The 230,686-nt window shown below is 62.2% G+C and carries 199 protein-coding genes, 4 tRNA genes, 6 rRNA genes, 1 other RNA gene, 1 pseudogene and 1 riboswitch (2 of these 212 running past the window's edge); of the genes and pseudogenes, 77 read left to right on the top strand and 134 right to left on the bottom strand.

Annotation, left to right across the window (positions count from 1 at the left end; all coding sequences use genetic code 11):
* The 4 genes from OX462_RS23135 to OX462_RS23150 all read right to left on the bottom strand — a co-directional run.
* Positions 1–278 carry the 5' portion of a sodium:solute symporter family protein gene (locus OX462_RS23135; RefSeq protein WP_409027155.1) on the bottom strand. 1,126 nt of this gene lie to the left of the window's left edge, so only the first 278 of its 1,404 coding nucleotides appear in the window; the start codon lies at positions 276–278; its stop codon lies beyond the left edge, outside the window.
* Positions 279–409: 131 nt separating this feature from the next.
* On the bottom strand, positions 410–1,213 hold the full coding sequence (pcaD, locus tag OX462_RS23140; RefSeq protein ID WP_409027156.1) for a 3-oxoadipate enol-lactonase: 804 nt from the start codon (positions 1,211–1,213) through the stop codon (positions 410–412).
* Between the two features lie 11 nt (positions 1,214–1,224).
* Positions 1,225–1,515, bottom strand: a complete 291-nt coding sequence (gene catC, locus OX462_RS23145) for a muconolactone Delta-isomerase (protein WP_128140472.1) — start codon at positions 1,513–1,515, stop codon at positions 1,225–1,227.
* A gap of 9 nt (positions 1,516–1,524) precedes the next feature.
* The gene (locus tag OX462_RS23150) at positions 1,525–2,634 is read right to left on the bottom strand and encodes a muconate/chloromuconate family cycloisomerase (protein ID WP_409027157.1); all 1,110 of its coding nucleotides are present in this window, start codon (positions 2,632–2,634) and stop codon (positions 1,525–1,527) included.
* 102 nt (positions 2,635–2,736) lie between these two features.
* Here OX462_RS23150 and OX462_RS23155 point away from each other — a divergent pair, with 102 nt between their 5' ends.
* Positions 2,737–3,651 (top strand): LysR family transcriptional regulator, encoded by a 915-nt coding sequence (locus OX462_RS23155; protein WP_409027158.1) that lies wholly within the window; start codon positions 2,737–2,739, stop codon positions 3,649–3,651.
* Positions 3,652–3,654: 3 nt separating this feature from the next.
* Here the strand turns inward: OX462_RS23155 and OX462_RS23160 are convergent, their stop codons facing one another.
* From OX462_RS23160 to OX462_RS23225, 14 genes are all read right to left on the bottom strand, one after another.
* On the bottom strand, positions 3,655–4,047 hold the full coding sequence (locus OX462_RS23160) for a hypothetical protein (protein ID WP_409027159.1): 393 nt from the start codon (positions 4,045–4,047) through the stop codon (positions 3,655–3,657).
* 57 nt (positions 4,048–4,104) lie between these two features.
* Entirely contained in the window at positions 4,105–5,445 is a 1,341-nt protein-coding gene (locus OX462_RS23165; RefSeq protein ID WP_409027160.1) for a PepSY-associated TM helix domain-containing protein, read from the bottom strand.
* Between the two features lie 8 nt (positions 5,446–5,453).
* On the bottom strand, positions 5,454–7,568 hold the full coding sequence (locus OX462_RS23170) for a TonB-dependent receptor family protein (RefSeq protein WP_409027161.1): 2,115 nt from the start codon (positions 7,566–7,568) through the stop codon (positions 5,454–5,456).
* Positions 7,569–7,645: 77 nt separating this feature from the next.
* The gene (locus tag OX462_RS23175) at positions 7,646–8,053 is read right to left on the bottom strand and encodes a DUF2946 domain-containing protein (protein WP_409027162.1); all 408 of its coding nucleotides are present in this window, start codon (positions 8,051–8,053) and stop codon (positions 7,646–7,648) included.
* A 47-nt stretch (positions 8,054–8,100) separates the two neighbouring features.
* Positions 8,101–8,697, bottom strand: coding sequence for a PqiC family protein (locus OX462_RS23180; RefSeq protein ID WP_070219292.1), 597 nt, complete (start codon positions 8,695–8,697; stop codon positions 8,101–8,103).
* The gene (locus tag OX462_RS23185) at positions 8,694–10,334 is read right to left on the bottom strand and encodes a PqiB family protein (protein WP_070219293.1); all 1,641 of its coding nucleotides are present in this window, start codon (positions 10,332–10,334) and stop codon (positions 8,694–8,696) included. Before OX462_RS23185 ends, OX462_RS23180 begins: the two co-directional genes overlap by 4 nt.
* The gene (locus tag OX462_RS23190) at positions 10,327–11,619 is read right to left on the bottom strand and encodes a paraquat-inducible protein A (RefSeq protein ID WP_409027163.1); all 1,293 of its coding nucleotides are present in this window, start codon (positions 11,617–11,619) and stop codon (positions 10,327–10,329) included. The genes OX462_RS23185 and OX462_RS23190 overlap by 8 nt, the downstream gene beginning before the upstream one ends.
* Before the next feature lie 128 nt (positions 11,620–11,747).
* Positions 11,748–13,106: an amidase gene (locus OX462_RS23195; protein ID WP_409027164.1), complete on the bottom strand. Its 1,359-nt coding sequence runs from the start codon at positions 13,104–13,106 to the stop codon at positions 11,748–11,750.
* A gap of 4 nt (positions 13,107–13,110) precedes the next feature.
* The gene (locus tag OX462_RS23200; RefSeq protein WP_099410314.1) at positions 13,111–13,788 is read right to left on the bottom strand and encodes a DUF2848 domain-containing protein; all 678 of its coding nucleotides are present in this window, start codon (positions 13,786–13,788) and stop codon (positions 13,111–13,113) included.
* A gap of 9 nt (positions 13,789–13,797) precedes the next feature.
* Positions 13,798–15,126: an MFS transporter gene (locus tag OX462_RS23205; protein WP_409027165.1), complete on the bottom strand. Its 1,329-nt coding sequence runs from the start codon at positions 15,124–15,126 to the stop codon at positions 13,798–13,800.
* A 108-nt stretch (positions 15,127–15,234) separates the two neighbouring features.
* Entirely contained in the window at positions 15,235–15,909 is a 675-nt protein-coding gene (locus OX462_RS23210; RefSeq protein WP_409027166.1) for a hypothetical protein, read from the bottom strand.
* A gap of 178 nt (positions 15,910–16,087) precedes the next feature.
* Entirely contained in the window at positions 16,088–17,005 is a 918-nt protein-coding gene (locus OX462_RS23215; protein WP_121668553.1) for a LysR family transcriptional regulator, read from the bottom strand.
* Between the two features lie 56 nt (positions 17,006–17,061).
* A complete protein-coding gene (locus tag OX462_RS23220) occupies positions 17,062–18,297 on the bottom strand; it encodes a M20/M25/M40 family metallo-hydrolase (RefSeq protein ID WP_409027167.1) in 1,236 nt (411 codons plus the stop codon).
* On the bottom strand, positions 18,294–19,526 hold the full coding sequence (locus OX462_RS23225; protein WP_409027168.1) for a urate hydroxylase PuuD: 1,233 nt from the start codon (positions 19,524–19,526) through the stop codon (positions 18,294–18,296). Before OX462_RS23225 ends, OX462_RS23220 begins: the two co-directional genes overlap by 4 nt.
* 131 nt (positions 19,527–19,657) lie before the next feature.
* On the opposite strand from OX462_RS23225, the gene OX462_RS23230 reads away from it, so the two are divergent.
* A complete protein-coding gene (locus OX462_RS23230) occupies positions 19,658–20,596 on the top strand; it encodes a LysR family transcriptional regulator (protein WP_034754583.1) in 939 nt (312 codons plus the stop codon).
* Positions 20,597–20,669: 73 nt separating this feature from the next.
* Positions 20,670–22,430, top strand: coding sequence for an allantoate amidohydrolase (locus OX462_RS23235; protein ID WP_409027169.1), 1,761 nt, complete (start codon positions 20,670–20,672; stop codon positions 22,428–22,430).
* Positions 22,431–22,439: 9 nt separating this feature from the next.
* Here OX462_RS23235 and OX462_RS23240 read toward each other — a convergent pair whose 3' ends face one another.
* The 7 genes from OX462_RS23240 to OX462_RS23270 form a co-directional block, all read right to left on the bottom strand.
* Entirely contained in the window at positions 22,440–23,675 is a 1,236-nt protein-coding gene (locus tag OX462_RS23240) for a Zn-dependent hydrolase (RefSeq protein WP_409027170.1), read from the bottom strand.
* Positions 23,676–23,685: 10 nt separating this feature from the next.
* Entirely contained in the window at positions 23,686–25,077 is a 1,392-nt protein-coding gene (hydA, locus tag OX462_RS23245) for a dihydropyrimidinase (protein ID WP_409027171.1), read from the bottom strand.
* A gap of 21 nt (positions 25,078–25,098) precedes the next feature.
* Positions 25,099–26,583 carry an NCS1 family nucleobase:cation symporter-1 gene (locus tag OX462_RS23250; RefSeq protein WP_409027172.1) on the bottom strand — a complete coding sequence of 495 codons (1,485 nt, stop codon included), beginning with the start codon at positions 26,581–26,583 and terminating at the stop codon, positions 25,099–25,101.
* 109 nt (positions 26,584–26,692) lie between these two features.
* Entirely contained in the window at positions 26,693–27,973 is a 1,281-nt protein-coding gene (preA, locus tag OX462_RS23255) for an NAD-dependent dihydropyrimidine dehydrogenase subunit PreA (protein WP_409027173.1), read from the bottom strand.
* The gene (locus OX462_RS23260; RefSeq protein WP_409027174.1) at positions 27,973–29,340 is read right to left on the bottom strand and encodes an NAD(P)-dependent oxidoreductase; all 1,368 of its coding nucleotides are present in this window, start codon (positions 29,338–29,340) and stop codon (positions 27,973–27,975) included. The genes preA and OX462_RS23260 overlap by 1 nt, the downstream gene beginning before the upstream one ends.
* Positions 29,341–29,386: 46 nt before the next feature.
* Complete coding sequence (locus OX462_RS23265) at positions 29,387–30,892, bottom strand: CoA-acylating methylmalonate-semialdehyde dehydrogenase (protein WP_409028776.1); 1,506 nt, start codon at positions 30,890–30,892, stop codon at positions 29,387–29,389.
* A 75-nt stretch (positions 30,893–30,967) separates the two neighbouring features.
* Positions 30,968–32,284 (bottom strand): omega-aminotransferase AptA, encoded by a 1,317-nt coding sequence (locus tag OX462_RS23270; protein WP_409027175.1) that lies wholly within the window; start codon positions 32,282–32,284, stop codon positions 30,968–30,970.
* Between the two features lie 204 nt (positions 32,285–32,488).
* Here OX462_RS23270 and OX462_RS23275 point away from each other — a divergent pair, with 204 nt between their 5' ends.
* Positions 32,489–33,946 carry an aminotransferase-like domain-containing protein gene (locus OX462_RS23275; RefSeq protein ID WP_409027176.1) on the top strand — a complete coding sequence of 486 codons (1,458 nt, stop codon included), beginning with the start codon at positions 32,489–32,491 and terminating at the stop codon, positions 33,944–33,946.
* A 10-nt stretch (positions 33,947–33,956) separates the two neighbouring features.
* Positions 33,957–34,655 carry a TetR/AcrR family transcriptional regulator gene (locus OX462_RS23280; RefSeq protein ID WP_409027177.1) on the top strand — a complete coding sequence of 233 codons (699 nt, stop codon included), beginning with the start codon at positions 33,957–33,959 and terminating at the stop codon, positions 34,653–34,655.
* Positions 34,656–34,668: 13 nt separating this feature from the next.
* On the opposite strand, the gene OX462_RS23285 is transcribed toward OX462_RS23280, so the two are convergent.
* Positions 34,669–35,604 carry a choice-of-anchor A family protein gene (locus OX462_RS23285; RefSeq protein ID WP_409027178.1) on the bottom strand — a complete coding sequence of 312 codons (936 nt, stop codon included), beginning with the start codon at positions 35,602–35,604 and terminating at the stop codon, positions 34,669–34,671.
* Between the two features lie 310 nt (positions 35,605–35,914).
* Here OX462_RS23285 and OX462_RS23290 point away from each other — a divergent pair, with 310 nt between their 5' ends.
* The 4 genes from OX462_RS23290 to OX462_RS23305 all read left to right on the top strand — a co-directional run bounded on the left by OX462_RS23290 (position 35,915) and on the right by OX462_RS23305 (position 38,567).
* Positions 35,915–36,397 (top strand): hypothetical protein, encoded by a 483-nt coding sequence (locus OX462_RS23290; RefSeq protein WP_070219311.1) that lies wholly within the window; start codon positions 35,915–35,917, stop codon positions 36,395–36,397.
* A gap of 142 nt (positions 36,398–36,539) precedes the next feature.
* Complete coding sequence (locus tag OX462_RS23295; protein ID WP_409027179.1) at positions 36,540–36,809, top strand: hypothetical protein; 270 nt, start codon at positions 36,540–36,542, stop codon at positions 36,807–36,809.
* Positions 36,810–36,969: 160 nt separating this feature from the next.
* Positions 36,970–37,392 (top strand): VOC family protein, encoded by a 423-nt coding sequence (locus OX462_RS23300; protein WP_099410329.1) that lies wholly within the window; start codon positions 36,970–36,972, stop codon positions 37,390–37,392.
* Between the two features lie 11 nt (positions 37,393–37,403).
* Entirely contained in the window at positions 37,404–38,567 is a 1,164-nt protein-coding gene (locus tag OX462_RS23305; protein ID WP_099410330.1) for a dipeptidase, read from the top strand.
* A 1-nt stretch (position 38,568) separates the two neighbouring features.
* On the opposite strand, the gene OX462_RS23310 is transcribed toward OX462_RS23305, so the two are convergent.
* The 7 genes from OX462_RS23310 to xapA all read right to left on the bottom strand — a co-directional run bounded on the left by OX462_RS23310 (position 38,569) and on the right by xapA (position 47,244).
* Positions 38,569–39,786, bottom strand: coding sequence for a nucleoside deaminase (locus OX462_RS23310; RefSeq protein ID WP_162995812.1), 1,218 nt, complete (start codon positions 39,784–39,786; stop codon positions 38,569–38,571).
* Between the two features lie 4 nt (positions 39,787–39,790).
* Positions 39,791–40,198 carry a cytidine deaminase gene (locus tag OX462_RS23315; RefSeq protein ID WP_035824999.1) on the bottom strand — a complete coding sequence of 136 codons (408 nt, stop codon included), beginning with the start codon at positions 40,196–40,198 and terminating at the stop codon, positions 39,791–39,793.
* Between the two features lie 106 nt (positions 40,199–40,304).
* Complete coding sequence (deoA, locus tag OX462_RS23320; RefSeq protein WP_409027180.1) at positions 40,305–41,627, bottom strand: thymidine phosphorylase; 1,323 nt, start codon at positions 41,625–41,627, stop codon at positions 40,305–40,307.
* Positions 41,628–41,743: 116 nt separating this feature from the next.
* Positions 41,744–44,125 carry an aldehyde dehydrogenase family protein gene (locus OX462_RS23325; protein ID WP_409027181.1) on the bottom strand — a complete coding sequence of 794 codons (2,382 nt, stop codon included), beginning with the start codon at positions 44,123–44,125 and terminating at the stop codon, positions 41,744–41,746.
* A 12-nt stretch (positions 44,126–44,137) separates the two neighbouring features.
* Positions 44,138–45,097 (bottom strand): deoxyribose-phosphate aldolase, encoded by a 960-nt coding sequence (gene deoC / locus OX462_RS23330; RefSeq protein ID WP_070219318.1) that lies wholly within the window; start codon positions 45,095–45,097, stop codon positions 44,138–44,140.
* Entirely contained in the window at positions 45,094–46,287 is a 1,194-nt protein-coding gene (locus OX462_RS23335; RefSeq protein WP_409027182.1) for a phosphopentomutase, read from the bottom strand. Before OX462_RS23335 ends, deoC begins: the two co-directional genes overlap by 4 nt.
* Positions 46,288–46,404: 117 nt before the next feature.
* Complete coding sequence (gene xapA, locus OX462_RS23340; protein WP_070312734.1) at positions 46,405–47,244, bottom strand: xanthosine phosphorylase; 840 nt, start codon at positions 47,242–47,244, stop codon at positions 46,405–46,407.
* A gap of 356 nt (positions 47,245–47,600) precedes the next feature.
* On the opposite strand from xapA, the gene OX462_RS23345 reads away from it, so the two are divergent.
* From OX462_RS23345 to OX462_RS23375, 7 genes are all read left to right on the top strand, one after another.
* Positions 47,601–48,758 (top strand): carbohydrate kinase, encoded by a 1,158-nt coding sequence (locus tag OX462_RS23345; RefSeq protein ID WP_409027183.1) that lies wholly within the window; start codon positions 47,601–47,603, stop codon positions 48,756–48,758.
* A 3-nt stretch (positions 48,759–48,761) separates the two neighbouring features.
* Entirely contained in the window at positions 48,762–49,691 is a 930-nt protein-coding gene (locus tag OX462_RS23350; protein ID WP_409027184.1) for a pseudouridine-5'-phosphate glycosidase, read from the top strand.
* 85 nt (positions 49,692–49,776) lie between these two features.
* Positions 49,777–50,679 carry a LysR family transcriptional regulator gene (locus OX462_RS23355; protein WP_070219321.1) on the top strand — a complete coding sequence of 301 codons (903 nt, stop codon included), beginning with the start codon at positions 49,777–49,779 and terminating at the stop codon, positions 50,677–50,679.
* A gap of 493 nt (positions 50,680–51,172) precedes the next feature.
* Entirely contained in the window at positions 51,173–52,168 is a 996-nt protein-coding gene (locus OX462_RS23360) for a BMP family lipoprotein (RefSeq protein ID WP_070219322.1), read from the top strand.
* Between the two features lie 81 nt (positions 52,169–52,249).
* Positions 52,250–53,779, top strand: a complete 1,530-nt coding sequence (locus OX462_RS23365; RefSeq protein ID WP_409027185.1) for an ABC transporter ATP-binding protein — start codon at positions 52,250–52,252, stop codon at positions 53,777–53,779.
* Positions 53,776–54,855 (top strand): ABC transporter permease, encoded by a 1,080-nt coding sequence (locus OX462_RS23370; protein ID WP_409027186.1) that lies wholly within the window; start codon positions 53,776–53,778, stop codon positions 54,853–54,855. The genes OX462_RS23365 and OX462_RS23370 overlap by 4 nt, the downstream gene beginning before the upstream one ends.
* A gap of 4 nt (positions 54,856–54,859) precedes the next feature.
* Positions 54,860–55,831, top strand: a complete 972-nt coding sequence (locus tag OX462_RS23375) for an ABC transporter permease (RefSeq protein WP_034754516.1) — start codon at positions 54,860–54,862, stop codon at positions 55,829–55,831.
* 513 nt (positions 55,832–56,344) lie between these two features.
* Here the strand turns inward: OX462_RS23375 and OX462_RS23380 are convergent.
* A pseudogene (locus OX462_RS23380) lies at positions 56,345–56,929 on the bottom strand (NUDIX domain-containing protein); the annotation flags it as partial.
* A 95-nt stretch (positions 56,930–57,024) separates the two neighbouring features.
* On the opposite strand from OX462_RS23380, the gene OX462_RS23385 reads away from it, so the two are divergent.
* The gene (locus OX462_RS23385; RefSeq protein WP_070291089.1) at positions 57,025–57,789 is read left to right on the top strand and encodes a DeoR/GlpR family DNA-binding transcription regulator; all 765 of its coding nucleotides are present in this window, start codon (positions 57,025–57,027) and stop codon (positions 57,787–57,789) included.
* 35 nt (positions 57,790–57,824) lie between these two features.
* On the opposite strand, the gene OX462_RS23390 is transcribed toward OX462_RS23385, so the two are convergent.
* The 10 genes from OX462_RS23390 to puuE all read right to left on the bottom strand — a co-directional run bounded on the left by OX462_RS23390 (position 57,825) and on the right by puuE (position 75,071).
* A complete protein-coding gene (locus tag OX462_RS23390; protein WP_409027187.1) occupies positions 57,825–58,895 on the bottom strand; it encodes a S1/P1 nuclease in 1,071 nt (356 codons plus the stop codon).
* A gap of 2 nt (positions 58,896–58,897) precedes the next feature.
* Complete coding sequence (locus tag OX462_RS23395; RefSeq protein ID WP_409027188.1) at positions 58,898–60,127, bottom strand: phospholipase D-like domain-containing protein; 1,230 nt, start codon at positions 60,125–60,127, stop codon at positions 58,898–58,900.
* Between the two features lie 16 nt (positions 60,128–60,143).
* Entirely contained in the window at positions 60,144–61,841 is a 1,698-nt protein-coding gene (locus OX462_RS23400; RefSeq protein ID WP_409027189.1) for a bifunctional metallophosphatase/5'-nucleotidase, read from the bottom strand.
* Positions 61,842–61,997: 156 nt separating this feature from the next.
* Positions 61,998–65,432 (bottom strand): TonB-dependent receptor, encoded by a 3,435-nt coding sequence (locus OX462_RS23405; protein WP_409027190.1) that lies wholly within the window; start codon positions 65,430–65,432, stop codon positions 61,998–62,000.
* A 792-nt stretch (positions 65,433–66,224) separates the two neighbouring features.
* A complete protein-coding gene (locus OX462_RS23410; protein WP_409027191.1) occupies positions 66,225–67,727 on the bottom strand; it encodes an adenosine deaminase family protein in 1,503 nt (500 codons plus the stop codon).
* Between the two features lie 43 nt (positions 67,728–67,770).
* Entirely contained in the window at positions 67,771–69,087 is a 1,317-nt protein-coding gene (gene guaD, locus OX462_RS23415; protein ID WP_070219331.1) for a guanine deaminase, read from the bottom strand.
* A gap of 9 nt (positions 69,088–69,096) precedes the next feature.
* Complete coding sequence (gene xdhC, locus OX462_RS23420; RefSeq protein ID WP_070219332.1) at positions 69,097–70,176, bottom strand: xanthine dehydrogenase accessory protein XdhC; 1,080 nt, start codon at positions 70,174–70,176, stop codon at positions 69,097–69,099.
* Positions 70,177–70,185: 9 nt separating this feature from the next.
* A complete protein-coding gene (gene xdhB / locus OX462_RS23425) occupies positions 70,186–72,531 on the bottom strand; it encodes a xanthine dehydrogenase molybdopterin binding subunit (RefSeq protein ID WP_409027192.1) in 2,346 nt (781 codons plus the stop codon).
* Between the two features lie 10 nt (positions 72,532–72,541).
* The gene (gene xdhA, locus OX462_RS23430) at positions 72,542–74,008 is read right to left on the bottom strand and encodes a xanthine dehydrogenase small subunit (RefSeq protein ID WP_409027193.1); all 1,467 of its coding nucleotides are present in this window, start codon (positions 74,006–74,008) and stop codon (positions 72,542–72,544) included.
* A 109-nt stretch (positions 74,009–74,117) separates the two neighbouring features.
* Complete coding sequence (gene puuE, locus OX462_RS23435; protein ID WP_409027194.1) at positions 74,118–75,071, bottom strand: allantoinase PuuE; 954 nt, start codon at positions 75,069–75,071, stop codon at positions 74,118–74,120.
* Between the two features lie 120 nt (positions 75,072–75,191).
* On the opposite strand from puuE, the gene uraH reads away from it, so the two are divergent.
* Complete coding sequence (gene uraH, locus OX462_RS23440) at positions 75,192–75,545, top strand: hydroxyisourate hydrolase (RefSeq protein ID WP_034785620.1); 354 nt, start codon at positions 75,192–75,194, stop codon at positions 75,543–75,545.
* Positions 75,546–75,777: 232 nt separating this feature from the next.
* On the opposite strand, the gene rrf (OX462_RS23445) is transcribed toward uraH, so the two are convergent.
* From rrf (OX462_RS23445) to OX462_RS23465, 5 genes are all read right to left on the bottom strand, one after another.
* Positions 75,778–75,890: ribosomal RNA gene (rrf, locus tag OX462_RS23445) — 5S ribosomal RNA — on the bottom strand.
* Between the two features lie 136 nt (positions 75,891–76,026).
* Positions 76,027–78,900 (bottom strand): 23S ribosomal RNA (locus OX462_RS23450).
* Between the two features lie 260 nt (positions 78,901–79,160).
* Positions 79,161–79,236 (bottom strand) — tRNA-Ala (locus OX462_RS23455).
* Between the two features lie 27 nt (positions 79,237–79,263).
* Positions 79,264–79,340: transfer RNA gene (locus OX462_RS23460), tRNA-Ile, on the bottom strand.
* Positions 79,341–79,440: 100 nt separating this feature from the next.
* Positions 79,441–80,971 (bottom strand): 16S ribosomal RNA (locus OX462_RS23465).
* The 16S, 23S and 5S rRNA genes sit together here with 2 tRNA genes alongside, the layout of an rRNA operon.
* Positions 80,972–81,574: 603 nt before the next feature.
* Here OX462_RS23465 and OX462_RS23470 point away from each other — a divergent pair.
* Positions 81,575–83,563, top strand: a complete 1,989-nt coding sequence (locus OX462_RS23470) for a sigma-54-dependent Fis family transcriptional regulator (RefSeq protein ID WP_409027195.1) — start codon at positions 81,575–81,577, stop codon at positions 83,561–83,563.
* A 1-nt stretch (position 83,564) separates the two neighbouring features.
* Here OX462_RS23470 and OX462_RS23475 read toward each other — a convergent pair whose 3' ends face one another.
* The 7 genes from OX462_RS23475 to OX462_RS23505 form a co-directional block, all read right to left on the bottom strand.
* Entirely contained in the window at positions 83,565–84,575 is a 1,011-nt protein-coding gene (locus tag OX462_RS23475; RefSeq protein ID WP_409027196.1) for an FAD:protein FMN transferase, read from the bottom strand.
* The gene (locus OX462_RS23480) at positions 84,565–86,667 is read right to left on the bottom strand and encodes a 4Fe-4S binding protein (protein WP_409027197.1); all 2,103 of its coding nucleotides are present in this window, start codon (positions 86,665–86,667) and stop codon (positions 84,565–84,567) included. The genes OX462_RS23475 and OX462_RS23480 overlap by 11 nt, the downstream gene beginning before the upstream one ends.
* A gap of 57 nt (positions 86,668–86,724) precedes the next feature.
* A complete protein-coding gene (locus tag OX462_RS23485; RefSeq protein WP_409027198.1) occupies positions 86,725–87,885 on the bottom strand; it encodes a porin in 1,161 nt (386 codons plus the stop codon).
* A 287-nt stretch (positions 87,886–88,172) separates the two neighbouring features.
* The gene (locus OX462_RS23490; protein WP_240453534.1) at positions 88,173–89,909 is read right to left on the bottom strand and encodes a PQQ-dependent methanol/ethanol family dehydrogenase; all 1,737 of its coding nucleotides are present in this window, start codon (positions 89,907–89,909) and stop codon (positions 88,173–88,175) included.
* Positions 89,910–89,960: 51 nt separating this feature from the next.
* Complete coding sequence (locus OX462_RS23495) at positions 89,961–90,350, bottom strand: DUF779 domain-containing protein (RefSeq protein ID WP_034756816.1); 390 nt, start codon at positions 90,348–90,350, stop codon at positions 89,961–89,963.
* A 55-nt stretch (positions 90,351–90,405) separates the two neighbouring features.
* Positions 90,406–91,926, bottom strand: a complete 1,521-nt coding sequence (gene adh, locus OX462_RS23500) for an aldehyde dehydrogenase (protein WP_070221751.1) — start codon at positions 91,924–91,926, stop codon at positions 90,406–90,408.
* Between the two features lie 336 nt (positions 91,927–92,262).
* A complete protein-coding gene (locus tag OX462_RS23505; protein WP_409027199.1) occupies positions 92,263–93,219 on the bottom strand; it encodes a beta-propeller fold lactonase family protein in 957 nt (318 codons plus the stop codon).
* A 204-nt stretch (positions 93,220–93,423) separates the two neighbouring features.
* Here OX462_RS23505 and OX462_RS23510 point away from each other — a divergent pair, with 204 nt between their 5' ends.
* The gene (locus tag OX462_RS23510) at positions 93,424–95,562 is read left to right on the top strand and encodes a TonB-dependent receptor family protein (RefSeq protein ID WP_409027200.1); all 2,139 of its coding nucleotides are present in this window, start codon (positions 93,424–93,426) and stop codon (positions 95,560–95,562) included.
* Positions 95,563–95,618: 56 nt separating this feature from the next.
* On the opposite strand, the gene OX462_RS23515 is transcribed toward OX462_RS23510, so the two are convergent.
* The 5 genes from OX462_RS23515 to OX462_RS23535 form a co-directional block, all read right to left on the bottom strand.
* Positions 95,619–96,452, bottom strand: a complete 834-nt coding sequence (locus tag OX462_RS23515; protein WP_409027201.1) for a substrate-binding periplasmic protein — start codon at positions 96,450–96,452, stop codon at positions 95,619–95,621.
* 25 nt (positions 96,453–96,477) lie between these two features.
* On the bottom strand, positions 96,478–96,963 hold the full coding sequence (gene pedF, locus OX462_RS23520) for a cytochrome c-550 PedF (protein ID WP_070221748.1): 486 nt from the start codon (positions 96,961–96,963) through the stop codon (positions 96,478–96,480).
* A gap of 131 nt (positions 96,964–97,094) precedes the next feature.
* Positions 97,095–98,114 carry an RNA 3'-terminal phosphate cyclase gene (rtcA, locus tag OX462_RS23525; RefSeq protein WP_409027202.1) on the bottom strand — a complete coding sequence of 340 codons (1,020 nt, stop codon included), beginning with the start codon at positions 98,112–98,114 and terminating at the stop codon, positions 97,095–97,097.
* A 16-nt stretch (positions 98,115–98,130) separates the two neighbouring features.
* Positions 98,131–99,366 carry an RtcB family protein gene (locus OX462_RS23530; RefSeq protein ID WP_409027203.1) on the bottom strand — a complete coding sequence of 412 codons (1,236 nt, stop codon included), beginning with the start codon at positions 99,364–99,366 and terminating at the stop codon, positions 98,131–98,133.
* A gap of 272 nt (positions 99,367–99,638) precedes the next feature.
* Entirely contained in the window at positions 99,639–101,210 is a 1,572-nt protein-coding gene (locus OX462_RS23535; RefSeq protein WP_070310871.1) for a TROVE domain-containing protein, read from the bottom strand.
* A 206-nt stretch (positions 101,211–101,416) separates the two neighbouring features.
* On the opposite strand from OX462_RS23535, the gene rtcR reads away from it, so the two are divergent.
* Complete coding sequence (gene rtcR / locus OX462_RS23540; RefSeq protein ID WP_121668522.1) at positions 101,417–103,021, top strand: RNA repair transcriptional activator RtcR; 1,605 nt, start codon at positions 101,417–101,419, stop codon at positions 103,019–103,021.
* Positions 103,022–103,257: 236 nt separating this feature from the next.
* Here the strand turns inward: rtcR and rrf (OX462_RS23545) are convergent.
* The 5 genes from rrf (OX462_RS23545) to OX462_RS23565 all read right to left on the bottom strand — a co-directional run bounded on the left by rrf (OX462_RS23545) (position 103,258) and on the right by OX462_RS23565 (position 108,415).
* Positions 103,258–103,370, bottom strand: a 5S ribosomal RNA gene (gene rrf / locus OX462_RS23545).
* 136 nt (positions 103,371–103,506) lie between these two features.
* Positions 103,507–106,382, bottom strand: a 23S ribosomal RNA gene (locus OX462_RS23550).
* 243 nt (positions 106,383–106,625) lie between these two features.
* Positions 106,626–106,701, bottom strand: a tRNA-Ala gene (locus OX462_RS23555).
* 25 nt (positions 106,702–106,726) lie between these two features.
* A tRNA-Ile gene (locus OX462_RS23560) sits at positions 106,727–106,803 on the bottom strand.
* Positions 106,804–106,884: 81 nt separating this feature from the next.
* Positions 106,885–108,415, bottom strand: a 16S ribosomal RNA gene (locus tag OX462_RS23565).
* 458 nt (positions 108,416–108,873) lie between these two features.
* Between OX462_RS23565 and cobT the strand changes: the two genes are divergently transcribed.
* The 13 genes from cobT to OX462_RS23630 all read left to right on the top strand — a co-directional run bounded on the left by cobT (position 108,874) and on the right by OX462_RS23630 (position 121,721).
* Complete coding sequence (cobT, locus tag OX462_RS23570; RefSeq protein WP_409027204.1) at positions 108,874–109,914, top strand: nicotinate-nucleotide--dimethylbenzimidazole phosphoribosyltransferase; 1,041 nt, start codon at positions 108,874–108,876, stop codon at positions 109,912–109,914.
* Positions 109,915–109,918: 4 nt separating this feature from the next.
* Complete coding sequence (locus OX462_RS23575) at positions 109,919–110,725, top strand: adenosylcobinamide-GDP ribazoletransferase (RefSeq protein WP_230506283.1); 807 nt, start codon at positions 109,919–109,921, stop codon at positions 110,723–110,725.
* Positions 110,726–110,729: 4 nt separating this feature from the next.
* On the top strand, positions 110,730–111,284 hold the full coding sequence (locus OX462_RS23580; protein ID WP_409027205.1) for a histidine phosphatase family protein: 555 nt from the start codon (positions 110,730–110,732) through the stop codon (positions 111,282–111,284).
* A 44-nt stretch (positions 111,285–111,328) separates the two neighbouring features.
* Positions 111,329–111,571: riboswitch (cobalamin riboswitch) on the top strand.
* 126 nt (positions 111,572–111,697) lie between these two features.
* Positions 111,698–113,566 carry a TonB-dependent receptor domain-containing protein gene (locus OX462_RS23585; RefSeq protein WP_409027206.1) on the top strand — a complete coding sequence of 623 codons (1,869 nt, stop codon included), beginning with the start codon at positions 111,698–111,700 and terminating at the stop codon, positions 113,564–113,566.
* Between the two features lie 80 nt (positions 113,567–113,646).
* The gene (locus OX462_RS23590; RefSeq protein WP_070290224.1) at positions 113,647–114,672 is read left to right on the top strand and encodes a FecCD family ABC transporter permease; all 1,026 of its coding nucleotides are present in this window, start codon (positions 113,647–113,649) and stop codon (positions 114,670–114,672) included.
* Positions 114,669–115,442 carry an ABC transporter ATP-binding protein gene (locus tag OX462_RS23595; protein ID WP_070312895.1) on the top strand — a complete coding sequence of 258 codons (774 nt, stop codon included), beginning with the start codon at positions 114,669–114,671 and terminating at the stop codon, positions 115,440–115,442. The genes OX462_RS23590 and OX462_RS23595 overlap by 4 nt, the downstream gene beginning before the upstream one ends.
* Positions 115,439–116,071 carry a cob(I)yrinic acid a,c-diamide adenosyltransferase gene (gene cobO, locus OX462_RS23600; protein ID WP_070219379.1) on the top strand — a complete coding sequence of 211 codons (633 nt, stop codon included), beginning with the start codon at positions 115,439–115,441 and terminating at the stop codon, positions 116,069–116,071. Before OX462_RS23595 ends, cobO begins: the two co-directional genes overlap by 4 nt.
* 7 nt (positions 116,072–116,078) lie before the next feature.
* Complete coding sequence (gene cobU, locus OX462_RS23605) at positions 116,079–116,645, top strand: bifunctional adenosylcobinamide kinase/adenosylcobinamide-phosphate guanylyltransferase (RefSeq protein ID WP_409027207.1); 567 nt, start codon at positions 116,079–116,081, stop codon at positions 116,643–116,645.
* Positions 116,639–117,592, top strand: coding sequence for an adenosylcobinamide-phosphate synthase CbiB (gene cbiB, locus OX462_RS23610; protein ID WP_409027208.1), 954 nt, complete (start codon positions 116,639–116,641; stop codon positions 117,590–117,592). The genes cobU and cbiB overlap by 7 nt, the downstream gene beginning before the upstream one ends.
* On the top strand, positions 117,585–118,571 hold the full coding sequence (cobD, locus tag OX462_RS23615; RefSeq protein WP_409027209.1) for a threonine-phosphate decarboxylase CobD: 987 nt from the start codon (positions 117,585–117,587) through the stop codon (positions 118,569–118,571). The genes cbiB and cobD overlap by 8 nt, the downstream gene beginning before the upstream one ends.
* Positions 118,568–119,467, top strand: coding sequence for a cobalamin-binding protein (locus OX462_RS23620; protein WP_409027210.1), 900 nt, complete (start codon positions 118,568–118,570; stop codon positions 119,465–119,467). Before cobD ends, OX462_RS23620 begins: the two co-directional genes overlap by 4 nt.
* Positions 119,464–120,270, top strand: a complete 807-nt coding sequence (locus OX462_RS23625; RefSeq protein ID WP_409027211.1) for an ABC transporter substrate-binding protein — start codon at positions 119,464–119,466, stop codon at positions 120,268–120,270. Before OX462_RS23620 ends, OX462_RS23625 begins: the two co-directional genes overlap by 4 nt.
* Complete coding sequence (locus OX462_RS23630; RefSeq protein ID WP_409027212.1) at positions 120,267–121,721, top strand: cobyric acid synthase; 1,455 nt, start codon at positions 120,267–120,269, stop codon at positions 121,719–121,721. The genes OX462_RS23625 and OX462_RS23630 overlap by 4 nt, the downstream gene beginning before the upstream one ends.
* Before the next feature lie 66 nt (positions 121,722–121,787).
* Here the strand turns inward: OX462_RS23630 and OX462_RS23635 are convergent, their stop codons facing one another.
* Positions 121,788–122,933 (bottom strand): hypothetical protein, encoded by a 1,146-nt coding sequence (locus tag OX462_RS23635; protein ID WP_409027213.1) that lies wholly within the window; start codon positions 122,931–122,933, stop codon positions 121,788–121,790.
* Positions 122,934–123,139: 206 nt separating this feature from the next.
* Here OX462_RS23635 and OX462_RS23640 point away from each other — a divergent pair, with 206 nt between their 5' ends.
* The 11 genes from OX462_RS23640 to yacG all read left to right on the top strand — a co-directional run bounded on the left by OX462_RS23640 (position 123,140) and on the right by yacG (position 133,554).
* Positions 123,140–124,612: a DHA2 family efflux MFS transporter permease subunit gene (locus tag OX462_RS23640; protein WP_230506293.1), complete on the top strand. Its 1,473-nt coding sequence runs from the start codon at positions 123,140–123,142 to the stop codon at positions 124,610–124,612.
* A gap of 73 nt (positions 124,613–124,685) precedes the next feature.
* Positions 124,686–125,882: a type II secretion system F family protein gene (locus tag OX462_RS23645; protein WP_070312904.1), complete on the top strand. Its 1,197-nt coding sequence runs from the start codon at positions 124,686–124,688 to the stop codon at positions 125,880–125,882.
* Between the two features lie 784 nt (positions 125,883–126,666).
* Positions 126,667–127,401: a TetR/AcrR family transcriptional regulator gene (locus OX462_RS23650; protein ID WP_268994178.1), complete on the top strand. Its 735-nt coding sequence runs from the start codon at positions 126,667–126,669 to the stop codon at positions 127,399–127,401.
* Positions 127,398–128,741: an ABC1 kinase family protein gene (locus OX462_RS23655; RefSeq protein ID WP_409027214.1), complete on the top strand. Its 1,344-nt coding sequence runs from the start codon at positions 127,398–127,400 to the stop codon at positions 128,739–128,741. The genes OX462_RS23650 and OX462_RS23655 overlap by 4 nt, the downstream gene beginning before the upstream one ends.
* Positions 128,742–128,889: 148 nt before the next feature.
* Positions 128,890–129,279, top strand: coding sequence for a hypothetical protein (locus OX462_RS23660; protein ID WP_070219367.1), 390 nt, complete (start codon positions 128,890–128,892; stop codon positions 129,277–129,279).
* Positions 129,280–129,412: 133 nt separating this feature from the next.
* The gene (locus OX462_RS23665) at positions 129,413–130,063 is read left to right on the top strand and encodes a DJ-1/PfpI family protein (protein WP_409027215.1); all 651 of its coding nucleotides are present in this window, start codon (positions 129,413–129,415) and stop codon (positions 130,061–130,063) included.
* Positions 130,064–130,110: 47 nt separating this feature from the next.
* On the top strand, positions 130,111–130,701 hold the full coding sequence (locus tag OX462_RS23670) for a DUF2867 domain-containing protein (RefSeq protein ID WP_070219365.1): 591 nt from the start codon (positions 130,111–130,113) through the stop codon (positions 130,699–130,701).
* Positions 130,702–130,986: 285 nt separating this feature from the next.
* Entirely contained in the window at positions 130,987–131,856 is an 870-nt protein-coding gene (locus OX462_RS23675) for a prepilin peptidase (protein ID WP_070219386.1), read from the top strand.
* 22 nt (positions 131,857–131,878) lie between these two features.
* Complete coding sequence (gene coaE / locus OX462_RS23680; protein WP_409027216.1) at positions 131,879–132,526, top strand: dephospho-CoA kinase; 648 nt, start codon at positions 131,879–131,881, stop codon at positions 132,524–132,526.
* A gap of 62 nt (positions 132,527–132,588) precedes the next feature.
* The gene (gene zapD / locus OX462_RS23685; protein ID WP_070219363.1) at positions 132,589–133,344 is read left to right on the top strand and encodes a cell division protein ZapD; all 756 of its coding nucleotides are present in this window, start codon (positions 132,589–132,591) and stop codon (positions 133,342–133,344) included.
* A gap of 18 nt (positions 133,345–133,362) precedes the next feature.
* Positions 133,363–133,554, top strand: a complete 192-nt coding sequence (gene yacG / locus OX462_RS23690; protein ID WP_034785391.1) for a DNA gyrase inhibitor YacG — start codon at positions 133,363–133,365, stop codon at positions 133,552–133,554.
* A gap of 3 nt (positions 133,555–133,557) precedes the next feature.
* On the opposite strand, the gene OX462_RS23695 is transcribed toward yacG, so the two are convergent.
* The 5 genes from OX462_RS23695 to argJ all read right to left on the bottom strand — a co-directional run bounded on the left by OX462_RS23695 (position 133,558) and on the right by argJ (position 136,853).
* Positions 133,558–133,980, bottom strand: coding sequence for a PIN domain-containing protein (locus OX462_RS23695; RefSeq protein WP_139143048.1), 423 nt, complete (start codon positions 133,978–133,980; stop codon positions 133,558–133,560).
* A 6-nt stretch (positions 133,981–133,986) separates the two neighbouring features.
* On the bottom strand, positions 133,987–134,196 hold the full coding sequence (locus tag OX462_RS23700; RefSeq protein ID WP_070219361.1) for a FitA-like ribbon-helix-helix domain-containing protein: 210 nt from the start codon (positions 134,194–134,196) through the stop codon (positions 133,987–133,989).
* 121 nt (positions 134,197–134,317) lie between these two features.
* Entirely contained in the window at positions 134,318–134,740 is a 423-nt protein-coding gene (locus OX462_RS23705; RefSeq protein WP_070312907.1) for an NUDIX domain-containing protein, read from the bottom strand.
* Positions 134,737–135,618: an ATP-binding protein gene (locus OX462_RS23710; RefSeq protein ID WP_409027217.1), complete on the bottom strand. Its 882-nt coding sequence runs from the start codon at positions 135,616–135,618 to the stop codon at positions 134,737–134,739. The genes OX462_RS23705 and OX462_RS23710 overlap by 4 nt, the downstream gene beginning before the upstream one ends.
* A complete protein-coding gene (gene argJ, locus OX462_RS23715) occupies positions 135,615–136,853 on the bottom strand; it encodes a bifunctional glutamate N-acetyltransferase/amino-acid acetyltransferase ArgJ (protein WP_070290173.1) in 1,239 nt (412 codons plus the stop codon). The genes OX462_RS23710 and argJ overlap by 4 nt, the downstream gene beginning before the upstream one ends.
* A 329-nt stretch (positions 136,854–137,182) precedes the next feature.
* Here argJ and OX462_RS23720 point away from each other — a divergent pair, with 329 nt between their 5' ends.
* Positions 137,183–138,448: an alpha/beta hydrolase gene (locus tag OX462_RS23720; protein WP_409027218.1), complete on the top strand. Its 1,266-nt coding sequence runs from the start codon at positions 137,183–137,185 to the stop codon at positions 138,446–138,448.
* Between the two features lie 74 nt (positions 138,449–138,522).
* Here the strand turns inward: OX462_RS23720 and secA are convergent, their stop codons facing one another.
* Positions 138,523–141,294, bottom strand: coding sequence for a preprotein translocase subunit SecA (secA, locus tag OX462_RS23725; RefSeq protein ID WP_121668506.1), 2,772 nt, complete (start codon positions 141,292–141,294; stop codon positions 138,523–138,525).
* Between the two features lie 279 nt (positions 141,295–141,573).
* On the opposite strand from secA, the gene OX462_RS23730 reads away from it, so the two are divergent.
* On the top strand, positions 141,574–142,083 hold the full coding sequence (locus OX462_RS23730) for a DciA family protein (RefSeq protein WP_070222473.1): 510 nt from the start codon (positions 141,574–141,576) through the stop codon (positions 142,081–142,083).
* A gap of 109 nt (positions 142,084–142,192) precedes the next feature.
* Here the strand turns inward: OX462_RS23730 and lpxC are convergent, their stop codons facing one another.
* The 3 genes from lpxC to OX462_RS23745 all read right to left on the bottom strand — a co-directional run bounded on the left by lpxC (position 142,193) and on the right by OX462_RS23745 (position 144,970).
* Entirely contained in the window at positions 142,193–143,128 is a 936-nt protein-coding gene (lpxC, locus tag OX462_RS23735; RefSeq protein ID WP_070222474.1) for a UDP-3-O-acyl-N-acetylglucosamine deacetylase, read from the bottom strand.
* Positions 143,129–143,203: 75 nt separating this feature from the next.
* Positions 143,204–144,046: a DMT family transporter gene (locus tag OX462_RS23740; RefSeq protein WP_409028777.1), complete on the bottom strand. Its 843-nt coding sequence runs from the start codon at positions 144,044–144,046 to the stop codon at positions 143,204–143,206.
* Between the two features lie 150 nt (positions 144,047–144,196).
* Entirely contained in the window at positions 144,197–144,970 is a 774-nt protein-coding gene (locus OX462_RS23745) for a helix-turn-helix transcriptional regulator (RefSeq protein ID WP_099411866.1), read from the bottom strand.
* A 104-nt stretch (positions 144,971–145,074) separates the two neighbouring features.
* Here OX462_RS23745 and OX462_RS23750 point away from each other — a divergent pair, with 104 nt between their 5' ends.
* Both OX462_RS23750 and OX462_RS23755 read left to right on the top strand, forming a co-directional pair.
* Entirely contained in the window at positions 145,075–145,842 is a 768-nt protein-coding gene (locus tag OX462_RS23750; RefSeq protein ID WP_099411886.1) for a class I SAM-dependent methyltransferase, read from the top strand.
* An 89-nt stretch (positions 145,843–145,931) separates the two neighbouring features.
* Positions 145,932–146,123, top strand: coding sequence for a hypothetical protein (locus OX462_RS23755; RefSeq protein WP_409027219.1), 192 nt, complete (start codon positions 145,932–145,934; stop codon positions 146,121–146,123).
* Between the two features lie 172 nt (positions 146,124–146,295).
* Here OX462_RS23755 and OX462_RS23760 read toward each other — a convergent pair whose 3' ends face one another.
* The 17 genes from OX462_RS23760 to rnpB form a co-directional block, all read right to left on the bottom strand.
* Positions 146,296–146,802, bottom strand: a complete 507-nt coding sequence (locus tag OX462_RS23760) for a peroxiredoxin (RefSeq protein WP_070222479.1) — start codon at positions 146,800–146,802, stop codon at positions 146,296–146,298.
* Between the two features lie 223 nt (positions 146,803–147,025).
* On the bottom strand, positions 147,026–148,234 hold the full coding sequence (ftsZ, locus tag OX462_RS23765) for a cell division protein FtsZ (protein ID WP_034784974.1): 1,209 nt from the start codon (positions 148,232–148,234) through the stop codon (positions 147,026–147,028).
* A 154-nt stretch (positions 148,235–148,388) separates the two neighbouring features.
* The gene (ftsA, locus tag OX462_RS23770; RefSeq protein ID WP_010394955.1) at positions 148,389–149,621 is read right to left on the bottom strand and encodes a cell division protein FtsA; all 1,233 of its coding nucleotides are present in this window, start codon (positions 149,619–149,621) and stop codon (positions 148,389–148,391) included.
* A 49-nt stretch (positions 149,622–149,670) separates the two neighbouring features.
* On the bottom strand, positions 149,671–150,489 hold the full coding sequence (locus OX462_RS23775; protein WP_070312913.1) for a cell division protein FtsQ/DivIB: 819 nt from the start codon (positions 150,487–150,489) through the stop codon (positions 149,671–149,673).
* A gap of 1 nt (position 150,490) precedes the next feature.
* Entirely contained in the window at positions 150,491–151,459 is a 969-nt protein-coding gene (locus OX462_RS23780) for a D-alanine--D-alanine ligase (protein ID WP_070222483.1), read from the bottom strand.
* A 1-nt stretch (position 151,460) separates the two neighbouring features.
* Positions 151,461–152,864 carry a UDP-N-acetylmuramate--L-alanine ligase gene (murC, locus tag OX462_RS23785; protein ID WP_070222485.1) on the bottom strand — a complete coding sequence of 468 codons (1,404 nt, stop codon included), beginning with the start codon at positions 152,862–152,864 and terminating at the stop codon, positions 151,461–151,463.
* 10 nt (positions 152,865–152,874) lie between these two features.
* Positions 152,875–153,969, bottom strand: coding sequence for an undecaprenyldiphospho-muramoylpentapeptide beta-N-acetylglucosaminyltransferase (gene murG, locus OX462_RS23790; protein WP_409027220.1), 1,095 nt, complete (start codon positions 153,967–153,969; stop codon positions 152,875–152,877).
* On the bottom strand, positions 153,966–155,177 hold the full coding sequence (ftsW, locus tag OX462_RS23795; RefSeq protein ID WP_070290157.1) for a putative lipid II flippase FtsW: 1,212 nt from the start codon (positions 155,175–155,177) through the stop codon (positions 153,966–153,968). Before ftsW ends, murG begins: the two co-directional genes overlap by 4 nt.
* Positions 155,177–156,733, bottom strand: coding sequence for a UDP-N-acetylmuramoyl-L-alanine--D-glutamate ligase (gene murD, locus OX462_RS23800; protein WP_409027221.1), 1,557 nt, complete (start codon positions 156,731–156,733; stop codon positions 155,177–155,179). The genes ftsW and murD overlap by 1 nt, the downstream gene beginning before the upstream one ends.
* Complete coding sequence (gene mraY / locus OX462_RS23805) at positions 156,733–157,908, bottom strand: phospho-N-acetylmuramoyl-pentapeptide-transferase (protein WP_070222491.1); 1,176 nt, start codon at positions 157,906–157,908, stop codon at positions 156,733–156,735. Before mraY ends, murD begins: the two co-directional genes overlap by 1 nt.
* 2 nt (positions 157,909–157,910) lie before the next feature.
* The gene (gene murF / locus OX462_RS23810) at positions 157,911–159,341 is read right to left on the bottom strand and encodes a UDP-N-acetylmuramoyl-tripeptide--D-alanyl-D-alanine ligase (protein ID WP_409027222.1); all 1,431 of its coding nucleotides are present in this window, start codon (positions 159,339–159,341) and stop codon (positions 157,911–157,913) included.
* Entirely contained in the window at positions 159,341–160,849 is a 1,509-nt protein-coding gene (locus tag OX462_RS23815; RefSeq protein ID WP_070222495.1) for a UDP-N-acetylmuramoyl-L-alanyl-D-glutamate--2,6-diaminopimelate ligase, read from the bottom strand. Before OX462_RS23815 ends, murF begins: the two co-directional genes overlap by 1 nt.
* An 8-nt stretch (positions 160,850–160,857) precedes the next feature.
* The gene (locus OX462_RS23820) at positions 160,858–162,636 is read right to left on the bottom strand and encodes a peptidoglycan D,D-transpeptidase FtsI family protein (RefSeq protein WP_070222497.1); all 1,779 of its coding nucleotides are present in this window, start codon (positions 162,634–162,636) and stop codon (positions 160,858–160,860) included.
* Positions 162,636–162,905, bottom strand: a complete 270-nt coding sequence (gene ftsL, locus OX462_RS23825; RefSeq protein ID WP_034748894.1) for a cell division protein FtsL — start codon at positions 162,903–162,905, stop codon at positions 162,636–162,638. The genes OX462_RS23820 and ftsL overlap by 1 nt, the downstream gene beginning before the upstream one ends.
* Positions 162,902–163,873 carry a 16S rRNA (cytosine(1402)-N(4))-methyltransferase RsmH gene (gene rsmH, locus OX462_RS23830; RefSeq protein ID WP_070222499.1) on the bottom strand — a complete coding sequence of 324 codons (972 nt, stop codon included), beginning with the start codon at positions 163,871–163,873 and terminating at the stop codon, positions 162,902–162,904. The genes ftsL and rsmH overlap by 4 nt, the downstream gene beginning before the upstream one ends.
* 9 nt (positions 163,874–163,882) lie before the next feature.
* The gene (mraZ, locus tag OX462_RS23835; RefSeq protein ID WP_034748899.1) at positions 163,883–164,311 is read right to left on the bottom strand and encodes a division/cell wall cluster transcriptional repressor MraZ; all 429 of its coding nucleotides are present in this window, start codon (positions 164,309–164,311) and stop codon (positions 163,883–163,885) included.
* A gap of 662 nt (positions 164,312–164,973) precedes the next feature.
* An RNA gene (gene rnpB, locus OX462_RS23840) (RNase P RNA component class A) lies at positions 164,974–165,313 on the bottom strand.
* A 240-nt stretch (positions 165,314–165,553) separates the two neighbouring features.
* Here rnpB and OX462_RS23845 point away from each other — a divergent pair.
* Positions 165,554–167,257: a thiamine pyrophosphate-binding protein gene (locus OX462_RS23845; RefSeq protein WP_070222836.1), complete on the top strand. Its 1,704-nt coding sequence runs from the start codon at positions 165,554–165,556 to the stop codon at positions 167,255–167,257.
* A 72-nt stretch (positions 167,258–167,329) separates the two neighbouring features.
* On the opposite strand, the gene OX462_RS23850 is transcribed toward OX462_RS23845, so the two are convergent.
* From OX462_RS23850 to OX462_RS23895, 10 genes are all read right to left on the bottom strand, one after another.
* Positions 167,330–167,872, bottom strand: coding sequence for a hypothetical protein (locus OX462_RS23850; RefSeq protein WP_121668500.1), 543 nt, complete (start codon positions 167,870–167,872; stop codon positions 167,330–167,332).
* A 152-nt stretch (positions 167,873–168,024) separates the two neighbouring features.
* On the bottom strand, positions 168,025–169,089 hold the full coding sequence (locus OX462_RS23855) for a porin (RefSeq protein WP_070222502.1): 1,065 nt from the start codon (positions 169,087–169,089) through the stop codon (positions 168,025–168,027).
* A 974-nt stretch (positions 169,090–170,063) separates the two neighbouring features.
* Positions 170,064–170,519: a nuclear transport factor 2 family protein gene (locus OX462_RS23860; protein WP_070222503.1), complete on the bottom strand. Its 456-nt coding sequence runs from the start codon at positions 170,517–170,519 to the stop codon at positions 170,064–170,066.
* Positions 170,516–171,283 carry an SDR family NAD(P)-dependent oxidoreductase gene (locus tag OX462_RS23865; protein ID WP_070312916.1) on the bottom strand — a complete coding sequence of 256 codons (768 nt, stop codon included), beginning with the start codon at positions 171,281–171,283 and terminating at the stop codon, positions 170,516–170,518. The genes OX462_RS23860 and OX462_RS23865 overlap by 4 nt, the downstream gene beginning before the upstream one ends.
* Positions 171,280–171,840: a DUF3833 domain-containing protein gene (locus OX462_RS23870; RefSeq protein WP_121668497.1), complete on the bottom strand. Its 561-nt coding sequence runs from the start codon at positions 171,838–171,840 to the stop codon at positions 171,280–171,282. The genes OX462_RS23865 and OX462_RS23870 overlap by 4 nt, the downstream gene beginning before the upstream one ends.
* A complete protein-coding gene (locus OX462_RS23875; protein ID WP_409027223.1) occupies positions 171,831–173,111 on the bottom strand; it encodes an MFS transporter in 1,281 nt (426 codons plus the stop codon). Before OX462_RS23875 ends, OX462_RS23870 begins: the two co-directional genes overlap by 10 nt.
* Positions 173,108–173,656, bottom strand: coding sequence for a chalcone isomerase family protein (locus OX462_RS23880; protein WP_409027224.1), 549 nt, complete (start codon positions 173,654–173,656; stop codon positions 173,108–173,110). The genes OX462_RS23875 and OX462_RS23880 overlap by 4 nt, the downstream gene beginning before the upstream one ends.
* A gap of 2 nt (positions 173,657–173,658) precedes the next feature.
* A complete protein-coding gene (locus OX462_RS23885) occupies positions 173,659–174,906 on the bottom strand; it encodes a class I SAM-dependent methyltransferase (protein WP_409027225.1) in 1,248 nt (415 codons plus the stop codon).
* A complete protein-coding gene (locus OX462_RS23890; RefSeq protein ID WP_409027226.1) occupies positions 174,903–175,700 on the bottom strand; it encodes a DUF1365 domain-containing protein in 798 nt (265 codons plus the stop codon). Before OX462_RS23890 ends, OX462_RS23885 begins: the two co-directional genes overlap by 4 nt.
* Complete coding sequence (locus OX462_RS23895) at positions 175,690–177,003, bottom strand: NAD(P)/FAD-dependent oxidoreductase (RefSeq protein WP_409027227.1); 1,314 nt, start codon at positions 177,001–177,003, stop codon at positions 175,690–175,692. Before OX462_RS23895 ends, OX462_RS23890 begins: the two co-directional genes overlap by 11 nt.
* Before the next feature lie 204 nt (positions 177,004–177,207).
* Between OX462_RS23895 and OX462_RS23900 the strand changes: the two genes are divergently transcribed.
* The 5 genes from OX462_RS23900 (at position 177,208) to rpoH (ending at position 182,342) form a co-directional block, all read left to right on the top strand.
* Positions 177,208–178,149: a MerR family transcriptional regulator gene (locus tag OX462_RS23900; RefSeq protein WP_070222512.1), complete on the top strand. Its 942-nt coding sequence runs from the start codon at positions 177,208–177,210 to the stop codon at positions 178,147–178,149.
* A gap of 164 nt (positions 178,150–178,313) precedes the next feature.
* Positions 178,314–179,369 carry a signal recognition particle-docking protein FtsY gene (gene ftsY, locus OX462_RS23905; RefSeq protein WP_099409837.1) on the top strand — a complete coding sequence of 352 codons (1,056 nt, stop codon included), beginning with the start codon at positions 178,314–178,316 and terminating at the stop codon, positions 179,367–179,369.
* An 8-nt stretch (positions 179,370–179,377) separates the two neighbouring features.
* Positions 179,378–180,121 carry a cell division ATP-binding protein FtsE gene (locus OX462_RS23910; protein WP_070222516.1) on the top strand — a complete coding sequence of 248 codons (744 nt, stop codon included), beginning with the start codon at positions 179,378–179,380 and terminating at the stop codon, positions 180,119–180,121.
* On the top strand, positions 180,118–181,038 hold the full coding sequence (gene ftsX / locus OX462_RS23915) for a permease-like cell division protein FtsX (protein ID WP_070222518.1): 921 nt from the start codon (positions 180,118–180,120) through the stop codon (positions 181,036–181,038). The genes OX462_RS23910 and ftsX overlap by 4 nt, the downstream gene beginning before the upstream one ends.
* Before the next feature lie 410 nt (positions 181,039–181,448).
* The gene (rpoH, locus tag OX462_RS23920; RefSeq protein WP_070222520.1) at positions 181,449–182,342 is read left to right on the top strand and encodes an RNA polymerase sigma factor RpoH; all 894 of its coding nucleotides are present in this window, start codon (positions 181,449–181,451) and stop codon (positions 182,340–182,342) included.
* An 89-nt stretch (positions 182,343–182,431) separates the two neighbouring features.
* On the opposite strand, the gene OX462_RS23925 is transcribed toward rpoH, so the two are convergent.
* Entirely contained in the window at positions 182,432–182,698 is a 267-nt protein-coding gene (locus OX462_RS23925) for a hypothetical protein (RefSeq protein ID WP_070290134.1), read from the bottom strand.
* A gap of 177 nt (positions 182,699–182,875) precedes the next feature.
* Between OX462_RS23925 and OX462_RS23930 the strand changes: the two genes are divergently transcribed.
* A complete protein-coding gene (locus OX462_RS23930) occupies positions 182,876–183,328 on the top strand; it encodes a hypothetical protein (protein WP_070290132.1) in 453 nt (150 codons plus the stop codon).
* Here OX462_RS23930 and OX462_RS23935 read toward each other — a convergent pair.
* Together OX462_RS23935 and OX462_RS23940 are read right to left on the bottom strand one after the other, a co-directional pair.
* A complete protein-coding gene (locus OX462_RS23935; RefSeq protein ID WP_070290131.1) occupies positions 183,325–183,672 on the bottom strand; it encodes an antibiotic biosynthesis monooxygenase family protein in 348 nt (115 codons plus the stop codon). The genes OX462_RS23930 and OX462_RS23935 overlap by 4 nt on opposite strands.
* Positions 183,669–184,796 (bottom strand): cytochrome P450 family protein, encoded by a 1,128-nt coding sequence (locus OX462_RS23940; protein WP_409027228.1) that lies wholly within the window; start codon positions 184,794–184,796, stop codon positions 183,669–183,671. The genes OX462_RS23935 and OX462_RS23940 overlap by 4 nt, the downstream gene beginning before the upstream one ends.
* 76 nt (positions 184,797–184,872) lie before the next feature.
* On the opposite strand from OX462_RS23940, the gene OX462_RS23945 reads away from it, so the two are divergent.
* The 5 genes from OX462_RS23945 to OX462_RS23965 all read left to right on the top strand — a co-directional run bounded on the left by OX462_RS23945 (position 184,873) and on the right by OX462_RS23965 (position 190,939).
* Positions 184,873–185,571, top strand: a complete 699-nt coding sequence (locus OX462_RS23945) for an ArsR/SmtB family transcription factor (RefSeq protein WP_070312922.1) — start codon at positions 184,873–184,875, stop codon at positions 185,569–185,571.
* The gene (locus OX462_RS23950; protein WP_070312923.1) at positions 185,568–186,293 is read left to right on the top strand and encodes an ABC transporter ATP-binding protein; all 726 of its coding nucleotides are present in this window, start codon (positions 185,568–185,570) and stop codon (positions 186,291–186,293) included. Before OX462_RS23945 ends, OX462_RS23950 begins: the two co-directional genes overlap by 4 nt.
* Positions 186,290–188,572 (top strand): CPBP family intramembrane glutamic endopeptidase, encoded by a 2,283-nt coding sequence (locus OX462_RS23955; protein ID WP_409027229.1) that lies wholly within the window; start codon positions 186,290–186,292, stop codon positions 188,570–188,572. The genes OX462_RS23950 and OX462_RS23955 overlap by 4 nt, the downstream gene beginning before the upstream one ends.
* Positions 188,573–188,656: 84 nt before the next feature.
* Positions 188,657–190,297 (top strand): patatin-like phospholipase family protein, encoded by a 1,641-nt coding sequence (locus OX462_RS23960; RefSeq protein WP_409027230.1) that lies wholly within the window; start codon positions 188,657–188,659, stop codon positions 190,295–190,297.
* Between the two features lie 144 nt (positions 190,298–190,441).
* Positions 190,442–190,939, top strand: a complete 498-nt coding sequence (locus OX462_RS23965) for a zinc ribbon domain-containing protein (RefSeq protein ID WP_070290123.1) — start codon at positions 190,442–190,444, stop codon at positions 190,937–190,939.
* Between the two features lie 93 nt (positions 190,940–191,032).
* On the opposite strand, the gene OX462_RS23970 is transcribed toward OX462_RS23965, so the two are convergent.
* From OX462_RS23970 to OX462_RS23990, 5 genes are all read right to left on the bottom strand, one after another.
* Complete coding sequence (locus OX462_RS23970) at positions 191,033–191,251, bottom strand: hypothetical protein (protein WP_034784905.1); 219 nt, start codon at positions 191,249–191,251, stop codon at positions 191,033–191,035.
* 80 nt (positions 191,252–191,331) lie between these two features.
* A complete protein-coding gene (locus OX462_RS23975) occupies positions 191,332–191,913 on the bottom strand; it encodes a TerD family protein (protein ID WP_070290121.1) in 582 nt (193 codons plus the stop codon).
* 39 nt (positions 191,914–191,952) lie between these two features.
* The gene (locus OX462_RS23980) at positions 191,953–192,648 is read right to left on the bottom strand and encodes a TIGR00266 family protein (RefSeq protein ID WP_070290113.1); all 696 of its coding nucleotides are present in this window, start codon (positions 192,646–192,648) and stop codon (positions 191,953–191,955) included.
* 73 nt (positions 192,649–192,721) lie between these two features.
* On the bottom strand, positions 192,722–193,297 hold the full coding sequence (locus OX462_RS23985) for a TerD family protein (RefSeq protein ID WP_070222543.1): 576 nt from the start codon (positions 193,295–193,297) through the stop codon (positions 192,722–192,724).
* A gap of 131 nt (positions 193,298–193,428) precedes the next feature.
* A complete protein-coding gene (locus OX462_RS23990; RefSeq protein WP_070290111.1) occupies positions 193,429–194,502 on the bottom strand; it encodes a DUF475 domain-containing protein in 1,074 nt (357 codons plus the stop codon).
* Between the two features lie 115 nt (positions 194,503–194,617).
* On the opposite strand from OX462_RS23990, the gene nhaR reads away from it, so the two are divergent.
* The 3 genes from nhaR (at position 194,618) to OX462_RS24005 (ending at position 198,451) form a co-directional block, all read left to right on the top strand.
* Entirely contained in the window at positions 194,618–195,532 is a 915-nt protein-coding gene (gene nhaR, locus OX462_RS23995) for a transcriptional activator NhaR (protein WP_070222547.1), read from the top strand.
* A gap of 124 nt (positions 195,533–195,656) precedes the next feature.
* Positions 195,657–196,991, top strand: coding sequence for an MFS transporter (locus OX462_RS24000; RefSeq protein WP_121668490.1), 1,335 nt, complete (start codon positions 195,657–195,659; stop codon positions 196,989–196,991).
* Positions 196,992–197,110: 119 nt separating this feature from the next.
* Positions 197,111–198,451: a hemolysin family protein gene (locus OX462_RS24005; protein WP_070222551.1), complete on the top strand. Its 1,341-nt coding sequence runs from the start codon at positions 197,111–197,113 to the stop codon at positions 198,449–198,451.
* Here OX462_RS24005 and OX462_RS24010 read toward each other — a convergent pair whose 3' ends face one another.
* Genes OX462_RS24010 through OX462_RS24035 form a run of 6 tightly spaced genes read right to left on the bottom strand, consistent with a single transcriptional unit; the run spans position 198,452 to position 203,612 of the window.
* Entirely contained in the window at positions 198,452–199,528 is a 1,077-nt protein-coding gene (locus OX462_RS24010) for an AI-2E family transporter (protein WP_409027231.1), read from the bottom strand.
* 43 nt (positions 199,529–199,571) lie between these two features.
* Positions 199,572–200,165: an SCO family protein gene (locus tag OX462_RS24015; RefSeq protein ID WP_409027232.1), complete on the bottom strand. Its 594-nt coding sequence runs from the start codon at positions 200,163–200,165 to the stop codon at positions 199,572–199,574.
* Entirely contained in the window at positions 200,162–201,061 is a 900-nt protein-coding gene (cyoE, locus tag OX462_RS24020) for a heme o synthase (RefSeq protein ID WP_070222556.1), read from the bottom strand. Before cyoE ends, OX462_RS24015 begins: the two co-directional genes overlap by 4 nt.
* The gene (locus tag OX462_RS24025) at positions 201,062–202,237 is read right to left on the bottom strand and encodes a COX15/CtaA family protein (protein ID WP_409028778.1); all 1,176 of its coding nucleotides are present in this window, start codon (positions 202,235–202,237) and stop codon (positions 201,062–201,064) included.
* 18 nt (positions 202,238–202,255) lie between these two features.
* On the bottom strand, positions 202,256–202,885 hold the full coding sequence (locus OX462_RS24030; protein ID WP_070290105.1) for an SCO family protein: 630 nt from the start codon (positions 202,883–202,885) through the stop codon (positions 202,256–202,258).
* Positions 202,866–203,612, bottom strand: coding sequence for an SURF1 family protein (locus tag OX462_RS24035; RefSeq protein ID WP_070290104.1), 747 nt, complete (start codon positions 203,610–203,612; stop codon positions 202,866–202,868). Before OX462_RS24035 ends, OX462_RS24030 begins: the two co-directional genes overlap by 20 nt.
* A 36-nt stretch (positions 203,613–203,648) precedes the next feature.
* On the opposite strand from OX462_RS24035, the gene OX462_RS24040 reads away from it, so the two are divergent.
* Positions 203,649–203,849 (top strand): twin transmembrane helix small protein, encoded by a 201-nt coding sequence (locus tag OX462_RS24040; protein WP_046683386.1) that lies wholly within the window; start codon positions 203,649–203,651, stop codon positions 203,847–203,849.
* Between the two features lie 160 nt (positions 203,850–204,009).
* Here the strand turns inward: OX462_RS24040 and OX462_RS24045 are convergent, their stop codons facing one another.
* The 7 genes from OX462_RS24045 to OX462_RS24075 form a co-directional block, all read right to left on the bottom strand.
* On the bottom strand, positions 204,010–204,870 hold the full coding sequence (locus OX462_RS24045) for a cytochrome c oxidase subunit 3 (RefSeq protein WP_070222559.1): 861 nt from the start codon (positions 204,868–204,870) through the stop codon (positions 204,010–204,012).
* Between the two features lie 40 nt (positions 204,871–204,910).
* Positions 204,911–205,117: a DUF2970 domain-containing protein gene (locus OX462_RS24050; RefSeq protein ID WP_101483887.1), complete on the bottom strand. Its 207-nt coding sequence runs from the start codon at positions 205,115–205,117 to the stop codon at positions 204,911–204,913.
* 9 nt (positions 205,118–205,126) lie between these two features.
* Positions 205,127–205,699, bottom strand: a complete 573-nt coding sequence (locus OX462_RS24055; protein WP_071650232.1) for a cytochrome c oxidase assembly protein — start codon at positions 205,697–205,699, stop codon at positions 205,127–205,129.
* Position 205,700: 1 nt separating this feature from the next.
* Positions 205,701–205,817 (bottom strand): cytochrome oxidase small assembly protein, encoded by a 117-nt coding sequence (locus OX462_RS24060; RefSeq protein WP_216350353.1) that lies wholly within the window; start codon positions 205,815–205,817, stop codon positions 205,701–205,703.
* Between the two features lie 51 nt (positions 205,818–205,868).
* Positions 205,869–207,467, bottom strand: a complete 1,599-nt coding sequence (gene ctaD / locus OX462_RS24065; protein ID WP_034749009.1) for a cytochrome c oxidase subunit I — start codon at positions 207,465–207,467, stop codon at positions 205,869–205,871.
* 13 nt (positions 207,468–207,480) lie between these two features.
* Entirely contained in the window at positions 207,481–208,689 is a 1,209-nt protein-coding gene (coxB, locus tag OX462_RS24070) for a cytochrome c oxidase subunit II (protein ID WP_070222560.1), read from the bottom strand.
* A 465-nt stretch (positions 208,690–209,154) separates the two neighbouring features.
* Complete coding sequence (locus OX462_RS24075) at positions 209,155–210,078, bottom strand: methyltransferase domain-containing protein (protein WP_227742101.1); 924 nt, start codon at positions 210,076–210,078, stop codon at positions 209,155–209,157.
* Between the two features lie 57 nt (positions 210,079–210,135).
* Here OX462_RS24075 and OX462_RS24080 point away from each other — a divergent pair, with 57 nt between their 5' ends.
* Positions 210,136–210,903, top strand: a complete 768-nt coding sequence (locus OX462_RS24080; RefSeq protein ID WP_409027233.1) for a phosphoribosyltransferase family protein — start codon at positions 210,136–210,138, stop codon at positions 210,901–210,903.
* A gap of 53 nt (positions 210,904–210,956) precedes the next feature.
* Positions 210,957–211,427 carry a tRNA (uridine(34)/cytosine(34)/5-carboxymethylaminomethyluridine(34)-2'-O)-methyltransferase TrmL gene (trmL, locus tag OX462_RS24085; RefSeq protein WP_070222564.1) on the top strand — a complete coding sequence of 157 codons (471 nt, stop codon included), beginning with the start codon at positions 210,957–210,959 and terminating at the stop codon, positions 211,425–211,427.
* 113 nt (positions 211,428–211,540) lie between these two features.
* On the opposite strand, the gene OX462_RS24090 is transcribed toward trmL, so the two are convergent.
* The 8 genes from OX462_RS24090 to OX462_RS24125 form a co-directional block, all read right to left on the bottom strand.
* Positions 211,541–212,287, bottom strand: a complete 747-nt coding sequence (locus OX462_RS24090; protein ID WP_070290099.1) for a hypothetical protein — start codon at positions 212,285–212,287, stop codon at positions 211,541–211,543.
* Positions 212,288–212,303: 16 nt separating this feature from the next.
* On the bottom strand, positions 212,304–213,242 hold the full coding sequence (locus tag OX462_RS24095) for a hypothetical protein (protein WP_409027234.1): 939 nt from the start codon (positions 213,240–213,242) through the stop codon (positions 212,304–212,306).
* A 321-nt stretch (positions 213,243–213,563) separates the two neighbouring features.
* Positions 213,564–217,262 carry a tubulin-like doman-containing protein gene (locus OX462_RS24100; RefSeq protein ID WP_409027235.1) on the bottom strand — a complete coding sequence of 1,233 codons (3,699 nt, stop codon included), beginning with the start codon at positions 217,260–217,262 and terminating at the stop codon, positions 213,564–213,566.
* 36 nt (positions 217,263–217,298) lie between these two features.
* The gene (locus OX462_RS24105) at positions 217,299–217,736 is read right to left on the bottom strand and encodes a hypothetical protein (protein ID WP_409027236.1); all 438 of its coding nucleotides are present in this window, start codon (positions 217,734–217,736) and stop codon (positions 217,299–217,301) included.
* Between the two features lie 44 nt (positions 217,737–217,780).
* The gene (locus tag OX462_RS24110) at positions 217,781–219,250 is read right to left on the bottom strand and encodes a hypothetical protein (protein WP_083287236.1); all 1,470 of its coding nucleotides are present in this window, start codon (positions 219,248–219,250) and stop codon (positions 217,781–217,783) included.
* Positions 219,247–220,743 carry a hypothetical protein gene (locus OX462_RS24115; protein WP_409027237.1) on the bottom strand — a complete coding sequence of 499 codons (1,497 nt, stop codon included), beginning with the start codon at positions 220,741–220,743 and terminating at the stop codon, positions 219,247–219,249. Before OX462_RS24115 ends, OX462_RS24110 begins: the two co-directional genes overlap by 4 nt.
* 127 nt (positions 220,744–220,870) lie before the next feature.
* Complete coding sequence (gene rfaE2, locus OX462_RS24120; protein ID WP_070222576.1) at positions 220,871–221,353, bottom strand: D-glycero-beta-D-manno-heptose 1-phosphate adenylyltransferase; 483 nt, start codon at positions 221,351–221,353, stop codon at positions 220,871–220,873.
* A 33-nt stretch (positions 221,354–221,386) separates the two neighbouring features.
* The gene (locus tag OX462_RS24125; RefSeq protein WP_409027238.1) at positions 221,387–221,626 is read right to left on the bottom strand and encodes a DUF3717 domain-containing protein; all 240 of its coding nucleotides are present in this window, start codon (positions 221,624–221,626) and stop codon (positions 221,387–221,389) included.
* A 134-nt stretch (positions 221,627–221,760) separates the two neighbouring features.
* On the opposite strand from OX462_RS24125, the gene OX462_RS24130 reads away from it, so the two are divergent.
* From OX462_RS24130 to OX462_RS24165, 8 genes are all read left to right on the top strand, one after another.
* Complete coding sequence (locus tag OX462_RS24130; RefSeq protein ID WP_070290088.1) at positions 221,761–222,699, top strand: hydrogen peroxide-inducible genes activator; 939 nt, start codon at positions 221,761–221,763, stop codon at positions 222,697–222,699.
* A 58-nt stretch (positions 222,700–222,757) separates the two neighbouring features.
* Entirely contained in the window at positions 222,758–223,612 is an 855-nt protein-coding gene (gene ubiA, locus OX462_RS24135) for a 4-hydroxybenzoate octaprenyltransferase (protein ID WP_070290086.1), read from the top strand.
* A gap of 108 nt (positions 223,613–223,720) precedes the next feature.
* Complete coding sequence (locus OX462_RS24140) at positions 223,721–224,077, top strand: ElaB/YgaM/YqjD family protein (protein ID WP_070290084.1); 357 nt, start codon at positions 223,721–223,723, stop codon at positions 224,075–224,077.
* 219 nt (positions 224,078–224,296) lie between these two features.
* Entirely contained in the window at positions 224,297–224,674 is a 378-nt protein-coding gene (locus OX462_RS24145; RefSeq protein WP_083293621.1) for a phage holin family protein, read from the top strand.
* Entirely contained in the window at positions 224,671–225,018 is a 348-nt protein-coding gene (locus OX462_RS24150; protein WP_409027239.1) for a hypothetical protein, read from the top strand. Before OX462_RS24145 ends, OX462_RS24150 begins: the two co-directional genes overlap by 4 nt.
* 89 nt (positions 225,019–225,107) lie before the next feature.
* On the top strand, positions 225,108–225,665 hold the full coding sequence (locus OX462_RS24155; RefSeq protein WP_070312386.1) for a DUF3455 domain-containing protein: 558 nt from the start codon (positions 225,108–225,110) through the stop codon (positions 225,663–225,665).
* Between the two features lie 57 nt (positions 225,666–225,722).
* Positions 225,723–226,322: a sigma-70 family RNA polymerase sigma factor gene (locus OX462_RS24160; protein ID WP_254679516.1), complete on the top strand. Its 600-nt coding sequence runs from the start codon at positions 225,723–225,725 to the stop codon at positions 226,320–226,322.
* Positions 226,319–227,035 carry an anti-sigma factor gene (locus OX462_RS24165; protein WP_121668474.1) on the top strand — a complete coding sequence of 239 codons (717 nt, stop codon included), beginning with the start codon at positions 226,319–226,321 and terminating at the stop codon, positions 227,033–227,035. Before OX462_RS24160 ends, OX462_RS24165 begins: the two co-directional genes overlap by 4 nt.
* 12 nt (positions 227,036–227,047) lie before the next feature.
* Here OX462_RS24165 and proC read toward each other — a convergent pair whose 3' ends face one another.
* Positions 227,048–227,878 carry a pyrroline-5-carboxylate reductase gene (gene proC, locus OX462_RS24170; RefSeq protein WP_121668473.1) on the bottom strand — a complete coding sequence of 277 codons (831 nt, stop codon included), beginning with the start codon at positions 227,876–227,878 and terminating at the stop codon, positions 227,048–227,050.
* 16 nt (positions 227,879–227,894) lie between these two features.
* Positions 227,895–228,596, bottom strand: coding sequence for a YggS family pyridoxal phosphate-dependent enzyme (locus OX462_RS24175; protein ID WP_409027240.1), 702 nt, complete (start codon positions 228,594–228,596; stop codon positions 227,895–227,897).
* 70 nt (positions 228,597–228,666) lie between these two features.
* Between OX462_RS24175 and OX462_RS24180 the strand changes: the two genes are divergently transcribed.
* Both OX462_RS24180 and OX462_RS24185 read left to right on the top strand, forming a co-directional pair.
* Positions 228,667–229,710, top strand: coding sequence for a type IV pilus twitching motility protein PilT (locus OX462_RS24180; protein WP_070312390.1), 1,044 nt, complete (start codon positions 228,667–228,669; stop codon positions 229,708–229,710).
* A 3-nt stretch (positions 229,711–229,713) separates the two neighbouring features.
* On the top strand, positions 229,714–230,686 hold the 5' portion of the coding sequence (locus tag OX462_RS24185) for a PilT/PilU family type 4a pilus ATPase (protein ID WP_409027241.1). It continues 167 nt past the right edge of the window; the window shows 973 of its 1,140 coding nt (coding positions 1–973); it begins with the start codon at positions 229,714–229,716; its stop codon lies off the right edge, out of view.

Genomic DNA, 230,686 nt, shown 5'->3' on the forward strand with positions numbered 1-230,686 from the left:
ACGATGGCCAGCAGCAAGAAGCCCAGCGACAGCGCCACCAGATTCCAGGCGGCGGAAATGCCCAGTTCATAGCCCTTCTGGGCCGTGCCGATGCTGACGGAACTGCCGATGAATTCCGACAATAACAGCGCGCCGATCAGATAAGCGGGATAGTTGCGCCCGCCCGCCGTCATGCCCTCGGCGCTGTTGGCATGCTTGCGCACGCTGTAGGTAATGTACGACATGAGGGCGAAATAGCCCACCGTGATCGCAGCGATGATGATCAATCTGTTTTCCATCCGTCTACTCCAAGTCTGCTTTTCTTATTATTATTTTTCAAGAAAGCTTCCCCTGCCCCATGCCGGACGAGCCGGTGGCGGTGCTCAGGGGAAAGTCAAATTCCTGCCATACCTATACGGTACAGCAAGCCTCACAACAAAAAGGTCCGCAACTGCGCCGTGAACAAGTCCGCCGCTTCGACGTTCGAGATATGCGAGGCGGGCACGCTTGCCAGGCGGGCGCCCGCGATCTGCCGCTGCAGCCAGCGCCCGTCGTCGACGGTGGTCACGGGATCGTGCTCGCCCGCGATGATCAGGGTGGGCACGCTGATCGTGCCGACGCCGGCGTGCAAGTCCGTCTGGGCCAGCACGTCGCAGCAGGCCGCGTAGCCACCGGCATCCTGGCTGCGCAAGGTGGCCACCATGCGCGCCACCGTGTCCGCTTCGCGCGCGATAAACTGGGGCGTGAACCAGCGCGCGGCGGCGCCATCGGCCACCGCGGCCATGCCGTCGCGGCGCACCTGTTCCGCCCGCAGCTGCCACGGCGCGGCGCCGCCGATGCGCGCCGCCGTATTTGCCAGCACGAGCTGCGTCAAGCGCCGCGGCTCGTGTATGCCCAGCCACTGGCCAATCAAGCCGCCCATGGAAATGCCGCAGAAGGCGGCACGCGCGATATCGAGGTGGTCGAGCAGCGCCACCACGTCCAGGCCCAGGCGCCCGATGTCGAACGGCGCGCCGGCGCTGGCGGACTGGCCATGGCCGCGCGTATCGTAACGCACGACAAAAAAGTCGCCGGCCAGCGCGGCCGCCTGCGCATCCCACATGGACAGATCCGTGCCGAGGGAATTCGACAGGACGAGGCAGGGCTTGCCGCGCTCGCCATCCGTGCGGTAGTGCAGGCCGATACCGTCGACCTCGCACGTTTTCCCGGCAGTGTCGTTGCCTATCTGCGTCATTGCATGTCTCCTCAGGAATCGTCGCCGCGCACCGACGAAGGATGGCGGCACAGCGGCATCACGTCGATCTGCATGTAGGGGAACAGCGGCAGCGAGGTGAGCAAATTATGCAGCTCGTCCACGCTGTCCACGTCGAAGACGCTGACGTTGGCGTACTGGCCGGCGATGCGCCACAGGTGGCGCCATTTGCCCTCGTGCTGCAGGCGCTGCGCCAGTTCCTTTTCCGTTTGCTTGAGCTGCGCCGCCTGCTCGGCGGGCATGCTCAACGGCAGGTTCACGTTCATGCGTACATGGAATAACATGGTTTCTCCTTATTGGCGTTGCATGGAACGCAGCTTGTCCATATCGATCTCGACGCCCAAACCCGGGCCCGTCGGCACCTGCAGCATGAAGTCGCGGTACACGAGCGGTTCGCGCAAAACTTCCTGCGTCAGCAGCAAAGGCCCGAACAATTCCGTGCCCCAGGCCAGTTCAGCAAACGTGGAGCACACGTGGGCCGTGGCGGCCGTGCCGACGCCGCCTTCGAGCATGGTGCCGCCGTACAGGCCCACGCCGGCCAGGCGCGCCACGGTGGCCACTTCCAGCGCGGGCAGCAAGCCGCCCGACTGGGTGATTTTGACGGCAAACACGTCGGCCGCATCGGCCTGCGCCAGCGCCAGCGCATCGGCGGGGCCGTGCAAGGCTTCATCGGCCATGATGGCCACGTCGAAGCGCTGCTTCAGGCGCGCCAGCGCGGCGCGGTTGCCCGCCTTCACCGGTTGTTCGATCAGGTCGATGCCGCCCGCTTCCAGCGCGGCGATGCCGCGCACGGCGTCCGTCTCGCTCCAGGCCTGGTTGACGTCGACCCGCACGCTGGCCCGTTCGCCCAGCGCCCGCTTGATCTCCAGCACGTGGGCCACGTCGTCCATCACGTCGCGCAGGCCGATCTTCAGCTTGAAGATGCGGTGGCGGCGCAGGTCCAGCATTTTTTCCCCTTCGGCGATATCGCGCGCCGTGTCGCCACTGGCCAGCACCCAGGCCACGGGCAGCGCATCGCGCACGCGGCCGCCCAGCAATTCCGACAGCGGTACGTTCAGGCGGCGCGCCTGCGCATCGAGCAGCGCCGTCTCGATCGCGCACTTGGCGAAGCGGTTGCCCTGGATGACCTTGCGCACACGGGCCATGGCCTTGGCCACTTCGCTCGCTTCCATGCCGACCAGCAGCGGTGCGATATAGGTATCGATATTCGTCTTGATGCTTTCCGGGCTTTCGCCGCCGTAGCTCAAGCCGCCGATGGTGGTGGCCTCGCCCCAGCCCGTGATGCCGTCGGCGCAGCGCAGCCGCACCAGCACCAGGGTCTGTGTATTCATGGTGGCGACGGACATCCGGTGCGGACGAATGGTTGGCACATCGACCAGGTAGGTCTCGATATTTTGAATCATATTTATTCCGTATAATTCTGTGGAGTGGTGACACGATATTCCCCGAATGCCCCCACGTCCAACACCGAGTTGGTATCAAACCTATACCTGAAAGGTATGAAGATGGAATTACGGCACTTGCGCTACTTCGTTGCGGTCGCAGAGGAAAGGAACTTCACGCGGGCCGCCGCGCGCCTGCATATCGCGCAGCCGCCGCTGAGCCGACAGATGCAGCAGCTGGAAGAAACGCTGGGCGTGGCGCTGATCGAAAAAGGTTCGCGGCCCTTGCGGCTGACGGAAGCGGGCGAGTTTTTCCTCGCCCATGCACGGCCCCTGCTCGACCAGGTGCGCGACCTGCAGGCGATGACGCAGCGCGTGGGCAAGCTGGAACGCACCCTGTCGATCGGCTTCGTCGCCTCGACGCTGTATGGGGAATTGCCCGACATCGTGCACCGCTTTTGCGAATGCCATCCCGAGGTCGACGTGACCCTGCATGAAATGACGACGGTGCAGCAGTTGAAGGCCCTGAAGGAAGGCCGCATCGACGTGGGTTTCGGACGCTTGAAAAGCGAGGACCCCAGCATCCGCCGCATCCTGCTGCGCGAAGAGCGGCTGGTGGTGGCCCTGCCGCCCGGCCACCGGCTGGCCAAGGGTGAAGGCGGCTTGCGCCTGACAGACCTGATCCACGAGACCCTGCTCGTGTATCCGAAAGCGCCGCGCCCCAGCTTTGCCGACCAGGTGCTAGCCATGTTCAGCGAAGGCAATGTCACACCCGGTCCCGTCACGGAAGTGCGCGAGCTGCAGATTTCCATGGGACTGGTGGCGGCCGGCCAGGGCATTTCCATCGTGCCGGAAAGCGTGCAGGCCATGCATCACCGGAACGTCGTGTACCGCAAGCTGGACGACAAGCATGCGTTCTCGCCCATTTTATTCAGCATGCGGCATATGGACCGCTCGCCGGAACTGGAAAACCTTCTCGCTGCCGTGTACTCGATCTACGATGAACACGGCATCGCGCACGTCAAGGAAAGCCTGTAGCGCTCAATTTGACAGCGGTGCATCGGCCAGCAATGCCGGGCGCAGCGCGCGGATGCGCAGCTCCGTGAAATAGCCGCCCGCCTCGTTGTAGCGCAGGTAGTGGCGGCCGCAGTCCAGGCAGCGGGCCACCTGGCTCAGGTTCGCGGGATAAAAGCGCGGCGCGATGGGCGCATCGGCACTGTCGTAGCGCGTGCCGTGCGGGTGGTACTCGTCAAACGTCGGTTCCTCGTACGGATCTGCGCGCAGGGTGCCGACCTCCTCGAAACGGTCAAGTTCCAGCGACGTGGGCAGCCGCTGCCAGGCATCGAGCGGAACGGTGCAGCAGCTGCATTTTTGCGTGACACCGGCCGACGCGGCGGCCAGTGCGGACAAGGCGGGAAAATCGATGAATACCATGGTTCAGCCATTACAAAGGCGCGGCCCTTGGCAACGAGCCTGGCCGCATCCCTTATTCTAGCGCAGCCACATGCGGCCGACACGCGGCCCACATTTTGCCAGCCCCAATTCCAGCAGCACCAGCATGCCGCCCGACACGAGCAGCAGCGGCATCAGCGCGCACATGCCGGCCGCCACCAGCCAGGCCAGCGCGGACGGCGAGGTCCAGGCGCCCGGCAGCAGCTTGGGCAAGCCCAGCGAGCCTGGCAGGCGCCGCTTGAAGAACATCACCCAGCCCGACACCAGCGAAAACAGCACGCTGGCGCCGAACAGCAGCAGCAAGGCCTGGTTCCACCAGCCGAATTCACCGCGGTGGAACGGGATGCCGATGGCGGTGGCCTTGCCGAACGCCGTCTGCGCGTCCCAGCCCGCGTAATACAGGGGCTTGCCGCTGTAGGCGTCGAACTGCAGGTCGAAGCGCAAGGTGGGCTGGCTGCGGTCGGCCATGGTGGCGCGCCACACATCGTCCTGACTGGCCGGCGCCGTCAGTTGCACGGCGATGGCGGGCGCGTGACTGCGCGCCACTTGCCACGCATCCTGCCAGTCGAGCGGAGCGCCCTCTTCGCTTGAGTGCAGGCCGCGCGGCACGGGCGGCGGCGCCTGGCCGCTGACGTCGCGCAGCGTGCGGATGCGCCCGCCCGCCTGCTGGCTCCACGTCAATCCTGTCGTCAGGATCACGACACTGACGATGCCGAGCGCCACGCCGAGAAAAGCATGCCACTGGCGCCAGCCGTTGCGGCCCTGCGCGCCCCGCTTCGGCAAGCCCGATTGCGCGCCGCGCGGCCACCACAGCACCACGCCCGTCACCAGCATCACCATCAGCCAGCTGGCGGCCAGCTCGATCATCCAGCGCCAGCCATCGTTTTGCAGCAAGCGCGAATGCAGCTTTTTCGCCCAGTGGCCGAAACGTTCGCTGCTGGCCAGGCTGCCCAGCACGCGCGCGTCATACGGATTCACGTAGACGATCACGGCTTGCGCGGGCAGGCCGAACTTCGGCTTGACCGGTGCGGCATGTCCGCCATGGCCCGCATGTTCATCGGGCGCGCCGCCGGGCGGCGCGAACGCCACCTGCACCGCGTCGTCCTGCTGAAACGGCGGCACCACGTGCTGCACCGTCCAGCCATGCGGGGCCACCCGCTCCGCTGCCGCCACGGCGGCGTCCAGCGGCAGCATGGACGCTTGCGGCGCCACATGGTCGAGGTGCTGGTACAGCCTTGCCTCGATCTGTGGCGTGAATACATACAAAATGCCCGTCAGGGTAGCCACCAGCGCGAATGGCGAGGCGATCAGCGCGGCCCAGAAGTGGATGCGCCAGTACAGGCTTTTGCGTCGTGCGACAAGAAAAGTTGCGTCGTCCATGGCCATCCTCACAGTCCGCCATAGGTATAGGCCAGGCCCAGCATCACGCTGCGCGGCGCACCGGGCGTGTACTGGTTCTGGCTGTTCGGCGCATAGCTGCCCGTGCCCGCATAGCTGCTGCTGGCCGAATCGGCATAGCGTTTATCGGCCACATTGCGCACCTGTGCCCACGCTTCCAGGCCCCGCGCGAGCTGGTAGCTGGCACGCAGGTTCAGCAAGGCGTGGCCGCCATACTCCACCGTGTTGGCGTTGTTCATCCAGTAGCGGCCCTGATGCACGGCTTCGAGGGCGATACGCGCGCCGGTCACGGGCTTGTAGCCGATCTCGAACGAGGTGATGTCGCGCGGCGCCTGCGGCATGATGCGGCCGCTGTAATCGAGGGTACTGGAGACCTGGTAGCGCAGGTAGCGGTGGCGCGCGATGGCCGTGGCGAAGCGCGCGTCGAACGGCCCGCTGTCGTAGTTCAAACCCAGCTCCAGGCCTTCGCTGCGCGTGCGTCCCGCATTGCGGTTTTCGCTGTTGCCCGGCGAAAGCGTGTAGCTGACGATGGTGTCGCGCCCGTCGAGCCGGTACAGTGCCGTGTCGAGTTTCAAGCGGCCTTGCAAAAAGGCCCAGCGCAAGCCCAGTTCATAGTTGTTGTAGACGGACGGCTGCAAGTCGGCGATGCCCGTCTTGCCATACAGCTGGCTGACCTCGGGCGGGGTAAAGCCCTGGCTGACGTTCGCATATGCGCTGCCCGCATGGCCGATGGCGTAGGTGGCGCCCAGCTTCGGGCTCATGTGCGAAAAGCTGCGCGACTCGTCGGGCGCGCCGTAGTTGACGCTGCCGCCGGGCGCCAGATTGTTATGATAGTCGTAGCGGATGGCGTCCGAGCGTCCGCCCAGCACCACGCGCGTGCCCGCCAGCGGAGAAAATTCCCACTGCGCGAAGACGGCCGTGTTCAAGATGTCCGTCTGGTAGTCGCGCACGCCCTGCGGGTTGCTGGCATTGGCCAGGGAGTAGCGCAGATAGCGGCCCGTGGCCGCATCGCGCACGATGGAGAGATTGTCGCTGACAAAGGGATTGTCGCTCTTGTCCACGTACACGCCGGCGACCAGGCGCGAACGCAGCCACGCGAATTCCTGCTGGTGTTTCACATCCAGCCCCAGCGAATCGACATGGTTGTTGTTGATGACGCCCTTGCACAGCATGCCCGCGCAGCTGCCGATGGAATACGCGGGAAGCTGCCCGTGGTCGTTCTTGCGTGTAAACACGGTGACGGTGCTCGTGCCATTGGCTGTCGTCGCGCCCTCCCACGCCAGGTTCATGCGCGTGGTCTTGTCCTTGCGGTAGGTAAACGTATTCAGGCTCTTGCCGGGATTGCTGCGGTAATCGTTCTCGAACAGGCTGCCCGTCATGGCGGCATCGAGATCCGTGTGCACGAGGGTGGCGCGCAGCTGCGACGCGGGGCCGAGCGCATAGTCGGCGCGCAGTGAGAACGAATCCTTGTCGCCATAGCTGTACTCTTGCCAGTTGTCGCGCGAACGGCGCGAACTGTAATGGGAAAAGCGCAGTCCCAGCGGCCCCCAGGTATCGCTGGCGGCCGTGTCGTAGCGGGTGAAACCGCCCACGTTGTCGCGCCGCACGCCCGCGCTTGCCGTCGGCGTGGCGCTGGCGCCGGCCGTGAGGAAATTGACGGCGCCGCCGACGGCATTGCTGCCGTACAGCGACGAGGCGGCGCCCTTCACCACTTCCACGCCGCTGGCGCCCGCCATGTTCATCTCGTTGAGCGAGTTGTGGTTGAAGACGCCCAGCGGGCGGATGGGTATGCCGTCTTCCAGGTACTGGTAGACGGCATTCGTGCCGATGGGCTGGCGGATGCTCATGCTGTGCTGCTCGTTGCCCAGGTCATTCCAGTACACGCCGGCGATGCGGTTGAGGATATCGCCCATGGTCCTGGGCTTGTCGCGCTCCAGCGTTTTGGCATTGACGACGCCGATCGCCTGCGGCGTCTCGGACAGCCACGATTGCGCGCGCGAGCCGGAAACGACGACCGTGTCGATGGCGTGGTCAAGTTGCTGCGCCTGCGCGCAGGGATAGGCCAGGGCGATGGCTGCCGCCAGCATCAATAATTTCTTGTTCATGTGATTCTCGTTTAAGTGTGCGGATGCGGGGCGTCACACCGCAAGGTGGACAGCGCCAGCATTGAAAATGCAAAAACTTAAATGAGACCGGGCGGCGCGCGCGACTGCGCGGTGGACCAGATGAACAGCGGGGATGGGGACTGGTAGTACAGGGCCGGGAAGATGGCCGTGCCGCTGGCCACAAGCAGCGGCAGCACTGGACTGGCCGGCGGCAGGCCGACGGAACCCGCATGCGTGGAACAGAAGGCGCAATGCTCCATCTGCATGGCCTTGCCGCCGGACTTGCCATCGGCGGCGCCGTAATCGGCCTGATCAAGCTGCACAAAACGGATGCCGGCCACCGAGCAGATTTCCGCCCAGCCGGAGCCGGATTCCTGTTTGGCGTTGGCGACGGCCCGGGAAATCGATGGCGCGAGCGCCGCCAGCAGGATCGCGAAACAGGCGATCCAGGCGGCAAAGCGGCGCGTGAAAAAGGTCATTCCCATGGCCGCATTTTACCAGCGGCCGCCGGGACTGGGTAGCGGAAAGCGGCTCAGGCGGCCGGACAGGCGGCGTTGCCGTTGTCAAAAGCACGCACGACGCTGGCCGCATCGGCGGCGATGCGATTCACGGCGCGGCGGTGACCGAGCACCAGTTCATCATAGCCGGCGCCCACCTTTTCATTGGCGATCGTGCGGCAAGTGACCACCTTGCCGCTGGCCAGCTGGCGCACGCTCCACACGGCATCGATCAGCGCATACTGGCCCATCACGGACTCGAAACGCTGCACGTTGGTGCTGATGCGGTACACGGGCAGATTGTCCGGATGCGGCGTGCGGAACACGTCGATGGCGCCCAGGTCGTTCGTCACGGCCGTCGACAAGGCCTGGCCGATCTCGCCGGCCAGCGGCCCCGCCCAGCGCTGCTGCTCCAGCAATTCGATGCGCCCCGACGGCGCCGTCACGACAAACTGGTTGCGGCTCACCTGCTGCGGCACGCTGACGGCCAGCACCTCGACATAGTATTTGACGGGCTTGGCCGGCTGCGCGTCGGCGCCGCCGCTGAGCGTATAGAAATGCTCGGGCTGGGGCGTGGAGCAGGCACCCAGCAGGCTGGCCGCCAGCAGCGCGGAAAACATCGGCTTCATCATTTTTTTTCATCTCCTTTTTTACCGCGGATCAGGGATTCGGGGTGGCGTTCCAGGTAATCGGACAGCGCGTTCAGCGATTGCAGGGTTTGCGTCAGCTGCTGCAAGGCCTGGCGCACGTCCGACTGCAGCGGCGAATCCTTTTGCAGCACCTGTTCGGCCGTGCCGAACGTCTGTTTCGCCGCCGTCAGGGTATCGCGCATTTCCGGCACCACCTGGCCATCGAGCTGCTTGAACAGGGTATTGGCCTGCCTGATCGTGGCGTTCAGGTTGTTACCGATCTCCGCATACGGTACCTGGTCGAGCTTGCGGGCGATGCTGGCGATCTGCGTCTGCAATTCATCGAGGGTATTCGGTACGGTCGGCACTTCCAGCGGATACCTGTTCGGATCGAGCGCCACCTTCGGCGCTTTCGGGAAGAAGTCCAGCGCGATATACAACTGGCTGGTCAGCAGGTTGCCCGTGCGTAGCTGCGCGCGCAAGCCGCGGCTGACCATGCGTTCGAGCAGCTGGTGGCCGGCCGAGCCTTCCTCATCGTCGACGGCGGCCTTGAAGCGCATGCCCAGGCGGGCCGGGTACAGGTTGACGGTGACGGGCATGCGGAAGTTCTTCTTCACGGGGTCGAACTCGATGCCGACCGAACGCACCTCGCCCAGCACGATGCCGCGGAAATCGACCGTGGCGCCGGGCTGCAAGCCGCGCAGCGATTGGTCGAAATAGAACACGGTGGTGATCGCCTCGCCATCGGGCTCGCGCATGGCGCTCGCCTCGTCGGCCGCCAGGCGGTAATTGGTGCCGGCCGGCGCCGGTTCGACGGGCTTGCGGCCGTTTTCCGCCTCGAAGGCGATGCCGCCCACCAGCATGGCCGCCAGCGACTGCGTATTCAATTTGAAGCCGTTGGAATCGAGGCGCACGTCAACGCCGCTGGCATGCCACCAGCGCGCATCCTTGCCGACGAACTGGTCGTACGGCGCATTCACGAAGACCGACATGGTGATGCCGTTGCCATCCTTGTCCAGCGCGAAGCTGACCACCTTGCCCACCCTCAGGCGGTGGAAGAACAGGGGCGAGCCCACGTCGACGGAGCCGAGGCTGTCCGCATGCAGGGTGTACAGCTTGCCCTTCTGGTCTCCCGCCACGGCGGGCGGACTCTCCATGCCGATAAAGCTCTCCTTCTTCTGCTCCGACTTGCCCGTGTCGACGCCGATGTAGGCGCCCGACAGCAAGGTGCCCAGGCCCGTCACGCCGCTGGCGCCGATCTGCGGGCGCACCACCCAGAAGCGCGAATCGGCGGTGGCGAAGCGGCGCGCCTCCTTGCTCATGTCGATCGTCACGAGGACCTTGCTCAAGTCGTCGCCCAGGGTGATGGCGCGCACCTGGCCGATGTCGACGTCCTTGTATTTGACCTTGGTCTTGCCCGGCTCCAGGCCTTCGGCGCTCTTGAAGCTGACCGTCACCGTGGGTCCCTGGTCGAGGATGGACTTGGCGGCCAGGCCGGCGCCGATCAGCGCGGCCAGCAGCGGAATGAGCCATACCAGCGACGGCAGCCAGCGGCTGCCCTGTTCCACATCGGGTTCCGGCAACGGGGGGACGCCCTGGCCACCCGTTTCGGCAAGGCCGCCCGCTTCTTTGTCAGACATGCTGTTCTCCAATCACTGTATTGTTTCCGGTATTTGCCACCACCACGGGTTCTTCCTCGCCAGGCACCTGCCCGTCGACGGGGTCCCAGATCAGGCGCGGGTCGAACTGCATCGCCGCCAGCATGGTCAGCACCACCACGGCGCCAAAGGCCAGCGCGCCCGGTCCCGCGGTGATCACGGCCAGCGACTTGAAGCGCACCAGCGCCACCGTCAGGGTGACGACAAAGATGTCGAGCATGGACCAGCGGCCGATGAATTCGACCATGCGGTACAAGATGGTGCGCTGGCGCGGCCGCCAGCGCGAACGCCGCTGCGCCGTGAACGCCAGCAGCGCCAGCACGCCCAGCTTGAGCATGGGCACGACCACGCTGGCGATGAAAATGATGATGGCCAGGCCCTTCGAGCCGCTGGTCCAGAACAGCACCACGCCGCTCATGATGGTGTCGTCCTGCGTGCCGAACAGCGATTGCGTGACCATCACGGGCAGCAGGTTGGCGGGAATGTAGAGGATCATGGCGGCGATCAGCAAGGCCCAGGTGCGGTTGATGCTGTCCGGTTTGCGCACGTGCAGGGCCGTGCCGCAGCGCACGCACGCCAGGTGCCTGCCCGTGCCCACGGGCGGCGCCACCAGGCCGCAGGCATGGCAGGGCACCACCTTCTCTCCGGGCGCGAAAGCCTTGTAGCGGATGCCGGGCAGCGCTTGCCGGGTCAGGTCGTCGCCCAGGTTCCACAGGGCCTTGGGGTCGAACGAGACGACGATGGCCAGCAGCACGGTGAGCGCGCCAAACGCGAACAAGCCCGGTTGCGGCAGCACCGTGGCCAGGCTGGTCATCTTGACAACGGTGATCAGGATGCCGATCATCAGCACCTCCGTCATGCCCCATTCGCGCGCCGTCTGCACGGCGCGCAGCACGCGGTTAAAGCCCGGCACCTTGACGCCGCCGCGCAGGCCCAGCGCCACATACAGCAGCGAACCGAGCTCGATGGCGGGAAAGAGGATGGTAAACAGGAAGACCATCGTCGCCACGATGTGCATCTGCTCGTACCACAGCACGCGGATGGAGCCGAGCAAGGTGGCGCTCGAAGTGAGGCCATTGACGTCGAGTTCGACGATGGGGAAAAACTGGGCGATCAGGAAGACAAAGGCGGCGCCCAGGGTGAGCGCCACCACCTTGCTCAATTCGGCCGATGCGCCCCGCGCGTGAGCGCCGCGGTACAGCACCGAGCGGCAACGGATGCAGCGCGCCTTTTCGCGGGGGCGCAGCGGACGTTTGCGGTACAGCACGCCGCAGTCATGACAGCTAATCAGGTCGTATCGGTGCACAGTGTGAAGTTTGCCGGCGCCCGCAGCGCGACTATCCCATGTCAATGCCAGCCATCATGACAGAATTGGCATTTTCCTGCACTACGGCACTATTCTTTTCCACTCCCCCGCAACAACGCCTCCACGGCGCGGCCGATTTGCAGCACCGTATCGTCGGCGCCGGCCAGGCCGCAAATGCCCAGCCCCACGGGCAGCTCGCCTTCCGCATGGCACGGCAAGGACAGCGCGCAGCCGTCGAGGAAGTTGATGACGCTGGCGTTGCGAAGCACCAGGCCGTTCGTGGCAAAGAAGGTGGCGTCATCCGATTCCAATGGCGCGACCTGCGGCGCGACGATGGCTACGCTGGGCATCAGCCAGGCGTCGTATGGCGCCAGGCGCTGCTGCGCGATGGCGATCAGGCACGCACGCGCATCGAGCAAATCGATGTAGTCCGCTGCACCCTGCTGCTGGCCGCGGCGGATGCGCGCCGCCACGCGCTGGTCGTACTGCGCGCCCTTCTCTTCCAGCAGCTCCCTGTGCCAGTGCCAGGCTTCCGCCGCCACCAGGCCGCCGCCGCCATTGATGCCCGGCAGCGCCAGCAATTCGGGGAAGTCGAACTGTTCCACTAAGGCACCGGCTTGCCGCAGCTTGTCCAGCGCCGCATCGAAAGCCTGCTGCACCTGCGGCGCCACGTGCGTACCGACGTAGTCCAGGGTAAAGCCGAAGCGCAAGCCTTTCAGTGTCGGCGCCTGCGCGCCGATATCATGGCCCGACAGCGCTGCATACAAAATGGCGCAGCAATCGACGCTGCGGGCGATCGGGCCGGCCGAGTCGAGAGAGCGCGACAAGGGCACCGTGCCGGCCAGCGACACGGAAGCGGCCGTCGGCTTGAAGCCCGTCAGGCCGCAAAAGGCAGAGGGAATGCGGATCGAGCCGCCTGTATCCGTGCCCAGCGCGCCGGCCGCCATGTCCAACGCCACGGTGACGGCGCCGCCCGAAGTGGAGCCGCCGGCCACGCGCGCGCCGTCGTGCGGATTGCGCGGCGTGCCGTAATGGGGATTCAAGCCCAGGCCGGAAAACGCGAATTCGCTCATATTGGTGCGCCCAAGCAGAACGGCGCCGGCCGCGCGCAGGCGCGCCACGGCGCCCGCATCGGCCACGGCGGGCGGCGCGTCGGCCAGCGCCAGCGAGGCGGCGCTGCTGACCTGCCCCCTGACGTCGAACAGGTCCTTGATCGAAATGGGGATACCGGCCAGCGGCGAGGCAATGATGCCGGCGGCGCGCGCCACATCGCTGGCACGGGCCTCGGCCAGGGCCTGTTCGCCATCAAGGCTGACATAGGCATGGCCGCCCTGCGCCCGGTGCGCCTCGGCGCGCGCCAGCATCCGCTCGGTCAGTGCCACGCTGGTGAAGCGGCCGGCGGCCAGGTCGGCCGCCAGTTCGCGGATGGTCTTGGTCAGTTCGGTCATTCTCTTATCCTTCCACGGGCAGGGTTTGCACGGCATAGCGGTGCTGCAGGCGGCGCTGCAAGGCTGGATCATACAGCTCCAGCTCAAACGCGTCGCCATGGCCCATCTCGCCGATGATCGGTTGCGTGCCGCAGAACATGGCGCTGCCCACGGGCAGGCTGGCCTGCCCCGTGTAGCGCTGAATCAGGTCTTCCGGCGACAGCATGCGCGTCACGGGGCCATCCTGGTACAGGGCCGGCACGCCGGCACGCTCGCGCCAGGAGCGCATCTGCAGCTGGTCCCAGTGGCCGGCTACGTCGGCATAGCGCCACAGAGTGTCGCCCACGGGCTTGCCGCACATCTGCTTCGATACCGTCACGCCATAGCTTTCCACCTTGCGGTCCGTATGATCGGAGCCGATGCCCACCAGCAGGCCGTATTCCGTGGAAAACAGCACGAATTCCGCTTCGCCGGACGAATCGCCGCCCGGCACTTCGATGGCGGCGTCGCTCGATAGCAATGCCGCCGAGACCCTGTAAAACGTGGGCACGCTTTTCGGGCGCGCCACGCCGATGGCTTCCAGTTCGGCGATATGGTGTTCCACCATCGCCATGTCGCGGCCCGTCCAGCCGGCGATGATCAAGTGATCGATGTCGAAGGTGACGGGGCCGTGGCCGGCCAGTTGAAAATGCAATGTCGTCATGATTTTCCCTTATTCTTCCAATGGGCCGCGGCCCGTTTCGCGCGCCGCAAAAACGGCGGCGCCGGTGATCAGCAAGGCCGCCGCCACGTACAGCGAGACGGCCACGGTGCTGTTGTACGAACGGTACAGGCTGGCGATGACGAGCGGTGCGAAGCCGCCGCCGATGACGCCGGCCAGGGTATAGGCCAGCGAGGAACCCGCATAGCGCACCTTGGTGGGGAACTGCTCGATGACGAAGGCCGCTTGCGGGCCGTACATGATGGCGTGGATGACCAGACCCACGACGACGGCCGTGACGATGGCGGCCGGGCTGGCCGTGTCTAACAAGGTGAAGAAGGCAAACGCCCACACGAGGCCCAGCGCTGCGCCCAGCGCATACACGGGGCGGCGGCCGATCTTGTCCGACAGCGCGCCAAACAGCGGCACCGACAGCGCATTGCAGGCCGTACCGATCATGATGGCGGTGAGCGCCAGGGTCGACGACAGATGCAGCACCGTCGTCACATACGTCAAGGTGAACACCACCACGAGCGCATACAGCACGTCCGAGCCGATGCGCACGCCGCCGGCGATCAGCAGACGGCGCCAGTACACGCGCAGCACGTCGCCGACCGGCGCTTCCGCCTTGGCATCCTGCTGGTCGAGTTCCTTGAACAGCGGGGTTTCCTCGATGCCGCTGCGTATCCACATGCCGAAGGCCACCAGCAGCAGGCTGGCGATGAACGGCATGCGCCAGCCCCAGTCCATGAACGCTTCATGCGGCAGCAGATAGGTGATCAGGCCGATGCAGCCCGTCGCCAGCAAGGTGCCGAACGATGGTCCCACCTGCGTCCATGAAGCGTTGCGGCCCCGCTTGTCCGGCGCCCCGTGTTCGACGGAGATCAGCACGGCGCCTGCCCATTCGCCGCCCAAAGCGATGCCCTGCACGAAGCGCAGCGCCACCAGCAGGACGGGACTCCAGATGCCGGCCGTCGCGTACGTGGGCAAGAGGCCCATCAGGCCCGTCGTCACGCCCATCAGCATCAGGGTTACCACGAGCACCCAGCGCCGTCCCAGCTTGTCGCCCAGATGGCCGAAGATCACGCCGCCGATGGGGCGCGAAATATAGCCGACCGCATATGTGGAAAAGGCCAGGATGGTGCCCGTCAGCGGATCGAAGGAAGGGAAGAACAGGTGGTTGAAAATCAGCGCGGCCATGGTGTTGTAGACGGTGAAGTCATACCATTCCAGGGTCGTGCCGACCATGCTGGCCGTGGCCAGGCGGCCCGTCTTGGCCGTCGTGGCCTTCTCGCCCGGTGCCTGGGCTGCCGGATGCGCGGCGTTCGTATATGTGGTCATAGCCTACCTCTCTCGTCAGTTTTATTGCAGGCCCGGCGCAGGATGCTTTGCCCTGCGCCGTGGCCCGTGTCTCGTGTTATCGGTGCCGGCAAGATGCGCGCGGCCGTGTCAGACAGCGCGCAGGTCCACCTCGCGCAATTGCCAGGACAGTTGCAGGATGGCAGCCTGTTCCGCATCGAGTCCCAGCGCCGCGCTGGCGGCATCGGCGGCCGCCACGGCGGCACTTTCGGACGATGCGTCGATCAGGAAGATCGGATCGAGCACGCGGCCCTCCGTCCGTTCCTCCGGCAGGGGGCCGGACAGATTGGCGTCGGGCGTGAGCAAGCGCGTGGAAATGACGCCGTCGATCTGCAGCAGCGTCGTTCCCAGCGTGGCCAAGCCGGCCACCGCTTGCGCGTCCTGGCCGATGGCTGGCGCGCCCAGACGCAGCACGGCCAGCCAGGCGCCCGTGCCCATGCCCGTTTCCGCCTCGATGGCACAGACACGGCGCATCGGGTCGACCATGCGCTGCAAGTTCGTCAGCGACCATGGCGTCTGCTGGCCGAAGGCCTTGAAGTAGTCGGGCGTCTGGAAGGCGCCCAGCGACACGGTGCGGTACAGGCCCAGGTATTTGCGCGGACCGCGCACGCTCTGGTAGCGCGTGCCGCTGACGAAGCCGGGAATGCGCACGCGCTCTTCCACGTGTTCGCGGTCATACCAGCGGTTGAAATCAAGCTCGTGTTCCGGGTCGGCGCTGGTCCAGACGAACAGGATGCCGGGCAAGGTGGTGGTGGACGTCGTCATGAGGGTTCCGTTTGCGTTGTAAGTGGAGTGCCAACCCAGAATAGGTGGCACGCCATCACTTGGCAAACGGGTTATTCTGAACGCGACTGATAAGTTTTTCTTGTGGGTCGCGTTGGGGACGGGCCAACAATGTTGTCGGATTACGCGCCGGGGCGCTAATCCGACCTACGCCGTGATATCACCCGGCACCATATTCCTCGCCCAGCGCCAGCGTGAACCTGGCCGCCTCCTCGCATGCCAGCATGGCGACCAATTGAATCGCTTCCGTCGTGATGTCTTCGCTGTAGCTGATGACGATGCGCTGCGGCGCCAGGCTGCTGGCGCAGGGAATCAGCGCGATATTGCCTTGCTCGATTTCCTCGCGCAGGGGCGCCAGCGGCAGCACGGCGATGCCGAAGCCCGCTTTGACCAGGCGCACGATGGCGGAGATCGAGCTGACGCAATGGACACGGCCCAGCTGCACGCCCTCGTCCTGGCACAGCGCTTTCAATGCTGAATGCGGCTGCGAGCCGCGGTTCATGGTGATGATCGGATGCTGCGCCAGTTGCGCCACCGTGAACGGCACGCCCGTATCGGGCCAGTCGGCGGCCCTGCCGGCCCAGCCCATGGCGATGGCGCCGCTGCCCGTGCTGCGGATATGGTCGCCCGTCAGCATGTCCGTCTGTAGCGCGATATCGAGCTCGCCCTGCTGCAGCTGTTCGTGCAGGCGGCGCGTCGATTCCGACGTCAGCTGAATCTCGATACCCGGATAGCGCTCCTGCACGCGCTGCAGGAACGGGATCAACCAGGTATGCACAATGGTTTCGATGACGCCGATGCGCACTTCACCCGTGATCTGCGCAGGCGAGGAATTGGCCGCATACATGTCGCGGCACAGTTCCAGCATGCGCTCGGCGTACACGAGCAGATTGCGCCCGGCAAAAGTCAGGCGGATGTCACGCGCGTCGCGGTCGAACAGACGCGTGCCGAAGTCCTGCTCCAGCGAGGCGATGCGGTTCGAGATGGCCGCCTGCGTGATGTGCAGCTTGTCGGCCGCCGTGCGAAAGCTGCCCAGCCGCGCAGCCCAGACAAACGCTTCGAGAAAACGGGTATTCAATGGGGCTCTTCTTCACAGGTTGAGTGTCCGCCCCATTGTAAGCCAAAGCGCCCGGTCTATTTCTCGCCCAGGAAGTCGAGCAAGGTCAGGGCGACGATCTTGCTGGCCTTGCGCAAATCGTCGAGCGCCAGACGCTCGTCGGCCTTCTTCGCGTTCGACTCGGGCACCGTGCGCGGGCCGGCGCCATACAGCACGGCAGGAATGCCCCGCTCGCCATACAGGCGCGCATCCGCATACAGCGGCGTGCCGACGGCGGGAATGGTCTCGCCCAGAATCGCTTGCGCGTTTTTCTGCAGGCTGCCGACCAGCTGTTCGGAACCGGGCAAGGGCCGCAGCGCGTGCGACAGCAGCAGGCGGCGGATCTCGATACGGATGCCCGGCTCGTCGCGCACGGCGTCCTCGATCAGCGCGCGCACCTGCGCCTCCACCGCCACCGGGTCTTCTTCGGGAATCATGCGGCGGTCCATCTTCATGACGACCTTGCCCGGCACCACATTGGTATTCGTGCCGCCGTCAATGCGGCCCACCAGCATGGTGGGCGAGTCGATGCCGGCCACTTTCGATTTGATCTTTTTCAGTTCCGGCAGCTGGCCGTAAATGGCGTTGAGGATCTTGTTGGCCGCCTGCAGCGCATCGTGGCCCGTTTCCGGCATGGAGCCGTGGCCCGACTTGCCGTGCACGGTGATTTCCAACTGCAGGCAGGCGTTGTGCGCCGTGACGATGCCGTAGCTGAAACCGGCGGCGATGACGAAATCGGGCTTCGTCAGCTGCTGTTCCAGCAGCCAGCCCGGCCCCAGCAAGCCGCCGAATTCCTCGTCATACGTGAAATGCAGTTCCAGCTGGCCTTTGAGCGGAATGCCCAGCGCTTCGAGCGCGCGCGCGGCAAACACATAGGTGGCGAAATCGCCTTTCGACACGGTCGTCGCGCGGCCGTAGATATAGCCGCCGTCGATCTGCCCGCCGTACGGCGGATACGTCCAGTTGTCGCCGGGCGGCACCACGTCGCCATGCGCATTCAGGGCCACCGTCGGCCCGCCTGCCGCATATGGCCGGCGCACGATCAGGTTGGTGATGCTCTGCATGCCGTACGCCTCGACCTGGGCCGCAGGCACGGCGTGCTTTTCCGCGTTCCAGCCATACGCCTGCAGCAGCTGCGCCACCAGATCCGCATGGGGCGCGTTATTGCCGGGCGGCGTATCCGTCGGCTGCTGCACCACCTTCTGTAAAAAGGCGATCTCCTCGTCGAAGTGCTCGTCGATCCAGGCCGTGATTTTTTCTGCGTGCGTCGTCATTTTGCTCCTTGCATGGTCTGTTGCAGCCAGGCGCCAAGCTCGCTGCGCTCGGCCTCCGTCATATTGGTCAGGTTCCCGATCGGCATGGCCTTCAGCTCGATGGCCTGCTTGTAGATTTGCGCCGCGTGCTGGCGGATTTGCGTCTCATTATCCAGCATCATGCCGGCCGGCGCCGTGGCGAAGCCCGGCTGCGTCGGGTGCGCCGAATGGCAGGTGGCGCAGCGCTGGGCGATGATGGCGTGCACGCTCTTGAACTGCGCCGCCGGGTCCACCGCCGGCGCGGCCGCCAGGGCCACGGGCGCTTTCGGCGCGATGGCCACGGCCACGGCCACCAGCAGGGCCATGCCGAGGGCAGGATAACGCCACTCGACGCGGCCCTTGTGGCGCAGGTTGAAGAAGTGGCGGATGAAGACGCCGGCCGCCATGATCAGTGCCAGCACCAGCCACGCGTGGTCGTTACGGTAAGTCATCGCGTAGTGGTTGCTGATCATGATGAACAGCACGGGTAACGTAAAATAATTGTTATGCACGCTGCGCTGCTTGGCTTTCAGGCCATGTTTGGGATCGGGCAGCTTGCCGGCGGCCATGGCCTCGACCATCTTGCGCTGGCCGGGAATGATCAGCATCAGCACATTGGCCACCATGATGGTGCCGATCATGGCGCCCACGTGGATGTAGGCGGCGCGCCCGCTGAGCAAATGCGTGAGCACGTGCGCGGCGCCGACGATCAGCGCGAACACCGTCACGCCGAACCACAGTTCATATTGCGCCAGCTTCGAGCGGCACAGCAGGTCGTACACGGTCCAGCCGATGGCGAGGGTGGCGATACCGATGCCGACGGCCTGGCCGCTGGAGATATCGGCCACGGCCTTGTCGATCATCATGGCCTGGGCATTGAAGTAATACGCGATGGTGAGCAGTGCAAAGCCGGACAGCCAGGTGGAATACGCTTCCCACTTGAACCAGTGCAGCTCCTTCGGCAGTTCCGCGGGCGCCACCAGGTATTTTTGCGGGTTATAGAAGCCGCCGCCATGCACGGCCCACAATTCTCCCGACACGCCCTTCTTCGCCAGCTCGGAGCCGGGCGCGGGCGGACGTATTGAATTGTCGAGCCAGACGAAATAAAAGGAAGCACCGATCCAGGCGATGCCCGTGATGACGTGCAGCCAGCGGACGATCAGGTTCAGCCACTCAAGGCCGTACGGGATCAGGTAGGCAAATACTTCCATAAATTTCCTCTAGTCAGACTGAACCAATATTCGTGCCAATCTACACAAGATAAACGGATTTACCGCCCATCACATGAAAAATATCGTATATTTGACATATTCAAATCGATATACAACAGAGCCGCCGCCACATGTCCAGCCTGCCGCAACACCTCGACCTGCACCTGATCCGCATCCTCTACCTGCTGCTGGTGGAAAAGAATGTCTCGCGCGTGGCGCTCAAGCTCAATCAGCCGCAGCCTTCGATTTCCGCCTCCCTGCGCAAGCTGCGCGAACTCACGGGCGACCCGCTGCTGGTGCGCGGCGCGCGCGGCATGGTGCCGACCCAGCATGGCGAAAGCCTGCTCAATCCGGCCAAGCGCATCCTCGACCAGACGGAAAGCCTGTTCGTCAAGAAGACGCCGTTCGTGGCGCAGGAAGAGGCGCGCACCTTCCATATCGCCGCGCCCGACTACCTGGACAGCCAGTTCCTGCCCAACGTGGTGGCCCTGCTGCGCCGCGGCTCGCCGAAAAGCCGCGTCGTGCTGCACAGCCTGGGGCCGGGCATCGACCATATCCGCCAGCTGTCCGATGGTGGCCTGGACCTGGTCATCGCCAACTGGGACGAACCACCCGCCCACCTGCACATCTCGAAGCTGTTCGAAGACCCCATCATCTGCGCCATGCATGCGGAAAACGCCTATGCGCGCCGCACCGCCAGCGACGCCATGACGCTCGACGACTACCTGAGCCTGCCCCACGTGGCGCCGTCGCAGATGATGCCCGGCTACCACGGCGTGATCGATTCCTTCCTCGAACGGCAAAACCTGCAGCGCAACGTGGTGGTGGAGTCGGCGTATTTCGGCCTGATCCCCTACATGCTGACGCAGACGGATCTGGTGCTCACCACGGGCCGGCAATTCATGCGCTTCTATGAAAAGACCCTGCCGCTGAAAACGTACACCGTGCCCTTGAAATTCCCGCCGATGCGCTTTTACCAGCTGTGGCACCAGCGCGTGCACCAGGCGCCCGAACACAAATGGCTGCGCGACCAGGTCAGCGCAGCGGCCAAGGCGCTGGTGCAGCGATAGCCGCTATCAACGCGCGCATATAATGGAGGCAGGAACGGGGCGCTATCATCACCGCTTGCATGATCGGAAAACCATGACCACCCTTTCAGACCTGAACGCCGGCAGCCAGGCCGATTTTATCGCGCACCTGCATGGCATCTACGAACACTCGCCCTGGATCGCCCAGCGCGCGGCCGCCGCCCGGCCGTTTGCCAGCCTGACGGCCCTCAAGACGGAGCTGCAGCGCGTGCTGGCGCAAGCCTCGCCCGAAGAGCAGCTGGGACTGATACGCGCCCACCCGGAACTGGCCGGCAAGGCCGCCATCGCCGGGCAGCTGACGGCGGAATCGACGCGCGAACAGGCCAAGTCGGGCCTGAACCTGTGCAGCCCTGATGAATTCGCCACCCTGCAGCGCCTCAACAGCGAATACAACGCCAAGTTTGGCTTTCCCTTCATCCTCGCCGTCAAGGGTCCGACGGGCGAGGGCCTGACGCGCCAGGACATCATCGCCACGTTTGCGCGGCGCCTGAAAAACCGGCGCGCCGATGAACTGGCCGAATCGCTGCGGCAGATCAAGCGCATCGCCGAACTGCGCCTGAACGACCTGTTCGACGTGCGCCTGGACTTCGGCCCCGCCATCATGCAGCAGGCGGAAACGCTGGCCGGCTGGAGCGACAGCGATTACAACCTGACCTGCGCTTACCTGACGCCGGCGCACCGCAAAACGGCCGCGCAGCTGGCCGACTGGATGCGGGACGCGGGCATGCAGGTGCACATCGACGCCGTCGGCAATGTCGTCGGCCGCTATCTGTCCGACGCACCGGGCGCGAAGACCCTGATGACGGGATCGCACTACGACACCGTGCGCAACGGCGGCAAGTACGATGGCCGCCTGGGTATCGTGCTGCCGATCGCCGTCGTGCGCCACCTGCATGAGCGGGGCGAAAAGCTGCCGTTTCATTTCGAGGTTGTCGGCTTCGCGGAAGAGGAAGGCGTGCGCTTCAAGAGCACATTTTTGGGCAGCACGGCCGTGACGGGCAAGTTCGACGTGTCGCTGCTGGAGCAGCTGGATGCGGATGGCGTGAGCATGCGCGACGCGCTGGCCGCCGCCGGCCACGAGGCGAGCGCCATCGGCGCCATCGCGCGCGCTCCCGAAGACTTGCTCGGCTATGTGGAAGTGCACATCGAACAGGGCCCCGTGCTGCTCGAACGCGACCTGCCGCTGGGGATCGTCACGGCGATCGCCGGCAGTTCGCGCTACCTGGTCAATCTTGGCGGCGTGGCCAGCCATGCGGGCACCACGCCCATGTCCATGCGCAAGGATGCGGCCAGCGCGGCCGCGGAAATCATCCTGCTGGTGGAACGGCGCTGCAGCCAGGGCGAAGCGCTGGTGGGCACCGTGGGCCAGCTGCAGGTGCCCAACGGCTCCGTCAACGTGATCGCCGGCGCCTGCATCCTGTCGCTCGATATCCGCGCGGCCGTTGATGCCGTGCGCCAGGCAGCCGTCGACGATATTCTGGATGGCATCGCCGCCATCTGCGCGCGGCGCCAGATCGACTACCAGCTGGAACTGCTGCTGTCGGCGCGGGCGGCGCCGTGCGCGCCATGGCTGATGGCACAGCTGGCGCAGGCCGTGGAATCCGTCGGCATCGAACCGTATGCGCTGCTGTCGGGCGCCGGCCACGACGCCATGGCCATGGCCGCGATCACCGACGTGGCCATGCTGTTTACCCGCTGCGGCAATGGCGGCATCAGCCACAACCCGCTGGAAACCATGACGGCCGACGACGCCGACATCGCGGCGCGCGCGCTGCTGGCGTTTTTGCGCAACTTCCAGCCCAAGCCGCAGGGATAGCGGTCGTGGCTACACGGCCACGGCCCGCTCCAGCATCGCGTGCAGCAGCACGTTGCAGCCCGCTTCCAGGTGCTCGGGCCTGGCGTCCTCGATTTCATTGTGGCTGATGCCGTCCTTGCACGGCACGAAGATCATGCCGGCCGGGGCCAGCCGGGCTGCGTAGATGGCGTCGTGGCCGGCACCGGACACCACATCCATCACGGAGTAGCCGAGTTTGGCCGTGGCGTTGCGCACGGCGCCCACGCAGTCGGGGTGGAACGGACATGGCGGGTAGTAGGAGACTCTTTCCAGTGAAATGCCCAAGCCTGTTTTTTCGCGCGTGGCATCGATGAAAGCCGTGATCTCGCCGTGCATGGTGTTGAGCAGCTCGTCGTTCACGTTGCGCAGGTCGATGCTGAATTTGACCTCGCCGGGGATCACGTTGCGGCTGTTCGGGAATACCTGCACCATGCCCACCGTACCGCGCCCGTACGGCGGGTAGCGGTTGGCAATCGCCACCACTTCCTGCATGATGGTGGTGGCTACCTGCAGCGCATCCTTGCGCAAACCCATGGGCGTGGGACCCGCATGCGCTTCCATGCCCGTCACCACGCAGTCGTACCAGGACAGCCCCATCACGGCCGGCACCACGCCGATAACCTTGTCCGCGTCTTCCAGCACGGGGCCCTGTTCGATATGCGTCTCAAAATAGGCGCCGATCGGATGGTCGCCCGGCACCTGCTCGCCCTTGTATCCGATGCGCGCCAGCTCCTCGCCCACGGTCTTGCCTTCCGTGTCCTTGGCCGCATACGCGGTTTCGAGCGAGAAGGCGCCGCAAAACACGCCCGAGCCCATCATCACGGGCACGAAGCGCGAGCCTTCCTCGTTGGTCCAGAAGGCCACTTCGATCGGTGCCTGCGTCTTGATCTTCAGATCGTTCAGGGTACGCACCACTTCCAGGCCCGCCAGCACGCCGTAATTGCCATCGAACTTGCCGCCCGTGGGCTGCGTGTCGATGTGGCTGCCCGTCATCACGGGCGGCAAGGTATTGTCCATGCCGTCGCGGCGCATGAACACATTGCCGATCTGGTCGATCGTGATGCTCATGCCCGCCTCCCTGCCCCAGCGCACCACCAGGTCGCGGCCTTCCTTGTCGAGGTCCGTCAGGGCCAGGCGCTTGACGCCGCCCTTCGCTGTGGCGCCGATACGCGCCAGTTCCATCAGGGCCGCCCACAGGCGCTCGCCATTGATACGCAATGCATCCATCGTCAACTCCTTATGCGGTGGTGGCGGCAAACGCGGGACGCTCGATATAGCGCCCCGCCCCTTCGACGGCCGTCAGTTCGCCCTGGTGGAACACCACCTTGCCGGCGGCAATCGTGGTGCTGGGGATGCCGCGCACGGTACGACCTTCGAAGACATTGAAGCCTCCCTTGGCGAACTGGGTGGCGGCGGAAATGGTGCGCGTGCCTTGCGGGTCCCACAGCACGATATCTGCATCGCTGCCTGCGGCGATGACGCCCTTGCGCGGATACATATTGAAGATCTGCGCCGCATTGGTGGACGACACCTTGACGAATTCTGAGGGGGTGAGCATGCCCGAATTGACGCCAGCATCCCACACCACGGCCATGCGTTCCTCGACGCCGCCGCAGCCGTTCGGGATGCGCGTAAAGTCATTCTTGCCAGCCGCCTTCTGCTCGGCGCAGAAGGTGCAGTGGTCGGTGGCCGTCGTGTGCAGGTTGCCGCTTTGCAGGCCGTGCCACAGTGCCGATTGATGGTGCTTGCCGCGGAACGGCGGGCTCATGACGTGGCCTGCCACGTAGTCGAAATCATCGCCCTGGTAGACGCTGTCGTCGATCACCAGGTGGCCCGCCAGTGCCTCGCCATACACGCGCTGGCCATTGGCGCGCGCCCGCGTGATGGCGTCGAGCGACTCCGCGCACGAGACGTGCACGATGTACACGGGGGTATTCAAAACGTTGGCGATCGCGATGGCGCGGTTGGCCGCCTCCGCTTCCACGGCGGGAGGGCGCGACAGCGGGTGCGCCTGCGGACCGGTGATGCCTTTTTTGAGCAGGGCTTGCTGCAACTGGAAAACCAGTTCGCCGTTTTCCGCATGGACGGTGGGCAGCGCCCCCAGTTCCAGCGAGCGGGTAAAGCTTTTCACCAGGGTTTCATCGTCGGCCATGATGGCATTTTTATAGGCCATGAAGTGCTTGAAGCTGTTCACGCCATGCTCGCGCACCAGCACTCCCATCTCTTCATGTACCTGTTCGCTCCACCAGGTGATCGCCACGTGGAAGGTGTAGTCGCCAGCCGCCTTGGCCGACCACTCGCGCCACTGGTGATAGGCCTCGATCAGCGACTGCTTCGGCGCGGGGATGACGAAGTCCATGATGGTGGTGGTGCCGCCCGCCAGTCCCGCCGCCGTGCCCGTGAAAAAATCGTCGGCCGTCACGGTGCCCATGAAAGGGAGGTTCATGTGCGTGTGTGTGTCTATCCCGCCCGGCATCACGTACAGGCCGCCCGCGTCGATCACGGTGGTGCCGGCCGGCGGCGCCAGGTTCTCGCCGACGGCGGCGATCGTGTCGCCCTCGATCAGCACATCGGCGCGAAACGCGCGGTCGGCGTTGACGACGGTACCGCCACGTATCAGTGTAGTCATCTTGTCTCCTTCTCGAAAAGATCAGGACTGGGGCGCCTGCTGTACGAGCGCAGCTACCTTGCCCTTCATCATGACGCCGTAGACGACTGCGGCGATGGCCACGCCCACGAACCAGGCGTAGGTGTAGATGGTTTTAAAGCCTTCGCCCACGCCGGGAAACGCCGTGGGAAAGGCCGCGTTCAAAAAGCCCGGGATATTCGGCAGCACGGCGATGACAAAGGCGATTAGCGCCGCGATGTTCCAGCCATTTCCATACGAGTAGACGCCGTCGTCGCGGTACAACTGCCTGACGTCGAGCTGCGTCTTGCGCACAAAGTAATAGTCGACGATGAGGATGCCGGCGATGGGGCCCAGCAAGGCCGAGTAGCCGATCAGCCAAGTGAAGATATAGCCCTGTGTCGACTCAAGCACCTTCCACGGCATCATGACGATGGCGATGAAGGCCGTGATGTAGCCGCCCATCTTGTATGAAATCTGCTTCGGCGCCAGCGAGGAAAAGTCGTAGGCCGGCCCCACCAGGTTGGCCGCCAGGTTGACGCTGACCGTGTCGATCAGGAGGATGATCAGGGCGATCAGCACGGCGGCGCCCGTCATGCGGCTGGCCAGGTCGACTGGGTCCCAGATGGCCTTGCCGTACATGACGACCGAACCGGCAGTGACGATCACGGCCAGCATGGCCAGCAAACCCATCGGCACGGGCAAGCCGACCGACTGGCCCACGATCTGGTCGCGCTGCGTCTTGGCAAAGCGCGTGAAGTCGGGAATGTTCAATGCCAAGGTGGCCCAGAAGCCCACCATGGCGGTGAGCGACGGCCAGAAGACGCTCCAGAACTGGCCCGCCTTTTTGCCGCCGGGGATGAATTGCGATGGCTGGTCCAGCAGGCTGGCCACGCCGCCGGCCTTGCTGTGCACCCAGTACAGCAGCACGAAGCAGATCAGGATTTTCAGGGGTGCCGTATAGGTTTCCAGCTTGCGGATCGATTCCATGCCATGCAGGATGTAATAGAACTGGATGGCCCAGAAGGCCAGGAAGCACAGCAACTGGCTACCGTTGATGCCCAGGCCAGCGATCTTCTCGCCGCCCAGCTCATGCCCCATCAGCACGCCCATCAAGGTGTAAATCATCTGCCCGCCGAACCAGGTCTGGATGCCGTACCAGCCGCAGGCGACGATGGCGCGCATCAGGGCCGGCAGGCGCGCGCCCATGGTGCCGAACGAGGCGCGCGCCAGCACGGCATACGGGATGCCGTACTTGGTGCCCGCATGGCCGATCAGCAGCATGGGCAAGAGCACGATGGCGTTGGCGAGAAAGACCGTGAGCACCGCCTGGTAACCGGACATGCCGCTGTCGATCAGGCTGGCCGACAGGGTGTAGGCGGGAATGCACATCACCATGCCCACCCACAGCGCGGCAAAGTGATACCAGCGCCAGGTGCGCTGCGCCGCCGTGGTGGGCGCCAGGTCTTCATTCCAGAGTTGCGTGTTGCCTGAATAGTCGTGGTTCACAGGGTTGCTCCATCGGTTGGGAGGTTGGGCGTTTTAAAAACGGCTGCGGCCTAGCTTACTGCAAAGTTGGGCAACTGTTTATAAAATATGCGTACGCAAAAAACGTGCCCTATACCGACTCCGCCAATGCCCGAGGGTTGCGCGGATCCTGCGTCCAGTTCATGTACGGCTTGCCCGTGGCTTGCGGCACCATCGTGATGCAGCCCTGCACCGGACAGGTGATTTCGCACAGGTTGCAGCCCACGCATTCCTCCTTGATCACCTCATACGTGCGCGTGCCGGCGGCGTCGATCAACTGCGCAATCGACTGGTGCGAGGTGTCTTCGCAAGCCACGTAGCACTTGCCGCATTTGATGCAGTCGTCCTGGTTGATCTGCGCGATCACCTGGTAATTCATGTCCAGGTATTTCCAGTCCGTCGTGTTGGCCACGGCCTTGCCGGAAAAATCGCTGATGCGTGCATAGCCCTTCTCGTCCATCCAGCGCGACAGGCCATCCTTCATCTCTTCGACGATGCGGAAGCCATGCAGCATGGCCGCCGTGCACACCTGCACGCAGCCGGCGCCCAGGGCGAGGAATTCGGCCGCGTCGCGCCAGTTGCCGATGCCGCCGATGCCGGAAATGGGCAAGCCGCGCGTCTGCGGATCGCGGGCGATTTCCGCCACCATGTTCAGCGCGATCGGTTTGACGGCAGACCCGCAATAGCCGCCGTGCGTGCTGGCGCCGCCCACGATGGGCAAGGCCACCATGCGGTCCAGGTCCAGCGAGGTGATGGAATTGATGGTGTTGATCAGCGAGACGGCGTCCGCGCCGCCCGCCTTGGCCGCGCGCGCCGGCATGCGCACGTCCGTGATGTTGGGCGTGAGCTTGACGATGACGGGCAGTCGGCTATGTTTCTTGCACCAGGCGGTCACCATCTGCACGTACTCGGGCACCTGGCCCACGGCCGCGCCCATGCCGCGCTCCGGCATGCCGTGCGGGCAGCCGAAATTGAGCTCGATGCCGTCCGCCCCCGTCGCCTCGACCTTGGGCAGGATGTCGACCCAGTAGTGCTCTTCGCAAGGCAGCATCAGGGAGACGATCATGGCGCGGTCGGGCCAGTCTTTTTTTACCTGCGTGATTTCGCGCAGGTTGATCTCCAGAGAGCGGTCGGTAATCAGCTCGATATTATTGAAACCGACCACTTCGCGGTTCTTGCCGTACAGGGCGGAATAGCGCGACGAGACGTTGACGGCGGCAGGGTCTTCACCGAGCGTTTTCCACACGACGCCACCCCACCCCGCCTCGAAGGCGCGCACCACGTTATACGCCTTATCGGTCGGCGGTGCGGACGCCAGCCAGAAGGGATTCGGCGCCTTGATGCCGCAAAATTCGATGCTGAGATCAGCCATTATGCAGCCTCCACTTTATTGAACAGATCGGAATGGATGGCCAGTGCGGCCAGCTTGCCATGCTGGACGGCCTGCACCGTCAAGTCCTGCCCCGGCGCCACGCAGTCGCCGCCCGCGTAGATCCCCGGCAGCACCGTGCGGAAACCCGCGTCGACGGCGATCTTGTCGCCTTCACGCTGCAGCAACGACGCCATCGGGTCATGCAGCAGCTGCGTATCGAGGCTCTGGCCGATGGCCTTGAAGATGGCGTCGGCCGCCACGTCGAACGTTTCGCCCGTGCCCGCCAGGCGCGTGCCCTGCATGCGGGTTTTCTCGAAACGCATGCCGGCCACCTTGCCGGCAGCGTCAAGCAGCACCTGCTGCGGCTGGGCCCACGTCAGCATGCGCACCTGGTTCGCCTTGGCGATCTCCTGTTCATGATGGGTGGCCGTCATGGCGTCGAAACCGCGCCGGTAGACCAGGGTGACTTCCTCGGCGCCCAGCCTTTGAATCTGCACGGCCATGTCGATGGCCGTATTGCCGGCGCCAATCACAATCGCCCGTTTCGGCACGGGCAGCGCGGCCAGGTCGTCCGCCTGGCGCAGCGCGGCGATGTAATCGACGGCGGCCAGCAAGCCCGGCGCGTCCTCGCCCGTCAAGCCCAGTTTGCGGCTGGCGCCCAGGCCCAGGCCCAGGAAGACGGCGTCGTACTGCGCATGCAAGTCGCGCAGCTGCACGTTTTCACCCAGCGCCTGGCGACATCGGATGGTGATGCCGCCGATATCGAGCAGGAAGTCGATTTCCTTTTGCGCGAAATCGTCCGTCAGCTTGTACTTGGCGATGCCGTATTCATTCAGGCCACCGGCCTTGTCTCCCTTCTCAAAGATCACCACGTCGTGGCCCAGCATGGCCAGGCGGTGCGCGCACGACAGGCCGGCCGGACCCGCGCCGACGATGGCGATGGTCTTGCCCGTGGCGGCCGCCCGTTTGAACGGGTGACTCGCAAAGTGCATATGGTCGACGGCATAGCGCTGCAAGAGACCGATCCTGACGGGCTGGCCTTCGGCGTCGTGGTTGCGCACGCAGACGTCTTCGCACAGGATTTCCGTCGGGCAGACGCGCGCGCAGCTGCCGCCCAGGATGTTCTGTTTCAGGATGCCGGCGGCGGCGCCGTTGATGTTCTTGTCGTGGATATTGCGGATGAAGCTGGCCACGTCGATTTCCGACGGACAGATGCGGCTGCACGGCGCGTCGTAGCAGTACAGGCAGCGGGCGCTTTCGATGGCGGCCTGGCGCGCCGTCAGGGGCGGCGCCAGGTCCGTGAAATGGCCAGCCAATTCCTCGTTGGGCAGGGCGGGATGCGGTAAATAACTCAAGGACTCGATCATCGCGTATTCCTCTTTTTATGTGCGGCCAATTTGTCGTCTGAAACCCTTACTTCATCTGGGGAAAAGCAAATTCCACACCAGCGCTTGCCGTGTTCGGCCAGCGCTGCATCACGGCCTTGTGGCGCGTGTAGAAACGCACGCCTTCGGGGCCATACGCGTGGTGGTCGCCGAACATGCTGCGCTTCCAGCCACCGAAACTGTTGAAGGCCATCGGCACGGGCAAGGGGATGTTGACGCCCACCATGCCGACCTGGATCTGGCGCACGAATTCGCGCGCCACGCCGCCGTCGCGCGTGTAGATGGCCACGCCGTTGCCATACTCGTTGGCGTTGATCAGCTCCACCGCCTGCACCACGTCAGGACACCGCAGCACGCATAGCACGGGGCCGAAAATCTCTTCCTTGTAGATATTCATGTCACGCGTGACGTGATCGAACAAGGTGCCGCCGACAAAGAAACCGTTCTCGCGGCCAGGCACCACATGGTTGCGTCCATCGACCACCAAAGTCGCGCCCTGCTCCACGCCCGAGGCGATCAGTTTTTCGATACGCTGCTTGGCCGCCAGCGACACGACCGGGCCCATTTCCGCACCATCTTCCATACCGTCGCGCACTTTCAGTGCGGCCGTGCGCGTTGCCAGTGCATCGATCAACTTGTCGCCCGCGTCGCCCACGGCCACGACGACGGAGATGGCCATGCAGCGCTCGCCCGCAGATCCGTAAGCCGCGCCGATCAGCGCGTCGACCGTCATCTCCATGTCCGCGTCGGGCATCACCACCATGTGGTTCTTCGCGCCGCCCAGGGCTTGCACACGCTTGCCGCTGGCGCTGCCGCGCGCATAGATATACTCCGCGATCGGCGTCGAGCCGACAAAGCTGATCGCCTGCACCACGGGGTGGTCGAGCAAGGCGTCGACCGTCACCTTGTCGCCCTGTACCACGTTGAAGACGCCGTCGGGCAAGCCCGCTTCTTTCAGCAGTTTCGCGTGCAGCAGGGACGCGGACGGATCGCGCTCGGACGGTTTCAAGACAAAGGTATTGCCACAGGCAATCGCCACCGGGAACATCCACATCGGCACCATCACGGGAAAATTGAATGGCGTGATGCCGGCCACCACGCCGAGTGCCTGGCGCATGGACCAGGCGTCGATGCCGCGCGAAATCTGGTCCGTGAATTCGCCCTTCAGCAGTTGCGGTATGCCGACGGCAAATTCCACCATCTCGATGCCGCGCGCCACTTCGCCCTGCGCATCGGCAAAGGTCTTGCCATGCTCGCGCGTGAGCATGGCGGCAAATTCATCCGTGTGCTGCTGGCACAGCTGCAGGTAGCGGAACAGGACCCTGGCGCGCGTCAGCGGCGGCGTGGCCGACCACGAGGGAAAGGCGGCCGCCGCCGCCTGCACGGCCGCGTCCACGTCTTCCACGGTGCCCAGCGCCACGCGCGCCACAGGCTCGCCCAGGGCCGGGTTGTAGACGTCGCCGTAGCGGCCGCTTTGGGTGTCGACTTTGGCGCCGTTGATGTAGTGGGTGATGGTGTCGAGCTGTGTGTTAATTTGGTTCACGTTATTTCCTCTCTTTACCCCAAGGGCAAATTCTGGGGTCAGACCCGGCGGGTCTGACCCCGGGGCTTAATCAAGGTTTTTCAGCACCGTGGCCAGCTTGCCGAACAGCTCGTCGACATGCTGCTTCTCCAGCACCAGCGGCGGCGACAGCGCGATGATGTCGCCCGTCGTGCGTATCAGCACGCCGTCGGCGAAGGCTTGCTTGAAGGCGCTGAAGGCGCGCGTGCCCGGCTTGCCGGCGATGGGATCGAGTTCGATGCCGGCGATCAGGCCGATGCTGCGCAGGTCGATCACGTGCGGCAAACCTTTCAAGGAATGCACGGCGTCGCTCCAGTACGCCTGCATCGCTTTCGCGTGGCCCAGGATGTCCTGCTCCTCGAACACCTGCAAGGTGGCCAGCGAGGCGGCGCAGGCCAGCGGGTGGCCGGAATACGTATAACCGTGGAACAGTTCGATACCGGGTGGCGCATCCATGAAGGCGTCGTGGATGTATTTTTTGCTGAACACGGCCCCCATCGGCACCATGCCGTTGGTCAGGCCCTTCGCCGTCGTCATCAGGTCCGGCTCGACGTCGAAATAATCGGCGGCGAACGGCGTCGTCATGCGGCCGAAACCCGTGATCACTTCATCGAAAATCAACAGGATGCCGTGCTTGGTGCACAGCTCGCGCAAGCGTTTCAGATAGCCTTTCGGCGGGATCAGCACGCCCGTGGAACCGGCCACCGGTTCGACGATGACGGCGGCAATCGTCGAGGCGTCGTGCAGGGCGACGATGCGCTCGAGCTCGTCGGCCAGGTGGGTGCCATATTCGGGCTCGCCCACCGTGTAGGCGTTCTGGTCCAGGTTGTGCGTGTGCGGCAGGTGGTCCACGCCCGGCAGCAGGGGGCCGAAGGTCTTGCGGTTGCCGCCGATGCCGCCCACGGAAATGCCGCCGAAACCGACGCCGTGGTAACCGCGTTCGCGGCCGATCAGGCGCGTGCGTGCACCTTCACCGCGCGCCCGGTGATAGGCCAGCGCGATCTTCAACGCCGTGTCGACGGCTTCGGAGCCGGAGTTCGTATAAAACACGTGGCCGAACTTGTGGCCTGTGTAGTCCATCAGTTTTTCTGCCAGCTCGAAGGCGGCCGGATGGCCCATCTGGAAGGTGGGGGCGAAGTCGAGCTGGCCCACCATCTCGCGGATGGCGCCGACGATTTTCGGCTGCGCATGGCCGCACGGCACGCACCACAGGCCCGCCGTGCCATCGAGGATGGCGTTGCCATCGACGTCCTTGTAGTACATGCCTTCGGCCGACACCAGCAGGCGCGGGTTGGCCTTGAAATCACGGTTATTCGTAAACGGCATCCAGAATGCCGACATCGATTCCGGCCTTGTTTCGTTCATGACCTTCTCCTTGGGATGGGCTGGCGCGGGGGCCAGGATCGTTTTTGACGAAGCGTAAAATAATTTACCAGTTGGCAAAAAGCTGATGTAATAATAGACAGGCCATCCCCAATGGCACAGATACACAAACGGCAAAGTATCCCAACCGTACAGGTCGAAAAACCACTACAGTTTTTTTTGTGCAAGGCAGCATAAGGAGCCACCGTGAAGCACAGCGACAGCACAGACGATGCTCCCGAGCAAGCCAGCGGCTGGCCCGTGCTCGACATCGACCGCCAGAAGAAGGGCGGCCTGGTCGAGCAGATCGTCATCGCCATCAGCGTCATGGTGGGCAGCCGCGCCCTGCGCATCGGCACGCGCATGCCGTCCGTGCGCCAGTTCGCCCGCTGCAATGGCGTGTCGACGTTTACCGTCGTCGAATCGTATGACCGCCTGGTCAACCTCGGTTTGCTGTCGTCGCGGCGCGGTTCCGGCTATTTCGTCGCGCGCCACGACATCGCCGCCTCGCCGCAATTGGCTGTGCACGCCAGCCCCACGGCCATCGACGCCCTCACGCCGGACCTGTATTCGGGCGTGTCCGACGCCCTGCCCGTGGGGGCGGGCTGGCTGCCGCCCGAGATGTATGGCGAAGCGACCGTGCTCGACGCCGTGCGCCAGGCCATGCGCATTCCCGCCAGCCGCCTGCGCGGCTATGGCCACCCTCTCGGCTTTCCCTCGCTGCGCCAGCACCTGGCAAGCAGCCTGTCGGAAGAGCTGTTCCAGGTGGAGCCGGACCAGGTCCTGCTGACGCACGGCGCCACGCATGCTTTTGACTTGATCCTGCGCAGCCTGACCAAGCCGGGCGACACGGTGCTGGTGGAAGACCCCGGCTACAGCAACCTGCAGTCGCTGATACGCCACCACGGCTGCATCCCCGTGGGCGTCCACCGCGGCGAAGCGGGCCTCGATCTCGATGCGCTGGCCGTTGAAGCCGCGCGTACTCAACCGAAACTGATGTTCGTCAACACGGTGCTGCAAAATCCGCTCGGTACATCGCTCACCCAGGCGCAGGCGCACCGCCTGCTGGCACTGGCCGAGCAATTCGATTTCTGGCTGGTGGAAGACGATATCTACCGCGAACTGGCGGCGCGCGGCGAAGCGTCGCTGGCGGCGATGGACGGCTTGCGCCGCGTGATCCGCGTGGGCAGTTTTTCCAAGACTCTGTCGCCCGTGCTGCGCGTGGGGTCGATTTGCGCCTCGCCGCCGCTGGTGGCCGAACTGGTGCGCGTCAAAATGCTGGCAGGGTTGACGACGTCGGAAATCAACGAGCGCGCCGTCTACCACGCCATCTGCGCGCGGCCCTACAAGCGCATGGTCGAACGGCTCGTGGCGCAGCTCGATGCGGCCCGCGAGCGCAGCATCGACTGCCTGGCGCAGGCGGGCATGGCGCCCGTGGCGCGGCCCCGCGGCGGCATGTTCGTCAGCGCCGGCTGGCCCGACGTACAAACGCCGGAATGGAATGGCAAGGTCATCGCCGACATGGCCTTGAAGGCGGGCATCCTGCTGTCGCCGAACGAATTTTTCATGCTGCGCGCGCCCGAGACGGTGTGGTTCCGCTTCAACGTGGCCTACACCGATACCCCCGTGCTGCAGGCATTCCTGCAATCGATCCGCCCACGCTAAAGAACCCGCCATGGCCAGCGACAAATCCCCTGCCCTTCCCGTGAAAAATGCCGGCGGCCGGCGTTTGCAAAACCGCGACCGCCTGGAAGCGGACATCCTGGAGCAAGCCGTGCGCGCGTTCGCCGAATGCGGCTATGAGGGCGCGTCGATCGCCACCATCGCCGAGCGGGCCGGCCTGTCGAAGCAAAACCTGATGTATTACTTCCCGTCCAAGCAGCTGCTGTACCAGCGCGTGCTCGACGACGTGCTCGACGACTGGCTGGCGCGCATGGATATGCTGGCCAATGAAGACGACGAGCCGCGCGACGTGCTGCGCGCGTATATCGGCGCCAAGCTGCGTTTTTCGCGCGAACAGCCGTGGGCCTCGCGCGTGTATGCGCTGGAAGTGATCAATGGCGCGCCCCTGTACGGCACGCAGATACGCGACCGGGTCGTGCCCCTGCTGCGCAAGGATATCGCGGTCTTCGAAGCGTGGATCGCCGCAGGCCGGATCGCGCCCGTCAACGCCACGCACCTGATGTTCGCCATCTGGGCCATGACCCAATCGTATGCGGATTTTTCGGCGCAGATGGCCCTGGTGCTGGAACGCAAGCAGCTCACGCGCAAGGACTATGAGGACGCCGAAATCCTGATCGCGCACATGGTGCTGGCGGCGGTGGCCATGCCGCCAGCGGACGAAAAAAAACCGCCTCGACAGGCGGTTTTCTGAACAGCGCGAACGCTTACGCAGCCGTCTTGTTCTTGCGGCGGCGCGCCATGAAGCTGATCATGCCCAGGCCTGCCAGCAGCATCGCATAGGTTTCCGGTTCCGGCACGGCCGACACATAACCGGACACGTTGGTAGCGTTGAAATAATGGTTCGCATTGACCTGGATGTTCGAGGCCCAGTTCCCCACCACGACGCTGCCGTTGATCTGGCCATTGCCACCGGCCAGGGTCGCCAGCGGCGCCAGGACGCTGCCGTACAGGCCCACGCCGTTCAAGGTGATGGTTTGCGCTTCATAGAAGTTGTACAGCACATTGTATTTGCTGAAATCGCCGTAGCCGCCGGACAGGTTCACGTTCGTGCCGCTGATATTGAGGATCAGGGTGTCGTTCGTGTGCAGATTGCTGAACTTGAAGTTGTTCACCGAGCCCAGCGCCGCGGAAGTCAGGTCGAACACTTGCACATTGCCCGTGCCGCCCTTCAGGGTCATGCCGCCATAGGCCACCGAGCTGCTGCCCGTCGCTGCCACGTTGGCCAGCGAGGTCGAGGTGTTTTTCAGCTGCGCCGACGTCGTGGCGAACGACACGGGCGACACCGTGGTCTTGCTAGCCGTGTTCAGGCCCACGCTGCTCGTCGTCGTGCTGCCGCCCACATAGTAATTGCCGTTCTTGATCGAGCCGGAGCTGTAGTTCAGGTTGCCGCCAACGACCAGCGCATAGCCGGTGTTGCCATGCGTGACGTAGGCATCCTTGTTCTTGTCATTGACCGAATAGTTCGATGCCGTCAGATTGCCGGCCACCAGCACGCCGCCTTCGACATCGCTGCCGGACGCGCTGAAGTTACTGAGGGAATACAAATTGGCGCCACCGATGCCCAAATCGACAACACCGGCTTGCGCGGCGCCGGCGGCAAACACGGTCGACAAAACGAGAACGAATGATGATTTAGGCATGATTGACATTTTATTTCCAAAAAGAAAATTAACTTGACGCCAGAATATCATATCCATTCGCTTTGATATGTCGCAAACCAACAACTTTTGTAACAATAATGAAAACATAGTTGCTCGGCGGGAATCATTCTCCTGGCGCTGCCCGGAGAACGCCGCAGCCATCCGGCTGACGCTGAAAACAGACGGGCAAACAGCCGTCTGTTCTGCACTTTCAATATTGCTTAGAAGCGCAGCCAACTTGGTGATACGATCGCGGCAGCGCCAGACCAGGCCAGCCCACAAAGTATGAAATCATAAGGATGAAGCACGCATGAAACGATTGTCCCTAGGCGCACTGATGCTGGCATATGCCTGCGGCGCGCAAGCCGATGTGTTTAACATGATCGACAACCAGCCGCTCAGCGAAACCTGGCTCAACGCGGGCTTTTATTCGTATCACTTTCAGCGCGACAAGAACCTGAACGACAGCAATCCGGGCCTGGGCGCCGAATACCGCTTCTCCACGGTCGCGTCGGTCACGGCCGGCCGCTTCTACAATAGCGATCGCGCCTACTCGAATTACCTGGGCGTGTACTACCAGCCGATCAAGGTGGGCCCGCTGCGCATCGGCGCCGTCGTTGGCGGCTTCAGCGGCTATCCGAAGATGCGCGATGGCGGCTGGTTCCCGGCCCTGGTCCCCACCATCAGCTATGAATACCAGCGCGTGGGCGTGAATATCGCCATCGTGCCGTCTTACAAGGACCGCCTGTATGGCGCGCTCAGTTTCCAGCTGAAACTGAAGGTCTTCGAGTAACCGTTTGTCGTTGCCTGTCGCCGTTCGGTCCGCCATTCCTGCCATTCGTCGCATACGCCATACCCGGCAGCAAGGATTTGCCTATAGTGGTTTCATTGCCAGCATGCATACGGCAGCGGCACACACACGACAGGAGAACGGCATGAAAGACATCAATTCGGCACCGGGCAGCACTTCCTTCAGCGCTTTCTGGAACGAGCTGTGCGCTTACGCGCGCCAGGGGATGGCTGCCTTGCGTGCCATGTCCTGGCCCATGCTGCTGGTCTGCTGCCTGGGCATGGCGTTCCTGATCACCATCTTGCCGCTGGCCATCATGCTGTTTGCCCTCGTCATGCTGCTGAGATGGGCAAGCAACAACGACGATGCCGGCGCAGATCAGAAAGCGTCGGGCTCGCAGCATTCGCCGCAATAAAAATTTGCGGCGTGGCAAGAGTGCAATGATGGTTCTATGGCACTATGGATGGGCGCGGCACTGACGGGCATCAAAACCATCCAAATGGAGGGATTTGATACGGAACGCTACGCAGTATCCATGATCGAAGCTACTCCCCCTCAGCCATAGGAGTTTTCTGATGACCACGACAGCAAAAGCTACAGCAGCTACGACTATTCCCTGCCTGCGCTACCGCGACGCGCCCGCCGCCATCGAATGGCTGTGCAAGGCGCTCGGTTTTGAAAAGCAATTGATCGTGCCCGATGGCGAAGGCGGTGTCGCCCATGCGCAACTGAGCTTTGGCAACGGCATGGTCATGGTGGCACCCGCCCTCGACAGCGACTACGGCCGCCTGATGAAACTGCCAAGCGACGTCGGCGGCGCCAACACGCAAAACTGCTACCTGGTCGTCAGCGACGCCGATGCCGTCTACCGCAGCGCGCGCGAAGCCGGCGCCGAGATCGTGCTCGACATCAAGGATGAAGATTACGGCGGACGGGGCTTTACCTGCCGCGACCCGGAAGGCCACATCTGGAGCCTGGGCACCTACGATCCATGGTAAAACGGAGAACAATGATTGTCGCTACCCTCACCGCCGCCAGCCTTGCGCTGATCGGCGGTTTCCTGTCCGCTCCCGTCCTCGTCGACGAACATCTCAACCGCATTCATCCCCCGTCCGGCAAGGCGCCGTCGGCAGCCACTGTGGCCCTGCATCAGAGCCTGTGGATCGCCGACCTGCACGCCGACAGCCTGCTGTGGCAACGCGACCTGAACCGCGACAGCCAGCGCGGTCACGTCGACTTTCCCCGCCTGCAGAGGGCCAACGTGGCGCTGCAAGCCTTTTCCGTCGTCACCAAGACGCCGCGCAAGATGAATATCGAGCGCAATGGCAGCGACACGGACAACATCACGGCCCTGGTGGTGGCGCAAGGCCTGCCGCCCGCCACGTGGAACAGCCTGCTGGCGCGCGCCACCTGGCAGGCCGACGAGCTGCGCCAGCAAGCGGCAAAAAGCCATGGCAAGGTGCGCGTCATCGGCAGCCGCGCCCAGTTGCGCAGCTTCATCGCCGCGCGCGAAAAAGACCCCGCCCTGCTGGCCGGCTGGCTGACACTGGAAGGCGCGCATGCGCTCGAAGGCAAGCTGGACAATCTCGACACCCTGTACCGGTCCGGCTACCGCATGGCCGCGCCCACGCATTTCTTCGACACGGAACTGTCCGGCTCCCAGCACGGCCTGAAAAAAGGCGGCCTGACGCCGCTGGGCCGGCAATGGCTGCGCGCCATGGAGCAGCGCAAGATGATCGTCGACCTGGCGCACGCCTCGCCGGCCACCATCGACGACGTACTGACGTTGGCGAAACGCCCCGTGATGGTATCGCACACGGGCGTGCGCGGCACCTGCGCCAACGGGCGCAACCTGAGCGACGCCCAGCTGAAACGCATCGCCGCCCAGGGCGGCCTGGTGGGTATCGGCTTCTGGAATACGGCCGTCTGCGGCAAGGACGTGGCTTCGATCGCGCGCGCCATCAAGTACACGGTCAAGCTGATCGGCGCCGAACACGTGGCCTATGGTTCGGACTTCGACGGCGCCGTCACCACGGCCATCGACGCGGCCGGCTTGCCGCGCTTGACGCAGGCGCTGCTGGATGCTGGCCTGTCGGAAGCGCAGATCCGCCGCGTGGCAGGCGAAAACGTGCGCGACTTCCTGCTGAAGAACCTGCCGGACGATGACGCCTAGACTAGCCTAGCGCCTGGACCAGGGCCTGGTCCGCCACCTGGCGCGGCCGGATGCGTATCAACTTGCGGTACAGCGGCGGCATCGACTCGCACAGCGCCAGCAGCGCGTCTTGCGCCATGGCCGGGCGCACGTACTGGAATTGCGCGGGATTATTCTCCGGCAGCGCCCCTTCCATGGTGGAGCCGTAGGCACCCAGGGTCATGAAACTGGCGGCGCTGTCGTCCGGGCCGATGGCCAGCACGAAGGTGCCGTGCTTGGGGTGGCCCAGGTAGCTTTTGATTTCCTCCTGCAGCGCCGGCACCGCATTCGCCATCAATTCAAAACGCAGCTGCGCGTACTGGCGCGTGCATTCCATGAACGGCGTGCGTATGGCCGACTGGCTCAACTTACCCGGCATGCATAGCAGCAGGTTGCCGAAGGAATCGAGCAAGGCGGCCGCATCGCCCTGGCCGCCATCACGCGCGTCCTGCTCCATGGCCGCCTGCAGGAATGGCGCCAGCCCAGCATCGGGCGCGTGCGGGTCGCAGCGGTAAGTCAGGGCGTCGGGATAGCGGCGGCGCAAGGCGCGCACCACGACATGCTCGGGCGGCAAGGCGGCGGGATCGCGCAGGGGCACGTCGTCGCCGGCGTTCAGCAGCTGCATCACCTGCGCCGATGTCGCTTCGAACACGAGCGAGCACAGTGCCTGCGTCGCCTCATGGATGCTCTTGCCGATGAAAAAAGATTTGGGCGCGGCGCCGGACGGGGCGCGCGCATACTCGGTGGCGCCGCGCACGGCCGGATAGCAAAAACTGCGGCCGGCCTGCGCCTGCAGCGGCGCCGGCAAGGCCGTAAACGTGGCGCTGCCATCGTAATTGATGCCCGCCTTGACGTCGGGCGCGGCCACCACCACGTTGAAGCCTGCCGCCAGGATCGCCCCCGTGCACATGCAGCAGGGGTCGAGCGAAGTGACGATGGTCAGTTCGCCCGGCGGCGGCAAGAGCGCGCCCTTGGCCCGCTCGGCGAAATACCAGTCCACCAGCTGGCGCTCGCCATGCGCCGTGGGGTCGAACACCAGCCCCTGGCGCACGACGTTGTTATGCATCGATTGCAGCACGTTGCCGGCGCCGTCGAGCAGCACGCCGCCCACGCCAAAAGTACCCTGCGTCTTCGCCGCCATGGCTTCGGCCGCAGCTATCGCCACGGCGGCCTGGATGTCGATCGTCTTGTTCAAGCGGATCCTGTTACTTCATGTCCAGGTCGGAATTGCCGAAGCCGTGCGGCAGCAGCCACCCGGCCGTCACTTCCATGACATCGTTTTTCAGGTTCGTCAGGATCACGGGCAGGTCGGCGCCGCCCATCTCGAAGATCACCTGGCGGCAGGCGCCGCATGGCGAAATCGGCTCGACCGTGTCGCCCGTGACGGCCAGTTTGGCGAAGTCGCCCGGTTTGCAGCCATGCGCGATGGCGCTGAAGAATGCCGTGCGCTCGGCGCAGTTGCACAGGCCATACGCGGCGTTTTCCACGTTACAACCGCGGAAGACGCGGCCATCCTTGCACAGCAATGCCGCGCCCACCTTGAAACGCGAATATGGCGCGTAGGCCAGTTCACGGCCGGCGTTGGCTTCGGCGATCAGTTCTTGGTTGTTCATTTTTTCTGTTATACCTTTGAAATCATTAAGGCCGGGGTCAGACCCTCAACACCGCTGACACATAGCTCAGCGCCATCACAAACGGGGGTCTGACCCCAGTTTTCAACTACGGTCGAATGGTACGATAAATCACCGGATTGCCCGCCAGCGCCACGGCGCTGATTGCATACGCGTCCTGGATTTCCCTGACGGCTTGCTGCGCCGCCGCTTCCGTGCGCGCGTGCACCATGGCCAGCGGCTGGCCAACGGCCACTTGCTCGCCCAGGCCCACGAGGTCCGTCAGGCCGACGGCGAAATCGATGCTGTCGCTCGGACGGCGGCGGCCACCGCCCAATGCCACGACTGCCAAGCCGATGGCGCGGCAATCGCGCACGTTGGCAAAGCCGGCCGACGGCGCTGGCGCCGGCACGACGAACGGCGCCTGCTCCAGGTGTTTATCAGGATGCTCGACCAGATCGGCCGGGCCGCCCAGGGCCGACACCATGCGCGCAAAGCGCTCTGCCGCTTCGCCCGAATCGAGGGCCGCGATCAATTTCACGCGCGCTTCCTCTTCGGTGGCGGCCAGGCCGCCCAGCACCAGCATCTCGGCGCACAGCGCCAGGGTGACTTCGTGCAGGCGAGCGGGACGCGAACGGCCCGTCAGGTAATCCATGGCGCCGCGCACTTCCAGCACATTGCCGGCGTACGGCGCCAGCGACTCGTTCATGTCCGTCAGGATCGCCGACGTCTGCATGCCCGCGCCATTGCCCACAGCGACGATGCTCTCGGCCAGTTCCACCGACTTGTCGTAGGTGGGCATGAAGGCGCCCGTGCCCACTTTCACGTCCATCACCAGCGCGTCCAGCCCGGCCGACAGTTTCTTCGACAGGATGGAGCCGGTGATCATCGCCACCGATTCCACCGTGGCGGTGACGTCGCGGATGCTGTAGAAGCGCTTGTCGGCCGGCGCCAGCTGCGCCGTCTGGCCGATGATGGCCACGCCGATCTCCTGCACTACCTTGCGGAACAGTGCATTGTCCGGCACCGTGCAATAGCCTGGAATGGCGTCGAACTTGTCGAGGGTGCCGCCCGTGTGGCCCAGGCCGCGGCCCGAGATCATCGGCACGTAACCGCCGCACGCAGCGACCATGGGGCCCAGCAGCAGGGACACGACGTCGCCCACGCCGCCCGTCGAATGCTTGTCGACGATGGGGCCCGGCAGGTTCAGCGAGCGCCAGTCCAGCACCTGGCCGGAATCGCGCATGGCCAGGGTGAACGCCACGCGCTCGTCCATGTTCATGTCGTTGAAATAGACGGCCATGCCGAGCGCCGCGATCTGCCCTTCGCTGACGCTGCCGTCAGTGATGCCGCGTACGAAAAACTGGATTTCCTCGGCGCTCAGGACGCCCTTGTCGCGCTTCTTGCGGATGATTTCCTGGGTCAAAAACATGGAATAACTCCAATAAAAATAGGTTTGGGGTCAGTCCCTGCGGGATCGGGATACGCCCAATGGCGTATCCCCCCGACGGGTCTGACCCCAGCTTTGCAATTCCAACGATCAGTCAGTTAAACGCCGTAAGGTATCCACACGTTTTTCACTTGCGACGCATGCGCCAGCACGGCACGGCCGCCGCTTTGGGCGGCACTGAACCAGTCGCGGCCCTTCGCGCCGCCGACCCAGGTACGCTTCAGCGTGCCGGCCGACAGGCGCTCGACTTCCGCGCAACCGTCGGCGGAGCCGTCATGGCGCCAGACGGCGTCGATGTCGGCGTGCGTGGCCAGGGTGCGCGCCAGTTCATCGGCGTTGCCGCTGATGATGTTGACGACGCCGCCCGGCAGGTCGGACGTGTCGAACACCTGGTACAGGTCCAGCGCGGACAGCGGATGCGCTTCCGACGGCACCACTACCACGCGGTTGCCCAGCGCGATGGCCGGCGCCACCAGCGAGATGAAGCCGAGCAAAGGCGCTTCATTCGGGCAGACGATGCCGATCACGCCGACCGCTTCATTGAGCGCCACGGTGATGCCCTTGGTGGGCGGCTGGTGCGCCAGGCCGTCGTACTTGTCGGCCCAGGCGGCGTAGTAGAACAGGCGTTCGATCGATGCCTGCACTTCCTTCTCCGGGTTTTTACTGCCCGTCATGGCTGCGATGCGGGCGGCGAATTCGTCGGCGCGCGCTGCCAGATTTTCGGCGATGTAGTACAGCACTTGCGCGCGGTTGTGCGCCGTGGCGCTGGTCCAGCCGGACGCTTTATGGGCCGCTTCGACAGCGTTGCGGATGTCCTTGCGGCTGCCCACGCCCACTTCGGCCAGCAAGGCGCCATTCGCGCCGAACACGGGCGCGCTGTAGGCGCTGTCAGGGCGCGCCTGCTTGCCGCCGATGTACATCTTGGCCGTGCGGTCGATGGCGAAGGGGTCCGCTGCCGCCGGCTTCACGTTGGCCTTGGCTTTCGCTTCCACCACCGGCAAGGCCGGACGTGCATCTTCGGCCAGGGCCGTCATGTATTCCAGCATGCCTTCGCGGCCGCCTTCACGGCCGAAGCCCGATTCGCGGTAGCCGCCGAAGCCGCAGGCCGCGTCGAACTGGTTGGCGCTGTTGATCCATACCACGCCAGCCTTGATGGCGGGCGCGATATCGAGGGCCAGGCTGATCGACTCGGTCCACACGCTGGCGGCCAGGCCGTACACCGTGTTGTTCGCCAGCTGCACCGCTTCAGGCGGCGTGCGGAAGCTCATGGCCACCAGCACGGGGCCGAAGATTTCAGCCTGTGCCACGGCGGCCGAGGTCGACGCGCCCGTGATCAGGGTAGGCGGGAACCACGAACCGTCAGCCGGCAATTCGCATGCCGGTTGCCACACGTCGCAGCCTTCGGCACGGGCGGTATCGACCAGCGCGGCGATGCGCTGGCGCTGCACGGGGTCGACCAGCGCGCCCACATCCATCGATTTGTCCAGGGGCGAGCCGAGGCGCAGGTTTTCCATGCGGGCGCGTACCTTGTTCAGGAAGCGCTCCTGGACCGATTCCTGCACCAGCAGGCGCGAGCCGGCGCAGCACACTTGTCCCTGGTTGAACCAGATCGAATCGACCAGGCCTTCCACGGCGCCGTCCAGGTCCGCGTCTTCGAAGACGATGAACGGCGACTTGCCGCCCAATTCGAGGGACAGCTTCTTGCCGCTGCCGGCCGTCGCTTCACGAATGAGGCGGCCCACTTCGGTGGAACCCGTAAACGCGATCTTGTCGACGCCGGGGTGGTTGACGATGGCCGAGCCCACTCTGCCGTCGCCCGTGACGATGTTGACCACGCCGGCCGGCACGCCCGCCTGCACGCACAATTCGGCGAACAGCATGGCGGTCAGCGACGTGAATTCGGCCGGCTTGAAGACGACCGTGTTACCGGCCGCCAGGGCCGGGGCGATTTTCCACGACAGCATCAGCAGGGGGAAATTCCACGGCACGATCTGGCCCACCACGCCCACGGCGCGGTAGTCAGCGAATTCTTCCGACTGCAGCTGCGCCCAGCCGGCGTGATGGTAGAAATGGCGCGCGGCCAGCGGCAGGTCGATATCGCGCGTTTCACGGATGGTCTTGCCGTTGTCCAGGGTTTCCAGCACGGCGAACAGGCGCGAATGCCTTTGCAGCAGACGGGCCAGCGCGTACATGACCTTGGCGCGGCCATGGCCTCCCATGCCTTGCCATACGGGCAGCGCGCGGCGCGCCGCTTCCACGGCGCGTTCCACGTCGGCGTCGGTGGCTTGCGTCAGCTCGGCCAGCTGCGTGCCGTCGGCAGGATTGGTCGAGGCGAACAGTTCGGCCGGCTCGCTCCAGGCGTTGTCGATGAACAGGCCGAATGTGCGCTGATGGCCGTCGAGCCACGCTTGCGCTTCTTTTTGACTTTCGGGAGCAGGGCCGTAGTCCATAGTAGTGAGAATCTCGTTAATTGTAGGCATGACGATTGTTCTTTAAGGTTGTGCGTGACGATGATTGGCCGAGTAGCTGCCGGTGACGTAGTGCTCGAGCTGGCGCTCGATGTCGGTCAGCAGGCTGGAAGCGCCGATGCGGAACAGGTGCGGCTGCAGCCATTCGTTGCCCAGCTCTTCCTTCATCAGGGTCAGGTATTGCAGCGCGCTCTTGGCCGAGCTGACGCCGCCGGCCGGCTTGAAGCCCACCTTGAAACCCGTCTGTTCATAGTATTCGCGCACCGTGCGCACCATCGTCAGGGCCACGGGAATGGTGGCGTTGACGCTTTCCTTGCCGGTGGAGGTCTTGATGAAATCGGCGCCCGCCATCATGCACACCCACGACGCCTTGGCCACGTTTTCCATGGTCAGCAAGTCGCCCGTGGCGAGAATCGCCTTCACGTGCGCTTCGCCGCACGCCTTGCGGTAAGCCAGCATTTCGTCATACAGCACTTGCCAGTTGCCGTTCAGGACATGCTGGCGCGTGATGACGATATCGATTTCCGAAGCGCCCGCGGCGACCGACAGTTCGATCTCGCGCAGCTTCGTTTCCATGTTCGTCAGGCCGGCCGGAAAGGCGGTCGACACGGCGGCGATGGGCAAGCGGCCCTGGATGACTTTCACGGCCGGTTGAATCATCTCGTGGTACACGCACACGGCGCCGGTGCTCAGCTGCGTCAGGCCCAGCGCGTCCATCAGGTCGGCGCGCAACGGGCGCATGGCCTTCATGCACAGGCGCTCCACGCGGCCCGGCGTATCGTCGCCGCCCAGGGTGGTCAGGTCGATCATCTGGATGGCTTTCACCAGCCAGGCGGCCTGGTATTCCTTTTTCACCGTACGGCGGTTCGCCAGGCTGGCCGCGCGGCGGTCCGTCGCGGCGCGGTTGACGCGGATCTGGTTGATCCAGCCCAGGTCGAGGCCGACGGCCTCGTTACGCTTGAATTCGGGGTGCATGAGTGTCATAACAAGCTGGTTCCATTAGCAAGTGGTGGTACGCCAAGGTGCTTGGCGAGGGTTTGGCCAATATCGGAGAAGGTCTCGGAAATACCCAGCGCGCGCGGGGCGACGCCGGGGCCGAAGAAGATCATCGGAATGTGTTCGCGGGTGTGGTCGGAGCCGTGCCAGGTGGGGTCGCAGCCATGGTCGGCGGTGATCACGACCAGGTCGCCTTCCCTGAGCTTGGCCATGAATTCCGGCAGGCGCGCATCCATTTCGCGCAGCGCGTCGGCATAGCCTTCGACGTTGCGGCGGTGGCCGAATGCCTGGTCGAAATCGACGAAGTTCACGAAAGTGAGCGACTTGTCCTGCACTTCATCGGCCGTCTTCAACAGCGCTTCAAACAGCGCCATGTTGTCGACACCCTTCACGACTCTGGAAATACCCTGGGTGGCGAAAATGTCGCTGATCTTGCCCAGGCCGACGACTTCGCCGCCCGCATCCTTGACGTGGTCGAGCAGGGTCTTGCTTGGCGGCGCCACCGCATAGTCGTGGCGGTTGGACGTGCGCGTGTAGTTGCCGTTGCTGCCCGTGAACGGACGGGCGATGACGCGGCCGATGTTGTACGGCTCGACCAGCTTGAAGGCCATTTCGCACACTTCGTACAGGCGCTCGAGGCCGAACGATTCTTCGTGCGCGGCGATCTGCATCACCGAGTCGCCCGAGGTGTAGATAATCAGCTTGCCGGTGGCGACGTGCTCGTCGCCATGCTTGTTGATGATGTCCGTGCCCGAGGCATGGCAGTCGCCGAGGAAGCCCGGCACGCCGGACAGGGCTTTCAGTTTGTCGGTCAGGTCGGCCGGAAACGACGGCGTGGTGCGGGGAAAATATCCCCAGTCGAATTCGACGGGCACGCCGGCGATTTCCCAGTGGCCGCTCTGCGTGTCCTTGCCGGTGGAGCGCTCGCGCGCCGCGCCGTAGGCGCCGGTGAAACCGTCGCGCTGGTCGAAGCCCGTGGCCCATTCGCCGCTGGCCAGGTGCGCCGCGGCGCCCAGTCCCAGGCGTTCCATGTTCGGGAGTTTCAAGGTCTTGCCGCTTTTGGCGACAGTGCTGGCAATGTGGCCAAAGGTATTGGCACCTGCGTCGCCATACTTGGCGGCGTCTGGCGTCGCGCCAAGGCCGAAGGAATCAAGCAGGAGGATAAATGCGCGTGACATGATAAGGCTCGCTTTATGGAGTGATGCAAAGATGATGCGGTCAGTGTAGGCCGGATTTTCCCGGCCTGCCGCGCGGCAGCGCCGGTGGCCGGCGCGCCGCTGCTGCGTAAAAAGTGCTTAGGCTTGCGGCGTAGCCGATACGGTCGCCAGGAAGGCCAGAATCAGCTTGACCAGGTCTTTCGCGCCGATGGCCGCGTATTTCAGGGTTTGTTCGTGCGACAGGGCGAATGGCGACATGCCTTCGGCCAGGTTGGTGATGACGGACACGCCCACCACTTTCAGATCGCAATGGCGGGCCGAGACCACTTCCGGCACCACGGACATGCCGACCGTGTCGGCGCCCAGGCGCGCCATCATGCGGATTTCGGCGGCCGTCTCGAAGTTCGGGCCAGGGTAGGCAACGAACACGCCTTCGTGCAGGGTGATGCCATTCGAGGCTGCCGTGTCCTTGACCAGCTTGCGCAGATCCGCATCGTAGGCGTTGGCCATGCTGAAGAAGCGCGGGCCGAAGCGGTCGTCGTTCGGGCCGACCATCGGCGTGCCTGGCAACAGGTTGATATGGTCGCTGATGGCCACCAGACTGCCGGCGTCCACTTCAGGGCGCAGGGAACCGGCGGCGTTGGTAACGAACAGCATTTCGCAGCCCAGCAGTTTCAGGGTGCGGATGGCGCTCGTCATCACGCCCATGCCATAGCCTTCATAGAAATGGCCACGGCCCTTCATGCAGACGACGGCGACGCCCGACAAGGTGCCGACCACCAGTTCGCCGGCATGGCCGTGCACGGTGCTGATCGGGAAACCCGGCAATTCGTCAAAGCTGATGCTGACGGCGTCCGTCATTTGCTCGGCCAACACGCCCAGGCCGGAGCCGAGGATCATCGCCACGCGCGGCTTGAAATTTTCAGGGGCGCGGGCACGGATGATTTCGGCGGCGTGGAAAGGGGTGTTGTTCGACATGGTTATCCTCTGATTGACTAATGATGATGGGTTGCTGCCTGCGCGGCCGTGCCCGGTGAAGAACTTCCGCCCAGGTATCGGTTATGTAGGTGTTACTGGTATATCGAAATGCGTATTGCCACTATTTGCCGCCACTATGCATCAAACGGAATATGTATGGCAAATACCATTTTTCTTGCCCATTTATACAATTCAAATATAAATGGCCGATATTATAGTCGAGGCTAGCCCAGGCCCGCCATGCCCGGGAAATGCATGCATACAAGCTCCATACGAAGGTTTTTTATGCGAGCTTGACACCAATCAGACAAATGTTTAAAGTTTCGGACAAATGTTTATCCTTTCAGTGAAACCTTGTGACCGATACCAATAAAAAAGACCAGCTATATGCGCTGATCCGCAACAACCCCTTCATCTCGCAGCAAGACCTGGCGAGCGAGCTGGGCTTGTCGCGCTCGGCCGTCGCCGGCCACATCGCCGGACTCATCCGCGAGCGGCGCCTGCTGGGACGCGCCTACGTGCTGCCCGACAGCCGTCCCGTGCTGTGCATAGGCGCCGCCAACCTCGACCGCAAGATGCGCACGCTGGCAACCTTGCAGATGGGCACCTCGAACCCCGTGCGTTCGGAAGAAGTGTTTGGCGGCGTGGGCCGCAACATCGCGGAAAACCTGGCCCGGCTGTCGATTCCTGTGGCCCTGCTGACGGCCCTGGGCGACGACGCGGCCGGCCACGCCCTGCAGACACACGCGGAAGACGCGGGCATCGACATGCGCGGCAGCCTGCATTTAAGCAACACCAGCAGCGGCACCTATACCGCCGTGCTCGACGAACATGGCGAAATGCTGCTGGCGATGGCCAACATGCAGCTGTACGAACAACTGACACCGGCCTTTTTGCACAGCCGCCAGCCGCAGCGCGCCGCCGCCGCCCTCACCGTCTGCGACCTGAACCTGGGCCACGACAGCGTGCAGGCACTGCTGGCTGATGCGCGCCAGGACGCGGCCCGCGCGACGCCGCTCGTCATCGTCGCCGTTTCGCAGCCGAAGATGGCGCACCTGCCGCTAGACCTGACGGGCTTGCACCTGCTGATCCTGAACCGGGGCGAGCTGGAAACGCGCGTGGCGCGCGCCTTGCCGACGGCGTTCGAGGTGCGCGCCGCCTGCCGCGAAGTACAGCGCCAGGGGGCGCGCCAGGTGATCGTCACCTGCGGCGGCGAAGGCGTGTATTTCACGGACGGCGACAGCCTGGACGCGCCCATCGTGCACCTGGCCGCGCGCGAAGTGGACGCCGTCGACGTGACGGGCGCAGGCGACGCGTTTTCCGCCGCCGTCTGCTGGTCGCTGTACCACGACATCAGCGACTTGAAACTGGCTTGCCGGCGCGGCCTGAAGCTGGCGGCCATGACCCTGGAATCGGCTGCCACCGTCTCGCCCCGGATTTCGGCCGGCGCCCTCGACGACATCGACGACGCCGACCTGACGCCGCCTCCCCCTACCCTCTTTCAACAGGATTGACATATGACGCAACTGAATAATTTCCTCTCGTTCTCGCAAGAAGTGCTCGATGCGCGCGCCGCCGGCAAGGCCATCGTGGCGCTGGAATCGACCATCATTTCGCACGGCATGCCGTATCCGCAAAACGTGGAAATGGCGCGCGAAGTGGAGCAGATCATCCGTGACGGCGGCGCCGTGCCGGCCACCATCGCCATCATCGGCGGCAAGATCTGCGTGGGCCTGTCGCCGGAGCAGCTGGAATTGCTGGGCACCTCGCCCGACGCCATGAAGGTCAGCCGCCGCGACCTGCCGTTCGTCCTGTCGCAGGGCAAACTGGGCGCCACCACCGTGGCCGCCACCATGATCTGCGCGGAACTGGCCGGTATTGCCGTGTTCGTCACGGGCGGCATCGGCGGCGTGCACCGCGGCGCGGAAACGAGCTTCGACATTTCGGCCGACTTGCAAGAATTGGCGCACACGTCCGTGGCCGTCGTCTGCGCGGGCGTCAAATCCATCCTCGACATCGGCCTGACCCTGGAATACCTGGAAACCCACGGCGTGCCCGTCATCAGCGTGGGCCAGGAAGGTTTTCCCGCCTTCTTCACGCGCGAAAGCGGCTTCAAGGCCGATTTCCGCCTCGACACGGCCGCCGAGCAGGCCGCCTTCATCGGCACCAAGTGGCAGCTGGGCTTGAAAGGCGGCGTGATCGTCAGCAACCCCGTGCCCGCCGCGCAAGCGATGCCCAAGGAAGAAATCGATGCGATCACCACGCAAGCCTTGCAGGAAGCGGACGCGGGCGGCGTGAAGGGCAAGCAAGTCACGCCATTCCTGCTGTCGCGCATCAAACAGCTGACGGATGGCCGCAGCCTGGCGACGAATATCGCCCTGGTCAAGCACAATGCGCAAGTCGGCACCGCGCTGGCCATTGCCATGCAGGCGGTCGTGGCACGATAATAGGACTGCTGTAAAGAAAGCGCGCGCGCCGTTACCGGTCCGCGCGCCGTTCCATCGCCAGGCACCACGCAACGCCAAGGAAAGCATGTCCATCGATCTGAAACAGTTAAAGTATTTTCTTGCCGTTGCCGAGGAGAAAAGCTTCAGCCGCGCCGCCGAGCGCCTGCATATCTCGCAGCCGCCCCTGAGCCAGCAGATCATGAAACTGGAAAGCGAACTGGGCGTGCGCCTGTTTGCGCGCACCACGCGCACGTTCGAGCTGACCGTGGCGGGCAAGGCGTTGATGAACGAGGCGGCCGAGCTGCTGGCCAAGATGCGCATGACCATCGATACCATCCGCCAGATCGACCGCGGCGAAGTAGGCCGCTTGCGCGTGGGCATCGTCGGCTCGGCCATGTGGGGCCCCATCCCCAGCCTGCTGGAAGAATTCCAGACCAAATTTCCGCGCGTCACCTGGACCATCCATGAATTCGGTCCCACGGTGCAATACGAAGCCTTGCGCGCCAAGCAGATCGACGTGGGTTTCTGGCGCGAACCCAAACTCAACGACGACGACTTGCGCCACGATAATCTGCGCCAGGAACTGTGCTTCCGCGAAAACGTCTGCGTGGCCGTCAATGAACACCATCCGCTGGCAAAAAACACGGCCATCGAGCTGATCGACATCGCCCACGAGCCGATGCTGACCCTCAACCTGGACAAGTCCGCGTTCCCCCGCTACCTGGTGCAATGCTGCATCAACGCCGGTTTCGAACCCGTGATTTTCCAGGAAGCAAGCGAACCGCAAACCCTGCTGGCCATGGTGGGCGCGGGCCTGGGCGTGACCCTGGTGCCGGAAACGACGAGCCGCATCGGCTGGCCCGGCGTGGTATTTCTGCCGATCAAGACCAATCCGCCGTCGGCCAACCTGTACATCAGCTACACGACGCTCGACGACGCTCCCGTCGTGCGGGCTTTCCTGAATATCATCAATCCCCCAGCTAATTGAGGCAAAGCCTCAAGCGTCAGCAAGCAACGGCAACCCGAAAAGCAGCAAGACCGGGGTCGGACCCTCAGGGACTCGGCGTCCCCGTCCGACCCCAGCCCTTCGTTTTGGATTTGCATTCCAATTTATATGGCAATCATATAAATAGCTAAACAAAAACGTATTTGTCATACATATCTGGCATGATGCATAGTGATTCGGACGCCCATCGCGGCGCCGGTTCAGTGCCTGCCCTGCCCGTCCACTGACGGCGCATCCCAGCCCGCTCCGGCAGCCCCATTCGATGTTGTACTTATAAAAGAGACGGGGCGCGACTGTTGCATGAGCATCACACTGTCGACATGAAAGCACGCGAGGTCAGCAATGATCTTGTGCGATACAGTGCAATGTTGATAAGGAATTATCACCTCGTGCATCAAAAACAGGCTAAATCGGCCCCAAATTATATGTTTCACCTATAAAAAATATACAATATCGATCTTCCAGGAGCCAATTCATGAAACTTACACAATTTAGTTTGACGATCGCAGCCGTATTTCTGACTGCTCAAGCGTCCGCGGCTACCCCAAAACTGGGTGTCGTGTATGACGCGGGCGGCAAGTTCGACAAGTCGTTCAACCAATCCGCTTTCGAAGGCGCATCGCGCTTCAAAAAAGACACGGGCATTTCCTTCATCGAAGTGCAGGCATCGAGCGATACGCAGGCTGAACAAGTCATGCGTGGCTTGGCCCGCAAGAAACTCGACATGATCGCCGCCATCGGCTTTGCGCAAACGCAAGCCGTGCAAAAGGTCGCCAAGGAATTTCCGAACGTAAAATTCGTGCTGATCGACGGCCAGGCCGCCGGCAGCAACGTCAACTCCGTCGTCTTCAAGGAAGAAGAAGGCTCCTACCTGGTCGGTGTGGCTGCAGCCATGGCCAGCAAAAGCAAGAAAGTAGGCTTCATCGGCGGCATCGATATTCCCCTGATCCGCAACTTCGCCTGCGGCTACGCGCAAGGCGTCAAGGCAGTCAATCCGAAGACGGAAATCACGCAAAACATGGTCGGCACCACGTCCGGCGCCTGGAATGACCCGGCCAAGGGCGGCGAACTGGCCCGCTCGCAATTCGAGCGCGGCGTCGATGTCGTCTTCGCCGTCGCCGGCGGCAGCGGCATGGGCACCCTGCAAATGGCCAAGGAAAAAGGCAAGCTGGCGATCGGCGTCGATTCGAACCAGAACCATTTGTATCCAGGCAGCATCCTGACCTCGATGGTCAAGCGCGTCGACAACACGGTCTACGACAGCTTCATGCAAGTCAAGAACGGCACCTGGAAGGGCGGCGTCAGCTATAAAGGCTTGAAAGAGGGCGGCGTGGATTGGGCCCTCGATGAGAACAACCGCAAGCTGATTACGCCGGAAATCGAAAAACGCGTGTTGGGTGCGCGTAAGGACATTATCGATGGCAAGATCAAAGTGATCGATTACCGCGTCGGCAGCAGCTGCCCGGTTTAATTTTTCTCCGTATCTTTTAGCGCGCCGCCGGGGCCTGTCTCCGCGCGGCGCGTTTCCATGAAACTATCCAGTTATGAACCTATGCAGCCAGCAGTAGAATTTCGCAGCATTTCCAAGCAGTTTGGACATGTGAAGGCGAACGCCGACGTCAGCTTCTCCATCGCCAAGGGCAGTATCCACGGCCTGGTGGGAGAGAATGGCGCCGGCAAATCGACCTTGATGAGCATCCTGTACGGGTACTACCGTGCCGACGGCGGAGAAATCCTGCTCGACGGGAAAGTACAGCCTATCCGCAACAGCCAGGAAGCGATCAACCTCGGCATCGGCATGGTGCACCAGCACTTCATGCTGGTCGAGAACTTCACCGTCCTCGACAATATCATGCTGGGCACGGAAGGCGGTTTTCGCCTGGCCAGCCACCGCACGGAAGCGGAAGCGAAACTGCGCGAGATTTGCGCGCGCTACCGCCTCGACGTCGACCCGCTGGCGAAGATCGAAGACTTGTCCGTCGGCGCGCAGCAGCGCGTGGAAATCCTCAAGCAGATTTACCGCAGCGCCAGTATTCTGATCCTCGACGAGCCGACGGCCGTGCTGACGGCCCAGGAAACGGCCTCGCTGTTTGAAATCCTGCGCCTGTTCAAGGAGCAAGGCAAGACCATCATCCTGATCACGCACAAGCTGCAAGAGATCCTGGAAATCACCGACAACGTCACCGTCATGCGCGGCGGCACGGTGGTGGGCGCCGTGGCAACGGCCGGCACCTCGAAAGAGGAACTGGCCAACATGATGGTGGGCCGCCCCATCCAGAGCCACCTGCCCCGCGCACCGTACAATCCGGGCGCCACGGTGCTGGAAGTGGCTGATCTGCAACTGGCCGACGCGCAGCAAGTCAAATTGCTGGCCGATATAGGTTTCAACTTGCGCGCCGGCGAAATCGTCGCCATCGCGGGCGTTTCCGGCAATGGCCAGAGCGAGCTGCTGGAAATTCTGTCGGGCATGCGCTTGCCGACGTCCGGCAAGCTGCGTTTTCTCGACAAGGACTTGCCGTTTGCCAAGCGCCACGATGCCGACGGCTTGCCGCTGGCCTTCCGCGAGCTGGGCATCGCCCACATTCCGGAAGACCGCTTGCGCGATGGCGTGGTGAAGAATTTTTCCGTCATGCAGAACACCATCCTCGGTTACCAGGATCACCTGAAAAACCGCTGGGGCCTGTTCAACTTCAAGGCCATCGGCGCCCGCTGCGCGGAACTGCTGAAAACGTTTGATGTGCGCCCGGCCAATCCGGACCTGCGCATCGGCTTACTGTCCGGCGGTAATCAGCAAAAAGTGGTGATCGCGCGCGAAGTGCTGGCCAAGCCGAAACTGATGCTGGTGGGGCAACCCACGCGCGGCGTCGACATCGGCACCATCGAAAGCATCCATACGCAATTGCTGGCCCTGCGCGACGCGGGCGTGGCGATCCTGCTGGTGTCCGTCGAACTGGAAGAAGTGCGGGCGCTGGCCGACCGCATTCTCGTCATGTGCGGCGGACGCATCACCGGCGAACTGAAAATTGAAGAATTCGATACCACCCGCATCGGTCTGTTGATGGGGGGAATGCATAAATCATGAATAACGACTTGCCACGCTGGGCGACAGCCTTTGTCATGCCCATGTTAAACCTGCTGTCGGCCTTGCTGGTCGCAGCCCTGGTGATTTATATGCTGGGCGAAGACCCCGCCGAATCGCTGTCGATCCTCGTCCACAGCGCCATCCTCAATCCGGAAGGATTGAGCTACACGCTGTTCTACGCCAGCACCTTCATTTTCACGGGCCTGTCGGTTTCCGTGGCGATGCAGGCCGGGCTGTTCAATATCGGTTCCGAAGGCCAGATGTATATCGGCGGCCTGGGCCTGACGGTGACCATGCTGGCCTTCGACCAGACCCTGCCCGCCTGGCTCTTGATTCCTGCCGCCATGATCGGCGCGGCCCTGTTCGGCGCCTTGTGGGGCTTTTTGCCCGGTTATCTGCAAGCGAAGCGCGGCAGCCACATTGTGGTGACCACCATCATGTTCAACTTCATCGCCGCCAGCCTGATGAATTTTATTATCGTAAAGTACCTGATTCCGCCGGGCGAGCAGAACACGGCCAGCCGCGTGTTTGCGGAAAGCGGCGAAATGCCGCGCCTCTCCACCTGGTTCCCGTCGCTGGGCGACACGCCGCTGAACATCAGCTTTATCCTGGCGATCGCCGCGCTGGTGATCTACGGCGTGATGGTCTGGCGTTCGTCGTGGGGCTTCAAGCTGCGCGCCACGGGCCTCAACAAGCACGCGGCCCACTATGCGGGCGTGTCGATCAGCAAGATGATCATCGTCGTCATGCTGATCTCGGGCGCGCTGGCGGGCCTCGGTTCCGTCAATTCCATCATGGGTTCGACCCATTACCTGTCGCTCAATTTTGTGGGCGGCGCCGGTTTCATCGGCATCGCCATCGCCCTGATGGGCCGCCAGCATCCGGTCGGCATCTTTTTGTCCGCCGTGCTGTTCGGCGCGCTGATCCAGGGTGGTTTCGACCTGTCGCTGGAAAAACCGAATATCCCGACGGAAACTTTCATTTTCATCCAGGGCTTGATCATCCTGTTCTGCGGCGCCATGGAAAACTTCTACGCACCGGCCATTTCCGCCCTGCTCAAGCGCACCAAAGGCTAACACCATGACACTCGACGACTTTCAATTCGCCAGCATCCTGGTATCGACCGTGCGCAATGCGCCCGTCCTGATCTTTGCCGCCATGGCCGGCCTGTTCGCCGAACGCAGCGGCATGATCGACATCGGCCTGGAAGGCAAGATCCTGGCCAGCGCCTTCGCTTCCGCCGCCGTCGCCTACACGACGCAAAACCCGTATTACGGCATGGCTGCAGGCATGCTCGTCTGCGTCGCCCTGGCCCTGCTGCAGGCGTACGTCAGCATCACGCAAAAGGGCAACCAGCTGGTGGCCGGCATGGCGATCAACATCGCCATGAGCGGCCTGACCTTCGTGCTGGCACAATTTTTCTTCCAGCAGGGCGGGCGCACGCCCGACCTCGGTTCGGCGCGACTGTTCGACGTCGTCTTGCCGGGCACGCAGTACGTGGAGCATATTCCCTTCATCGGCTGGGTGTATGCCCATCTGATCGGCGGCCATTCCATCCTCGTCTACGTGGCCTTCCTCTTGATCCCGCTCGTGCACTGGCTGCTGTACCACACGCGCTTCGGCCTGCGCCTGCGCGCCTGCGGCGAAAACCCGCATGCGGCCGACTCGGCCGGCGTGAGCGTGGAAGCGACGCGCTACCTGGCCATGCTGGTGGCGGGCATCCTGTGCTCGTTCTCGGGCGCGTATCTGGCCATCGTGCAAAGCGGCTTCTTCCTGCGCGACATGTCGGCCGGCGCCGGCTATCTGGCCCTGACGGCCATGGTGTTCGGCAACTGGCGCCCCGTCTACACCTTCCTCGGCTGCCTGATGTTCGGCTTCTTCGCCGCCATCCAGATTCAAATTGAAGGCGTGGACTTGCCCGTCGTGGGCCGCATCCCCGGCTCGCTGATCCAGATGGTGCCGTACGTCGTCACCGTGATCGTGCTGGCGGGCTTGATGGCGAAATCCATCGCGCCGAAGGCTATCGGCATCCCCTTTGTAAAATCGCGTTAAGAGCACCTGAGAAAATACCCATGGCGTCGTTGCCTTGCCTCGTCGTACATTCGTACTGCCTTCGGCAAGACGCCTAGCCCTGGGCATTTTTCAGGCGCTCCCTAAAATGACAAAAAGCGAAGCCTTTGGGCTTCGCTTTTTTTACGCCTGGGTAATCTCGTCCAGCGAGAAATACACGGGTAAACCGAGATCCTGCGCCACGGCCACCATCTGGTCCGCTCCGCCAGACGCACCGCCGATACGCAGCACGGCATCGCAGTGGCTCAATAAACGCGTCGCATGCGCGTGGAACAGTTCCTCGTACACGGCGTCACCCACCCGGGTGGAACCGGCCAGCGCCAGCATGGGCAAGGCCAGCCATTCACCGAGCACGGGCATGTGGCCCTTTTCATACAGGGGCAGGCAGACGGCTTCCATGGCTGCCACATTCGCCGCCATCAGGGCCGGGTCGTCGCCCGTGCCCGAACGGTAAGGGCCGGCTACGAGAATCTGCTGCCCCTGTTTGCCTGGCATCAAATGCAGCTGCGCATGCTGCAGCAGCATGATGGTCTTGCCGTCGCAGATGCGCCCGTCCGCCACCATCCGCAGCGCTTGCGCCAGCGGCAACTCCAGCACCTCGATGTCTTCGCCCTCGTGCGCCAGGCCGCCGCCGTCGCCGATGCGGCTGGCGGGGTCGTATTCGGCGACAAAGAAATGCAGGCGTTCCGTCACGGAACCGGGGCTCATGAAGGCTTGGAACACCTTGTGCACCTGCCCCACCCGGTAACCGGTTTCCTCTTCCACCTCCGCGCGGATGCGCTGCTCGGCGCTGGCTTCTTCCAGCAAGCCGGCGGCCGACTCGATGAGAAAACCATCGTGGCCTTCGCGGTAGGTAGGAAAGCGGAACTGGCGGATCAGGATCACCGTGCGTTTGGCCTTGTTGTAGAGCAGGATGGTGGCTCCGTCGCCACGGTCATAAGTTTCCCGCGTCTGCGTCTGCCATTCGCCATCGTGGCGCAGATAGTCGAACGTGGTCTTTTGCAGCAGATACCAGTCATGCGACAGGGTCTGCACCTGCTGGATGCGGACCCGTTCCTGCTTGCTATTTTCTTCGCGCATAGTGTCTCCTTGTGTTTACATGTGCTTGCCTTCGCCGACTTTATCATGCAAACTCGTGCAATATCAAGAAAATACAAGAACACTCAAGAAAAACCATGCTGACACATCAACGCAAACAATACCTGCTGGACATGCTCCAGCGCGAAGGGCAGATCGTCGCCAAGGCCGTCAGCGATAGTCTGGGCTTGTCGGAAGACACGATACGGCGCGACCTGCGCGAATTGGCGAAAGAAGGGCTATTGGAACGCGTGCACGGCGGCGCCCTCCCCTTGCTGCCAAGTTCGCCCGCGCTGGCGCCGTTTGCGGCCCGCGAACAGATTTCGCCCGAAGCCAAGCCCGCCATCGGACGCGCGGCAGGCGCCATGATACAAACGGGGCAAGTGGTGTTTCTCGATGGCGGCACGACCGCCGTGCAGCTGGCGCGCCAGCTGCCGCGCGATTTGCGCGCCACCGTCGTCACGCACAGCCCCTCGGTTGCCGTCGAGCTGGTGCATCACCCTTTCATCGAGGTGCTGATGCTGGGCGGACGCCTGTACAAACACTCGATCGTGGGCGTCGGCGCGGCCACCGTGGAAGCCATCGGTCGCATCCGCGCCGACCTGTATTTCATGGGTGTATCCAGTCTGCATCCGCAAGCGGGCATCACCACCGGTGATTACGAGGAAGCGTGCGTGAAACGCGCACTGAGCGAGGCGTCAAACCGCACCGTCGTGCTTGCCTCGTCGGAAAAGTTCAACACGGCCTCGCCGTTTCAAATCGCACCCATGAGCCAGGTCAACGATATCATCGTGCACCGCGACGTGGAAGACGCCCTGGTCGCGCCCTTCCGCGAGATGGGCATCGGCATCACCGTGGCATGAAAAAAGCGGCCCGCAGGCCGCTTTCGGATGACACCTTACTGCGGCCAAATCGCCTGCAGCACGGCAGCGAGGCGATAGCCCGCCTCGGTCAGCTGCTGCTTCGCCAGCGCAGAACTCGGTACCGGATAGTTGTCCGGCACCGTCAGGGTCCAGACGTTGTAGACCTCGCCCTTGCGGCTGGTCTGCTGCGTGGCGGGACCGGCCACCACATCCGTGAAAGCAAGCTTTGACGCCGCCAGCGCGGCATCGGCCCACTGATACGGCCAGGTGGCGGGGTCGCCGCTGTTGGCGCTCACCACGGGAACGCTGGCGATCACGGTGCGGGCGAACTGCTGCGGCGTGCGCGTGCTGAGGCGGCGCATGGCGTAATCGACCACGGTCGTGTCCCAGTACGAATGCAGGGGCTTGGTGGGCGACTTCGGATAGCTGCTGGCAGGCTTGGCATCGCCCGCTTCCGCCGGCAGCGGCGCGGGAATCACGGCATCCGACAAGGCCGTCATCTTCGCATCGTCGAGCAGCAAGTCGTTGCCGCCGCGCGCATTGAAGATGGCCACGTCGTCGATCTGCGCCTGTGTGGCGGGCACGAAGAACTGGCCATCCTTGCCGAGAAACGCATTGCCCACATGCAATGGCTGGTGGATATCGCCCACCAGGTGCGTGATCAGGATCAGCGCTTCGCGCTGGCTGAAACCGTGCGGATTGCTGGCCGCATCGGCCTTGCCCTGCAACACCAGGATCGCCCGCTTGAGCGTCTGCACGATATCGTCATCGGCCGTGCCCACGCCATGGTCGTGGTAATGCGCATGTTGAAAAGGCACGTTCGTGTAGTGATATTCGCCATGCTTGGGATTCGCCGCGACATAGCTCAACATCTCCGGCGATTGCGGGCCGCAATACGTGCCCTTCACGCAATCGGGCCAGTTGGCGATCTTTTCCAGGCTTTCGCCCGGCAACAGCAATTTCTCCAGCCGAGCCTGGGCCGCGCTGCCTTTGAGCAATTGATCGGCAATGGCGCCCACGGCGCGGTGGCCATCGTTGCCCCAGGCCAGCACATTGCTGGAAGCGAATGCGGCGCCCAGCGCCAGCACGCAGAATAGTTTCTTCATGCTTATTCCTTTGCTTGCGGCGTGGCTTTCGCCGGCTTCGGATACCGCTTGTTGATGTCGATCGGTTGCGCATACGCCGAGCTCCACGTCTGCTCATGCAGCGCGGCAATGCGCTGCGCCATGGCATCGTTACGCAGCACCACTTCCAGGTTGCGCGACAAGTCGAAATAGCCGCCCGCCCAGTTGCTCGTGCCGACCCAGGCCAGCTTGCCATCAATGCTCATGGTCTTGCTGTGGATCACGCGCGCAAACGGGATGAAACCCGTCGAGGCCGTAGGAATCGTCACGATGCGGATTTCCACGTTCGGCACCAGGGCCAGGCTTTTCAGGTAGGCGATGGCCGGCGCTTCCGTATTCCAGGCGGACACCATCAGCTTGATTTTGACGCCACGCTGGGCGGCGGCGCGCACGGCGTTGTCGATCACGGCGTAGTACGGCCGCGTGCGGTTCGGGCCATACGACAGCGGCGCATAGTCGAGCAACTGGATGCGCACTTCGTTTTTCGCTTCCGCCAGCAGGGCGGGCAAGCCCGTTTCCGAGTCGCCCACGCCGGCCGGGTTGTAGGCGTTCGGGCTGGCCAGCAGGAAAGCGTTTTGCGCGTAATTGGCCGGCACGACCTTGCTGTTGAGCATCGTGGCGCGGCTGCCTTGCGACGTCAGCGCCTGGGCTTGCCAATCCTGTTCAAAAATCGCCTGCACCTGGCCCACCATGGCGGGTTCCGTGATCTTCAAGCCCGTTTCATGGATGTGCTCGAACGAGCGCCAGTCGAAGTTCTGGCTGCCGATGTACGCGACTTCACCATCGACGGCCAGGTATTTCGCGTGCACGATGCCGTTGCCCGTGATTTTATTGAAATCGATGAGGCGCAAGTCCAGGTTGGGAATCGCCTTGATGCGGGCGATGGTCGCCGCTTCCGACAGGCCCACGCCCTTCTGGTCCAGCAGGAAGCGGATCTTCACGCCGCGCTGGCCGGCGGCCGTCAAACTGGCCAGCACCTTTTCAAAGGCCGTGCCCGGTTTGCTGACGGCATAGAACTGGGCGATGACGATCTCTTTCTTGGCCGAATCGAACAGCTCGCTCCACACGGCGACGGGCTCGCGCAGGTCGGGATTGGTCAAGCTCGTTTCCACGGGCGAGGTGTGCACCAGCTCAAAGCCGGGTATCGTGAAATCGGCGTGGGCCGTGCCCGTGAACAGGGTAGTGACGAGCAGGGAAACAGATAAATGACGCATGGTTATTCCTTGTAGATTATTTGACGCGCACGATGCGGCCCGCCGCCGTGGCGCTGCCAGCGGGCTTGCCGGCGCGCGCGCGGGCGATCAGGTAATCGCTGAAGGCGTCGATGTCGCGCACGCCCGTGTCCAGACGGCGCGTGCCGGCCGCCAGCACGGTAAAGCGGTCGCCGCCGCCGGCGAGGAAACTGTTGGCGGCGACACGGTATTGTTGATTGTCTTCCAGAGGAATACCATTGAGCATGATGCTGCCCGGCAGCACACGCTGGCCCTGCGGCCGCGTGCTGTCCCAGCGATAAGTAAAACCTTCGGACACTTGCAGCAGATTGTTGTCCTCCGCTTCGGCGCCCGGCCATTGCTGCTCGAGCAAGGTGCGGATTTGCGCGCCGGACAAACTCACGACGATCAGCGTATTGCCAAACGGCACCACTGCCTGGTTCTGGCCCACATTCGTCATCAGGCCGGCACCCGCTTCCAGGTCCTTGCGGATGCCGCCATTGTTCATCAAGCCGATTTGTGCACCGGCAGCGCGTGCGCCGAACAGGGTGCTGTCGGCCACCAGGTCACCCAGCGCGGAAGCGCCGCTGCCCTTGGTGCTGCGGCCCACGCTGGGCACGGCGATGGCGGCCACGGGACGCGACAATTCGGCTGCGCTGCGCTGCTTGACCGATTCCAGGTAGGCTGCCACGGCAGGGTCCGGCTCATACATGCCTGGCAACATGACGACGTTTTGCGCGCTGGCATCAACAACGGCATTCTTGACGGGATCGACCTTGAGTTTGATGCGCGTCAACATGTGCCCGCCCATCTGTGCCTGCGTCACTAGCCGGCCATCGACGCGGCACAGATAGCCCTGGTGCGAATGGCCGCTGATGACCAGCTGGATGGCCGGGTCGAGGCGCTTGACCACGTCGACCACTTCGCCCTTCAGGTGGCTGCAGTCGGGCTGGTCGACGGCTTCCTTCGTCTCGCCGCCCTGGTGCAGCAGCACGACGAACACGCCCACGCCCTGCGCGCGCAGTTGCGGCAAGGTGGCGTTGATGGCGTCCGCTTCATCGCCGAACTGCAGGCCGGCAATGCCGGCGGCCGTCACCACGGACGGCGTATCTTTCAGCACGGCACCGATCAGGCCCACCTTGACGCCATGCGCCTCTTCGATGCGGTAGGCGGGCAGCAAGGACTTGCCCGTCTGCGTGTCGATGACATTGGCCGCCATATAGGTATAGCTGGCGCCCTTGAAGTCGGGCGTGAACTTGCAGGCCTTGTCGGCGCGCGATGACTCGCAACCGCCGCGCTGCTGGCGCAGCAATTCCGCCTTGCCCTGGTCAAATTCATGGTTGCCGACGGAGCTGGCTTTCATGCCCAGCATGTTCATGGCGACGATGCTCGGTTCGTCCGCCCACAGCGCCGACATGGCGGGGCTGGCGCCGATCAGGTCGCCATTGCCGACAAAAATCAGCTGCGCATCTTCGCGCCGCCACGCTGTCAATGCGCCGGACAGGGTATCGATGCCGCCCGCCTGCACCGTCTTGCTCCCGGCATCGGCGGCGCTCGTGTAGGTGAATTTGCTGCGGTCGAGGTTGCCATGAAAATCGTTCAGGGCGACCAGGTTGATATCGATGGGCGTCGCGCTAGGCGCGGGAGGCGTGGCACAGGCGGCCAGCAGCACAGTCAGGGCCGCCGCGGCGGCCAGTGGTGTCGGATGATGTTTCATGGTCCCCACATGGTTATCAGTATTCAAAAAAGCCGTCTCATCCGGGGGGACGCCGTGCGCCGCAAGCCCATCAGAGTATTACCAGAAAGCACAACATAAACGAAAAAACGGCCGGTGTCGCCACCAGCCGTTCGGAACGTCAATCAAGCGTCGAGATTAGAACTCGTACTTGACCGTCGCCTGGATCGCCCATTGGGACTCACCCTTTTGTTGACGCACGGTGTAGTCTTCTACCTTGTCACGCACTTGATAGATGTAGCGACCTTGAGCATCGAGACCGGCAAAATCAACAAAGTTACGCGTTTGACCGCCAGCCGAGCGGAAAGCCATTTCATTGATACGGCCCCACTTGCGGTTGATCATGTTGCCCACGTTGAAGAAGTCCATCGTGAAAACGCCTTTGTTGCCTTTGAAGAAGCCTGGGACTTCCTGGCTGACACGCATATCGAAGCTGTTGGTCCAAGGCGAGAAGCTGTCGTTACGCTTCACCACGCCGCCTTTCGAACTGCGCAGGTCGCCGTTTGCGTTCACAAATGCCCAAAAACGATCTTCGTTGGCATGGTTGGTTGCCGTATCGCCACGGAATACCACTTCGCCCGAACCTGGTTTCGATGGGATATACATCAAGTCATTGCCGCTGACGCCGTCACCGTTCAAGTCATTGCTGTAGGTCCAGCTGTATGGTTTGCCCTTGCGGCCTTCATAGAACAGGCCGAAGCTGGTCTTGTAGTTGTCGAAGAAGCGTTTCTGGAAGTTCAACACAGCATTGAAGCGGTCTTTCACCAGGTAGCCGGAATTGGCGGCGACGTTTTCATTCGGATTGAAGATCGAACGGGCGTTGAAGTTCGATGTCGATACCGACGAGGTCAGCGGCGACACTTCCGTTGCATCCGTATAGGTGTAGGCAACCGACCAGCCAAAGCCCTTGGTCATCGGCTGGCTGACCGACAGCGTCACCAGATTACCCGCGCCCTTGTCCGTTTTCTGCGCAACCATGACGTTGTTGAACGCAGGGTTCTTGAGTGCCTTGGCGAAGGAACCCGCGCAACCCGCATTGGTCGACGACAAGCCACCGGTGGAAGTCCAGCAGTTCGTATTGTAGGCAGTGTTCGAATAGTACAACGCACGGCCATCGGTACCGGTACGCGTCGCCGCGCCCAGGTTCAGATGCTCATAGTAAATGGCATCCTTGTTTTGCGTGCGCAGGTATTCCGCGCCGAAAACCAGGCCCATCCATGGCAACTCATGTTCGAATGCCAGGTTGCCCTTCCAGATCGATGGCTGGCGCAGGTTAGGCGACAGGAAGTCGACGTTGGCTGCAGGGGCGGCATCAGGGAAGTTCGTCGGCTGGGTGTTCGGATCAGGATTGAACAAGCCACCTACCGATGGGCAAGCCTTGAAGCCGCTGGTGCCGCAACCGACGATACGGGTTGCCACGCCAGGATTGGCGAACGGGTTCGACATCCAGACCGTGGCTGCCGCGCCCTGGAACAGGCCGACGCCGCCGCGCAACTGGGTAGGACGGGCGCTGTCAAACTTGTAGTTGAAGCCCACACGTGGCTGCCACAGTGTCTGACCATCGATGGTTTGCGTATTGTTCAGGCCAAAACCACCGCTTTGTGCCTTGCCCGTCTGCGCGTTGGCAGCCACCATAGGTGCAGCCGCAGCAGCGTTATACAGCGGACGGTCGCTGATGCCGGCCTTGTCGACACGCACGCCATACTGCACGGTCAACTGTTTGTTGACGGTCCATACGTCCTGAGCGAAGAAGCCATAGTTTTTCAGGCTGAAATCAGCAATGGCGTTTTCCAGCGAGCCACCTGGCAACGGTACTTGCACCTGGTAAGAGCTCGGGCGTCCGGTACGGAAATTTTCCAGTACGGCTTGTTCCTGAAGAGCGGCCGAGCTGTTGCAGTTGAAAGTAGTGCTGCCGTCAGGGTTCGGTTTGACAAACGAGTATCCGACATTATTGATACAGCCGAAGGTGTAGTTGCCGTTGATGTTCTGCAGGAACGCATTGTAGACATCGTTCTTGCTGAAGTCGGTGCCGAACTTGACTTCATGATCGCCCAAGGCCCAGTTGGCGCCCAGGTAGGCATCCTTGGTCTTGGTGCGCAAGACGTTGAACTGGTACGACTGGTCGGTACCAAAGTTCAGGTAGCGGTCTTTGGTCGACACGCCTGCAGGCGATCCTGCCGGCACATCACCCGTAAACTTGAGGGACATGGTTGGCAGGGTGGAATTGTTCTTCGGCAGACTTTCATAGTCGCGCGACGATACTTTGAATTCCGTCGAGAAATTTGGCGTCCAGTCGGCAAACCACTGGCCGACGATGGTTTCGATCGACTTTTCCTGCGAGCGCCAGGCCGAGTTCAAGGCGATGCCGCTATCCGATACACCGGTAAACATCGGCTCGGATTGATCGGTTTTGGAGTAGCGAACCATCGCGCGATGGTTGTCGTTGATGTTCCAGTCCAGTTTCAGCAAGACATCATCTACCGTCAACTTCGTGCCTGCGGGGACGGCCGTGGTACCAACTGGCAAGTTGTACTTATCCTTGGCAATCGTCTGTAAAGCGGCAATAGCGGACTCGGTAATACCGACGTTCGTCATCGCGCTGCCAATGGGACCAAAGTTTGGCGCAGTGCGAGTGCTTTCCAGCTTTTCCTTGTTGGCAAAGAAGAACAGCTTGTCCTTGATCAGCGGGCCGCCGACGGAAATGCCCTTGGTCGTTTCGCGGAACGGCGCTGGCGCGTAATAGCTGTCTTTGACGTTGTCGTAACGGTCACCGGCCATGCTGTCATTACGGAACACGTAGTAGACGCTGCCCTTGATATCATTGGTACCGGACTTGGTCACGGCATTGATATTGGCGCCCGTATAGCCTTTTTGCGTCACGTCGTAGTTGGCGACGTTCACTTGCACCGACTGGATCGCATCGATCGAGATCGGCTGCTTGGCCGTCGGGCTGCCGTTCGATTCCAGGCCGAACGTATCGTTCACGGCCACGCCATCGATGGTCATCGAGTTGTAGCGCGAGTTTTGACCGGCAACGGACAATTCGCCCCGCTCTTTGTCCGTTTGAGAAACACGCGGATCGGAACGGGCGTAATCTTGCAGATTGCGCTGGATCGACGCCTGCATGGCCAATTCGTTCGCGCCGATGTTGGTGCCCGCACCCATGTTGCTGCGGTTAAAAATCTGTGCGCGTGCGCCCGTGCCCGTGACGTTTACGGTTTGCATCTGGGCGCCCAGGGTGGCGTCTACATTGGCCGTTTCCGCCAGCTGCACGTACACGCCTTCGCGTTTTTCCACTTCACCATTCTTGGTGATGGTGATGGTGTATGGACCGCCGGCGCGCAAGCCGCGGGCGACGTAGCGGCCTTCCGCATCGGTCGTCACATTGCTGACGGAACCCGATTCGGTATGCACGATGGTAACGGTGGCACCAGCTGCCGGCTTGCCGTCGGTGGCCGAGATACGGCCGCCGATGGAAGACGTAGTGTTCTGTGCGAACGATGGTGCCGCCGCCAGTGCAATAGACAGGCTGAACGCGATTTGCGTTAGCCGAAGTCGCTTGTGATTGATCATCTTTAACCCCAGAAAAGACTATTATTTTTGAACATCCTGGATTGCCCACCGTCCGGCTGCGCCGCACAGCAACACAAACACAAGATATCCTCTTTACGATGCTGCAACTGTTACGCCGGCGGGACTGGCTGCGGTCCTGACAAGACCATCACAAAACGCCGCTCCACACATCACAACCATTTATATCCAGACAATAACGGTGAAAAAAACTGCTACCGATGCGTATGACCCAGGGCGCTAGCACCTGTGTCATTCATCCCACATGCTTAGCCGGCCAACATGGCAAGCCGCGAGTGTAATTGTTAAATATTTCAAGACTGTGACACGGCGGCAAAATGCAGAAGAATGTCGTCATTTAGTTGCGCGACTGTTTGTTTCACTCTGCATCTCACCTTTATTTACTGCAAATACCCATCTTCTTACGATATCGCCCAGATGAATTGTGACTTTTTAATATCATCTTCATCTCACTATGCATCATCAAAAAATGGATGACAAATACGATTTTTTTTACATATTTATATATTTAAAATATAAATAGCATGGGGTAACTAGCTGGATTGATATCGTGCTGACAGCGTTCGGGCTTATGGCGCGAGATTATAAATGAGCAATATGTACTTGAAATTGATTCATCCAGGAAATTGGATAAAGTCGTGTATCTGCTGTTAATTGTGTCGCATGGCCGCCACAACATTAACAAAAACACATTGCAAGAAAGGGAGGGGAGAAATGGAAAACGGCCGGAAGATCCGGCCGCCCTGAGAGTATCAGTTGGGAACGTCGCGTAACTTACGGTTTGCCGCTCTTGCCTGCCTTGTCGGCCGCCGCAATTTGCGCTTCAAACCGGGTGAAACGGGCATCGAGCGCTTTCAGCAAACGCTGCTTGTCCGCTTCCGCCAGGAAGGAATAGCGCAAGCTGTTATACGACAGCTTTTTGATTTCCGCATAATCGGTCTTGTACTGGCTGGCAAACAGCACGTATTCATTCGACAAGGTATTGCGCGACACGCCCGCGTCGTCCGTCGAGATCACGAAGGGCACGCCATACTTGCGGTACAGGGTGACCGGATGCGCCTGGCCCTTGATGCCAAGGATGTAATCGTTGCTGGTCAGGTTCACTTCTACAGGGATACCCCGCTCGCGCATCTTTTGCATGGTCGCCAGCGCATTGTGCTCGTAGGCGATATCCATGCCGTGGCCGATACGGTCGGCACCCGCCACATCGACGGCTTCGGCGATATGGAAAGCCATGCCTTCCGGCGGCACCATGCCCAGCGCCAGCTCGCCCGCGTGCAGGGCGATCTTGACGTTCGGATATTTTGTCTTGAGGAACTTGAACATTTCCATGTGCAAGCTGTAATCGCGCATGGACACGTTCACGCTTTCCTGGCCCACGATGTTCACGCCCACCAGCAGCGGATTGAGGCTGGCCGCCTTGAACGCGGCCACCATGGACGAGAACACTTGCGATGGCGACAGGAAACGCAACACATACGCCTGGTAGCGCATGGTGAAGTGCGCATCGTCGATGCCGGCGCTGCTGGCGTTCACATTGTCGTTATAGGAGGTGATGCTTTTCTGGAAGCTGGCGTCCTGGTCCAGGCTGGCGGTCCACTTGGCCAGCAGCGCTTGCAACGCAGCCGGCGGCAAGCCCGGCGCCAGCACTTGCTGGTCGAACTGCGCGTTTTGCACGAAGGGCGACAGCTCGAAAATCGTCTCGATGTAGCTGAGGTTTTCCGCGATGGCACGCTGCTTCAGCGTTTTCAGGCCATCGGCCGTATTCGTCGATGCCACGGGACCGAAGTAGCCGAAGGTGTCAAAAAAGGTACGGTCCGGCGGCGTCTGGATGGCGCCGTGGTTATAGAAATCCTTGGTCGACCAGCGCTGCAGCAATTCCGCATACAGGCCCGCATCGGCAAACACTTCCGTGGACGACAGGCAGCTGCGCTGTGCGGCCGGCTTGGCGCGCTCGGCCGCCACGACGTCCTTGTTGCTTTCGATACGGTAGGTTGTCTTGTTGACGCAATAGTTTTCCTTGTCGACCCAGTCGAGAAATTGCTCGGCATAAATGGCGCCCGAGTAATGGTGATGCAAATCACCGCCCTTGGGCATCATGGAAAAGAACAGGCTCAACTCGGCTGTCTTCGGCTGTGCACCGGACACCAGGGCGGCAAAATGGCGCGCCGTGGCCGCTTCGTTGGAAGACGGAGTGGCCACGGCCTTGGCGGCTTGCGCCGTTCCGGTCAATGCCAGCGCGGCGCCAAGCGCCAGGCCAGTGAGTTTCTTGTGCATTCGCGTTCTCGCTCAGGATAATTCGTGTTGAACAACGGGTAGGTCAGCCCTGCCCCCGCACATGCACGCATTGCCCGCCTGAATAAGTGGCGGCCACGGCGCGGTCGTCGCCCAGCAGCGCGAAGGCAAACAGCAATTCCTCCAGGCTTTGACAGCCAGCCGTGCGGCGCTCGAGCAGCGGCGTCGCATGCTTGTCGAGCACGATGAAGTCCGCTTCCGTGCCTGCCGTGAAATTGCCCAGGGTGCCTTCCAGCTGCATGGCGCGCGCGGCGCCCAGGGTCGCCAGGTAAAACATGCGCAAGGCAGGCAGATAGCTGCCTTTCAAGCGTGCTACTTTATAGGCTTCGTTCATGGTTTGCAACATCGAGAACGAGGTGCCGCCGCCCACGTCCGTCGCCAGCGACAGCAGCACGCGTGCCGCGTCGGCCCGCTCGAAATCGAACAGGCCGCTACCGAGGAACAGGTTGGATGTAGGACAAACGGCGGCCGCCGAGGACGTTTCCGCCATGCGCGCGCGGTCGCGCTCATCGAGCCAGATGCAGTGGCCGAACATGGCGCGCGGGCGCAGCATGCCGTAGTGGTCATACACATCGAGGTAGCTGCGCGCCTGCGGATGCAGTTCACGCACCCAGCGGCATTCATCCTCGTTTTCCGACACGTGGGTTTGCAGATAGGTATCCGGATAGGCGCGCGCCAGCTCGCCCGCCAGGTGCATCTGTTCATTTGTCGATGTCGGCACGAAGCGGGGCGTGATCGCATACAGCGAGCGGCCGTGCTTGTGCCAGCGGCGTATCAACTCCTCGCTTTCACGCGCGCCGGACTCGGCCGTGTCGCGCAGGAACTCGGGGCAGTTGCGGTCCATCATGACCTTGCCCGCCACCATGCGCAAGCCGCGTGCCTCGCTGGCGCCAAAGAAGGCATCGACCGATTGCGGATGCACGCTGCCATACACCATGGCCGTCGTGGTGCCGCAGCGCAGCAGTTCATCGAGAAAGAACTCGGCGACATCGCGCCCATGCTCGGGATTCTCAAACGCGCGCTCGGTAGGGAAGGTGTACGTTTCCAGCCATGGCAGCAAACCCGGCGCGGGCGAGGCGATCATTTCCGTCTGCGGGAAATGCAGATGGGTATCAATGAAACCCGGCACGATCAGCTTGCCCCGGTAATCGACGATCTCGGTGCCAGGCGGCAAAGTGGCTTGCAGCTGCGCGTAATCGCCGGCCGCGACGATCTTGCCGTCGGCCACGATCAGCAAGCCATCCGCATGCCAGGCGTGCGCATCCTCATTAAAAGCGGGATCGGCGTGGAAGTGCAGCAAGCTGGCTCGGTAGCCTTGCAATGTGGCAGGAACAATCGGCATGACTTCTTTCTATAACGGATGAATGGCGGCGCGTGTCCGGCGGCGCGGTGGCGCGCCGGCAGAAGCCAGCCGCAGCGGTGCGGCCAGGGCGGCCGCGGCCGCTTCCTCCCACACCATCAGTAATTGACAGGCAACGGAGGCGGCGATCACGGCCGGCGCCTTGTTGCGGATGCCGGGCATGCCGATCGGACACACCATGGCCGCAATGCGCTCGTCCGGCACGCCGCGCGCCTGCAGCCGGTGCTCGAACTGCTTGCGCTTGGTGTGCGAACCGATCAGCCCGAACCAGCCCGCATCCTCGCGCTCCATGACGGCTTGCGTCAGGCGTTGATCGAGCGCATGGCTATGCGTCATGACGAGAAAACTGCCGCCCGGCGGCGCCATGGCAACGAATTCCTCGGGCGTGTCGGTGGCGGCGATGCGCACGTTAGCTGGCAACCCCGCCGGCAATGCTGCGAGAAACATGTCTTCGCGTTCATCGACCCAGGTGATATTACAGGGCAAGTGGGCCAGCGCGCGCACGATGGCGGCGCCCACGTGGCCGGCGCCGAACAGGGTCAGATGCGCGCGCGGCGCCAGGCAGGGATCGACCAGCCAGCGCCGCCCTTCACTCCCCTGCGCGACATGGGTTGCGCGCTCGCGCGAAAACGTATCGGGCGCCTGGCCTGGCGTGCCGGCAATCAAGCTGCCGTCAGCATCGAACAGCGCAGAGGCGGGTTCGCCATCGAGCGCCGTCAAACGCCAGCTGTCCTGCTGGCGGCGTTCGCGCAAGGCTGCCAGCAATTCTTTCAGGCCGGCATCGACATATTCAAATGCCAGGTGGACGACGCCGCCGCAGCATTGGCCCAGGCTGGGGCCCAGCGCAAAACGCTCGAGCCGCGCATGCGTGTCTCCTGTCGCCAGCATGGTCTTGGCAATTTCGACGGCACGCAATTCCAGGTGACCGCCGCCGATGGTGTCGACCTCGCCATCGAGGGTGACGCGCATCTTCGCGCCCGCCTCGCGCGGCCCGGAACCTTCGACCAGGACAACCGTCACCAGCACGGATGCCTGCGTGTCGTTGTCCATCACTGTCAGCCAGTCGCTCATCTTCTGCTCCTAGGCGCCGACATGCGCCGCTTGGACGGCCATGACCGCCTTGAGGATTTCCTCGCTGGTGGCCGGTGCATTCAGCGGTGGCTGCACGGCGTGGTGACCCACGCTGGAAATGGCGTCGCGGATGGCAAAGAACACGGAAAACGGCAACAATAACGGCGGCTCGCCCACGGCCTTGGAACGGTGGATGCTGTCTTCCACATTGCGGTTCTGGAACAGTTTCACACGAAAATCTTCCGGGCAATCGGAAATGCCGGGAATTTTATAGGTCGATGGCGCGTGCGTCATCAGCTTGCCCGCCGCATTCCACCACAACTGCTCCGTCGTCAGCCAGCCCATGCCCTGGATAAATGCGCCTTCCACTTGCCCCAGATCAATCGCGGGATTGAGCGACTGGCCCGCATCGTACAAGGCATCGGCGCGCAGCAGTTTCCACTCGCCCGTCAGGGTATCGACCACCACTTCGGCCACGGCCGCGCCATAGGCATAGTAGGAAAACGGATGGCCCGTCATCGTTTTCGCATCCCACGACAGCCCGGGCGTGGCATAAAAACCATCGGACCACAATTGCACTCTAGCCAGATATGCCTTCTGCACCAGCTCGGCAAACGGTACGACGTGACCATGGACGTGGATATGGTTGTCGAAGAAGCGCACAGTGCCAGCATCGCCACCGTACAGTTTGACCGCGTAATCGGCCAGGCGTTCACGGATCTGGCGCGCCGCATCCTGCGCCGCCTTGCCATTCAGGTCGGCGCCGGTGGATGCCGCCGTGGCCGACGTGTTCGCCACCTTGCTGGTGTCGGTGGCCGTGGCGCGCACGCATTCGAGGTCCAGTCCCAGCTCGTGCGCCACCACCTGCATCACCTTGGTATTGATTCCCTGCCCCATTTCCGTGCCGCCATGATTGACCAGCACGGAGCCATCCACATACACGTGCACGAGGGCGCCGGCCTGGTTCAAATGCGTGACGTTGAAGGCGATACCGAATTTCAAGGGCGTGAATGCCAGCCCCTTCTTCAAGACCGGGCTGGCTTCGTTGAACGCATCGATGGCGCGGCGGCGCGCGCGGTAGTCGCTGCTCTCTTCCAGTTCCGCGACGAGCTCATGGATGACATTGTCGACGATTTTTTGCCCGTACGGCGTGACGTTGCGCCCTTCCGCATCGTTGCGGCCATAGAAATTGAGCAGGCGGATATCGAGCGCATCGCGTTGCAAATGGCGGGCGATTTCATCGATCACGTACTCGATGGCGATGGCGCCCTGCGGCCCGCCAAAGCCCCGGAAAGCCGTGTTCGACTGGGTATTCGTCTTGCCGCAGGCGGCGCGGATGTCCACGTCGGACAAATAATAGGTGTTGTCGAAGTGGCAGACGGCGCGCGTGGCGACGGGACCGGACAAGTCCGCCGAATACCCTGCGCGCGTGGTCATGTCGACCTTGGCGGCCAGGATCCGGCCATCGTCGTCGTAACCGACTTCGTATTCATAGTAAAAACAGTGGCGCTTGCCCGTCACCAGCATGTCATCGTCGCGGTCGGCACGCAATTTGACGGGACGTTTCAGTTTCGCCGCCGCAATCGATGCGGCCGCCGCCCACAGGGCCGATTGCGATTCCTTGCCGCCGAAACCGCCGCCCATGCGCCGGCATTCGACGGTGATGTTGTGCGAATGTACACCCAGCGCATGCGCCACCACGTGCTGCATCTCGCTCGGATGCTGGGTCGAACACAGCACCAGCATGCCCTGCGCCTCCTTCGGAATGGCGTAGGAAATCTGTCCTTCCAGGTAAAACTGTTCCTGGCCGCCCACATACAGCTGGCCCTTGACCACATGCGGCGCCTTCTCGAACGCGGCCTGGTAGTTGCCGCGTGTCAGCTGCATGGGCGGCAGCACATACGATTGCGCCGCCTTGGCCGCCTGCGGCGTCATGATCGCGGGCAACTCGTCATAGGACACTTGCGCCAGGCGGGCGGCGCGGCGCGCATGGTCATGCGTATCGGCCACCACGATAAAGATGGGCTGGCCCACGTATTGCACCAGATCAGCAGCCAGGATGGGATCGTCATGGATGATGGGACCGCAATCGTTGGTGCCGGGAATGTCCTGCGCCGTGTAGACGGCGACAACACCGGCAGCGGCGCGCACGGCAGATAAATCCATGGCCGTGATGCGCGCGTGCGGCTTTTGCGACAGGCCCAGCGCCGCGTGCAAGGTGCCTTGCAATTCGGCGATATCGTCCGTGTAGGTGGCTTGCCCCAGCACATGCAGTTGCGCCGATTCATGGGGGCTGGGCTTGCCCACGGCGCTCCAGGCGGCCGCTTGCAGTTCGGGCGTGGCAGGATGGTTCATGCTGGTCCTTTCAGGCGCGGCAAGCGTAGGCGTTGAGGGACGTCGGTGGCAATGGCGCACCGGGACGGGTTTCCAGCCAGAAGCGGCGCAACAGGTTTTGCGCCGTCGTCATGCGGTAGGTGTTCGACGCGCGCATGTCGGACAGGGGCGCGTAATCGTCGGCCAGCAAGCGCATGGCCATAGTCAGATTTTCCTCACTCCATGTCTGTCCGCGCAGAAACGCTTCCGTTTGCGCAGCACGCTGCGGCGTGGCCGCCATGCCGCCAAAGGCGATGCGCGCATCGACGATGCGCTCGCCATCGAGTTCAAACGCGAACGCGGCGCACACGGCCGAGATATCCTGGTCAAAGCGCTTGGCCAGTTTATACGTGCGGAAATGCACCTCGGCGCGGGGCAAGGGCACGCGCACGGCTTCGACGAATTCGCCGGGCTGCAAGTCTTTCTTCTGATAACCCAAATAGAACTTTTCAAGCGGCATGATCCGCTGTCCGGCAGGACCGCGCAGCACGATATCGCTGCCCAGCGCAATCAGCCACGGCATCGAGTCGCCGATGGGCGAACCATTCGCCACATTGCCGCCCAGGGTACCCGCGTTGCGGATCGGCAAGGAAGCAAAACGCTGCCACAGTTCCGACAATTCGTCCGGATAATGCCGGCACAGCGCCGCATACGCATCGTTCAGGCTGGCGCCAGCGCCGATGTGCAGCTTGCCGTCAACAATGCCGATGGTTTTCAGCGCAGCCACGTTGCCCAGATAAATGATGTCGCCCAGGTCGCGCAGTTGCTTGGTCACCCACAGGCCAATATCGGTGGAGCCGGCCAGCAGGCAGGCCTGCGGTTTTTCCGCGCGCAGCGCCACCAGTTCCTCAATGGTACGCGGCGCGTGGAAGTGCTGGCCGCCATGTTCATACGTGCTCACGCTAGCGCGCTGCAGCGCTTGCAATTGCTGCGCCAGGGCATCCCGATCAAACGTGACATGCGGCAATTCACCCATGCGCCTGGCCGCGTCGATGATGGGCCGGTAACCGGTGCAGCGGCACAGATTGCCCGACAGCGTATCGTCGATTTCGCAGCGCGTGGGCGTGGCGCCGTTTTTCTCCAGATACATGCCCCACAAGGACATGACGAAACCGGGCGTACAAAAACCGCACTGGGAGCCGTGGCACTCGACCATCGCCTGCTGCACCGGATGCAGGGCGCCATCGGGCTGCTGCAAGTCTTCCACGGAAAACAGGGCTTTGCCATCGAGCGTCGGCGTGAGCTGAATGCAGGCGTTGACGGCCTTCATCTCGACCTGGCCGTCAACCAGGCTGCCGATGACGACGGTGCAGGCGCCGCAATCGCCTTCCGCGCAGCCCTCCTTGGTGCCCGTGCAATGCAAGTCCTCGCGCAGGTGCTGCAACACAGTCTGCGTAGGGGCGGCGTTGCGTACTTCCTGTACGGCACCACGGTAGTAAAAGCGGATCGGTTCTGACATGCTGGCCTCGGTATAGTCCCAGTATAGGAGATTAACACCGGCATATGGGACAACTATATGCAAAGACTGATTTTACTTATCATCCAATATCAATACTTATCAGGCATTCTCAGGCAATGCAGGGATGCGTCGCATGCCAGTGTTCGGCGATATCGATGCGGCGCGTGATCCACACCTGTTCATGGCGCTGCACATAGTCGAGAAAGCGCGCCAATGCCGCGGCCCTGCCCGGCCGCCCCACCAGGCGGCAATGCAGGCCGACGGACAGCATTTTCGGCTGGTTCAAGCCGTTCGGATCGCCTTCCGCATACAGCACGTCGAAGGCATCCTTCAGGTAATCGAAAAACTGCGTGCCCGAATTAAAGCCCTGCATGGCGGCAAAGCGCATGTCGTTCGTGTCCAGGGTGTAGGGCACGATCAGCTGCGGCTGCATGGCCGGCATGCCGGCCGCATCCGTGTACGCCACTTTTTCCCAGAATGGCAAGTCATCGCCGTAATAATCGGCGTCGTAGCGGAAGCCGCCATGCTCGACCACCAGTTTGCGCGTATTGGGCGAATCGCGCCCCGTGTACCAGCCTTGCGGGGCGGAACCCGTCAATTCGCGGATGATCTGCACGGCTTCGTGCATGTGTGCGCGCTCCGTCGCTTCATCCATGTTTTGATAGGAAATCCAGCGCAAGCCATGACAGGCAATTTCATGGCCCAGTTCCTGGAAGGCAGCCACCGCCTCCGGATTGCGCTTCAGGGCCATCGAGACGCCAAACACGGTCAACGGCAGGCGCCGCTCCTCGAACATGCGCAGCAAGCGCCATAATCCGGCGCGCGAACCGTATTCATAAATCGACTCCATGCTCAGGTGGCGCGCGGGAAAAGCCGCCGCTCCGATCATTTCCGACAAAAACGTTTCCGAGGCGGCATCGCCATGCAGCACGCTGTTTTCCGCCCCTTCCTCGTAATTGAGGACGAATTGCAGGGCGATGCGGGCTTTTCCCGGCCATTGAGGGTGAGGTGGCGTGCGGCCATAGCCGATCAAATCGCGCGGATAATTTTCATAAGTACTCATGCGGTGGCTCGCCTATAGGAGACAATGTTGGTTATATGCCCAATCATATAGCCAGCCGCTGATGCAGGTATATGATTTGCAAGATAAGCACATTCACTCACCCTATATACAGGATAGCAAATGGGAAAACTCAGCACGCATGTACTCGATATCGCCCACGGCAGGCCGGGAGCCGGCGTCAAGGTGGCCCTGTTTTCAGTCGCGCCGGAAGGCAAAGTGTTGTTGAAGATGGATATGACCAATAGCGACGGCCGTTGCAGCTCGCCCTTGCTGGAAGGCGACAGCATGAAGGCGGGCCAGTATGAGCTGGTGTTCAACGCAGGGGACTACTTCGCCGCCCAAGGCGTGGAATTGCCCTCGCCCCGCTTCATCGATCTGGTGACCCTGTCCTTCGGCATTGCGCATACGGATGAGAACTACCACGTGCCGCTGGTGGTATCGCCGTGGTCATACTCGACCTATCGCGGTAGCTGATCCCACCATACCAACAATGTTGTCGGATTACGCGCTGCGCGCTAATCCGACCTACCCGACCTACCCGGTTTGGTCGATGTCGGCCGGTGTTGGCCGGGGTAGGTCGGATCAGGCGTAGGCCGGCGTAGGTCGGCTTAGCGCAGCGTAAGCCGACAGCACCAGCGGCGTATCCAAGCGCCAGACGTAAAAAAACCCCAACCGGATCACCGGAAGGGGTTTTTTCGAATAACAAGCCTGACGATAACCTACTTTCACACTGGTTGCAGCACTATCATCGGCGCAAAGTTGTTTCACGGTCCTGTTCGGGATGGGAAGGGGTGGGACCAACTTGCTATGGTCATCAGGCATAACTTGTACTGACGCTTGTCTCCTGTAGGACGACAAGGCCATGAATCTGGAAGAAGCAAAGATCGGGGTAATGAATGGTATCAACACACACGCAACGTTGTACCGTCTTATCCTCTGTACCTGCTAAGGTTATAGGGACAAGCCGTACGGGCAATTAGTACTGGTTAGCTTAATGCATTACTGCACTTCCACACCCAGCCTATCAACGTCCTGGTCTCGAACGACCCTTCAAAGAGCTCAAGGCTCTGGGAAATCTCATCTCAAGGCAAGTTTCCCGCTTAGATGCTTTCAGCGGTTATCTCTTCCGAACTTAGCTACCCGGCAATGCCACTGGCGTGACAACCGGTACACCAGAGGTTCGTCCACTCCGGTCCTCTCGTACTAGGAGCAGCCCCCTTCAAATTTCCAACGCCCACGGCAGATAGGGACCAAACTGTCTCACGACGTTTTAAACCCAGCTCACGTACCACTTTAAATGGCGAACAGCCATACCCTTGGGACCGGCTACAGCCCCAGGATGTGATGAGCCGACATCGAGGTGCCAAACTCCCCCGTCGATATGAACTCTTGGGAGGAATCAGCCTGTTATCCCCAGAGTACCTTTTATCCGTTGAGCGATGGCCCTTCCATACAGAACCACCGGATCACTATGTCCTACTTTCGTACCTGCTCGACTTGTCAGTCTCGCAGTTAAGCACGCTTATGCCATTGCACTATCAACACGATGTCCGACCGTATCTAGCGTACCTTCGAACTCCTCCGTTACACTTTAGGAGGAGACCGCCCCAGTCAAACTGCCTACCATGCACTGTCCCCGATCCGGATAACGGACCAAGGTTAGAACCTCAAACAAACCAGGGTGGTATTTCAAGGTTGGCTCCACGAGAACTAGCGTCCCCGCTTCAAAGCCTCCCACCTATCCTACACAGATTGGTTCAAAGTCCAATGCAAAGCTACAGTAAAGGTTCATGGGGTCTTTCCGTCTAGCCGCGGGTAGATTGCATCATCACAAACATTTCAACTTCGCTGAGTCTCGGGAGGAGACAGTGTGGCCATCGTTACGCCATTCGTGCAGGTCGGAACTTACCCGACAAGGAATTTCGCTACCTTAGGACCGTTATAGTTACGGCCGCCGTTTACTGGGACTTCAATCAAGAGCTTGCACCCCATCATTTAATCTTCCAGCACCGGGCAGGCGTCACACCCTATACGTCCACTTTCGTGTTTGCAGAGTGCTGTGTTTTTATTAAACAGTCGCAGCCACCAGTTTATTGCAACCCTTTCACCCTCATGGAGTAAACCAGTCAAGCTACCGGGGCGTACCTTTTCCCGAAGTTACGGTACCAATTTGCCGAGTTCCTTCTCCCGAGTTCTCTCAAGCGCCTTAGAATACTCATCTCGCCCACCTGTGTCGGTTTGCGGTACGGTCTCGTATGACTGAAGCTTAGAGGCTTTTCTTGGAACCACTTCCGATTGCTTCGTGCACAAGTGCACTCGTCCCACTCCCTTGAATTCCGCGCCCGGATTTGCCTAAGCGCCTTCTATGAAGCAGAAACTGACTATTCCAACAGTCAGACAACCTTCCGCGATCCGTCCCCCCATCGCATCATACGACGGTGCAGGAATATTAACCTGCTTCCCATCAGCTACGCATCTCTGCCTCGCCTTAGGGGCCGACTCACCCTGCTCCGATGAACGTTGAACAGGAAACCTTGGGCTTACGGCGTGGAGGCTTTTCACCCCCATTATCGCTACTCATGTCAGCATTCGCACTTCTGATACCTCCAGCATCCTTTACAAGACACCTTCGCAGGCTTACAGAACGCTCTCCTACCATATGCTTACGCATATCCGCAGCTTCGGTGACTGGCTTAGCCCCGTTACATCTTCCGCGCAGGACGACTCGATCAGTGAGCTATTACGCTTTCTTTAAATGATGGCTGCTTCTAAGCCAACATCCTGACTGTTTTAGCCTTCCCACTTCGTTTTCCACTTAGCCAATCTTTGGGACCTTAGCTGGCGGTCTGGGTTGTTTCCCTCTTGACGCCGGACGTTAGCACCCGACGTCTGTCTCCCAAGCTCGCACTCATCGGTATTCGGAGTTTGCAATGGTTTGGTAAGTCGCAATGACCCCCTAGCCATAACAGTGCTCTACCCCCGATGGTGATACTTGAGGCACTACCTAAATAGTTTTCGGAGAGAACCAGCTATTTCCAAGTTTGTTTAGCCTTTCACCCCTACCCACAGCTCATCCCCTAATTTTTCAACATTAGTGGGTTCGGACCTCCAGGGCGTGTTACCGCACCTTCATCCTGGCCATGAGTAGATCACTTGGTTTCGGGTCTACACCCAGCGACTGATCGCCCTATTCGGACTCGATTTCTCTACGGCTTCCCTATGCGGTTAACCTTGCCACTGAATGTAAGTCGCTGACCCATTATACAAAAGGTACGCAGTCACGGAACAAGTCCGCTCCTACTGTTTGTATGCACACGGTTTCAGGATCTATTTCACTCCCCTTCCGGGGTTCTTTTCGCCTTTCCCTCACGGTACTGGTTCACTATCGGTCGATTACGAGTATTTAGCCTTGGAGGATGGTCCCCCCATATTCAGACAGGATGTCACGTGTCCCGCCCTACTTGTCGTACGCTTAGTACCACCGGTCCGATTTCACATACGGGGCTATCACCCGCTATGGCTCCACTTTCCAGAGGATTCTGTTATCGGTCCGACTATCACGTACAGGCTCCTCCCATTTCGCTCGCCGCTACTTTGGGAATCTCGGTTGATTTCTTTTCCTGCAGCTACTTAGATGTTTCAGTTCGCCGCGTTCGCCTTGCATACCTATGTATTCAGTATGCAATACCCTAAAAGGGTGGGTTGCCCCATTCGGAAATCTGCGGATCAAAGTGTGTTTGCTCACTCCCCGCAGCTTATCGCAAGCTACTACGTCCTTCATCGCCTGTAATCGCCAAGGCATCCACCATGTGCACTTATTCGCTTGTCCCTATAACGTTAGCCTCTTCATTCTTTCAAACGAAAAGAGCGCTACAGGGATAAGAAAGTACAACGTTGTTGCTTGTTTGTTGATACATACAATCATTACCCATCAAGTCGCCTCATGCATTGCTGCACGCATAGACTTGATCAATAAATAATCTTTACTTCTTCCAGATTGTTAAAGAACGAAACAGCTTTGATCGCTAAAAGATCAAACCTAAACCTGACTCACTGACCGGCTTACGTTTGCACTTTCGGGTAAAACTTTGGTGGAGGATGACGGGATCGAACCGACGACCCCCTGCTTGCAAAGCAGGTGCTCTCCCAGCTGAGCTAATCCCCCAGGATATTTCTACGACTCGGGTCTTACTGGTAGGGCTGGTTGGACTCGAACCAACGACCCCCGCGTTATCAACACGGTGCTCTAACCAGCTGAGCTACAGCCCCAACGCGGAACTTCTACGACTACTGTTTCTTCTTTGACTAACAGCCGATAAGTGTGAACATTTGATGCGTGAACCAGTTACCTGATTCGTGCAAACTCTAGAAAGGAGGTGATCCAGCCGCACCTTCCGATACGGCTACCTTGTTACGACTTCACCCCAGTCACGAATCCTACCGTGGTAAGCGCCCTCCTTGCGGTTAAGCTACCTACTTCTGGTAAAACCCGCTCCCATGGTGTGACGGGCGGTGTGTACAAGACCCGGGAACGTATTCACCGCGACATGCTGATCCGCGATTACTAGCGATTCCAACTTCATGCAGTCGAGTTGCAGACTACAATCCGGACTACGATACACTTTCTGCGATTAGCTCCCCCTCGCGGGTTGGCGGCGCTCTGTATGTACCATTGTATGACGTGTGAAGCCCTACCCATAAGGGCCATGAGGACTTGACGTCATCCCCACCTTCCTCCGGTTTGTCACCGGCAGTCTCATTAGAGTGCCCTTTCGTAGCAACTAATGACAAGGGTTGCGCTCGTTGCGGGACTTAACCCAACATCTCACGACACGAGCTGACGACAGCCATGCAGCACCTGTGTACTGGTTCTCTTTCGAGCACTCCCCAATCTCTCGGGGATTCCAGCCATGTCAAGGGTAGGTAAGGTTTTTCGCGTTGCATCGAATTAATCCACATCATCCACCGCTTGTGCGGGTCCCCGTCAATTCCTTTGAGTTTTAATCTTGCGACCGTACTCCCCAGGCGGTCTACTTCACGCGTTAGCTGCGTTACCAAGTCAATTAAGACCCGACAACTAGTAGACATCGTTTAGGGCGTGGACTACCAGGGTATCTAATCCTGTTTGCTCCCCACGCTTTCGTGCATGAGCGTCAATCTTGACCCAGGGGGCTGCCTTCGCCATCGGTGTTCCTCCACATATCTACGCATTTCACTGCTACACGTGGAATTCTACCCCCCTCTGCCAGATTCTAGCCTTGCAGTCTCCAATGCAATTCCCAGGTTGAGCCCGGGGATTTCACATCAGACTTACAAAACCGCCTGCGCACGCTTTACGCCCAGTAATTCCGATTAACGCTTGCACCCTACGTATTACCGCGGCTGCTGGCACGTAGTTAGCCGGTGCTTATTCTTCAGGTACCGTCATTAGCAAGAGATATTAGCTCTCACCGTTTCTTCCCTGACAAAAGAGCTTTACAACCCGAAGGCCTTCTTCACTCACGCGGCATTGCTGGATCAGGCTTTCGCCCATTGTCCAAAATTCCCCACTGCTGCCTCCCGTAGGAGTCTGGACCGTGTCTCAGTTCCAGTGTGGCTGGTCGTCCTCTCAGACCAGCTACTGATCGATGCCTTGGTAGGCTTTTACCCTACCAACTAGCTAATCAGATATCGGCCGCTCCACGAGCATGAGGTCTTGCGATCCCCCACTTTCATCCTTAGATCGTATGCGGTATTAGCGTAACTTTCGCTACGTTATCCCCCACTCCAGGGTACGTTCCGATATATTACTCACCCGTTCGCCACTCGCCACCAGAGCAAGCTCCGTGCTGCCGTTCGACTTGCATGTGTAAGGCATGCCGCCAGCGTTCAATCTGAGCCAGGATCAAACTCTTCAGTTTAATCTCTGTTACTTTGCCATTTTATTGGCACCGTCATTGCTGACGGGTCGCTCACTCAAAAAACTGACAGGCCACTACTTTCGTAGCGCCTATTTCATTATTTCTTGTGAACATTTGATATTTTAAGTTAGACGCCAATCCGAAGATTGACGCTGCACTTACATCAAATGCCCACACTTATCGACTGTTAATTGTTAAAGAACTGTATTCGGTGCTACTTTCGCGCCATCGACAAAGCGTTGTGTTTGTCAGCTGCGAAGAAGGAAGAGTATGAAGCGTTTCGGCTCATTCGTCAACCTTCTTTTTTACCCTGCTTTACTCGGCATTTGCATGCGTCGTTCAGCGAGGGGGCGAATTATAGCCCTGCGCCGCGCGGCCCGCAAGCGCTATTTTCCCGCTTCGTGAAACGGCCCTGGCACCGCACTTGCTTATACAGCCCTATGCACTGTCCACTGATGAGAGCAACTCTGGGCCTGGCAGCAACACTGGGGACAGCCCGGCTCGCTTTGCTTTGCTCCCATTTGTGACAGGTGCTACATTATGGAACACTCTCGATATTCAAAAGAGCGCCGCAGTACAGGGCCCAACGGAGGCAACGAGATCATGTATCAACCGTCAACTACTTACCGTAGCGCACCGTTTTCGTCCATCGCGGACGCGAACACTTTGCCGGCAGGACAGGACAACGTCCCCGTCATCATCGAAACTTCCCATCAGCGTTCCGTCGCTTTTGGCCTGTCGCCCACGGCCACGCCCGACTTTACGCCAGCCGGCAAATCCGACCTGTCATTGCTGATAGAGCAAAACCGCATGCTGCACACGCACGCGCTGCCCGCGATGGAAACCCTGTACCAGCAAATCGTCAACACGCACAATATGGTGATCTTGACGGATGCCAATGGCGTGATCGTGCATTCGCTGGGCGACGATGATTTCCTGGAGAAAGCCAACCGCGTTGCCCTGCAGCCGGGCGTGGCATGGTCGGAACAAAGCCGCGGCACGAATGCCATCGGCACGGCCATCACGGAAAAAGTACCGACTCTGGTCCATGCGGACCAGCATTACCTTGCTGCCAATCACTTCCTGACTTGCTCCGCGGCGCCGATTACCGACCACCGGGGCAATGTCATCGGCGTGCTGGACGTCTCGAGCGACCAGCGCAGTTTTCACAAGCATACGATGGCCCTCGTGCGCATGTCGGCCCTGATGATCGAAAATCAGCTGTTTTCCGCCACCTTCGAAGACGCCATCACCGTGCACTTCCACGCGCGCCCCGAATTCATCGGCACATTGATGGAAGGCATCGCCTCGTTCACACCGGGTGGGCGGTTTTTATCGGCCAATAAAAACGGTTTGTTCCAGCTGGGCCTGTCATTTGCCGCACTACAATCGCACACGTTCAGTTCCCTGTTCGGCTTGCCTGTTTCCGCCCTGTACGAGCATTACCGCACGGCCTCACCCGGTTTGCTGAACCTGTGCATGCACAGCGGCGTGCGCGTGTATGGGCGCGCGCAGTTGCGCCTGTCCAATAGCGTCTTCCAGCACGGCTTTACTACCAGCACCGATCACAGCGACATCAACGCGGTGCCGGCGGCGATCCCCGCGCCGGCCAGCCATGCGGCCAATGCGGCGCGCCGCCTGTCTGGCCTGCGCTACCTGCGCACGGGCGATCCGCAACTGGAACTGGTGATCGAAAAGGTCAACAAGGTATTGGGGCGCGATATTCCCATCCTCGTCATGGGCGAAACAGGCACGGGCAAGGAATTGCTGGCGCAAGCCATCCACAACGATTCGCCACGGGCCATGGGACCGTTTATTGCCGTCAATTGCGCCTCCATCCCGGAAACCCTGATCGAATCCGAACTGTTCGGCTATGAAGACGGGGCGTTTACGGGCGCGCGCAAGAAAGGGGCGATCGGCAAGATCCTGCAGGCCAATGGCGGTACCCTGTTCCTCGACGAAATCGGCGACATGCCTTTCGGCTTGCAGGCGCGGCTGTTGCGCGTGCTGCAGGAACGCATGGTCACGCCGCTGGGCAGCAGCAAATCGATCACGGTCAATGTGGAACTCATTTGCGCCACGAATCACAACTTGCGCGAACGCATGGCCAAGGGACTGTTCCGCGAAGACTTGTATTACCGATTGAATGGCCTGGTGGTGAAACTGCCGCCGCTGCGCGAGCGCACGGACCTCGACACGGTGGTGAAGAAAATCCTCGCGACGGAAGCACCCGACACGCGTTACACGGTGGCGCCCGACATCCTGCGCCTGTTCCACCAGCATAAATGGCCAGGCAACTTCCGCCAGCTGACGAACCTGTTGCGCACGGCCATCGTCATGGCCGGCGACGAGCATGAAATCTGTTTGCGGCACATGCCCGATGATTTCCTCGACGATATTGAGATGACGCAAGCGACTGCCGCCAGCGCCAGCACGGACCGCATGATCGCGGCCGGCGCCAATCTGGAAGAGATGGAGCAAAGCGTGATCCTCAAGTCACTCGATGCCCACGGCGGTAACGTCTCGGCCACGGCACGGGCCCTGGGCGTGTCGCGCAACACGATCTATCGCAAGGTGCCGCACCTGAAATAGCCTAGAGTAGACGGGAAAAGCCGGGCGACATCTGGCGCCGGCCCTGCTTGTCGATGGTCATCAGGTCGACCCCGTCCATCCGCGCGGCCATGGCATGCGCACGCGCGGCCCCCGTCACCATGAAGGTTGTCGACAAACCATCGGCCAGCAAGCCCGTGGGCGCCAGCACCGTCACGCTGGCCAGCTCGCGCGGCGAATCGCCTTTCGCAGGATCGAAGATATGGTGATGCACGAAGTCGGGCGTGAACGTGCATTCGTAATCGCCCGACGTGGCCACGCTGCGCCCCTCCACTTTCAAGGTGGCCGCCAGGATTTCCGCGTCGCGCGGGTCCTGGATGCCCATAATCCACGGGCGCCGCACGGCACGCTGCCCGCGCGCGACGAACTCGCCCGTGTCGAGCAGCGCGTGCCGCACGCCGCGCGCCTGCACGGCCGCCAGTGCCATGTCCGCCGCGTAGCCTTGCGCCAGGCCATTCAAGGTCAGCGCCATGCCGGGCTGGAGAAAACGCACTTCACGGCGATCCCACGCCAGTTGCCGCCAGCCAACCCGCGCCTGCGCTTCGCGGCGCAATGCTTCCGCCGGCAAACTTGCCTGATCTGCCGCCGCGCGAAACAGCTGCCATAAGGGTTGCACGGTGATATCAAACGCTCCGTCGCTCCATTGCGACAAGGCTCGCGCCTGCGCCAGCACCGCCAGCAGGTGCGTGTCCGGCCGGGCCAGGCGACCGTCACGGTTCAGCTGGAAGACTTGGCTGGCAGGACTGTAAATGCTCATCAGGCGGTCGACACTCCTGGCCGCATGCAAGGCGTCTTCGATGGCCAGTTCGGCCTGGCGCTGGTCGTGATGCAACACGGTGACGGCGATTGTCGTGCCAAACGCCAACGCGGCACCTTGATAAGGGTGCACGCCGGACGCCGTGGCTGTGCCGCGCGCCATGCTGCCCGGCAAAGACAAGCCCGCCATGCCGGCCACGCTGCCTATCGCTGCGGATATAAAGGTTCTACGCTGCATTGCTGCTCTCCTCTGCCGTGGCCCGGACAATGGGTATCGTGCGGGCACGCTTGATTTCCAGCATCAAGGGCGCGCATTTTTCATCGCTGGCATAGATCACCACGCAATCCATGCACTGGAAACATTCGCCGTAATCGACTTTGCCGCTCGGCGCGATGGCATGGTGCTCGCAACGGTGGCGGCAAGTCTGGCATGGCGTGCCGCATTCCTTGCGGCGGGGAATCCAGTTGAACAGGCGAAAGCGCCCCAGCAGCGCCAGCGCCGCACCGAACGGGCACAGGTAGCGGCAAAAGAATTTATAGGAAACACCGCTGAGCAGCAGCAAGCCCGCGGCATACGCGACGAAGGGCCAGGCGCGCACGAAGTTCAGGGTAATGGCCGTCTTGAACGGTTCCAGCTCCACCAGCGTGTCCGTGATTTGGCTGGAAAACACACTGCTGCCCAGAATGGCCGCCAGCAAGCCATATTTGATCCATTTCAAGCGCCCATCGAGGCGCGGCTTGATCTTCCACTGCGGCAAGCGCAGCCACTGGCCCAGCTTGCCGGTGAATTCCTGCAGGGCGCCAAATGGACACAGCCAGCCGCAAAACGTGCCGCGGCCCCAAATGAACAGGCTGAGCAGCACGAAAGCCCAGAGAATCACCGTCATCGGGTCGAACAGGAAGAAGCCCAGGCTGCGCCCCGCCAGCAGCGCCTGGATCACCCCTGTGATGTTGACGATCGACAATTGCCCCTGGGCGTAATAGCCGATGAAGCCGATGGTGAACAGCAGGAACAGGCGGCGGAACCATGCAAATTGCCGGCCATTACGCACCAGGCGTTTCTGCCATGCCAATGCGCCGGCAAGCAGCGCCAGCCCGGCCAGCAAGATCAACAGTTCAGCCCGGCGCGCCTTCCACGTGCCGCGCCAGCCGGCATCGTCGCCTTGCGGCGCTGTATAAAACCCGGCCGGCAGACGGTAGCTGAAATCGACGTTGCGCGCGATGCGCTCCGGATACACGATGCCCTTGCTGCGCGTGATGGGGAGAGCAAATGCCAGCGGGCTGGCCGCATCAAGCCCCGCCTGGCTGATGACGCGCAATACGGCGATATTTTCAGTCGGTAACGGTCCCGCCTCCGACAAGCTCAATTCCAGGTCCAGGTCGCGCATGTCGATGGGCAAGCCATCCTGCTTCAGCAACAACCGGTCCGGCACGGTGCCGCGCACGAAATCGTCACCCAGCACGCTGTAGCGCCCGCGCGACATGACGAGGATGGCGTGGTCGCCCTCTTCCAGCCTGTTGCGCAGCTTGTTCCAGCTGCGTTCCGTCAACAGATTGCGTCCTACGCTGGGCACGGAGACATAGGCCAGATACAGGTCGATGAACAGGCCGTCCGGCTCGCGCTGCGCCTCGGCATCGAGTCCCGCGCCGGGACTGCCGGCAAACAGGGTTTCGACGTCCTTGTTGCTCAGGCGCACATGCTGGATCAAGCCCTGCTCAAGCATCTTTGCCACGCTGAGTTTCTCGAACACGTCCATGCGGATGCGGGCGATCTGGTCCGGATCGCGCCCCTGCGCGAAGCCGAGTTTCTTGCGCGACACTTTCAAGGCCGAGGCCAGCACGCTCTGGTTGATGATGCGCACGGAAGCCGTCGCCTTCGACACGCCGTCGATATCAGCGTGCGTGGCATCGGCGGCGCGCTTCTTCCTGGCATCGATGGCGATATTCTGTTTCAACGACAGGCCCTGGTACTGTTTGACGAACTGGAACAGCGGCGCTTCACCTAGGCCATCGAGAAACACAGGTTCGTGCTGCGACAGCACGGCCACGTCCAGAAAACTACCCTGAGGATTGATGGCGATCAATAAATTGACGGGAACGCCGGAAAAGCCGGGAATCGGCGCCAGGTCCACCGACTCGAAGACATAGCCGACCAGTTCCGTTGCCGTGGCGTTTTGCTTGAACAGGGGCCAGACGGGCAAGTCGGCTTCCTTGTCGCCGACGACGAGCGGTGCAGGGAAGCGCCGCGTCAGCTCGGCCTTGGTGAGTACGCCGGCCCACGCCTGTCCCAGGATAAACAGGAATAGCCAGCATCCGATGAATAACCGCATTATCCGCATGCATTGCACTCCGTGCGGCGCCGCAGCTTCCGGCGCCGCATTCATTGGTTAGAAGAAAATAATGCCGCCCAGGGACACGCCATTCATCTTCGCTTCGCCGCCCGTAAAGCCTTTCGAGCGCGTCTGGCCCAGCTCCCCCACGAGGGTGATCGCACTGTTGAGCGAGTAATACGCACCGAGGGTCAGGTTGGCGTTCGACTTCAAACCGCCCGTGCCGGCCGTGTTGTCGTCGTTCTTGCTGATGCCGTAGGACAAGCCCAGCTTCAGCTTGTCCGTCGTTTTATACGTGCCTTGCAGCAGCCAGTTCTTCGATTTGGTATCGCCCTGGTCCGCATCGGAGAGAATGCCCAATCCCTTGCCGCCCTGGAAATTGAGCAGCACGCCAGCCGGTCCCATCTGGTACGAGCCGCCCACTTCCACGCCGCGCATGGTCAGGTCATCGACGCCAGGCGTTTTCGATGTGAATTTTTGCGACTTCACACCGAGCCAGGCTTTCAAGCCCTCCTGCGCATACGTCAGCTGCGCCTGCACTTGCGGGCTGGACTTCGAAGAATAGGTCGAGCCTGCCACGATGGGCGTATCGGAAACGGGGCTGACCAGCGCCACATCGGCACCAAAGCCGCCCGACTTCGGCGTGCTGTACATGATCTGGCCATAGTTGCCCAGATAGGTATAGCCGGCGCCGATATGGCCCAGGGTCACCCGGCCCCGCTGCGTCGCCTGCACGGGCGCGCCCGAGCCCAACAAGGTCATGTCGGACAGGATCGCATTCGCGCCGAAGATGCCGTAGTCGCGGCCCAGCTTGAAGGTGCCCATTTCCGCATTGCCGAACGTAAAGAAAGCCTGGCGCACGTCGACCACGCTGTTCTGGCTGATGGCGCTGTCCGTGGCCGTCGAGTTGTAGATACCGATCAAGGCTTTCACATCGTACTCGCCCAGGCGCGAGCTTGCCGAGGTGATCAAGCCATTCGGCAGCAGGCCGTTGCCGATGGTGGTGCGGTCCTTTTCGCCGCCGCAACCGAGCGCCTGGCCTCCCAGCGCCAGTCCGCCCACGGCATCGCCCGAACACGACACTTGCGTGTAATAGGCGTTGACGATGCCGCCTACCGACACGGTCCAGTCGCCCGCCTTGATATCGACGGCTTGCGCCTGCCCCACTGCTGCGATTGTCATGACACCCACGCTCCCCAGCTTGCTCAATGTGTTCATTGCGTCTCCTCTTTCTTCTCTGTTTTTAGTGTGCACATCAGTGATTGATGTACCTCAAGCTTTGGCAATAAGCGTGCCCAGCACGGCTCACAGGGAGAAAGAGAAATGACGTGTTTGACGTGTGCAGCAGCGGATCAATCACCCCGCACGGTGTTCCTTTTTTGACCGCCAGCACGCTGATCGCGCGCCTGCGTAAACAAAAAACTGACGGCCTGGGCCGTCAGAAAAAAGAAAGCACCCGGCGGACAGGGAGACACCCATCCGTGTGGCCCGGGCGCTTCACCCCGTTACTTCGACGCCAGCTTGAAGACCCACACGGAACCGCCCTGTTCCAGGAAGTTGACCTTCTTCGCCACCTCGCCGCCCCACAGGGGCACGGCGCCGCCCCAGCCGGAGACGACGGCCACGTATTGCGTGTCGCCGTCCTGCCAGGTGACGGGCGGCGCCACGACGCCGGAACCGGTCTGGAATTTCCACAGCTCCTTGCCCGTCTTCGCGTCGACGGCTTTCAGGAAGCCTTCCGGCGTGCCGTAGAACACCAGATTACCGGCCGTGCTCATCACGCCGCCCCACAGCGGCGCGTTGTTCTTGATTTCCCAGACGATCTTGCCCGTCTTCGGATCGATGGCGCGCATGGCGCCGATGTAGTCGTCAAACAAGGGCTTGATGGTGAAGCCGGCGCCGAGGAAGGCGCCGCCCTTCTTGTAGCTAATCGGCTCGTTCCAGATATCCATGCCCCATTCATTTGCGGGCACGTAGAACAGCTTGGTTTGCGGCGAGTACGCCATCGGCATCTGGTTTTTTGCACCGAGGAAAGCCGGCGCGGCAAACACGGTCGAACCCTTCTTGCCTTCCTCTCCCTTGGTCGGGTCGCCAGGGCGGCCGGCGGCGATGTAGTTCGGCCGTCCCGTCTTCAGGTCGATGCTGCTGGCCCAGGTGATTTTCTTCACGAACGGAAAGGCATTCTGCAGCTTGCCGTTGGCCGCATCGATGACGTAGAAGAAACCGTTGCGGTCGGCCTTGCCGCCGTAGCGCTTGCCATCCATGTCGAACGTGACGAACTCGTTGGCGCCATCGAAATCCCAGGCATCGTTTGGCGTATTCTGATACGCCCACTTGATCTGCCCCGTTTTCACGTCCAGCGCCACGGTGGACGACGAGTACAGGTTGTCGCCGGGACGCAGATGGCTGTTCCACGGCGCCGGGTTGCCCGTGCCAAAGTAAGCGAGCTTGGTCTGCGGATCGTAGGTGCCGCCCATCCACGTCGAGGCGCCGCCCGTTTTCCACAGGTCGCCCGGCCAGGTCTTGTTCACGGTACCGGACACGCCGTTATCGATGGCCTTGCCGTCCTTGTCGTAGCGGTGGCCCATATGGCCTTCCACCGTCGGACGGCTCCACACGAGGTCGCCCGTCATGGGATTGCGCGCCTCGACCCGGCCGACGATGCCGAATTCCCCGCCCGACACGCCCGTCAGCAGCAAGCCCTCGGCGATCAGCGGCGCTGCCGTCATCGAGTAGCCGGCCGCGTAATCGTCAACTTTCTCCTTCCAGACGATCTTGCCCGTGTTCTGGTCCAGCGCCACCAGGTAGGCGTCCAGCGTGCCGAAGATCACCAGGTTGCCGTACAGGGCGGCACCGCGGTTGACCACGTCGCAGCAGGGCATGATGCCGTCCGGCAAGCGGTGCTCATACTTCCACAGCTTGGCGCCCGTTTTCAAGTCGACGGCAAAGATGCGCGAATACGATGCCGTGACGAACATCTTGCCGTTGTGAATCAACGGCTGCGATTCCTGGCCCCGCTGTTTTTCGCCGCCGAACGAGAACGACCAGGCCGGCACCAGCTTGGCCACGGTCTTGTCATTGATCTGCGTCAAAGGCGAATAGCGCTGGCCCTGCGTGCCCATGCCGAACGACAGCACGCTGGACGGATTCTTTGCCGTGCTGTCGAGCATGGCGGTGGTGACATTGCCTACATCGGCCGCCTGGGCCAGCGATGCCACACCCAAACCGATGAGTATCCCCATGATTTTTTTCTGCACAATCATCTCCCTCTGTTTTATTAGTATGTGTGTGTATCAAGTCTTGCGGTGTTCATGCGGCTGGGCATGCAGCAAGGCGCACTCTTCATCGGTGAACAGGCGCGAGCGCGTCAAAAAGCGCTTGCCCGTGCCGTTGTCGAGTGAAAACATGCCGCCATTGCCATCGACCACATCGATAATCAACTGGGTATGCTCCCAGTACTCGAATTGCTCGAGTCCCATGTAGAACGGTGTGCCATTCAAATTGCCGAGATAGATATCGGTGTCGCTGACATCGAACTCGCCCAGCGCGTAGCACATGGGCGCACTGCCGTCACAGCAGCCGCCCGACTGGAAAAACATCAGCGGGCCGTGACGCTGGCGCAACTTGTCCATCATTTCCAGCGCCGCATCGGTGGCGACCACCCTGGCAATTGCTGCACTCATGGCATCCCTTTCTGCGCGCCGCGCCTGGACTACGGGCGCGGCGCCTGTTGCCGGTTTAGAAGAAGCCCAGCGCTTTCGGGCTATAGCTCACCAGCAAGTTCTTCGTTTGCTGGTAGTGGTCGAGCATCATCTTGTGGTTTTCGCGGCCGATACCCGATTGCTTGTAGCCGCCGAACGCGGCGTGGGCCGGATACAGGTGATAGCAATTGGTCCACACGCGGCCCGCCTGGATGGCGCGGCCCATGCGGAAGGCGCGCGAACCGTCACGCGTCCACAAGCCGGCGCCCAAGCCGTACAAGGTATCGTTGGCAATCGCCAGCGCTTCAGCTTCATCCTTGAAGGTGGTCACGGACACGACCGGTCCAAAAATTTCTTCCTGGAAGATGCGCATCTTGTTGTGCCCCTTGAACACGGTCGGACGCACGTAATAGCCGCCTTCCAGGTCGCCCGCCTGCGTGTTGCGCTCGCCCCCAGCCAGCACCTCGGCGCCTTCCTGGCGGCCGATGTCGAGGTAGGACAGGATTTTTTCCAGCTGCTCCTGCGACGCTTGGGCGCCGATCATGGTGGAAGAATCGAGCGGATTGCCCTGCTTGATGGCGGCCACGCGCTTCAGGGCCCGTTCGATGAATTTCTCGTAGATCGATTCCTGGATCAGCACGCGCGATGGGCAGGTGCACACCTCGCCTTGATTCAGCGCGAACATCGCAAAGCCTTCCAGGCACTTGTCGAAATACTCGTCGTCCGCATCCATCACGTCTTCAAAGAAGATGTTCGGCGATTTGCCGCCCAGCTCCAGGGTGACGGGAATCAGGTTTTGCGCCGCGTAGCCCATGATCAGGCGGCCCGTGCCCGTTTCGCCCGTAAAGGCAATCTTGGCGATGCGCTTGCTCGACGCCAGCGGCTTGCCCGCTTCCAGGCCAAAGCCGTTGATGATGTTCAACACGCCCGGCGGCAACAGGTCGCCGATCAGCTCGATCAACACCATGATGGAAGCGGGGGTTTGCTCTGCCGGTTTCAGGACGACGCAATTGCCGGCGGCCAGGGCTGGCGCCAGTTTCCACACGGCCATCAGAATCGGGAAATTCCACGGAATGATCTGGCCCACGACACCCAGCGGCTCGTGGTAGTGGTAGGCATAGGTTTCCGCATCGATTTGCGCGACGGAACCTTCCTGCGCGCGGATGCAGCCGGCAAAATAGCGGAAATGGTCGATGGCCAGCGGAATGTCAGCATTCATCGTTTCGCGGATCGGCTTGCCGTTATCGATCGTTTCCGCCGTGGCGATCAAGCTCAGGTTCTGTTCGATGCGGTCGGCGATGCGGTTCAGGATGTTGGCGCGCTCGGCGGGCGAAGTCTTGCCCCAGGCCTCCTTGGCGGCATGCGCGGCATCCAGCGCCAGCTCGACGTCTTCCGTCGTGGAACGGGCGATTTCGCAAAACGGCAAGCCCGTGATCGGCGTAATGTTAGGAAAGTATTCACCTTTTACTGGTGCAACGAATTTGCCGCCGATGTAATTGTCATAGCGTTGTTTGAAGGGATTGGCTACGCCCAGTTTGCTGATGTCTGCGAGATTCATGTCGTCCTCTATCGGGTTAATTAGAATGGAATTACTTAATTAAAATCAAACGTCCTGGTACAGATGGGGTGAGTACACGCAGTCTTCCGCAAATGCCGTGCCAGCTCGCCATCCCACTACAAACTTAGCCGCTTTTACCCCTGTTACAAGGGCGCGGCTTCAATACCGGTGCGCTTTTCGGCGCATGCCCGGGCTTGAGCCGCGGGAGCGGGCCTGTTTGCGTTTTGAACAAGGTGAAGGCATCCTGTTCCAATCCGGGCCAGCCCTGCGGCATCTCCCCTGCGCCGCTGCACAATGGAACAGGTGTACCAGACTGGAACACCTGTTCCTGTACCGCTACCGAATCACCACGCCCCATGGCAATTCGCCCACGGCAATATCGGCCACCTTGCGCGCGCTGGCCGTATCGATGACGGAGACGCTGTTCGAGCGGCCATTGGCCACGTACAGCTTGGCCCCGTCGGGCGTGATGGCCATGTTCCATGGGCGCTTGCCGACGGGAATGGTGGCCGTCACCTGCTTGCTGGCCGTATCGATCACCATCACCGTACCGTCGATGCCGTTCGAGACATACACTTGCTTGCCGCCGGGATGGACCACGATGCCATTCGCATTTTTACCCGCTGGAATGGTGGCAATGGCCTTGCGCGCCGCCATGTCGATGACATAGACGGCATTGACCAGTTCGCACGCCACGTAGGCAAGGCCCGAATCCGGACTGAAACCGATGCCGCGCGGACGCAAGCCCACGGCAATGGACGCGACCTGGCGGCGTTGCGCCACGTCGATGACATCGACTTGCTCGGCCTCTTCCGCACTGACCAGCAGCCAGCGCCCATCGGGACTGAACACGGCATGTTCCGGGTTGCGTCCCTGCACCTTGATATCGGCAAGCACGACGCCCGTCTGGCCATCAAGCAAGGCCACGCTATTGTTTTCCTCGACGGCCACGGCCACGTAACGACCGTCGTGCGAGGCGCTCACGCCTTCGGGTGACTTGCCCAGCGCCACCATGCGCACGGGTGCGCCAGCTTCGTTATCGATCAGCAGCAAGGCGCTGCTGGCCGCATCGGTGACAAACAATTGCCGCCCGGTGGGGTCGGCGGCGATGCCGCGCGGACGCTTGCCTGCCGCGATCTGGCGCACGACCTGGTCGGTCGCCGTGTCGATCACGCTCACGGTGCCCGATTTTTCATTGGGGACATAGGCAAAAGGAGCGGCCTGGAGGGCGGTGCTGGCAAGCGCCGGCAGCAGCCAGCACACCTGGCGCAAGCGCGGGAAGAAGTTGGGCATAATCACCTTTTCAATGGCAAAACACAGGAAAAGCGCGCGGTAGCGGCGCATCTGATAATTGCTGCATGCAAACGCCGTGCCACTGACACGCGTATAATTTCCGCCCACCAATGGAGACATGGCAGGCATATTGCTTGATACAACTATGCAGACCTGCGCCGCTCACGCGCTCAAGCAGGCTTTTATTCACATTGGAGAATCCGCATGCAGCATCGTTTCCGCCTGAACACCATCGCCAGCCTGTTTGTCGCCGGCAGCGCCACCCTGGCCCCCCACGTCTTTGCCGCCGAGGCGGCTGACTTGGCCGCCGGGCAACTCATGGATACGGTGGTCATCAGCGGCAGCCGCATCGCCCACCCCAGCCAGGAAGTGCCCGCGTCCATCGACGTCGTCGACAGCACCCGCATCCAGGACGGCCAAATCCGCGTCAATGCCTCGGAAACGCTGGCCGCCGTGCCGGGTCTGGTCGTACAAAACCGCCAAAACTACGCACAAGACTTGCAAATCTCGTCGCGCGGCTTCGGCGCCCGCTCGGCCTTCGGCGTGCGCGGCGTCAAGCTGATCAGCGATGGCATTCCCGCCAGCATGCCCGACGGGCAAGGCCAGGCTGCCACCTTCAACCTCGATACGGCCGAGCGCATCGAAGTGCTGCGCGGGCCGTTTTCTGCCATCTACGGCAACCATTCGGGCGGCGTGATCCAGCTGTTTTCCAAGGATGGGCAAAATCCCCCGTCCGTCGAACTGAACGTGACGGGCGGCAGCTTCGGCACCAGCAAGGTGGACCTGTCGGCGCAGGGCCAGGCAGGCGGCATCGGCTACGTGCTCGACGGTTCGCGCTTCCGCACGGACGGCTTCCGCGACCACAGCGCCGCCACGCGCGAACAGGCGTTCGGCAAGATCACGGTCAAGCCGAATACGGACAGCAAGCTGACCATCGTCGCCAACAGCCTGCACCAGGGCAACACGCAAGATCCGCTGGGCGCCACCTGGGCCACGTTTTCCCGCGATCCGCGCGCGGGCGAAATCGATGCGACGGACACGCAAAACCCGAAACGCACCCTGGCCGAACGCTACAACACGCGCAAGAGCATCGACCACCAGCAAATCGGCGCCACCTATGAACAATCGTTTGGCGAAGACCGCCTGCACGTGACGGCCTACGGCGGCAACCGCGACGTGATCCAGTACCAGGCTTTTACCAAGGGTTTCCAGGCGCCAGCCAGCCATTCGGGCGGCGTGGTCGACTTCCAGCGTGAGTTCTACGGCATCGACACCAACTGGCTGCACGTGAACCAGCTGGCAGGCGGCAAGCTGAGCACCACCATCGGCATCGACTATGGCCGCTCCAGCGATGACCGCACCGGCTATGAAAATTACATCGGCAACACGTTTGGCGTGAAGGGCAAGCTGCGCCGCGACGAGCAGGATGTCGTTTCCAGCCTCGACCCGTATATCCAGGCAGAATGGCAAAGCGGGCCATGGCTGCTCAGCGCAGGTGTGCGCTACAGCAAGATGAAAGTGTCGGTCAACGACCGCTTCCTCGGCAATGGCGACGACAGCGGCAGCCTGGAGTTCAGCCACACGACACCCGTGCTGGGCCTGCTGTATAAACTGACGCCCAACGTCAACGTGTACGCCAGCGCCGCGCGCGGTTTCGAAGCACCCACCCTGAACGAACTGTTTTACTCGGGCACGGGCGGCGGCTTCAATTACCAGCTGAAACCGGCCACCAGCACCAACCTGGAAGCGGGTATCAAGGCCAGGATCGCGAACAACACGCATGTGAACGCGGCCGTGTTCCAGATCAAGACCAACGATGAACTGGTGGTCGACAGTTCCAGCGGCGGGCGCACCAGCTACCGCAATGCGGGCAAGACCTTACGCCAAGGCATGGAAGTGTCGCTCGACTCCAGCTTGCCGTACGGTTTCACGACAAAAGTGGCGCTGACCAGCCTGCACGCCGTGTATGACCAGGCGTTCGGCAGCGTGCGCGAAGGCAGCCGCTTGCCGGGCGTGCCCAGCGCCAACCTGTTCGCGGAACTGGCCTGGAAAGACACGCTCGACCGTTTCGGCGCGGCAGTGGAAAGCGTGGCCAGCAACCAGGTCTACGCGGAAGACAGCAACAGCGAAAAACCGGCGCCCGGCTACACGGTGTTCAATGCGCGCTTCAACGCCAAACAAAACGTAGGGAATTGGCGCTTCAAGGAGTTTGCCCGCCTGAATAATCTTTTCGACAAGACCTACGTGGGCTCCGTCATCGTCGGCGACAGCAACAAGCGCTACTATGAAGCGGCGCCGGGGCGCAACTGGTTGTTAGGCGTCAGCGCCATGTATTCCTTCTAATTAAAAAAGCCCGCGCATCAGAAGATGCGCGGGCTTTTCAACGAGAGCAAGCTAAATCAGGGCCGCGCTTCCTTCACGCCATACTTCTCAAAGATGGCTTTCAATTCACCGCTGGCCGCCATCTCGTTCATGGCCCCCTGCAGTAACTTGGCCACGTCGAGCTGTTGCTTGCTGACGGCCAGGCCCACGGCCCAGCCGGCACGCGGCAAGCGGGCGAACGCCACTTCAGTCATGGGGAAAGCGGGATCGCTTTTCAGCACCGATTCGATTTCCGATCGGTTGGCCAGCACGGCGTCGAGCTTGCCTACTTGCAATTGCTGCAAGGCTTCGGCGGCCGTATCGAAGATACGCACGTCGTCGCGGTACTTGCCATTGTCCTCGCCCAGCATCAGCATGGCCGCGATCGAGACCTTTTCCACGCCGATACGCTTGCCTGCGAGGCTGGCGACGCCATCGAATTGCGGCACGGCTTGCGCGCTGCGCGCCAGGCGCACGGTTTCCACGTAGTACGGCGCGAAGATCTCGACCTTGTCGTTATCCGCCATCAATTTCTTGTCGACCGGCACGTGCAGCATTACGTCGGCGGGACCATAGCCGAGGTAATGTCCCTTCCACACCATATTGCGCAAGTCGTCGTTGAGGTTTTCGCCGGCGGGAAAGGGCAGCAAGCTCAGTTTCAGCCCCAGCTTTTTCGCCAGCGCTTCGGCGATGTCGATATCGATGCCCGTGCCCTTGTCGGAAAACGGCGCGAAATCGTTGTACACAGCCACTTTCAGGCTGCCCGACTGCTGCACTTTCTGCCAATCGGCACGCGCCGGCGCGGCCGCGCACAGCGCCATGCAAGCGAGCGAGAGCATCGCGCGCGCGCCACGGGGTTGAAATGAACGCATGGAACTCCTTCGTTATCAGTTCGACCTAATTAGACTCGCGGCGGGTTTCCAGGTAGGTCTTGATGGCCCACATCGCTTCCTGGTTGAATACGCCCTCGAACGGCGGCATGTACACGGCGCCATTACGCACTTTACCGTGACGGATGGTCGCCAGGAAATAATTATCCGTTTCCTTGTAGCACGCCTGTTTCTTTGTCTCATTCTTGATACCGAAGCAATCACGGTCCAGCTGGCGCAAGTCCGGCGCGATGCCGCCCGAAATGGCTTCGATGCCGTGGCAGCGCGCGCAATTCTGGTTATAGGCCGAGGTGCCCACCGTCAGGGCCAGCTTGTTGCCGCGATACGGGTTTTGCTCGAGCCACTTGTCGCCCACCTTGGGCAAGCCCGTGGTGTCGACGCCTTGCGGCGTGACATTGCCGTGCGCATAGGCATGCGGCAAGGTCAGCAGGGAGGTGAGGGCAACGGCGCCGGCGGCGGCCACGCCGAGCAGAGTACGGATGGAATAGGTCATGCTGGTCTCCTTGGTTTTTTTAGTGAATATCTCAAGAAGAGCAAATGCCATGCCATGCGTACATGCCCCACATCGGGCCACCCATGTATCAATTTGGAACAGCTGCAACAGCGATTGTGTCACCGCGCGCGTCAGGCGGCGGCCACCGTGCAGATGCTGCCCCGCGCCTGCTGCTCGAAAGTGATACGCACGGGCAAGAAGCGGGCAATCACGTCCGCATTCGTCAACGCATGCTGCGACACCTTGTTGCAACTGAAGCTACCGCCGCCGGCCAGCGCCATCGGCAGCAAGAGCTGGTCCGCCAGGTGCTCGCCCACGGCCGCGTCCGTCTTGAGATAGGCGCGCACCTCGTTCAACAGGCGCTTGGCCACGGATTCGGCCAGCAAGTGCTTTTCGCCGAACGACGTAAATACTTCCGTGACGTGCTCATGTTCCAATGTCAGCAACAGGACGTTGCCCGGTCCCTGCTCCGCCGGCAAGCCGACGAGACGCAGCTGCTTGCCGCTCCAGCCCATGCCGTCGGCGACACGCTCGAGCTCGCGCTGCGCCACGTTCACATGCACGCCCGCCACCACGCTTTCCGCATACCCGGCCTTCCGCTCGCCGCGCTGCAGCAGTGAAATGGGCCGCAAGCGCTGGCACGGTTGCACGGTGGCCAGCACCTCGCCACCACCTGCGGGATGAAAGCCATAGCGCTGCTGCGTAATCTCCACCTCGGCGCCCATCTGTTCCAGGATGCGGCCATACGCGCGCTGCAAAAAATGCACGGGCGGCGCCATGGCATTGTGCGTGCCGCCGCTGATGCGCACGGTAGACGGCCCATCCGCATGCAGCAGAGCCGGCAGCAAGGTTTGCAACACCAGGGTGCAGCTGCCGGCGCTGCCGATGGCAAAGCGGTAATCGCCGCCGCGTATGGGGCCAGGCACGAATTCCAGGCTGGCTGCGCGCAGCACCACCGGCGTCGTGCGCGCCCCGCAAATCGCGGTCGCTGCCTGCACGGCCAGCAAATGCTGGCGCAGCAAGCCGGGCTTTTCCCGCCCCGCGCGAATATTCGTCAGCCGGAACGGCTGGGCCGTGATCATGGACAGGCTCAGCGCCGAGCGCAAAATCTGTCCGCCGCCTTCACCTTGTGCTCCATCAATTTCGATCATCTGTACTTTCTCTTTATTAACCTTTGACGCAAACGACCTGCTTCAGGATATGCACGACGTCGACCAGCTCGCGCTGCGCCAGCATCACTGCATCGATATCCTTGTAGGCCATTGGAATTTCATCGATCACGTTTTCATCCTTGCGGCATTCCACGCCTTGCGTGGCGCGGATCTGGTCGTCCAGGTTGAAGCGCCGCTTCGCTTCCGTACGGCTCATCGTGCGTCCCGCGCCGTGGCTGCAGCTATGGAAACTGTCCGCATTACCCTTGCCGCGCACGATAAAACTCTTCGCGCCCATGGAACCGGGAATGATCCCCAGTTCGCCGGCACGGGCCGAGACGGCGCCCTTGCGCGTGACCAGCACGTCCTTGCCGAAGTGGTGCTCCTTCTGCACATAGTTATGGTGACAGTTGACGGCTTCCACATGCGTCTGAAACGGCTTATGGATGACGGTGCGCACGGCCGCGATCAGGTTTTGCATCATCACTTCGCGGTTGTTGCGCGCGAAACGCTGGGCCCAGCCCACCGCTTCCACGTAATCGTCGTAATGCTGCGTGCCTTCGGCCAGATAGGCCAGGTCCTGGTCGGGCAGGTTGATGAAGTGGGTACGCATATCCTGCTTGGCCAGTTCGATGAAATGCGTACCGATGGCATTGCCCACGCCGCGCGAACCGGAATGCAGCATGAACCATACAGAACCCTGTTCATCGAGACAGACTTCGACGAAGTGGTTACCGCTGCCCAAAGTTCCCAGGTGACGATAGTTATTCGTGTTCTTCAGCTTGGGCGTTTTCAGGCAGATGGCGTCGAATTCATCCTTCAGCTGCAGCCACGCGGCATCGACCACCGAGGGCGGCGTCTGCCAGGAACCCTCGTCGCGGCCGCGGTGACCGCGCGTCTTCGGCGACATCCCGTGCGGAATGGCGCGCTCGATGGCGCTGCGCAGCGGCCCCAGGTTATCGGGCAAATCATTTGCCGTCAGCGTGGTTTTCGCCGCCATCATGCCGCAACCGATATCGACGCCCACGGCTGCCGGAATCACGGCGCCCAGGGTGGGGATCACGCTGCCGATGGTCGATCCTTTACCCAGGTGGACGTCGGGCATGACGGCGATGTGCTTGTAGATGAACGGCAGGGTCGCCGTGTTGCGCAATTGTTTTTTGGCCGCTTCTTCGACAGGCACGCCACGCGTCCACATTTTCACGGGACGGCTGCCTTCGGTATGCAGAACTTCGTATTCTTCGTTTTTCATCGCTATGCTCTTCTTCTATTGTATAGGGGGTGATGACAAGGATTGGTGAAACATTGCCGACGCATCGGCTCTGGATGTAGTTCCACCGGCATTCATCAGTACGACAACCCGACAAGGGGGGACAGGATTTTCTGCCAGGCGCACTGCGTCTGGCAGGCCGGTTTGACGCGGCTGATCGATGTAATCCTGTCGGCATTCGGGGTACTGCGGCGCATGACAAACCTGGACAGGACGTCTCTCATGTAGTCTTGTCCGCATTCGTGCGCGTTACTTCAACAAGCTGGTACCGCGATATCGATGGTGGCGATTTCTCCCACCCAGTGGGCCGGGTCCAGCTGACCGGCGGCAAAGGCGGCGATGATCTTGAAGACGTCGTCGGAAAAACCGCCGATATTCAGGATATCCTCGCGCTCCATCGCCTGTGTCGTGGCATGCGGCGAAATATCGATGCACACCAGCTTTGCCTGCGGATTGCGCTGCCTGAAAACCGTCCACTGCCCCATCGTCGCCGTGGCGCCGCTGCGCCTGGCGTCGATCCACGATTCGTTATCGGACACATAGATCACCAGGTCGGCCAGCTCCTTCCTGCTGTTCATGCGCAGCAGGGGTGCGCTGCAATTGGTGCCGCCACCGCCGATGGCCGCCAGCCTGGCCGCATTCGCCATTACGCTGTCATCGGCGCCAAGTGCGCACTGCACCACGTTGTGCTCGAACGGCAGCACCATGGCGTCCGGATTCTTGCGCAGCATGGCTGCCGCCACCAGAGCCGCCACGTCGATGCAGCGCACGTTCGAGGTGGCGCTGCCGCGAAAACCGCTGACGGGCGAGGCCATCGAGCCGGAAACGTCAGGACACACCACCACCTTGCCCGTGATCCGCGGCACGTTCGCCAGCGATATTTCCAGCGCCTGCTCCAGCGCTGCATGCACGATGCACGGTACCTTGTCGCCGGCGGCCATGTACGCCGACATCAGTTGGTAGGGAAACACGCGCGAGCTGGCGATCGCTTCGGGATCGCGCAGCTTGGCGGCGATCAGTTCCGGCATGCCATCAATCGCGTACACGCCATGGCGGGCAAAGGTATTCAGATTCATGCGCACCATCTGCCAGCTGCCCTGGCGGGCGATCTGCGCCCAATCCTGCGCGCTCAAGGGCAGCGCCGTCAGCATCTGGAACGGCACTGCCGGTATCGGCTGCGAAGGATCGGCCTTGTATGCCTCGAACGCGGCCAGCGCCGGCGGCAAGGCATCGCGTGTATATTCCTTGCCGATCAGCCAGGCAAAGAATGCCTCCCGCCACGCTGCCTGCGGTTTCGGATGCACCATTTTCACCACGTCGGCCAGCGACGGCGCATTGCCCACGGCAGCGGCCAGCAAGGCCTGCTCGGATGCGTTGTTCAACCATGCCTGTACCAGCTTTTTCGGACGCGATCCCAGCGACTTGCGGCCCACGGCGCCCGAACGCATGATCTGCACGAAGTTGCGCAGCATCTTGCCGTTGTTAATCACGCGCTGGAAGGCCTGCGTAAATTCTGCAGCACCCTGCCCCGCCAGCACGGCCACCAGCAAGGCCGGGATGTCTTTCATGTAGCCCCGTTCGCGGCAGTACACGGCCGTTTGTGCGATGAAGGCTGGTTCGACCGCCTTGCACAGTTCCAGTACCATCGCCAGCTGCGCTTCGGCGCTGGCATAGAACGTCGTGTTCAGGCAACCGGTGGCAGCATATTGCGCCAACTGATGCCGTGGCGTCAGTGCATACGCTGGCGCGCCTTCGGCATTGCGTGCCAGTGCCGAAGGCAAGGTCGCGGTCTGTTGTGCGCTCTGAAATAGCTGGACGTTGGCCATTTTTCGTTCCTCTCTGCTCTCTACGTTTATCTCGTTGGTATCTCCTCTATTGCAAGCGCTGTGCCAGCTCTAATAATTTTTCCAAAAACAAATGTAAGCCATTGATTTTTTGGAATAATATTCTCATTCATGCTTTGCCTTGAAACTATCCCCTCGATTACGATTTCGAATACAATTATCTTTTCAGATAAATTTTTATCCAAGATATGCAAGCAAAACGCACCGTCGTCATCGGCTTTCTCGGCACGCAGCTCGACAATGGCCGAGGAGCGGCACGCTGGGAAAAGTGGCGCCCCAGCGTCGCCCTGACCCAGCATGAAGACAAGATCATCGACCGTTTCGAACTGCTGTACGCCGGCGAGCAGTTTGCCAGCCTGGTGCGCCAGGTGTCGCAGGATATCGCCAGCGTCTCGCCTGAAACCAGGCTGGTCGCCCATGAACTGCCCATCAGCGATGCCTGGGATTTTGAAGACGTGTACGGCGCGCTCTACGATTTCGCCAACAGCTACGCCTTCGATCCGGACAAGGAGGAGTACTGGATCCACATCACCACCGGCAGCCACGTGGCGCAAATTTGCATGTTCCTGATGACGGAAGCCCGCTATTTCCCGGGCCGCCTGGTGCAAACGTCGCCACCGAAGCGGCAGGCCGCCGGCAATCCGGGCAGCTACGCGCTGATCGACCTCGATCTGTCGCGCTACGATCAGATCGCCCAGCGTTTTACGCGCGAGCAGGCCGAAGGCGTGGCCTTCCTGAAGTCCGGCATCGCCACGCGCAATGCCAAGTTCAACAGCATGATCGAGGAAATCGAACGCGTCGCCATCAAGTCAAAAGCGCCCATGCTGCTGATGGGACCAACCGGCGCCGGCAAGTCCTTCCTTGCGCGCCGCGTGTATGAACTGAAAAAATCGCGCCATCAGATCGACGGCAAATTCATCGACCTCAATTGCGCCACCCTGCATGGCGATGGCGCAGCCTCTACCTTGTTCGGTCATATCAAGGGGTCATTTACAGGCGCGGGTTCGGATAGGCCAGGCTTGTTGCGCAGCGCGCACAAGGGCTTGCTGTTTCTCGATGAAATCGGCGAGCTGGGACTCGATGAACAGGCGATGCTGCTGAAAGCCATCGAAGAAAAACGCTTCTTTCCTGTTGGTGCGGATACGGAGGTGCAAAGCGACTTCCAGCTGATCGCCGGCACCAACCGCGACCTGGGCAAGGAGGTGGCGGCCGGCCGCTTCCGCGAAGACCTGTATGCGCGCATCAACCTGTGGACGTACGAATTACCGGGTCTGGCGCAGCGAGCCGAGGATATTGAGCCGAACCTGGACTACCTGCTGGCGCAGTACGGTGCGGAGACGGGCGAAAGAGTGCGCTTCAACAAGGAGGCGCGCGAGCGTTTCATGCGCTTTGCCACCCTGTCCACCTCCGCATGGAAGGGGAATTTCCGCGACCTGTCCGCCGCAGTCACGCGCCTTGCCACGCTGTCGGAAGCGGGCCGCATCACCGATAGTGTGGTCGACGAAGAGATCCAGCGCCTGAACCGGATGTGGCAGCATCATGATGGGCGAACCGGTCGGCCGGAAGTGGACCTGGCAGAGCTGATGGGAGAGCAGGCGGCAGCGCAACTCGACCTGTTCGATGCGCTGCAGCTGCAGGCAGTCATCCAGGTGTGCCGACAGTCCAACAGCCTGTCCGATGCGGGCCGCAAGCTGTATGCCGTTTCGCGCGAGGCAAAGGCGAAACCGAATGATGCGGACCGGCTCAAGAAATTCCTGGCTCGCTTTGACCTGGAATGGGACAGTATTAGATAACAGAGGCAGCGCACAGCGCTGCCTTTTTTTCGTCTGTTGCATTGGCAGCTGATGAACAGCCGGGGTCAGACCCTCCATGCCGCAAACTCAGGGGCTTGTACTATCGCCGATGGGGGTCTGACCCCAGCCTTCGCTTGGGGCGAACGCTAAAACCACCAGACGAAAAAAAACCCGACCATTGCTGATCGGGTTTTTCTCAAGAAACCACAGCCAAAGGCTGTTGCTTCAAATAACAAGCCTGACGATAACCTACTTTCACACTGGTTGCAGCACTATCATCGGCGCAAAGTTGTTTCACGGTCCTGTTCGGGATGGGAAGGGGTGGGACCAACTTGCTATGGTCATCAGGCATAACTTGTACCGGCGTTTGTCTCCTGTTGGACGACAAAGCCATGAATCTGGAAGAAGCAAAGATCGGGGTAATGAATGGTATCAACACACACGCAACGTTGTACCGTCTTATCCTCTGTACCTGCTAAGGTTATAGGGACAAGCCGTACGGGCAATTAGTACTGGTTAGCTTAATGCATTACTGCACTTCCACACCCAGCCTATCAACGTCCTGGTCTCGAACGACCCTTCAAAGAGCTCAAGGCTCTGGGAAATCTCATCTCAAGGCAAGTTTCCCGCTTAGATGCTTTCAGCGGTTATCTCTTCCGAACTTAGCTACCCGGCAATGCCACTGGCGTGACAACCGGTACACCAGAGGTTCGTCCACTCCGGTCCTCTCGTACTAGGAGCAGCCCCCTTCAAATTTCCAACGCCCACGGCAGATAGGGACCAAACTGTCTCACGACGTTTTAAACCCAGCTCACGTACCACTTTAAATGGCGAACAGCCATACCCTTGGGACCGGCTACAGCCCCAGGATGTGATGAGCCGACATCGAGGTGCCAAACTCCCCCGTCGATATGAACTCTTGGGAGGAATCAGCCTGTTATCCCCAGAGTACCTTTTATCCGTTGAGCGATGGCCCTTCCATACAGAACCACCGGATCACTATGTCCTACTTTCGTACCTGCTCGACTTGTCAGTCTCGCAGTTAAGCACGCTTATGCCATTGCACTATCAACACGATGTCCGACCGTATCTAGCGTACCTTCGAACTCCTCCGTTACACTTTAGGAGGAGACCGCCCCAGTCAAACTGCCTACCATGCACTGTCCCCGATCCGGATAACGGACCAAGGTTAGAACCTCAAACAAACCAGGGTGGTATTTCAAGGTTGGCTCCACGAGAACTAGCGTCCCCGCTTCAAAGCCTCCCACCTATCCTACACAGATTGGTTCAAAGTCCAATGCAAAGCTACAGTAAAGGTTCATGGGGTCTTTCCGTCTAGCCGCGGGTAGATTGCATCATCACAAACATTTCAACTTCGCTGAGTCTCGGGAGGAGACAGTGTGGCCATCGTTACGCCATTCGTGCAGGTCGGAACTTACCCGACAAGGAATTTCGCTACCTTAGGACCGTTATAGTTACGGCCGCCGTTTACTGGGACTTCAATCAAGAGCTTGCACCCCATCATTTAATCTTCCAGCACCGGGCAGGCGTCACACCCTATACGTCCACTTTCGTGTTTGCAGAGTGCTGTGTTTTTATTAAACAGTCGCAGCCACCAGTTTATTGCAACCCTTTCACCCTCATGGAGTAAACCAATCAAGCTACCGGGGCGTACCTTTTCCCGAAGTTACGGTACCAATTTGCCGAGTTCCTTCTCCCGAGTTCTCTCAAGCGCCTTAGAATACTCATCTCGCCCACCTGTGTCGGTTTGCGGTACGGTCTCGTATGACTGAAGCTTAGAGGCTTTTCTTGGAACCACTTCCGATTGCTTCGTGAACAAGTTCACTCGTCCCATCCCCTTGAATTCCGCGCCCGGATTTGCCTAAGCGCCTTCTATGAGACAGAAACTGACTATTCCAACAGTCAGACAACCTTCCGCGATCCGTCCCCCCATCGCATCATACGACGGTGCAGGAATATTAACCTGCTTCCCATCAGCTACGCATCTCTGCCTCGCCTTAGGGGCCGACTCACCCTGCTCCGATGAACGTTGAACAGGAAACCTTGGGCTTACGGCGTGGAGGCTTTTCACCCCCATTATCGCTACTCATGTCAGCATTCGCACTTCTGATACCTCCAGCATCCTTTACAAGACACCTTCGCAGGCTTACAGAACGCTCTCCTACCATATCCAATAAAGGATATCCGCAGCTTCGGTGACTGGCTTAGCCCCGTTACATCTTCCGCGCAGGACGACTCGATCAGTGAGCTATTACGCTTTCTTTAAATGATGGCTGCTTCTAAGCCAACATCCTGACTGTTTTAGCCTTCCCACTTCGTTTTCCACTTAGCCAATCTTTGGGACCTTAGCTGGCGGTCTGGGTTGTTTCCCTCTTGACGCCGGACGTTAGCACCCGACGTCTGTCTCCCAAGCTCGCACTCATCGGTATTCGGAGTTTGCAATGGTTTGGTAAGTCGCAATGACCCCCTAGCCATAACAGTGCTCTACCCCCGATGGTGATACTTGAGGCACTACCTAAATAGTTTTCGGAGAGAACCAGCTATTTCCAAGTTTGTTTAGCCTTTCACCCCTACCCACAGCTCATCCCCTAATTTTTCAACATTAGTGGGTTCGGACCTCCAGGGCGTGTTACCGCACCTTCATCCTGGCCATGAGTAGATCACTTGGTTTCGGGTCTACACCCAGCGACTGATCGCCCTATTCGGACTCGATTTCTCTACGGCTTCCCTATCTGGTTAACCTTGCCACTGAATGTAAGTCGCTGACCCATTATACAAAAGGTACGCAGTCACGGAACAAGTCCGCTCCTACTGTTTGTATGCACACGGTTTCAGGATCTATTTCACTCCCCTTCCGGGGTTCTTTTCGCCTTTCCCTCACGGTACTGGTTCACTATCGGTCGATTACGAGTATTTAGCCTTGGAGGATGGTCCCCCCATATTCAGACAGGATGTCACGTGTCCCGCCCTACTTGTCGTACGCTTAGTACCACCGGTCCGATTTCACATACGGGGCTATCACCCGCTATGGCTCCTATTTCCAGAGGATTCTGTTATCGGTCCGACTATCACGTACAGGCTCTTCCCATTTCGCTCGCCGCTACTTTGGGAATCTCGGTTGATTTCTTTTCCTGCAGCTACTTAGATGTTTCAGTTCGCCGCGTTCGCCTTGCATACCTATGTATTCAGTATGCAATACCCTAAAAGGGTGGGTTGCCCCATTCGGAAATCTGCGGATCAAAGTGTGTTTGCTCACTCCCCGCAGCTTATCGCAAGCTACTACGTCCTTCATCGCCTGTAATCGCCAAGGCATCCACCATGTGCACTTATTCGCTTGTCCCTATAACGTTAGCCTCTGAAGACCGAAGTCCTCAAAGAGCGCTACAGGGATAAGAAAGTACAACGTTGTTGCTTGTTTGTTGATACATACAATCATTACCCATCGATTCGCTTGTTACGGCAAACCGATCAATAAATAATCTTTACTTCTTCCAGATTGTTAAAGAACATACAGCACTTGATCTCGAAAAGACCAAACCTAAATCCCGGTGCATTTATCAGCACTGATTTACGTTTGAACTTTTGGTGGAGGATGACGGGATCGAACCGACGACCCCCTGCTTGCAAAGCAGGTGCTCTCCCAGCTGAGCTAATCCCCCTAGGGTATTTCCAGACTACAGAAACTGGTAGGGCTGGTTGGACTCGAACCAACGACCCCCGCGTTATCAACACGGTGCTCTAACCAGCTGAGCTACAGCCCCAAATGCTGTTCTTTATATTAACAGCCGATAAGTGTGAACATTTGATGCGTGAATCATTTACATGATTCGTGCAAACTCTAGAAAGGAGGTGATCCAGCCGCACCTTCCGATACGGCTACCTTGTTACGACTTCACCCCAGTCACGAATCCTACCGTGGTAAGCGCCCTCCTTACGGTTAAGCTACCTACTTCTGGTAAAACCCGCTCCCATGGTGTGACGGGCGGTGTGTACAAGACCCGGGAACGTATTCACCGCGACATGCTGATCCGCGATTACTAGCGATTCCAACTTCATGCAGTCGAGTTGCAGACTACAATCCGGACTACGATACACTTTCTGCGATTAGCTCCCCCTCGCGGGTTGGCGGCGCTCTGTATGTACCATTGTATGACGTGTGAAGCCCTACCCATAAGGGCCATGAGGACTTGACGTCATCCCCACCTTCCTCCGGTTTGTCACCGGCAGTCTCATTAGAGTGCCCTTTCGTAGCAACTAATGACAAGGGTTGCGCTCGTTGCGGGACTTAACCCAACATCTCACGACACGAGCTGACGACAGCCATGCAGCACCTGTGTACTGGTTCTCTTTCGAGCACTCCCCAATCTCTCGGGGATTCCAGCCATGTCAAGGGTAGGTAAGGTTTTTCGCGTTGCATCGAATTAATCCACATCATCCACCGCTTGTGCGGGTCCCCGTCAATTCCTTTGAGTTTTAATCTTGCGACCGTACTCCCCAGGCGGTCTACTTCACGCGTTAGCTGCGTTACCAAGTCAATTAAGACCCGACAACTAGTAGACATCGTTTAGGGCGTGGACTACCAGGGTATCTAATCCTGTTTGCTCCCCACGCTTTCGTGCATGAGCGTCAATCTTGACCCAGGGGGCTGCCTTCGCCATCGGTGTTCCTCCACATATCTACGCATTTCACTGCTACACGTGGAATTCTACCCCCCTCTGCCAGATTCTAGCCTTGCAGTCTCCAATGCAATTCCCAGGTTGAGCCCGGGGATTTCACATCAGACTTACAAAACCGCCTGCGCACGCTTTACGCCCAGTAATTCCGATTAACGCTTGCACCCTACGTATTACCGCGGCTGCTGGCACGTAGTTAGCCGGTGCTTATTCTTCAGGTACCGTCATTAGCAAGAGATATTAGCTCTCACCGTTTCTTCCCTGACAAAAGAGCTTTACAACCCGAAGGCCTTCTTCACTCACGCGGCATTGCTGGATCAGGCTTTCGCCCATTGTCCAAAATTCCCCACTGCTGCCTCCCGTAGGAGTCTGGACCGTGTCTCAGTTCCAGTGTGGCTGGTCGTCCTCTCAGACCAGCTACTGATCGATGCCTTGGTAGGCTTTTACCCTACCAACTAGCTAATCAGATATCGGCCGCTCCACGAGCATGAGGTCTTGCGATCCCCCACTTTCATCCGTAGATCGTATGCGGTATTAGCGTAACTTTCGCTACGTTATCCCCCACTCCAGGGTACGTTCCGATATATTACTCACCCGTTCGCCACTCGCCACCAGAGCAAGCTCCGTGCTGCCGTTCGACTTGCATGTGTAAGGCATGCCGCCAGCGTTCAATCTGAGCCAGGATCAAACTCTTCAGTTTAATCTCTGTTACTTTGCCATTTTATTGGCACCGTCATTGCTGACGGGTCGCTCACTCAAAAAACTGACAGGCCACTACTTTCGTAGCGCCTATTTCATTATTTCTTGTGAACATTTGATATTTTAAGTTTTACGCTGCTTACGCAGCGCTGCACTTACATCAAATGCCCACACTTATCGACTGTTAATTGTTAAAGAACTGTATTCGGTGCCACTTTCGCACTATCGACAAAGCGTTGTGTTTGTCAGCTGCGAAGAAGGAAGAGTATGAAGCGTTTCGGCTAATTCGTCAACCTTCTTTTTTACCCTGCTTTACTCGGCATTTGCATGCGTCGTTCAGCGAGGGGGCGAATTATAGCCCTGCGCCGCGCGGGCCGCAAGCGCTAATTTGCGGCTGGGCAAATATTGCTGTGTGATATCGTAGTGCCGACAATCCCCTGCCCCATCACCTTGACTTCCATGCCTATCCCACACATCGTCCCCACCGCCAATCCCGCCCTGGCCAGCGCCCTCGAACACGCCATCAATAGCAAGACCAAGCCGCTGGGCAGTCTCGGCATGCTGGAAACCCTGGCGCGCCAGATCGGCCTGATCCAGCAAAGCACGCAACTGGCATTGCACCAACCCGCCATCATCGTTTTCGCGGCCGACCATGGTGTCGTCGCCGAAGGCATTTCCGCCTATCCGCAAAGCGTGACCTGGCAAATGGTGGAGAACTTCCTCGGCAACGGCGCCGCGATCAATGTCTTTGCCCGCCAGGCCGATTGCGCCCTTTATATAGTAGACGCCGGCGTGAACCACGATTTCGGCCCGCGCGACGGCCTGCTGGACCGCAAGCAAGCTCCCGGCACCCGCAACTTTGCCAATGAACCCGCCATGAGCCAGGAACAATGCCTGGCCGCCATGCAGGCGGGCATGGACCTGGCCGCCACCTTGGACGGCAATGTGCTGGGCTTTGGCGAAATGGGCATCGGCAATACCACGGCCGCTGCCGCACTGATGCACAAGCTGACGCAAACGCCGGTTGCCGACTGCGTCGGTGCCGGCACAGGCCTGTCCAAGGAAGGCATATTGCACAAGCAGCAGGTGATCGAGGCAGCCGTCGCCCATCATGCGGCAATCCATGAGCCGCTCGACGTGCTGGCCACCTTTGGCGGTTTCGAGATCGCCATGATGGCCGGCGCCATGCTCAAGGCAGCCGAACGGCGCATGATTCTGCTGATCGACGGCTTCATCGTCAGCAGCGCCCTGCTGGTGGCGGCCCGTTTGCAGCCAGCCATCCTCGATTACTGCGTGTTTTCGCACTGCTCCGATGAAAACGGCCACCGCCAGTTGCTGGCCAGCCTGGATGCGCGTCCGCTGCTGCACCTCGATTTGCGCCTCGGTGAAGGCACGGGATCGGCGCTGGCCTTGCCGCTGCTGCACGCGGCCGTCAACTTCATGCGCGAAATGGCCACCTTTGCCTCGGCCCAGGTCAGCGAAAAGTCCACGCCAGACTAAGATCATGAGCAACCCCGTTTCCGCCGCAGTCCATCAGTGCCGCCTGTTCTTTATCGCGCTGCAGTTCTTCACGCGCCTGCCGATCCCCCGCTGGGTGGGTTTCGAGCCGGCCTGGCTGCAACACGCCTCGCGCTACTTTCCGCTGGTCGGCGTGGTGGTGGCGGCCATCAGCGGCGCCGTGTATCTGCTGGCCAGCTGGCTCCTGCCTTCGGCGGTGGCCGTGCTGCTGGCCGTCGCCGCCGGCATCTACCTGACGGGCGCCTTCCATGAAGACGGTTTTGCCGACATGTGCGACGGCTTCGGCGGAGGCCTGACGCGCGAGCGGGTGCTGGAAATCATGAAGGATTCACGCATCGGCGCCTATGGCGCCATCGGCATCGTCTGCCTGCTGGCCATCAAGTGCGCGGCACTCGCTTCGCTGCCGCCTGCCTCCGTGGTGGCGACCCTATTCATCGCCCATCCGCTCTCACGCCTGGCCGCCGTCTCGCTGATCTGGCTCATGGACTATGCGCGCGACGAAGGCAAGGCCAAACCGATGGCGCAGGAAATGACGACGGGGGAATTCATCATCGCCGCCGTCTGCGCCCTGCTGCCTGCCATCGCCTGCGCCCTGCTGGGGATAGTTGACTGGGCGGCGCTGGTCTTTGCCATCGTCGCGGCGGCAGCTGCCGCATTCTGGCTGGGTCGCAAATGCCAGCGCCGCCTGCAAGGCTATACGGGCGACTGCCTGGGCGCCGTGCAGCAACTGGCCGAAGTGGCGATTTACCTGGCCATCCTTTCCAGCTTTCAGCCGCCAACACGCTTCTATTGACACCATGCGCCTGATCCTCGTTCGCCACCCCGCGCCGCAGGTGACCAGCGGCACCTGCTATGGCCGCAGCGACGTGGCGGTGGCACCACATGAAATGGCCGCCGCGCGCAGCAGCCTACTAGCGACTTTGCCGCCCGGTGTGCCGCTGTATGCCAGTCCGCTGCGCCGCTGCGCCGGCCTGGCGGCGGCCCTGGCGCAGGAGCTGCCAGCGAGCGAACTACACTTTGATGCCAGGCTGGCCGAAATGGATTTCGGCACGTGGGAAATGCAGCCATGGCACGCGATTGCGCGCGCGGACATCGATGCCTGGGCCGCCGACCTGGCCTGGTACCGCCCCGGCGGCGGCGAGAATGTGCTGGCGATGGCTGCCCGCGTCGATGCGTTTTTAGGCGATCTGTTGCGCGAACAACACGAAACGGCGGTCATCATCTGCCATGCAGGCACCATCCGCCTGCTGTCAGCATTGCAAGCGCGGCTGCCATTGGAAGAAACGGCCCTGCTGGCCGCCCATTCCGCCCATAAAATCGCCTATGGTGCGACGGTCATCATCGATTTCTGATATCGAATCGTCCAGCCGGCCATTTCAGTCCCCGCCTGCTGCACGTATAATGGCGGGGTTTTGGTGCCCGCGCTCATGTCCATGAGCGCAGTTAAACGGGAAACACGATGCCGTAACCGCGGCGAACGTGTGCTGCCCCCGCAACGGTAAGCAAGTGTCGCCCCTCTCTACAGGAAGCGGACGACAAGCTATCTCTGACAACCACTGTGCTTGCAATCATCGAGCATGGGAAGGTGGGATAGCCGTACTTGCCAGCCCGGATACCGGCCAGGACAGGTGGAAGTGTGCGAACGGGGATGTTCGCGATCCGAATGGCCGATGGCCATCTTCGATCATCAATCTCAGTTCCCACTTCTGTTCAATCTGGCCTACGGGGACGTCGGCTGGTTGCATATTACTTACTGAAAATTATCATGACCCATGCTGTTTCCTGCCGCGCGACGCTCACGTCGCTCGCGCTAGCCATTGCCGCGCCTGCCGCTTTCGCCCAAGCCACGCCAGATACCTTCGATCCGATCGTCGTCACCGCCAACCGCTACCCGCAGCACCTGAGCGAAGTATTGAGCGATACGCAGACCATCAGCGCGGAAGACATCGCGCGTTCCGGCGCCGGTACGCTGATCGACCTGCTGCAAAAACAGCGCGGCATCGAAGTCAATCGCAGTGGCGGCCCAGGCACCAATTCGAGCGTCTTCATTCGCGGCGCGAACAGCAACCAGAATATCGTGCTGGTCGACGGCGTGCGCATCGGCTCCGCCACTTCGGGCACAGCCAACTGGAGCGCCCTGCCTTTGTCGAGCATCGACCACGTTGAAATCGTCTACGGTCCACTGAGCACCATGTATGGTGCCGATGCCGTCGGTGGTGTGATCCAGATCTTTACCAAGAAAGGCGATGGCGCGGCGCGCTTCTCCGCCTTCGCTGGCTACGGCCGCTACAACACGCGCCAGGCGGAAGCCAGCGTTGCCGGCTCTACTGGTGGCAACAACAGCTTCAGCTACGCGCTGACCGCAGGCAAGGAAAAATCGGATGGCTTTTCCGCCTCCAAGCTGGGTGCCTCGACGTATACCTACAATCCGGATAAAGACGGCTACGACAAGGAAAGCGTCAGCGGCCAGTTCGGTTACCAGATGGCCAAGGGCCATGAAGTCGGCCTGACTTTCCTGAACAGCAAACTGGATGCGCAGTACGATTCGGGCTTGAACTTCGACGCACGCAACGACAATAAGCTGGAAAACATTTCGGTTTTCACGAAGAACCAGTTCTTGCCGAACTGGACCAGTGAGCTGCGCTACACCCAGGCAAAGGACAAACAAACCTCGGTGTCCGCCACCGGCGCCTTCGGCCGAAGCCAGTTCGACACCAAACAAAGCGACATCAGCTGGCAAAACGATATTCTCATTGGCCGTGACACCCTGCAATTGCTGGGCGAATACCGTGATGAAGACGTCGTGAGCTCGGCCAAGGGCCTGTCCGGCGGCCGCAATACCAAATCGTTCGCTGCATCGTACAACCTGGTGCGCGGCGCCCACCTGGCCAGCATCAGCGGCCGTCGCGACGACAGCTCGGCGTACGGTACGCACAACACGGGTAGCGTCGCCTACGGCTATCGTTTCAGCAACGCCTTGCGCGCCAACGCCAGCTATGGCACCAGTTTCCGCGCACCAACCTTCAACGATCTTTACTACCCTGACTCCGGCATCCCGACGAACAAGCCGGAAAAAGGCCGCAACGCTGAAATTGGCTTGCATTACAACGACGGCCAATCGCAACTGAGCGCGATCTACTACCATAACAAGATCACCGACATGCTCACCTACGTGTCAACTTGCCCGGTAATCGGCTGGAAGCCAGGCTATGGCTGCAGCATGAACGTCGACAAAGCCCTGCTCGAGGGAGTGACACTGGCTGGCGCGCGCAAATTCGGCGCCTTCAACGTCAGCGGCAATATCGACCTGCAAGATCCGCGCAATGAAACCACGGACAAGCAACTGGCACGCCGCGCGAAAAAGCATGCCAATTTCAGCGTCGATTACACGACCGGTCCTTTGACCGCTGGTACGGAGTGGCAGTTGTCTGGCAAGCGTTTTGAAGATGCCGCCAACAAAACCACGCTCGGTGGCTATGGCTTGCTGAACCTGTACACCACCTACCAGTTCGCGCGTGACTGGTCGGTGCTGGCACGCTGGAACAACATCACCAACAAGGACTACGAACTGGGCCGCTTCTACGCAACGCCAGGCTCGAACCTCTTCGTTGGCGTACGCTACGGCATGAAATAAGCATGATGTAATGATGTAAGCTGCGGGCGATGGCATGCCGCCATCGCCCGCAGATGCGGTTCCCGATTTTAAGGCAGTACATGCACCCATTCTTCCGCAATATGCGCCACCGCGCCACCGTGATCATCACGGTATTGATCGCGTGCGCGATTGCCAGCCTGATTTTCTCCGGCATGATCGGTTCGATCGCGATTCCGCTCGCCGACCTGCCTTCCGCCCTGTTCCATGTCGTGCAGGGCAAGACCGATACCCTCGCCGCCACCCTGCTCGACCTGCGCCTGGGCCGCGCGCTGACCGCCTTTGTCACCGGCGCGGCGCTGTCGCTGGCGGGCCTGATGATGCAGGCGCTGCTGCGCAATCCCCTGGCCGATCCTTACGTGCTGGGCATTTCCGCCGGCGCCTCCGTCGGCGCGCTGGCCGCGCTGCTGTTCATGTGCGCGCTGTGGGTCGTCGACGCGGCCGCCTTCGCCGGCGCCGTCGGCGTGTCCATGCTGCTGTACTTCTTTGCCCGGCGCGACCTGCGCGGCGGCACGGCGGCCGAAGGCGGCGCCTCGCTGTTGCTGCTGACGGGCGTGATCCTGGCCTCGGCCTGCATGGCCATCGTCACCCTGATGCTCTCCATCGCCCCGGAAAGCCGCTTGCGCAGCATGGTGTTCTGGATGATCGGCGACCTGTCCGGCGCGCCCGCGCGGCTGATGCCCTGGCTGGTGTTGGCCGGCGCCATGGTCTTTGCGCTGCGCTGCGCGCGTTCGCTCAACGTCATGGCCCTGCACGCGGAAGCGGCCAGCACCCTGGGCGTACGCGTGGGCGCCCTGCGCAAGGGCCTGTTTTTCTGTTCCGGCCTGCTCACGGCCAGCGCCGTCACCAGCGCCGGCAGCGTGGGCTTCGTGGGACTTATCGTGCCGCACGCGCTGCGCTTCGCCTGCGGCCCCGATCACCGCCTGCTGATACCGGCCGCCGCGCTGGCCGGCGGCACCTTCCTGGTACTGGCAGATACGCTGGCGCGCACCGTGCTGGCGCCATTGCAGTTGCCCGTCGGCGTGGTGACGGCCATGATCGGTGCGCCCGTCTTCCTGTACCAGCTCCATCGATTGCGCCGCACATGATACGCACCTACCAACTGGGCCTGAAGGCGGGCACGCGCTCCCTCGTGGAAAACCTCACCTGGCAGATAAAAGACGGTGAATGCTGGAGTGTCATCGGCCGCAACGGCGCCGGCAAAAGTACTTTGCTGCGCACCCTGGCCGGCTTGCGCGAACCAGATGCCGGCCACGTGACGATACAGGGCCGCGCCCTGATCGACTGGCCACTGGAAGCACTGGCGCGCGAACGGGCCTTCCTGGCGCAAGCGCGGCACGACGCGTTCTCGTACCGCGTCATCGAAACCGTGCTGTCGGCGCGCCACCCGTATCACGACAACCATTACTGGGAAGGCAGCGACGACCAGCGCATCGCCCTGGCGGCACTGGCCTCGATGGAAGTGGACCACCTGGCCGAGCGCGACGTGCGCAGCCTGTCCGGCGGCGAACGCCAGCGCGTGGCGATCGCCGCCATGCTGGCACAGGACACGCCCCTGCTGCTGCTGGATGAACCGGCCAACGCGCTGGACCTGGCGCACCAGGTCAGCGTCATGGGCCTGCTGGCCAAGCTGTGCCGCGAACAGAATAAAACCGTGGTCATGGTAGGCCATGACCTGAACCTGGCGCACAGCGTCTCGACCCATGCGCTGCTGCTGATGGGCGACGGCGGCTGGCTGGCCGGCCCTGTGGCCGAGGTGATGCAGGCATCCATCCTGGGCGACTACCTGGGCCACCCTATCGAGATCATCGATCACGGCAAACGCAAGATATTCATACCGAAAGAGGATCAGACATGAGCGACAACAAACCTATCGACGTAGAAACAGCCGCAATCAACGAACGCCACCGCGTGCGCATGGAGAGAAAAAAAGCCATCATCGACGCGGCCATCGCCAAGGCCGACAAGGAAATCGGCATCATCATCGTCAACACGGGCAACGGCAAGGGCAAGAGTTCTAGCGGCTTCGGCATGGCCATCCGCGCCATGGGTCACGGCATGAAAGTGGGCGTGGTGCAGTTCATCAAGGGCGCCATGTCGACGGGCGAAGAAAAATTCCTGCGCCGCTTCCCCGACGAAATCAGTTTTCATGCGATGGGCGAAGGCTATACCTGGGAAACGCAGAACCGCGAACGCGACATCGAAAAAGCCGAACTTGCATGGGAGCAGGCGAAGACCTTCCTGGCCGATCCCAGTTACGGCCTGGTGCTGTTCGACGAACTCAATATCGCCCTCAAGTACAACTACCTCGACGTGCACAAGGTCATCGCCGATCTGCTCGAACGCCCGGCCATGCAGCACGTGGTCATCACGGGCCGCGGCGCGCCGGACGAATTGATCGCCATCGCCGACACCGTCACCGAAATGGCCGTCGTCAAGCATGCGTACGCGGCCGGCATCGGCGCACAAATCGGCACCGAGTGGTAACAGCGCCATGACGCGCACCCTGGTCTTCGGCGGCGCCCGCTCCGGCAAGAGCGCCTATGCCGAAAAGCTGGCCCGCGAGTCCGGCAAGGACGTGCTCTACATCGCCACCGCGCAGGCGGGCGATGACGAGATGGCCACGCGCATCACGCATCATCGTACCCAGCGCCCGGCCGGGTGGGTGACTTTCGAAGAACCGCTGCGCCTGGGCGACGCCATCCTGCGGGAAGCACGGCCCGGCAGGCTGCTGCTGGTCGACTGCCTGACACTGTGGCTGACGAATCTGATGTTTTCCGGCGGCGCGACGTATCCGGACGTGGGCGACCTCGCCCTGCCCGAACTGTTCCACAGCGAGCGCGCGCACCTGCTGTACGCGCTGGCCGAAATCGAAGACACCGGCTGCGACCTCGTGCTCGTCTCGAATGAAGTGGGCATGGGCATCGTCCCCTACGGCGCCATCTCGCGCTGCTTCACCGATGAAGCGGGCCGCTTGAACCAGGCCGTGGCCGCCGTGTGCGACAAGGCTGTCTTTGTCGCCGCCGGCTTGCCCCTGTACCTGAAAGGCAGCCCATGCTGAGCGGCCTGTCGCTGCCCATGCTGGCCGCCTTGATGGCGGCCGGCGTGCTGCTCGACATGCTGCTGGGAGAAACGCGCCGCTGGCATCCATTGGTGGGTTTTGGCCGCCTCGCCAGCGCGCTCGAGCGCCTGCTGAACCGGGGCCGTGGGCGTTTCCTGCGCGGCGCGCTGGCATGGGCATTGGCCGTGCTGCCCCTCAGCTATGCCGCCTGGTGGCTGTGCGGCCTGGCCGGGGCGGCCTTGCACGTCCTTTTGCTGTATCTGTGCCTCGGCTTGCGCAGCCTGCGCGACCACAATCAACCGATCGCCGATGCCCTGGCCATCGATGACCTGGACAACGCGCGCCTGCTGACGGCGCGCATCGTCAGCCGCGACACGGCCAATGCCGATGCGGCCAGCCTGGCCAAGGCCAGCACGGAGTCCTTGCTGGAAAACGGCAACGACGCCGTCTTCGGCACCCTGTTCTGGTTTGCCGTGGCGGGCGGCCCCGGTGCCGTGCTTTTCAGGCTGGCCAATACCCTCGACGCCATGTGGGGCTACCGCAATGCGCGCTACGACTGGTTCGGCTGCTGCGCCGCGCGCATCGACGACATCCTCAATTACCTGCCGGCGCGTCTGACGGCCTTGTCCTATGTCTTGCTGGGCAAGAGCATGGCGGACAAAAAAAACGCATGGCACTGCTGGCGCACGCAGGCGCCACACTGGGGCAGCCCGAATGCGGGGCCCGTGATGGCCAGCGGCGCCGGCGCCCTGGGCCTGGCCCTGGGCGGCGACGCCATCTATGACGGCGAGCTGGAACGCCGCCCGCCTTTGGGCGCCGGCCGTCCCGCCGAAGCGCGCGACATCGACCGCGCCTGGCGCCTGGTCGCCGAAACGGCTGTCTTGTGGCTGATCTGGGTGGCGCTACTGGCGGGCCTGTCTTACCTGCGGGAGACCTATCTTGCTTGAACATGGCGGCAACCTGCGCGACGCGGCGCGCGAATACGGCCGGCCGATCGCCGACTGGATCGACCTGTCGACCGGCATCAATCCGCACTGGTATGCGGCGCCAGCACCCGACGCCAACGCCTGGCACCGGCTGCCGGAAGCCGATCCCGCGCTGGCGGCCGCCGCCTGCGCGTATTACGACGCGCCGGCCATGCTGCCCGTGGCAGGCACGCAAGCCGCCATCCAGGCCCTGCCCCGGCTGCGCGCACCGTCGCGCGTGGTGGTGGCCGCGCCCTCGTATGCGGAACATGCGCACCACTGGGGCCAGCACGGCCACCAGTTGCGGCAAGTGCCGTATGTGCAACTGGCCGCCGCCATGGACAGCTGCGACGTGCTGGTCGTCTGCAACCCGAACAATCCCACGGGCGAACGCATCGCACCGGAACTGCTGCTGGAGTGGGCCGGCAAGCTGGCCGCGCGCGGCGGCTGGCTGGTGGTCGATGAAGCGTTTGGCGACACGGAGTCACACGCCAGCCTGGGTCCCCATACGCATCGGCCAGACTTGATCGTGCTTCGCTCGGTGGGCAAATTCTTTGGCCTGGCGGGCTTGCGCCTGGGCTTTGTCGCCGCCCATCCCGCGCTGCTGGCACAGCTGGCCGATATGCTGGGTCCGTGGACCGTCAGCGGCCCGGCACAGCAAACGGCGCTGGCCGCCCTGAACGACACGCGCTGGCAGGAAGCCATGCGCGAGCGCCTCCGCGGCGAAGGCGCCCGCCTGCGCCAGTTATTGGCGGCGCACGGCATCGCCAGCAACGGCACGGCGCTGTTTCAGTGGTGGCCGGAAGCACGCGCCGAAGCGTTCTGGCGCCACATGGCGGAATCGGGCATCTGGGTGCGCCTGTTCCGCCACGCCGCCCACGGCATCCGCCTGGGCCTGCCCCCCGACGAACATGCCTGGCTGCGCCTGCAGCAGGCCCTTACCACATGGAAGCACACATGAAAATCCTGAAAATATCGCTGCTGCTGGCCGGACTGGTCTCGCTGCAAACACACGCCGCCATCACCGTGCGCGACGACGACGGCAATACCGTCACCGTGGAAAAACCGGCGCAGCGCATCCTGGCGCTGGCGCCGCACGTCACGGAACTGCTGTTCGCGGCCGGCGGCGGCGACAAGATCGCCGGTGTCGTCAGCTACAGCGACTACCCGGAAGCGGCCAAAAAACTGCCTCAGGTGGGCGACAACCGCCAGTACGACATGGAACGCATCATCGCCATGAAGCCGGACCTGATCGTCGTGTGGATGCATGGCAGCGCCGAGCGCCAGATCGCCATGCTGCGCCAGTTGAAGGTGCCCATCTATCACAGCGAGCCGCGCAAGCTGGCCGATATCCCCGACAGCATGGAGCGCCTGGGCCAGCTGATGGGCACGGAAAAAATCGCCAGGCCGGCCGCCGCCCAGCTGCGCGCCAAACTGGCCAGCTTGACGGCGCAATACGCGCAGCGCCCGCCCGTGCGCGTGTTTTACCAGGTATGGGACAAACCTCTATATACCTTGAGCGGCGCGAGCATCATCAGCGATTCGATGCGCGTGTGCGGCGGCCAGAATGTGTTCGCCGCGATGAAGGTGGTGGCGCCCGTCGTCACGCCGGAAGGCGTGCTGCAGGAAGACCCGGAAGTCATCTTCGGCACCAGCGAAAAGAGCGACCCGCGCAGCGAAGGCGGCCTGGCCATGTGGCGCGCCTTCCCGTCGATGACGGCCGTGCGCAAAAATAACCTGTTCCGCCTGAATGGCGACCTGCTGAACCGCGCCGGCCCGCGCATGATCGAAGGCACGGCCGCCATGTGCGAACAGCTGGAAACGGCGCGCCAGCGCCGCGCCAAGTCCGCACCATGAGTCACTACCAGCGCATCGCCTGTCTGTCGACGGAGGCCGTGGAGACGCTGTACGCGCTGGGCGCCGAGGACGTCATCGCGGGCATCTCGGGCTTTACCGTGCGTCCGCCACGGGCGCGCGAGGAAAAAACCAAGATCAGCGGCTTTTCGTCCACGAACCTGGAACGCATCCTGGCAGTGGAACCGGATCTCGTGATCGGCTTTTGCGACATGCAGGCCGATATCTGCCGCGACCTGGTCAAGGCCGGCATCGAAGTGCACCAGTTTAACCAGCGCACGGTCGACGGCATCCTGCGCATGATCGCCGTGCTGGCCGCGCTGGTGCAGCGCGAGGAAGCGGGCAAATTGCTGATCGCCAGCCTGCGCGCGGACATCGCCGCCGCACAGGCCCGCGCAATGTCGTGGATGCGCAAGCCCGTGATTTACTTTGAGGAGTGGAACGATCCCCTGATGAGCGGCATCGGCTGGGCGGCGGAACTGATCGCCATCGCCGGCGGCACGGACGCCTTCCCGGCATTGTCCATGCAGCCCGGCGCAAAGGAACGCATCATCGCCGATTCCCGTGACGTGGCCGCACGCGCGCCCGACATCATCCTCGCCAGCTGGTGCGGCAAGAAGTTCCAGCCCACGCAACTGGCGGCGCGCCCGGGCTGGGATGCGATTCCCGCCGTGAAAAACCAGATGCTGTTCGAGATCAAGTCGCCCGACATCCTGTCGCCCGGCCCGGCGGCGATTACCGAAGGGCTGCGCCAGATCAGCGACATCATCGCGCGCTGGCAACATCTGCAGGAGCAGCAGGCATGAAGCTTCCCTTTCCCGTCCTGATGGTGCAGGGCACGACGTCCGACGCGGGCAAGAGCACCGTCGTCGCGGCCCTGTGCCGCTTATTGAAACGGCGTGGCGTGACGGTAGCCCCGTTCAAGCCGCAAAACATGGCCTTGAACAGCGCGGTGACGAGCGACGGCGGCGAGATCGGCCGCGCCCAGGCCTTGCAGGCGCTGGCCTGCGGCATCGCGCCGCACACGGACATGAATCCGGTGCTCTTGAAACCGTCGTCGAACACGGGCGCGCAAGTGATCATCCACGGCAAGGTACGCGCCGAGATGGATGCGCGCGACTACCAGCAATATAAAACTATCGCCATGGGCGCCGTGCTGGAATCCTTCACGCGCTTGCGCCAGCAGTACGACACCGTCGTCGTCGAAGGCGCGGGCAGCCCCGCCGAAGTCAATCTGCGTGCACGCGACATCGCCAACATGGGCTTTGCCGAAGCCGTCGACTGCCCCGTGATCCTGGTGGCCGACATCGACCGGGGCGGCGTCTTCGCCCACATCATCGGCACCCTGGCCTGTTTGTCCGACAGCGAACGGGCACGCATCGTCGGCTTCGTCATCAACCGCTTCCGCGGCGACATCTCGCTGCTTGCGCCCGGCATCGAGTGGCTGGAACAGCAGACGGGCAAGCCCGTGCTGGCCGTGCTGCCCTACCTGCAAGGCCTGTTCCTCGACGCAGAGGATGCCGTCGAAGCGACGCAGGCCGAACGGGGCGCCTTCAAGGTGGTGGTGCCACAACTGCCGCGCATCAGCAACCACACGGATGTCGACGCGCTGCGCGCCCACCCCGGCATCGACCTGCAATTCATCCAGCAAGGGCAGCCGATTCCAGCGGCCGACCTGGTGATCCTGCCCGGCAGCAAGAACACGCGCGGCGACCTGGCCTGGCTGCAGCAGCAGGGCTGGCCCGCCTACCTGGCGAAACACCTGCGCTACGGCGGCAAGGTGCTCGGCATTTGCGGCGGCTTCCAGATGCTGGGGCAAAGCGTGCGCGATCCGCTGGGCGTGGAAGGTGCGGCTGGAGAGTCAGCGGCACTGGGTTTGCTCGACCTGGTGACGGAGCTGACAGCGGAAAAACGCCTGCAGCAAGTCGCCGGCCATTGCGCGTTTGGCGGCGCGGCCGAAGCGCCCGTGTCAGGCTATGAAATCCACATGGGCATGTCGCATGGCGCGGCGCTGGCGCAGCCGGCTTTCGTCATCGACGGGCGGCCGGAAGGCGCCGTATCGGGCGACGGGCAAATCCTCGGCAGCTACTTGCACGGCATGTTCGACACGCCCGCCGCGTGTGCGGCGCTGCTGCGCTGGGCGGGGCTGGACTCCGGCCACACGGTGGACACCGCCGCCCTGCGCGAAGCGAGCCTGGACCGGATTGCCGATGCGGCGATGCCGTTGATGGAGGCATTGGAACGATTGCCGGGCTGATGATGTTGTCGGGTTACGCCGTACCGGCTAACCCGACCTACTCACACAGGCACGTGGCGGCACCTCTTAATTTTTCAGGCATGTGCCCATATACGAGCGGTCGGTCGAAAACTCGACCGCCATGCTCGACGACACCGGCATGAACATCGAGTAATCTGCCGGCACGTCGGCCGGGTCCTTGAACACGGCGATGCCATCGAAATCGACGGCCTGCGCGCCCAGGCCCAGCTTGTTGGCGGTGATGGTTTCCGCATGCGTCTTGCCGGTCGTGTTGTTCGTCAAGGTGGCGGTGTTGCCCGCAATCTCGATCTTGGCGCTGATGCCCGGCGCCGCGCAGGCGTAAGTACCGGCGATTTCGCTGCCGATCTTCTGTTGTTTGGCGGCCACGATGGTACCGACGCGCAGCACGTTTTCCTGGTTGCGGCTGTAGCGGTCGATAAACAGCGCCAGCCCCCGGTCCCCCGCATGCACGTGGACGATGCCGAAATCCTGCTGGCCCTGGCGGGCGACGAGCAAGCCATTCTTCGCATCCTTGACCAGGGTCAGGCTGGCGTTTTCCGCTTCCAGCTGCGGCGATACCGCGGAGCACACGCCTTGCGCATTGAACACGCCGCCATTACACAGTTGCGCGCTGCCATCGGCCGCCACCTTGAGGCTGCCTTTCGGATTGAAACGGTCGCCGCCGTTCGAGGCATTGCGCATGGCCCCCAGGAAAATATAGCTGCCGGCCAGCCTGGCCACGTCGCCCACCGCATAGCCGGTGCCGCTGACGGTCGAGACCATATTACCCAATTTGATATTGCCCGAAAGAAGACGCGTGCGCGCATCGACGGTGACGCTGAAATCCGTTGCCGTGTAGGTGGTGAGATGGCCGACGGTGACGGCGCTGAACGTGCCGCTGCGGTCGCTCAAGCCGAACTGCGTCGACAGCACGCGGATCGCGTAGGTTTTCTTCGCGCTGTCGAACGTGATGCGCCACGTGTCGCCGATATCGGCCGCCACGTCATACACCGTCTCGTCCGCATTGGCGCCGGCGATCACGGCCAGGCCAGCCTGGGCCGCGACCGCTTGCGAGGCGACCGTCACGGGATCGGCGACGGGCGTGACCACGACGGGCGGCGTGACTGGCGCTTCCGGCGTACCGCCATCGCTGCCGCCGCCGCAGGCGGACAGGGCGGCGCTCAGGGCAAGGAAGGTAAGTGCATTTTTCATATTGCATGACTTTCGGGAAGGAGGGGCGGGAACTGCCGGAAAACACATGCTAGCCTTGCCAGTAATCTATTGCCATGGAACAAATGTTCCATGGACGATGCCCCCGGCGCACTGCCAGAATGAATGGCGCGGGCGGCACGCGGGCGCCATTTATGTGACAATTCATCGTACTGTCGGCTCCGTCTTACCTCCTCAGGCTCGCATCCATGACCAGTTCCCCGATTAAAAGCTACCTTCCCTGGGTGGTCGCCACCGCCCTGTTTATGGAGCAACTCGACTCCACCATCGTCAACACCGCCATTCCCGCCATGGCCGCCAGCCTGCATGTGACGCCGCTGAGCCTGAAGGCCGTCGTCACCAGCTACATCCTGAGCCTGGCCGTGTGCATTCCCATCAGCGGCTGGATGGCCGACCGCTTCGGCACGCGGCGCGTGTTTTCCGCCGCCGTTGCCATCTTTACCATCGCCTCCATCCTGTGCGGCCTGTCCGTGAATGCGCCCATGCTGGTGGCCGCGCGCCTGCTGCAAGGGGTGGGCGCGGCCATGATGATGCCGGTGGGCCGGCTCACCATCATCCGCACCTTTCCCAAGTCGCAATTGCTCGCGGCCATGAATTTCGTCATCATCCCTGCCCTGATCGGCCCCCTGCTGGGCCCCACGGTGGGAGGATTGATCGTGCACTGGCTGTCGTGGCGCGAGATTTTCTTCGTCAACGTGCCTGTCGGCCTGGCGGCGCTGTACCTGGCGCACCGCTACATGCCCGACTACTATGGGGACAAGCCCCGTCCGCTGGACCTGATCGGCCTGGTGCTGTTCGGCACGGGCATCGCGCTGCTGTCGTGGCTGCTCGAAATCTTCGGCGAACACCGCATCGACGGCACTTCGTTTGCCGTGCTGCTGTTCATTTCCATCAGCCTGCTGGCCGCGTATGCCTGGCATTCGAGCGAAGTGCTGCACCCGCTGCTGCGCCTGACCCTGTTCAAGATCCGCACTTTCCGCGTCTCCGTGGTGGGCGGCTTCGTCACGCGCCTGGGCGTGGGCGGCCTGCCCTTCCTGTTGCCGCTCTTGTACCAGCTGGGCCTGGGCTTGCCCGCCTGGCAATCGGGCTTGCTGATGATGCCGTCCGCGGCCGCCGCCATGGGCATGAAATTCATTTCCGCGCGCGTGCTGGCACGCTTCGGCTACCGCCAGGTGCTGATCGTCAACACGGTGCTGATCGGCATTACCATCGCCATGTTTTCGCAGGTGGGCGCGGGCACGCCCCTGTACGTGATTGTCGCCATCAGTCTGTGCATGGGCTTTTTCAATTCGCTGCAGTTTTCCAGCATGAACACCATCGCGTATGCCGACGTCGACAAGAGCGACTCCAGCATGGCCAGCACCATCGCCAGTTCGATGCAGCAACTGTCGATGAGCTTTGGCCTCGCCTTCGGCTCGCTGATCACGGGCTGGTACCTGGGCGACATGCCGCAGTCGGACCGCGCCATGCTCAGCACGGCCCTGCACCACGCCTTCCTGACCCTGGCCGCCCTGACGGTGCTGTCCTCGCTGACCTTCTGGACCCTGCGCCGCGACGATGGCGAAAGCATCAGCAAGGGCACGGACAGCGACGAGGACGATGCGGCCGACGTGAAGGCCCAGGCCGTTGTGCAGACGGAAGTGCAAACCACAAAAAGCTGAGCCACATCAAGCCTGCCGCCAGCGCCGCTGGTGCTTTTGTCCGGCGCTGCTACCGTGACGGCAGGAGGTGCACATGGCGGCCGAACGGCGCTTTGCGTGGAAGGGCACGGACCGCCATGGCAAGGCGGCCGAAGGCGTCTTGCGCGCCGCCGACGCCGGCGCAGCCACGGTCGCGCTAAGACGCCAGGGCATCCTGGCCACCCGGGTGCAGGCTGCGCGCAGCGCGCCCGGCAAGGCCATCACGCGCAAGGATATTGCCCTGTTCACGCGCCAGCTGTCGACCATGATGGCGGCCGGCGTGCCGCTGCTGCACGCCTTCGACATCGCCGGCAAGGGGCACGCCAAACCCGCGATCACCGAGCTGATGCGCGACTTGCGCCACGACATCGAAGCGGGCAGCAGCCTGCAGCAAGCCTTCCGCCAGTTCCCGCTGCTGTTTGACGAGCTGTATTGCAACCTGCTCGCGGCGGGCGAACAGGCCGGCATCGTGCAGGACTTGCTGGCGCGCCTGGCCACGCACCAGGAAAAGGCCATCGCCTTGCGGCGGCAGGTGCGCGGCGCGCTGATGTATCCGCTGGTCATCGTACTCGTCGCCATCGTTGTCACGGCCATCATCATGAGCGTGGTCGTGCCCGCCTTCCGCCAGGTCTTCGACAGCTTCGGCGCGCCCTTGCCGTTGCCCACCCTGGCCGTCATGGGCGTGTCCGCCTTTCTGGTCCGCTACTGGCTGGCCTTGCTGGCAGCGCTCGTGCTCGCTTGCGTGCTGCTGCACCTGGCCTGGCGCCGCTGGCCCGCCTTAAGGCGCAACACGCAACTGCGGGCACTACGCCTGCCCGTGTTCGGCCCGCTCCTGCGCAAGGCGGCAATCGCCCGCTGGACGCGCACCCTGGCCGCCATGTTCGCCGCCGGCGTGCCGCTGCTCGACTCGCTGGGCCTCGTGGGCGCCGCCTCCGGCCACGCGCTATACCAGGAAGCGACGACGCGCATCGAGCGTGAAATCCGCGCCGGCGGCGGCCTGGCCCTGGCCATGGAACACAGCGGCGTATTTCCCCCGCTGCTGACGCAACTGGCCCTGATCGGCGAGGAGTCGGGCGCGCTCGACGCCATGCTGTCGCGCGCGGCCGAGATCATCGAGGCGGACATCGACGCCACCGTGACCACGCTTTCCACGCTGCTGGAACCGGCGCTGATGGTGGTGCTGGGCGTGCTCGTCGGTTCCCTCGTGATCGCCCTGTATTTGCCGATTTTCAAGTTGGGGACCGTGATTTGACTGCGCGCCTGTAGGTTCTCAGTGATGAGACATGATGGAAGCGTTCGATGAGTCAGGACTCGGTGCAACATGCCGTATCACGATGAGCATTCGAAGCCGGGCTTAGATGTGCCGATGCCCAAATCAATGTCGCCAGTCCTCATGCATCTCCAGGGACGGTGTCCGAATCGACTACGTAGCCGCAAGAATGTGGTTCTTACGAGCTACTGAGCAGAGCCATGCCGTCGCCCGGTATTACTTAGACTCACATGGCGCGTTGCCGCTCGCCTACTGGCACCGCCCTGGCATCATCAAATCGAAGCCTCGGGTTCCACGTCCGGAATCGCACAAATCCCTGAGTCAGAAGCCGTGCCGAGGCGCGGCGCTGCCAAGTTCCGTGGATTGCCACCGACACCCGGCATGAAGCCATGCTTGGAATACATCGACCTCTCTATCAAATAATAGCCATTGACTATGCAATAGATGTGCAATATATTAAATGAATAGATAGTAAGTATCGTATATTCATATCAAGATGTGGGGCATGAGGTAATCCTCGAGGATGGATATGGCAAATACAGTGGTCTGGTTCACGTACTTGTCGGGGCTTGCACGCGTCTTCTGTGGCGTCGTCAAGTTCAAGAGGCACGTGGCTGCACCTTTCTCGCAAGACATTCTATGAATGGATATTTTGTAGCTGCGGGGGCAACGATCGGCCTGCTCGCCGTCGCACTTCTTACATGGTTGGGCCAGACTTGATTGTTTTGCCCCGCCCCGACATTCCACTCTTTTTCAAATTTCGATCATGCGTACTTCCAAAGCCCAACAAGCCAAAAACCATCGGCTGATCATTCAGACCGCAGTGGACCTGATGACCCAGCATGGGTTTGAGGGCACCACGATGAAGCAGATCGCACGTGCCGCCGACGTGGGTGATGCCACCATCTACAAATACTTCCCGACCAAGGAGAAACTGGTAACCGCCTACTTTCAGCAAGCAATTGCAGACGCAGTGGCGCAGGCCGACAAGACGCAGGGACAGAACGAATTTTCGCTGCAGGAGCGCCTGCAACTGGTGATCGAGAGTCTGCTGGAAGGTTTGCTGGCCGACCGCGAATTTGTGGGTCTGGCGCGCGGCATGGTGCAGCGCGCGCCCACGCTGCTGTTGGGCGAGCAACTACCCGGCAAGCCTTTGCTCCAGCAAACCTTTCTCCAGATGCTGGAGCAGGCCGAGACGACCGGTGAAATCGTGCCTTGCGGCTTCAAGCCCAGCCTGGCCGGACTGTTGGCCGACTATGTGTACGGCGTCATTGCGTACTGGCTGCGCGACACCTCCGAGCAATTTTCCAACACCACGCAAATGGTCGATTTAAGTTTGGGCGTGCTGGTGTTAGCCTTGCGCAGCGGCCTGGTGGACAAGCTGCTGGAGCTGGGCGGTTTCATGGTGCGCAGCCAGCTGGCGCGCCTGATGCAAGACGGCAATGGCTTGCTGGACCTGCTGCAATTGGCCCGCCGCGGCCTGGGCGGGGCACGCTCATGAGGCCCACGACCAGGACGAACAAGGTTTCGCAGTTGCCGCGCACCGGACGTCTTTCGCGTGGCGCGATTGTCGGCATGGCAGTGGCGCGGGCCGGGCTGACCCACCTGGGCCATAAGGCCAAGTCGATGACGCGCGACGATGCGAAAACGGAACAGGCCCGCGTGGCACATGAGGCGGAACTCGGGCGCATCCTGTTTGCCGCGTTGAACCAGCTCAAGGGCACGGCACTCAAAGCCTCGCAGCTGCTCAGCATGGAATTAGGCTTTCTACCCGAGGGCATGCGCCAGGAACTGGCCCGCGCCCACTACCAGGTCACGCCGCTGAACCGCGCGTTGGTGATCAAAGTGATGCGCCAGGAGTTTGGCCAGGATCCGCAAGCCCTGTTCCAGCAATTCGATCCGATCGCCTTTGCCGCCGCCAGTCTGGGTCAGGTCCACGCCGCCATCATGAGCGACGGTATGGCAGTGGCCGTCAAACTACAATACCCCGGAATGGCGGACTCCATTGGCAGCGACATGCGTATGCTGCGCAGCCTGCTGCAAGCCTGGGGGGAACGCTCGGAGATGATGCCCAAAGCCGATATCATCGCGCGCATGATGGATGACATCGAACAGAAACTGGCCGAGGAACTGGACTATTTGCACGAGGCACAGACCATGCAATGGTTTGCACAGCATCTCACGCTGCCGGGCCTGGTGATCCCCCAGCCGGTAATGGACCGCACCACACGCCGCGTGCTGACCATGCAACGCCTGCCGGGACTGCATCTCAACGAATGGTTGCTGACCGAACCCGATCAAGCCGCACGTGATCAGGCTGGTCAGTTGCTGTTTGACGCCTTCTTTCATTGCACCTTTGTGCTGCACCGCTTGCAAGCCGACCCGCATCCGGGCAACTATCTGTTCATGCCGGACGGCCGACTGGGCCTGCTGGACTTTGGCTGCACCCGCACGCTGGCCGCTGACTTTTGCCAAGCGCTCAGCGCGCTTTGGTCGGCACAGTTGCGCACCCCGGCGGACCACAGTGCCATGCATCAGGCCTATCGGGACTTGGGCCTGATTGGGCCGAATCTGAATGAGCAGGACTTTTGCCAGCAACTGCTGCCGGCAATGGCCGAGCGGCATGCCTGGCAGAAGTTGCCGTTTACCGTGGCGGTGTATGACTTTGCGCAACACCCGCCATACCCACGTCCATCAGCCGAGCATCAGCGCCAGGCACTTCAGCACCTGCAGTCCTTGCCGGAGGAACTGCCCTACGTAGACCGGGCCTATTTAGGTCTGATCCAGCTTCTCAAAACCCTCGGTGCACGTGTGCGCACCGCCAACGCCTGGATTCGTTAAATGCATACCACGTTTCCGCCTCCGCGATGCGCGGTCTTCATCATGCCTGGCAGCAGCCGTGCCGCGCTTGCGCAGTATCGCCACCACAGTTCAATCACCCGCCTTGAAACCACCAAGCCTATCGGCAACGCTCTCGAAAAGGAAAAACATGTCCAAGTCTGCGTATAGCGCCAAAGTATTCGCCATCTACTTGTTCGTCGTTGGGCCAGTGTTAGTCGTCGCGCCGAACTTCTTGCTGTCGATCTTACAAATGCCGCCAACCTCCGAGGTCTGGATTCATTTGCTTGGCGTTATTGTATCCATGATTGGCGTCTATGCGTGGGTCGCAGCCAAGCACGAAAACAAGCCGTTTCTGGTAGCGTCGGTATACACGCGCCTCTTCGTGTTCGCGGCCTTCACGACCTTCGCTGCCATAGGCCTTGCCAGCCCAATGATCGTTTTTTTCGGCGTCGCAGATCTGCTTGGAGGAATGTGGACCTACTTCGCACTGAAAGCCGACGCGCAGTCGGCAAGAACTGTCCTGGCGGGCCAGCACTGAGCCCCCCTCCAATCAGGAAAAGAAGTTCCTCCCAAACAGATATTTGACGGACTTAGTCACAACTGCGGACGCAAAAAAAAGTGGTGCTCGTCCGTGGTCTCATTTTGAATCAACGCAAACGGCGGAGCGCAACATGAAGAAAATAGTCATCGTGATTTTTGATCATTTCACCGATTTGGATTTATTCCTGATGTGGGACATCCTTGGGAGGAATAAGACGGATTGGCAAGTGAAGATATTGGGAACAAAGGAAGCGCATCAATCCGCAAACGGTCTGATTATCAAGACCCACGGGTGCATCAGCGAAGCGAATGACGCAGACCTTGTATTGTTTTCCAGCGGTAAAGTTGGCGTGAAAGGCGCTATCGCCGACCAGGATTTCATGCGTGCATTTTCCCTGAATCCAGATACGCAGCTCATCGGATCGATCTGTGCCGGCTCCTTCATTCTTGCCAAGTTGGGTCTGCTGGCAAAGGGGCCAGCCACGACTCATCCCGATGCCAAAGAGGAACTGCAAGCCCTGGGAATTGAGGTTCTCGATTTGCCCCTGGTATGCGAAGGGAACGTGGCGACCGCAGGCGGCTGTTTGTCTGCCGTGTATCTGATCGCTTGGGCCGTTGAGGCCTTGTTCGGCCGGGACAAACGTAAAGAAACACTCAGAGAACTTATTCCGGCCGGCCAAAGCGCAATCTATGAACGACTAATTGATACGAGTATTCGAGACGCCATTGCCCCGAAAGCAGGCGTTGGCGCAATATTAGACGGAGCATGCCGGCCCATGTAACCACGGTGCAAGCACTTCATCCGCCAGTGCACGTTTGCAAACTTGGAATGCGCGCCAATCAAAACAACCGCAGTCCGACCGTCACTCACTTTACAGAGAGCGTTTTATTCATGACAAACGAAGCAAACAAAGTCTTCCTCATTGCCGCACCGGCAGCAGCCATGTCGGCGTCAGGATTGACGCGCATTGATTTCTCCGACGGCTATTCCGGTCAGGGGGATCGAACCTACGTGGACGCCGAACAAGCGGGGCGCGCCGTGTTCGCTGAACCGCATTGCATGCTCACCTGGCTCATTATTCTGCGCAATGGAATCGTCGCACCGTTGGGACTAAAGAAAAGTATTAGCTTTAGCGATCGCGGGCTGGGCAAGATTGGCATGTTTCCGATTATTTCAAGTACGGGCACTGAAGTCGTCGTCGGTGGTGACGACAAGCATCTGGATTTTCGGATCTGGATAAGCATTCAACCGAGTCTGAAAGGATCGGAAGTGACGATTTCAACCTTGGTTAAAATAAACAATCTCTTTGGAAGAGTTTATTTGTTTATCATCATGCCGTTTCATAAGCTCCTGACTCGCTCGCTGTTGGCGCGCGCGGTCAACCGGCGCGACAAGGTGCACCGTAAGCCAGAAAGGTGACCTCATTGTTGCCGCCAACCGAATATTGACCATCTAAAGGCAGCGCAGGAGTTTCCAGCGTCCGGTTTGCGGGACAGCCTCCGCAAGCCGGGTGACAAACCCACACATCGGTGAGCGACTGGAAGAATTCGATCCACGCGAAAACTACGGCCGCCATGCTGGCCCGACGTCATCCCTCGACCAGAACCCTGCGCAAAACATCCCCATGTGCTGGCAGATGTTTTACACTGCGGCAGTGCCAAGCAATGTTTGCGCGGCAATATCACCACCTCAGACAACGCCACCATGCTGCAAGATACCCTGCTGTTCGCCGCGCCCGGCAATTTGCCCGTCGCCCTCGTCGCCGCCCTGTTCGGCCTGATCGTCGGCAGCTTCCTCAACGTGGTGATCCACCGCGTGCCGAAAATGATGGAGCGCGACTCCGCCAATTACGTGGCGGAAGAAAGCGGCTTGCCCTTGCCGCACACGGACCGCTACAACCTGATGCTGCCGCACTCGAACTGCACCGCTTGCGGCCACCGCATCACGGCCATGGAAAACATCCCCGTCATCAGTTACCTGCTGCTGCGTGGCAAATGCAGCGCCTGCAAGGCCCCCATCTCCGTGCGCTATCCGCTGGTGGAACTGCTGACGGGCGCGCTGTCGGCCCTGCTGATCTGGCATTTCGGCAGCGGCTGGACGGGCCTGGCAACGCTCGTGTTTGCCTGGCTGCTGATCGCCATGACCTTCATCGACGCCGACACGCAAATGCTGCCCGACGACCTGACCTTCCCCCTGCTGTGGGCCGGCTTGCTGGTCAATATCAACGGCACTTTCGTGCCGCTGCAGGACGCCGTCATCGGCGCGGCCGCCGGCTACCTGGCCCTGTGGGCCGTGTACTGGGCCTTCAAGCTGGCGACAGGCAAGGAGGGAATGGGCTATGGTGACTTCAAATTGCTGGCGGCGCTCGGTGCGTGGCTGGGCTGGACCATGTTGCCGACGATCATATTGTTGTCGTCGGTGGTCGGCGCCGTGGTCGGCATCGGCCTGATCGTGTTTGCCAAGCGGGGACGCGACAAACCGATTCCCTTCGGCCCCTACCTGGCGGCGGCAGGCCTGATCGCGCTGCTGTACGGCACGCCCCTGTCGCGGCTCACGCTGGGCCTGACCGGCTGACCGGCCCCTTATGGATACACACATGCAATTACAAAACGCCCCCTATTTCAGCGTCGGACTCACCGGCGGCATCGGTTGCGGCAAGAGCACGGTGGCCGACCTGTTCGCCGCGCGCGGCGCCTCCATCATCGATACCGATCAGATCGCGCACAGCCTGACGGCGCCCAATGGCGCGGCCATGCCAGCCCTGGTGGCGGAATTTGGCCCCGGCTACGCCGATGCGCGCGGCGCCCTCGACCGTACAAAAATGCGCAACCTCGTGTTTTCCGACGCCGCCGCCAAGGCGAAACTGGAAGCCATCCTGCACCCGCGCATCCGCCAGGCGACCCTGGAGGCGGCCGCCGCAGCAACGGGCAGCTACGTGATCTTTGCCGTGCCCCTGCTGGTCGAGTCCGGCGGCTGGGTGGAGCGGGTCAACCGCGTACTGGTCATCGATTGCCTGGAAAGCCTGCAAGTGTCGCGCGTGATGGCGCGCAATGGCTTGTCGGAAGAACAAGTCAAAGCCATCATGGCCACGCAGGCCACGCGTGCCATGCGCCTGGCGGCGGCGGACGATGTGATCGACAATAATGGCGATTTGGCGGCCCTGGCGCCGCAGATTGCCCAGTTGCACGATTTATATCTGGCATTTTCAAAAAGAATGGCTGGAATCGGGCCGCAACGTTTGTAATTTGTCGACGCTTGGTTCAAAATCACGGGATTGTTTGCAGGTCCTTACTTAAGGGAATTATTTTGATTGTCTACGAATACCCTTTCAACGAACGCATACGTACCTTGTTGCGGCTGGAAGACCTGTACGACAAATTCAAGTTCTTCATCCAGCAAGAGCATGCAATGCAGCATCATGTTGCTTTGGCAACTATTTTCGATATGCTTGAAGTGGCCGGCCGCGCCGACCTGAAGTCCGACCTGCTGCAGGAACTCGAGCGCCAGCGCCAGAGCCTGCTGGGCTACCGCAGCAATCCGAACGTGGAGCCGGAAACCCTGGACGCCATCCTCGGCGAACTCGACAGTGTCAGCGGCGCCCTGGTGGCGGCGCAAGGCAAGACGGGCCAGAATATCCGCGACAATGAATGGCTGATGAGCATCCGCGGCCGCACCATCATCCCGGGTGGCGCCTGCGAATTCGACTTGCCCTCGTACTTTGCCTGGCAAAAACGCAGCTGCGAGCAGCGCCTGACCGATATCCACGCGTGGTTCGCCCCGCTGGCACCGCTGTTCGACGCGCTGGCCCTGGTCTTGCGCCTGCTGCGCGATTCCGGCGGTCCCGTCAAGCTGATCGCCAATGGCGGCAGCTACCAGCAAATGCTGCAAGGCAAGGTGTATCAGATGCTGCGCCTGAGCCTCGATGAAAACAGCGGCGCCATCCCGGAAATTTCCGCCAACAAATACATGCTGTGGGTACGCTTCACTACCCAGGGCGGCGACTTGAAACCCAAGCCGCTGGAAGAAGATGTACCATTCGAGCTCACGCTCTGTAATTTTTAACTGTTACTTATTTGCCCCATCATGACCGTCGTTAACTGCCCTACCTGTGCCGCCAAAGTCGAATGGACTGAAGCCAATAAATACCGCCCCTTCTGCTCGGAACGCTGCAAGCAGATCGACCTGGGCGCCTGGGCCGAAGAGAAATACACGATCCCCGCCGCCGACCCGTTCGAAGATCCCCTGGCAGACGAAGACAACAAGCCCCAGTAAGCTTCATTTGAATGGATTTTCCAGGCGCAGCCCCTGCGCCGCGAAACTGTCGAGCCTGCCGCTGACCACCGTCAAGCCATAGGCGATGCCCATCGCCGCGATCTGTCCATCGACGCCATGCGCGTGACTACGGCCATGCAGACGCGCGCACACGAGCGCGCAATCGAGGTCGAATTCCAGCAGCCGCGGCGCATATTCCGCCAGCACGGCTTCCAGCCAGCCTTCCAGCGCCAGTGCTTCCAGCGCCGCTTCGCGCCGCCAGCTGCACTGTATGCCTGCGCGCAATTGCGCGATCACCTGCACCGGCACATAACGCAACTCCGGCGCTACCCGCTCGAAAAAATCGGCCACGCCCGCCGGCGCAGCACTGCCCTTGCGCGCCGCAACGATCACATCCGTATCGACCAGGTAGGCGGGCATAGGCATGGAGCATCAGGGGCGGCGCTCGAAATCCGCGTCCAGGCCCACGTCGGGCATGCCGCGCAAAATATCGTCGAGCGGGCGCTTCGGCAAGGGCCGCAAGGCGCTGCGCAGGATGTCGCGGTGCTCGTCTTCGATGCTGCGCCCATGCGCGCGGGCACGCTTGTGCAAGGCGGCGATCAGCAATTCATCGGTATCGGTAAAGGTCAGTGTCAGCGGCATGCGAGACTCCCCCGGTGCTTGATGAAAGCACTGTAGCGCAAAGCGCGCGCGATACAAGGAAAGTCACAGCAAAGCTTGCGCCAGCATGCAGCATGGTGCTGCCCACCGGCACAAGTGGAGATCAGGCAGGTATCAGGGATTCCCGGCGTACCTCGTCGAGCCATTCCAGCAGGGGAATGGTGGCCGGCAGCAAGGGTTCCACTCCGACCGTACCCTGCCAGGCGAACGCCTGCCCTTCCAGGCTTTGCGGCTCGCCGCGCCAGTTGCGGCTGATATAGAAATGCAGGCGCACATGGGCGTGCGGATACACATATTCGACGCCGCACCAGGCTTCGGCGCTGTCGATGTATAAACCCAGCTCCTCGACAAACTCGCGCTTCAAGGCGTCCAAAATGGCTTCGCCCGGTTCGACTTTACCGCCAGGAAATTCCCAATAGCCATCATACGGCTTGCCGGCCGGACGCTGGCCCAGCAGCACGTCGCCATTCGGTTTCATCAGGATGCCAACGGCCACATCGACCGGTTTCACTTTCATCTCGCTCATTGCGGCAGCTTTCCCGCAGGTAGTTTCCCAGCATAATCGCGCGCGAATTGCCACGCCACCCGGCCCGAACGCGAACCGCGCTGCAAGGCCCAGCGCAGGGCGTCGCCGCGCGCTTGCGCGATCTGTTCCGGCGTGCAGCCGAACGAAGCGAGCCAGTGCGCCGCGATGTCGAGATAATCGTCCTGCTTGAACGGGTAGAACGACAGCCACAGGCCGAAGCGCTCGGACAGCGAGATTTTCTCTTCCACCGTCTCGCCCGGATGCAAATCGCCATCGTCGTCCGTCTTGTAGCTGCTGTTGTCCGACATGCGTTCGGGCATCAGGTGACGGCGGTTCGAGGTGGCGTAGATCAGCACATTGTCCGATTGCGCGGCGATGCTGCCGTCGAGCGCCACTTTCAGCGCCTTGTAGCCGCTTTCGCCCTCTTCGAACGACAGGTCGTCGCAAAAGATGATGAAGCGCTCGGGACGCGCCGCCACCAGGTCGACGATGTCGGGCAAGTCGGCCAGGTCCGCCTTGTCCACTTCGATCAGACGCAGGCCCTGATCGGCAAACTGGTTCAGGCATGCCTTGATCAGCGACGACTTGCCCGTGCCGCGCGCGCCCGTCAGCAGCACGTTGTTGGCGGGGCGACTGGCGACGAACTGGCGCGTATTCTGCTCGATCTGCGCTTTTTGCGTGCCGATGTTATGCAAGTCATCCAGGGCGATGGACGACACGTGCGCCACCGCCTGCAGATGGCTGGCGGCACCCTGCCGCCGGCGCCAGCGGAAGGCAAAGCTGTTCCAGTCGGTCGCCGGCAAGGCCGGCGGCAAGATCGACTCCAGGCGCGCCAGTACCCGCTCGGCGCGGATCAGGAATTGATCGAGGGCGGTCATGAGCGGTAGTCGGCGTTGATCGACACGTAGTCATGCGACAGGTCGCACGTCCACAGGGTAGCCGTGGCATCGCCGCGCGCCAGCTTGACGCGGATGGTGATTTCGCTTTGCTGCATCACGCGCTGGCCATCCTGCTCCTGGTAATCGGGGTTGCGGCCGCCATTCTTGGCCACCCACACGTCGTCCAGGTACAGGTTCAACTGGCCCACGTCCAGGTCGTCCACGCCCGCGTAGCCGATGGCGGCCAGGATGCGGCCCAGGTTCGGGTCGGAGGCAAAGAACGCGGTCTTCACCAGCGGCGAATGGGCGATGGAATAGGCGATCTTGCGGCATTCTTCCACGTTGCGGCCGTCTTCCACGGTCACCGTCATGAATTTGGTGGCGCCTTCGCCGTCGCGCACGATGGCTTGCGCCAGGAAAGTCGACAGTTCGGTGACGGCCGCCGCCAGTTCCGCATAATGCGGCGAATCGATGGAATCGATGACCAGGCTGCCGGCGCCCGTGGCTACCAGCATGAACGAGTCATTCGTGGACGTATCGCCGTCGATGGTGATGCAGTTGAACGACTTGTCGGCCGCCTGTTTCACCAGCTGGTCCAGCACGGGCTGGGCCACGGTGGCGTCGAACGCGAGGAAACCCAGCATGGTGGCCATGTTCGGCTTGATCATGCCGGCGCCCTTGCTGATGCCCGTCAGGGTCACCGTGTGGCCACCGATGGTGACCGTGCGCGAACCGGCTTTCGGCTGCGTGTCGGTGGTCATGATGGCTTCGGCGGCCGAGAACCAGTTATCCGAAGTCAGCGCGGCCACGGCTTGCGGCAAGCCGGCGACCAGACGCTGCACGGGCAGCGGTTCGAGGATCACGCCGGTGGAAAACGGCAGGATTTGCTGCGGCGTGCAGCCCAGCAGCTCGGCCAGCGCGGCGCAGCTGGCCTGCGCGTCGGCCAGGCCCGATTCGCCCGTGCCCGCATTCGCGTTGCCGGTGTTGACCAGCAGCGCGCGGATCGGCGCGGCGCCGGCCGTCACTGCCGCCAGGTTGGCCTTCGAGATTTGCACGGGCGCGGCGCAGAAGCGGTTCAGGGTAAACACGCCGGCCACGGTGGCCGTCGGCGCCAGTTTCAATACCAGCAAATCCTTGCGGTTGGGTTTCTTGATGCCGGCTTCGGCAACACCGATTTCAATGCCGGCGACGGCTTTCAAGTCGGCGGCGACGGGCTTGGGAGAATTGACGGCCATATGAGTTCTTCTGCGAGGGAAAAGGGAAGCGCTATTGTAGCGCCTTCGCGGCGCGGGTGAACATGCGGCAAGTGAATAGTCGCGCCAGCCACGGCGGCGTCGAGACGGGCCGGTGGTGCGGCCAGGCTTGCGATTTATCAGAACCATGCCGCCTGGCGGCGCTAAGGTATGGGAATGGATGATGGCGAGCCTTGCAACCGCACCGTCCAGGGAAGGATGTCATGACGCAGGGTCAGTCAAACCGGATGCAGCGCAGCGCTTCAGGCCTGCCGCGCCTGTTGCGTCGACCATCCCTGCTTTGCCTGCTGGCCTGCTTGACAGCCTGTACGATGCCGCGCGGCCCCGCGGATGGCGCCAGCATCCACGTCACCGAACAGGCATCCGAAGCGCCGCCTGCGGCTGAAACGCCGCCCGCCCCGCCACCACCTGCTCCAGCCGCGGAAGCGCCTCCCGCGCCAGACGCTATCGTAGGGCGGCGGCCACCGTTTGCCAGCCCGGGGAGCAGCGCATGGTCGGGCACGGGCGGCCTGCTCGGCAACCTCGGCAAGCTGTTCGGCAGCATCGGCAGCGGTGGCACGCTGAGGTCCGACAACGATGCGCCGCCGCCCGGCGCCACGCACGTCACCGTGTATTACGCCACCGACCGGCAATACCAGCGCAAAAGCCGCAATTATGGCTGGCAGCCCAACCGCGTGGCGCCCTACCTGAGCTATGGCAGCGTCGTCGTGAGTATCCCGGAGAAAAGAGCGCCGGGCGAGCTGCCGCTGCCGCCCTGGTACGCCATCCTTGCCAGCGACAATGCGCAAAAATATGTGCTGATCAAGGAAACCACGCGCCTGTCGCGCGCGGATTTTCTCGCCGCCGTCAAGGCCAGGATACGGGCCGCCCCGGAACGGCACGCCGCCTTCATCTACATCCACGGCTACAGCAACTCGTTTGACGACGCCGCCCGGCGCACTGCGCAGATGGCGGTCGACCTCGATATCGGCGCCCTGCCCGTGTTCTACAGCTGGCCATCGAAAGGCACCCTGGCCGGCTATGAATTCGATGAAAATGCCGCCGAATGGACGCAGGCGCACCTGCAGGCCTTCCTGGCCGACTTCGCCGAGCACTCTTCCGCCACCGATATCTACATCATCGCCCACAGCATGGGCAACCGCCCGATGACCGTGGCCCTGGCCAACCTGCTGGAAAAGCGCCCCGAGCTGCGGCCCCTGTTCAAGCAGGTCGTGCTGGCGGCGCCGGACATCAATGCCGACATCTTCCGCGAGCAGATCGCCCCCCGTTTTGCCAGCCTCAAGCTTCCCGCCACCTTGTATGCGTCCGCGAACGACAAAGCCATCCGTGCTTCCTACAATTTTGCCGACTGGGACAGGATAGGCGACATCCGCGGCCCCGTCGTCGGCATCCCCGGCATGGAACTCGTCGATGCCTCGGCCGTCATCATGAATTTCATGGGACACGATTACTTCGCCAGCAACCGCGTCCTGCTGACCGATATCGCCACCATGATCAAGACGGGGCAACGGGCAAAGAACCGCGGCGGCTTGAAAGGCATTCCCTCGCAAGCGCCGCAATACTGGGCCTTTCCCTGAGCCACAGGCCACGCGCGGCTGAAAAAAAACGGAGACCGCGGTCTCCGTTTTTTGTTCACGCTGACAAACCGCGCTTAAGCCAGCTTGCCGTGGCAAGCCTTGTACTTCTTGCCGCTGCCGCAAGGGCATGGATCGTTGCGGCCGACCTTGACGCCCATGCTCACGCTCATGTCGTCGACATACTGGTCGTTGCTGTCGCCAGCCGTCGGCGCCAGCAGTTCTTCCGGCGCCGCGTTCGGGTCGAATTCGGCGTGCTGGTAGTGCACGTTTTCCACGTGCGACTGCTGCATCGCCTGTTCGGCCGCATCGACTTCTTCGCGCGACTGGATACGCACCGTCATCACGTGTTTCGTGACGTCGTTCTTGATCATGTCGAGCATCTGGCCAAACAGTTCAAACGCTTCGCGCTTGTATTCTTGTTTCGGGTTCTTCTGCGCATAACCGCGCAGGTGAATACCCTGGCGCAGGTGATCGAGCGCCGCCAGGTGTTCGCGCCAGTGGCTGTCCACGCTTTGCAGCATGACATTGCGCTCGAAGCCGCCAAACGATTCCTTGCCGACGATATCGATCTTCGACTGGTACACGGCATCGGCCGCGGCCAGCACTTTTTCCAGGATCTCTTCGTCCGTCAGGGTCGAATCGGCTTCCAGCATTTGCTGCAGCGGCAAGTCGAGCTGCCATTCGCTGGCCAGGGTGTTTTCCAGGCCCTTGATATCCCACTGCTCTTCCACCGATTCGCGCGGCACGTATTCGTGCACCAGGTCGGTGAACACGCCATGGCGCAGCGAGCCGATCATCTCGGAAATATCGGTCGTTTCCAGCAGCTCGTTACGCTGCTGGTAGATGACCTTGCGCTGGTCGTTGGCGACGTCATCGTATTCCAGCAATTGCTTGCGGATGTCGAAGTTGCGCGCTTCGACCTTGCGCTGGGCCGACTCGATCGAACGCGAGACGATGCCTGCCTCGATCGGTTCGCCTTCCGGCATTTTCAAACGGTCCATCACGGCGCGCACGCGGTCGCCGGCGAAGATGCGCAGCAGCGCGTCGTCGAGCGACAGGTAGAAGCGCGAGGAACCCGGATCGCCCTGGCGGCCGGCACGGCCACGCAACTGATTGTCGACGCGGCGCGATTCGTGGCGTTCGGTGCCGATGATGTGCAAGCCGCCCGCATTGACCACGTGGTCGTGCAGCGACTGCCACTCATCGCGCAAGGTCTGCGACTGGGCTGCCTTGTCGGCGTCGCTCAGCTCAGCATTGGCTTCGATGAACTTGATCTGGTTTTCGACGTTACCGCCCAACACGATGTCCGTACCGCGGCCTGCCATGTTGGTGGCGATGGTGATGGCTTTCGGACGGCCTGCCTGGGCGATGATTTCCGCTTCGCGCGCATGCTGTTTCGCGTTCAGCACGTTGTGCGGCAAACCGGCCTTGGTCAGGATGCCCGACAGCAGTTCCGAGTTCTCGATCGAGGTCGTCCCCACCAGCACGGGCTGGCCGCGCTCGTAGCAGTCGCGGATGTCATTCAACATCGCGTTGTATTTTTCCGCCGACGATTTGTAGACCTGATCCTGGCGGTCCTTGCGCTGCAGCGGACGGTTTTGCGGAATCACGACCGTTTCCAGGCCGTAGATTTCCTGGAATTCGTACGCTTCCGTATCGGCCGTACCGGTCATGCCGGCCAGCTTGGCGTACATGCGGAAGTAGTTCTGGAAGGTGATCGAGGCCAGGGTCTGGTTCTCGTTCTGGATCTTGACGCCTTCCTTCGCTTCGACGGCCTGGTGCAAGCCGTCGGACCAGCGGCGGCCCGTCATCAGACGGCCCGTGAATTCATCGACGATCACCACTTCATTGTTCTGCACCACATAGTGCTGATCCTTGAAGTACAGCGCATGCGCGCGCAGGGCCGCATACAGGTGGTGCACGAGGGTGATGTTGGCCGAATCGTACAGCGACGCGCCTTCCGGCAGCAGGCCCATCTCCATCAGGATGCCTTCGGCCTTTTCGTGGCCCGCTTCCGTCAGCAGCACCTGGTGCGCTTTTTCATCCTTGGTGTAGTCGCCCGGCACTTCAACCTTGCCCTTGCCGTCCGGCGTTTCTTCGCCGATCTGCAGGGTCAGGCGCGCAGGCAGTTCATTGATCTTGTGATACAGGTCCGTGTGGTTCTCCGCCTGGCCCGAAATGATCAGCGGTGTACGCGCTTCATCGATCAGGATCGAGTCGACTTCATCGACGATGCCGAAGTTCAGGCTGCGCTGCACGCGCTCGCGCGCTTCGTAGACCATATTGTCGCGCAAGAAGTCGAAACCGAATTCATTGTTCGTGCCGTACGTGATGTCGGAGTTGTACGCCTGCTGCTTGGCGCTGTGCTCCATCTGCGACATGTTCACGCCCGTCGACAGGCCCAGCCATGCATACAGGCGGCCCATGGTCTCGGCATCGCGCTGCGCCAGGTAGTCATTGACGGTGACGATATGCACGCCCTTGCCCGACAAGGCGTTCAGGTAGGCTGGCAAGGTTGCCATCAGGGTCTTGCCCTCGCCCGTGCCCATCTCCGCGATCTTACCGAAATGCAAGACCATGCCGCCGATCATCTGCACATCGAAATGGCGCATGCGCAGGACGCGCTTGCTGGCCTCGCGGCAAACGGCAAACGCTTCCGGCAACAAGGCATCGAGCGATTCGCCAGCGGCGATGCGTTCCTTGAAGGCAGGCGTTTTCGCTTGCAGCTCGGCATCCGACAGCTTTTCGATGGCCGGCTCGAGCGCATTGATCTCGCGTACCGTTTTTTGGTATTGCTTGAGCAGCCGCTGGTTGCGGCTACCGAAAATCTGGGTCAGTAATGACATGCTTGAATTCTTGAAAAAACGCCGTTAAAAAAAGCTCGGTAGGGAACAACGAGGTAGTAATCGCGTCACCGCACGGAGTTCGACTATGGCAAAAGACGATGATTTTATCATGCGTTCCCGCCAAGGTTGGGGTAATGCACCATATAACAATAGCTTAATGACAAACAAATGGCAGAAATTGCGGACATTTCCCATACTGTAAGGCAATACGGCCTGCCCGCCTGCGCCGCACCCGCCGCCGCACTCGTCATGCGCGGGCGAGTGTGCTATGTTTCGGCCATGCGAACTCCCACTTATTCTCCGGCGCCGCGCCGCGGCTACGGCTTTGCCCGTTCCGGCCCGGCCGCGACGGGGGCAACCGATTTTCTGCGCGGCAACGCGACGATGGCTTCCCTGATGCCCACCGTCACGCGCCTGGCCGCCCTGCAGAAAGATTGCGCCAAGGCTTTGCCGGCGATGTTCGAGCATTGCGACATCCTGCAATTCGAAGGCGGGCAGCTGGTGCTGGCCACGCCGAACGCGGCACTGGCGGCCAAGCTCAAGCAGCAATTGCCGAAACTGCAAGGGGAACTGGAAAGAAAGGGCTGGCAAATTTCAGGCATCAAGCTGAAAGTGCAAGTCATCAAGAGCATCGCGCCCATCGTGCATACGCGGGCACTGGTCTTGCCGGAAAAGGCCATGTCGGCCCTGGAAGAGCTGAGCACGGCATTGCCGCCATCGAAGCAGAACGAGCAGTTGATCGCGGCGCTGCGCAATATGGTGCGCCACCACCGCGAACCTAAAGATTAGCAACGCCAGGCGGCAGCACGTAGGTCGGGTTAGGCCCTTCGGGCCGTAATCCGACAACATTGTTGGCGCCTGCGGGGTTGTCGGATTACGGCCTGCGGCCTAATCCGACCTACGTCAACGACCACTCGCGCTCCATCTGCCGCAAATACGACTGCGGCGCCGCCTCATTGGTATCGAACGAGACGATTTCATACGATTCCGGCTGCTCCAGCAGCGCCAGCAGCAGCTGGTTGTTCAGCGCGTGGCCGGACTTGTGCGCCGTGTAATACGCGAGCAACGGGTGGCCCACGAGGTACAGGTCGCCGATGGCGTCGAGGATTTTATGACGCACGAACTCGTCTTCATAGCGCAGGCCATCGGCGTTGAGGATGCGGTACTCGTCCATCACGATGGCGTTTTCCAGCGAACCGCCACGGGCCAGGCCCATGCCGCGCAAGCTTTCCACGTCCTGCATGAAACCGAAGGTACGCGCGCGCGCCACATCGTGCACGTAGGACACGTCGCCGAAATCGACGGAAGCGCGCTGCATCGTGCCATCGACGGCAGGATGGTTGAATTCGATGAAGAAATCGAGCTTGAAGCCGTCGTACGGCGACAGGCGCGCCCATTTTTCCGCGTCGCCCTTGCCTTGACGCACTTCCACGGGCTTGATGACCTTGATGAATTTCTTCGGCGCCTGCTGCTCTTCCACCCCGGCTTGCTGCAGCAGGTAGACGAAGGACGAAGCGGAACCGTCCATGATGGGAATTTCTTCCGCATTCACGTCGATCACCATATTGTCGATGCCCAGGCCGGCTGCGGCCGACATCAGGTGTTCCACCGTGGAAACCCTGGCGCCGTCCTTGATCAGTACGGACGCCATGCGCGTATCGCCCACGGCCATGGCGCTGGCGGGAAACTCGACGATGGGATCGAGGTCGATGCGGCGAAACACGATGCCCGTGTCGATCGCGGCGGGACGCAGAATCAGCTCGACCTTGGTGCCGGAGTGCAAACCGACACCGATGGTGCGGACCTGTTGTTTGATGGTGCGTTGTTTTAACATCTGTCGATTATATCTATTTGCCGGATTTTCGTTGCGGTGCGGCATGGCTCACGCCAGAAATACCACAACCGTTCCTCACGGATGTTCGCTTTCCGCATGCACGGCTTCGCGCCGCACCAGGTAAATGCCGCTGCCGATGATGATGGCCGCGCCGATCAAGGTGTATTCGTCGGGCAAGGCGCGCCACAGCATCCAGTCCAGGGCCATGCCCCAGGCCAGGGCCGAGTATTCGAATGGCGCCACGCTCGATGCCTTGCCAAAACGAAAAGCTTCCGTGATGGCCAGCTGGCCCAGGAAGCCGCTCAGCGACAAGCCGGCCAGCAGCCACCAGTCTTCGCGGCGGATGCTCACCCATTCGTGCGCCGACAAGGCCACGCCGCCGGCGGCCATCATCACCATCAGCCAGAAGACCATGCTTTCGCTGGCATCCGTGCGGCTCAGGATGCGGCCAGTGACGGCGGAAATGGCGTAACAGGCGGCCGAGCCCAGCACGGCCAGCCCGGCCAGCGAAAAGAAGCCCGAACCGTCGGGACGCAGCGCCACCAGCACGCCCAGCAGACCCACGGCGATGGCGCACCAGCGCGCGACGTCGACTTTTTCCTTCAAGATAAAAACCGACAGCACCGTGATCAGCAAGGGCGCAACAAAAAACAGCGCATACGTCTCGGCCAGCGACATGCGCTTCAAGCCATACGCGAACAGGGTAATCATCAGCACGCCCAGCGCGCCGCGCAGCAAGTGCAGCGGCCAGCGCACCTTCAGCACATTCTTGAACGCGCCCCGGTACAGCAGGTACAGGCAAACGAGCGGCAAGGACGACAGGGCGCGCAAGGCCGTCACCTGCATGGGCGGATAGTGGGCGGACAACAGCTTCATAGCCGTGTCCATCAGGGAAAACATGGCGACGGCGACCAGCATCACATAGATGCTGCGCAGGTTAGGATTGCGGGGTATCAGGACAGACTCCTGGCGAAAGAGCGGGACCGTCATCATGGCGACGGCCGGAGCCAGGACAGCATGGCAAGGCCAAACCATCAAGCCGATTATAGCAAGCGCGGCCGTTTTACCTTATGACACAGGCAACAGCATCACCAGCTTCAGCTCATGCTGGCGCGCCAGGTGCAAGGTGACCTGGTTGAAGCTGAGCGCCCCCTGTTGCGCATGCTGGAAGCGGCGCAAGCCGCCATCGCGGCCCTGCACCTGCTGCGCGCCCCACCACAGGCGAAATTCAGGGCTGGCGTCGGCCAGCTCCGCGATCAGGCCGGCCAGCGGCGCCTGGTCCGCCTGGCGGCCGATATCGGCACGAAACTCCGCCACCAGCCGCCGCGCCCGCTCGGGCCAGCCGACGATCAGGTCGCGCGCGCCAGGCTCCAGGAACATGAAGCGCAGCTGGTTCGGCGCGTCCCCGTCGCCATGCAGCCAGCCCGTGAACAAGGCGGACGCCGCTCCGTTCCACGCCACGGCGCTCCATTCGCGGTCGAGGATGTAGGCGGGCGCGTCGATGGCGGCGACGATGGCCGCCAGCTCGGCGCTGGCAGGCCCGCCGCCCTCGCCTGTGCCATGGCTGGGGTCATGCTTGTCGGCCACCTCGAACAGATAGGCGCGCTCGGCCGCGCTCAGCTGCAGTACCTGCGCCAGGCGAGAAAGCATCTTGGCCGACGCCGACACGGGCCGCCCCTGCTCCAGCCACGTCAGCCAGGTGGGACTGACGTCGCACAGCTGCGCCAGCTCTTCGCGCCGCAAGCCGGGCGTGCGCCGACGTCCGCCACCGGACAAGCCAGCCATGGCGGGGGTGACGGCTTCGCGCCGGGCGCGGATGAATTCAGCGAGCTTGTTCGACATGGCACAGATGCATGGTAGTGGATATACCAGTATAAGTTATAGTCTTGTTACAGGATAATTTTATCCCTATTCTGCAGGAACTCACCCATCAACAGGAGAAAACCATGCAGCAGCACGATGTCGTTACCGAACAGTTTGGCAAGACGGCCCATGCCTACCTGAGCAGCGCAATCCACGCGCAAGGCGCCGACCTGGTGCTGATGCAGGAATGCGCGCGCCGCCACGGCCGGCCGGCCGTGCTGGACCTGGGCTGCGGCGCCGGCCACGCCAGCTTTGCCGTCGCCCCCGTGGCGCAATCGGTGGTCGCCTACGACCTGGCGCAGCCCATGCTCGACGTGGTGGACCACGCCAGGGCGCAACGGGGCTTGCACAACATCCGCACGCAACGGGGCGACGTGGCGCGTCTGCCGTTTGCCGATGCCAGCTTCGACATGGTGGTCACGCGCTTTTCCGCGCACCACTGGACCGACGTGGCCGGAGCCCTGGCCGAAGCGTGGCGCGTGCTGCGCCCGAACGGCACGTTATTGGTGGTCGATATCGTGGCGCCCAAGACGGCCCTGTACGACAGTACCTTGCAGGCGGTGGAAATGCTGCGCGACGCCTCGCACGTGCGCGACTACCGCACGTGCGAATGGGGTGCCAAGTTCGACAACGCGGGCTTTACGCACAGCTTGCGCAGCGTATGGAAACTGACGATGCAGTTCGACGAGTGGGTGGCGCGCATGCGCACGCCGGACGAGCGCGTGGCGGCCATCCGCAACCTGTTCGATGGCGCGCCCGAGGAAGCGCGCCGGTATTTCGCGCTGCAGGACGACTATTCGTTCAGCATCGACGCGGCCATGTTCGAAGCGACCAAGCCATCGGTACAGTAAACGTAAAAACGGCGCCGATGGCGCCGTTTTTTATTGCGTAGGTTGGATTAGCGCGCAGCGCGTAATCCAACAATGCCAGAGCAAACGTGATGCCAATTCCGCTCGTCGGCTTACGCTGCGCTAAGCCGACCTACGCCGACCTGCGCCTGGCCTGCGCCTGGCCTACGCTTGGCCTACGTCAACCTGCGATCTGCTTAGGCCAGCTGGCTCAGCTGCAGGACGACTATTCGTTCAGCATCGACGCGGCCATGTTCGAGGCGACCAAGCCATCGGTACAGTAAACGTAAAAACGGCGCCGATGGCGCCGTTTTTTATTGCGTAGGTTGGATTAGCGCGCAGCGCGTAATCCAACAATGCCAGAGCAAACGTGATGCCAATTCCGCTCGTCGGCTTACGCTGCGCTAAGCCGACCTACGCCGACCTGCGCCTGGCCTACGCCAACCTGCGATCTGCTTAGGCCAGCTGGCTCAGCAAGGTCTCGGCATTCGACACTTCAAACTTGCCGCCCTGCTCGACGTTCAATTGCGTCACGACGCCATTGTCGACCAGCATCGAGTAGCGCTGCGAGCGCGTGCCCATGCCGTGCTTGGAAAAATCGGCGTCCAGGCCCAGGGCCTTGCTGTAGGCGGCATTGCCGTCAGCCATCATGCGTACGACGCCGGTGGCTTTCTGGTCGCGGCCCCAGGCGCCCATCACGAACGCGTCGTTGACGGAGATGCACCAGATTTCATCGACGCCCTTGGCTTTCAGGTCGGCGGCGTGCTTGACGTAACCTGGCACGTGCTGTGCGGAGCAGGTCGGGGTGTAGGCGCCTGGCAGGCCGAAGATGGCGATCTTCTTGCCCTTGACCAGGTCTTGCACGTTGAACGTGTTCGGGCCCAGTGCGCAACCTTCGGTTTCGCTTTCGATGAATTCGGCCAGGGTGCCTTCTGGCAGGGTGTCGCCGATCTTGATGGTCATGTTGACTCCTTGTGTGCTGTCGGTTAAGGACGCCGCCCGCTCCATGGAGCGGACGGCGCCCGTGATCTGGTTCTGCCGGCATGATGCCGGCACTGCGCGATAGTATGCCTGACTTGCCGTATTTGTGCAGAAAGCGGCCGGAAAGGCAAAGCCAAAAATCAAAAAACGGCAAAAAAAACGGCGACCCTCAGGCCGCCGTCATCGTTACTGACATCAGATCACCTTAATCTGCTTGCTTACGCAGGAACGCTGGAATGTCGTAGGTTTCCATGCCATTCTTTTCCATCGCGCGCACTTGCTCGGAAGCCGATTCGCGGCGCCATACTGCCGGTGCCTTCATGCCGTCGAAACCGGCTGCCGGCGTGGCTACGCCAACCGTCGTCGTCGCCGCTTGCGCGCTACCCATGGCAGCCGACGGGGTCAGCGGGCTGTTGTGGGTGCCGGTGCGCAGCACTTGCTGCGGTACCAGCTGGATGTTTTTCTTCGCGCGGCCCAGGCCCGTGGCCACCACGGTAACGCGGATATCGTCGCCCATGGCGTCGTCGTAGGCGATACCTTGCGCGATCGACGCGTCCGGCGCGGCAAACGCGCGCACGGCAGCCATGACTTCCTTGATCTCCTTGCCTTTCAGGCCACGGCTGGCCGTGACGTTGACCAGCACGCCGCGCGCGCCAGACAGATCAATGCCGTCCAGCAGCGGCGAAGCGACAGCCTGTTCGGCGGCGATGCGCGCGCGGTCGACGCCGGACGCCGTCGCCGTGCCCATCATGGCCTTGCCCTGCTCGCCCATGATGGTTTTCACGTCGTTGAAGTCGACGTTGATATGGCCAGGCACGTTGATGATTTCGGCAATGCCGGCCACCGCGTTGTTGAGCACATCATCGGCGTGCTGCATCCATTCCAGCATGCTTTCGTCTTCGTAGATCTCTTCCAGTTTTTCATTGAGGATAATGATCAGCGAGTCGACGTGCAGGGACAGCTGCTCCAGGCCTTCGTCGGCGATGTCCATGCACTTCTGGCCTTCGTACGAGAATGGCTTGGAGACCACGGCCACCGTCAGGGCGCCCAGTTCCTTGGCCACTTCGGCCACGATAGGAGCGGCGCCCGTGCCCGTGCCGCCGCCCATGCCGGCGGCGATGAAGACCATGTGCGCGCCGCGCAGCGAATCGGCGATGCGTGCGCGCGATTCTTCCGCCAGCTGGCGGCCGACGGCAGGCTTCATGCCGGCGCCCAGACCGGTATCGCCGATCTGGATGATGTTGTGGGCCTTCGATGTCGACAGGGCCTGTGCGTCGGTGTTGGCGGCAATGAACTCCACGCCCGACATGCCTTTGTTGATCATGTGTTGGACTGCATTGCCACCCGCACCGCCGACGCCGACGACCTTGATGACGGTACCTAAAGCTGTGTTATCGACCATATCGAACTCCATGATGTGCTCCTATCAGATGCGGTTTCCAAGCGCCAGGCCTCATATTGGTAGGAGAACTGGAGATTGAAAACTGCGGTTAAATATAAAATAAAGTTATGTGTGTGTACCTGCGATGCTGCCAAAAAACCTGTACTGCCGGGCGTAAATCATGCCCTTAAAAATTCCCTAAAAACCATTCCTTCATGCGCTGCCAGACTGCCTTCACCGAGCCGTCCTGACGCGTCACGATGTGGCCGCGCAGGTATTGCTTCTTCGCTTCCAGCAGCAGGCCCAATACCGTGGCATAGCGCGGACTGCGCACCACGTCGGCCAGCTGGCCCCGATACTCGGGCGTGCCCAGGCGCGCCGGTTTCAGGAAAATATCTTCGGCCATTTCCACCATGCCGGGCATGATGGACGTGCCGCCCGTGAGCACGATGCCCGACGACAGCACGCCTTCGTAGCCGGATTCACGCACCACCTGGTGCACCATCGCGAACAGCTCCTCGACCCTCGGCTCGATCACTGCCGCCAGCGCCTGGCGCGACAGGTTGCGCGGGCCGCGGTCGCCCAGGCCAGGCACTTCCAGCGATTCGCCGGGGTCGGCCAGGACCTGCTTGGCCACGCCATAGCGGATCTTGATTTCTTCCGCTTCCGCGGTCGGGGTACGCAAGGCCATGGCGATGTCGTTGGTGATCTGGTCGCCGGCGATGGGAATGACTGCCGTATGGCGGATCGCGCCATCGGAAAATACCGCCACATCGGTCGTGCCGCCGCCGATGTCGATCAGGACCACGCCCAGTTCCTTCTCGTCGGGCGTGAGCACCGCATCGGCCGAGGCCATCGGCTGCAGGATCAGGTCCGACACTTCCAGGCCGCAGCGGCGCACGCACTTGACGATGTTCTGCACCGCCGACACGGCGCCGGTGACGATATGCACCTTCACCTCCAGGCGGATGCCGCTCATGCCGATAGGCTCGCGCACATCTTCCTGGCTGTCGACGATGAACTCTTGCGGCACCGTGTGCAGCAATTGCTGATCGGTCGGAATGTTAACCGCTTTTGCCGTCTCGATGACGCGCGCCACGTCGGTCGCCGTCACTTCCTTGTCCTTGATGGCCACCATGCCGCTGGAATTGAAGCTGCGGATATGGCTGCCCGCAATGCCTGCGTACACATTGCGGATCTTGCAGTCAGCCATCAGCTCGGCCTCTTCCAGCGCGCGCTGGATGGACTCCACCGTAGCCTCGATATTGACCACTACGCCTTTTTTCAGGCCCTTCGATTCGTGCTGGCCCAGCCCGATCACTTCGTGGCGCCCATCGGACATCACTTCGGCAACCACCGCCACCACTTTCGAGGTGCCGATGTCGAGGCCGACGATCAGGTTTTTCGCGTCTTTTGTCATTTCTTTCGCCTAGTTTTTTGGGCTATTAATTGATTAATTGAGTATTCGGTCAAGCCGGTTTTTTAATCGGACTGCCATTTTTCTTCTTGATCGCCGGCGCCGGCCTGCCATCCTTGCCTTCGGCCGGTATCACCAGGCCGGCTGAACTGAGCGCCAGGCCATTCTGGTAGCGCATATCGATCGTGTCGATATTTTCCAGCCGGCTCGCCAGCTGCGGGTAGATGCCCACCAGCCGGTCGACCCGCGCTTTCAGGGTTGTATGATTCTGCTCGCGCCCCAGCGCCACACTCATGCCGTTATTCAGTTTCACCGTCCATGCATAGCGGCTCGACAGCGACAGGGTTTCCGGCACCATCTTCAACGGCGCAAACCACTTTGCCAGCTGCACGTAGGTGGCCAGCACTTCCTTCTCGCTGCCATCGGGGCCGGCAAACGCGGGCAACTCATGGTCGTCCTCGGCTTCGGCCACATTGGCTGTAAACACATCGCCCTTGACCGACAGCAGGCGTCCATCCTCGCCCCAGGTGCCCAGTGCTTCATGTTCTTCCAGCGCCACGATCAGCTGGTTCGGCCACTCGCGCCGCACGCTGGCGCGGCGCACCCAGGGCACCGATTCAAACACGCCGCGCACGCTTTCCAGGTTGGTCGTGAAAAAATTGCCCTTGATGCGGCCCAAAGTACCGCTGCGCAGGGTCAGGTAATTCACGTGGCGCAGGCCCTTGTCGTCCGCGCTTTCCACCTTGATCGTGCGCAGGTCGAACATGGGACGCTGCGACACCCACCAGACGCCGGCGGCCACGCACACGACCAGCACCGCGGCCAGCAAGCCGTTGGCAGTCGTATTGAGGCTTTTAGCGTCATGCCACATATCAGCGCTGTCCCTTGTGCATTTTCAGGCTTGCGCCGGAAACGATTTCCAGGCACAGGTCTTCATAGCTGGTGCCTTCCGCGCGCGCCGCCATCGGCACGAGCGAGTGGCCCGTCATGCCTGGCGAGGTATTCACTTCCAGCAAAAACAGCTTGCTGTCGGCCGCGCGCATCAGCACATCGACCCGTCCCCAGCCTTCGCAGCCGAGGGCGCGGTAGGCCGCCAGGGCGATGCGTTCCATCTCGGCGATGATCGCCGGGTCCAGCTGCGGCGGGCAGAAATACTGCGTATCGTCCGTGAAGTACTTGTTCTGGTAATCGTAATTGCCTTGCGGCGCGACGATTTCGATCGGCGGCAGCGCGCGCGCCGCGGCGCCCTTGCCCAGGATCGCCACGGTGAATTCGCGGCCCTTGATGAATTCCTCGGCCAGCACCGAATCATCGAGGCCGGCGGCGATGTCGTAGGCCGCCTGGAAGGCCGAGGCCTCGTTGACCGTCGTGATGCCGATGCTCGAGCCTTCATGCGGCGGCTTGACGATCAGCGGCAAGCCCAGTTCCGCGGCGACCTTGGCCAGGTCGGAGCTGTCGTCCAGCACCGCGTACTTCGGCGTCGGCAGCTCGTGCATCAGCCAGATCATCTTGGTATAGACCTTGTCCATGCCCACCGAGCAAGCCATCACGCCGCTGCCGGTGTACGGGATGCCCAGCTGTTCCAGCGCGCCCTGCAGGCTGCCGTCTTCGCCGAAGCGGCCGTGCAGCGCGATGAAGACGCGGTCAAACTTCTCAGCGGCCAGTTCGGCCAGGCTGCGTTCGCCCGTGTCGAAGCCATGCGCATCCACGCCATGGCTTTTCAAAGCGGCCAGCACGCCCGCGCCGGACATCAGCGACACTTCGCGCTCGGCCGAGCGGCCGCCGAACAGGACGCCGACCTTGCCCAATTGTTTAACGTCGATAGCTGAAGCTTGGTTCACGTCAGGCCTTTACAGTGTGAGATTGATACGTTGTCAGTTGATTCGGGATGCCGCTGATGGAACCGGCGCCCATGGTCAGCACGACGTCGCCGTCGCGCGCCACGCTCATGATGGTGTCGGCCATGTCCGTCATGGACTCGACGAAAATCGGCTCGATCTTGCCGCGCGCGCGCAGCGCATGCGCCAGGGCGCGGCCGTCGGCGGCGACGATAGGCGCCTCGCCCGCCGCATACACTTCGGACAAGAGCAGCACGTCGGGCGCACCGAGCACCTTGACGAAATCCTCGAACAGGTCGCGCGTGCGGCTGTAGCGGTGCGGCTGGAAAGCCAGCACCAGGCGGCGGCCCGGATAGGCGGCGCGCGCGGCGGCCAGGGTCACTTCCGTTTCCACCGGATGGTGGCCGAAATCGTCGACCAGCGCGAAAGTGCCGCCGTTCGGCAGCGCCACGTCGCCATAGCGGGTAAAGCGGCGGCCCACGCCGGAAAACTCGGCCAGGCCCTGCTGCGTGGCGCTGTCGGCGATGCCGATTTCGCGCGCGATGGCGATCGCCGAGCAGGCATTCTGCACATTGTGCATGCCGGGCTGGTTCAGCACCACGTCCAGGTCCGGATAACCTTCCTGCAGCACGGTGAAATGCATTTCCAGGCCCACGGCGCGCGCGTTGATGGCGCGCACTTGCGCGTCTTCCGCGAAACCGTAGGTGGTGACGGGCTTGGTGACGGACGGGATGATGGCGCGCACGTGCGGATCGTCGATGCACAGCATGGCGCGGCCATAGAACGGCAAGCGGTGCGTGAACTGCACGAAGGCCTGCTTGAGCTTTTCGAAATCGTGCTCGTAGGTGTCCATGTGATCGGCGTCGATATTCGTGATCACTTCGATCATCGGCGTCAGGTTCAGGAACGAGGCGTCCGATTCATCGGCTTCGGCCACCAGGTAGTCGCCCGAACCCAGCTTGGCGTTCGCGCCGGCGCTGGTCAGGCGCCCGCCGATGACGAAGGTGGGATCGAGGCCGCCCTGCGCCAGCACGGAGGCGACCAGGCTGGTGGTGGTGGTCTTGCCGTGCGTGCCGGCGATGGCGATGCCGCGTTTCAGACGCATCAACTCGCCCAGCATCACGGCGCGCGGCACCAGCGGAATCTTGCGCGCGCGCGCAGCCGCCACTTCCGGATTGTCTTGCGGGACGGCGCCCGACGTCACCACCGCATCGGCGTCGCCGATGTTCTCGGCCGCGTGGCCGAGCATGACGGTCGCGCCCAGGCTCGCCAGGCGCTGCGTCGCCGCATTGCTGCCCAGGTCGGAGCCCGACACCTTGTAGCCCAGGTTGACCAGCACTTCGGCGATGCCGCTCATGCCGCTGCCGCCAATGCCGACAAAGTGGATATTGTTTACTTTATGCTTCACAGAGCTAACCTCATGCCAATTTTTCCAATACGTGTGCGATCGCCTCATTGGCGTCGCGCTTGCCTGCTGCCAGTGCCGCCTGCGCCATCTGCTGGCAGGTCTCGCGCGTCAAGGACGCCAGCAGAGTGCTCAGCGACACTGCACTCATTTCCGTCTGCGGCAGATGAATCGCCGCGCCTTGTTTCGCCATCCATTGCGCGTTGTCGCGCTGGTGGCTGGTGGTCGACGCCACCAGCGGCACGAGCACGCTGGCCACGCCGGCCGCCGTCAATTCCGACAGGGTGATCGCACCCGCGCGGCAAATCACCAGGTCGGCCTCGGTATACGCCCTGGCCATGTTGTCGATGAAGTCGACCACGTTCGCTTGCACGCCCGCCTGCGCATACGCGGCATGCAGGGCGTCGATATTCTTCTTGCCCGACTGGTGCGTCACCAGCGGGCGTTCGCCCTCCGGCATCAGGGCCAGCGCGGCAGGCAGGCTGTCGTTCAGCGCTTTCGCGCCCAGGCTGCCGCCCACCACCAGGATGCGCAGCGGTCCGCTGCGTCCAGCGAAACGCGCGGCCGGCGGTGCCATGGCGAGGATCTCGGCACGCACGGGATTGCCAGTGACGACGGCCTTGCCGGCGGCGCTGCCGAAATCGGCGGGAAAACCGAAGCACACCTGCTGCGCCAGCGGCACCAGGGTCTTGTTCGACAACAGCAGCGCCGCGTCGGCATTGACCAGCACCAGCGGCACCCCCTTCAGGCGCGCCATCAGACCGCCCGGCACGGTGACGTAACCGCCCATGCCCATCACCACGTCCGGCTTGCGGCTGGCGATGAAACGGCGGATGGCAAAGAAGCTGGCCAGCATCCTGAAGCCGCCTTTGACCGTGTGCGCCAGGCCCTTGCCGCGCATGCCGGAAAATTCGATGGCATCCATGGGAATGCCGCTTTTCGGCACCAGTTCCTGCTCCATGCCATGGGTCGTGCCCAGCCAGCTCACTTCCCAGCCGCGCGCGCGCATCGTCTGCGCAATCGCCAGGCCCGGGAAGATATGGCCGCCGGTGCCGGCCGCCATGATCATCAGTCTTTTCGTCGTTTTCAAATTCGTCACGTTGTTCATAGCCGGCCTCCGCGCATCAGGATCCGGTTTTCGTAATCGATGCGCAGCAAAATCGCCAGGCCGATACAGTTAATCAGTACGCCCGTGCCGCCATAACTCATCAAGGGCAAGGTCAGGCCCTTGGTCGGCAGCAGGCCCAGGTTCACGCCCATGTTGATGAAGGTCTGCACGCCGATCCAGATGGCGATGCCCTTTGCCGTCAGGCCGGCAAAGGTCTGGTCGATGGCGATCGCCTGGCGGCCGATGTCGAACGCGCGCTTGATAATCCAGTAGAACATGCCGATCACGACCAGCACGCCCACCAGGCCCAGTTCCTCGCCGATTACGGCCAGCAAAAAGTCCGTATGCGCTTCGGGCAGGTAGTGCAGCTTTTCCACGCTGCCGCCCAGGCCCACGCCAAACAGTTCGCCGCGCCCGAAGGCGATCAAGGAGTGCGTCAGCTGATACGCCTTGTTCAGCGCATTGTCTTCCTGCCACGGATCGAGATACGCAAAAAACCGCTCGCGGCGGAATTTCGACAGGGCGATGATGGTGACGAAGATCGCCGTCAGCATGGCGCCGATGCCGCCGAACCAGATGGCGTTGACGCCGCCCAGGAACAGGATGCCCATGGCGATGCAGACGATCACGCCGAAGGCGCCCAGATCGGGTTCCATCAGCAGCAGCAAGCCGACGAAGCTGACGGCCAGCGCCATCGGCATGAAGCCCTTGGTCAGCTTGTGCATGTATTCCTGCTTGCGCACCGTGTAGTCGGCCGCGTACAGCACCATCACTACCTTCATCAGCTCGGACGGCTGCGGCCGCAGACCCGGCAGATTCAGCCAGCGGCGACCGCCGTTGACCGACACGCCCAGGCCCGGTATCAGGACCATCACCAGCAGCACCAGGGTGCCGATGAACAGCCACGGCGCGATTTTTTGCCAGGTCGCGATGGGAATGCGGAACACCAGCGCGCCCGCGATCACCGACACGCCGATGAACAGCGCCTGGCGCACGACGAAATAATTGTTCGTGTAGGCGGCGAACTTGCGCGCGTCCGACAGCGAGATCGACGCCGAATACACCATCACCATGCCCAGCAACATGAGCAGCAGGACCACCCACACCAGCGGCTTGTCGTAATCCATCATCTTCGACTGCCGCGCGCGGCTATCCAGCGGCTTGGCAGCCGAGCCGGAACCAAAGCTGAAGGGCAGTTGGAAGGCCATCAGATATCCTGTCCGTTTTCCAGGGCGATGTCGCGCACGGCGTCGACAAACACCTGCGCGCGGTGCGCATAGTTCTTGAACATGTCCAGACTGGCGCATGCGGGCGACAGCAGCACGGCGTCGCCGGCCAGCGCCAGGCTGCTGGCGCGCTTGACGGCTTCCGGCAAGGTGGCGCAATCGATGATGTCCACGCCGGCCGGCTCGAGCGCCGCGCGCAAGGCTGGCGCATCGCGGCCGATCAGCACCACGGCGCGCACATAGCGCGAGACCGGTTCGGCCAGCGGCGAGAAATCCTGCCCCTTGCCGTCGCCGCCGGCGATCAGCACCAGGCGCTGTTCCGCGCCGCCAAACGCCTTGCCCAGGCCGGACAACGCTGCCACTGTCGCGCCCACGTTGGTGCCCTTGCTGTCGTCGTAATATTCGACCTCGCCCACGGCCGTGATCAGCTCCACGCGGTGCGGTTCGCCCTGGTACTCGCGCAAGCCATGCAGCAGCGGCGCGAACGGCAAGCCGATGGCGCGGCACAGGGCCAGCGCCGCCAGCGCATTCGAGGCGTTATGCTGGCCGCGGATTTTCAGCGCGTCGGCCGGCATCAGTTTCTTGGCCATCGTCGGCACCGGTTCCGGCGCCGGATCGTTCTTCCTGCGTTTTTTCTCGATCACTTCTTCGCTGGGCACGGCTTGCGCCAGCCAGAAGATGCCGCGTTCATTGACCAGGCCGAAGCTGTCCACTTCCGCCGGCTCGCCCGTGCCGAAGGTGACCGTCTCGGCCAGCGGATCGGCCATGTGCATGACCAAGGCATCGTCGCGGTTCAGGATGCGCACGGTCTGCTCGCCGAAGATGCGCGCCTTGTCCTTGGCATACGCGGCCATGTCGCCATGCCAGTCCAGGTGATCCTGCGACAGATTCAGCACCGTGGCCGCATCGGCCTGCAGGCTGAACGTCGTGTGCAGCTGGAAGCTGGACAACTCGAGTATCCACGCCTGCGGCAAGGTGCCGGCGACGGGTTCCGCCGCTTCAGCGTCCGTCTCCACCGGCTGCGGCGCGGGCTCGGCATCGAGCACTTCGCGCAGCACGTCCAGCGCGGCCGGGCTGATATTGCCGGCCACGCGCGTGATCAATCCGGCGCGCTCGCACAGCAGGCCTACCAGACTGGTAACGGTCGTCTTGCCATTCGTGCCCGTGATGGCGATGACTTTCGGCGCATAGCCGCGTTCCGCCTTGAGTGCGGCCAGTGCCTGCGCGAACAGTTCGATCTCGCCCCACACGGGGATATTTTTTTCCTGCGCGGCCGGGGCGATGCCAGCCAGTTCGCGGCCCGGCGCCAGGCCGGGGCTGACGGCAACGAAGTCGACGCCATCGAGCAGCTCGGCCGTGAAGGCGCCGGCGATGAACTGCGCCTGCGGCACGGCAGCCTGCAACGCGGCCAGGCGCTCTGGCGCCTCGCGCGTATCGGCCACGCGCACGCAGGCACCGCTGCGGGCCAGCCACAGGGCCATCGCCAGCCCCGATTCGCCGAGGCCCAGTACCAGTGCGGTTTTAGCGTCGTACATCATCAGCGCAGCTTCAAGGTGGTCAGGCCGAGCAGCACCAGCATCATGGTGATGATCCAGAAACGCACGACAACCTGCGTCTCCTTCCAGCCTTTTTGTTCAAAATGGTGATGCAATGGCGCCATCAGGAAGACGCGGCGGCCCGCGCCAAAGCGCTTCTTGGTGTATTTGAACCAGACGACCTGGATGATCACGGACAGCGTTTCGACGACGAAGATGCCGCCCATGATGAACAGGACGATTTCCTGGCGCACGATGACGGCGACGGTGCCCAGTGCGCCGCCCAGTGCCAGCGCGCCCACGTCGCCCATGAACACTTTCGCGGGGTGCGTGTTATACCAGAGGAAGGCCAGGCCGGAACCGGCCAGCGCGCCGCAGAAGATCACCAGTTCGCCGGCGCCCGGAATGTGCGGGATGAACAGGTAGCGTGCATACGTGGCGTTGCCCGTCAGGTAGGCGAACAGGCCCAGGGCCGTGCCCACCATCACGGTCGGCATGATGGCCAGGCCATCGAGACCGTCCGTGAAGTTGACGGCGTTGCTGGTGCCGACGATGACGCAATAGGTCAGCGCGATGAAGCCCCACACGCCCAGCGGATAGCTGATGGTCTTGAAGAACGGGACGATCAGATCGGCTTTCGGCGGCAGGTCCATGGCGAAGCCCGACTGTACCCAGGCGTAGATCAGGTTCCACACGTGGCCCGCGTCAGGTTCCGACACGGAGACGGAAAACGCCAGGTAAAACGCGGCGACGATGCCGATCAGCGACTGCCAGAAGTATTTTTCGCGCGAGCGCATGCCTTCCGGGTCCTGGTGCACCACCTTGCGGTAATCGTCGGCCCAGCCGACGGCGCCAAAGCCCAGGGTGACGATCAGGACCGGCCAGATGAAGCGGTTCGACAGGTCGGCCCACAGCAAGGTGGAAATGCCGATGGCGATGAGGATCAGCACACCGCCCATGGTAGGCGTGCCATGTTTTTTCAGATGCGTTTGCGGGCCGTCCGTACGCACGGCCTGGCCGACCTTCATGCGCGTGAGCATGCGGATCACGGCGGGGCCGGCGCACAGGCCGATCAAAATCGCCGTCAAGGTGGCGAAGACGGCGCGGAAAGTGATGAAGTTAAAGACCCGCAATGGGCCAATGTCGTCCTGGAAATAATGAGCGAGCCAGAGCAGCATGATTAGTGAGCTTCCTTGTTATTGTTGTTTGAACCAATCAAATGCTGCACGGCCCGTTCCATCTTCATGAAGCGGGAGCCCTTGATTAATACTGTTGCATCCGAACGGCCGGACAAATGCGCATCGAGCGCCGCCAGCAAACCGTCGAACTGTTCGAAATACTCCACGACCGTGCCCGATTCCTGGCTGGCGGCTGCCTGCGCCGCACTCACCAGATGGCGCGCCAGGCCGCCCGTCGCCAGCACGTGTTCGATGCCTTTGGCGGCGGCGTAGGCGCCGATCTCTTCGTGGAACTGCTGCCCCTGCGTGCCGACTTCGCCCATCTCGCCCAGCACCAGGATGCGTGGTGCCGCGGCCTGCGCCAGTACATCGATGGCCGCGCGCGCCGAATCCGGATTGGCGTTATACGTGTCGTCGATGATGGTGGCGCCGTTGGCGGCACGTTTTTTCTGCAGGCGGCCGTTCACGGGCGCGAACGCCTCCAGGCCCTGCTTGATATGTTCGATGGCGATGCCGGCGCCCACGGCGCATGCCACAGCGGCCAGCGCATTGCGCACATTGTGTTCGCCCGCCGCCTGGAGGCCGACGAAGAACTGGCGCAAGGCGCCGTCCTGCGCGCGCACGCTGACGAACAGGTCGCTGCCAAAATTCTCGGCCGCGCGGTGCGTGCAGCTCACGTCCGCCTCTTTCGACAGGCCGAAGGTGATGACGGCGCGCGCGCCGGCCAGCTCGCGCCACAGGGGCGTGAATTCATCGCCATGCGGGAAGACGGCCACGCCGTCGCCGGACAATGCCGCCAGCGCGGCGCCGTTTTCGCGCGCCACCGCTTCGACCGTATGCATGAATTCCTGGTGCTCGCGCTGCGCATTGTTGACCATCGCCAGAGTCGGCGCGGCAATCGCGGCCAGGCGCGCGATTTCTCCCGGATGGTTCATGCCCATCTCGATGACGGCCGCCTTGTGTTCTTCATTCAGGCGGAACAGGGTCAACGGCACGCCGATCTCGTTATTCAGGTTGCCGCGCGTGGCCAGGCGCGCCTCTTCGCCAAAGGCCGCCGCCAGGATCGATGCAATCATCTCCTTGACGGTGGTCTTGCCATTGCTGCCAGTGACGCCGATGACGGGCACATTGAAACGGCCGCGCCAGTGGTTGGCGATGCGTCCCAGCGCGGCCAGGGTATCGGGCACCACAATGGCCGCCACCTTGCCGCTGTCCCAGCCTGCGGGCAGGCGCTCGACCACCACGGCGGCGACGCCGCGCGCGGCCACCTGCTCGAGGAAGTCGTGGGCATCGAAACTCTCGCCGCGCAGGGCGACGAACAGCGAACCGGCCTGGGCGCTGCGGCTGTCGGTGGAGACACCGTCAAAAACGGCGTCGCCCGTCCGCTGCGCGCCGTCCAGCGACGGCATCAGTTCTGTCAGGGTGCCGCGCATCAGTTCGTCCTCATCATGGTCAGGCGCGCGGACAGGGCCAGCTGCGCATGGTCGGCATCGGAGAACGGCAGTTTCTTGCCCTTGATTTCCTGATACGGTTCATGGCCCTTGCCCGCCAACAGGATCACGTCCGGCTTGGCCGCGTGCTTGATGGCCGACAGGATGGCGGCGGCGCGGTCTTCGATGGCTTGCGGCTGCGGGCCGTCTGCGCGCATGCCGGCGACGATCTGCGCGATGATGGCGTGCGGGTCTTCGCTGCGCGGATTGTCGCTGGTGACGAGCACGTGATCGGCCAGCTGCGCGATGGCGCCCATCTGCGGACGCTTGCCCGGATCGCGGTCGCCGCCGCAGCCGAACACGCACCACAGCTGGCCGCCCCGCTCCTGCGCCACCTGGCGCAAGGCGGCCAGGGTTTTTTCCAGCGCGTCCGGCGTATGCGCGTAATCGATGACGACCATCGGCGCTTCCTGGCCGCCCACCTGCTGCATGCGGCCCGGGGCCGGCTGCAAGGATTCGATGCCGTCGATGGCGGCGCGCAGGCCGGTGCCGTGCGCCAGCAAGGCGCCCAGCACGGCCAGCGCGTTGCTGATATTGAAGTGGCCCACCAGCTGCGTCTTGACCAGCGCCACGCCCAGCGCGCATTCGAGGTGGAAGTCAGTGCCGGCATTGCGGCTGCGGAACTGGCTGGCGCGCAGCATCAGCACGCCCGGCAGGTCGGGCAAGGCGGCCGCATCCTGCAGGGTGTAGCCGATGACGGGATATTCGCCGGCCAGCTTGCCATCCACGTGCGCCGCCAGGCGCAAACCCATGGGGTCGTCCAGGTTGATGACGGCCGTTTTCAGGCCGGGCCAGTCGAACAGCTTGACCTTGGCCGCCTCGTAGGCCGCCATGTCGCCATGGTAGTCGAGGTGGTCGCGCGTCAGATTGGTAAACATGGCGACGTCAAAATGCATGCCGGCCGCGCGGTCCTGGTCCAGGCCGATCGACGACACTTCGATGGCGACGGCCTTGGCGCCAGCGTCGCGCATGGCGGCCAGCTTGCGCGCCAGCAGCACGGCGTCGGGCGTCGTGTAGCCGGTGACGTCAAATTCGATGGCGCCGCGCGGCTTGCACAGGCCCACGCCCAACGTCCCGATGACGGACGATGGCTCGCCCAGGCGCGCCAGGGCTTGCGCCAGCCACAAGGCGCACGAGGTCTTGCCATTCGTGCCCGTTACGCCGGCGCTGAACATGGCGCTGTCGGGCATGTCGTAGAAAGCATGCGCCACGGGGCCGGCCAGGCGTTTCAGGTCGCTGACCAGCAGGTGCGGCACGCTCCATGCGGCGTTCCATTCCACGGCGTCATGCACGATGGCGGCGGCGCCCTGCGCGATGGCGGCGGCGATGAAATCGGTGGCGCCCGCATAGGCGAAAAACACGTCGCCGCGCTGCACGCGGCGCGAATCGGACGTCAGCTGCCCGGACGGGGCAGCCGTTTTGATCCACAAACTGATGTCTTGTATGGTCATGAGTGACTTCACATGGCCTCCGGGCCGGCATTGGCCGGGACCACGATTTCGGTAACGGAGGAATCGGGCGGTACGTTCATCGCGCGCAGCGCGTTGGTCGCAATCGCCGCGAAAGCGGGAGCGGCGACCTGGCCGCCATAGTGGGCGGGGCCGGTCGGTTCATCGATCATCACGGCGATGATGAAGCGCGGCGCCGACATCGGCACCATGCCCACGAAAGAGCCGATGTATTTGCGCGGCATCGCATAGCGGCCGTTTTCCACCTTATAGGCGGTACCCGTCTTGCCGCCCACGCGGTAGCCGGCGACCTGGGCGCGCTTGGCCGAGCCGTGCGCGCCGGAGACCACCAGTTCCAGCATGGCGCGCATGTCGGCGGCCGTCTTCGGCTTGATCACTTGCTGGCCCACGGGCAGTTCATTGACCTTCTGGAACGACAGCGGAATCGTGTCGCCGTCGCGCGCGAACATCATATAAGAGCGCGCCAGCTGGATCAGCGACACGGAAATGCCGTTACCATAGCTCATGGTCGCCTGTTCCACCGGGCGCCACGATTTATACGGACGCACGCGGCCGGCCACGGCGCCGGGGAAGCCCCATTTCGGCTGCTGGCCGAAGCCTACCTTGGTAAACATTTCCCACATTTCCTGCGACGGCATGCCCAGCGCGATCTTCGAGGTGCCGATATTCGACGACATCTCGATGATTTCGGAGACGTTGATCACGCCGTGCGGCTTGGTGTCGGTAATCGTGCGGTCGGCGATCGTGTAGCGGCCCGGGCCCGTGTCGATCAGGGTGGTCGGCTTGACCCGGCCCGTGTCGAGCGCCAGCGACACCGTGATCGGTTTCAGGGTCGAACCGGGCTCAAAAGTATCGGTCATGACGCGGTTGCGCAGCTGCTGGCCCGTGAGCTTGCGGCGGTCGTTCGGGTCGTAGCTCGGGTAATTGGCCAGGGCCAGCACTTCGCCCGTGTGCACGTCGAGCACCACGGCGCCGCCGGCCTTGGCGTTGAATTTCTCCACCGCTTCCTTCAACTGCGTGAAGGCGATGTACTGGATCTTGCTGTCGACGGACAGGGTCAGGTCCTTGCCGTCATGCGGTTCGTGGATGAAGCCGATGTCTTCGACGATGTGGCCCAGACGGTCCTTGATCACGCGGCGGCTGCCGGTGGTGCCGACGAGGGTTTTCTGCTGCGCCAGTTCCATGCTTTCCTGGCCCACGTCTTCCACGTTGGTAAAGCCCACCACGTGCGTCATCACTTCGCCCTGTGGATAGAAGCGCTTGTATTCCTTGCGCTCGTCGATGCCGTCGATGCCGAGCTTGGAAATCTTGTCGGCCACGTCCATTTCGACCTGGCGTTTCAGGTAAACGAAGCTGCGGTCCGAATCGAGCTTCTTGCGCAATTCGTTGACGTTCATTTCCAGCAGGCCGGCCAGCGCATTGATTTTTTCGGGCGACGCCTGCAGCACGTCGTCGGGAATGGCCCAGATGGCTTTCACGGGGACGGACGACGCCAGCACCTGGCCGTTGCGGTCGGTGATCTTGCCGCGCGTGGCCGGCAGTTCCAGCGTGCGCTCATAGCGCGCCTTGCCCTGCTTTTGCAGGAACTGCGTCGACACGCCCTGCAGCCACAGGGCGCGCGCGCCCAGGCCGGCGAAAGCGAAGAACAGCAGGAACAGCACGACGCGCGAACGCCAGACGGGCAGACGCACCGCCAGTACGGGGTTCTTCGAGAATGGCACGCCTTTCGATGCCGCCACCCGGCCGTTGCTATTACCGCCCAACTTCATTATTCGCCCTCCGTCAGGTATTGCGTACGCGCCGCCGTCAGCGGCGTCATGCTCAGGTCGCGCCGTGCGATCGATTCGATGCGTTCATGCTTGCCCAAAGTGGACTGGTCCAGCTGCAGTTGCGCCCAGTCGATGTCGAGCTGGCGCGACAGCGCTTGCGCGCGTTCCAGGTCGATCAGCAGGTGGCGCGACTGGTACTGCGCGTTCACCAGCGACAGGCCGCAGCACACCAGCAGGGCCGACAGCACGACACACAGCTTGCCAGTCATCGGGCGCCGCCACTAACTGGAATGGGCAAACGCTGCGCCACGCGCATCACGGCCGAACGCGAACGGGGATTGCCCTCGATCTCGGCGTCGGACGGCTTCATTTTCGAAATCAGCTTCATTTCCGGCTGCGGCAAGTCGACCGCGCGGATCGGCAGACGGCGGTCAGGCTGCTCCACGTTCGCCTTCGAGGCGAAGAAGCGCTTGACCATGCGGTCTTCGAGCGAATGAAAACTGATCACGGCCATGCGCGCGCCGGGCGCCAGGCAGGCATACGCCTGGTTCAGACCGATCTCGAGATCCTCGAGCTCTTTGTTAATGAAAATGCGGATTGCCTGAAAGGTGCGGGTAGCGGGGTCCTTACCCTTCTCGCGGGTCTTGACGGCGCCTGCCACGATGCCGGCAAGCTGTCGTGTGCTTGAAATTGGCTGGACTGCCCGGCCAGCAACAATCGCCTTTGCAATCTGAAAAGCAAACCGTTCTTCCCCATAATCGCGTATCACTTTCTCTAAATTCTGCTCGGTTTCCACCGCCAGCCACTCGGCTGCGGAGACGCCGCGCGTGGTATCCATGCGCATGTCCAGCGGTCCGTCGTTGCGGAAACTGAAACCGCGCGCCGCGTCGTCGACCTGCGGCGACGAGATGCCCAGGTCGAGCAAAATGCCGTCCACCTGCTGCACGCCGCGTTCGGCCAGGCTGGCCGTCATGGTGGCAAAGCTGTCATGGACGATCTGAAAACGGGGGTCGGCAATCTGTTCGGCCGTGGCGATGGCTTGCAAATCCTTGTCGAAGCCGATCAGGCGCGCGTCATCGGCCAGGCGCGACAGGATCAAGCGGCTATGGCCGCCGCGGCCAAACGTGCCATCGACGTAAATGCCGTGCGCGCGGTCGCCCGACAGGTCGAGCGCATCGACCGCTTCATCGAGCAGCACCGTGCGATGCTGAAATTCCGGCACCGTGAGTTGTGTCATTACGGAGCCTTAGAAAGAAAAATTGGAAAGTACATCGGGGGTGCCGGCATCGATCGCCTGCTGTTCTTTGTCGGCCAATTTGGCGGCATCCCATATTTCAAAGTGACTGCCCATACCGATCATCATCACTTCGCGCGCCAGCCCGACGGCATTGCGCAATTCAGGCGAGATCAGCACGCGGCCCGCCGAGTCCAGCTCGACGTCGACGGCGTTGCCGAGGAAGATGCGCTGCCAGGCGCGCGCCGACATGGGCCAGGCGGCGATTTGCTGGCGGTGGCTTTCCCAAACGGGACGGGGGAAAAACAGCAGGCAGCCATCGGGGTGTTTGGTCAGCGTCAAACGGCCTTCGCATTGAATCGCCAGCGCGTCACGGTGCTTGGCAGGGATAGACATCCTGCCTTTGGCATCGAGATTGATTGCGGACGCGCCTTGAAACACGGAAGACCTTTTTTTGAGCTTGGCTTGCAACGCTTGCGCATCGCGATGGAAAGGGAAAATTTCCCACAAAAACACACTTTTTCACACAGTTGCCCACTTTAGAGGAAGCAAAGATAGTGGTCAAGCGGTTTCCGATTGGCAAAACAGGAATTTTATTAATGAAATTAAGGACTTAGCGCAGATCGTTGAAGGAGTCTCAAATAAAAATATATCGATAAATTAGATACTTATGAAAGATAGTGAATGTGCTACCTCATCTGCACACATGTGTTTTCCTACCGTAAACATCGAAAAAAACGAAATCAAAAAATTGAATTTTTTACAGTTAGTTGACACATGACAATACTTTCGTCATGCAGGCACAACGGCCAGCAGCGGCAGAGAAAGACTTGGTTTAAAGCAAAAAACACTTGCCCATGGCGCATACCTGCCCTGTTTTCCGGGCCTGGCCTGACGCAGGAAAAATATTTTTGCACTGCAGCAATTAATTAGAACTAAGAAACTTTAACCAATTGTCCATCTTTAGTTGTCTATACAACTTTATCTTCGCTGCACTATTTTTAGAAACAAAAAAAGCCCCGTTGCGGGGGCTTTTGCTTGATGCGCAGCATGCAAACTGCGGTGACCAAGATACTCCCCGGCAAGCCAGGGAGCAGGAATTCAAGTGAAGCAGGCCGATAGGCCGGATTTTGTTACGGCGCCTTCCCTTGCAGGTCGGCGCTATGACAGTCATTCCTCTAGGCGCCAGATTACTCGGGCGCTCAAGCTTTCTACCCGCACGCTCCGCGAGCAGCATCATCGCGTGCCTATTTGAAATTGCACCAGGTGGAGGTTACCGCGTTTCACCGTAACTTAATACGCTCGTCTCTGTGGCCCTATTCCTCGCCTTATACCTTGCGGCTTTCGACGGACGGCCGTTAACCGTCACCCCGCTCTATGGAGTCCGGACCTTCCTCCCGCCAGCGCATTGCTGCGCCGGCCAGCGACTGTCTGGCCTGCTTCACCCGCCATTGTACCGCGCCGCAGCATGTTTCTGCAAAAAGGCCTGTGCGGGAACAATACCGCTCGCCGGGCCCCGCGTCGGGCTCCGGCCCGGGGGATTGTGTAATTCGGTGTCGCCATTTCAAAAGCCGGGCCAAATCGGCTCACATAGAATGAATGGGGCAAGCCGCCTGCATGCAGGTGCATGCACACCGCTTGCCCCATTTCTTTGCCACCCAACTAGAATATAAAGAGCCGAACATGACGCAACAACCCCGTACCGGCGGCCAGATCCTGGTCGATGCCCTGCAGATCCACGGTGTCGACACCGCTTTTGGCGTGCCTGGCGAAAGCTACCTCGACGTGCTCGACGCCCTGCACGACTCGGGCATCCGCTTCATCATCAACCGCCAGGAAGGCGGCGCCGCCTTCATGGCCGAAGCCTACGGCAAGCTGACGGGCAAGCCGGGCATCTGTTTCGTCACGCGCGGTCCGGGCGCCACCAACGCCTCGATCGGCGTGCACACGGCTTACCAGGACTCTACCCCGATGATCCTGTTCATCGGCCAGGTGGGCAACGATTTCGTCGACCGCGAAGCGTTCCAGGAAATCGACTACCGCCGCATGTACGGCCAGATGGCCAAGTGGGTGGCGCAGATCGACCGCGCCGAGCGCATCCCCGAATACCTGGCGCGCGCCTTCCAGGTCGCCACCAGCGGGCGTCCCGGCCCCGTCGTGCTGGCCCTGCCGGAAGACATGCTCATTTCCATGGCGACTGTCGCCGACACGCGCGCCTACCGGAGCGTGCAGGCGGCGCCGTCCGACGCCCAGCTGCAGCAGCTGCGCGCCATGCTGGCGACGGCGAAGCAGCCGCTGGTCTTGCTCGGCGGCACCACCTGGACGCCGCAAGCGTGCGCCGACCTGCAGCAGTTCGCGGAAAGCAACCACCTGCCCGTCGCCTGCGCCTTCCGCTTCCAGGACTTGCTCGACAATGCACACCCGAACTACATCGGCGACGTCGGCATCGGCATCAACCCGAAACTGGCCGCGCGCGTAAAAAATGCCGACCTGGTCATCGCCATCGGCCCGCGCCTGGGAGAAATGACGACGGGCGGCTACACCCTGTTCGACTCGCCCGTGCCGCGCCAGCACCTGGTGCACATCCATACGGACGCCGAGGAGCTGGGCAGCGTCTACCAGGCCGAGCTGATGATCAACAGCGGCATGCCGCAAGTGTGCGCCATGCTGGCCACCATGGCCCCCGTCGATGCTTCCGCCTGGAAACATACGCCCGCGGAAGCGAAGGCCGAGCTGGCCGCCTACCAGGAGCAGCCGCCCATCTTCCGCGATGGCCAGGCGCCGCTGGACCTGTGGCAGGTGACGCAGGAAATCATGGCGCAGGTGCCGGCCGACACCATCGTGACGAACGGCGCCGGCAATTACGCCTCGTGGGCGCACCGTTTTTATCGCTACGGCGGCATGCGCACGCAGCTGGCGCCGACGAACGGCGCCATGGGCTACGGCGTGCCGTCGGGCGTGGCGGCGAAGATCGTGCACCCGGAGCGCACCGTCATCACCTTCGCCGGCGATGGCGAATACATGATGAATGGCCAGGAACTGGCCACGGCCGTCCAATACCAGGCGGGCGTCGTCATCATCGTCTTCAATAACCAGATGTTCGGCACCATCCGCATGCACCAGGAACGCGATTACCCGGGCCGCGTGTCGGGCACGACCCTGCACAACCCCGATTTTGCGGCGCTGGCGCAGGCGTATGGCGCGCATGGCGAAGTGGTGAATACGACGGAAGAGTTCGCCCCTGCCCTGCAGCGGGCGCTGGCACACGCCAGGGCGCACAACTTGCCGGCCCTGATCGAACTGCGCTACGACGGCAACCTGATCACGCCGAACGCGACACTGGCGACGATCCGCGCGAATGCGGAAAAGGCGCAGGCGGCCAAATAAGCCCCTTGCAAGGCGAGAAATAACAAAGGCCCGGTCGATACCGGGCCTTTTTCATGCGCAAGTCACAATAACTCAGGCGGCAGGCGCTGGCGCGCTTTCCTGGGCCGGCGCCGCCTCGGCCGGCGCTTCCGGTACCGACGGGCATGGCGTGCAGTTTTTCAGGGGACGGCCGAAATCGCGCACGCGGCTCAGTTTCATCGGCATGCGCACGTTGCCGCCGCAATAATCACCTTCCAGGGTCAGGGTCTGCCCGTCTTTGGAAAACTTGCCGACGATGGTGCGCTCTTCGCTGTCGGCGCCGGCGATGGTGAAGTCGAAGGCGCCCGTGGCGGCGTCCAGGTTGACGTCGTTGGCCACGATAGGCCAGCTCAGGGCGCCTGCCGTGAATTCATAGATGACGGAATCGGCCTCGGCAAAGCGGTGCAGGGTGACGCGCTGGCCGCCGATTTCGCCGCTATCCTTTTGCAGGCACAGGTCCGAATAGACGGCCACGCCATAGCGCTCCAGTCCGGCCGGCTTCTTGCCCTTGACGGCGGCAACAGCGGCGCCCGTGGCGCCAGCGAGCAGCAGCGCGGCCAGCATGGCGGCCAGGCGCGGCGAGGTGAATGAATACATGGCATTCCTTTACTTGGGTAACGGCGCCATTATAACTGGCGCCGCCAATGCAAAAACGCGCCGCCAGGCCGAAGCCAGACAGCGCGTTTCCTTGCTTATCAGCATCCCCGAAGGGATGCTGGCAGCGGTACTAAGCTTCGCTTGCGCGAATATTAGAACGAGTGACGAACGCCAACGTTGAAGGCTTTGTCGCCCGTACCAACATTGCTGTTGTTACCAACGGTGTAGCCAGCGTTGTTTTTGTTCTTGATTTTAGCGTACGAAGCGTAGGTGCTGGTGCGCTTCGACAGAGCGTACGAGTAGCCCAGTGCCCATTGATCAGCATCAGCGTTAGCAGCGGTTTTGTCGTTCGTGCGGATGAACGAAGCCATTACGGTGCCAGCTGGGCCAACAGGTACGGTTGCGCCGACCAGGATGTTGTTGCTGTCGGTGCTGTAGCCAGCCGAAGTGTAGTTAAACGCGTTAACATTGCCGTTGTTGCGGATGGCGCTGTTTTGGCCTTTGTTTGCGCCGTATGCGATGTAAGCTTTAGCAACTGCGAAGTCGTAGTTAGCTGCAGCCAACCAGTTACGGCCGCTACCGGTTTCGGTCGTTGCGGTGTCGTTGCTGGTGTTGTTGTAAGCGATACGAGCGTTCAAAGGACCGTTCGAGTAGCCAGCCGACGCGCCGATTTTGCGGCCGATTTTGTTCGACTCAGCTTGCTCGCCGAAGGTGTAAGCCACGTCAGCGTCAAAGCCGTTGAAGTTTGGCGAGGTGTACAGCACGGTGTTGCTGGTGCGGGTGTTCGATGGGAACAGGTTCTTAGCGGAACCAGCGTAGCCAGCTGCGAATGGATCAGCAACTTTCGACAGGGTGTTGTACCAAGGGGTGTATTGACGACCCAGGGTCAGGGTACCGGTCGTTTTGCTGCTCAGACCAACGTAAGCTTGACGGTTGAACAAGCTGCCTGCAACGTCTTGTTGACCGTTGTCAACGCCGAAGCCCGATTCCAGAACGAACAGTGCCGACAGGCCGCTGCCCAGATCTTCGGTGCCTTTGAAGCCGATACGGGAAGCCGAAGCAATGCCGCTGTCCAGTTTGTTAACGTTGCCGTTAACACCGCCGCGCTCGCTGACGAAACCAGCGTCAACGGTACCGTAGATAACAACGCTCGATTGAGCTTGGGCTACGCCAGTGGCTGCTGCCAGAACTGCCAGGGTGATCAGAGTTTTTTTCATTGCGATTTCCTTTAATTTTTGAAGCAAAAAGTAATACAGCCTATGCATCTCGAGCTGCGCTCTAGCAGAGCGCTTTTTATGAGTGAGGGCAAGGTCTCCACCTGCCACATTGCTGTTCCGGTCAGAGGAACATTCATATCGGTATCGGCACGCTATTGCACCGATAAGCTTGAAGGCTGCATAACGACCGTTATTCGTGCGCCGGTTCGGTGCTCAAACGGCACCGGAAGCGGCACTATAACGACCGTTTCACATTCCATCAAGTTCCAACATGTTACTTCCGGTACCAGGCCGGGGGCTTTTTCAGGCATCCCGACCATCGCCAACCGTACTACGCGACAGAGCCAGTGCCCCTTGCCAACCAATGCATTGGCCTGATTGACCATTCCATCATAGCGCATGCCTAGTCGACACCCGTTGTATTAGTGCAACAGTATCAGGCGAGTGATTAAAACGTCAACATGCTTTACCCCTCATTTCCCCTCCAAGATTTACGCGACAAAGCGCACAATTTGTCAGGCGATAATGGATAAACGGGACGAAGCATACACGGCATCGGCAATGTTTGCTGCCGAATGCCCAAAAACGGGAATGCATGCGCCCATTTTTGGTGCGTTGCCGCATTATTCAGGGGCGTAGGCGCTATTTTCGACGTCGGCGCACGCGTCAAAAAAATAGGCAGAGTATCAACACAATTACTGACTTTCCGGTAATTTAAATTGCTCACATAGAAATGTTTTCCATGTTTTTCAGACTACGCTTCCACCATCCGATTGGAACGGATGAGTACGACTCTTGCTTGCAAATTGCGCATCACTTGAAACAATTTCTTACAATGTTGCCTTCTCAATATTTTGATATTTTTGTGTCTAAAAAACGACACTTTGACCGAAATCAAGTTTTCAGCGGCCCCATTTCACATCTTTACTTTCTCTTTTTTGCATTTTTTTCTTAAAAGCATAGAGAAACAAGCTTTAACGCTGGCTTGCGCGCCGGAGCAGGCGCATGAAAGAGCCCAGCAACGGCAGTTTTTCATACAACTCTTCCGCCGCATCCCAATAATCGCGGTGCACGAGCACCCGCCCCTGCGCATCGAAGCGCACATGTGTGGCGCCGCGTATGCATTGTTCGCCAGATACCAGTCGTTTCATGCGGAAGCGAAACTCCCAGGTCAGAAAGGCTTGTTGCCCCTGCCCCAGGCTTTCCAGCACGACAAACCGGGGCGCATCAACCTGCACGAACATGTGCTCGAAGATGGCCAGAATGGCGGCATGCCCCTTCACCTCGTTGAACGGGTCCTTGAAATGGGCGTCCGGCGCGTACACGGCCCCCAGCTGGGCCAGGCTTTCCAGGCTCAGGTGCTCGTAAAATGCCACCAGACGCGCCAGCGCCTGTTCCACGCCTTCCGTGTCCAGCATGCTTGTGCTCATACGCCCGTCACCTTGCGGATCAGCCAGAAATAGGCGCGGTACGGCAACAGCCGCGCCAGGCGCAGGGTATTGGTAAAGCGTTTGGGAAAGTGGATGTGAAACTGCCCCCGCTCGATGCCGTCGAGCATGGCGGCGGCCGCGTCCTGCGCCGTCATCAGGGCCGGCATGGTGAAATCGTTGTCCGCCGTCAAAGGCGTGGCGACAAAACCGGGGTTGATTTGATATACATCAATCCCGCGTGGATGCAGGTCCAGATACAGCGACTCCGTCAGATTGATCAGCGCAGCCTTGCTGGCGCCATATGCGAGCGCCTTGGGCAAGCCGCCATAGCCGGCCACCGAGGCGACGATGCCGATGCCGCCGCTGCCCTGGCGCAACAGCCACGGCAAGGCCTGCTCCAGGCAATTGAAGATGCCGCCCACATTCAGGGCCAGCAAGCCCTGCGCCGCCTCAAGGTCGAAGCTATCGGCGCGCATGGCCTGATAACCGCCAGCGACCACCAGTATCAGGTCGATATGCGTCCACTGCCGCTGCAACTCTACGCAGACAGCCCGCAACTGCGCGTGCTGGGTGACATCGAGCGGCAATGCCTGCGCCAGCGGCTGCCCCTCGCACAACTGCTCGAGGCTGGCGCGGTGACGCGCCGACAAGGCCACGCTGGCGCCCTGCTCCAGCAGCAGGGTGGCGCAGGCGGCGCCGATGCCGCTGGAAGCGCCGATGATCCACACATGCTTGCCGGCCCAGCTGGTGATCTTGCGATTCATGGGGCCGCCTGCGGACGTTTGCTGAACGATAAAGTGACGGCGCCCAGGCTGAAGCCGAACTTGCTCATGGCGGCGCGGTTCAGCATGACCTTGTCATCCATCAGGAACATCCAGTCCTCGAAGTCGACGTGGTAGACCGTGCCATCGACGGGCAGCGCCAGCACGTATTGCCAGCGCAAGGCATTGCCGGCCACTTCGCCGACGGCCTCGCCGATCACGTCGGGCGCCGTGCCGATGAAGCGCCCGGGCGCCGTCTTGCGCAAGGTCCATATGCGCCGTTGGCGGCTGCCGTCCGAATACGTGAAATCCTCGTCCAGGGTACCCGTCTCGCCCGCCCAGCTGGCCCGCATCACGACGGTGAAGCGTTTCACGACCTTGCCGGAGCGGTCCTGGAAGATGCCGTGGGCGTCGAGCGTGCCGTTGAAGTACTGTTGCAGGTCCAGCTTGGGTGTTTCATGCGCGTAAGTGGCGGGCGTGGGCGGCGTGGAACAGGCGGCCAGCGCCAGCAGCAAGGCGGCGGCCGTCATGCCGCGCCGGCAGCATTTCATCAGGTACATGGTCGATACTCCCCGGGTTCACTATATATATGTTGTAGCGGCGCGCGCCACAGCAGCAGCGCCGCCAGCAGTTTCAAGGCGCAGGGCAGCAAGGCGTAGGCGGCAGCCAGGGCCGGCAAACCGCCGCTGCTGTTGCCAGGCACATAGCCGAGCCAGGCCAGCAGGGGCAAGGCGATGCCGGCCGCCAGCGCCAGGCTCATTTGCACGCCCCAGTTCCACCAGCCGAAATATGCCGCTTCGTGCCGCCCGGCATGGCCGGCCGCGCCGATCAGCCCTGCCAGCAGGGCCGGCGGCAAGGCCAGGTCGGCACCCAGCGCCAGGCCCGACAGCAGGCAGATGGCGGCAAAGCCCCAGGCGGCGCCCGCGCCCAGGCCATACGCCCAGACAAACACGGTCGCGGCCAGCAGCATGGCGCCGCCCCAGGCGCGCGCTTCGCCAAACCGGCGCGCCAGGGCCACCCACACGGGCATCGAGGCGGCCGCCGCGCAAAAGTAGACGATCAGGAACGGTCCCGCGTAATGCCCCAGGCGCAAATAGTCGCCGGCAAAGAACAGGAACAGGGTGGCGGGGATGGCGGCCGCCACGCCATTGACGAGCAGGACGGCAAACAGCCAGCGGAACGCGCGCTGGCGAAACGGCAGCTTCCAGCCATTGCCGGAAACCGCTTCCCCGGCACTGCGCACAACGGGACGCGGCGCGCGCGCCAGCAGCAGCGCCCCCGCCGCCAGCAGGCAGAAGGCAAAGGCCAGCGACAAGCCGTCATAACCGAGCACGGAAGTCAGCCCGGCCGCCAGGATCACGCCCAGCAAGCCGCAGCCTTCGCGCACGGCCGCCACCCGCGCCCGCTGCGTGGACGCCTGGGTGAGCGCCGCGCCCCAGCTCTGGTGCGCGATGCCGGCCAGGCCATAGGCCGTGTAGACGAGCAGCAAGGCGGCCAGGAACCAGGCCAGCGTCGCCGCTTGCGGCATCGAGGGCGGATGGAACAGCGCGCCAAAGCCCAGCAGCAGCAAGGGCAACGCGGCGCCGACAAGCATGGCATAACTGCGCCCGCCACGCGCCATCCAGGCGCCCAGGGCCGGATCGATGAAGGCGGCGGCGATGCGCGCCGCCAGCAGCACGGCACCGATCTGCGCCAGGTCAAGGTTGCTGCGCTGCGCATAAAACGGTGCCACATAGATATAGATGGGCAGCGCCAGCATGGCCAGCGGCAAGCCGAACAGGCCGTAGCTGAACAGGGCCGGCAAGCTCAACGCGCTGGCCCCGGCGTTCATGGCAGCGGCGCCGCACTCTGCAGCAAGGCCGCGCGCAGCTTGGGCGCCGTGGTCGACGGCGAGAGCCAGATGGCAAAAAACGCGCGCGCGAAATCGCCATCGCTCACGTCGGCCAGCACCTTGCCATCGAGATAAAAGCGCACGCCGGGCGCGATGCCGGCCCGGTAGACGCCCGCGATACGCTGCTCCTCTTTGACGTCAGGAAAGATGCGCTGCATGGTGGACAGCCAGGCCAGGCGCTGCTCCGGCGTGCCGGCGCCGATTTTCTGCATCTGTTCATAACTGGCTTCGGCGATCTTCTTGCCGTCGAGCGAGCGCGCATAGCGCAATTCCAGCACAAACGGCGCCGTTGCCGACGCCGCGCCCTGGTAGCCCTGCGGTCCCACCCACAGTTGTGCCCGATAAATACGCATGCCGAACCACGTGTATTCGCCCTCGCCCGCCAGCCGGGCTTCGGGCACGTCGGCGGCGACAAAGGCAGGCGGCGCGGCCGCGGCACCCAACATGGTCAATGACAGCACAACAGTGGCAAGCAAGCGGCGCATGGTCAGTCCTTCACCAGAGTAAATTGCATCACATCCGTGTTGTGCGCCTGGAAGGCGGCCTCGCAATACGCGAGGTAAAACTCCCAGGTCAGCAGGAAACGGCCATCGAAATCCTGCTTTTCCAGCGCCGTGCGCTGGGCCAGGAAGCTGGCGCGCCACTGGCGCAGGGTTTCCGCATAATCGAGGCCAAAGCGGAAGGCGTCTTCCACGCGCAAGCCCTGCGCCTCGGCGGCGCGGCGGAACTCGGCCGGCGACGGCAGCATGCCGCCCGGAAAAATATACTGTTGAATGAAATCCGTGCTCTTGCTGTAGCGCTCGAACAAGTCGTCGGCGATGACGATGGTCTGGATGCAGGCGCGGCCGCCCGGCTTCAGGTTGCGCGCCACACAGGCGAAATAGCCGGGCCAGTAGCTTTGCCCTACGGCTTCGAACATCTCGATCGAGGCGATGGCGTCGTACTGGCCGGCGCTGTCGCGGTAATCGCACAGCTGCAGGTCGGCCTGCGCCGCCAGCCCCGCGTCCTGCAGGCGCTGGCGCGCATACGCCAGCTGTTCGGTCGACAAGGTCAGGCCCGTCACGTGGGCGCCGTAGCTGCGCGCCGCCGTTTCCGCAAAACCGCCCCAGCCGCAGCCGATTTCCAGCACCTTGGCGCCTGGCCGCAGTTGAAGCTGATCGGCAATGCGCCGGTATTTCGCCCATTGCGCCTGCTCCAGGCTGGCGCCTTCGGCAAACAGAGCACTCGAATACGTCATCGACGGATCCAGCCACAACTGATAAAAGGCGTTGCCGATGTCGTAATGGGCGTGGATATTCTTCTTGCTGCCGGCGCGCGAATTGCGGTTGAGCAAATGCCGCAGCTTGTAGACCAGGTTGCCCCACCAGTTGCCGTAGATCAGCGATTCAATCTGCGCGCGGTTGCGTATCATCAGCTCGATCAAACCCGGCAAATTGTCCGTGCGCCAGTCGCCGGCGATAAACGTTTCCGCAAAGCCGATATCGCCCGAGCGCAACACGGCGGAACACAGGCGCCAGTTGTGCAAGTCCAGGGTAACGGGCTGGCTGCCATCGCCGTACAGCAAGATACTGCCATCCGGCGTGCGCAGTCGCAGGGCGCCATATTGCAGCTTTTGCAGCAGGCGCACGATCATGCGCCCGGAAGCGGGCATATCCAGGTGCGTGTGGTCGGGCAAGTGCGCGGGACACGCGCTGCTGCGCGCATGCAGGCCGGTCGGCAGGGAGTCGGAGCTCATCGGGACACCTTTTCTTGTGGAGGGTGGGGTTTGCTGAAAAACGGCACGCGGCGCAGCCACAGGCGCAAGGCTTGCCAATGGATGCGCGCCATCACGCCAAACGTCATCAACGGGTAGCGCAGCAGAGCCCAGGCGATGGCGCCATCGCGCAGCGGCCGCGCCGTACCGGACAAGCTCGTCTGCAAAACAGGACCGTTAATGTCGTCGTAATCGACCCGGGCCAGGTGGCGCTCGCCATCCTTTTCAGTGTTGCGCAGGAAACGGAAGCGGTAATGCCCTTCCACCTTGCAAAATGGCGACACGTGGAAAATTTTTCTGGCCTGCAATTCGCTGCCATACGCGATGGGCCCGCCCTGCTCGAGCAGGTACAGGTGGCGCTCGCCGAAGGTATTGCGCACGTCGCAGACCACGGCGCGCAAGGCGCCATCCGTACGGTGGCAAAACCAGAAGCTGACGGGATTGAACACATAGCCGAACATGCGCGGCATGGTTTGCAGCCAGATTTCGCCGCCCGCGTCGAGCACGCCTTGCTGGCGCAGCAAGCCATCGATCCACTCCAGCAGCGGCGTCGTGCCATCGCCATGGTCGCTGTCGCGGAAGGACAGCACATTGGCGCCGTTGCGCGAGATCAAGCGGGCAGGAAAATCGTGCGCGCCCAGGCTGCGCAAGGGCAGGCGCAGATAAAACATGCCGTAACTGAAAGCATGCGCGCGCGGACGCAGCCGCGCATGCCGCACCCGCCCCAGACACAGCTGGGGCTGCGGCGGCACGGACGGCGATGAATTACGCGGCATGGCCGAGCTCCGCCGCCGCCATGCCATTGAGTATTTGCGCCACGGCCAGGCCCGACTTCAAACCGTCTTCATGGAAACCATAGCCCGTCCAGGCGCCCGCAAACCACGTGTGCTGCGCGCCCTGGAAACCGGCCAGGCGCGCCTGGGCCGCAATGGCCGCGCCATCGAACACGGGGTGGGCATACGAAAACGCGTCGATGACCTTGGCCGGGTCCGGCTCGTCGAGCGGATTGAGCGAGACGATGACGGGCGTCGTAAACGGCAGCGGCTGCAGCTGGTTCAGCAAATAGTGGACGCATACCTGCGGCGATTCGCCCTCCTGCGCGGCCGGCCGGCCCTGGTAATTCCAGGCCGACCAGGCGCGGCGGCGCTGCGGCAGGCAAGACGCATCCGTATGCAGCACGGCCCGGTTTGGCTGGTAGCGCACGGCTTCAAGCACGGAGCGCTCGTCGTCGCGGATGTCCGCCAGCAGGGCTAGCGACTGGTCGCTGTGGCAAGCGAGCACCACATGATCGGCATGCTCGACGCCGGCCGCCGTATGCAGCTCGACCATGCGCGCGCCATCGTGCGGCTGGCGGCGCACGGCCAGCACGGGACACGCCAGGCGCTGCTGCGCAATGCCTGCCAGCAGTTTTTCCACGTACACGCGCGCACCGCCGCGCACCGTACGCCATTGCGGCCGGTTGCTCACTTGCAGCAAGCCGTGGTTGTGGCAGAAACGGATGAAGGTGGCCAAGGGAAAGGCCAGCATCTGGCGCGCCGGGCACGACCAGATGCAGGCGGCCATGGGCAACAGATACCAGTGACGGAACTCGTCGCCATAATTGTGCAGATCAAGGAACTCGCCGAGCGACATGGCCGGCGCCGGCACGCTGGCCATGGCCAGGGCGCTGGCCTGGCGGTTGAAGCGCACGATATCGCGCAGCATGCGCAGGAAGGCGGGGCGCAACAGATTGCTGCGCTGCGTGAACACGGTATCGAAATTGGCGCCCGCCCATTCCAGCACGCGGGCATCGGACGAGGTGCCCAGCGGCATCTTCACGGAAAACGACATGTCGCTGTCGGCCGCCTCGACACCGAGTTCGTCAAACAGTTGCACCAGGTTCGGATAGGTGGCGTGGTTAAACACGAGGAAACCCGTGTCGACGCCATGCGTGACGCCATCGAGCGTGACATCGACCGTATGGCTGTGGCCGCCAAAATAGTCGCCCGCCTCGTACAAGGTCACGTCCTGGCCCGCCTGCGCCAGGCGATAGGCACACGACAAACCTGCAATTCCTGCTCCGACGACGGCAATTTTCATGAGTACACCTGTATTAAGTTTGTCCTGGACAAAACGAGCCTCATGGATAATCGATGAAATATTGATTTATGTCAATGAGCGCCCTCGGCCGTTCCACAACTTATACGTCGGCAATTTCCAATCGGATTCAGCTATTTGGTCCGGGGCGGCGGAAGGCGTAAAATGCACTCCACGTTCTTTTTGGCATGCGAGCAAGCCCCTGGTATGGATACTGACCTGCAACCTACTTCCGCCTTCAGCATCAGCGATGTCGAGCGCGATACCGGGCTGGCCAAGGAAACCTTGCGTGTCTGGGAGCGCCGCTACGCTTTTCCCCAGCCTCAGCGCGACGCCTTTGGCGAACGCAGCTACCCGGCCGAGCAAGTGCAGAAGTTGCGCATGGTCAAGCGCCTGCTGGACCTCGGCTTTCGTCCGGGAAAAATCATGCAGCACAGCACCGTGCAACTGCAGCAGCTGGCCAGCGCCGGCAGTGCGGCGCCGTCAACGCCGCCTCCGCAGCTCGAACACTACCTGTCGCTGTGCCACGGCCACCAGATGGCGGAACTGGGGGACGCCCTGCGCCAGGCGCTGGCCGTGCTGGGCTTGAAAGCGTTCACCATCGACGTGATCGCCCCCCTGACGGGCATGGTGGGCGAGGCGTGGGCTTGCGGCGACCTGGCCGTGTATGAAGAGCATCTGTATAGCGAAACCTTGCAAACGGTGATGCGCCACGCCATCTTTTCCCTGCCGCAGGCAAGCAGCCCATCGACGCGCACGCCACGCATCGTGCTCAGTACCTTGCCGCAGGAGCGTCATGGCCTGGGGCTGCTGATGGCCGAGGCGCTGTGCGCGGCGGCCGGCGCCCATTGCATGTCGCTGGGAGTGGAAACGCCGCTGACGGACATCGTCGCGGCCGCCCGCGCGCAGCGGGCCGATATCGTGGCGCTGTCGTTTTCCAGCGCCAGCAAGCAGCGGCAGACGCGCGACAGCCTGCAGCAACTGCATGCGAACTTGCCGCCAAGCATGGAATTGTGGGCAGGGGGACGCAGTCCCGTGCTGTACAAGCAGCCCCCTTCTTTCCTGCATGTGCTGGACTTGCGGCAAGTCGACGAAAGCATCGCCGACTGGCGCCGCCGCCACCAGGCGCTGGCCCTGCAAACGCATTGAACCCGTTGAAAAGCGCGGCAACTGCGGCGATCTCCGTGGATAGGCACGCAATGTTGCCAATCGAACAGTAAAGCATGAAGGGCCGGGCGCGCTCTGGTAGAATAGCCCGTAACACAGTGTCCGGCGCCGCCGGGCCTTAGGTCAGCACCCGCCACCACACATCCATGTTTAGTTTCTTCAAGAAAAAACCCATCGCTCCCGAGGCCGCACCAGCCGAGCCCCTCGTCCTTCCCGCCACGCCGCCCGCACCGCAGCCAGCCGCTACGCCCCTGAGCGGCGCGCCGGCCGAGCTCGTGCCCGTGATCGTGGCCGCCGAACCCGAGAAAAAATCGTGGATGACGCGCCTGAAGGCGGGCCTGTCGAAAACCTCGAACACCTTGTCCGTGCTGTTCGTCGGCGCGAAGATCGACGACGCCCTGTACGAAGAGCTGGAAGCGGCGCTGCTGATGTCCGACGCCGGCATCGACGCCACCGAATTCCTGCTCACGGAATTGAAGAAAAAGGTCAAGGAAGACAAGCTGCTCGACGCAGCCGCCGTCAAGGCCGCGCTGAAAGTGCTGCTGATCGAGCTGCTCTCGCCGCTGGAAAAGCGCTTCGAGCTGGGCCGCCACAAGCCGCTGGTGATGATGATTTCCGGCGTCAATGGCGCGGGCAAGACCACCACCATCGGCAAGCTGGCCAAGCACATGCAGTCGAACAACCAGTCCGTGCTGCTGGCCGCGGGCGACACCTTCCGCGCCGCCGCGCGCGAGCAGCTGATGGTCTGGGGCGAGCGCAACAACGTTACCGTGATTTCGCAGGAATCGGGCGACCCGGCCGCCGTGGCCTACGACTCCGTGCAATCGGCGAAGGCGCGCGGCATCGACGTGGTCATGGTCGACACGGCCGGCCGCCTGCCGACGCAGTTGCACTTGATGGAAGAATTGAAGAAAATCAAGCGCGTGATCGGCAAGGGCATGGAGGGCGCACCGCATGAAACCCTGCTCGTCATCGACGGCAACACGGGCCAGAACGCCCTCACGCAAGTGAAGGCCTTCGACGATGCCCTGCAGCTGAGCGGCCTGGTGATCACCAAGCTGGACGGTACCGCCAAGGGCGGCGTGCTGGCGGCGATTGCCCGCGTGCGCCCCGTGCCCGTGTATTTCATCGGCATCGGTGAGAAAATTGAAGACTTGCAGCCTTTCGTGGCTGCCGAATTTGTCGAAGCGCTGCTCGGATAAGCCTATACATGATTGAATTTCAGCACGTCTCCAAGCAATACTCCCCCGACGCCGTGGCGCTCAGCGACATTTCGCTCAGTATTGCCAAGGGCGAGCTGGTCTTCCTGGCCGGCCCGTCCGGCGCCGGCAAGTCCACCTTGCTGAAAATGATCGCCGCCATGGAACGCCCCACGTCGGGCAAGCTGATCGTCAATGGCCAGGACATGGCGAAGATCAAGCCGGCCGGCGTGCCGTTTTTGCGCCGTAACATGGGCCTGATCTTCCAGCAACAAAAACTGCTGAACGACCGCTCCATCCTGGCCAACGTCATGCTGCCGCTGCTCGTCGTCGGCGCGCATAAAGTTGCCGCCGAGCAGCGCGCGCGCGCCGCGCTCGACAAGGTGGGATTGCTGGACCGCGCCATGGCGCGTCCGCTGTCGCTGTCGGGCGGCGAGCAGCAGCGCGTATCGATCGCGCGCGCCATCGTCAACCGGCCGCAGATCATTCTGGCCGACGAACCGACGGCCAACCTGGACCGCGCCAGCGCCAACAAGGTGCTCGACGCCCTCAAAGCATTCCACTCGGTGGGCGTGACCTGCCTCATTTCCAGCCATGACGAACAGATGCTCGACGCCGCCGCCCGCGTGATCCACCTGAAGAACGGCCAGCTGGTCGCCATCGACAAGGCCACGCAGGCGCCCGTCTTCGCGCCACCCGATCCCGATTTCGCGCCCGCCCCCGACCAGGACGATGCGCAGGGAGAACAGGCATGAGAGGCTGGTTCCGTCAACACCGCTTCGCGCTCGGTTCGGCGCTGATTCACTTGCGCAAGTCGCCAGGCGGCTTCCTGTTGAACGTGCTCGTCGTCGCCATCGCCCTGTCGCTGCCGTTCGCCGGCTTGACCATGCTCGACAATGTGCGCCCCATGTCGGAACAGATGTCGGTCGACCCGGAAATCAGCGTCTTCCTGAAGATCGACACGCCGCGCGAGCAAGCCGTGGCCCTGGCCAGCGCCATGCGCAAGATCGTCGGCGAGCAAAAGGCGAAGATCGTCTTCATCCCGCGCGAACAGGCGCTCGATACGCTGAAGAACAAGAACGGCCTGGCCGACGTGCTGAGCACCCTGGGCGACAATCCCCTGCCCGACAGCTATGTGCTGAAACTCGACGCCTTCAGCAGCGCCAGCGAAGCGCAGGACGTCGATGCCGTGGCGGAACAGTTGCGCCACCTGCCCGGCGTGGAATCGGCGCAAGTCGATTCGGCCTGGGTCAAGCGCCTGGCGGCCCTGCTGGGCGTGCTGCGCCTGGTGCTGCTGCTGCTGGCCATCACCCTGGGCGTGGCCGTCATCGCCGTGGTCTTCAATACCATCCGCCTGCAAGTGATGCAGCAGCGCGATGAAATCAGCATCTCGAAACTGATCGGCGCCACCGATACTTTCATCCACCGCCCCTTCTATTACACGGGTGCCCTGCTGGGCCTGTGCGCCGGTGCGCTGGCGCTGGGCGCCGTGGCGCTGGCCTTGCAGCCGCTCAATACCGCGATTGCCGAGTTTGCACGCCTGTATGCGTCCGAATTTCAGCTGGTGCCGCTGGCGCCGCTGCCGATGGCCGGCTTGCTGGCCGTCAGCGCCGGCCTGGGCCTGATCGGCGCCTTCCTCTGCGTACAGCGCCACCTGGCGCGCCTGAACTGACCTTCCTTTCCATGGCGGCGCTCCTGGCGCCGCCATGCGCCTCGCCATCCCCATCTGCTGTTATCTTGATATTTAGCAAGTATTCTTAAGGCTCGCTTCAGCCAGAGGCCGTAGACTGGCCATGTTGTCGTAAAGCGCTATCTCGCGCTGTTCAGAGATATATATCAAGCATTAAATCACCATAGCATTTAGGCTATCAGGACGATTAAATGTGCTGATTGGCACTCTCAGGCAGAGAGTGCTAATATAGGGACATACCAACAGCAGAACCGCCATGGACGCCAGATGAAGATGGTGCCGCGATCTGCAAAGTGCAAGACCGAATACGCAAAACAGAACAGACAATCGGGCCACATCGTGTGATGTGGCCAACTGGAACAAAGCAAGACTACGAGGGAGAAAACATGACTATGATGTCCGCAACATCCGCATTGGTTCCGACCAAAAGTAATGCGCTGGGCCTCGGGTTCACTGGCAATCTGGGCAATATCGACGCCTATATTTCGGCCGTGAACCGTCTGCCCATGTTGACCCACGACGAAGAAATTTCGCTGGCGAAACGCCTGCGCGAAAAAAATGACCTGGCCGCCGCGCAAGAGCTGGTGCTGTCGCACCTGCGCCTGGTGGTCTCGATTGCCCGCGGCTATCTGGGCTATGGCTTGCCGCACGCCGACCTGATTCAGGAAGGCAATATCGGCTTGATGAAAGCCGTGAAACGTTTCGATCCGGACCAGGGCGTGCGCCTGGTGTCGTACGCCATGCACTGGGTGAAAGCCGAGATGCATGAGTACATCCTGAAAAACTGGCGCCTGGTCAAGGTCGCGACGACGAAGGCACAGCGCAAGCTGTTCTTCAACCTGCGCAGCCACAAGACGGGCCTCGATGCGATGACGCCGAAGCAGATCGATGCGCTGGCCAAGCTGCTCGACGTGAAGCGCGAAGAAGTGATCGAAATGGAAACGCGCTTGAGCGGCCGCGACATCGCGCTGGAGTCGCCGACCGACGATGAAGACGACAAGTTTTCGCCGATCGCCTATCTGTCGTCGGAGCAAAGCGAGCCGACCAAGGTGCTGGAAGCGGAACAAGTGACGCGCCTGCAATCGGAAGGTCTGGAAACGGCCTTGTCGAAGCTGGACGCCCGTTCGCGCCGCATCATCGAAGCGCGCTGGCTGGCCAACGACGACGGCTCCGGCGCCACCTTGCACGCGCTGGCGGAAGAGTTCGGCGTATCGGCCGAGCGCATCCGCCAGATCGAAGTGGCGGCGCTGAAGAAAATGAAGGGCGCGCTGGCGGCCTACGTGTAATCGCAAGCAATGCCGCAATGCAAAAGGCGCCGCAAGGCGCCTTTTAGTTTTATAAATGATATTTATCAACAGATAAACATTGTCAGCCCTTATGCTGCAGCCAAGCCCTTGGTGATCAGCTCGGCGACCAATTCATTCAGATCCGCGCCGCGCTCCTTGGCCAGGGTCTGCAATTGCAACACCAGATCGCTGTTCAGCTTGACGGCGAACGGCACCAGGCCCAGCGCCTGATCGCGCTTGCGCTGCTCGCGGCGGTCGACGACCACCGCTTCCTTACCGAATGCACCGGCGCCGGGAACATTCATCTTTCCCATCAGTTTCTTGGCATCGCTTTTGGCCAGGTCGGTTTTTTTCATGGTTGTTTCCTGATTTTCAAAACAGCCATTCTACGCAGTAATCGGCGCGCCGCGTGGCCGGCGCGTCAATTCATCGGCAGCGCGCCAATAGTGCGCCAGAAAAATATCATTTTGTTATTATCATTTTCATCCCACGCGTGGACGCCACGCCGGGACGCTTCACCTGAAAGGAAAAACATGCACTATCTACATCAATCGTACCGAACGTGGTTGTTCCCCCTGTTCATCGCCTGCCTGGCCGTGCTGGCGGGCTGCGGCGCGGCCGGCAGCGCCGGCGACGCGGAAAACACGCCGCGCAGCGTCACCCACGTGCTCTCGCCGGGCGAACAGGTCGCCATCACGGCCACCGATACCCTGAAACTCGAGCGCGTCAACGACAGCCGCTGCCGCAAGGGCGCCGTGTGCGTGTGGAAAGGCTACGTCAGCTACAGTTTCAGTTTGCTCAACAGCGCGGGCGCCACCGACATCGTCTTGTCCGAGTCCATGCCCGGCGCCGCCAGCTCCGTGACCGTCAACCACCTGACGTTCACCCTGCTCGACGTCGATCCGGCCACGCCGCCCGCCCTGGACGCGGCCGCGCCCACCTACCGGGTCAAGGTCAAGATTACGCAGGGCGCGCTGCCCCGCTAAATACCGTGGCGGCGCTGGCTGTCGGCAGGCGCCTGCTGGCGCTCCAGCATGCCGTAATCGCGCACCACGCCGGCGATGCGCAACCGGTAGTCGTCGAACACACCGTGCCTGCCCGCCGATTGCGCCGCGCGGTGCGCTTCCAGCTGCCGCCACTGCGCCAGTGCCGCTTCGTCGCGAAAGAAAGACAGCGACAGCAGTTTGCCAGGCTCGCTCAGGCTGCTGAAGCGCTCGATGGAAATGAATCCATCGACGTCAGCGAGCAAGGGACGCAGCGCGGCCGCCAGATCCAGATACTGCTGGCGTCCTTCGGCGCTGGGCCAGACTTCGAAAATCACGGCAATCATGCTATTTCTCCAGTGCTGAAAACGGGGATGCGGGCATTCAGCGAAGACCGGTACGACCAGGCCAGCGGCATGTCTTCCAGCCCGTCGGCCCATGCCTGCAGGCATGCCGTGGCAATCGTCTGCGCGATGGACTGGCCCGGACAGGCGTGGCGGCCATGGCCAAAACCCGACTCCGCCTGGCCGGCGCTGGCCAGCACGACGACGATCGTCTGCCCGGCCGGTATGCGCACGCCGGGCAATTCCACGGCATCGGCCGTGTAGCGGCGCGTGTTGTGGATCGCGGGATCATGCTGGCTGACTTCGCGCAGCATGGCCGGCCACAGCAAAGGCGCAGCACGCACTTGCGCGGACAACTGCGGCTGCGCGCGCAAGGCCACGACTGCATTGCCCAGCAAGCCGGCCGTGGCGTCACACGTCTGCGACAGCAAGCCCACGAGGTTGGCCAGCACGCCGCCAGACGCCCGCCAGCCGACGGCATCCGCCCCGGTCACGATGTCGTGCAGCAAGCTGCCGGGCAAGGCATCCGCCTCGCGCAGCAATACGGTAAAACCGTGCAGCAAGGCATCGGCCGCTTGCTGCGCGCCGGCCAATTCTTTCCCATTGCTCAGCGGCGACAAACAGGCGACAAAGTCGCGCGTCCAGGCGGCCAGCGCCGGCCATTGCGCTGGCGCAAAGCCCAGCAAGTCCGCCATGGCGAACAGGGGCAGCTCAAAAATCGCCTCGTTCAGCTGCGCGGCGCTGCCGGGAACGCGGTCGCCGGCAAACTGCATCACCCGTCCGTGCAGGCGAGCCAGGTCCACCTGGCCCAGCGCGCGCGCCAGCACCTGTTTCGGCACGGCATGCCGCTCGCCCTCGTTCATGCGCACCAGTTCGGCAAAGATGGCGCCGCACGGCGTGCCTGCCAGCGTATCCGGTACCGGTTGGCCTGCCGGGCGCACGCGGCAAGCAGGATGCTCGAGCACGGCCCGCACGCCGGCCGCGCCCGTCGCCAGCCAGCAATCGAGCGACGCCTCGAAACGCAGCGGCGGGCCGTCCGCCAGGCGGCGATAGTAGCCATACGGTGCCGCGTGGGTGACGGCGGAAAAAGGGTCGGTGGGGGCGATAACAACGTCGGCGAGCGGCATGCGCATTCCATTGCAGTGATGTGGGGACACGAGTATGCTGGTCCTTCCACCACAACACTTCGCCCACGGACGAATCATGGATGACAAACTTCCCTCGGCCGACATGGGCCTGGCGCAACTGGCCGGCGCCATCGCCGAACCGGCCCGCGCGCGCATGCTGTGCAGCCTGCTCGATGGCCATGCGCGCACGGCCACGGAATTGTCCACCTTGGCCGAGGTAGGCGCCTCGACGGCCAGCGCCCATCTGGCGCGCTTGCGCGATGACGGTTTGCTGTCGATGCTGGCGCAGGGCAAGCACCGCTACTACCGTCTGGCCAGTACGGAGGTGGCGCGGGCGCTGGAGGCGCTGCTGGTAGTGGCCGGCGTGCCCGCAACGCCGTTTACACCCTCCACGCCGGACCGCTTGCGCCATGCGCGCACCTGCTACGACCACATGGCCGGCACGGTCGCCGTCGCCATGCACGACCAGTTGCACGCGCAAGGCTGGCTGCTCGACGATGGCGGCGAAGGCGAATATTGCCTGTCGGAAGCGGGCGCGGCCGGCATGGCGGCGCTGGGCATCGACGTGCCGCAATTGCAGCGCCAGCGCCGCCGCTTCGCCTGTGCCTGCCTGGACTGGAGCGAACGGCGCGCCCATTTGGGCGGGGCGCTGGGGGCGGCCCTGCTGCAGCTGGCCCTGCGCCGGCGCTGGGCCGAGCGCGAACTCGACAGCCGTGCCCTGCGCCTCACGCCCGATGGCGAGCGGCGCCTGCTGGCCGCGCTGGGTGCGCCATGATCAGCTTCGAAGGTTTGTCCAAACACTACGGCACCTTCGAGGCCGTCAAGCCGCTGACCTTACAAGTGGGCAAAGGAGAGGTCTTCGGCTTCCTGGGCCCGAATGGGGCCGGTAAAACCACCACCATCCGCATGCTGATGGGCATCCTCGTGCCCAGCAGCGGGCGCGTGCTGATCGATGGCCTCGATTGCCACCGCGATGGCGCCGCCGTCAAGCGCAAGGTGGGTTACCTGCCCGACAATCCCATCTTCTACGATTATTTGCGGGGACGTGAAATCCTGCAATTCGTGGCCGAAATGCATGGCTATCCACGTGCCGAGGCGGCCACGCGCACGGCGCGTCTGCTGACGGAATTCGGCCTGGACGAGGCGAGCGAGGATTTCGCCGTCAATTATTCGCTGGGCATGAAGAAAAAGCTGGGCCTGGCGTGCGCGCTGATCCACGATCCCGCCGTGCTGATCCTCGATGAACCGATCAACGGCCTCGACCCGCGTGCGTCGCGCGACGTGCAGGAACGCCTGCTGCGCATCGCCGCGGCCGGCACCACCATTTTTGTGTCCACGCATTTGCTCGACATGGCGCAAAAACTGTGCAGCCGGGTTGCCATCATCCACCGTGGCGCCCTGGTCGCCACGGGCAGCCTGGACGAGATCCGCCAGCAGCTGTCCAGCGACGGCAGCCTGGAAGACCTCTTTTTACAACTCACCGACGACACCGCATGACACCGGCGCCACCCACCGCCTGGCGCGCCGTCTGGCTGCTGACCCGATTGCGCCTGCAGCGCCTGCTCAACGTCAGCGGCAAGGGCTTGGCGTTCCATCGGGGAGGCAAGAGCCGGCCCGCCACGCCAGGAAAGAAACGAGGACGCTGGCTGCTGGGCGCGCTGCTGGTCTTGCCCATGCTATTTGCCTCCGGCAATATCGCCCGCCACAACCTGCTGAACATGCATTGCCTGCTCGACCAGGTGGCCGTTTGCCAGGCCAAGGGCAGCCTGCAGGCAGGCGAGCGCGTGATGGCGCCCGTCATCGCCCACTTGATCGAGCAACCGTTCAGTGCGGCACTGGCGGGCGCCCTGACCTTGCAATTGGCGCTGCTGTGGCTGGTGAGCCTGCTGCTGCCGCTGGGCATGGGAGAACTGTCGAAGCCGGACTGGGACCTGGAATGGCTGGTCACCCTGCCCGTCGACAAGGGCACCCTGCTGTGGGCGCGCGTGCTCGAACGCACGCTGGTCAACCCGCTCGGCCTGCTGGTGCTGTGGCCCGGCACCACCATGATCGCCTGGTATTCGGGCCAGGGCTGGTTTTCGCCGCTGTCGGGGCTGTTTGCCTGCCTGCTCCTGCTGGCCCTGGCAGCCATGTTGCGTACCCTGATCGACACGGGCTTGCGCCTGTCGCTCAGTCCTGCGCAGCTGCGCAACTTGCAGGCCCTGCTGTCGGTGGCCGGCCTGTTTCCCATGTATATGGGCATGTCGTTCGGCATGGGCACGGGCGGCTTTGCCCACGCGTGGGCGGCGGCCATGCCGGCCTGGACCGGCTGGACGGCGCCGGGCCTGCTGGTGAGTTTGCTCAATGCCCGAGGTGCGGCAGCGGCCTTGCCGGCCGTGCTGCTGCTGGCGCAATGCCTGTGCTTGATGCTGCTGGGCATGGCCCTGCTGCGCCGCCAGCTGCGCCACGGCGTGGTGGGCGCGGGCCAGCGCGAGGCCGGCCGCAAGCGCTCCCCTGCGAACCAGTCCGCTGGCAAGTGGCGCGCCCGCCCCGGCACGGTGATCCAGCGCCGCGAGCTGACCTTGCTGCTGCGCGACCGCAATTTTCTCGTGCAAACCCTGTTGCTGCCTTTACTGATCCTCGGTGGCCAGGCCCTGTTCTCGGGCCAGGCGCGCGACCTGCACGAGCTGCTTTCCAGCCCCGTCTTGCTGGCCTCTACCGGCTTTTTCCTCGGCACTTATGTGCTGATGATGTCGGCCTTCCAGACCCTCAACAAGGAAGGCGGCGCGCTGTGGCTGCTGTACACGTTTCCCGTCGCCGTCGACCAGGCGCTGCGGCAAAAAGCCCAGCTGTGGGCCGCGCTGGCCCTGCTCTACCCCTTGATCCTGTTCAGCGCGGCGCTGGCCTGGCAAGACGCCTGGCGGTGGGACATGGCGGGTTTGATGCTGCTGGCCCTGGCCGGCATCCCCCTGTACTCGGCGATCGCCGTGGCGCTGGGCGTGTTTGCCAGCGATCCGCTGGCCACCGAGGCGGCGGTAAAGATACGGCCGGCCTACACGTATCTATACCTGCTGCTGACCGGCCTGTACATCGTCGCGCTGGCGGCCGGCAGCCTGGCGCAGCAACTGGTGTTTGTCGTGCTGACGGCGGCGCTGGCCGTGGCCCTGTGGCAAAAAGCACGCGATGAAGTGCCCTACCTGCTCGACCCGTCCGCCTCGCCGCCGGCCAGGGTGACGGCGGCCGACGGCCTGATCGCCGCCATGCTGTTTTTTATTCTGCAAATCCTGCTGTTGATCCTGCTCAAGGACAAGGTGGCTGGCGTGCTCACGTATGTGCTGCTGCGCCTGGTCTACTGGCGCAGCAAGACGGCCGGCGTGCCGCGCATGACACGAGGCAGGCACCCCTGGCGCTGGGGTACGGCAGGCGCGGCCGTATCCGCTCTCTGCGGCATCGCCTGCACGCTCGTGCTGCAAGCACCTGCGGCGGCAGCGGGCGGCAGTTCGTGGGACAGCCTGTGGCTGCTGGCCCTGGGCGTGCTGGCCGCGCCCCTATGCGAGGAATTCATTTTCCGCGGCTTGCTGCAGGGCGGCTTGCGCCGTTCGCTGCCGGCCTGGCAAGCCATCGCCATCGGCGCCGCGCTGTTTGCCATGATGCATCCGCCCTCCGCCATGCTGCCTGCCTTTGTGCTGGGCCTGTGCGCGGGCCTCGCGTACGAACGCAGCGGTGCGCTGCTGGCGCCCATGCTGGTACACGCGGGCTACAACGCCGCCCTCCTCGCATATCAGCTGCATGCTTAATCACCAGCAAGTTTGCTAGAATCGCACACGTTTCCGTCCGTATCCCAACCAATGACTACGCACAGATCACGCATGAAGCCACGCTTGTTCGCACCATTTATCCTCGTCGCGCTGCTGAGCGGCTGCACGGTACTCGCCCTGCGCCCCAACAGCGGCGTGGAAAACCGCACGTTCACCGTGCAGGAAGCCCCGCGCCTGCGCATCGACGCGCCCAAGGCGCGCATCCAGAACCCGATGCCCAACGACCACTTCATCGGCATCGCCCTGTCCGGCGGAGGCAGCCGCGCAGCCAATTTCTCGGCCGCCTCGCTGGAGCAGCTGGAGCAGTTCGGTCTCGTCAGCGGCGCCTCGGCCATCTCCGGCGTGTCCGGCGGCGCCATCGCGGGCGGCTACTATGCCTTGCATGGCAGACAGACGGATTGGCCTTTGCTGCGCAGCAAGCTGAAAACGGATTTCTTCGGCCAGACCATTTTGAAACCGGCCAACCTGACGACGATGTTGTTGACGAACAAGACGCGCACGTCCTTCCTGTCCGACGTGTTCGACGATGTGCTGTACGACAAGAAAACCTACGAGGACTTGCCGCACGACGGCCCCATCTTCCTGGCCAACGCGACGGATGCCACCGATGGCGGCAAGCGCGTGGTGTTTTCTTATGAGTATTTCTACGGCACCCTGCATTCGCCGATCCAGGATATCCGCCTGGCCACGGCCGTGGCCACCTCGGCCGCCTTTCCCGGCGTGTTCGATTCCGTCACCTTCGAGCGTTTCCGTCCGAAAAATACGTTCGTGCCGGAACTCGGTTCCGAGTCGCGCGAATCGCCGTCCTACGTGCACCTGTTCGACGGCGGCGCGGCCGACAACCTGGGCGTGGAAACCCTGTGGGACGTGGCCCTGACGCAACTGTACGGCAACGACATGGCCGTCGTGCCGCCGCGCCTGAACAGCAAGCCCTTCATCCTCATTTCCATCGACGCCAACGCGCCCAATTCCAGCGCCGTGTTCGAAAAGATGTCGGACGAGCGCCAGCCGCTGGACCGCATCTTCAACAAGAATATCTACGATGCCGTCGATGCCCTGTTTTCGCGCCAGCGCAAGGAAAATCTCGTCAAGATGGGCTTTGGGCAAGCCCGCTTCGATACCATCACGCATGAAAACTTTGGCGACCTGAGCCAGAAATTCGTCAAGGGCAAGCGCACCTCGGCCTTTGCCATTCCCGTGCTGTGCCGTCCCCACCTGGGCCAGTACCGCTGCGAAGTCGATGCGGCCGATCCTTTGCCCGGCCAGATCCGCACGCGCCTCGAAGGCTTTGCCTGGCATATTTCCATCGACCAGATCGCCTCGCTGGCGCTGCGCCTGTCCAGCGGCGACGCCCAAGTCGACAATGCCCGCAAGGAAGAGCGCGCCGCCCTCGTCAAGCTCCAACGCCTGGCCACGCAGACGAAGACCCATCTGAAACTGACGGGCCCGGAAAACTGCAGCCCGGACGTCTTGCAATCGGCGCTGTACAGCGCCGCGCGCGTGCTGATCCTCGACGACGAGGAATCGCGCTTCGCGCTGTGCGACTACATGCTGGCGGGCAAACTGATCAATGACGACACGGTCTGCAAGCAGCGCTACGTGCACGCCGTGCCCCGCTTCGCCATCGAGAGCGAAGATTTGCAATACCGCAACTTGAGTTCAGACGGCAATTCCGTGAACGTGCCGATACGCTGCAAGAAGTGAGCTGCCTGGCACGACAAGGGTAACTCTTGATTGTAATCAAGACAGCCATGACGTCGACGAAGAAGAATGCACTGTACGGCTGTTGCGGGGGATAAACCCATGCACCGCAGCCGCCTGGTCACCATTCATCGTGAAGGATAGCCCATGTTTTGCACGGCATGCGGGACGCAGCAAGCGGAAGGCAAGACGCACTTTTGCGCCAACTGTGGCGCGCGCAGTGACGCCGCCGAGGCACTGCCTGCCGGTGTGGCTGGCTGGAGCTGGGGTGCCTTCCTGCTGAACTGGATATGGGCGATCGGCAACCGCACGTGGATAGGCTTACTCGCACTGATCCCCTACGTTGGCATCGGGGTTGCCATCTGGCTGGGCATCAAAGGCCGTGAGATGGCCTGGAAAAATGGAAAATGGCAAAGTGTTGAACACTTCAACCTGGTACAACGAAAGTGGTCGCAATGGGGCATCGGTCTTACGCTAGTCATCGGCGTGATCAGCCTGTTGCTGTCTTTCGCCTTACTCGTATCGTGGTCGAAAGACATGAAGCGCGTTGACGCCAGCACCGTCGACACCCTGCTGGCGGCAGCGGAAACGTCCTCGCAAGAGGCCGCACAAGCGGCAATATGCCCAGCCGAAAGCGATGAGTAGCGCCTCGCACGCGCACAAAAAAGCCCGCACGATCGCTCGTACGGGCTTTAGCGCAAGGATTCCTGGCGCCCGGTTGATTTAGATCATTCGACCTTAAATCAAGCGACTACGCCTGCGCATGTAGCTGCGGCTTAACGCACCTTCCAGTTCCTGCTCCGTTTTATGCTGGTTCACCGTGTACAGGGCCCACAGGGCCGCCGGCGCCCAGCCGATCACAGTGCACTGCAAGATCAAGGCGGCGGCACCGGCCAGCGGGCGCCCCAGCATGAAAAACGTGAGACACGGAAGTAGCAAGGCTATCAGCAATCGCATCACGACATACTCTCCTTCAAAATAGAGCAGCGGACAAGGGCCGGTATCCGGTCCGTCCCCCGCCCGCTGCGTACTGCTCCTTATAGATGCACTGAGATTTGGGGCATCAGGTCGTCAAACGTGCGACCGTTGCCGTTTTCTCCGATGGCGTGCATCTTCCATTCGCCGTTATGGCGGTACAGCTTGGCCATGATCTGTGCCGTGTGGGAACCTTGCACAGACAGGTTGAAACGCGCGACTTCCTGGTTATTGCTCGCATTCAAGATGCGGCAATAGGCGTTTTCCACCTGCGAGAAGTTCTGGCCAGTAAAGCTGTTGACGGTGAAGACCAGGCTTTTCACGTGCGCCGGCACCTTCGACAGATCGACATTGATCTGTTCGTCGTCGCCATCGCCCGCGCCCGTGCGGTTGTCGCCCGTGTGGACAATGCTGCCGTCCTTGCTTTTCAGCTGGCGGAACCAGACGATGTCGGACGTGCCCTTGTTCTCGTCGAACATGACGCACGACGCGTCCAGGTCGACGGCTTCCGTCTTCGAACCGAAACCGAGGAAACCCTTGGTCTTGGCCGCATCCCAGCCCAGGCCCATGGTGATACGGGTCAGGGTGGTACCAGCTTCTTTGTCCAGAGAAATCTTCTGGCCCTTGCTCAAATTGACAGACATACGCATAGCTCCTGTTTGCTTGGTTACATCAAATATTAGTTACGCCGGCTTGCTTTGCGTCCAGGCGAGGAAGGCCGCGCGGTTGCGCGAGCACACGAGGATTTTTCCCGTGCCTGAAAACTTCAGCACCATACCCTCGCCGCTGGTCTGGCTATTGATCAAATTACCCAGAAAGCCGCCGCTGCTGCCGGTCGTGATGGAAATTTCGTATTGCAGGCGGTTGTCCCAGCATACGACGTGCGAATTGTCGATCACCACGTCCTTGCCAGGCGTCACTTCCAGTTCCGACATCGCGCCAAAACCGGACACCGCCAACTGGCCGCTGCCTGCCGTCTCGGTGATGAAAAAACCACCGCTCTGGGCAAACAGCGCATTGCCAAGGCTTTGCGTGCGCACCTTCAATTCCACGCCAGACGTGGCCGCCACGAAGGCGCCGTCGCTGATCATGTATTGCTGGGTGCCAACCTCGAGCACCCGCATCGCGCCGGGCAAGGTGGGCGACAGCAGACAGTCGCCGTCGCCCCGCATGGCCTCGATATGCTGCTGAAAGAACGATTCCCCGTTGGCAAAGGTGCGCATCAGCGCAGCGCCTATGCCGCCCGTCATCTTGCCTTTCAGCTCAAGATTGGTTTCCATCATCACCATCGCATCGGATTCGCAATAAATCTTCTCGCCCTTGGCCAGCGACACATGCAGAAACGGGTCGACGTCCCCTGTTACATTAAAAACCGGCATTCAACTGTTCCTTCCTCAACGATGATGGTGATGGCGGCGGCCCGCGCTGCGGACCGCCTTGATTATTTACAACTTATACGCCGACGCCGAACGATGCTGCGAGTGGGCCCAGACCGCCTTTATATCCCTGGCCGATGGCCTTGAATTTCCAATCGCCGCCGTTGCGGTAGATTTCACCGAAGACCATGGCCGTTTCCGCCGAGCCGTCTTCCGACAGGTCGAAACGGGCGATTTCCGTGTTGCCGTTGGCATTCACGCAACGCACGTACGCCTTCGATACCATACCAAAGTTTTGCTTGCGCGCTTCGGCATCGTGAATCGTCACGCAGACGGCGATCTTGTCGATCTCGGCCGGCACCGTGGCCAGGTCGACGACGACGGTTTCATCGTCGCCATCGCCGGCGCCCGTGGTGTTGTCGCCCGAGTGGGTGACGGAACCGTCGCTCGACTTCAGGTTGTTGTAGAAAATCATGTCGACGTCGGCGCGAACCTTGCCGTCGGCCTTCAACAGGAATACGGAACCGTCGATGTCGAACGCGGCGCCGTCGGTGGCGCGGGCATCCCAGCCCAGGCCGATGATCATCTTCGAAATGCCGGGGGCTTCCTTGCTCAGGTTGACGTTGCCGCCTTTTTGCAGACTGATTGCCATGATGTATTTCTCCTATGTGGGTTGTATATGACCAAACACCTGGCGTCCTCCACCGGCCTGACTCCCCAGGCCGGCGGCGACGCTTGCTGCAACTTGCCGACAAACGGGTGTAGTCGTTTGCCGCGCATTCTTTACACTGCCTTGACCGCTTCCAGCGCTTCCATCCGGCCTTCTTCGAGGGCCATCCTGCGCTTGTAGCGGATCGACGACCACAGCGAGGCGAGAATGAAGGCCACCCCGATCAGACCCGTGAAAATCTCGGGAATGTGGAACTTCATGCTGACCAACATGATCACGGCCAGGATACCGATCGCATAGTGCGCGCCGTGCTCCAGATAAACGAACTCGTCGAGCGTGCCCTTGCGCACCAGGAACACCGTCATCGAACGCACGAACATCGCGCCGATCGCCAGGCCCAGCATGATGATCACGACATCCTTGGTGATGGCAAACGCGCCGATCACGCCGTCAAAGCTGAACGAGGCGTCGAGCACTTCCAGGTACAGGAAGCCGCCAATACCGCCGCGCTTGATGATGTCGCCCATGTTGCCGTCGCCGTTGTCGCCTTCCAGCAAACCGCTGATCACATCGACGCCCACGTAGGTCAAAATACCCCACAGGCCGGCCGTCAGGACCACCAGCTTCTGGCCTTCTTCGATCATCGACAGACTGACCATCAGGGTACCGAGCGCGATCATCACCGAAATCGACGAAATCTTGCCCAGCGCGCCCAGTTTTTCTTCAATGCGGCCCAGCCAGTGCGTTTCTTTTTCCGAGTCCAGCAGGAAGTTCAGGAAGACCAGCAGCAGGAAAATGCCGCCGAATGCCGCCACTTCCGCGTGGTGATTCGTCAGGTGCATCGAATACTGTTCCGGATTGCTCAGTGCCAGATTCCATACTTCCATCAAGCCCAGGTCCGCCGCTTGCGCCACGATGACCAGCGGGAACAGCAGACGCATGCCGAACACGGCGATGATGATGCCCACGCCCAGGAACAGGTTCTGCCAGAATTTATCCCAGTTCTTCAGCACCGAGGCGTTGACCACCGCGTTGTCGAACGACAGCGAGACTTCCATCACGCCCAGGATCACAGCGATACCGAGCGCCGCCAGCATCGTCTGCACGCCACCGTGCGTATAACCCCACCAGGCGGAAATGCCCAGGCAGATAAATGTCACCAGAAATGACACTCTGAAATGCTTCATCGATAGTTCCCCGTTATCTAGATTTAATGAAACATAGTATAGGGACATGTCACACATTTAAAAATAGAAGATAATGGAAGTATTACTTCGTAAAAACAGAAGATAGGATATCGCGATGAAAACCACGGGCTTCAATTACCGCCATTTGTACTTTTTTTGGGTCGTCGCCAAGGAAGGCGGCGTGACGCGCGCGGCCGAACGGCTGGGATTGGCCGTGCAAACCATCAGCACCCAGCTGGCCCTGCTGGAAAAGGAACTGGGCCGCTCCCTGCTGCAGCCGCAGGGACGCCGCCTGGTGCCGACGGAAGCGGGCCGGCTGGCGCTCGGCTATGCGGACCAGATTTTTTTGCTGGGCGAGCAGATGCAGGATGCGCTGGCCGATACGGACGCGGAAAAGATGCGTTTGACGGTGGGCATTTCCGATTCCCTGCCGAAACTGATGGCCTACCGCATGCTGGACGCCACGCGCAGCCTGGACCAGCCCGTCAAGCTCGTGTGCCTGGAAGACGAATTTGAATCCTTGCTGGCCGACCTGGCCCTGCACAAGCTGGACCTGGTGTTGACGGACCGCGCCGTGCCCGCCGGCGCCAGCCTGCGCGTGTCCAGCCACCTGTGGGGCGAAAGCGCCATGAAACTGTTCGGCATCCCCGCGCTGGCCGCACAATACCGCGACAACTTCCCGCACAGCCTGCATGGCGCGCCATTCCTGCTGCCGGCGCGCAATAACGCCTTGCGCGGGCGCATCGATGAATGGATGGTGCAGCAAGGCGTGCGGCCCGACGTGGTCGGCGAATTCGAGGACAACGCCATGCTCAACGCGTTTGGCCGCAAGGGCCTGGGCCTGTTCTTCGCCCCGGCCAGCCTGGCGGCCGATATCGAGGAGCAATTCGGCGCCGTGCTGGTCGGCGACGCCTCATCCCTGCGCGAACAGTTTTATGTCATTTCAAACGAACGCAAGATCATGCACCCGGCACTCGATGTCATCCTGGCCGCCATCCAGGGCCAGCCAAAGATTCACAAGGAAAGCTGATAAATCCATTCGAAAATAACGTTTGAATAATCAATCAAAAGCGATTGTAATAAAGCCTGAGACAAACACGCGCCCCTCCCTCGCCGGCAGGGCGCGATCACCATAAAAAAACAGGAGCATCACCATGTCCACGGCAGGCAAGACGATCGATATTCCCGATCTCATCAATAACAACAGGATCGGCTCCTTCCAGATCGGCATGCTGATCCTGTGCGGGCTGTGCGTCATCATGGATGGCTTCGACGTGCAGGCGATGGGCTATGTGGCGCCCGCCATCATTGCCGACTGGCATGTCAGCAAGGCCAACCTGGGTCCCGTGTTTGGCGCGGGCTTGCTGGGCATGCTGGTCGGTTCGCTCGTCTTCAGCATCACGGCCGACAAGTTCGGCCGCCGCCCCGTGCTGATCGGCTCGACCATCTTCTTTTCGCTGTGCATGCTGGTCACGCCGCTGGCAACAAACATCGAGCAATTGCAGCTGATACGCTTCATTACCGGGCTGGGCCTGGGCGCCGTGATGCCGAACGCCATGGCGCTGGCCGGCGAATACAGTCCGCTGCGCAAGAAAGTCACCCTGATGATGCTCGTCTCGTGCGGCTTTACCCTGGGCGCCGTGCTGGGCGGATTATTGTCCGCCGCGCTGATTCCCGCCTTCGGCTGGCAATCCGTGTTTTACGTGGGCGGCGTGGTGCCGCTGGTGATCGGCGTGCTGATGTTCTTCCTGCTGCCCGAGTCGATGCAATTCCTGGTGCTCAAGAAACGCAAGCTCGACAAGGTGGCGCAGTGGCTCAAGCGCATCGACCCCACCGTCAACATCACGGCCGACACGCAATACGTCGTGCATGAAAAGGAACACAAGGGCGCACCCGTGCTGCAATTGTTTACGGGCGGCCGCGCGAAGATGACGATTTTGTTGTGGGTCATCAATTTCATGAACTTGCTGAACTTGTATTTCCTGTCCAACTGGCTGCCGACGATTGCCAAGGAAGCGGGCCTGTCGACGGCCAACGCCGTGCTGGCCGGCACGGCCCTGCAAGTGGGCGGCACCATCGGCACCCTCGTCATGGGCCAGCTGATCGACCGCTCCAGCTTCCGCCGCATCCTGCTGCCGTGCTTTTTGGTCGCTGCCGTGGCAATTGCCCTGATCGGCCGTCCCGACGTGTCGCTGGCCTTCCTGTTCATCACGATCTTCATCGCCGGTTTCTGCGTGGTGGGCGGCCAGCCAGCCGTCAACGCCTTGGCGGCCAGCTACTACCCGACCACCCTGCGCTCGACGGGCATCGGCTGGAGCCTGGGCGTGGGCCGCATCGGTTCCATCATCGGCCCCGTGCTCGGCGGCGAGCTGATCCGCCTGAACTGGCCCAACAGCACGATCTTCCTCGTCGTCGCCATCCCCGCCATCGTCTCGGCCGTCATGGTGTTTGCCATGCGCGGCGGACCGCAAACGGCGGCCAAAGGCTGAAAAGCGCGAAAAACCCGCCGCGCGCGCCCGCCTGCACGGGCGGGGCGCGCGGCTAAATTAGGCTATGGCGGCCTTCGTCGTTTAAGATGACGTTTTAACAGCCCATCTTTTGCGCCCCCATGCACAATGTCTTGCTAGTCCTGCTCGCCCTCTTCCTGGTCGCGCTGAACGGTTTTTTTGTTGCCGCCGAGTTTGGCATCGTCACCTTGCGGCGCACGCGCATCCGCGCCATCGCCAAGACACAGGGACTACGGGGCCGCATCCTGGCCAAGGTGCATGGCCAGCTGGACGCCTACCTGTCCGCCTGCCAGCTGGGCATCACGCTGGCGTCGCTGGGCCTGGGCTGGGTCGGCGAACCGGCGTTTGCCGGCTTGCTCGAGCCGCTGTTCGGCGCCATCGGCGTCACCTCGCAAGAGCTGATCCACGGCATCTCCTTCGTCCTCGCCTTCAGCGTGATTTCCTTCCTGCATATCGTCGTGGGCGAACTGGCGCCCAAATCGATGGCCATCCGCAACCCGGAAGCCGTCGGCCTGTGGAGCGCGATTCCCCTGTACGGCTTTTACTGGACCATGTACCCGGCCATCTACCTGCTCAACGCCAGCGCCAACTGGGTGCTGCGCCTGGCGGGCCTGTCCGGCAAGGGCGGCCACGATGCCCATTACTCGTCCGAAGAGTTGAAACTGATCCTGCGCACCAGCCAGCCCGGCGAAAAGTTTACGCGCGACGAGCGTAACATCCTGGCCCAGTCGCTTGATTTCGAACAAATGACGGTATCGGACCTGATGCGCCCGATCAATGAAGTGATCGCCCTGCACGCGTCGAGCACGCTGGAAGAAAACCTCGACACGGTGCTGCGCAACCGCTTCAGCCGCTACCCGTATTTCGACACGAATGAAGACGACGTGCTGGGCGTGGTGCACCTGAAAGACCTGTTCTTTGCCCAGCAGGCGGGCAAGCCGATCACCTCGCTCACGCCCTTCCTGCGTCCCGTCGACATCATTTCCGCGCGCACGCCCGCGCTGGAACTGTTCCGCCGCTTTCGCGACGGCGCGCCGCACTTCGCCCTGATCGGCGAAAAGGGCAAGCGCCCGCTGGGTTTCATCACCCTCGATAACTTGCTCGGTGCCATGGTCGGCGAAATCCGCGACGAATTCCGCCGCAATGAAAACGACTGGCTCAAGCAAAGCGACGGCACCCTGATCGGCAAGGCCAGCCTGCCCATCTTCTCGCTCGAACGCATCCTCGGCATTGATATCGAAAACGAGGAACTGGGGCTGGACGACGTGGAATCGGTGGGCGGCTTGATCATGGTCAAGCTCGGTGACATTCCAAAGCAGGGCCAGCGCATCACCTTCGTCGACTTCGACATCGTCGTCAAGAAGATGAACGGGCCCCGCATCGTGCTGATCAAGGTAATCCCGAAACAGGAACGCGATCTCGATGCGGACTTGCGCGACTGATTACTTCTTCAACGTAATCGTATCCTTGCCCTGCGGCACGGTGGTCTCGCCCACCGTCCACGTTTGCAACAGGCTGTACAGCACCGCCAGCAGGGTCGGCCCGATGAAAATGCCGACGAAGCCGAAGGCCAGCACGCCGCCCAGCACGCCGAGCAACACCAGCAAGAACGGCAGGCTGCTGCCGCGGCTGATCAGCATGGGTTTGACCACGTTGTCCACGCCGCTGATCAGCAGCGCGCCCCACACCAGCATGAAAATGCCCCAGCCCGTCTGGCCGTCTGAAAACAGCCAGATGGCGGCACCGCCCCAGATCAGAGGCGGACCCACGGGGATCAGCGAAAAAATGAAGGTGGCAACGCCCAGCAGCGCGACGGCCGGCACGCCGGCGATCAGGAAACCCACCACGGCCACCAGCGCTTGCGCCAGCGCCGTGCCCAGCAAGCCGTACATGACGCCGCGCACGGTGCGGCTGATGGTCAGACCCACGCCGGGCGCGCTGTCGCCGATGATGCGGCCGGCGCCCGTCATCAAGGCACGGCTCAGCTGCTGGCCGTCGCGGTAGAGGAAGAAGCTGACGAACACGGCCAGGCTGGTCTGCGCCAGGCCCGTGCCCAGCAGGATGCCGCCGGAAGCGAGGAAATGGCGCGCCGGCTCCAGCATCGTCTTGCCCAGATTCAATAATTCCTCGCGATCGGCGAGCAGGCGCTCCACGTAGCCGGCGATGGTGTCGCCCACCACGGGAATGCTGGCCAGCCAGGCGGGCGGATGCAGGCCGCCCGTTTCCAGCGCCGTACGCAACTGTTCATAGATGCGCGAGACGTTATCGGCCAGGTTGTAGGTGACGAGGGCCAGCGGCAGCACGATGACCAGGAGCAATGACAGGGTCATGATGGCGGCCGCCCAGTTGCGCCGGCCTTTCAGGCGGTCGAGCAGGAGGAGATACAGGGGCCAGCTGGAAATGCCCACGCAAGCGGCAAACAGCATGGCGGCGAGGAAGGGCCGCAAGACGAAAAAGCAGCCGATCAACAAGAAGATGATGGCTGCCAGGCGGGCGTGCGGCTCGAAACGTTTGTCCATGTACTGCATATCCTGAAGATGGCGCCCGGGGGGCGCGACCGGGTCAGGATAGCAGAAGTTTAAGATCGTGCGCGATGGCGGCAGGCTTTTCGCCGTGGCGCACGAACAGGCGGATCTTGCCTTCGCGGTCGAACACATAGGTGCCGGCCGTGTGGTCGACCGTGTAGCTGCTGTCCGTCTCGCCTTCGACCTTGGCGTAATACACCTTGAATTCCTTGGCCACCTTGGCCGTCTGTTCCAGGCTGCCATAGAGTCCCACGAAGCGCTTGTCGAAGGCCGGCACGTATTGCGCCAGCAATTGCTGCGTGTCGCGCTCGGGGTCGACGGTAACGAACAGCACCTGCACCTGGTCCGCCTGCGGACCCATTTCCTTCATCACCTGCGCCATGTCGGCCATGGTCGTGGGGCAGACGTCCGGGCATTGCGTGTAGCCGAAGAACATCAGCACCAGCTTGCCCTTGTAGTCGGCCAGGGTGCGCGGCTGGCCCGTGTGGTCCGTCAGCGCGAATTCGCGTGCATAGCCCAGGCCCGTCACGTCCGTATTCTTGAATGCCAGCTTCGGTGCGGCAGGCTTGCCGCAGCCGGCGAGAACGACGGCCAGCGCGGCCGCCAACAACAGAGTCAGGGTTTTTTTCATGTGCCGAGGGGAATGTAGTGATCGACCAGCAAGGCCGCGAACAGCAATGCCAGGTAGATGATGGAAAAAGTAAACGCTTTGCGCGCGATCAAGTCCGTGTAGTGGCGGTACATCTTCCACGCGTAATACAGGAAGCCCGCATTGAGCACCACGGCCGCAGCCAGGTAGATCAGGCCGCTCATGCGCACGGCGTACGGCAGCAAGGTGGTGGCGGCCAGCGCGATCGAGTACAGCCAGACGTGAAATTGCGTAAATTGCATGCCGTGCGTGACGGGCAGCATGGGCAAGCCCGAGCGCGCGTAATCGTCGCGGCGGTACATGGCCAGCGCCCAGAAGTGCGGCGGCGTCCACACGAAAATGATCAGGACCAGCAGCCACGCCTGCATGGGCACGTCGTTGGCGACGGCTGCCCAGCCCAGCGCGGGCGGCATCGCGCCGGACAGGCCGCCGATGACGATGTTTTGCGGCGTGGCGGGTTTGAGCACCATGGTGTAGATCAAGGCATAGCCGACAAAGGTGACAAAGGTCAGCCACATGGTCAGCGGATTGACGAGGTGATACAAAATCGCCATGCCCAGGCCGCCGATCACGAGCGCGAACACCACCGTCTGTTTCACCGTGATGTCGCCCATGGCCATCGGACGGCGCGCCGTGCGGGCCATGCGCGCATCGATCTCGCGCTCGGCCAGGCAATTGACGGCAAACGCGGCGCCGGCCAGCAGCCAGATGCCGATGGTGCCGAACACCACCGCGTGCCAGTCCGGCAACTCCTCGCTGGCCAGGAACATGCCGATGACGGCGCAAAATACGGCCAGCTGCGTCACGCGGGGCTTGGTCAGCGCCCAGTACTGGGCGATGCGGGGAGATGGTTTACGGCTGATGGTCTGAGTAGTCATTTATGCGGTACGGGAAGAACTGGCTGGTGCCGAGGGCACTGGCGCGGCGGCGCAAGCGCGCTGAACATTGCGCGCTACATCGAGTTGGAATTTAGCCTTGTAGTTTAACATGGTCAGCAACAACACGAGCAGCGCCGCCCCGCCGTTATGCAGCACGGCAATCGACAATGGCCAGCTCAGGTAGATGGTCGCCAGGCCCGTGGCCGCCTGCAGGGCCAGCACCAGCGCCACCCAGCGGGCCGTGCCGCGCAAGGATGGCAATTTCCACGCCCGCCACACCGTATAGCCGATGCCGGCCAGCACGATGAAGGCGAAGTTGCGGTGCACCCAGTGGATGGCCGTCAGCGCGGAAAACGGCAAATAGTGGCCGGCGGCCGTCTTGCCCAGTTCGCGCCACAGGTGGAAACCATGCTCGAAATCCATCTCCGGAATGACCTTGCCGCCGCACAGGGGGAAATCCGTGCAGGCCAGGGTGGCGTAGTTGGTGCTCACCCAGCCACCGAGCGCGATCTGCACCGTCAAGAGCACGAGCGACATGACAGCCAGCGCGCGCACGGGGCGCAGCACGGCAGCGTCCGCATCGGCGCGCAGCAAGGGTTGCACGGCTTGATCCTGGCGCCCGCCCAGCCACGTCAGCATGGCCAGCAAGCCCATGCCCAGCAGCAAGTGGATGGTGACGATCACCGGTTGCAGTTTCAATGTCACCGTCCAGGCGCCGAACGCGCCTTGCAGGCAGACGAACAAAAACAGCGCCGTCGGCAGCGCGGGCGCGAATTCCTCGCGTTTGTTTTTCTTCCACTGGCGCCACGCCTGCACCATCATCGCCACGATCAGCACGCCAATGGCCATGGCCAGGTAGCGGTGCGTCATTTCGATCCACGCTTTCACCACCGTGACGGGTCCCGTCGGCATCAGGGTTTCCGCCGCCACGATGTGCTCGTGCGCCAGGAAAGGATTGGCGGAGCCATAGCAGCCTGGCCAATCGGGGCAGCCCAGGCCGGAATCGGACAAGCGCGTAAAACCGCCAAACATGATCAGGTCGACCGTCAGGAAGACGGCGATCCACACGAGCTTGCGGTATTTATTGGCGTCCGCGGACACCCACACCATGCTCAAAGGCAGCAGCGCCACCAGCAGACCCGTCAAGCCCAGCTGGGCCAGCGCGGAAAGATGCATCGTCGGCATGCAGACTCCTCAACCGATCGCCGAAGCTTTGAGCAGCTTGGCGATGTCTTTCTTGATCTTGTTCGGGTCCGCGTCTTTCGGGAAGCGCATCATCAGGTTGCCCAGCGGATCGATCAAATATAAGTGGTCGCTGGTCTTGCCGCCCGGCTCCACGGGCAGCCACGCCTTTAAGGCGTCATTATTCACGCGCAGCATGCTGGTGCCGTCGAATTCGCGCATCACGAGCGTGTCGAGCGGCTGGCCATCCGTCACCAGCCAGACCCGTTCCAGGCGTTCGCGCTCCTTGCCTTGCATCAAACGCAGTTGTTGCATGTCAAACAATTGCTTCTTGCACGCTTCCTGGCAATCGGACGGGCCCGTCTGCAGCAGCACCCACTTGCCCTTGAACTGGGCCAGCGGCGCGGGCTTGCCGTCCAGTTCCGTCACCTGCAGCTGGGCTTCCGGTATCGGATGCAAGCGGGGGTCGATCAGGGCGCCGTAATTGTTGCGGCCCGTGGGCTTGATGATGTAATACGTGAAATAGGAGGCGATGATGGGAAAGGCGCACACGGCCACCACGGCCAGCAGTTTCCACCGTCCCGTATTCTGTGCCTGCTTGTTGCTGTTGTCTTGCGTTGCTTCAGGGCTGTTTGTTTGCACGTCGAAATCCTGTAAAGACAAAAAATAAAAAAGCCATCAGTGCCAGTGCATACCACTGGAAAGCATAGCCGCGGTGCTTGTCGGCGCCCAGGTCGGGCGCCGGCCAGTCGCGCACGGGAAGCTGGCCGGATGCTGGCGGATCACCTGGGTCGACTGTTTGTTCGAGGATAAAGGGCTGCAGGGCCAGGCCGCTGGCCCGGGCCAGCTGGCCGATATCGGCATTTTGCACGATGGCGTGCGGCGCCAGGGCCGGCGCCGTGCCCAGTTCCATCACATGGCCCGCGTTCAGGCGCGCGATGCCGGTGATCGTCACCGTACCCGTGGGCGTGGCGTAGTCGGGAATGCGCGTGCGCTCGGCATTGTTGCGCGGCAACCAGCCCTGCGCCACCAGTACGTGCATGGCGGAACCGTCTATTTGAAATGGCGTGAGCACGTGGAAACCGGCCTGGCCCTTGTACGGGCGGTTGTCCAGGTAGACCGTCCAGGCGGGCACGAAATGGCCCGTGACGGTAACGCGGCGGTATTCGATCGCTTGCGCATCGTCCGGCAGCAGCGGTGCGGCCGTCAAGGCCAGCGGCGCCGCCTGGTTGCCCGCCTCGAGCCGGGCGGCGCGGGCGACTTTTTCATCGGCACGGCGCTGCTGCCATTGCGCCAGCGACACGCCCAACGCCACCAGTAGCAGCATTACAACAAATGGAATCCATCTAAAATGGAAGCGGATACGCATTACAATGAAACCTCCTCAAGCCTGGCGCTACCATCCATGAAAATCCTCGTTGCCATCGCCTTCATCCTGATCCTGGGCAGCCTGGGCTCGGCCCTGTTCTTCCTCATGCGCGACAAGGGCAAGAGCAACCGCACCGTGCAGGCGCTGGCCCTGCGCGTGGGCTTGTCGATCACCCTGTTTTTGCTGATCCTGCTGGCGCATCATCTGGGTTACATCCAGCCGACGGGAATACATTAACGGCTGGGGTCAGACCCGACGGGTCTGACCCCGTTGCCAACGACGTTGCTTGCTTAGCAAAATTCTTCACACTAAGAAAAAAGCCGTACCCAGGATGTCCCGGTACGGCTTTTTTTATGGTGCCGGCGCGCCCCTCAACAACGCGCGCCCTGCCCCGCCATTATAACCAATACACGACCACGTACAGGCCCAGCCAGACGACGTCGACAAAGTGCCAGTACCAGGCGGCGCCTTCGAAGCCGAAGTGGTGCTCGGGCGTGAAGTGGCCTTTCAGCACGCGGTACAGGATGACGGACAGCATGATGGCGCCCAGGGTCACATGGAAGCCGTGGAAACCCGTCAGCATGAAGAAGGTGGCGCCATAGATGCCGGACGTCAATTTCAAGTTCAGTTCGCTGTAGGCGTGCATGTATTCGTAGACCTGGAAGCCCATGAAGATGGCGCCCAGCACGATGGTGGCGAACAGGAACAGGGCCGTCATGGCGCGGTGGCCGGCGCGCAGCGCGTGGTGCGAGATGGTCAGGGTGACGCCCGACGTCAGCAGCAGGGCCGTATTGATGGTCGGAATCCAGAACGGCGTCATGGTGGTGAATTCCTGCACCGTGCCGGCCGGGCCCGTATTGCCCCAGTGGGCGGCGAAATCGGGCCAGATCACCTTGTGGTCGAGGTCGGCCAGCCACGGCATCGAGATGCTGCGCGCATAGAACAGGGCGCCGAAGAAGGCGGCGAAGAACATGACTTCCGAAAAGATGAACCAGCTCATGCTCCAGCGGAAGGAGTGGTCGATGCGCTCGCTGTACAGGCCCTGTTCCGATTCGCTGATGGCGTCGCCGAACCAGAAATACAGCACCAGCAGGATGCCGGCGATGCCCAGGTAGTTCACGTACGGGCCCCAGGAGACGTCGTTGACCCAGGCCGAGGCGCCGATCATGGTCAGCAGCAGGCTGGCGCCGCCCAGCATGGGCCAGCGCGACGGGCCGGGCACGAAATAATAGGGTACGGCGGCGTGGTTGGAACTCATCATCATCTCCTCAAAAACTTATAGGGTGGTTTTTTATAATTTATAAAACGACGAATTTAACAATTGAAATCAGGATGCCGATCAGGCAAGCCACCACCAGGAAACCGGCGATGACGATGTGCACGGGATTGAGCTTGGCCGAATCCGTGTCGAAATCGCTCTTGCGGCGCAGCCCCGTGAACGACCAGACGACGGCCCGCAGCGAATACAGGAACGACGCTTTTTCAGGCTGCTTGGGTTCGCCCATGGCACTCTCCTATTGGACGGCCGGCGTCTGAGCCTGGCTCAGACCGGCAATCTCGAAAAACGTATACGACAGGGTGATGGTCTTCACCTCTTTCGGCAGGGCCGGATCGAGGAAGAACACCACCGGCATCTGCCGCGCTTCGTGGGCCTTCAAGGTCTGCTGCTTGAAGCAGAAGCACTCGACCTTCTTGAAATGCGGCGTGGCGCTCTGCGGCGCGTAGCTGGGGATGGCTTGCGCGTTGACGACGCGGTTTTGCGTGTTGACCACTTCATACAGGACGGTCACCAGCTCGCCCGGATGCACCTGCATGCTCGACACGGTCGGGCGGAAGCGCCATGGGCCCTGCGCATTGCCGTCGAACTCGACGGTGATGCTGCGCGTCGTATCGACCTGCGTATTGTTGTCGTAAGCCACCGTGCCATCTTTTTGCGTCAGCACGTTAATACCCATCACTTCGCAAATCTGCTTGTAGACGGGAATCAGGGCATAGCCAAAACCGAACATCAGCACGGCAATGACGAGCAGCTTGCCCAGCATCTTGCGGTTCAGGCCGCGCGTTTCCTGTTGGTGGGGCGTCGTCACGTCAGAGCCACATGCGCTTGACGAACACGGACAGGAAGAAGAAGGCCGCCAGGGCCCCCAGTATCAGCCCGGTACGCAGGTTGTTCGGTTTCTTGCGCTCAGTTTTCACTTCGGTCATGGCAGGCACTTTATTCAAGACGGGCCGCGCAACACGCCGGCCCGCGATACCTTATTTCACGGTCGGCGGCGTTTCAAACGTGTGGAACGGCGCCGGGCTCGGCACGGTCCATTCCAGGCCTTCCGCGCCTTCCCATGGTTTCGCTGGCGCAGCCTTGCCGCCGCGGATGGTCGGCAAGACGACGAAGAACAGGAAGTACACCTGCATCAGGCCGAAACCGAAGCCGCCGATCGAGGCGATCATATTAAAGTCCGTGAACTGCGCCGGATAATCGGCGTAGCGGCGCGGCATGCCGGCCAGGCCCAGGAAGTGCATCGGGAAGAAGGTCACGTTGAACGTGATCAGGGACAGCCAGAAGTGGATCTTGCCGCGCGTCTCGTTGTACATATGGCCCGTCCATTTCGGCGACCAGTAGTAGAAACCGGCGAACAGGGCGAACAGCGAACCGGCCACCAGCACGTAGTGGAAGTGCGCCACCACATAATAGGTATCCTGCAGCTGGATGTCGATCGGCGTGACGGCCAGGATCAGGCCCGTGAAGCCGCCCATGGTGAAGACGAAGATGAAGCCCACCGAGAACAGCATCGGCGTTTCGAACGTCATCGAGCCCTTCCACATGGTGGCGATCCAGTTGAACACTTTCACGCCCGTCGGCACGGCGATCAGCATGGTCGCGTACATGAAGAACAGCTGGCTCGTCACCGGCATGCCGGTGGTAAACATGTGGTGCGCCCAGACGATGAAGGACAGGATCGCGATCGACGCCGTGGCGTAGACCATCGAGGCATAGCCGAACAGCGGCTTGCGGGCAAACGCGGGCAGGATCTGCGAGACGATGCCGAAGGCCGGCAGAATCATGATGTAGACCTCGGGATGGCCGAAGAACCAGAAGATGTGCTGGTACATGACGGGGTCGCCGCCGCCCGCCGCATTAAAGAACGAGGTGCCAAAATGGCGGTCCGTCAGGGTCATGGTGATGGCGCCGGCCAGCACGGGCATGACGGCGATCAACAGATACGCGGTAATGAGCCAGGTCCAGCAGAACATCGGCATTTTCATCAGGGTCATGCCGGGGGCGCGCATGTTCAGGATGGTGACGATGATGTTGATCGAACCCATGATGGACGAGGCGCCCATCAGATGCATGGCAAAAATCGCCATGTCCATGCCGGGGCCCATCTGCGTCGACAGCGGCGCATACAGGGTCCAGCCGGCAGCCGTGGCGCCGCCCGGTACGAGGAAGGACGTGGCCAGCAGCAGCGCGGCCGGCGGCAGCAGCCAGAACGAGAAGTTGTTCATGCGGGCAAACGCCATGTCGGACGCGCCCACTTGCAGCGGGATCATCCAGTTGGCGTAGCCGACGAAAGCCGGCATGATGGCGCCAAACACCATCACCAGGCCGTGCATGGTGGTCAGTTGATTAAAAAATTCAGGGTGAAAGAATTGCAAGCCCGGATGAAACAGTTCCGTACGGATCATCAGGGCCAGCACGCCGCCCGACAGCAGCATGATGAACGAGAACCACAGATACAGGGTGCCGATATCCTTGTGGTTGGTGGCAAACAGCCAGCGGCGGTAGCCGGTCGGGTGGTCGTGGGCATGGTCGTGATCGTGACCGGCGTGGTCCAAGGTGCTCGTGCTCGTACTCATATGCGGCTCCTAATTACTTGCGTGCAGCCACGACTTCGGCTGGTTGAACGATGTTCTCTGCGGCCTTGTTCGACCAGGAATTGCGCGTGTAAGTGATCACTGCGGCAATTTCCGTGTCGGACAGCTGTTTCCATGCCGGCATTTCAGCGGGATACTTGCCGCTCTTTTGCCCGTTCAGCAAGACGTGGATCTGATCGGCTTTCGGGCCGTTCACCACGGCCGAGCCGTCCAGCGGCGCAAATGCCCCCGGTACGCCCTTGCCGGTCGCCTGGTGGCAGACCACGCAGTTGGCCGTATACACTTTCTCGCCCTTGACCTTCAATTCGTCGATGGTCCACACCTTGCTTGGATCATCAGCCAATGCGGCCATTTCCTTTTGTTTTACATCAACCCAGGCCTTGTAGTCGTCGGCGGAGACGACCTTGACGACGATGGGCATGAACGCGTGTTCCTTGCCGCACAGCTCGGCACAATTGCCGCGGAAGGTGCCGATATGGTCGGCCTTGAACCAGGTGTCGCGCACGAAGCCTGGAATCGCATCCTGCTTGACGCCAAAGGCGGGCACGGACCAGGCGTGGATGACGTCGTTGGCCGTCAGTACCACGCGGATCTTCTTGTTGACCGGCACGACGACTTCGTTGTCGACTTCGATCAGGTAATTTTCGCCCCGTTTTTCCGTCGGCGGCGCGCCTGGCGCACCCACTTGCGAGCGCGGCGTGGCCAGGTTGGAGAGGAAGGAAATGCCTTCGCCCTCGCCTTTCAGGTAGTCATAGCCCCATTTCCACTGCATGCCGGTGGCCTTGATGGTGATGTCGGCGTTCGAGGTGTCCTTCATGCCGACCACGGTGCGCGTGGCAGGCAGGGCCATGCCGATGACGATCAGGAAAGGCACGACGGTCCAGGCGATCTCGACGGTGGTGCTTTCGTGGAAAGTGGCCGGCTTGTGGCCCAGGGACTTGCGGTGCTTGAAGATGGAATAGAACATGACGCCGAACACGGCCACGAAGATCACCAGGCAGATGATCATCATCAGGGTGTGCAAATCGTAGATTTCATGGGCGATCTGTGTCGCCGGCGGTTGCAGATTCATTTCGAACGGCACGGGACCGCCGGTGCCGGGATAGGTGCTGGCAGCCGGTGCCGCCGTGGCCCATCGCCCGATGCCAAACGCTGTCAAAGACAGCCCGAGCAGCAACGATTGAAGTCGCTTTGCATGTGTCATGTTTTCCCCAACCACCCAAAAATAATGATATTTTAAACGGCTGCGGATTTCTCCGTACTGGACCGCTGCCGCTCCTCCATGAAAGCAACACGGCCGGAATGCGGCCATGTGCGTCAAGCACCAGCGAATTCCATGCTGGCTGCCGCAGCAAAAAACGGCGGCGCGCAACCATGCTGGAACCCTGTTTTTCTTCCCCACATCGAAATGGCCTCGTGTGGAAGATGGTTACTATACTAATGCAGTAACTTCGAATAAGTCTCGCTTTGTTTTTTTTATTTTGTATGCAGCCCTTGTTTTTTTCAATTAGCAAGCTGACAAACAATCAACGATTATAATCAAGTAAACTTGAATCCATCAAGCAATAATCGGCTTTGTGCGCGCCCTTCTCCCGGCCGCCGCGCGCTTTGCAACGCCAAGTTGCCACATCGCGCGCGAATGCGACCAAGTATCGGTTTCTTTGCCATTTTATTTAGGCTTGCGCGGCAGATCGAAGCGGATGATCGCTTCGCCATTGCGCGTCACGCGCGGCGCGGGACGGAAGGCATGGCCATAGATCACTTCGAAACTCAGACCCAGCTTGCCGTCGGGACGGCGCGTCTTTTCCAGCGCGGCCAGCATGCGCTGCCAGGCCGCCTTGCCCATCAGGCCGCGCCGGCGCGTGGTGAGCGGGTTGCCGCCAAAGGCGCGCACGTCGGCCAGCAGTTTTTCCGCCGTGTCGTAGGTGACGGTGATGATCTCCATGTCCAGCACGGGCGTGGAAAAGCCCGTCTCGACCAGCATGTCGCCAAAATCGTGCATATCGACGAAGGGCAAGGCGTGCGGATATAAATCGGCCTCGGCAAAGGCGTCGCGCACTTCGCGGAAGGTATCGGGGCCGAAGCAGGAAAACATCAGCAAGCCATCGAGGCGCAGCGCGCGCCGCCATTCGGCAAACACGCGGTCGGGCTGGGCATGCCAGTGCAGCGCCAGATTCGACCACACGAGGTCGATGCTGCCCTGCGCCAGCGGCAGGTCGCCCAGGTCGCCGCACAACAAATCCACGCCTGTCTTGGCCGGCAGCAACTTGCTGAGGAACTGGTTCAGGCTGGCCAGTTTCGACGCGGGCGCGCGCGCCGCCTGCATCATCGCTTGCGCTGCATCGAGACCGATAATCTGCGCGGCGGGATAATCCTTGTGCAACTGCGCCAGGTCCGCGCCGGGGCCGCAACCGGCGTCAAGCACGCGATGCGGCGTGATTTTCACCAGCTCCAGGCGCTCGTGCATGCGTGCCGACACTTCGCGGCGCAGGAAGTCCGACGGCGCGACGCGCGCCGGACGGGAAAAGAAATCGCGTACTTGCACCGCATCGATGGGCGCACTCATTTTGGGCGGACTGGTGGGAACTGGCATGTTGAATCGGGTGAGGTGAGATAATGTCGGCAGTGTACATGGAACGACGCCATCGCGATGCGGACCGCCACCCGGCAGCAATTTGATGGCGCCTGGCGGGCGTTGCGACTGTGGCTGGGCGCCACCGTGCTGCCGGCCCAGTGCGCGCTGTGCGGCATCGGTTGCCCGCAAGTGCTGTGCCCGCCTTGCCGCGCGCAGTACCTGGGGCAAGGACGCGGGCAACTGCGCCAGCGCTGCCGCCAGTGCGCCAATCCGCTCGCTGATAGTGAGGTGGCTCAACTGTGCGGGCGCTGTTTGCGCCAGCGGCCCGCATATGACGCCACCGTCACGGCGTTTGACTATGCGGCGCCCGTCGACCGGTTGCTGCTGCAGCTGAAATTCGGCGCGCGCCTGGCGTTGGCGCCCCTGTTCGCAGAACTGCTGCATGTTGCCATTCAGCAACAGCAGGAGTGGCAAGCGCCGCATCTGCTGTGCCCGGTACCCTTGGGCCCGGCCCGGCTGGCCGAGCGGGGGTTTAACCAGGCGCTGGAAATCGCGCGCCCGCTGGCGCGCCTGCTGGACGTGCCTTTACAGCCCCGGCTGGCGCTGCGCGTGCGCGAGACGCGGGCGCAAAGCGGCGTGGCGCCGCAGGAACGGCAAGCCAACCTGGCGCACGCGTTCACCATCGCGCCGGACCATGCGGCGTTATTGCCAGGATGCCATGTCGGCATCGTCGACGACGTGATGAGCAGCGGCCATACCGTCAACGCGCTGGCGGCCGCCTGCAAGCGCGCGGGGGCGGCCAGGGTCAGCATATTGGTGGTGGCGCGCACGCCGCCGCATTAAAGTCGCTGTATTAAAGTCGCTGTATATATGAGAGATAGACCAAGGAGAGCATTTTGTTTCACGTTGTTTTGGTAGAACCTGAAATCCCGCCCAATACGGGCAACGTCATCCGCCTGTGCGCGAACACGGGCGCGCAGCTGCATCTGGTCGAACCGCTGGGCTTTCCCCTCGACGATGCCAAGATGAAGCGCGCCGGCCTCGATTACCACGATTACGCGAAGATGAAGGTGCACAAGAATTGGGCAGCCTTCCTGGCCGATACCCAGCCCGACCCCGCCCGCATGTTCGCCATGACGACGCGCGGCTCGCGCCCGTTCGGCGACGTGGCCTTCCTGCCGGGCGACGTGTTCGTGTTCGGCTCGGAAACAAAGGGCCTGGACCCGGCCCTGCGCGACGGCTTTCCGGCGGAACAACGCATCCGCCTGCCCATGCGGCCGGACAACCGCAGTTTGAATTTATCGAATACGGTGGCCGTCGTTGTCTACGAGGCCTGGCGCCAGCATGGATACGCCGGCGGCGCGTAGGTCGGATTAGGCCCAAGGGGCCGTAATCCGACAACATTGTTGGCGTTAGTGGTGTTGTCGGATTACGCGGGGCTTTACCCCGCTAATCCGACCTACGCATTTGCATACGGCGATCAGCGCAGCGCCAGCTGCGCCGCGCCGCTATTGTCGTCCAGCATCACCAGCTGCGTGCGCAAGTCGCGCGTGGCGGCCAGCTTGCCGTTCACGTACAGATTCGTCTTGACGCCGTACACGCCCTGCGACACGCCGGCCGGCAAGGTCAGCTCGAACGAGTTCTCGAAGCGCCCGCCCGATTTGTTGTTGCTGGCCAGGGCCTTCGAGCCGGACTTGAATGGCTGGCCTTGCGGGTCGAGCACCACCAGTTCTTCGCGCACGTCGTTGACGCTTTGCGCGCTGCCGTTGACCAGCTCCACCACGGAGTTGACCTTGAACGGCTGGCCGCGCTTGACGGTCGACGCGCTCAGCTGCGGCGTGTACGACACCACTTGCGGCTCGCGCGGCAAGGCGCCGCGCGTACGGATGTAGTCGCGGTCCGCCTGCGCCGCCGTCTTGGTCTGGCGCGAATTGACATTGATGGCCAGGCAACCGGCCGCCGCCAGGCCGCCGCCGATGGCCGCGCCCTTCAGCGCGCCATTCTTGCCGCCCGCCAGCGCCCCCAGCAGCGCGCCCACGGCCGCACCGGCCGCCGCCGACGTGCCCACGCTGCACGGATCCTCATCCGTGGCCGCCTGGGCGCCGCCTTGCGGATAGGAACTGTCCTGGCGCACGCCGTTCGGGCTCATAGTCGCCGTGGCGCAGCCGGTCAGCATGGCCGCGATGGTCAGCGCAGCGACGGCGCGCAAGGTGGTGTGATTCAGCATGGTAACTCCCGGATGACTAATTGATCGTTGTTTCCGTCTGCAGCACTTGCCGTTCGCGCTCGCGGATGCGGCGCGACAGATTGTCGATGCGCGCATTGCCCGGATCGATGCGACGCGCGCTTTCCAGATACGTCTTGGCCGCATCGAACTTACCTTCCAGCAATGAACGTTCGGCATCGCGCAGGAATGATTGCGCCATTTCGTTGCGCATGGCCGCGCCGCTATCGACGGGCGACGTTTCCAGCGGACGGCGTTCGGTCACCACTGGACGTTCGACCGCGCGCGCGGGCGCCGGTTCCTGCTGTGCCGGCATTGCTGCCGGCGCCGGTGACGGGGCAGAAACGGGCGCCGCCATCGACAGCGCCTGCACGTCGGCCTTCAGCTGCGGCAATTCCACCGCTTCGCGGTCGATCGCTTCCAGCCTGGCGATGCCATTGCGGGCCGCCGTCGCATCCTTGCCATCGAGCGCCTGGCGCACGCCGACCAGCACGGACGCGGCTGCCGCCTGCTGGCGCGCCAGCTGCTTGCGCAAGGAATCCACGCTGGCAGAGCCCGCGCAATCGATGTCGAGCGCGGCAATGCTCCTGGCGGCGCTTTGCAATTGATGGCCGTCAATATTGCGCTCGATGGCGCGTACGCCGCGCTGACAGCCGCTCGAGCCAGCGCCCGCCTTGCCGATCGCCGCCTGCAGATCGTCGGCCTTGGCGCTGGACTTGCCCGTACACACATTTTTCGCCGTCGCCAGCTTCTGGCGGGCGCCGTCCAGGCTGCCATTCGCCACCAGCTTCAAGCCACTGTCGATGGCGTCATTGCAGGCCGATTCACTCTTGCCGCCCGGCTTGCCATTCATGTAGACGATGACGGCCGCCAGCACGACGGCGCCGCCCAGCCAGCGCAGCCACTTGCGCGGCGGCGGCGGGACTGTCGGTGCAGGCGCCGATAGCGGCACCGGCACGGGCTTCGGCGCGGCCTGCGGCGGCACCGGGACCGGAGCCGGAGCCGGAGCCGGCTTGGGCGGCGCTTTCGGCGCAGGCGCCGGTGCCACCGGCTGAGGCGGCGGCTTGGGCGCCACAGGCGGCGATACTGGCACAGGCGGCACAGGCGCTGTTACAGGCGCTTGCACGGGCAGCGGCGGCGGCACGGCCGCGGCTGGCTGGACTGCGCCAGCCTGCGCCTGCCCGCAGTACGGGCAATGGCTGACAACGGTCCACAGGCCCGTCTTGCATTTGTTGCAGATATCCAAAACTAATCCTTCATTCCAACGTCATTCCAGCGTTCACAGAGGCGGCGGCATCAACGGTGGTGGCGCACTGAGGAACAAGGGCGCCAGCTCGGGGAACTGGGCCAGCTCGGCCCAGGCCGGCAAACCGGCGCGCCACACCTTGGTGGTGGCTGGCACGACCTGCCCCCCCTGCACGTACTGCACGATCTGCTGGGCCGTGAACGGTCCCTGCTGCTGGCCGTTTATGCCCAGGAAATACTGGTATTCCACCAGCGGCGGCGGCATGCCGCCCAGCGGTGGCGGCACCATGCCGAAGGCCGGCGCCACGCCAGCGGCCGGCGCGCTGGCCGGGCGCAGCAATTGCTCCAGGCGTCCCGCTTCCAGCATTTCTCCCTTGATCGCATATTTCAACCGGGGCTGGCCGTCCGCTTCCGGCTCGCGCACTTCCCAGTCGTAAGCGTCGCCGTCGGAGTCGCCGATCACGTTCGCCCACTCCTTCAGGCGCCCCAGCAAGGCTTGCACCGTGCGGTCGAGCTCATCGCTGGCCATGCCCTTGCGGCGCGCCGATTCGCGCAGGCGCGCGCCCAGCTCGGCGGAAATGGCGCTGCCAAAGCCGACGTACGGCAGCTGCGAGCCATCGGCCTGCGCCACCAGCTTGGGCGCATACACGGTGCGTTCATAGTATTTTGCCAGCGCCGCCATGGCCGCCGTCTGCACGGCGTCAAGCGCCGTCAATTTTTCCTCGATGCGCAGGGCGATGTTTTTCTCGTACGAGGCGGGCATGCCATTCTGGCGGATGGCCCGTTCGTTGCCGATGCGGCGCAGGTCGCCCGGTTCGACGGCAAACTGGTACTGGCCTGGCGGCACGACTCTGCCCGTGTGGCGCGTCAGCACGCCCAGCATGATCGCTTGCAGGAACTCGCCGAAATCCTCGGCCAGGCGCTTCATTTCATCGGTATTGGGCGCGATCGGGTGCGTGAATTGCGTCGGATCGATATGCGTGTGGGTCGGCGCCTTGTCGTTGTCGCCTTCCTTGCGGTAGCTGGTGCGCCAGCCTTCCAGGCCGCGCAGCACCGTCATCGGCACGCCGGCCAGCTCGCAATAGCAGACGGCGCGCCCGCGGATGCCCGTCTCGACGATTTCCAGCTGGCTCACCGTGATGCCCACCTGGGTCGGCACGCACGATTCGAGCTCGGCGCCGAACTTCGCCTTGAAGGCGGCCGCGTTGGCCACGCCGATCACGCACTTGAACTGGTCCGACACGACCGTGAAGTCGCCCGCCATGTTGGCGTCGATCCACGGCATGGAGCAGGCCAGCAGCTTGCGGAAGCGGTCCAGGCGTTCGGATACGTCCATCTGTTCCAGCGCCTCGAACAGGGGGTCGGGCGTGCTCGTCGCCCCTTCGGCCAGGCCCGCCGTGGCGATCATGTTCTCGGCCATGCGCGTCACCTTGGCCAGGATCAAGCCCCGTTGCGCCGGTTCGCCCAGCATGGGGAACAGCGCTTTCGAGCCGCCCATGTCCTTGAACGCTTCATCGGCCCACTGGCGCAAGGTGGCCGCCGACGGCAGCGCAATGTCTTTTTCCGTGACGGGAATGACGATCAGGGTCGCATGTTCCTTGTCCAGGTCCTTTTGCAGGATGGTATTGGCCGTTTTCAATTCCGCCAGCATGGCCAGCACGCCTTCGCGGCCCGTTTGCAGCTCGCCCACGAGGCCATTCCACTGCGCGCGGCCCTGCGCATCGACGCCGACCCGGTTACCCAGCCAGCGCGACAGCTCGCCCAGCAAGATGACGGACTCGTCCGCCGCCTTGGCCCGCAGATGGAATTTCAGCGCATTCGCCATTTCCGTGCGCAAATGGTCCATCACCACGCCCGCCTGCTTTTCGCCATTGCTGAGGAAACCGAAGGTGCTGCGCGTCTGTTCCAGGTTGTTCAACAGCCGCTCGTATTCGCGCGAGCGCACGGCTTCCTTGATTTCGCGGTAGCGCTCGGCATTCGCGCCGATCTGCGCCGTCAAGCCGCTGCCCGGCGCCTCGATGCGGTCCTTGATCTGTTCCACCAGCGACAGCACGTATTCCAGGCCGCCGAATTCCTTATTATCAAGATAACCATACAACTGGTCACGCACGACTTTCTTGACGTCGTCGAGCACTTCGCGGCGGCGCTTGCTGATGCGGTCTTCCGTCGTGTCGGCCGTGGAATCCTGGTCGCGCACGGCGTCGCGTTCCAGGTGCTTCATGGCGTCGCGCACCTGCGCCGGCCATTCGCTGCGGTCAAAGCCCGTGCGGATATCGTTGATGCGCGTATTGACCCGGTTTTCCACGCCGGCCAGCAAGTGGCCGTGGCGGTCTTCCAGCAATTCATCGACGACGCGGAAATCGATGAAGTCGCCGCTGGAGCGCTTCAGTTCGATGCTCTTGTCGGAAAACTCGGGGAAATCGCTGAACGGCGTGCCCTTCAGGAACATATTGGCAGCGAGGAAATTATCGCGCTGCGTATCCGTGGCGCGGTTGGCGCCCGCATCCGTGCCGCCAACGCCAAAGAATGCTTGCAGCATGGCGCCGGCCCAGCGGTGGGCCCGCTCGTCGCGCGCCGCTTCCTGGCGTGTATCGAGCACGGCCATGCCGAACGAGGAAAAGCGCTTCGAGAAATACAGGCGCATGTCGCCGAAGCGGTCTTGCGGCACGGGCGCGTTGTACAGCGAATTCTTGTGCTGCGCCTGGTTGACGGCGATCGAACGCTTGGCGCGGGCGAAGTCGGCCGAGGCAAAATCCTCGAACAGCGAGTCGGCCACCATGTGGTAGACGTCGCTGACATCCTTGGTGTGCTGTTGCGCAAGGTTGCCCGAATCGATCAGGTACACCTCACTGTACGGCTCGCGCGTCAGCTCCGGACGGTCATAGGCGTCCCAGCGGCCCACATAGCCCTTGTTGCCCATCATCGCCGATTCCAGCTCCATCAGCGCCGCATAGCCGTTGGCCTCGACCCGGTCCTTGTTGGCCTTGGTGTAGCCGGTCGGCAAGAACAGCATCAGCTCCACGTCGGCCGCGCCCACTTCGCTGCGCGCCAGCCAGCGCGCCAGCAAGCCCATGTCGAGGAAGGACCCGGAACCCGTGCCGCCCGCCACGGAACCGACGATGACGATGCGGAAACGGTTCGTTTCCATGCGCAAACCCAGTTCGGCCAGCTGGCGCTCGTGCGACAGGCCCGCCTTCAGCGCTTTCAGTTTCAAGCGGATCTTGTCGCGGATCTTCGCGTACTTGTCGAAGAAATACAGGCGCGACACGGCGCGGATCTGCCCGGCGCCGCTGCTCATGTCGAAGCGCAGCTCGCGGATGCGCTGCGGCGTCAGCGGCAGCCATTCCTTGATGTGCGGATATTTCTCCAAGGAATCTTCATCGCGGCTGTACTTGTCCATGTCGAACGATTCGACCACCTTGTCGTCGTCCGTGAACTTCACCTGGTCGAACTGCAAGTCCTTCGCCTGCGACTCGCCGCTCTCGATCACGGCGCCATTGTCGAGGTCGAAATGGATGAATTGCGCGATGGGGAAGTCGGCCAGCCCCTCGATGCGCGTGCGGTTGCCCGCGCCGCCCCACAGGGTGTTGAGGATGCGCCGGCGCACACGCATCAACACCTGCATGCCCGTGCCGCCGATGCCGATGAACAGGGTCGGGCGCAGTTCGATGATCTTGTCCTGCTTGCGCTCGCTGGCGCCGCCGGGGATGGTTTGGTTCAGGTTCTCTGCCATGGTGATTCCTTCGATGATGCGTGCAACGGCGTATTCTTAGCGGCGGCTGGAAGTAAAGGTCAACAGTAACGCGACCAGGCCCACCAGTACCAGCGGTCCCATGAACAGCGGCGCGAGGAATTTATGCGCATTCACGGCCGCCAGCACGACACCCGTCGCCAGGCTGGCCAGGAAGATGAACAGCCACCAGCCCGAGGCATTGGCCTTGTTCGGCGGCACGCGCTTGGCCACCAGGCCATTTGCATAGGCATTCTTGGCAAAGAAAAAGGCGATGAACAGCAGCAACAGCACGACGCCGCCGACCAGGGTGTCGCGCGACGAGGTGTCGGTCGTGCTGGCAGGATCGAGCGCGGGTGCAGCTTCGGTGGTGGCCGTGGTGGTGCTGGCCGCAGCGGATGCATCGGCGGCCGGCGGCGCGGATGCGGGGGCCGGCAAGGTAAAGCCTGCGTTGTCTTTTGGAGTCTCTTGCGCCATGGTATGCCTCTGGTGGATTTGAATAGTTTAAAAGGAAATCGTTATCAGGCCAGGCTCAGGGTATGGCCTTCGGCCACGCGCACGACGGCCGGCTTGCCCAGGCCACGCTTGAGTTCGCCAATGTCGCGGCCGTCATCGTCGCGGATCTGCACGCTTTTGAATGGTTTGAGCAGCACTTGCCGCTGCACGCCGTCGGCCATCACCTTGTAGCGCGTGGCGCGCGTGCCAAGCAAACCCAGCGCCAGCAAACCCAGCACGAGCGCCAGCACGCCGCCGAGTATCACCAGCACGGGCAGCAGCGGGTACTGGATGCGCACCAGCAGCGGGATCGTCGCCTGCGACGCGCGCACGCTGTCGGGCGGCGTGAACATGCCGGAGATCGGATCGCCGGGGAACAGTTCCTGCAAATCCTTGCCGAAGCTGGACGCCAGCGCCAGCCGCTGTTCCGACAGGCCCACCTGCGCCTGCATGGGCAGCAGCACCTGCTTGCCCATGGCGGCCATCGCCTGCGCTGACCACGGCGACGGAATCTGCGCCATCGGCAACGCAAACTGCACCTGCACGGACTGGCTGGCACCCGGCTGCAATTGGCGGATTTGATCTGGCGCAACGTGCAGCGGCGCGTTCTGGCCCGCCAGGCTGGCGTGCACCCTGGCGCTGTCGATCACGTACGGGAAAAACATGTTTTGCAGCGACGCCTGCAGCACCACTTGCGGCACCAGGTTCGCCGCATCGACGTCGAGCACGATGGTGCGCCCGTCGCGGCCCAGGCTGGCGTGCACATTGGCGCTGTTCTTGACGGACTGGGGCACGATGCGCACGGCATCCTGGTCCACCGGTTTCAGCCGCGCGGGCGGACGCGTCAGCACTTGCGACAGCCGCCCCTCGGCCAGGATGCGGGTCAATGCCTCGGACGCGGGCTGTCCATACGCGAGCGCATACACCATCAAGCCCTTGGCGCTGTACAGCTTGCCCTGCACGGGCATGCGCAGCGGAAACACCACCGTCTTGGTGATCGACGGTTCCAGGTGCAGCAAGCGGTAAAAGTCGCGGTTGCGCTCGGCCGTCTGGCTGTCGTTGTTCGGGCTGTTCTTGTTATTCGTAAAAATCCACACGATGCCGGACGCGGACTGGAACGGGCCCGTGATGGTCTTGGTCACGGCTTCCTGAAAATCCGTGTCGGCCAGCGCGCCGCCGGCGCTCTTGCGCGCCAGACCCAAGTTCGCCAGCTGGCCGGCCACGCCGGCGCCGCCCTGCCCTTGCCCGATCAGCGCTGGCGACACATTGCTGCCGCTGCTCTGGCTGAAGGCCAGGGTGTAGACCTTGTCGGACGGGTTTGTAGCGGCCTGCGCCACGGCGCCCACCAGGGCTTTCAGCTGTGAATGCTCATCCGTGTAAAACGGCTCCATCCAGCCCGAGTTTTGCACGAGAAACGCTTGCTGGATGCCGGCCGCATGCGCGGCGGCGGCGCTGAAAAACGCGGCGCAAGCCACGGTCAGTAAGCGCGCCTTCATGCCTGCAAGGCCCAGCCATCGATGCGCGACAGCAGCGGGTGGTAGGCCCACAGCATGCCTTCATGCACAAACAGGCGCACGCGCCACGGCTCGCTGACGGCGAACGTGTGGAACACGGTCTCGCGCAACTCGTCGTCCTGCACCAGCTGGGCCGCCAGGCGCTCGCTCGAGCGCAGCACGCTCGACAGGCCGGCGCTGGTGGCGAACTTGACGCCAAAGACGCTGCTGCCCCCGCCCGATTCCAGCAAGGGCATGACGGCCTGGTTCTTGCCGCCGTCGTCGCCGTGTTCCGGTTCTTCCCACGGCGCCGTTTTCAGCTTGGCGGCGAAGCGGTAATTGAAGCTGCCCGAACACAGACGCGGCGCCAGCGCGTCGGCCCGCTCGGACTGCGCACCCAGTTTCACGTAGACATAGGTGCCGCGGCTGCGCTCGAAGCACAGCTGCCACAGTCCGCCGTCGCGCGACACGTAGGGGCTGCCGAATTCGAAATGCGGCACCAGCCCTTCGGGCCAGGGCGTAAACGAAGCGGCCACGTTGCCGTCCGGCTGCAATTGCAGCCGGAGCTGGCCGTTGGCGCAGGGCCACACGGCCATGCGGTTGTAGGCGACGGGGGCGCTGACGGTGCCCAGGTCAACCACGCCGTCGAGCAGCACGTCGCTGCCCGGCTTTTGTTGCGCATCAAGGTTGACGAAGCGGATGCGGCCATCGTCGTCGCGCAGCGGTGCCCACAGGCGGTTCTGGAACCAGACAGGCGCGGCCACGCACGGCGCGCCGCCCACGTGCTCGACCACGTAGGTCAGCGAAGGCACGTCGGGACGGATGCAGGCCAGGCCATGGCTGGTCGGCAAGACCAGCACGCTATTGAAGTCAGGCACCAGCTCGGCGCGCCAGGCGCCGTGGGCCAGGTCCGATTCGGCCAGCAAGCTGCCATAGTCGGGGTCCAGCGCCAGCCAGCGTTTCGAAGCGGGCAGCCAGGCGTGCAGGACGGCCTTGCGCGGGTCGAGCGCCAGCAGCGCGGGCGCGCTGGTGCCGAACGGGGCGGAAAAGAATTCGTATTCGCCGGGCGGCGGCATGGGCAGCGAAGCATCGGCTTGCGCATGCTCTTCGCGCGCGCGCTGGTCGGCCAGCTTCAGCGGTACGCTGGCCTGGCGCAAGCCGGCCGGACCGGCCGGCGGCACATCGCTGACGGGATGCGCGCCGAAAGGAGGAACCCAAGGCGCCACCCCGGACGGCGTGGCGGCCGCCTCGGGCGGCACTTGCAAGGCCGCGCCCGAGGCGGGGTCGAACGCAAATTCGGGCGGAAACTGCCGCACGGGCGCGCCGGCCGCCGCCGGCAGGCGCCGCGCCAGCATCAGCTTGCCGATATCGGCCTGGCTCACCAAGGGCGAGACATTCTGGCCGTCCGCGCTGCGCTGCATGCTCCACGCGCCCGCGTCATCGACGTACCAGGCGCCGGAGGGCAGTGGCCAATCCCCAGAAGTTTTATGATCCATGTATTTTCTATGACAAGCAATGCATATCAGACGGTGTAACGTGCTGGGGCTGTCGAAACGAAGTCGCAGCCCTGGCAGTTCTCATAGTAACGTCTTTTTATCTGTATGGAAACATTGACGGCGGTCCTCAGCCCTGCTGCGTCCGCACTTTCGTCAACAGCTTGGTGGTCGAGCGGTCGTGCGCGAAATCGATGGCCACGGCCTGGCCGCCATACGCCAGCACGGCGCGTCCTTCGGGGATGGCCGCCATGTCGTAGTCGCCGCCCTTGGCATAGATTTCCGGTTCGATCTCCTGCACCACTTCCAGGGCGCTGTCTTCCGAGAACGGCACGACCAGGCTCACCGCTTCCAGCGCGGCCAGCACGGCCATGCGGTCTTCGCAGCTGTTCAGGGGACGGTCGTCGCCCTTGCCCAGGCGTTTCACTGATGCATCAGTATTCACGGCAACGATCAGCGAAGCGCCCAGCGCACGCGCCTGCGCCAAATACGTCACGTGGCCGCGGTGCAAAATGTCGAACACGCCGTTCGTCACGACCACCGGTTTCGGCAGCGCCGCGGCGCGGGCGCGCAGTTCGTCACGGCCGCACAGTTTGTTTTCAAATTCAGGCATGGATATCTCTTGTTGGGTTAAATACGGTCACACTCAGGCGTGGCTATCGCCTTGGATGCCAGCGGCATGGCGGCGCCAGGCATCGATCAAGGCCAGAATGGCAGGATCCAGGCCCTCTTCGGCGATGCGATCTTGCCGGTAATAAATCATCAGCGCATACACGCCGGCCAGGCGGCTGACGGGCAGCGACAGCGCATATTCATTGCCGCGCGCCGGTTGCCGGGCACGCCAGTAATTGATCGCCGCTTCCAGCGCCTGCATCCGCAATTCCATCGCCCCCTCCTTCCGCCGCCCGCTCCCGCATTATAGGGGGCGATCCGCTACAATACGCCATCGGCGCCACAGTTTCACGTTTGCGCCACCTTTCATTCATTGCAAGTAAGTACTTCCTGTGTTTCAATCAACCTATGACACTGACTGAACTGAAATATATCGTTGCAGTCGCGCGAGCGAAGCACTTCGGCCACGCCGCCGAAGCCTGTTTCGTTGCCCAGCCCACCCTGTCAGTGGCCATCAAGAAACTCGAAGACGAATTGGGCGTGGTCCTGTTCGAACGGGGCGGCGCGGAAATTTCCGTCACGCCCCTGGGCGCGCAGATCATCGCGCAAGCCGAGCGCGTGCTGGAACAGACGGCCGCCATCAAGGAACTCGCCAAGCAGAACAAGGATCCGCTGGCCGGCCCCCTGCGCCTGGGCGTGATCTACACGATCGGCCCCTACCTGCTGCCGCCGCTGGTCAAGGCCATGATAGACCAGGTACCGCAGATGCCTTTGATTTTGCAGGAAAACTTCACGGTTCGCCTGCTCGAATTGCTGCGCCAGGGCGAACTGGACGTGGCCATCATGGCGCTGCCCCTGCCCGATCACGGCATGGCCATCCAGGAACTGTATGACGAACCGTTCGTCGTGGCCATGCCGCGCCAGCATCCGTGGACGGCGCGTGAAAAAATCGCCGCACAGGATTTGAAATCGGAAACCATGCTGTTGCTGGGCAATGGCCACTGTTTCCGCGACCAGGTGCTGGAAGTGTGCCCCGAAATGGCGCGCTTTTCCTCGCCCGGCAACGGCATGCAGCGCACGTTCGAAGGTTCCTCTCTGGAAACCATCCGCCACATGGTGGCCAGCGGCATCGGCCTGACGGTCTTGCCGCGCGCCTCGGTCGCCAATATGCACGCCACCGACGGCATGCTCGAATACCGGCCCTTCGCCACCCCCGTGCCATCGCGCCGGGTGGTGATGCTGTGGCGCAAGAGTTTTACGCGCAAGGCGGCCATCGACGCCCTGTGCGCGGCCATCGCCGGCTGCAACTTGCCTGGCATCACCCCCTTGTGCGAAGACGACGAATAGTACATTTACATACTATTTGCGATAATCGACCTTTCTCTTCAACAAGATCGAGTCTTTCATGAACAAGCTGGCGCTGTATTTCCGCCTGATACGGCTGGACAAGCCTATCGGTACCGTATTGCTGCTGTGGCCTACCCTGTGCGCGCTGTGGCTGGCGCAGCAAGGCGTGCCGGACTGGCGGCTGCTGCTCATCTTCACGCTTGGCACTTTCCTGATGCGCTCGGCAGGCTGCGCCATCAACGACTACGCCGACCAGGATATCGACAAATTCGTCAAGCGCACGGCGGACCGTCCCATCACCAGCGGACGCATCAGCGGCAAGGAAGCGCTGGCCGTGGCCGGCGTGCTGACCGTGCTGGCCTTTTGCCTGATCCTGCCCCTGAATGCGCTGACCAAGCAACTATCCGTGGCGGCCGTCATCATCGCCGGCACCTATCCCTACTTCAAGCGCTTCTTTGCGATTCCGCAAGCGTATCTGGGCATCGCCTTCGGCTTCGGCATTCCCATGGGCTTTGCCGCCATCACGGATTCCGTGCCCGTCGTCGCCTGGCTGCTGCTGCTGGGGAATGTCTTCTGGGCCGTGGCCTACGATACGGAATATGCGATGGTCGACCGCGACGACGACTTGAAAATCGGCATCAAGACCTCGGCCATCACCTTCGGCCGCTACGACGTGGCCATCGTCATGTTCTGCTATGCCGTTTTCCTGCTGCTGTGGCTGGCATGCGGCTGGTATCTGGGCTTGCGTTACTGGTTCGTCGCGGGCTTGCTGGTGGCGGCCGGCTGCGCCGTTTATCACTACACCCTGATCCGCGCACGCGAGCGTATGCCGTGTTTTGCGGCATTCCGGCATAATAACTGGCTAGGAGCAGCGGTCTTTGCGGGCGTGGTACTGGACATTGCTTTCCGTTAAGCAACGATCTTTGCGCCGCGGCAGCCCTTGAGGCGGCGCAACACAAGCCTGGCCGCAGCTGCCTACACTGGTATTTCACTGTGCAGTTTCACTTCCATGAGGTAATACATGAACTCGATACATACCGGCAAATCCAGCAGCGACAGCATCCTCGCCGACGCCGACAAGGCCCGCGACAAACTGGTCGGCGACCTGAAAAACGTCATCAATGAAGCGGAAGGCTGGCTCGATGGCGCCAAGGATCAGACTGGCGAGAATGTCAAAGCCGTCAAGGACAAGTTCATCGCCACCCTGGAAACGGCCAAGAAAGATTTGATCAAGCTGGAAGAAGACTTGCTCGAACGTACCAAGAAGGCGGCCAAGGCCACCGACGAATACGTGCAGGACAATCCATGGAAAGCCGTGGGTGCGGGCGCCGTCGTGGGCGTGCTGTTCGGCCTGCTGCTTTCCTCGTCACGCCGCTAAGTAATCCTCGGAAAATTAATGTGAATTTATGACAAACAGAACCGGATGCTATGCAAGGCGCTCGCTGCGACGCAGTGCGAGCACTGCTAGCAGTGAGCAACGCCGCAGAGCGCCGGTTATGGAAGTCAGAAATCACAATAATTTATTGGGGGTTAGTTAGTAGTAGCAGTACCGACGGCATTCGCCGTCTCCTGACGCGAAAGGCAGCATATGGCTATCATGCAGCATGTCGCCCAAGTCGCAGCGACCCTCGCCGCCATCGTCCAGACCCGTCTGGCCCTGGCGGCCGTGGAAATGGAAGAAGAGTCGCTGCGCTTCCTGTCCTATCTGGCGCTGGCCATGCTGGCGCTGCTGTGCCTGTTCGTCGGCCTCGTCTTGATCGTATTCCTCGTCATCGTGCTGTTCTGGGATACGCACCGCATCGCCGCCATCGCCATCACGGCCGCCGTCTTCATCGTCGCCGCCGTCGCCACCCTGCTGGGCGTGCGCGCCAGTTTCCGCAGCAAGCCGAAACTGCTGTCCTTCACGCTTTCCGAACTGAACAAAGACCTGGACGAGCTGCAACTGCTGGCCCGCCGGGGATCGGAGCGGCCATGACCACGCATCCCACCAAACTGTCGCATGTGCATACGGCCGCCAGCCTGGCGCAGCGGCGCGACGCGCTGCTGGCCGAATGCGCGCTGCAGCGCCTGGCCCTGGGCGTGCAGACACGCCAATTGCTGGAACCTTTAACGGGCGGCAATCTGCGCCACACCCTGGCCACGCGTTTTAAAATTCCCCTGATGGTGGGCGGCGCCGTGCTGGGCTTGCTGCTGGTGCGCCCGCGCCGCTTCCTGCCGCTGCTGCGGGCCAGCGGCGCGCTGCTCAAGCACGCCACCACCGCCATGCCCGTCGTGCTGGCGCTGGCGCAGCGCTTCAGCAAGAAAGACACGCCGCCATAAAATATTTTTCCCTGGCTGCATCCAAATGGCCGGCCCCTGCGTAGTAATGGTATCAACCAGCCGGTTGAGCCAACTACCAGGAGTTCGCCATGCATGCCACCACCGCCCCACGCCATACCGCCCCCTCGCTCACCGTCCTGTGCGCCGCCCTGCTCGTGGCTGCCTGTGCACCGATGAGCGCGCGCTACTCGCAGGAACAATTGCCGAACGCCGTCAAGGTGCCCGATGGCCACCAGGTCGCCATGCAGACGGTGGGCGTGGGCAAGATCGCCTACGAATGCAAGGCGAAGAAAGACATGACGGGCCATGAATGGGTCTTCGTGGGACCGGACGCGGCCCTGAACGACCGCAGCGGCATGCAAGTGGGCACGTATGTGGGACCACCCGCCACCTGGGCCAACCTGGACGGATCGAAAGTGACGGCGACGCAAGTGGCCGTGGCACCGGCCGGCGCGGGCAATATCCCGTATCAGCTGGTGAAAGCCAATCCGGCCACGGGCAGCGGCGCCATGCAGGGCGTCAGCTACATCCAGCGCGTGGCCACCAGCGGCGGCGTGGCGCCAAGCAGCCCCTGCGGCATGGAGTCCGTCGGCGCCAAACAATGGGTACCCTACCAGGCCGACTACATCTTCTGGAAATCGGCATAAATCCTTTCAAGCGACGGTTGGCAAGCGGGTTTCTGACCTATACTCGGCCTTGAAAACTTGCTAACCGTTCACTCAACGATTGCGCCGACCTTGCCAGCCCACGCCGCCCCTTACGATTACGATGCCGCCCTGCGCGCCTGCGCCAGGGGCGAGCAGCAGGCATTGCATGGCCTGTACCAGCAGGAAAGCCGCTATCTGCTGGGCGTGGCACTGCGCATCGTGCGCCAGCGGGCGCTGGCCGAAGACGTGCTGCACGATGCCTTCCTGAACATCTGGCGCCGCGCCGGCAGCTTCGACGCCACGCGCGGCAGCGGCAAGGGCTGGATCTATGTAGTGGTGCGGCACCAGGCGCTGAACGTGGCGCGCGCCCGCGCCCATGAAGTATCGGCCGACGAGGATACCGTGGAAACCCTGCTGCATGAACGCGAAGGCAACGATGCCGACGCCACCTCGGACGCCTACGCGCTGCAGGCGAACATGGGCAAGCTGCACGACTGCCTGGGCCACCTGGACGAACCCAAGCGCAACAGCATCCTGTACGCCTACGTCGATGGCTGTTCCCATAGCGAAATCGCGCAGCGCCTGCAAGCGCCGCTGGGGACCGTCAAGGCCTGGGTCAAGCGGGGCCTGGCTGCCTTGCGGGAGTGCATGGGATGATCAACAGCGACGAGGAATTGCAAAGGCTGGCCGGCGAATACGTGCTGGGCACTTTGGCGCTGGCCGAGCGCGTCGAGCTGGAACAGCGTTTGCCGCTTGACACCGCCTTGCGCGACGCCGTGGCCGACTGGGAACGGCGTCTGCTACCCTTGACGACTTTGGCGCCGCCCGAAACGCCCTCGGCGCAACTGTGGCCGCGCATCAGCGCCAGCCTGTTCATGCCGAACACCGTGCGGCAGGCGGGCGGCTGGCAAGCGTGGTGGAACAGCCTGGCCTTCTGGAGAGTGCTGGCCGGCGGCGGCTTGCTGGCCACGGCCGTGCTGGCCGTGCTGGTCACTACGCAATTGCAAGCGCCCAGCGGGCCCGGCTACCTGGTGGTGCTGGTGGCGCCGCAGGATAAATCGCCGGGCTGGATCGTGCAGGCGGGCGGACGCGGCGGCAAGAACCGCGACCTGAGCCTGATCCCGCTGGGGCCGACTAGCGTGCCGCAGCAGAAAGCCCTGCAATTCTGGACCAAGGGCAAGGACTGGGGCGCGCCCGTCTCGCTGGGCCTCGTCAAGCCGGGGCAAAGCGTCAAATTGACCCTGGATAAGCTGCCGCCGCTGCAGCCCGAGCAATTGTTTGAAATCACCTTGGAGCCGGCGACGGGTTCGCCCACGGGCAGGCCGACGGGGCCGGTGCTCTACATCGGCCGCGCCGTCAAGGTCATGTAATTACCTGTCCACTTATTTGCCCAGCTCGTCTCCCATCTCGCGCCCGCGCTGCGCGGCTGCCTTGATGCCCTTGACGATGGCCGCCTTCACGCCGCTCTCTTCCATGCTGGTCAAGGCCGCATAGGTCGTGCCGCCTTTCGACGTGACCCGCTCGCGCAACAGCGACACGGGTTCGCTGGAATTCGCCGCCAGCTGCGCCGCGCCCGTAAACGTGGCAATGGCCAGCTGCGTGCCCTGCTCGGGCGTCAAGCCCAGTTCGGCCGCTGCCTGCTGCATCGCTTCGATAAAGTAAAACACATAGGCGGGGCCACTGCCGGACACGGCCGTCACGGGATCGATCTTCGCTTCGTCGTCGAGCCAGACGGTCTGGCCGACGGCGCGCAGGATGGCGTCGGCCGTCTTTTTCTGTTCGTCGCTCACGCCGCTGCTGGCCACCATGCCCGTGATGCCCATGCCGATCAGGGCCGGCGTGTTCGGCATGCAGCGCACGATGGCAGGGTAATCGCCGAGCCAGCGCGACAGGTCGGCGGCGCGGATGCCGGCCGCGATCGACAGGATCAATGGCGCCCGCTCGCCGTCGAGGAAGGGCAGCAGCTGCGCCGCCACGTCGCGCATGCTTTGCGGCTTGACGGCCAGCACGATCACGTCCACGCCGCGCAACGCGTCACCGGCGGACGTCGCCGTCGTGACGCCGAATTGCGCCTGCAGTTTTTCCAGCGCCGGCGCGTGCGGGTCGATCACGTGGATGTTGCCGCCCAGGGTCAGCTTGCCCGCCAGGCCGGCGATCAGGGCCGCGGCCATGTTGCCGCCGCCTACAAATGCGATATTCAATTCTGTCGTCATGCTTGTTCTCTCTTCATCAGGAATAGTTGCGGGAACCGAAGATGGCGCTGCCCACGCGCACGATGGTGGCGCCCTCGAGCACGGCGGCGCGCAAGTCGGCCGACATGCCCATCGACAGGGTGTCGAGCGCCAGCCCGTCCGCCTGCAATTGTTCGTACAGCGCGCGCAGTTGCGCAAAGGCACGGCGCTGAAGCGTGACATCCGTTTCCGGCTCGGGGATCGCCATCAGGCCGCGCAAACGCAAGCGGGGCAGCAGCGCCACGGCATGCGCCAGCGCCGGCAAGTCAGCCGGCGTTACGCCGCTCTTGCTGGCTTCGCCGCTGATATTGACTTGCAGACAGATATTCAGGTCAGGCAAGCCGGCCGGGCGCTGCTCGGACAGGCGCGCGGCGATCTTTTCCCGTTCCACCGTATGCACCCAGTCGAAGTGCTCGGCGATGGGGCGCGTCTTGTTGCTCTGGATGGGGCCGATGAAATGCCATGCCGGGACGTGCTGCGGCGCGGCCTCCTTCACAAAGGCGATCTTGTCGAGCGCTTCCTGCAGATAGTTTTCGCCAAACGCCATCTGGCCCGCGCGCATGGCGTCCAGCACGGCGTCCGCGCCGAAGGTTTTTGACACGGCCAGCAGGGTCACGTCGGCAGGCGCGCGCTGCGCCTCCACGGCCGCCTGCGCAATACTGTCGCGCACGGCTTGCAAGTTCTGTTCGATTGTGGACATAATCATTTTCTAGTGTATAGGGGCGGCGGCACAGTGCGCCAGCCCATCAATGCAGGCACAGGGATTATAAATGGACATCTCCGAACTTCTCGCTTTCTCCGTCAGCAACAAGGCTTCCGACCTGCACCTGTCTTCCGGCCTGCCGCCGATGATACGGGTCAATGGCGACGTGCGCCGCCTCAACGTGGCGCCGCTCGAGCACAAGGAAGTGCACAGCATGATCTACGACATCATGAACGACAGCCAGCGCAAGGCGTATGAAGAGGCGCTCGAGTGCGATTTCTCGTTCGAAATTCCCGGCCTGGCCCGCTTCCGCGTCAACGCCTACAACCAGGAACGCGGCGCCTCGGCCGTGCTGCGCACGATTCCGTCGAAAGTGCTGACCCTGGAAGACCTGAACGCGCCGCGCATCTTCGGCGAACTGGCCATGCGCCCGCGGGGCCTCGTGCTGGTGACGGGCCCGACGGGTTCGGGCAAGTCGACCACCCTGGCAGCGATGGTGAACCACGTCAACGAGCGCCTGAATCACCATATTCTGACCATCGAAGACCCGATCGAATTCGTGCATGAGCCGAAGAAATGCCTGATCAACCAGCGCGAGGTAGGCTCGCACACGCATTCGTTCAGCAATGCGCTGCGCTCGGCCCTGCGCGAAGACCCGGACGTCATTCTGGTGGGCGAATTGCGCGACCTGGAAACCATCCGCCTGGCGCTGACGGCGGCCGAAACGGGCCACCTGGTGTTCGGCACCCTGCACACCTCGTCGGCGGCGAAATCGATCGACCGCATCATCGACGTCTTCCCCGCCGAGGAAAAGGAAATGGTGCGCGCCATGCTGTCCGAGTCCTTGCAAGCCGTCATTTCGCAGAACTTGCTCAAAACCAAAGACGGCGCTGGGCGCGTGGCCGCGCATGAAATCATGCTGGCCACGCCGGCCGTGCGCAACCTGATCCGCGAAGCGAAAGTGGCGCAAATGTATTCGGCCATCCAGACGGGCAGCAACGTGGGCATGCAGACGCTGGACCAGTGCCTGTCCGACCTGGTGCGGCGCGGCACGATCTCGGCGGAAACTGCCCGCTCGGCCGCCAAGTCGCCCGAAAACTTCCCCGGATAAGCCATGCAGACGACGCACGAACACTATGGCGCCATGCACGCGCTGCTGGCGCAGATGCGCGCACGGGGCGGCTCCGACCTGTTCATCACGGCCGGGTTTCCGCCCGCCATCAAGCTCGACGGCAAGCTGACGCCGCTGGCGGGCGGCGCGCTGGCCGCGCAGCAGGCGGCCGGCTACGTGCGCGCCGTCATGAACGAACGCCAGGCGGCCGAGTTCGCATCGAGCCGCGAAGCCAATTTCGCCATCAGCCCGGACGGCCTGGGGCGTTTCCGCGTGTCCGCCTTCGTGCAGATGGGCCAGGCAGGCATGGTCTTGCGACTGATCAATACCGCCATCCCCACGCTCGATGGGCTCGGTTTACCCGCCATCCTGCAAGACATCGTGATGAGCAAGCGGGGCCTCGTCATCATGGTGGGCGCCACGGGCTGCGGCAAGTCGACCACCCTGGCGGCCATGGTGGGCCACCGCAACGCGCACAGCCATGGCCACATCATCACCATCGAAGACCCCGTGGAATTCATCCATCCGCACGGCAACTGCATCGTCACCCAGCGCGAAGTGGGCGTCGACACGGACGACTGGGCCACGGCCCTGAAAAACACCTTGCGCCAGGCGCCCGACGTGATCCAGATCGGCGAAATACGCGACCGCGACACGATGGACCACGCCATCGCATTTGCCGAGACGGGCCATCTGTGCCTGGCCACCCTGCACGCGAACAACGCCAACCAGGCGCTGGACCGCATCATCAATTTCTTCCCGGAAGAGCGGCGCCAGCAACTGCTGATGGATCTGTCGCTGAATTTGAAGGGCATGATTTCGCAGCGCTTGATCCCCAACAAGGATGGCGGCGGGCGCAAGGCGGCGCTGGAAATCCTGCTCAACTCGCCGCTGATGAGCGACCTGATCTTCAAGGGTCAGGTGCACGAGATCAAGGAATTGATGAAAAAATCGCGCGAGCATGGCATGCAGACGT

This window comes from Janthinobacterium aestuarii, assembly GCF_046113285.1.
Taxonomy (GTDB): domain Bacteria; phylum Pseudomonadota; class Gammaproteobacteria; order Burkholderiales; family Burkholderiaceae_D; genus Janthinobacterium.

Coding starts and splice junctions, on each gene's coding strand:
- pcaD (WP_409027156.1), bottom strand. CDS start 1,213: ATGACGCAGATAGGCAACGACACTGCCGGGAAAACGTGCGAGGTCGAC.
- catC (WP_128140472.1), bottom strand. CDS start 1,515: ATGTTATTCCATGTACGCATGAACGTGAACCTGCCGTTGAGCATGCCC.
- OX462_RS23150 (WP_409027157.1), bottom strand. CDS start 2,634: ATGATTCAAAATATCGAGACCTACCTGGTCGATGTGCCAACCATTCGT.
- OX462_RS23155 (WP_409027158.1), top strand. CDS start 2,737: ATGGAATTACGGCACTTGCGCTACTTCGTTGCGGTCGCAGAGGAAAGG.
- OX462_RS23160 (WP_409027159.1), bottom strand. CDS start 4,047: ATGGTATTCATCGATTTTCCCGCCTTGTCCGCACTGGCCGCCGCGTCG.
- OX462_RS23165 (WP_409027160.1), bottom strand. CDS start 5,445: ATGGACGACGCAACTTTTCTTGTCGCACGACGCAAAAGCCTGTACTGG.
- OX462_RS23170 (WP_409027161.1), bottom strand. CDS start 7,568: ATGAACAAGAAATTATTGATGCTGGCGGCAGCCATCGCCCTGGCCTAT.
- OX462_RS23175 (WP_409027162.1), bottom strand. CDS start 8,053: ATGGGAATGACCTTTTTCACGCGCCGCTTTGCCGCCTGGATCGCCTGT.
- OX462_RS23180 (WP_070219292.1), bottom strand. CDS start 8,697: ATGATGAAGCCGATGTTTTCCGCGCTGCTGGCGGCCAGCCTGCTGGGT.
- OX462_RS23185 (WP_070219293.1), bottom strand. CDS start 10,334: ATGTCTGACAAAGAAGCGGGCGGCCTTGCCGAAACGGGTGGCCAGGGC.
- OX462_RS23195 (WP_409027164.1), bottom strand. CDS start 13,106: ATGACCGAACTGACCAAGACCATCCGCGAACTGGCGGCCGACCTGGCC.
- OX462_RS23200 (WP_099410314.1), bottom strand. CDS start 13,788: ATGACGACATTGCATTTTCAACTGGCCGGCCACGGCCCCGTCACCTTC.
- OX462_RS23205 (WP_409027165.1), bottom strand. CDS start 15,126: ATGACCACATATACGAACGCCGCGCATCCGGCAGCCCAGGCACCGGGC.
- OX462_RS23210 (WP_409027166.1), bottom strand. CDS start 15,909: ATGACGACGTCCACCACCACCTTGCCCGGCATCCTGTTCGTCTGGACC.
- OX462_RS23220 (WP_409027167.1), bottom strand. CDS start 18,297: ATGACGACGCACGCAGAAAAAATCACGGCCTGGATCGACGAGCACTTC.
- OX462_RS23225 (WP_409027168.1), bottom strand. CDS start 19,526: ATGGAAGTATTTGCCTACCTGATCCCGTACGGCCTTGAGTGGCTGAAC.
- OX462_RS23230 (WP_034754583.1), top strand. CDS start 19,658: ATGTCCAGCCTGCCGCAACACCTCGACCTGCACCTGATCCGCATCCTC.
- OX462_RS23235 (WP_409027169.1), top strand. CDS start 20,670: ATGACCACCCTTTCAGACCTGAACGCCGGCAGCCAGGCCGATTTTATC.
- OX462_RS23240 (WP_409027170.1), bottom strand. CDS start 23,675: ATGGATGCATTGCGTATCAATGGCGAGCGCCTGTGGGCGGCCCTGATG.
- hydA (WP_409027171.1), bottom strand. CDS start 25,077: ATGACTACACTGATACGTGGCGGTACCGTCGTCAACGCCGACCGCGCG.
- preA (WP_409027173.1), bottom strand. CDS start 27,973: ATGGCTGATCTCAGCATCGAATTTTGCGGCATCAAGGCGCCGAATCCC.
- OX462_RS23260 (WP_409027174.1), bottom strand. CDS start 29,340: ATGATCGAGTCCTTGAGTTATTTACCGCATCCCGCCCTGCCCAACGAG.
- OX462_RS23270 (WP_409027175.1), bottom strand. CDS start 32,284: ATGAACGAAACAAGGCCGGAATCGATGTCGGCATTCTGGATGCCGTTT.
- OX462_RS23280 (WP_409027177.1), top strand. CDS start 33,957: ATGGCCAGCGACAAATCCCCTGCCCTTCCCGTGAAAAATGCCGGCGGC.
- OX462_RS23285 (WP_409027178.1), bottom strand. CDS start 35,604: ATGCCTAAATCATCATTCGTTCTCGTTTTGTCGACCGTGTTTGCCGCC.
- OX462_RS23290 (WP_070219311.1), top strand. CDS start 35,915: ATGAAACGATTGTCCCTAGGCGCACTGATGCTGGCATATGCCTGCGGC.
- OX462_RS23295 (WP_409027179.1), top strand. CDS start 36,540: ATGAAAGACATCAATTCGGCACCGGGCAGCACTTCCTTCAGCGCTTTC.
- OX462_RS23300 (WP_099410329.1), top strand. CDS start 36,970: ATGACCACGACAGCAAAAGCTACAGCAGCTACGACTATTCCCTGCCTG.
- OX462_RS23305 (WP_099410330.1), top strand. CDS start 37,404: ATGATTGTCGCTACCCTCACCGCCGCCAGCCTTGCGCTGATCGGCGGT.
- OX462_RS23315 (WP_035824999.1), bottom strand. CDS start 40,198: ATGAACAACCAAGAACTGATCGCCGAAGCCAACGCCGGCCGTGAACTG.
- deoA (WP_409027180.1), bottom strand. CDS start 41,627: ATGTTTTTGACCCAGGAAATCATCCGCAAGAAGCGCGACAAGGGCGTC.
- OX462_RS23325 (WP_409027181.1), bottom strand. CDS start 44,125: ATGCCTACAATTAACGAGATTCTCACTACTATGGACTACGGCCCTGCT.
- deoC (WP_070219318.1), bottom strand. CDS start 45,097: ATGACACTCATGCACCCCGAATTCAAGCGTAACGAGGCCGTCGGCCTC.
- OX462_RS23335 (WP_409027182.1), bottom strand. CDS start 46,287: ATGTCACGCGCATTTATCCTCCTGCTTGATTCCTTCGGCCTTGGCGCG.
- xapA (WP_070312734.1), bottom strand. CDS start 47,244: ATGTCGAACAACACCCCTTTCCACGCCGCCGAAATCATCCGTGCCCGC.
- OX462_RS23350 (WP_409027184.1), top strand. CDS start 48,762: ATGACGCAACTGAATAATTTCCTCTCGTTCTCGCAAGAAGTGCTCGAT.
- OX462_RS23355 (WP_070219321.1), top strand. CDS start 49,777: ATGTCCATCGATCTGAAACAGTTAAAGTATTTTCTTGCCGTTGCCGAG.
- OX462_RS23360 (WP_070219322.1), top strand. CDS start 51,173: ATGAAACTTACACAATTTAGTTTGACGATCGCAGCCGTATTTCTGACT.
- OX462_RS23365 (WP_409027185.1), top strand. CDS start 52,250: ATGCAGCCAGCAGTAGAATTTCGCAGCATTTCCAAGCAGTTTGGACAT.
- OX462_RS23370 (WP_409027186.1), top strand. CDS start 53,776: ATGAATAACGACTTGCCACGCTGGGCGACAGCCTTTGTCATGCCCATG.
- OX462_RS23375 (WP_034754516.1), top strand. CDS start 54,860: ATGACACTCGACGACTTTCAATTCGCCAGCATCCTGGTATCGACCGTG.
- OX462_RS23385 (WP_070291089.1), top strand. CDS start 57,025: ATGCTGACACATCAACGCAAACAATACCTGCTGGACATGCTCCAGCGC.
- OX462_RS23390 (WP_409027187.1), bottom strand. CDS start 58,895: ATGAAGAAACTATTCTGCGTGCTGGCGCTGGGCGCCGCATTCGCTTCC.
- OX462_RS23395 (WP_409027188.1), bottom strand. CDS start 60,127: ATGCGTCATTTATCTGTTTCCCTGCTCGTCACTACCCTGTTCACGGGC.
- OX462_RS23400 (WP_409027189.1), bottom strand. CDS start 61,841: ATGAAACATCATCCGACACCACTGGCCGCCGCGGCGGCCCTGACTGTG.
- OX462_RS23405 (WP_409027190.1), bottom strand. CDS start 65,432: ATGATCAATCACAAGCGACTTCGGCTAACGCAAATCGCGTTCAGCCTG.
- OX462_RS23410 (WP_409027191.1), bottom strand. CDS start 67,727: ATGCACAAGAAACTCACTGGCCTGGCGCTTGGCGCCGCGCTGGCATTG.
- guaD (WP_070219331.1), bottom strand. CDS start 69,087: ATGCCGATTGTTCCTGCCACATTGCAAGGCTACCGAGCCAGCTTGCTG.
- xdhC (WP_070219332.1), bottom strand. CDS start 70,176: ATGAGCGACTGGCTGACAGTGATGGACAACGACACGCAGGCATCCGTG.
- xdhB (WP_409027192.1), bottom strand. CDS start 72,531: ATGAACCATCCTGCCACGCCCGAACTGCAAGCGGCCGCCTGGAGCGCC.
- xdhA (WP_409027193.1), bottom strand. CDS start 74,008: ATGTCAGAACCGATCCGCTTTTACTACCGTGGTGCCGTACAGGAAGTA.
- puuE (WP_409027194.1), bottom strand. CDS start 75,071: ATGAGTACTTATGAAAATTATCCGCGCGATTTGATCGGCTATGGCCGC.
- uraH (WP_034785620.1), top strand. CDS start 75,192: ATGGGAAAACTCAGCACGCATGTACTCGATATCGCCCACGGCAGGCCG.
- OX462_RS23470 (WP_409027195.1), top strand. CDS start 81,575: ATGTATCAACCGTCAACTACTTACCGTAGCGCACCGTTTTCGTCCATC.
- OX462_RS23475 (WP_409027196.1), bottom strand. CDS start 84,575: ATGCAGCGTAGAACCTTTATATCCGCAGCGATAGGCAGCGTGGCCGGC.
- OX462_RS23480 (WP_409027197.1), bottom strand. CDS start 86,667: ATGCGGTTATTCATCGGATGCTGGCTATTCCTGTTTATCCTGGGACAG.
- OX462_RS23485 (WP_409027198.1), bottom strand. CDS start 87,885: ATGAACACATTGAGCAAGCTGGGGAGCGTGGGTGTCATGACAATCGCA.
- OX462_RS23490 (WP_240453534.1), bottom strand. CDS start 89,909: ATGGGGATACTCATCGGTTTGGGTGTGGCATCGCTGGCCCAGGCGGCC.
- OX462_RS23495 (WP_034756816.1), bottom strand. CDS start 90,350: ATGAGTGCAGCAATTGCCAGGGTGGTCGCCACCGATGCGGCGCTGGAA.
- adh (WP_070221751.1), bottom strand. CDS start 91,926: ATGAATCTCGCAGACATCAGCAAACTGGGCGTAGCCAATCCCTTCAAA.
- OX462_RS23505 (WP_409027199.1), bottom strand. CDS start 93,219: ATGCCCAACTTCTTCCCGCGCTTGCGCCAGGTGTGCTGGCTGCTGCCG.
- OX462_RS23510 (WP_409027200.1), top strand. CDS start 93,424: ATGCAGCATCGTTTCCGCCTGAACACCATCGCCAGCCTGTTTGTCGCC.
- OX462_RS23515 (WP_409027201.1), bottom strand. CDS start 96,452: ATGCGTTCATTTCAACCCCGTGGCGCGCGCGCGATGCTCTCGCTCGCT.
- pedF (WP_070221748.1), bottom strand. CDS start 96,963: ATGACCTATTCCATCCGTACTCTGCTCGGCGTGGCCGCCGCCGGCGCC.
- rtcA (WP_409027202.1), bottom strand. CDS start 98,114: ATGATCGAAATTGATGGAGCACAAGGTGAAGGCGGCGGACAGATTTTG.
- OX462_RS23530 (WP_409027203.1), bottom strand. CDS start 99,366: ATGAAAAACGAAGAATACGAAGTTCTGCATACCGAAGGCAGCCGTCCC.
- OX462_RS23535 (WP_070310871.1), bottom strand. CDS start 101,210: ATGGCCAACGTCCAGCTATTTCAGAGCGCACAACAGACCGCGACCTTG.
- rtcR (WP_121668522.1), top strand. CDS start 101,417: ATGCAAGCAAAACGCACCGTCGTCATCGGCTTTCTCGGCACGCAGCTC.
- cobT (WP_409027204.1), top strand. CDS start 108,874: ATGCCTATCCCACACATCGTCCCCACCGCCAATCCCGCCCTGGCCAGC.
- OX462_RS23575 (WP_230506283.1), top strand. CDS start 109,919: ATGAGCAACCCCGTTTCCGCCGCAGTCCATCAGTGCCGCCTGTTCTTT.
- OX462_RS23580 (WP_409027205.1), top strand. CDS start 110,730: ATGCGCCTGATCCTCGTTCGCCACCCCGCGCCGCAGGTGACCAGCGGC.
- OX462_RS23585 (WP_409027206.1), top strand. CDS start 111,698: ATGACCCATGCTGTTTCCTGCCGCGCGACGCTCACGTCGCTCGCGCTA.
- OX462_RS23590 (WP_070290224.1), top strand. CDS start 113,647: ATGCACCCATTCTTCCGCAATATGCGCCACCGCGCCACCGTGATCATC.
- OX462_RS23595 (WP_070312895.1), top strand. CDS start 114,669: ATGATACGCACCTACCAACTGGGCCTGAAGGCGGGCACGCGCTCCCTC.
- cobO (WP_070219379.1), top strand. CDS start 115,439: ATGAGCGACAACAAACCTATCGACGTAGAAACAGCCGCAATCAACGAA.
- cobU (WP_409027207.1), top strand. CDS start 116,079: ATGACGCGCACCCTGGTCTTCGGCGGCGCCCGCTCCGGCAAGAGCGCC.
- cbiB (WP_409027208.1), top strand. CDS start 116,639: ATGCTGAGCGGCCTGTCGCTGCCCATGCTGGCCGCCTTGATGGCGGCC.
- OX462_RS23620 (WP_409027210.1), top strand. CDS start 118,568: ATGAAAATCCTGAAAATATCGCTGCTGCTGGCCGGACTGGTCTCGCTG.
- OX462_RS23625 (WP_409027211.1), top strand. CDS start 119,464: ATGAGTCACTACCAGCGCATCGCCTGTCTGTCGACGGAGGCCGTGGAG.
- OX462_RS23630 (WP_409027212.1), top strand. CDS start 120,267: ATGAAGCTTCCCTTTCCCGTCCTGATGGTGCAGGGCACGACGTCCGAC.
- OX462_RS23635 (WP_409027213.1), bottom strand. CDS start 122,933: ATGAAAAATGCACTTACCTTCCTTGCCCTGAGCGCCGCCCTGTCCGCC.
- OX462_RS23640 (WP_230506293.1), top strand. CDS start 123,140: ATGACCAGTTCCCCGATTAAAAGCTACCTTCCCTGGGTGGTCGCCACC.
- OX462_RS23645 (WP_070312904.1), top strand. CDS start 124,686: ATGGCGGCCGAACGGCGCTTTGCGTGGAAGGGCACGGACCGCCATGGC.
- OX462_RS23650 (WP_268994178.1), top strand. CDS start 126,667: ATGCGTACTTCCAAAGCCCAACAAGCCAAAAACCATCGGCTGATCATT.
- OX462_RS23655 (WP_409027214.1), top strand. CDS start 127,398: ATGAGGCCCACGACCAGGACGAACAAGGTTTCGCAGTTGCCGCGCACC.
- OX462_RS23660 (WP_070219367.1), top strand. CDS start 128,890: ATGTCCAAGTCTGCGTATAGCGCCAAAGTATTCGCCATCTACTTGTTC.
- OX462_RS23665 (WP_409027215.1), top strand. CDS start 129,413: ATGAAGAAAATAGTCATCGTGATTTTTGATCATTTCACCGATTTGGAT.
- OX462_RS23670 (WP_070219365.1), top strand. CDS start 130,111: ATGCGCGCCAATCAAAACAACCGCAGTCCGACCGTCACTCACTTTACA.
- OX462_RS23675 (WP_070219386.1), top strand. CDS start 130,987: ATGCTGCAAGATACCCTGCTGTTCGCCGCGCCCGGCAATTTGCCCGTC.
- coaE (WP_409027216.1), top strand. CDS start 131,879: ATGCAATTACAAAACGCCCCCTATTTCAGCGTCGGACTCACCGGCGGC.
- OX462_RS23695 (WP_139143048.1), bottom strand. CDS start 133,980: ATGCCTATGCCCGCCTACCTGGTCGATACGGATGTGATCGTTGCGGCG.
- OX462_RS23700 (WP_070219361.1), bottom strand. CDS start 134,196: ATGCCGCTGACACTGACCTTTACCGATACCGATGAATTGCTGATCGCC.
- OX462_RS23705 (WP_070312907.1), bottom strand. CDS start 134,740: ATGAGCGAGATGAAAGTGAAACCGGTCGATGTGGCCGTTGGCATCCTG.
- OX462_RS23710 (WP_409027217.1), bottom strand. CDS start 135,618: ATGACCGCCCTCGATCAATTCCTGATCCGCGCCGAGCGGGTACTGGCG.
- argJ (WP_070290173.1), bottom strand. CDS start 136,853: ATGGCCGTCAATTCTCCCAAGCCCGTCGCCGCCGACTTGAAAGCCGTC.
- OX462_RS23720 (WP_409027218.1), top strand. CDS start 137,183: ATGCCGCGCGGCCCCGCGGATGGCGCCAGCATCCACGTCACCGAACAG.
- secA (WP_121668506.1), bottom strand. CDS start 141,294: ATGTCATTACTGACCCAGATTTTCGGTAGCCGCAACCAGCGGCTGCTC.
- OX462_RS23730 (WP_070222473.1), top strand. CDS start 141,574: ATGCGAACTCCCACTTATTCTCCGGCGCCGCGCCGCGGCTACGGCTTT.
- lpxC (WP_070222474.1), bottom strand. CDS start 143,128: ATGTTAAAACAACGCACCATCAAACAACAGGTCCGCACCATCGGTGTC.
- OX462_RS23740 (WP_409028777.1), bottom strand. CDS start 144,046: ATGCTGGTCGCCGTCGCCATGTTTTCCCTGATGGACACGGCTATGAAG.
- OX462_RS23745 (WP_099411866.1), bottom strand. CDS start 144,970: ATGTCGAACAAGCTCGCTGAATTCATCCGCGCCCGGCGCGAAGCCGTC.
- OX462_RS23750 (WP_099411886.1), top strand. CDS start 145,075: ATGCAGCAGCACGATGTCGTTACCGAACAGTTTGGCAAGACGGCCCAT.
- OX462_RS23755 (WP_409027219.1), top strand. CDS start 145,932: ATGCCAATTCCGCTCGTCGGCTTACGCTGCGCTAAGCCGACCTACGCC.
- OX462_RS23760 (WP_070222479.1), bottom strand. CDS start 146,802: ATGACCATCAAGATCGGCGACACCCTGCCAGAAGGCACCCTGGCCGAA.
- ftsZ (WP_034784974.1), bottom strand. CDS start 148,234: ATGGAGTTCGATATGGTCGATAACACAGCTTTAGGTACCGTCATCAAG.
- ftsA (WP_010394955.1), bottom strand. CDS start 149,621: ATGACAAAAGACGCGAAAAACCTGATCGTCGGCCTCGACATCGGCACC.
- OX462_RS23775 (WP_070312913.1), bottom strand. CDS start 150,489: ATGTGGCATGACGCTAAAAGCCTCAATACGACTGCCAACGGCTTGCTG.
- murG (WP_409027220.1), bottom strand. CDS start 153,969: ATGAACAACGTGACGAATTTGAAAACGACGAAAAGACTGATGATCATG.
- ftsW (WP_070290157.1), bottom strand. CDS start 155,177: ATGGCCTTCCAACTGCCCTTCAGCTTTGGTTCCGGCTCGGCTGCCAAG.
- murD (WP_409027221.1), bottom strand. CDS start 156,733: ATGATGTACGACGCTAAAACCGCACTGGTACTGGGCCTCGGCGAATCG.
- mraY (WP_070222491.1), bottom strand. CDS start 157,908: ATGCTGCTCTGGCTCGCTCATTATTTCCAGGACGACATTGGCCCATTG.
- murF (WP_409027222.1), bottom strand. CDS start 159,341: ATGCGCGGCACCCTGACAGAACTGATGCCGTCGCTGGACGGCGCGCAG.
- OX462_RS23815 (WP_070222495.1), bottom strand. CDS start 160,849: ATGACCATACAAGACATCAGTTTGTGGATCAAAACGGCTGCCCCGTCC.
- OX462_RS23820 (WP_070222497.1), bottom strand. CDS start 162,636: ATGAAGTTGGGCGGTAATAGCAACGGCCGGGTGGCGGCATCGAAAGGC.
- ftsL (WP_034748894.1), bottom strand. CDS start 162,905: ATGACTGGCAAGCTGTGTGTCGTGCTGTCGGCCCTGCTGGTGTGCTGC.
- rsmH (WP_070222499.1), bottom strand. CDS start 163,873: ATGACACAACTCACGGTGCCGGAATTTCAGCATCGCACGGTGCTGCTC.
- OX462_RS23845 (WP_070222836.1), top strand. CDS start 165,554: ATGACGCAACAACCCCGTACCGGCGGCCAGATCCTGGTCGATGCCCTG.
- OX462_RS23850 (WP_121668500.1), bottom strand. CDS start 167,872: ATGTATTCATTCACCTCGCCGCGCCTGGCCGCCATGCTGGCCGCGCTG.
- OX462_RS23855 (WP_070222502.1), bottom strand. CDS start 169,089: ATGAAAAAAACTCTGATCACCCTGGCAGTTCTGGCAGCAGCCACTGGC.
- OX462_RS23860 (WP_070222503.1), bottom strand. CDS start 170,519: ATGAGCACAAGCATGCTGGACACGGAAGGCGTGGAACAGGCGCTGGCG.
- OX462_RS23865 (WP_070312916.1), bottom strand. CDS start 171,283: ATGAATCGCAAGATCACCAGCTGGGCCGGCAAGCATGTGTGGATCATC.
- OX462_RS23870 (WP_121668497.1), bottom strand. CDS start 171,840: ATGTACCTGATGAAATGCTGCCGGCGCGGCATGACGGCCGCCGCCTTG.
- OX462_RS23875 (WP_409027223.1), bottom strand. CDS start 173,111: ATGAACGCCGGGGCCAGCGCGTTGAGCTTGCCGGCCCTGTTCAGCTAC.
- OX462_RS23880 (WP_409027224.1), bottom strand. CDS start 173,656: ATGCGCCGCTTGCTTGCCACTGTTGTGCTGTCATTGACCATGTTGGGT.
- OX462_RS23885 (WP_409027225.1), bottom strand. CDS start 174,906: ATGAGCTCCGACTCCCTGCCGACCGGCCTGCATGCGCGCAGCAGCGCG.
- OX462_RS23890 (WP_409027226.1), bottom strand. CDS start 175,700: ATGCCGCGTAATTCATCGCCGTCCGTGCCGCCGCAGCCCCAGCTGTGT.
- OX462_RS23895 (WP_409027227.1), bottom strand. CDS start 177,003: ATGAAAATTGCCGTCGTCGGAGCAGGAATTGCAGGTTTGTCGTGTGCC.
- OX462_RS23900 (WP_070222512.1), top strand. CDS start 177,208: ATGGATACTGACCTGCAACCTACTTCCGCCTTCAGCATCAGCGATGTC.
- ftsY (WP_099409837.1), top strand. CDS start 178,314: ATGTTTAGTTTCTTCAAGAAAAAACCCATCGCTCCCGAGGCCGCACCA.
- OX462_RS23910 (WP_070222516.1), top strand. CDS start 179,378: ATGATTGAATTTCAGCACGTCTCCAAGCAATACTCCCCCGACGCCGTG.
- ftsX (WP_070222518.1), top strand. CDS start 180,118: ATGAGAGGCTGGTTCCGTCAACACCGCTTCGCGCTCGGTTCGGCGCTG.
- rpoH (WP_070222520.1), top strand. CDS start 181,449: ATGATGTCCGCAACATCCGCATTGGTTCCGACCAAAAGTAATGCGCTG.
- OX462_RS23925 (WP_070290134.1), bottom strand. CDS start 182,698: ATGAAAAAAACCGACCTGGCCAAAAGCGATGCCAAGAAACTGATGGGA.
- OX462_RS23930 (WP_070290132.1), top strand. CDS start 182,876: ATGCACTATCTACATCAATCGTACCGAACGTGGTTGTTCCCCCTGTTC.
- OX462_RS23935 (WP_070290131.1), bottom strand. CDS start 183,672: ATGATTGCCGTGATTTTCGAAGTCTGGCCCAGCGCCGAAGGACGCCAG.
- OX462_RS23940 (WP_409027228.1), bottom strand. CDS start 184,796: ATGCCGCTCGCCGACGTTGTTATCGCCCCCACCGACCCTTTTTCCGCC.
- OX462_RS23945 (WP_070312922.1), top strand. CDS start 184,873: ATGGATGACAAACTTCCCTCGGCCGACATGGGCCTGGCGCAACTGGCC.
- OX462_RS23950 (WP_070312923.1), top strand. CDS start 185,568: ATGATCAGCTTCGAAGGTTTGTCCAAACACTACGGCACCTTCGAGGCC.
- OX462_RS23955 (WP_409027229.1), top strand. CDS start 186,290: ATGACACCGGCGCCACCCACCGCCTGGCGCGCCGTCTGGCTGCTGACC.
- OX462_RS23965 (WP_070290123.1), top strand. CDS start 190,442: ATGTTTTGCACGGCATGCGGGACGCAGCAAGCGGAAGGCAAGACGCAC.
- OX462_RS23970 (WP_034784905.1), bottom strand. CDS start 191,251: ATGCGATTGCTGATAGCCTTGCTACTTCCGTGTCTCACGTTTTTCATG.
- OX462_RS23975 (WP_070290121.1), bottom strand. CDS start 191,913: ATGTCTGTCAATTTGAGCAAGGGCCAGAAGATTTCTCTGGACAAAGAA.
- OX462_RS23980 (WP_070290113.1), bottom strand. CDS start 192,648: ATGCCGGTTTTTAATGTAACAGGGGACGTCGACCCGTTTCTGCATGTG.
- OX462_RS23985 (WP_070222543.1), bottom strand. CDS start 193,297: ATGGCAATCAGTCTGCAAAAAGGCGGCAACGTCAACCTGAGCAAGGAA.
- OX462_RS23990 (WP_070290111.1), bottom strand. CDS start 194,502: ATGAAGCATTTCAGAGTGTCATTTCTGGTGACATTTATCTGCCTGGGC.
- nhaR (WP_070222547.1), top strand. CDS start 194,618: ATGAAAACCACGGGCTTCAATTACCGCCATTTGTACTTTTTTTGGGTC.
- OX462_RS24000 (WP_121668490.1), top strand. CDS start 195,657: ATGTCCACGGCAGGCAAGACGATCGATATTCCCGATCTCATCAATAAC.
- OX462_RS24005 (WP_070222551.1), top strand. CDS start 197,111: ATGCACAATGTCTTGCTAGTCCTGCTCGCCCTCTTCCTGGTCGCGCTG.
- OX462_RS24010 (WP_409027231.1), bottom strand. CDS start 199,528: ATGGACAAACGTTTCGAGCCGCACGCCCGCCTGGCAGCCATCATCTTC.
- OX462_RS24015 (WP_409027232.1), bottom strand. CDS start 200,165: ATGAAAAAAACCCTGACTCTGTTGTTGGCGGCCGCGCTGGCCGTCGTT.
- cyoE (WP_070222556.1), bottom strand. CDS start 201,061: ATGACTACTCAGACCATCAGCCGTAAACCATCTCCCCGCATCGCCCAG.
- OX462_RS24025 (WP_409028778.1), bottom strand. CDS start 202,237: ATGCATCTTTCCGCGCTGGCCCAGCTGGGCTTGACGGGTCTGCTGGTG.
- OX462_RS24035 (WP_070290104.1), bottom strand. CDS start 203,612: ATGCGTATCCGCTTCCATTTTAGATGGATTCCATTTGTTGTAATGCTG.
- OX462_RS24040 (WP_046683386.1), top strand. CDS start 203,649: ATGAAAATCCTCGTTGCCATCGCCTTCATCCTGATCCTGGGCAGCCTG.
- OX462_RS24045 (WP_070222559.1), bottom strand. CDS start 204,870: ATGAGTTCCAACCACGCCGCCGTACCCTATTATTTCGTGCCCGGCCCG.
- OX462_RS24050 (WP_101483887.1), bottom strand. CDS start 205,117: ATGGGCGAACCCAAGCAGCCTGAAAAAGCGTCGTTCCTGTATTCGCTG.
- OX462_RS24060 (WP_216350353.1), bottom strand. CDS start 205,817: ATGACCGAAGTGAAAACTGAGCGCAAGAAACCGAACAACCTGCGTACC.
- ctaD (WP_034749009.1), bottom strand. CDS start 207,467: ATGAGTACGAGCACGAGCACCTTGGACCACGCCGGTCACGATCACGAC.
- coxB (WP_070222560.1), bottom strand. CDS start 208,689: ATGACACATGCAAAGCGACTTCAATCGTTGCTGCTCGGGCTGTCTTTG.
- OX462_RS24075 (WP_227742101.1), bottom strand. CDS start 210,078: ATGCCAGTTCCCACCAGTCCGCCCAAAATGAGTGCGCCCATCGATGCG.
- OX462_RS24080 (WP_409027233.1), top strand. CDS start 210,136: ATGCGGACCGCCACCCGGCAGCAATTTGATGGCGCCTGGCGGGCGTTG.
- OX462_RS24090 (WP_070290099.1), bottom strand. CDS start 212,287: ATGCTGAATCACACCACCTTGCGCGCCGTCGCTGCGCTGACCATCGCG.
- OX462_RS24100 (WP_409027235.1), bottom strand. CDS start 217,262: ATGGCAGAGAACCTGAACCAAACCATCCCCGGCGGCGCCAGCGAGCGC.
- OX462_RS24105 (WP_409027236.1), bottom strand. CDS start 217,736: ATGGCGCAAGAGACTCCAAAAGACAACGCAGGCTTTACCTTGCCGGCC.
- OX462_RS24110 (WP_083287236.1), bottom strand. CDS start 219,250: ATGAAGGCGCGCTTACTGACCGTGGCTTGCGCCGCGTTTTTCAGCGCC.
- OX462_RS24115 (WP_409027237.1), bottom strand. CDS start 220,743: ATGGATCATAAAACTTCTGGGGATTGGCCACTGCCCTCCGGCGCCTGG.
- rfaE2 (WP_070222576.1), bottom strand. CDS start 221,353: ATGCCTGAATTTGAAAACAAACTGTGCGGCCGTGACGAACTGCGCGCC.
- OX462_RS24125 (WP_409027238.1), bottom strand. CDS start 221,626: ATGGAATTGCGGATGCAGGCGCTGGAAGCGGCGATCAATTACTGGCGT.
- OX462_RS24130 (WP_070290088.1), top strand. CDS start 221,761: ATGACACTGACTGAACTGAAATATATCGTTGCAGTCGCGCGAGCGAAG.
- ubiA (WP_070290086.1), top strand. CDS start 222,758: ATGAACAAGCTGGCGCTGTATTTCCGCCTGATACGGCTGGACAAGCCT.
- OX462_RS24140 (WP_070290084.1), top strand. CDS start 223,721: ATGAACTCGATACATACCGGCAAATCCAGCAGCGACAGCATCCTCGCC.
- OX462_RS24145 (WP_083293621.1), top strand. CDS start 224,297: ATGCAGCATGTCGCCCAAGTCGCAGCGACCCTCGCCGCCATCGTCCAG.
- OX462_RS24150 (WP_409027239.1), top strand. CDS start 224,671: ATGACCACGCATCCCACCAAACTGTCGCATGTGCATACGGCCGCCAGC.
- OX462_RS24155 (WP_070312386.1), top strand. CDS start 225,108: ATGCATGCCACCACCGCCCCACGCCATACCGCCCCCTCGCTCACCGTC.
- OX462_RS24165 (WP_121668474.1), top strand. CDS start 226,319: ATGATCAACAGCGACGAGGAATTGCAAAGGCTGGCCGGCGAATACGTG.
- proC (WP_121668473.1), bottom strand. CDS start 227,878: ATGACGACAGAATTGAATATCGCATTTGTAGGCGGCGGCAACATGGCC.
- OX462_RS24175 (WP_409027240.1), bottom strand. CDS start 228,596: ATGTCCACAATCGAACAGAACTTGCAAGCCGTGCGCGACAGTATTGCG.
- OX462_RS24180 (WP_070312390.1), top strand. CDS start 228,667: ATGGACATCTCCGAACTTCTCGCTTTCTCCGTCAGCAACAAGGCTTCC.